Annotated in this window: 213 protein-coding genes, 2 tRNA genes, 1 other RNA gene and 2 pseudogenes (2 of these 218 running past the window's edge); 97 read left to right on the top strand and 121 right to left on the bottom strand. The window is 68.0% G+C overall.

The window, feature by feature from the left end:
- The 9 genes from AB0F51_RS07010 to AB0F51_RS07050 all read left to right on the top strand — a co-directional run.
- On the top strand, window positions 1-1489 hold the 3' portion of the coding sequence (locus AB0F51_RS07010; protein ID WP_360275287.1) for a DEAD/DEAH box helicase. Its footprint begins 818 nt before the window's first position; 1489 of the gene's 2307 nt are visible here — the last part of the coding sequence; its start codon lies off the left edge, out of view; it ends in the stop codon at window positions 1487-1489.
- A gap of 39 nt (window positions 1490-1528) precedes the next feature.
- Window positions 1529-1960, top strand: coding sequence for a hypothetical protein (locus AB0F51_RS07015; protein WP_360275289.1), 432 nt, complete (start codon window positions 1529-1531; stop codon window positions 1958-1960).
- A gap of 376 nt (window positions 1961-2336) precedes the next feature.
- Window positions 2337-3098 carry a ricin-type beta-trefoil lectin domain protein gene (locus AB0F51_RS07020; protein WP_360275292.1) on the top strand — a complete coding sequence of 254 codons (762 nt, stop codon included), beginning with the start codon at window positions 2337-2339 and terminating at the stop codon, window positions 3096-3098.
- A 514-nt stretch (window positions 3099-3612) separates the two neighbouring features.
- Window positions 3613-5037, top strand: coding sequence for an extracellular solute-binding protein (locus AB0F51_RS07025; protein WP_360275294.1), 1425 nt, complete (start codon window positions 3613-3615; stop codon window positions 5035-5037).
- Window positions 5034-5924, top strand: a complete 891-nt coding sequence (locus tag AB0F51_RS07030; protein WP_360275297.1) for a sugar ABC transporter permease — start codon at window positions 5034-5036, stop codon at window positions 5922-5924. Before AB0F51_RS07025 ends, AB0F51_RS07030 begins: the two co-directional genes overlap by 4 nt.
- Window positions 5921-6742 carry a carbohydrate ABC transporter permease gene (locus AB0F51_RS07035; RefSeq protein ID WP_360275300.1) on the top strand — a complete coding sequence of 274 codons (822 nt, stop codon included), beginning with the start codon at window positions 5921-5923 and terminating at the stop codon, window positions 6740-6742. Before AB0F51_RS07030 ends, AB0F51_RS07035 begins: the two co-directional genes overlap by 4 nt.
- Complete coding sequence (locus AB0F51_RS07040) at window positions 6742-7833, top strand: ABC transporter ATP-binding protein (RefSeq protein WP_360275303.1); 1092 nt, start codon at window positions 6742-6744, stop codon at window positions 7831-7833. The genes AB0F51_RS07035 and AB0F51_RS07040 overlap by 1 nt, the downstream gene beginning before the upstream one ends.
- Window positions 7833-9083 carry a CehA/McbA family metallohydrolase gene (locus tag AB0F51_RS07045; protein ID WP_360275306.1) on the top strand — a complete coding sequence of 417 codons (1251 nt, stop codon included), beginning with the start codon at window positions 7833-7835 and terminating at the stop codon, window positions 9081-9083. Before AB0F51_RS07040 ends, AB0F51_RS07045 begins: the two co-directional genes overlap by 1 nt.
- 121 nt (window positions 9084-9204) lie before the next feature.
- Window positions 9205-9825 carry a response regulator transcription factor gene (locus tag AB0F51_RS07050; protein WP_360275309.1) on the top strand — a complete coding sequence of 207 codons (621 nt, stop codon included), beginning with the start codon at window positions 9205-9207 and terminating at the stop codon, window positions 9823-9825.
- Here the strand turns inward: AB0F51_RS07050 and AB0F51_RS07055 are convergent.
- The 5 genes from AB0F51_RS07055 to AB0F51_RS07075 all read right to left on the bottom strand — a co-directional run bounded on the left by AB0F51_RS07055 (window position 9822) and on the right by AB0F51_RS07075 (window position 12188).
- The gene (locus AB0F51_RS07055) at window positions 9822-10235 is read right to left on the bottom strand and encodes a hypothetical protein (RefSeq protein WP_360275312.1); all 414 of its coding nucleotides are present in this window, start codon (window positions 10233-10235) and stop codon (window positions 9822-9824) included. The two genes, AB0F51_RS07050 and AB0F51_RS07055, sit on opposite strands and share 4 nt — an antisense overlap.
- Before the next feature lie 4 nt (window positions 10236-10239).
- Window positions 10240-10617: an Rv3654c family TadE-like protein gene (locus AB0F51_RS07060; RefSeq protein WP_360275314.1), complete on the bottom strand. Its 378-nt coding sequence runs from the start codon at window positions 10615-10617 to the stop codon at window positions 10240-10242.
- Window positions 10610-10963 (bottom strand): TadE family type IV pilus minor pilin, encoded by a 354-nt coding sequence (locus tag AB0F51_RS07065; RefSeq protein WP_360275317.1) that lies wholly within the window; start codon window positions 10961-10963, stop codon window positions 10610-10612. The genes AB0F51_RS07060 and AB0F51_RS07065 overlap by 8 nt, the downstream gene beginning before the upstream one ends.
- A gap of 73 nt (window positions 10964-11036) precedes the next feature.
- A complete protein-coding gene (locus tag AB0F51_RS07070; RefSeq protein WP_360275319.1) occupies window positions 11037-11246 on the bottom strand; it encodes a DUF4244 domain-containing protein in 210 nt (69 codons plus the stop codon).
- 102 nt (window positions 11247-11348) lie between these two features.
- On the bottom strand, window positions 11349-12188 hold the full coding sequence (locus AB0F51_RS07075; RefSeq protein ID WP_360275322.1) for an aldo/keto reductase: 840 nt from the start codon (window positions 12186-12188) through the stop codon (window positions 11349-11351).
- Between the two features lie 106 nt (window positions 12189-12294).
- On the opposite strand from AB0F51_RS07075, the gene AB0F51_RS07080 reads away from it, so the two are divergent.
- Window positions 12295-13371 (top strand): DUF5937 family protein, encoded by a 1077-nt coding sequence (locus tag AB0F51_RS07080; protein WP_360275324.1) that lies wholly within the window; start codon window positions 12295-12297, stop codon window positions 13369-13371.
- A 10-nt stretch (window positions 13372-13381) separates the two neighbouring features.
- Entirely contained in the window at window positions 13382-13681 is a 300-nt protein-coding gene (locus AB0F51_RS07085) for a YciI family protein (protein ID WP_360275326.1), read from the top strand.
- Here the strand turns inward: AB0F51_RS07085 and AB0F51_RS07090 are convergent.
- From AB0F51_RS07090 to ssd, 4 genes are read right to left on the bottom strand one after another with little or no spacing between them, the layout of a single operon-like run.
- A complete protein-coding gene (locus AB0F51_RS07090) occupies window positions 13673-14440 on the bottom strand; it encodes a type II secretion system F family protein (protein WP_360275328.1) in 768 nt (255 codons plus the stop codon). The genes AB0F51_RS07085 and AB0F51_RS07090 overlap by 9 nt on opposite strands.
- Window positions 14441-14446: 6 nt before the next feature.
- Window positions 14447-15439, bottom strand: coding sequence for a type II secretion system F family protein (locus AB0F51_RS07095; protein WP_360275331.1), 993 nt, complete (start codon window positions 15437-15439; stop codon window positions 14447-14449).
- A 40-nt stretch (window positions 15440-15479) separates the two neighbouring features.
- Window positions 15480-16637, bottom strand: a complete 1158-nt coding sequence (locus AB0F51_RS07100) for a TadA family conjugal transfer-associated ATPase (RefSeq protein ID WP_360275333.1) — start codon at window positions 16635-16637, stop codon at window positions 15480-15482.
- A complete protein-coding gene (gene ssd / locus AB0F51_RS07105) occupies window positions 16634-17719 on the bottom strand; it encodes a septum site-determining protein Ssd (RefSeq protein WP_360275336.1) in 1086 nt (361 codons plus the stop codon). The genes AB0F51_RS07100 and ssd overlap by 4 nt, the downstream gene beginning before the upstream one ends.
- A gap of 187 nt (window positions 17720-17906) precedes the next feature.
- Here ssd and AB0F51_RS07110 point away from each other — a divergent pair, with 187 nt between their 5' ends.
- On the top strand, window positions 17907-19655 hold the full coding sequence (locus tag AB0F51_RS07110; RefSeq protein ID WP_360275339.1) for a glycosyl hydrolase family 18 protein: 1749 nt from the start codon (window positions 17907-17909) through the stop codon (window positions 19653-19655).
- Window positions 19656-19680: 25 nt separating this feature from the next.
- Window positions 19681-21231 (top strand): cellulose binding domain-containing protein, encoded by a 1551-nt coding sequence (locus tag AB0F51_RS07115; protein ID WP_360275341.1) that lies wholly within the window; start codon window positions 19681-19683, stop codon window positions 21229-21231.
- A 51-nt stretch (window positions 21232-21282) separates the two neighbouring features.
- On the opposite strand, the gene AB0F51_RS07120 is transcribed toward AB0F51_RS07115, so the two are convergent.
- Window positions 21283-22014, bottom strand: coding sequence for a hypothetical protein (locus tag AB0F51_RS07120; RefSeq protein WP_360275344.1), 732 nt, complete (start codon window positions 22012-22014; stop codon window positions 21283-21285).
- Between the two features lie 83 nt (window positions 22015-22097).
- On the opposite strand from AB0F51_RS07120, the gene AB0F51_RS07125 reads away from it, so the two are divergent.
- Window positions 22098-22547: a YbaK/EbsC family protein gene (locus AB0F51_RS07125; protein ID WP_360275346.1), complete on the top strand. Its 450-nt coding sequence runs from the start codon at window positions 22098-22100 to the stop codon at window positions 22545-22547.
- Here AB0F51_RS07125 and AB0F51_RS07130 read toward each other — a convergent pair.
- Both AB0F51_RS07130 and AB0F51_RS07135 read right to left on the bottom strand, forming a co-directional pair.
- Window positions 22544-23470 carry a helix-turn-helix domain-containing protein gene (locus AB0F51_RS07130; protein ID WP_360275349.1) on the bottom strand — a complete coding sequence of 309 codons (927 nt, stop codon included), beginning with the start codon at window positions 23468-23470 and terminating at the stop codon, window positions 22544-22546. The two genes, AB0F51_RS07125 and AB0F51_RS07130, sit on opposite strands and share 4 nt — an antisense overlap.
- The gene (locus AB0F51_RS07135) at window positions 23470-25185 is read right to left on the bottom strand and encodes a glycoside hydrolase family 18 protein (RefSeq protein WP_360275351.1); all 1716 of its coding nucleotides are present in this window, start codon (window positions 25183-25185) and stop codon (window positions 23470-23472) included. The genes AB0F51_RS07130 and AB0F51_RS07135 overlap by 1 nt, the downstream gene beginning before the upstream one ends.
- 477 nt (window positions 25186-25662) lie before the next feature.
- On the opposite strand from AB0F51_RS07135, the gene AB0F51_RS07140 reads away from it, so the two are divergent.
- A complete protein-coding gene (locus AB0F51_RS07140; RefSeq protein WP_360275354.1) occupies window positions 25663-26481 on the top strand; it encodes an HAD-IB family hydrolase in 819 nt (272 codons plus the stop codon).
- A gap of 290 nt (window positions 26482-26771) precedes the next feature.
- Here the strand turns inward: AB0F51_RS07140 and AB0F51_RS07145 are convergent, their stop codons facing one another.
- Complete coding sequence (locus AB0F51_RS07145; protein WP_360275357.1) at window positions 26772-27554, bottom strand: cell filamentation protein Fic; 783 nt, start codon at window positions 27552-27554, stop codon at window positions 26772-26774.
- A 26-nt stretch (window positions 27555-27580) separates the two neighbouring features.
- Between AB0F51_RS07145 and AB0F51_RS07150 the strand changes: the two genes are divergently transcribed.
- From AB0F51_RS07150 to AB0F51_RS07160, 3 genes are all read left to right on the top strand, one after another.
- Window positions 27581-29806 (top strand): CDP-glycerol glycerophosphotransferase family protein, encoded by a 2226-nt coding sequence (locus AB0F51_RS07150; RefSeq protein ID WP_360275359.1) that lies wholly within the window; start codon window positions 27581-27583, stop codon window positions 29804-29806.
- A gap of 154 nt (window positions 29807-29960) precedes the next feature.
- Complete coding sequence (gene argS, locus AB0F51_RS07155; RefSeq protein WP_360275362.1) at window positions 29961-31664, top strand: arginine--tRNA ligase; 1704 nt, start codon at window positions 29961-29963, stop codon at window positions 31662-31664.
- Between the two features lie 42 nt (window positions 31665-31706).
- Window positions 31707-32681 (top strand): GNAT family N-acetyltransferase, encoded by a 975-nt coding sequence (locus AB0F51_RS07160; protein ID WP_360275365.1) that lies wholly within the window; start codon window positions 31707-31709, stop codon window positions 32679-32681.
- A 52-nt stretch (window positions 32682-32733) separates the two neighbouring features.
- Here the strand turns inward: AB0F51_RS07160 and AB0F51_RS07165 are convergent, their stop codons facing one another.
- Entirely contained in the window at window positions 32734-34224 is a 1491-nt protein-coding gene (locus AB0F51_RS07165; protein WP_360275368.1) for an MFS transporter, read from the bottom strand.
- Between the two features lie 120 nt (window positions 34225-34344).
- On the opposite strand from AB0F51_RS07165, the gene AB0F51_RS07170 reads away from it, so the two are divergent.
- The gene (locus AB0F51_RS07170) at window positions 34345-34914 is read left to right on the top strand and encodes a helix-turn-helix domain-containing protein (protein WP_360275371.1); all 570 of its coding nucleotides are present in this window, start codon (window positions 34345-34347) and stop codon (window positions 34912-34914) included.
- Here AB0F51_RS07170 and AB0F51_RS07175 read toward each other — a convergent pair.
- The 4 genes from AB0F51_RS07175 to AB0F51_RS07190 are packed head-to-tail and all read right to left on the bottom strand — an operon-like array spanning window position 34904 to window position 39034.
- Window positions 34904-35446 (bottom strand): dTDP-4-dehydrorhamnose 3,5-epimerase family protein, encoded by a 543-nt coding sequence (locus tag AB0F51_RS07175; protein WP_360275374.1) that lies wholly within the window; start codon window positions 35444-35446, stop codon window positions 34904-34906. The genes AB0F51_RS07170 and AB0F51_RS07175 overlap by 11 nt on opposite strands.
- The gene (locus AB0F51_RS07180; protein WP_360275377.1) at window positions 35446-36669 is read right to left on the bottom strand and encodes a DUF2786 domain-containing protein; all 1224 of its coding nucleotides are present in this window, start codon (window positions 36667-36669) and stop codon (window positions 35446-35448) included. Before AB0F51_RS07180 ends, AB0F51_RS07175 begins: the two co-directional genes overlap by 1 nt.
- Complete coding sequence (locus tag AB0F51_RS07185; RefSeq protein WP_360275380.1) at window positions 36666-37625, bottom strand: sigma-70 family RNA polymerase sigma factor; 960 nt, start codon at window positions 37623-37625, stop codon at window positions 36666-36668. The genes AB0F51_RS07180 and AB0F51_RS07185 overlap by 4 nt, the downstream gene beginning before the upstream one ends.
- Window positions 37622-39034: an MFS transporter gene (locus tag AB0F51_RS07190; RefSeq protein WP_360275383.1), complete on the bottom strand. Its 1413-nt coding sequence runs from the start codon at window positions 39032-39034 to the stop codon at window positions 37622-37624. Before AB0F51_RS07190 ends, AB0F51_RS07185 begins: the two co-directional genes overlap by 4 nt.
- A gap of 125 nt (window positions 39035-39159) precedes the next feature.
- Between AB0F51_RS07190 and AB0F51_RS07195 the strand changes: the two genes are divergently transcribed.
- Window positions 39160-39444 (top strand): hypothetical protein, encoded by a 285-nt coding sequence (locus AB0F51_RS07195; protein ID WP_360275386.1) that lies wholly within the window; start codon window positions 39160-39162, stop codon window positions 39442-39444.
- Here AB0F51_RS07195 and AB0F51_RS07200 read toward each other — a convergent pair.
- The 5 genes from AB0F51_RS07200 to AB0F51_RS07220 are packed head-to-tail and all read right to left on the bottom strand — an operon-like array spanning window position 39441 to window position 42715.
- Window positions 39441-40250, bottom strand: coding sequence for an LLM class flavin-dependent oxidoreductase (locus AB0F51_RS07200; protein ID WP_360275389.1), 810 nt, complete (start codon window positions 40248-40250; stop codon window positions 39441-39443). The two genes, AB0F51_RS07195 and AB0F51_RS07200, sit on opposite strands and share 4 nt — an antisense overlap.
- A 39-nt stretch (window positions 40251-40289) precedes the next feature.
- Window positions 40290-41036, bottom strand: a complete 747-nt coding sequence (locus AB0F51_RS07205; protein WP_360275392.1) for an SDR family NAD(P)-dependent oxidoreductase — start codon at window positions 41034-41036, stop codon at window positions 40290-40292.
- On the bottom strand, window positions 41029-42285 hold the full coding sequence (locus AB0F51_RS07210; protein ID WP_360275395.1) for a class I adenylate-forming enzyme family protein: 1257 nt from the start codon (window positions 42283-42285) through the stop codon (window positions 41029-41031). Before AB0F51_RS07210 ends, AB0F51_RS07205 begins: the two co-directional genes overlap by 8 nt.
- Window positions 42282-42533: an acyl carrier protein gene (locus AB0F51_RS07215; protein WP_360275398.1), complete on the bottom strand. Its 252-nt coding sequence runs from the start codon at window positions 42531-42533 to the stop codon at window positions 42282-42284. The genes AB0F51_RS07210 and AB0F51_RS07215 overlap by 4 nt, the downstream gene beginning before the upstream one ends.
- 11 nt (window positions 42534-42544) lie before the next feature.
- A complete protein-coding gene (locus AB0F51_RS07220; protein ID WP_360275401.1) occupies window positions 42545-42715 on the bottom strand; it encodes a hypothetical protein in 171 nt (56 codons plus the stop codon).
- A gap of 109 nt (window positions 42716-42824) precedes the next feature.
- Between AB0F51_RS07220 and AB0F51_RS07225 the strand changes: the two genes are divergently transcribed.
- Window positions 42825-45089, top strand: coding sequence for a hypothetical protein (locus AB0F51_RS07225; protein WP_360275403.1), 2265 nt, complete (start codon window positions 42825-42827; stop codon window positions 45087-45089).
- Here the strand turns inward: AB0F51_RS07225 and AB0F51_RS07230 are convergent.
- The gene (locus AB0F51_RS07230; RefSeq protein ID WP_360275406.1) at window positions 45082-46644 is read right to left on the bottom strand and encodes a family 10 glycosylhydrolase; all 1563 of its coding nucleotides are present in this window, start codon (window positions 46642-46644) and stop codon (window positions 45082-45084) included. The two genes, AB0F51_RS07225 and AB0F51_RS07230, sit on opposite strands and share 8 nt — an antisense overlap.
- An 86-nt stretch (window positions 46645-46730) precedes the next feature.
- Here AB0F51_RS07230 and AB0F51_RS07235 point away from each other — a divergent pair, with 86 nt between their 5' ends.
- The 4 genes from AB0F51_RS07235 to AB0F51_RS07250 are packed head-to-tail and all read left to right on the top strand — an operon-like array spanning window position 46731 to window position 50788.
- Complete coding sequence (locus AB0F51_RS07235) at window positions 46731-47255, top strand: GNAT family N-acetyltransferase (protein ID WP_360275408.1); 525 nt, start codon at window positions 46731-46733, stop codon at window positions 47253-47255.
- Complete coding sequence (gene pseI / locus AB0F51_RS07240; protein WP_360275411.1) at window positions 47252-48310, top strand: pseudaminic acid synthase; 1059 nt, start codon at window positions 47252-47254, stop codon at window positions 48308-48310. The genes AB0F51_RS07235 and pseI overlap by 4 nt, the downstream gene beginning before the upstream one ends.
- Window positions 48311-48333: 23 nt before the next feature.
- A complete protein-coding gene (locus AB0F51_RS07245) occupies window positions 48334-49302 on the top strand; it encodes a glycosyltransferase family 2 protein (protein WP_360275414.1) in 969 nt (322 codons plus the stop codon).
- A gap of 1 nt (window position 49303) precedes the next feature.
- Window positions 49304-50788, top strand: a complete 1485-nt coding sequence (locus AB0F51_RS07250; protein ID WP_360275417.1) for a class I SAM-dependent methyltransferase — start codon at window positions 49304-49306, stop codon at window positions 50786-50788.
- Here AB0F51_RS07250 and AB0F51_RS07255 read toward each other — a convergent pair.
- From AB0F51_RS07255 to AB0F51_RS07280, 6 genes are read right to left on the bottom strand one after another with little or no spacing between them, the layout of a single operon-like run.
- A complete protein-coding gene (locus AB0F51_RS07255) occupies window positions 50785-52467 on the bottom strand; it encodes a hypothetical protein (RefSeq protein WP_360275420.1) in 1683 nt (560 codons plus the stop codon). The genes AB0F51_RS07250 and AB0F51_RS07255 overlap by 4 nt on opposite strands.
- Window positions 52460-53290: a hypothetical protein gene (locus AB0F51_RS07260; RefSeq protein WP_360275423.1), complete on the bottom strand. Its 831-nt coding sequence runs from the start codon at window positions 53288-53290 to the stop codon at window positions 52460-52462. Before AB0F51_RS07260 ends, AB0F51_RS07255 begins: the two co-directional genes overlap by 8 nt.
- Window positions 53290-55611, bottom strand: coding sequence for a glycosyltransferase (locus tag AB0F51_RS07265; protein WP_360275425.1), 2322 nt, complete (start codon window positions 55609-55611; stop codon window positions 53290-53292). Before AB0F51_RS07265 ends, AB0F51_RS07260 begins: the two co-directional genes overlap by 1 nt.
- Before the next feature lie 37 nt (window positions 55612-55648).
- Window positions 55649-56413, bottom strand: coding sequence for an N-acetyltransferase (locus tag AB0F51_RS07270; protein WP_360275427.1), 765 nt, complete (start codon window positions 56411-56413; stop codon window positions 55649-55651).
- Window positions 56410-57564, bottom strand: coding sequence for a dTDP-4-amino-4,6-dideoxygalactose transaminase (gene rffA, locus AB0F51_RS07275; protein ID WP_360275430.1), 1155 nt, complete (start codon window positions 57562-57564; stop codon window positions 56410-56412). Before rffA ends, AB0F51_RS07270 begins: the two co-directional genes overlap by 4 nt.
- Window positions 57565-57575: 11 nt before the next feature.
- Window positions 57576-58571 (bottom strand): glycosyltransferase family 2 protein, encoded by a 996-nt coding sequence (locus AB0F51_RS07280; RefSeq protein WP_360275433.1) that lies wholly within the window; start codon window positions 58569-58571, stop codon window positions 57576-57578.
- Window positions 58572-58627: 56 nt separating this feature from the next.
- Between AB0F51_RS07280 and AB0F51_RS07285 the strand changes: the two genes are divergently transcribed.
- Together AB0F51_RS07285 and AB0F51_RS07290 are read left to right on the top strand one after the other, a co-directional pair.
- Window positions 58628-61084: a hypothetical protein gene (locus tag AB0F51_RS07285; RefSeq protein ID WP_360275436.1), complete on the top strand. Its 2457-nt coding sequence runs from the start codon at window positions 58628-58630 to the stop codon at window positions 61082-61084.
- 50 nt (window positions 61085-61134) lie between these two features.
- Window positions 61135-63336, top strand: coding sequence for a hypothetical protein (locus tag AB0F51_RS07290; protein ID WP_360275438.1), 2202 nt, complete (start codon window positions 61135-61137; stop codon window positions 63334-63336).
- Here the strand turns inward: AB0F51_RS07290 and AB0F51_RS07295 are convergent.
- On the bottom strand, window positions 63329-64363 hold the full coding sequence (locus tag AB0F51_RS07295; protein WP_360277236.1) for a spore coat protein: 1035 nt from the start codon (window positions 64361-64363) through the stop codon (window positions 63329-63331). The two genes, AB0F51_RS07290 and AB0F51_RS07295, sit on opposite strands and share 8 nt — an antisense overlap.
- A gap of 102 nt (window positions 64364-64465) precedes the next feature.
- Between AB0F51_RS07295 and pseB the strand changes: the two genes are divergently transcribed.
- The 8 genes from pseB to AB0F51_RS07335 all read left to right on the top strand — a co-directional run bounded on the left by pseB (window position 64466) and on the right by AB0F51_RS07335 (window position 72421).
- Complete coding sequence (gene pseB / locus AB0F51_RS07300) at window positions 64466-65446, top strand: UDP-N-acetylglucosamine 4,6-dehydratase (inverting) (protein WP_360275440.1); 981 nt, start codon at window positions 64466-64468, stop codon at window positions 65444-65446.
- A 2-nt stretch (window positions 65447-65448) separates the two neighbouring features.
- Window positions 65449-66600, top strand: coding sequence for a UDP-4-amino-4,6-dideoxy-N-acetyl-beta-L-altrosamine transaminase (gene pseC / locus AB0F51_RS07305; RefSeq protein ID WP_360275443.1), 1152 nt, complete (start codon window positions 65449-65451; stop codon window positions 66598-66600).
- Window positions 66597-67979, top strand: coding sequence for a hypothetical protein (locus tag AB0F51_RS07310; RefSeq protein WP_360275446.1), 1383 nt, complete (start codon window positions 66597-66599; stop codon window positions 67977-67979). The genes pseC and AB0F51_RS07310 overlap by 4 nt, the downstream gene beginning before the upstream one ends.
- On the top strand, window positions 67979-68800 hold the full coding sequence (locus AB0F51_RS07315) for a hypothetical protein (protein WP_360275448.1): 822 nt from the start codon (window positions 67979-67981) through the stop codon (window positions 68798-68800). Before AB0F51_RS07310 ends, AB0F51_RS07315 begins: the two co-directional genes overlap by 1 nt.
- Window positions 68797-69525 (top strand): glycosyltransferase family protein, encoded by a 729-nt coding sequence (locus AB0F51_RS07320; RefSeq protein ID WP_360275451.1) that lies wholly within the window; start codon window positions 68797-68799, stop codon window positions 69523-69525. The genes AB0F51_RS07315 and AB0F51_RS07320 overlap by 4 nt, the downstream gene beginning before the upstream one ends.
- A gap of 38 nt (window positions 69526-69563) precedes the next feature.
- Window positions 69564-70337, top strand: coding sequence for a class I SAM-dependent methyltransferase (locus AB0F51_RS07325; RefSeq protein WP_360275454.1), 774 nt, complete (start codon window positions 69564-69566; stop codon window positions 70335-70337).
- Between the two features lie 102 nt (window positions 70338-70439).
- Window positions 70440-70784: a DUF485 domain-containing protein gene (locus AB0F51_RS07330; protein ID WP_360275457.1), complete on the top strand. Its 345-nt coding sequence runs from the start codon at window positions 70440-70442 to the stop codon at window positions 70782-70784.
- Window positions 70781-72421 carry a cation acetate symporter gene (locus tag AB0F51_RS07335; RefSeq protein ID WP_360275460.1) on the top strand — a complete coding sequence of 547 codons (1641 nt, stop codon included), beginning with the start codon at window positions 70781-70783 and terminating at the stop codon, window positions 72419-72421. Before AB0F51_RS07330 ends, AB0F51_RS07335 begins: the two co-directional genes overlap by 4 nt.
- 858 nt (window positions 72422-73279) lie before the next feature.
- Here AB0F51_RS07335 and AB0F51_RS07340 read toward each other — a convergent pair.
- The gene (locus tag AB0F51_RS07340) at window positions 73280-74713 is read right to left on the bottom strand and encodes a DUF222 domain-containing protein (protein WP_360275463.1); all 1434 of its coding nucleotides are present in this window, start codon (window positions 74711-74713) and stop codon (window positions 73280-73282) included.
- Between the two features lie 327 nt (window positions 74714-75040).
- On the opposite strand from AB0F51_RS07340, the gene AB0F51_RS07345 reads away from it, so the two are divergent.
- Window positions 75041-75253 carry a hypothetical protein gene (locus AB0F51_RS07345; protein WP_360275465.1) on the top strand — a complete coding sequence of 71 codons (213 nt, stop codon included), beginning with the start codon at window positions 75041-75043 and terminating at the stop codon, window positions 75251-75253.
- A gap of 57 nt (window positions 75254-75310) precedes the next feature.
- Here AB0F51_RS07345 and AB0F51_RS07350 read toward each other — a convergent pair whose 3' ends face one another.
- Window positions 75311-75952, bottom strand: coding sequence for a helix-turn-helix domain-containing protein (locus AB0F51_RS07350; RefSeq protein WP_360275468.1), 642 nt, complete (start codon window positions 75950-75952; stop codon window positions 75311-75313).
- Window positions 75953-76007: 55 nt separating this feature from the next.
- On the opposite strand from AB0F51_RS07350, the gene AB0F51_RS07355 reads away from it, so the two are divergent.
- The 3 genes from AB0F51_RS07355 (at window position 76008) to AB0F51_RS07365 (ending at window position 81514) form a co-directional block, all read left to right on the top strand.
- Window positions 76008-76448, top strand: coding sequence for a pyridoxamine 5'-phosphate oxidase (locus AB0F51_RS07355; RefSeq protein WP_360275471.1), 441 nt, complete (start codon window positions 76008-76010; stop codon window positions 76446-76448).
- Between the two features lie 27 nt (window positions 76449-76475).
- Window positions 76476-77702 carry a hypothetical protein gene (locus AB0F51_RS07360; protein WP_360275473.1) on the top strand — a complete coding sequence of 409 codons (1227 nt, stop codon included), beginning with the start codon at window positions 76476-76478 and terminating at the stop codon, window positions 77700-77702.
- A 203-nt stretch (window positions 77703-77905) separates the two neighbouring features.
- A complete protein-coding gene (locus tag AB0F51_RS07365) occupies window positions 77906-81514 on the top strand; it encodes a discoidin domain-containing protein (protein ID WP_360275475.1) in 3609 nt (1202 codons plus the stop codon).
- Window positions 81515-81688: 174 nt separating this feature from the next.
- On the opposite strand, the gene AB0F51_RS07370 is transcribed toward AB0F51_RS07365, so the two are convergent.
- Window positions 81689-82669, bottom strand: a complete 981-nt coding sequence (locus AB0F51_RS07370) for a winged helix-turn-helix domain-containing protein (protein ID WP_360275478.1) — start codon at window positions 82667-82669, stop codon at window positions 81689-81691.
- 113 nt (window positions 82670-82782) lie between these two features.
- Here AB0F51_RS07370 and AB0F51_RS07375 point away from each other — a divergent pair, with 113 nt between their 5' ends.
- A complete protein-coding gene (locus AB0F51_RS07375; protein WP_360275480.1) occupies window positions 82783-83724 on the top strand; it encodes a superoxide dismutase in 942 nt (313 codons plus the stop codon).
- Window positions 83725-83727: 3 nt separating this feature from the next.
- Here AB0F51_RS07375 and AB0F51_RS07380 read toward each other — a convergent pair whose 3' ends face one another.
- Window positions 83728-84180: a MarR family transcriptional regulator gene (locus AB0F51_RS07380; protein WP_360275483.1), complete on the bottom strand. Its 453-nt coding sequence runs from the start codon at window positions 84178-84180 to the stop codon at window positions 83728-83730.
- Between the two features lie 117 nt (window positions 84181-84297).
- Here AB0F51_RS07380 and AB0F51_RS07385 point away from each other — a divergent pair, with 117 nt between their 5' ends.
- Window positions 84298-84747, top strand: coding sequence for a MarR family transcriptional regulator (locus AB0F51_RS07385; protein ID WP_360275485.1), 450 nt, complete (start codon window positions 84298-84300; stop codon window positions 84745-84747).
- A gap of 5 nt (window positions 84748-84752) precedes the next feature.
- Here the strand turns inward: AB0F51_RS07385 and AB0F51_RS07390 are convergent, their stop codons facing one another.
- Window positions 84753-84923, bottom strand: a complete 171-nt coding sequence (locus tag AB0F51_RS07390) for a hypothetical protein (protein WP_360275488.1) — start codon at window positions 84921-84923, stop codon at window positions 84753-84755.
- A 258-nt stretch (window positions 84924-85181) separates the two neighbouring features.
- Here AB0F51_RS07390 and acs point away from each other — a divergent pair, with 258 nt between their 5' ends.
- From acs to AB0F51_RS07410, 4 genes are read left to right on the top strand one after another with little or no spacing between them, the layout of a single operon-like run.
- The gene (gene acs, locus AB0F51_RS07395) at window positions 85182-87116 is read left to right on the top strand and encodes an acetate--CoA ligase (protein WP_360277238.1); all 1935 of its coding nucleotides are present in this window, start codon (window positions 85182-85184) and stop codon (window positions 87114-87116) included.
- Window positions 87117-87173: 57 nt separating this feature from the next.
- On the top strand, window positions 87174-87392 hold the full coding sequence (locus AB0F51_RS07400; protein WP_360275491.1) for a hypothetical protein: 219 nt from the start codon (window positions 87174-87176) through the stop codon (window positions 87390-87392).
- Window positions 87389-87829 (top strand): hypothetical protein, encoded by a 441-nt coding sequence (locus AB0F51_RS07405; RefSeq protein WP_360275493.1) that lies wholly within the window; start codon window positions 87389-87391, stop codon window positions 87827-87829. Before AB0F51_RS07400 ends, AB0F51_RS07405 begins: the two co-directional genes overlap by 4 nt.
- A 56-nt stretch (window positions 87830-87885) precedes the next feature.
- Complete coding sequence (locus tag AB0F51_RS07410; RefSeq protein ID WP_360275496.1) at window positions 87886-88560, top strand: SIS domain-containing protein; 675 nt, start codon at window positions 87886-87888, stop codon at window positions 88558-88560.
- 44 nt (window positions 88561-88604) lie between these two features.
- Here the strand turns inward: AB0F51_RS07410 and AB0F51_RS07415 are convergent, their stop codons facing one another.
- Window positions 88605-89363 carry a GntR family transcriptional regulator gene (locus AB0F51_RS07415; RefSeq protein ID WP_360275498.1) on the bottom strand — a complete coding sequence of 253 codons (759 nt, stop codon included), beginning with the start codon at window positions 89361-89363 and terminating at the stop codon, window positions 88605-88607.
- Window positions 89364-89528: 165 nt separating this feature from the next.
- Here AB0F51_RS07415 and AB0F51_RS07420 point away from each other — a divergent pair, with 165 nt between their 5' ends.
- Window positions 89529-90485: a glutathione S-transferase C-terminal domain-containing protein gene (locus AB0F51_RS07420; RefSeq protein ID WP_360275501.1), complete on the top strand. Its 957-nt coding sequence runs from the start codon at window positions 89529-89531 to the stop codon at window positions 90483-90485.
- On the opposite strand, the gene AB0F51_RS07425 is transcribed toward AB0F51_RS07420, so the two are convergent.
- Window positions 90469-90915 carry a CBS domain-containing protein gene (locus tag AB0F51_RS07425; RefSeq protein ID WP_360275503.1) on the bottom strand — a complete coding sequence of 149 codons (447 nt, stop codon included), beginning with the start codon at window positions 90913-90915 and terminating at the stop codon, window positions 90469-90471. The genes AB0F51_RS07420 and AB0F51_RS07425 overlap by 17 nt on opposite strands.
- Window positions 90916-91048: 133 nt before the next feature.
- On the opposite strand from AB0F51_RS07425, the gene nhaA reads away from it, so the two are divergent.
- The 3 genes from nhaA to AB0F51_RS07440 all read left to right on the top strand — a co-directional run bounded on the left by nhaA (window position 91049) and on the right by AB0F51_RS07440 (window position 93680).
- Window positions 91049-92281, top strand: coding sequence for a Na+/H+ antiporter NhaA (gene nhaA, locus AB0F51_RS07430; RefSeq protein WP_360275506.1), 1233 nt, complete (start codon window positions 91049-91051; stop codon window positions 92279-92281).
- A 54-nt stretch (window positions 92282-92335) separates the two neighbouring features.
- On the top strand, window positions 92336-92740 hold the full coding sequence (locus tag AB0F51_RS07435; protein WP_360275509.1) for a phage holin family protein: 405 nt from the start codon (window positions 92336-92338) through the stop codon (window positions 92738-92740).
- A gap of 121 nt (window positions 92741-92861) precedes the next feature.
- Complete coding sequence (locus tag AB0F51_RS07440) at window positions 92862-93680, top strand: alpha/beta hydrolase (RefSeq protein ID WP_360275512.1); 819 nt, start codon at window positions 92862-92864, stop codon at window positions 93678-93680.
- Between the two features lie 16 nt (window positions 93681-93696).
- Here AB0F51_RS07440 and AB0F51_RS07445 read toward each other — a convergent pair whose 3' ends face one another.
- From AB0F51_RS07445 to AB0F51_RS07475, 7 genes are read right to left on the bottom strand one after another with little or no spacing between them, the layout of a single operon-like run.
- Entirely contained in the window at window positions 93697-94428 is a 732-nt protein-coding gene (locus AB0F51_RS07445; RefSeq protein WP_360275515.1) for a hypothetical protein, read from the bottom strand.
- A 1-nt stretch (window position 94429) separates the two neighbouring features.
- Window positions 94430-94945: a SigE family RNA polymerase sigma factor gene (locus AB0F51_RS07450; protein WP_360275517.1), complete on the bottom strand. Its 516-nt coding sequence runs from the start codon at window positions 94943-94945 to the stop codon at window positions 94430-94432.
- 42 nt (window positions 94946-94987) lie between these two features.
- Window positions 94988-96160 carry a MarP family serine protease gene (locus AB0F51_RS07455; RefSeq protein ID WP_360275521.1) on the bottom strand — a complete coding sequence of 391 codons (1173 nt, stop codon included), beginning with the start codon at window positions 96158-96160 and terminating at the stop codon, window positions 94988-94990.
- Window positions 96157-96951 carry a CoA pyrophosphatase gene (locus AB0F51_RS07460; RefSeq protein WP_360275524.1) on the bottom strand — a complete coding sequence of 265 codons (795 nt, stop codon included), beginning with the start codon at window positions 96949-96951 and terminating at the stop codon, window positions 96157-96159. Before AB0F51_RS07460 ends, AB0F51_RS07455 begins: the two co-directional genes overlap by 4 nt.
- Window positions 96948-97562, bottom strand: coding sequence for a redoxin domain-containing protein (locus AB0F51_RS07465; protein ID WP_360275527.1), 615 nt, complete (start codon window positions 97560-97562; stop codon window positions 96948-96950). The genes AB0F51_RS07460 and AB0F51_RS07465 overlap by 4 nt, the downstream gene beginning before the upstream one ends.
- Window positions 97559-98338, bottom strand: coding sequence for an endonuclease III (nth, locus tag AB0F51_RS07470; protein ID WP_360275530.1), 780 nt, complete (start codon window positions 98336-98338; stop codon window positions 97559-97561). The genes AB0F51_RS07465 and nth overlap by 4 nt, the downstream gene beginning before the upstream one ends.
- A gap of 10 nt (window positions 98339-98348) precedes the next feature.
- On the bottom strand, window positions 98349-100244 hold the full coding sequence (locus AB0F51_RS07475) for a hypothetical protein (protein ID WP_360275532.1): 1896 nt from the start codon (window positions 100242-100244) through the stop codon (window positions 98349-98351).
- A gap of 182 nt (window positions 100245-100426) precedes the next feature.
- Between AB0F51_RS07475 and AB0F51_RS07480 the strand changes: the two genes are divergently transcribed.
- Entirely contained in the window at window positions 100427-101104 is a 678-nt protein-coding gene (locus AB0F51_RS07480; protein WP_360275535.1) for a Crp/Fnr family transcriptional regulator, read from the top strand.
- Window positions 101105-101108: 4 nt separating this feature from the next.
- Here AB0F51_RS07480 and AB0F51_RS07485 read toward each other — a convergent pair whose 3' ends face one another.
- Genes AB0F51_RS07485 through AB0F51_RS07500 form a run of 4 tightly spaced genes read right to left on the bottom strand, consistent with a single transcriptional unit; the run spans window position 101109 to window position 103399 of the window.
- Window positions 101109-101897 carry an MBL fold metallo-hydrolase gene (locus AB0F51_RS07485; RefSeq protein ID WP_360275538.1) on the bottom strand — a complete coding sequence of 263 codons (789 nt, stop codon included), beginning with the start codon at window positions 101895-101897 and terminating at the stop codon, window positions 101109-101111.
- Window positions 101894-102724 carry an NUDIX hydrolase gene (locus tag AB0F51_RS07490; RefSeq protein ID WP_360275541.1) on the bottom strand — a complete coding sequence of 277 codons (831 nt, stop codon included), beginning with the start codon at window positions 102722-102724 and terminating at the stop codon, window positions 101894-101896. The genes AB0F51_RS07485 and AB0F51_RS07490 overlap by 4 nt, the downstream gene beginning before the upstream one ends.
- A gap of 55 nt (window positions 102725-102779) precedes the next feature.
- Window positions 102780-103241 carry a RidA family protein gene (locus AB0F51_RS07495; RefSeq protein ID WP_360275544.1) on the bottom strand — a complete coding sequence of 154 codons (462 nt, stop codon included), beginning with the start codon at window positions 103239-103241 and terminating at the stop codon, window positions 102780-102782.
- Window positions 103238-103399 (bottom strand): DUF4177 domain-containing protein, encoded by a 162-nt coding sequence (locus tag AB0F51_RS07500; protein WP_020391043.1) that lies wholly within the window; start codon window positions 103397-103399, stop codon window positions 103238-103240. The genes AB0F51_RS07495 and AB0F51_RS07500 overlap by 4 nt, the downstream gene beginning before the upstream one ends.
- 62 nt (window positions 103400-103461) lie before the next feature.
- Here AB0F51_RS07500 and AB0F51_RS07505 point away from each other — a divergent pair, with 62 nt between their 5' ends.
- The 4 genes from AB0F51_RS07505 to AB0F51_RS07520 all read left to right on the top strand — a co-directional run bounded on the left by AB0F51_RS07505 (window position 103462) and on the right by AB0F51_RS07520 (window position 110580).
- Window positions 103462-104412 carry an ArsA-related P-loop ATPase gene (locus tag AB0F51_RS07505; protein WP_360275547.1) on the top strand — a complete coding sequence of 317 codons (951 nt, stop codon included), beginning with the start codon at window positions 103462-103464 and terminating at the stop codon, window positions 104410-104412.
- Window positions 104409-105530: an ArsA family ATPase gene (locus AB0F51_RS07510; protein WP_360275550.1), complete on the top strand. Its 1122-nt coding sequence runs from the start codon at window positions 104409-104411 to the stop codon at window positions 105528-105530. The genes AB0F51_RS07505 and AB0F51_RS07510 overlap by 4 nt, the downstream gene beginning before the upstream one ends.
- A 129-nt stretch (window positions 105531-105659) precedes the next feature.
- The gene (lon, locus tag AB0F51_RS07515; RefSeq protein ID WP_360275553.1) at window positions 105660-108011 is read left to right on the top strand and encodes an endopeptidase La; all 2352 of its coding nucleotides are present in this window, start codon (window positions 105660-105662) and stop codon (window positions 108009-108011) included.
- A gap of 151 nt (window positions 108012-108162) precedes the next feature.
- Window positions 108163-110580: a penicillin-binding protein gene (locus tag AB0F51_RS07520; protein WP_360275556.1), complete on the top strand. Its 2418-nt coding sequence runs from the start codon at window positions 108163-108165 to the stop codon at window positions 110578-110580.
- 57 nt (window positions 110581-110637) lie between these two features.
- Here AB0F51_RS07520 and AB0F51_RS07525 read toward each other — a convergent pair whose 3' ends face one another.
- Window positions 110638-111105 (bottom strand): GatB/YqeY domain-containing protein, encoded by a 468-nt coding sequence (locus AB0F51_RS07525; RefSeq protein WP_360275559.1) that lies wholly within the window; start codon window positions 111103-111105, stop codon window positions 110638-110640.
- 26 nt (window positions 111106-111131) lie between these two features.
- Here AB0F51_RS07525 and AB0F51_RS07530 point away from each other — a divergent pair, with 26 nt between their 5' ends.
- From AB0F51_RS07530 to AB0F51_RS07580, 11 genes are all read left to right on the top strand, one after another.
- A complete protein-coding gene (locus AB0F51_RS07530) occupies window positions 111132-112070 on the top strand; it encodes a metallophosphoesterase (protein ID WP_360275562.1) in 939 nt (312 codons plus the stop codon).
- 46 nt (window positions 112071-112116) lie between these two features.
- Window positions 112117-112190 (top strand) — tRNA-Pro (locus AB0F51_RS07535).
- 87 nt (window positions 112191-112277) lie between these two features.
- A complete protein-coding gene (gene lipB, locus AB0F51_RS07540; protein ID WP_360275565.1) occupies window positions 112278-112916 on the top strand; it encodes a lipoyl(octanoyl) transferase LipB in 639 nt (212 codons plus the stop codon).
- 28 nt (window positions 112917-112944) lie between these two features.
- Window positions 112945-113415 (top strand): hypothetical protein, encoded by a 471-nt coding sequence (locus tag AB0F51_RS07545; RefSeq protein WP_360275568.1) that lies wholly within the window; start codon window positions 112945-112947, stop codon window positions 113413-113415.
- Window positions 113408-114112 (top strand): carbohydrate-binding family 9-like protein, encoded by a 705-nt coding sequence (locus tag AB0F51_RS07550; protein WP_360275571.1) that lies wholly within the window; start codon window positions 113408-113410, stop codon window positions 114110-114112. The genes AB0F51_RS07545 and AB0F51_RS07550 overlap by 8 nt, the downstream gene beginning before the upstream one ends.
- A 97-nt stretch (window positions 114113-114209) precedes the next feature.
- On the top strand, window positions 114210-114413 hold the full coding sequence (locus AB0F51_RS07555) for a hypothetical protein (protein ID WP_360275574.1): 204 nt from the start codon (window positions 114210-114212) through the stop codon (window positions 114411-114413).
- Window positions 114406-115098, top strand: coding sequence for a hypothetical protein (locus AB0F51_RS07560; protein ID WP_360275577.1), 693 nt, complete (start codon window positions 114406-114408; stop codon window positions 115096-115098). Before AB0F51_RS07555 ends, AB0F51_RS07560 begins: the two co-directional genes overlap by 8 nt.
- 64 nt (window positions 115099-115162) lie before the next feature.
- Window positions 115163-117094, top strand: a complete 1932-nt coding sequence (locus tag AB0F51_RS07565; RefSeq protein ID WP_360275580.1) for a hypothetical protein — start codon at window positions 115163-115165, stop codon at window positions 117092-117094.
- Between the two features lie 174 nt (window positions 117095-117268).
- Complete coding sequence (locus tag AB0F51_RS07570) at window positions 117269-118057, top strand: CoA transferase subunit A (protein ID WP_360275583.1); 789 nt, start codon at window positions 117269-117271, stop codon at window positions 118055-118057.
- Between the two features lies 1 nt (window position 118058).
- Entirely contained in the window at window positions 118059-118688 is a 630-nt protein-coding gene (locus AB0F51_RS07575; protein WP_360275586.1) for a CoA transferase subunit B, read from the top strand.
- A gap of 118 nt (window positions 118689-118806) precedes the next feature.
- On the top strand, window positions 118807-119604 hold the full coding sequence (locus AB0F51_RS07580; RefSeq protein WP_360275589.1) for a maleylpyruvate isomerase family mycothiol-dependent enzyme: 798 nt from the start codon (window positions 118807-118809) through the stop codon (window positions 119602-119604).
- Here the strand turns inward: AB0F51_RS07580 and AB0F51_RS07585 are convergent.
- Window positions 119598-120899, bottom strand: a complete 1302-nt coding sequence (locus tag AB0F51_RS07585) for a hypothetical protein (RefSeq protein WP_360275591.1) — start codon at window positions 120897-120899, stop codon at window positions 119598-119600. The genes AB0F51_RS07580 and AB0F51_RS07585 overlap by 7 nt on opposite strands.
- A gap of 137 nt (window positions 120900-121036) precedes the next feature.
- On the opposite strand from AB0F51_RS07585, the gene AB0F51_RS07590 reads away from it, so the two are divergent.
- On the top strand, window positions 121037-121921 hold the full coding sequence (locus AB0F51_RS07590; RefSeq protein ID WP_360275594.1) for a carbohydrate kinase family protein: 885 nt from the start codon (window positions 121037-121039) through the stop codon (window positions 121919-121921).
- 17 nt (window positions 121922-121938) lie between these two features.
- Here AB0F51_RS07590 and AB0F51_RS07595 read toward each other — a convergent pair whose 3' ends face one another.
- Window positions 121939-122622: an NUDIX domain-containing protein gene (locus AB0F51_RS07595; protein ID WP_360275597.1), complete on the bottom strand. Its 684-nt coding sequence runs from the start codon at window positions 122620-122622 to the stop codon at window positions 121939-121941.
- A gap of 112 nt (window positions 122623-122734) precedes the next feature.
- Between AB0F51_RS07595 and AB0F51_RS07600 the strand changes: the two genes are divergently transcribed.
- The 4 genes from AB0F51_RS07600 to AB0F51_RS07615 all read left to right on the top strand — a co-directional run bounded on the left by AB0F51_RS07600 (window position 122735) and on the right by AB0F51_RS07615 (window position 127008).
- The gene (locus AB0F51_RS07600; RefSeq protein ID WP_360275600.1) at window positions 122735-123745 is read left to right on the top strand and encodes an SPFH domain-containing protein; all 1011 of its coding nucleotides are present in this window, start codon (window positions 122735-122737) and stop codon (window positions 123743-123745) included.
- Window positions 123742-124617, top strand: a complete 876-nt coding sequence (locus tag AB0F51_RS07605) for a hypothetical protein (protein WP_360275603.1) — start codon at window positions 123742-123744, stop codon at window positions 124615-124617. Before AB0F51_RS07600 ends, AB0F51_RS07605 begins: the two co-directional genes overlap by 4 nt.
- Window positions 124618-124712: 95 nt before the next feature.
- Window positions 124713-125531 (top strand): LLM class flavin-dependent oxidoreductase, encoded by an 819-nt coding sequence (locus tag AB0F51_RS07610; protein ID WP_360275605.1) that lies wholly within the window; start codon window positions 124713-124715, stop codon window positions 125529-125531.
- A gap of 70 nt (window positions 125532-125601) precedes the next feature.
- Entirely contained in the window at window positions 125602-127008 is a 1407-nt protein-coding gene (locus AB0F51_RS07615; protein ID WP_360275608.1) for a protein kinase, read from the top strand.
- Here AB0F51_RS07615 and AB0F51_RS07620 read toward each other — a convergent pair.
- On the bottom strand, window positions 126998-128965 hold the full coding sequence (locus tag AB0F51_RS07620) for a VWA domain-containing protein (RefSeq protein ID WP_360275610.1): 1968 nt from the start codon (window positions 128963-128965) through the stop codon (window positions 126998-127000). The genes AB0F51_RS07615 and AB0F51_RS07620 overlap by 11 nt on opposite strands.
- An 85-nt stretch (window positions 128966-129050) precedes the next feature.
- On the opposite strand from AB0F51_RS07620, the gene AB0F51_RS07625 reads away from it, so the two are divergent.
- Window positions 129051-129587 carry a helix-turn-helix transcriptional regulator gene (locus AB0F51_RS07625; RefSeq protein WP_360275613.1) on the top strand — a complete coding sequence of 179 codons (537 nt, stop codon included), beginning with the start codon at window positions 129051-129053 and terminating at the stop codon, window positions 129585-129587.
- Between the two features lie 341 nt (window positions 129588-129928).
- On the opposite strand, the gene AB0F51_RS07630 is transcribed toward AB0F51_RS07625, so the two are convergent.
- On the bottom strand, window positions 129929-130555 hold the full coding sequence (locus AB0F51_RS07630) for a TetR/AcrR family transcriptional regulator (protein ID WP_360275616.1): 627 nt from the start codon (window positions 130553-130555) through the stop codon (window positions 129929-129931).
- A 142-nt stretch (window positions 130556-130697) separates the two neighbouring features.
- Here AB0F51_RS07630 and AB0F51_RS07635 point away from each other — a divergent pair, with 142 nt between their 5' ends.
- From AB0F51_RS07635 to AB0F51_RS07650, 4 genes and pseudogenes are all read left to right on the top strand, one after another.
- Window positions 130698-131597, top strand: coding sequence for an alpha/beta fold hydrolase (locus tag AB0F51_RS07635; RefSeq protein ID WP_360275619.1), 900 nt, complete (start codon window positions 130698-130700; stop codon window positions 131595-131597).
- Window positions 131584-132327 carry a maleylpyruvate isomerase family mycothiol-dependent enzyme gene (locus tag AB0F51_RS07640; RefSeq protein WP_360275622.1) on the top strand — a complete coding sequence of 248 codons (744 nt, stop codon included), beginning with the start codon at window positions 131584-131586 and terminating at the stop codon, window positions 132325-132327. Before AB0F51_RS07635 ends, AB0F51_RS07640 begins: the two co-directional genes overlap by 14 nt.
- Window positions 132314-132961: pseudogene (locus tag AB0F51_RS07645) on the top strand (MBL fold metallo-hydrolase); the annotation flags it as partial. The gene AB0F51_RS07640 and the pseudogene AB0F51_RS07645, both read left to right, overlap by 14 nt.
- A gap of 268 nt (window positions 132962-133229) precedes the next feature.
- Window positions 133230-133763: a GNAT family N-acetyltransferase gene (locus tag AB0F51_RS07650; protein ID WP_360275625.1), complete on the top strand. Its 534-nt coding sequence runs from the start codon at window positions 133230-133232 to the stop codon at window positions 133761-133763.
- Between the two features lie 213 nt (window positions 133764-133976).
- Here AB0F51_RS07650 and AB0F51_RS07655 read toward each other — a convergent pair whose 3' ends face one another.
- Window positions 133977-134903, bottom strand: a complete 927-nt coding sequence (locus tag AB0F51_RS07655; RefSeq protein WP_360275628.1) for an SDR family NAD(P)-dependent oxidoreductase — start codon at window positions 134901-134903, stop codon at window positions 133977-133979.
- Window positions 134904-135004: 101 nt separating this feature from the next.
- On the opposite strand from AB0F51_RS07655, the gene AB0F51_RS07660 reads away from it, so the two are divergent.
- Both AB0F51_RS07660 and AB0F51_RS07665 read left to right on the top strand, forming a co-directional pair.
- Window positions 135005-135679, top strand: a complete 675-nt coding sequence (locus tag AB0F51_RS07660; RefSeq protein WP_360275631.1) for a TetR family transcriptional regulator — start codon at window positions 135005-135007, stop codon at window positions 135677-135679.
- A 463-nt stretch (window positions 135680-136142) separates the two neighbouring features.
- On the top strand, window positions 136143-138116 hold the full coding sequence (locus tag AB0F51_RS07665; RefSeq protein ID WP_360275634.1) for a CocE/NonD family hydrolase: 1974 nt from the start codon (window positions 136143-136145) through the stop codon (window positions 138114-138116).
- Window positions 138117-138158: 42 nt separating this feature from the next.
- On the opposite strand, the gene AB0F51_RS07670 is transcribed toward AB0F51_RS07665, so the two are convergent.
- Genes AB0F51_RS07670 through AB0F51_RS07735 form a run of 14 tightly spaced genes read right to left on the bottom strand, consistent with a single transcriptional unit; the run spans window position 138159 to window position 154087 of the window.
- Complete coding sequence (locus AB0F51_RS07670) at window positions 138159-139334, bottom strand: glycosyltransferase (RefSeq protein WP_360275636.1); 1176 nt, start codon at window positions 139332-139334, stop codon at window positions 138159-138161.
- Between the two features lies 1 nt (window position 139335).
- Window positions 139336-141930, bottom strand: a complete 2595-nt coding sequence (locus tag AB0F51_RS07675) for a glycosyltransferase (protein WP_360275639.1) — start codon at window positions 141928-141930, stop codon at window positions 139336-139338.
- Window positions 141927-143228 carry a nucleotide sugar dehydrogenase gene (locus AB0F51_RS07680; protein ID WP_360275641.1) on the bottom strand — a complete coding sequence of 434 codons (1302 nt, stop codon included), beginning with the start codon at window positions 143226-143228 and terminating at the stop codon, window positions 141927-141929. The genes AB0F51_RS07675 and AB0F51_RS07680 overlap by 4 nt, the downstream gene beginning before the upstream one ends.
- A gap of 25 nt (window positions 143229-143253) precedes the next feature.
- Window positions 143254-144510, bottom strand: a complete 1257-nt coding sequence (locus AB0F51_RS07685) for an acyltransferase (RefSeq protein WP_360275644.1) — start codon at window positions 144508-144510, stop codon at window positions 143254-143256.
- 4 nt (window positions 144511-144514) lie between these two features.
- Window positions 144515-145576: a UDP-N-acetylglucosamine 2-epimerase (non-hydrolyzing) gene (gene wecB, locus AB0F51_RS07690; RefSeq protein WP_360275647.1), complete on the bottom strand. Its 1062-nt coding sequence runs from the start codon at window positions 145574-145576 to the stop codon at window positions 144515-144517.
- Window positions 145573-146604: a Gfo/Idh/MocA family oxidoreductase gene (locus tag AB0F51_RS07695; protein ID WP_360275650.1), complete on the bottom strand. Its 1032-nt coding sequence runs from the start codon at window positions 146602-146604 to the stop codon at window positions 145573-145575. The genes wecB (AB0F51_RS07690) and AB0F51_RS07695 overlap by 4 nt, the downstream gene beginning before the upstream one ends.
- Window position 146605: 1 nt before the next feature.
- Entirely contained in the window at window positions 146606-147697 is a 1092-nt protein-coding gene (locus AB0F51_RS07700; RefSeq protein WP_360277241.1) for a DegT/DnrJ/EryC1/StrS family aminotransferase, read from the bottom strand.
- A complete protein-coding gene (locus AB0F51_RS07705; RefSeq protein ID WP_360277244.1) occupies window positions 147694-148329 on the bottom strand; it encodes a DapH/DapD/GlmU-related protein in 636 nt (211 codons plus the stop codon). The genes AB0F51_RS07700 and AB0F51_RS07705 overlap by 4 nt, the downstream gene beginning before the upstream one ends.
- The gene (locus tag AB0F51_RS07710; protein WP_360275653.1) at window positions 148302-149489 is read right to left on the bottom strand and encodes a hypothetical protein; all 1188 of its coding nucleotides are present in this window, start codon (window positions 149487-149489) and stop codon (window positions 148302-148304) included. Before AB0F51_RS07710 ends, AB0F51_RS07705 begins: the two co-directional genes overlap by 28 nt.
- A gap of 4 nt (window positions 149490-149493) precedes the next feature.
- Window positions 149494-149976 carry a hypothetical protein gene (locus AB0F51_RS07715; protein ID WP_360275656.1) on the bottom strand — a complete coding sequence of 161 codons (483 nt, stop codon included), beginning with the start codon at window positions 149974-149976 and terminating at the stop codon, window positions 149494-149496.
- Window positions 149973-151298, bottom strand: a complete 1326-nt coding sequence (locus tag AB0F51_RS07720; RefSeq protein WP_360275659.1) for a glycosyltransferase — start codon at window positions 151296-151298, stop codon at window positions 149973-149975. The genes AB0F51_RS07715 and AB0F51_RS07720 overlap by 4 nt, the downstream gene beginning before the upstream one ends.
- The gene (locus tag AB0F51_RS07725; protein ID WP_360275662.1) at window positions 151295-152413 is read right to left on the bottom strand and encodes a glycosyltransferase family 4 protein; all 1119 of its coding nucleotides are present in this window, start codon (window positions 152411-152413) and stop codon (window positions 151295-151297) included. Before AB0F51_RS07725 ends, AB0F51_RS07720 begins: the two co-directional genes overlap by 4 nt.
- A 2-nt stretch (window positions 152414-152415) precedes the next feature.
- Window positions 152416-153234, bottom strand: coding sequence for an ABC transporter ATP-binding protein (locus tag AB0F51_RS07730; protein ID WP_360275665.1), 819 nt, complete (start codon window positions 153232-153234; stop codon window positions 152416-152418).
- Window positions 153221-154087: an ABC transporter permease gene (locus AB0F51_RS07735; RefSeq protein ID WP_360275667.1), complete on the bottom strand. Its 867-nt coding sequence runs from the start codon at window positions 154085-154087 to the stop codon at window positions 153221-153223. Before AB0F51_RS07735 ends, AB0F51_RS07730 begins: the two co-directional genes overlap by 14 nt.
- A gap of 434 nt (window positions 154088-154521) precedes the next feature.
- Between AB0F51_RS07735 and wecB (AB0F51_RS07740) the strand changes: the two genes are divergently transcribed.
- Window positions 154522-155661: a UDP-N-acetylglucosamine 2-epimerase (non-hydrolyzing) gene (gene wecB / locus AB0F51_RS07740; protein ID WP_360275669.1), complete on the top strand. Its 1140-nt coding sequence runs from the start codon at window positions 154522-154524 to the stop codon at window positions 155659-155661.
- An 87-nt stretch (window positions 155662-155748) separates the two neighbouring features.
- On the opposite strand, the gene AB0F51_RS07745 is transcribed toward wecB (AB0F51_RS07740), so the two are convergent.
- The 3 genes from AB0F51_RS07745 to wecC are packed head-to-tail and all read right to left on the bottom strand — an operon-like array spanning window position 155749 to window position 159829.
- Window positions 155749-157935: a glycosyltransferase gene (locus AB0F51_RS07745; RefSeq protein ID WP_360275672.1), complete on the bottom strand. Its 2187-nt coding sequence runs from the start codon at window positions 157933-157935 to the stop codon at window positions 155749-155751.
- A complete protein-coding gene (locus AB0F51_RS07750) occupies window positions 157935-158582 on the bottom strand; it encodes a hypothetical protein (protein ID WP_360275674.1) in 648 nt (215 codons plus the stop codon). The genes AB0F51_RS07745 and AB0F51_RS07750 overlap by 1 nt, the downstream gene beginning before the upstream one ends.
- Window positions 158582-159829 carry a UDP-N-acetyl-D-mannosamine dehydrogenase gene (gene wecC / locus AB0F51_RS07755; RefSeq protein WP_360275677.1) on the bottom strand — a complete coding sequence of 416 codons (1248 nt, stop codon included), beginning with the start codon at window positions 159827-159829 and terminating at the stop codon, window positions 158582-158584. The genes AB0F51_RS07750 and wecC overlap by 1 nt, the downstream gene beginning before the upstream one ends.
- 184 nt (window positions 159830-160013) lie before the next feature.
- Between wecC and AB0F51_RS07760 the strand changes: the two genes are divergently transcribed.
- Window positions 160014-161312 carry a hypothetical protein gene (locus tag AB0F51_RS07760; RefSeq protein WP_360275680.1) on the top strand — a complete coding sequence of 433 codons (1299 nt, stop codon included), beginning with the start codon at window positions 160014-160016 and terminating at the stop codon, window positions 161310-161312.
- Between the two features lie 99 nt (window positions 161313-161411).
- Here AB0F51_RS07760 and AB0F51_RS07765 read toward each other — a convergent pair whose 3' ends face one another.
- Window positions 161412-161765, bottom strand: a complete 354-nt coding sequence (locus tag AB0F51_RS07765; protein ID WP_360275683.1) for a hypothetical protein — start codon at window positions 161763-161765, stop codon at window positions 161412-161414.
- Between the two features lie 401 nt (window positions 161766-162166).
- Here AB0F51_RS07765 and AB0F51_RS07770 point away from each other — a divergent pair, with 401 nt between their 5' ends.
- Window positions 162167-163159: a helix-turn-helix domain-containing protein gene (locus tag AB0F51_RS07770; RefSeq protein ID WP_360275686.1), complete on the top strand. Its 993-nt coding sequence runs from the start codon at window positions 162167-162169 to the stop codon at window positions 163157-163159.
- Window positions 163160-163175: 16 nt separating this feature from the next.
- Here the strand turns inward: AB0F51_RS07770 and AB0F51_RS07775 are convergent, their stop codons facing one another.
- From AB0F51_RS07775 to AB0F51_RS07805, 7 genes are all read right to left on the bottom strand, one after another.
- Window positions 163176-163799 (bottom strand): response regulator transcription factor, encoded by a 624-nt coding sequence (locus AB0F51_RS07775; protein WP_360275688.1) that lies wholly within the window; start codon window positions 163797-163799, stop codon window positions 163176-163178.
- Window positions 163796-164944: a sensor histidine kinase gene (locus AB0F51_RS07780; RefSeq protein ID WP_360275690.1), complete on the bottom strand. Its 1149-nt coding sequence runs from the start codon at window positions 164942-164944 to the stop codon at window positions 163796-163798. The genes AB0F51_RS07775 and AB0F51_RS07780 overlap by 4 nt, the downstream gene beginning before the upstream one ends.
- On the bottom strand, window positions 164938-165660 hold the full coding sequence (locus AB0F51_RS07785) for an ABC transporter permease (RefSeq protein WP_360275692.1): 723 nt from the start codon (window positions 165658-165660) through the stop codon (window positions 164938-164940). The genes AB0F51_RS07780 and AB0F51_RS07785 overlap by 7 nt, the downstream gene beginning before the upstream one ends.
- Window positions 165657-166373 carry an ABC transporter ATP-binding protein gene (locus AB0F51_RS07790; protein ID WP_360275695.1) on the bottom strand — a complete coding sequence of 239 codons (717 nt, stop codon included), beginning with the start codon at window positions 166371-166373 and terminating at the stop codon, window positions 165657-165659. The genes AB0F51_RS07785 and AB0F51_RS07790 overlap by 4 nt, the downstream gene beginning before the upstream one ends.
- Before the next feature lie 57 nt (window positions 166374-166430).
- Entirely contained in the window at window positions 166431-167531 is a 1101-nt protein-coding gene (locus AB0F51_RS07795; RefSeq protein WP_360275697.1) for an aspartate-semialdehyde dehydrogenase, read from the bottom strand.
- The gene (locus tag AB0F51_RS07800; RefSeq protein WP_360275700.1) at window positions 167528-168796 is read right to left on the bottom strand and encodes an aspartate kinase; all 1269 of its coding nucleotides are present in this window, start codon (window positions 168794-168796) and stop codon (window positions 167528-167530) included. Before AB0F51_RS07800 ends, AB0F51_RS07795 begins: the two co-directional genes overlap by 4 nt.
- 212 nt (window positions 168797-169008) lie before the next feature.
- A complete protein-coding gene (locus AB0F51_RS07805; protein WP_360275702.1) occupies window positions 169009-170235 on the bottom strand; it encodes an MFS transporter in 1227 nt (408 codons plus the stop codon).
- 86 nt (window positions 170236-170321) lie between these two features.
- On the opposite strand from AB0F51_RS07805, the gene dinB reads away from it, so the two are divergent.
- Window positions 170322-171515: a DNA polymerase IV gene (gene dinB / locus AB0F51_RS07810; RefSeq protein WP_360275704.1), complete on the top strand. Its 1194-nt coding sequence runs from the start codon at window positions 170322-170324 to the stop codon at window positions 171513-171515.
- Here dinB and AB0F51_RS07815 read toward each other — a convergent pair whose 3' ends face one another.
- Both AB0F51_RS07815 and AB0F51_RS07820 read right to left on the bottom strand, forming a co-directional pair.
- Window positions 171516-172712: a Cmx/CmrA family chloramphenicol efflux MFS transporter gene (locus AB0F51_RS07815; RefSeq protein ID WP_360275706.1), complete on the bottom strand. Its 1197-nt coding sequence runs from the start codon at window positions 172710-172712 to the stop codon at window positions 171516-171518.
- A gap of 191 nt (window positions 172713-172903) precedes the next feature.
- Entirely contained in the window at window positions 172904-173476 is a 573-nt protein-coding gene (locus AB0F51_RS07820) for a TetR/AcrR family transcriptional regulator (protein WP_360275709.1), read from the bottom strand.
- Between the two features lie 144 nt (window positions 173477-173620).
- Here AB0F51_RS07820 and AB0F51_RS07825 point away from each other — a divergent pair, with 144 nt between their 5' ends.
- Window positions 173621-174187, top strand: coding sequence for a dihydrofolate reductase family protein (locus tag AB0F51_RS07825; RefSeq protein WP_360275711.1), 567 nt, complete (start codon window positions 173621-173623; stop codon window positions 174185-174187).
- 8 nt (window positions 174188-174195) lie between these two features.
- Here the strand turns inward: AB0F51_RS07825 and AB0F51_RS07830 are convergent, their stop codons facing one another.
- The 7 genes from AB0F51_RS07830 to rfbA form a co-directional block, all read right to left on the bottom strand.
- Entirely contained in the window at window positions 174196-174696 is a 501-nt protein-coding gene (locus AB0F51_RS07830) for a hypothetical protein (RefSeq protein ID WP_360275713.1), read from the bottom strand.
- 183 nt (window positions 174697-174879) lie between these two features.
- A complete protein-coding gene (locus AB0F51_RS07835) occupies window positions 174880-175542 on the bottom strand; it encodes a DUF5063 domain-containing protein (RefSeq protein WP_360275716.1) in 663 nt (220 codons plus the stop codon).
- The gene (gene recR / locus AB0F51_RS07840) at window positions 175535-176134 is read right to left on the bottom strand and encodes a recombination mediator RecR (RefSeq protein ID WP_020391097.1); all 600 of its coding nucleotides are present in this window, start codon (window positions 176132-176134) and stop codon (window positions 175535-175537) included. Before recR ends, AB0F51_RS07835 begins: the two co-directional genes overlap by 8 nt.
- Window position 176135: 1 nt before the next feature.
- Window positions 176136-176669, bottom strand: coding sequence for a YbaB/EbfC family nucleoid-associated protein (locus tag AB0F51_RS07845; RefSeq protein WP_360275719.1), 534 nt, complete (start codon window positions 176667-176669; stop codon window positions 176136-176138).
- A gap of 829 nt (window positions 176670-177498) precedes the next feature.
- Window positions 177499-180777, bottom strand: coding sequence for a DNA polymerase III subunit gamma and tau (locus tag AB0F51_RS07850; RefSeq protein ID WP_360275722.1), 3279 nt, complete (start codon window positions 180775-180777; stop codon window positions 177499-177501).
- 35 nt (window positions 180778-180812) lie between these two features.
- A complete protein-coding gene (locus tag AB0F51_RS07855; RefSeq protein ID WP_360275724.1) occupies window positions 180813-181235 on the bottom strand; it encodes a nuclear transport factor 2 family protein in 423 nt (140 codons plus the stop codon).
- Window positions 181236-181290: 55 nt separating this feature from the next.
- Window positions 181291-182163, bottom strand: coding sequence for a glucose-1-phosphate thymidylyltransferase RfbA (rfbA, locus tag AB0F51_RS07860; RefSeq protein WP_360275727.1), 873 nt, complete (start codon window positions 182161-182163; stop codon window positions 181291-181293).
- A 162-nt stretch (window positions 182164-182325) separates the two neighbouring features.
- Between rfbA and AB0F51_RS07865 the strand changes: the two genes are divergently transcribed.
- Window positions 182326-182652 (top strand): MerR family DNA-binding transcriptional regulator, encoded by a 327-nt coding sequence (locus AB0F51_RS07865; protein WP_360277247.1) that lies wholly within the window; start codon window positions 182326-182328, stop codon window positions 182650-182652.
- A 140-nt stretch (window positions 182653-182792) separates the two neighbouring features.
- Window positions 182793-183431, top strand: coding sequence for an SMI1/KNR4 family protein (locus AB0F51_RS07870; protein WP_360275729.1), 639 nt, complete (start codon window positions 182793-182795; stop codon window positions 183429-183431).
- A 79-nt stretch (window positions 183432-183510) separates the two neighbouring features.
- On the opposite strand, the gene AB0F51_RS07875 is transcribed toward AB0F51_RS07870, so the two are convergent.
- Window positions 183511-185136 carry a long-chain fatty acid--CoA ligase gene (locus AB0F51_RS07875; RefSeq protein WP_360275732.1) on the bottom strand — a complete coding sequence of 542 codons (1626 nt, stop codon included), beginning with the start codon at window positions 185134-185136 and terminating at the stop codon, window positions 183511-183513.
- 161 nt (window positions 185137-185297) lie between these two features.
- On the opposite strand from AB0F51_RS07875, the gene AB0F51_RS07880 reads away from it, so the two are divergent.
- Window positions 185298-185762, top strand: coding sequence for a MarR family transcriptional regulator (locus AB0F51_RS07880; RefSeq protein WP_360275735.1), 465 nt, complete (start codon window positions 185298-185300; stop codon window positions 185760-185762).
- A gap of 6 nt (window positions 185763-185768) precedes the next feature.
- Entirely contained in the window at window positions 185769-186134 is a 366-nt protein-coding gene (locus AB0F51_RS07885) for a hypothetical protein (protein WP_360275738.1), read from the top strand.
- Here the strand turns inward: AB0F51_RS07885 and AB0F51_RS07890 are convergent.
- Together AB0F51_RS07890 and AB0F51_RS07895 are read right to left on the bottom strand one after the other, a co-directional pair.
- Window positions 186131-186367: a helix-turn-helix transcriptional regulator gene (locus AB0F51_RS07890; protein WP_360275741.1), complete on the bottom strand. Its 237-nt coding sequence runs from the start codon at window positions 186365-186367 to the stop codon at window positions 186131-186133. The two genes, AB0F51_RS07885 and AB0F51_RS07890, sit on opposite strands and share 4 nt — an antisense overlap.
- Window positions 186368-186518: 151 nt before the next feature.
- Entirely contained in the window at window positions 186519-187691 is a 1173-nt protein-coding gene (locus AB0F51_RS07895) for an acyl-CoA dehydrogenase family protein (RefSeq protein ID WP_360275743.1), read from the bottom strand.
- Window positions 187692-187746: 55 nt separating this feature from the next.
- Between AB0F51_RS07895 and AB0F51_RS07900 the strand changes: the two genes are divergently transcribed.
- On the top strand, window positions 187747-188619 hold the full coding sequence (locus AB0F51_RS07900; RefSeq protein WP_360275746.1) for an alpha/beta hydrolase: 873 nt from the start codon (window positions 187747-187749) through the stop codon (window positions 188617-188619).
- A gap of 9 nt (window positions 188620-188628) precedes the next feature.
- Here the strand turns inward: AB0F51_RS07900 and nadE are convergent, their stop codons facing one another.
- Both nadE and ffs read right to left on the bottom strand, forming a co-directional pair.
- Window positions 188629-189444, bottom strand: coding sequence for an ammonia-dependent NAD(+) synthetase (nadE, locus tag AB0F51_RS07905; protein WP_360275749.1), 816 nt, complete (start codon window positions 189442-189444; stop codon window positions 188629-188631).
- A 77-nt stretch (window positions 189445-189521) separates the two neighbouring features.
- An RNA gene (gene ffs / locus AB0F51_RS07910) (signal recognition particle sRNA small type) lies at window positions 189522-189618 on the bottom strand.
- A gap of 88 nt (window positions 189619-189706) precedes the next feature.
- Here ffs and AB0F51_RS07915 point away from each other — a divergent pair.
- The gene (locus AB0F51_RS07915; protein WP_360275752.1) at window positions 189707-190543 is read left to right on the top strand and encodes a TIGR03620 family F420-dependent LLM class oxidoreductase; all 837 of its coding nucleotides are present in this window, start codon (window positions 189707-189709) and stop codon (window positions 190541-190543) included.
- On the opposite strand, the gene AB0F51_RS07920 is transcribed toward AB0F51_RS07915, so the two are convergent.
- Both AB0F51_RS07920 and AB0F51_RS07925 read right to left on the bottom strand, forming a co-directional pair.
- The gene (locus AB0F51_RS07920; protein WP_360275755.1) at window positions 190520-191503 is read right to left on the bottom strand and encodes a GNAT family N-acetyltransferase; all 984 of its coding nucleotides are present in this window, start codon (window positions 191501-191503) and stop codon (window positions 190520-190522) included. The genes AB0F51_RS07915 and AB0F51_RS07920 overlap by 24 nt on opposite strands.
- Window positions 191500-192132 (bottom strand): CatB-related O-acetyltransferase, encoded by a 633-nt coding sequence (locus AB0F51_RS07925; RefSeq protein ID WP_360275758.1) that lies wholly within the window; start codon window positions 192130-192132, stop codon window positions 191500-191502. Before AB0F51_RS07925 ends, AB0F51_RS07920 begins: the two co-directional genes overlap by 4 nt.
- Window positions 192133-192210: 78 nt before the next feature.
- Between AB0F51_RS07925 and AB0F51_RS07930 the strand changes: the two genes are divergently transcribed.
- A tRNA-Ser gene (locus tag AB0F51_RS07930) sits at window positions 192211-192298 on the top strand.
- A gap of 143 nt (window positions 192299-192441) precedes the next feature.
- Here the strand turns inward: AB0F51_RS07930 and AB0F51_RS07935 are convergent.
- The 13 genes and pseudogenes from AB0F51_RS07935 to AB0F51_RS07995 form a co-directional block, all read right to left on the bottom strand.
- Window positions 192442-193713, bottom strand: coding sequence for a site-specific integrase (locus tag AB0F51_RS07935; protein WP_360275760.1), 1272 nt, complete (start codon window positions 193711-193713; stop codon window positions 192442-192444).
- Window positions 193714-193726: 13 nt separating this feature from the next.
- Window positions 193727-194011, bottom strand: coding sequence for a helix-turn-helix domain-containing protein (locus AB0F51_RS07940; RefSeq protein ID WP_360275762.1), 285 nt, complete (start codon window positions 194009-194011; stop codon window positions 193727-193729).
- Window positions 194008-195327 carry a DUF3631 domain-containing protein gene (locus tag AB0F51_RS07945; RefSeq protein ID WP_360275765.1) on the bottom strand — a complete coding sequence of 440 codons (1320 nt, stop codon included), beginning with the start codon at window positions 195325-195327 and terminating at the stop codon, window positions 194008-194010. Before AB0F51_RS07945 ends, AB0F51_RS07940 begins: the two co-directional genes overlap by 4 nt.
- Window positions 195324-196202 (bottom strand): bifunctional DNA primase/polymerase, encoded by an 879-nt coding sequence (locus AB0F51_RS07950; protein WP_360275767.1) that lies wholly within the window; start codon window positions 196200-196202, stop codon window positions 195324-195326. Before AB0F51_RS07950 ends, AB0F51_RS07945 begins: the two co-directional genes overlap by 4 nt.
- A gap of 25 nt (window positions 196203-196227) precedes the next feature.
- Window positions 196228-196668: an RRQRL motif-containing zinc-binding protein gene (locus tag AB0F51_RS07955; protein WP_360275770.1), complete on the bottom strand. Its 441-nt coding sequence runs from the start codon at window positions 196666-196668 to the stop codon at window positions 196228-196230.
- Window positions 196665-196964, bottom strand: coding sequence for a DNA cytosine methyltransferase (locus AB0F51_RS07960; RefSeq protein ID WP_360277249.1), 300 nt, complete (start codon window positions 196962-196964; stop codon window positions 196665-196667). Before AB0F51_RS07960 ends, AB0F51_RS07955 begins: the two co-directional genes overlap by 4 nt.
- A gap of 195 nt (window positions 196965-197159) precedes the next feature.
- A pseudogene (gene dcm, locus AB0F51_RS07965) lies at window positions 197160-197741 on the bottom strand (DNA (cytosine-5-)-methyltransferase); the annotation flags it as partial.
- Window positions 197633-197983, bottom strand: coding sequence for a hypothetical protein (locus AB0F51_RS07970; RefSeq protein ID WP_360275772.1), 351 nt, complete (start codon window positions 197981-197983; stop codon window positions 197633-197635). The gene AB0F51_RS07970 and the pseudogene dcm, both read right to left, overlap by 109 nt.
- A gap of 195 nt (window positions 197984-198178) precedes the next feature.
- Complete coding sequence (locus AB0F51_RS07975; RefSeq protein WP_360275775.1) at window positions 198179-200383, bottom strand: cell division protein FtsK; 2205 nt, start codon at window positions 200381-200383, stop codon at window positions 198179-198181.
- Between the two features lie 2 nt (window positions 200384-200385).
- Window positions 200386-201276 carry an ABC transporter permease gene (locus tag AB0F51_RS07980; protein WP_360275777.1) on the bottom strand — a complete coding sequence of 297 codons (891 nt, stop codon included), beginning with the start codon at window positions 201274-201276 and terminating at the stop codon, window positions 200386-200388.
- Window positions 201273-201515, bottom strand: a complete 243-nt coding sequence (locus AB0F51_RS07985) for a hypothetical protein (RefSeq protein WP_360275780.1) — start codon at window positions 201513-201515, stop codon at window positions 201273-201275. Before AB0F51_RS07985 ends, AB0F51_RS07980 begins: the two co-directional genes overlap by 4 nt.
- Window positions 201512-202132: a Pycsar system effector family protein gene (locus tag AB0F51_RS07990; protein ID WP_360275783.1), complete on the bottom strand. Its 621-nt coding sequence runs from the start codon at window positions 202130-202132 to the stop codon at window positions 201512-201514. The genes AB0F51_RS07985 and AB0F51_RS07990 overlap by 4 nt, the downstream gene beginning before the upstream one ends.
- On the bottom strand, window positions 202129-202377 hold the full coding sequence (locus AB0F51_RS07995; protein WP_360275786.1) for a DUF6284 family protein: 249 nt from the start codon (window positions 202375-202377) through the stop codon (window positions 202129-202131). The genes AB0F51_RS07990 and AB0F51_RS07995 overlap by 4 nt, the downstream gene beginning before the upstream one ends.
- Window positions 202378-202566: 189 nt before the next feature.
- Between AB0F51_RS07995 and AB0F51_RS08000 the strand changes: the two genes are divergently transcribed.
- From AB0F51_RS08000 to AB0F51_RS08010, 3 genes are all read left to right on the top strand, one after another.
- Entirely contained in the window at window positions 202567-203298 is a 732-nt protein-coding gene (locus AB0F51_RS08000) for a GntR family transcriptional regulator (protein ID WP_360275788.1), read from the top strand.
- Window positions 203298-203792: a GNAT family N-acetyltransferase gene (locus tag AB0F51_RS08005; protein ID WP_360275790.1), complete on the top strand. Its 495-nt coding sequence runs from the start codon at window positions 203298-203300 to the stop codon at window positions 203790-203792. The genes AB0F51_RS08000 and AB0F51_RS08005 overlap by 1 nt, the downstream gene beginning before the upstream one ends.
- Before the next feature lie 76 nt (window positions 203793-203868).
- Window positions 203869-205356, top strand: a complete 1488-nt coding sequence (locus AB0F51_RS08010; RefSeq protein WP_360275792.1) for an ATP-binding protein — start codon at window positions 203869-203871, stop codon at window positions 205354-205356.
- Between the two features lie 608 nt (window positions 205357-205964).
- Here the strand turns inward: AB0F51_RS08010 and AB0F51_RS08015 are convergent.
- Window positions 205965-206627, bottom strand: coding sequence for an alpha/beta hydrolase-fold protein (locus tag AB0F51_RS08015; RefSeq protein ID WP_360275794.1), 663 nt, complete (start codon window positions 206625-206627; stop codon window positions 205965-205967).
- Between the two features lie 34 nt (window positions 206628-206661).
- The gene (locus tag AB0F51_RS08020) at window positions 206662-207540 is read right to left on the bottom strand and encodes a class I SAM-dependent methyltransferase (protein ID WP_360275797.1); all 879 of its coding nucleotides are present in this window, start codon (window positions 207538-207540) and stop codon (window positions 206662-206664) included.
- 205 nt (window positions 207541-207745) lie between these two features.
- On the opposite strand from AB0F51_RS08020, the gene helR reads away from it, so the two are divergent.
- Both helR and AB0F51_RS08030 read left to right on the top strand, forming a co-directional pair.
- Complete coding sequence (helR, locus tag AB0F51_RS08025; protein ID WP_360275799.1) at window positions 207746-209926, top strand: RNA polymerase recycling motor ATPase HelR; 2181 nt, start codon at window positions 207746-207748, stop codon at window positions 209924-209926.
- Window positions 209923-211437 (top strand): FAD-dependent monooxygenase, encoded by a 1515-nt coding sequence (locus AB0F51_RS08030; RefSeq protein WP_360275801.1) that lies wholly within the window; start codon window positions 209923-209925, stop codon window positions 211435-211437. Before helR ends, AB0F51_RS08030 begins: the two co-directional genes overlap by 4 nt.
- Before the next feature lie 12 nt (window positions 211438-211449).
- Here the strand turns inward: AB0F51_RS08030 and AB0F51_RS08035 are convergent, their stop codons facing one another.
- From AB0F51_RS08035 to AB0F51_RS08045, 3 genes are all read right to left on the bottom strand, one after another.
- Entirely contained in the window at window positions 211450-213699 is a 2250-nt protein-coding gene (locus tag AB0F51_RS08035) for a N,N-dimethylformamidase beta subunit family domain-containing protein (protein WP_360275804.1), read from the bottom strand.
- Window positions 213700-213769: 70 nt separating this feature from the next.
- A complete protein-coding gene (locus AB0F51_RS08040; protein WP_360275807.1) occupies window positions 213770-214528 on the bottom strand; it encodes an MBL fold metallo-hydrolase in 759 nt (252 codons plus the stop codon).
- A gap of 99 nt (window positions 214529-214627) precedes the next feature.
- On the bottom strand, window positions 214628-215452 hold the full coding sequence (locus AB0F51_RS08045; protein WP_360277251.1) for a nitroreductase/quinone reductase family protein: 825 nt from the start codon (window positions 215450-215452) through the stop codon (window positions 214628-214630).
- On the opposite strand from AB0F51_RS08045, the gene AB0F51_RS08050 reads away from it, so the two are divergent.
- Both AB0F51_RS08050 and AB0F51_RS08055 read left to right on the top strand, forming a co-directional pair.
- Window positions 215351-215590 (top strand): hypothetical protein, encoded by a 240-nt coding sequence (locus AB0F51_RS08050; RefSeq protein WP_360275809.1) that lies wholly within the window; start codon window positions 215351-215353, stop codon window positions 215588-215590. The two genes, AB0F51_RS08045 and AB0F51_RS08050, sit on opposite strands and share 102 nt — an antisense overlap.
- 207 nt (window positions 215591-215797) lie before the next feature.
- Window positions 215798-216730, top strand: a complete 933-nt coding sequence (locus tag AB0F51_RS08055) for a hypothetical protein (protein ID WP_360275812.1) — start codon at window positions 215798-215800, stop codon at window positions 216728-216730.
- Between the two features lie 54 nt (window positions 216731-216784).
- On the opposite strand, the gene AB0F51_RS08060 is transcribed toward AB0F51_RS08055, so the two are convergent.
- Window positions 216785-219631: an AAA family ATPase gene (locus AB0F51_RS08060; RefSeq protein WP_360275815.1), complete on the bottom strand. Its 2847-nt coding sequence runs from the start codon at window positions 219629-219631 to the stop codon at window positions 216785-216787.
- A 1-nt stretch (window position 219632) separates the two neighbouring features.
- The gene (locus AB0F51_RS08065) at window positions 219633-220289 is read right to left on the bottom strand and encodes an MBL fold metallo-hydrolase (RefSeq protein WP_360275818.1); all 657 of its coding nucleotides are present in this window, start codon (window positions 220287-220289) and stop codon (window positions 219633-219635) included.
- A gap of 95 nt (window positions 220290-220384) precedes the next feature.
- Between AB0F51_RS08065 and AB0F51_RS08070 the strand changes: the two genes are divergently transcribed.
- A complete protein-coding gene (locus AB0F51_RS08070) occupies window positions 220385-220930 on the top strand; it encodes a TetR/AcrR family transcriptional regulator (RefSeq protein ID WP_360275821.1) in 546 nt (181 codons plus the stop codon).
- Here the strand turns inward: AB0F51_RS08070 and AB0F51_RS08075 are convergent.
- The 5 genes from AB0F51_RS08075 to AB0F51_RS08095 form a co-directional block, all read right to left on the bottom strand.
- Window positions 220923-221654 (bottom strand): endonuclease/exonuclease/phosphatase family protein, encoded by a 732-nt coding sequence (locus tag AB0F51_RS08075; protein ID WP_360275823.1) that lies wholly within the window; start codon window positions 221652-221654, stop codon window positions 220923-220925. The genes AB0F51_RS08070 and AB0F51_RS08075 overlap by 8 nt on opposite strands.
- Window positions 221655-221972: 318 nt before the next feature.
- Window positions 221973-222878 (bottom strand): carbohydrate ABC transporter permease, encoded by a 906-nt coding sequence (locus AB0F51_RS08080; RefSeq protein WP_360275826.1) that lies wholly within the window; start codon window positions 222876-222878, stop codon window positions 221973-221975.
- On the bottom strand, window positions 222871-223815 hold the full coding sequence (locus tag AB0F51_RS08085; RefSeq protein ID WP_360275829.1) for a sugar ABC transporter permease: 945 nt from the start codon (window positions 223813-223815) through the stop codon (window positions 222871-222873). Before AB0F51_RS08085 ends, AB0F51_RS08080 begins: the two co-directional genes overlap by 8 nt.
- Window positions 223812-225092 carry an extracellular solute-binding protein gene (locus tag AB0F51_RS08090; RefSeq protein ID WP_360275832.1) on the bottom strand — a complete coding sequence of 427 codons (1281 nt, stop codon included), beginning with the start codon at window positions 225090-225092 and terminating at the stop codon, window positions 223812-223814. The genes AB0F51_RS08085 and AB0F51_RS08090 overlap by 4 nt, the downstream gene beginning before the upstream one ends.
- A 497-nt stretch (window positions 225093-225589) precedes the next feature.
- A protein-coding gene (locus tag AB0F51_RS08095) for a hypothetical protein (RefSeq protein WP_360275835.1) crosses the window boundary here: on the bottom strand, window positions 225590-226553 show its 3' portion. 164 nt of this gene lie beyond the right edge of the window; 964 of the gene's 1128 nt are visible here — the last part of the coding sequence; its start codon lies beyond the right edge, outside the window; the stop codon is at window positions 225590-225592.

Consider the following 226553-nt stretch of genomic DNA (forward strand, 5'->3'; position numbering starts at 1 on the left):
CGAGAACGGAGCCCCGGTACGCCGGTCCGCCCCGGCTGAGGTCGCCGACCTGCTGACCGACCTGGTGGTGTCGGGGGTCAGGACCGTGGCGTTCGTCCGGTCACGCCGAGGAGCCGAGTCGGTCGCGATGACTGCCCGGGAGAACCTCGCGGAGATCGACCCGGCGTTGAGCGAGCAGGTGTCGGCGTACCGGGCTGGTTACCTCCCGGAGGAGCGCCGGCGACTCGAGAGCATGCTGCAGAGCGGTGAGCTGACCGGTGTGGCTGCGACCAATGCGCTGGAGCTGGGCATCGACATCGCCGGGCTGGACGCAGTACTACTGTCCGGCTGGCCCGGGACGCGCGCCTCGCTCTGGCAGCAAGCTGGACGCGCCGGGCGATCCGGTGGCGATGCACTGGCTCTCCTAGTCGCCCGGGACGATCCTCTGGACACCTATCTCGTCCGGCACCCGGCAGCGATTTTCGGGCGACCTGTGGAGGCGACAGTCTTCAACCCCGAGAACCCGTATGTGCTCGGTCCACAGCTCTGCGCCGCCGCTCAAGAGCTGCCGCTCACTCCTGACGACTACGACGTCTTCGGGGCGACGACCGAGAGCGTCATCAAGCAGCTCGTCAAGCAGGGGCTGCTGCGGGAGCGGCCGCACGGCTGGTTCTGGACGCGGCGTGACCGGGCTGTCGACGCTATCGACATCCGCTCGGCCGGCGGCAAGACAGTGCAGATCGTCGAGGACCAGACCGGCCGGCTGCTCGGCACTGTCGATGGCGGCTCGGCCCACGCGAGCGTGCACGCCGGAGCCGTCTACGTGCATGCGGGTGAGTCGTACCTGGTCCGCACGCTCGACCTGGAGAACCACGCGGCGATCGTCGAGCCCGCCTCACCGGACTACACCACCTTCGCCCGGGACGTCACCGAGATCAGCATCCTGGCCACCGAGGACACCCAGAACTGGGGTGCGGCCGAGCTGTCGCGGGGCTGGGTGCAGGTGACCAACCAGGTGATCTCGTTCCAGCGCAAGCAACTAGTCACCGGTGACGTCCTCGACGAGCAGCCGCTGGATCTGCCCGAGCGCACGCTGCGGACCAAGGCCGTCTGGTGGACCATGCCGGACTCGATGGTCGCCGAGCTGGGGCTGAGCGAAGTACCGGGAGCTGCTCATGCGGCCGAGCATGCGGCGATCGGGTTGCTGCCCCTGTTCGCCACCTGCGACCGGTGGGACATCGGCGGCGTCTCCACCGCCAAGCACGCCGACACCGGCCGGCTCACCGTCTTCGTGTACGACGGCCACCCGGGCGGGGCGGGCTTCGCCGAGCACGGGTACGCCGCGGCGCGCGAGTGGTTGACCGCGACACGCGAGGCGATAGCACACTGTGAGTGCGTGGACGGGTGTCCGTCGTGCGTACAGTCACCGAAATGTGGGAACGGGAACAACCCGCTCGACAAAGGTGGCGCAGTCGCGCTGCTTACCGCACTTCTTCGCAGTGAGGCCTGAAACCTCCAGCACCAGGCTGCTGGAAGAAAGGCAGCGATCATGCTAGCCCTCGGAATCGTCCTGATCGTCCTTGCCGTCCTCTTCGGCCTGGGCGTCACCTTCTCGTCCGATGCTTCGACGACCCTGTCGGTGTTCGGCGTCGACTTCGGACTGGCCGTCCCCACCCTGTTCTTCCTCGGCGTCGCCGCCGGCGTCGCCGTCACCCTCGGCCTGTGGCTGACGAAGAAGGGACTCGGCCGCGGCTACCGCCGGCACAAGGAGGTCCGTCAGCTCCGCGAGAAGGTCGCGGAGGTCGACACCCAGCCGGACGAGCCCACCGTGACGCCGGTCGGCCGGCACGCGGCGGATCCGGACCACACCCTTCCCGCGGAGGACCCCGACAGCCGCACCGTCGACGTCTCGGAGGGAGAGCGCCTGGCGGGCCGGCCGCACACTGTTGCTGACGGCACCGATTCGAAGCAGCCGCACTGACGCACAGCGCCCTGAGTTGAGCCGGTTTCACCTTCCGCTCAAGGTGGGACCGCTCAACCGGAAAACCTGCCCTGCTGTGGAAACCGTTGTAATATGTCGATCCAGGCACAGCCGCCACTCGGCCGCGGCACAGCCGTTTCGCAGCCGCATATCGATGCCCTGCGCAACAATCTTGGCGTGGCAGTTAGTTGCCATTGGCATCAAGTTCCCCCAGATCTCGATAACCACCGCCGACCCAGCTGTGTATTACTGGTCGTGGCGTCAACGTCGCGTTGAGTCACCGTCGGCCGTTCCAGGCCTGGAAAACGCTGACCGCTCTCGCCTCGGGGTCCCGACGACCTGACGCCGCGAGATGGCACGACCTCTGGAGGTTGTCTTGATCATCCGTAGAATTGTGAGCCGCACCGGCGTGGCAGTCCTCGCCGTCAGCGTCGCCCTGGCCACCGCGATCCCCGCCCAGGCGGCGGTTCCGGCACCGGCCGACCCACCGGGCGTCGAGGTCGGCGTGGTGAAGCAGATCGCCAACCGGGCCGACACCCGGTACTGCCTGACCTTCGTCACCTCGAACAAGGTCCCGATGGCAGTGATGATGGCGTGCGCTCCCGGCAAGGAGGGCAAGACCCAGGAATGGGTGCTCACCGAGAAGGGCCAGCTGCAGGTCGCGATGAGCAGGAGCGTCGGTGGCGCCCTTGCCAAGACGGGCGCCTGCCTGGACACCGGCGCGGATCTGGTCGCCACCCCGAAGGACGCACCGGTGCTGGTGCTGCCCTGCCGGGACGGCGACGGACAGAAGTGGAACTACGACGAGTCGTCCGGCTCCTTCGTCAACGCAGCGAACGGAATGGCACTCAGCTCGCTGCTCGGCAAGGGCAAGGCGAAGCAGGCTCAGCCGACCGGTAACCAGCCGGCCAGCGGAGGCAAGTACCAGGGCTGGAGCGCACTGCCGCTGCCGGGCCTGGACATTCTCGGCGCGGTACTGGCACTCGTGAACGCACTGCTGGCATCGCTGGGCCTGGCCCTGCCGCTGCCGATCGCGAACGCCGCGACGAGCCTGTTCGACCTGGTCCGGGCGAAGACCCCGGTACCGGCACAGATGACGACCCTGCCGAAGCAGATGATGCAGCTGGCACAGCGCTGACGCTGGAGGATCCTCAGCCGAACAGAGGAGGGCCGGCCCCGACGCGATGTCGGGGCCGGCCCCTTCCTTTCGGTTCAGGAACAGATTCCGGAGCGGTGGGCTATCCGCTGCTTGCGCGTCAGCGGAGCGGCCCGGTCAGTGCGTCACCACCAGCAGTGGTGCCAACAGTGGTGCCAACAGCCGAGGCCGAGGTCGATAATGATTCCAAGCATCTTCGTCACCTCCGTGTCAGTGATCCGATCGGCACTGACGCTACCTCGCGCTCTCACGAGCTGTATCTAGTCGGCTACCCTTTGTAATCCAACCGCGAGTGAGCTTTAACTATTCCGCAATGCCTGCCGCCTGGTTCGGGTTTGACGTCCACTCAGCGTCCCCGGGAAGTAGCCGAGGGCAACAAGCCGCCGTAGGAAAATGACAACGTTTTCCTCTCCGCCGTGAAAAAGTCTTCACAAAGTCGGCGCCGAGTGCCAAGGTGAACCGGCACTGGCTGAACTGACCCGCAAGGAGCCCCCTGATGCGACGTATTCCGCCCTTGTTCCGGCTGGCCGTCCTCGGCTCGGCCGCCACCGTGCTGCTGACCGGCTGCCTCGGCTCGTCGGACTCCGGCGGCGAGCAGGACACGAACCGCAACGCCGATGCGAAGAAGGTCGAGCTGGTGATCGGCGCCAACTCGGTCAAGGGCGGTAAGAACACCGCCGGCGCGGAGTTCACCGAGAACGTGCTGATCCCCAAGTTCGTCGAGGCGCAGAAGGCCAAGGGCGTCGACGTCACGGTGAAGTTCCAGGGTGACGGGTCCGAGGACGAGGTCTACAAGCAGAAGCTCGCGCTCGGCCTGTCGAACAAGACCGGCCCGGACCTGATCAACGTGGACGGCATCTGGGTCGGCGAGTTCGCCCAGGCCGGCTACCTCAAGCCGCTCACCGACACCGTCGGCGACGCCGCCAAGGTGGACGACTGGGACGGCTGGAAACAGATCCCCGAGGCGGTCCAGCAGCTCGGCATGTTCGACGGCAAGCGGTACGGCGTACCGGGTGGCACCGACGGCCGGGTGCTGTACTTCAACAAGAAACTGTTCGCCCAGGCCGGGCTGCCGGCCGACTGGCAGCCCAAGTCGTGGGACGAGATCATCCAGGCCGGCCAGGCGCTGAAGAAGCTGCCCGGCGTCAAGCCGATCCAGATCAACGCCGGTACGGCGATGGGCGAGGCGACCACGATGCAGGGCGTGCTGCCGCTCCTGGTGGGAACCGGCGCGACCATCAACACCGACGGCAAGTGGCTCGGGGACACCCCGCAACTGCGGCAGGTGCTCGACCTCTACAAGTCGATCTACGGCAGCGGCCTGGGCGACCCGATCCTGCAGCGCGAGGCGAAGGGCCGGGACAAGTCGTTCGCCGAGTTCGCCGCCAACAAGATCGGCATCCTGCTCGAGGGCGACTACTTCTGGCGCAGTGTGGTGGAGCCGAAGTCCGGGGTCGCCAAGATGGCGGACCGCGACACCGCGGTCGGCTACGCGCTGATCCCGGCCAGCAAGCCCGGGGCCGGCGTCAAGGGCCAGGACTTCGTCTCGATGTCCGGTGGCGGCGCGGTCGCGATCAACCCGAACACCAAGTTCCCGCAGCAGGCCTGGGAGCTGCTGCAGTTCATGAACTCGGCCGAGATGGTCAAGGCCGGGCTGAACGGCGCCGCCAAGATCACCCAGCGCACCGACGTCAACGCCGAGGTCCTGTCCGGCGACCCGATGCTGAACTTCGTCGCGACCAAGGTGCTGCCGATCACGCAGTACCGGCCGGGGCTGGCGGAGTACCCGCAGGTCTCGGCCGCGCTGCAGCAGGCGACCGCGGACGTGATCGGTGGCAAGACCACCGAGGCAGCGGCGAAGGGCTACCAGACGGCCGTGGTGGCTGCGGCGGGTAGCAAGGACAAGGTCACCACCAATTGAGAAGGGTCCGTGGTCCGGCCCAGGATGTCGCGGGGCTCGGTGTCGGGCGGGCCTTTGGCTTCCTGGCACCGGCACTGCTGCTGATCGGGGCATTCCTGGTCTTCCCGGCGCTCTGGACGATCTACATCGGCATCACCAACTACCGGTTGACCGGTGTGCAGGCCGTTTCGCCGTCGATCGTCGGACTGTCGAACTACACCAAGGCCCTCAACGACGCGTTGTTCCACAACGCGCTCTGGCTGACGCTGCTGTTCGTCCTCGGCTCGGCGATCATCGGGCAGAACATCCTCGGCTTCGCGCTCGCCTGGACGATGCGCCGCGCCCGCCCGGCGGTCCGGCGTACCGTCGAGGCGTTGGTCCTGCTGGCCTGGATCCTGCCGTCGACGGTGGTCGCGTACCTGTGGATCGCGTTCTTCGACCGGGACACCGGGACGCTCAACAGCATCCTCGGGACGCAGGGCACGGCCTGGCTGATCGACTACCCGATGGTCTGCCTGGTGCTGTTCAACACCTGGCGCGGTACGGCCTTCTCGATGATGCTCTACTCCTCCGCGCTGCAGGCGGTCCCGCCGTCGCAACTGGAGTCCGCGCGGATGGTCGGTGCGTCTGGCTGGCAGACACTGCGGGATGTCGTGTTCCCGCACATTCGCGGACACGTGCTGACCAACACGTTGCTGATCTCGCTGTGGACCGCGAACGACTTCTCGCCGTTCCTGCTGACCAAGGGCGGGCCGAACCACGAGTCGGAGACCGTGCCGGTCTACATCTACAACGTCGCGTTGCAGGGCGGTGAGCTCGGCTACTCGTCGGCGATCTCGTTCCTGCTGCTGATCGCGAACCTGCTCGTTGCGCTGCTCTACCTGCGGTTGCTGCGGAGGCGCTCATGACACCGGGTGACGTCGTACGCCGGATCGGCTTCTACACGCTGATCTGCGCGATCACGTTGTTCTTCGCAGTACCGATGCTGTGGATCGCGTCGGCACCCTTCGACGCCTCTCCGGGGCTGGGCGTGGGCTGGCCGGACTGGACGCTGGAGAACTTCCGCAAGACGCTGGCGCATCCGTACGCGATGCACTCGATGGTCAACTCGCTGCTGATCTGCGTCACCACCGCAGTGGCGGTGACGGCCTTCGCGGCGCTGGCCAGCTATGCGTTGTCCCGGGTCCGGATTCCTGGGCGCGACGCCTTGCTGTACGGGCTTCTGCTGCTGTCGTCGGTGGTCACCGGGACCGCGGCGATGGTGCCGATCTTCGTGATGATGTTCCAGCTCGGGCTGATCGACTCGCGCTTCGGCGTCGCGCTGGTGATGACCGGCGGGTTGTTGCCGGCGGCAATTTTCATCCTGAAGGACTTCGTCGACGCGGTGCCGAAGTCCTACGAGGAGTCGGCCCGGGTGTTCGGCGCCTCGACGCTGCAGATCCTGCGCGACGTGGTGCTGCCCGTCGCCCGGCCGGGGCTGGCGACCATCCTGGTCTGGGCGTTCGTGAACTCGTGGGGCAACTTCCTGGTGCCGTTCCTGCTGATCCGGTCCACCGACCGGCAGCCGGGCGCCGTGTTGTTGCAGACCTTCACCGACGAGGGCGGCAGCGCCAACCTGTCGGTGATCCCGGTCTTCTCGCTGCTGTTCTCGATTCCGGTCGTCGTGCTGTATCTGCTGGTGAACTCGAGGTACGGGTTCCGCTTCCATGGAGGGATCAAGAGCTGATGGCGGGCATCGACATCGAAGGCCTGGCGACCGTCTACCCGAACGGCGTCCGCGCCGTCGACGGGCTGGACCTGACCGTGGCCGACGGCGAGTTCTTCGCCCTGCTCGGCCCGTCCGGGTGCGGTAAGACGACGCTGCTGCGGACGATCGCCGGACTGGAGTCCGCGACCGAGGGCACGGTCCGGATCGACTCGGCCGACGTGACCCGGCTCGAGCCCGGCAAGCGCGGAGTGGCGATGGTCTTCCAGGACTACGCGCTCTTCCCGCACATGACCGTCTCGGAGAACATCACCTACCCGTTGAAGGTACGCCGAGTCGCTCCGTCGACTCGTTCTGAGGTCGCGGAGCGGACTGGCGCCGAGCTGTCGCTGCAGGGGTTGCTGGAGCGCCGGCCGGGACAACTGTCCGGCGGGCAGCAGCAGCGGGTCGCGCTGGCTCGGGCGATCGCGTCCGAGGGCAAGGTGCTGCTGCTCGACGAGCCGTTGTCGAACCTGGACGCGCGGTTGCGGCTGGAGGCCAGGACTTTTTTGAAGAAGCTGCAGCGGGATCTGGGGATCACGACTGTCTTCGTCACGCACGACCAGGCTGAGGCGTTGGCTCTGGCGGACCGGATCGCGGTGATGCAGAACGGTCAGCTGCGCCAGCTCGGGTCGCCGCGTGAGGTGTTCGCGCGGCCCACGAACACCTTCGTGGCGAACTTCATCGGCTCCACTCCGATGAACTTGCTCCCCGGGGTCGTGTCGGCCGCGGGTACGGTTTCGCTCGCCGGCGGGTCATTGCCTGCCGCAACCTCGTCGGTGCCGACCGATGCGGAGGTGACGGTCGGGATCCGGCCGGAGTACCTGACGCTGTCGACCGGCGACGTGTCCGGGCCGTCGTTGCGCGGCTCGGTGGTCGTCGCGGAGAACCTCGGCACGATGTCGCTCATCAGCGTCGACTGCGACGGAACGCTGATCGGCGTGACGGTGCCGGAGGAAGACGAGCCGGCGCCGGGTACGACCGTCGTACTGACTGCTTCTGCTCAGCGAGTGTTGCTGTACGACAAGGAGTCCGGCGACCTACTGGCCCGCCAGCCGGCCGTCGTCGGCTGATGGCTAGTACGAGCTACCGGCAGCGGTGGACGCTGGACGACCGGGCGGAGTCGGTCTGGCATTCGTTGCCGGTCGACATCCCGGCTGGCTGTCCCGGGCTGTTGGTGACGCTGACTGTGCCCGCGGTGGAGGGCGCGGTGATCGATCTCGGGTGTGAGGGCCCTTCCGGCTGGCGCGGCTGGTCCGGCGGCGCTCGTCGAACCTTCGCGATCACTCCGACTGCTGCGACGCCTGGCTATCTGCCCGGTGAGCTGGAGGAGGGCACCTGGTTCGTGATCATCGGGCTGCATCGCGTCCCGGTCGAAGGTGTCGAACTGGTGGTCGAAGCGGTCACCGGACCGGTCTCGGTGATCCCGGGACTGGACGAGTACGCCGCGTTGACGGCTGCTGTCGGCGTACCGGCTCGGCCGCCGCGTCGTGAGTTGCCCGCTGGGGAAGGGCTTCGGTGGGTGGCTGGTGACTTCCACTCGCACTCGCTGCACTCGGACGGCTCGACACCGGTGGCCAACCTCGCTGCACTCGGGGTGTCGGCGGGGCTGGACGTCATGGCGATCACCGACCACAACACCGAGGCGCATCACCGGGAATTGCCGGGGGTGGGTCGGCAGTTCGGTATCGGGCTCATCCCCGGGCAAGAGGTGACCACGGACACCGGCCACGCGAACGCATTCGGCGCGATCGGCTTCATCGACTTCCGCCGCCCTGCCGCGACGTGGGTGAAGGAGGTGGCTGGGCGCGGCGGGTTGCTGTCGATCAACCACCCCCTCGGCGGCGACTGCTCCTGGCGACACCCGCTGCCGGAGCACCCGCCACTCGCGGAGGTCTGGCACTCGTCGTGGCTCGACCACACCTGGGGCGGCCCCATCGCCTGGTGGCAGGCGTGGGGCCTGGGTGACACCACCCCCATCGGCGGCAGCGACTTCCACAACCCGTCGTCCATGACCTTGCCCGGCACCCCGACCACCTGGCTGGCCATCGATGCAGCCGCCGAGGGCCCCGACGAACTGGTCCCTGCCGTCCTGGACGCCCTAGCCGCCGGCCGCACCGCCATCTCTGCCGGCTACAACGCCCCCGTAGTACTCCACAACGACAACGAACTAGTCGTGATCGACGCCCCCAACACCCTCCTGCTCACCCCGGACGGCACCCGCCACCCCATCCGCACCCCCCACGAAACCGTCCCGGCCCCCACTACCACCGGCACAGCCCTGATAACCCACGACAACCGCTTCCTGTCCCTCACCGGCTAGGAGGGGTGGTCGCGATCCGGTCGCAATCTGATAGAGATACCGCGTTGATGTGGACGGCGTCAGTTTCTGCCCTCCATGATCTGGAATCCGAAGTCCTGCCCATCTCGTCCCGGAGGCTCGTTTGCCCGACCGCATCCGGCTGTTACTGGTCGACGACCAGATCCTCAGCCGAGGCGTGCTCAGAAGCGGCCTGGAACGCGAGCAGGACCTGGAGGTCGTTGCCGAGCTCAACCGCACCGACGACGTGGTCGGCGCCGCGAAACACCACCGCGCCAACGTCGCCCTGCTCGACACCGCCGGGCCCGGCGCCAACAGCCTCAGCGTCACCACCAAGCTCCGTACGTCGATGCCGGAGTGCCGCGTCGTCATGCTCACCACCTTCGGCCGTCCCGGTCACCTCCGCCGCGGCCTGGAGGCCGGCGCCAAAGGTTTCGCGCTCAAAGGCAGCCCGGCCCCGCAACTCGCCGACGCCGTACGCCGCGTCCACCTCGGCCTCCGCGTGGTCGACGCCAGCCTCGCCGCCGAAACCCTCCAGTACACCGAGACGCCGCTCAACGACGGCGAAACCGACACCCTCCGAGCCGCCCGCGAAGGCGGTTCGATCGCCCTGATGGCTCGCAACCTGCAAGTTTCGGAACGAGTCGTCCGCACCCGCCTCTGGTCCGCCATCGGCAAAACCGGCGCCCGCACCCGGGCCGACGCCATCACCATCGCCGAACAGAACGGCTGGCTCCTCGACTAGCCGATGCGGTCCCGGAGCCAACTGGGCCCCACGGTCTGAGCGCCGAGCGGTTCTACCCGTTCTCGGAGACCTCTGTCTGCGGTGACGACGGTGATTCTGCGGTTGTTGTCTGCCGCGGCGGCTGCCGCGACGAGGTCGACGATGGCGTCATCGCCCGAACCGGAGGCCAGCACGATGCGGAGTTCGGGGTAGTCCGAGTCCGTGTCGCTGTTCCTGCCGACTGCCGCTTTTGCTGCTCCTTCCAGGATGACGGCTATCTCAGTGGGTTCGTCGAGGCGGGCGGGGAGGGCTTGGAGATTGGTGAGGAGGCGGCGGGCTGCGCCGGCGCGGTCGCGCCACCAGCCGTCGGGACGTGAGCCGACCACGTTTGCCGCGTCGACGACCAGGAGGGGAACAGAGTTGTCGGTCACCGCATCAGTTTGCTCCTTCGGTCGGTCCGGCTCGTGCTTCTGCTGTCACGACCGGCGTGCCGAGGACACCTAGTCGCAGCCTCACTCCTACGACGACTGCGATGGTTTCTCCGGCTTGGTGGCAGGCATGGACTTCGGCTTGCTGGGCTGCTGCTATTTGGCTGGCTGTCCGGCAGGCGTCAATGGTTCCGGTCTGTAGCGCTTGGGCGGCGCTGAGGGCTGCGAAATCCGCGGCGGATGCTGCCCGGTGACGGCCGACCGACACGGATGCCCAGAAGATACCCACCAGACAACCGCCGAGCAGGACCGTCGCCAGCCCGATCGCAAGGATGCTCGCAGCGCCGGACTCCCCTCGTTTGGCTGTTGCGCGGGAGTCAGCCATCGGTCGGCTCCGTCTGGACTGTGGCAGTGGCTTCGGCGGTTGGTACGCCGGGCGGGGTGGCTGAGGTGGCGACCACCTGGACGTGGATGGTGGAGTCGGTTTGGGTGATGGTGATGGTCGCGCCCGAGGGTGCGGATCGCTGGCCGAGCCGGCGGGCGGCTTCGGTTGGTTCACCGCGGGCGACAGCTCGGGCGGTGTCGCGGGCTGCGTCGATGCAGCGGATGTTGGTGATGACGGTGCCGATCAGCCACAGGCCCGCGGCCAGGACCGCCAGCAGAACGGGCAGAACCAAGGCCACCTCAGCGGTGACGGAACCGCGGTGGGTTCGGCGACGGTCGGGTTGCATGGGCGCACCTCCGGGATCGGCCGGCCGCGGCGGGAGTGGGGGTGGCGCGCCGCGGCCGGAGGGCGTGAGTGGGTCAGATCTGCACGCCGTCGACGCCGGCGGCCTTCAGGGCGTAGTTGATGATTGCCTTGAGCAACGTCATCATCGCCGGCGACTTGAACAACGCGATGAGGATACCGCTGAGGCCGCAGGCTGCGACGATCGTGACGGCGTACTCCGCGGTGGCGGCGCCGCGTTCGGTGCGCTTGCGGGATCGGCGAGCGGGTACCAGCGCCAGGGACATGTCGAACCTCCTGCTCTGCGACCCGGCTGCTCCGGATCTGCTTACTGACAAGGTGCCGTCGTCAGAGCCCTTGCAGAAAAGGAGTTCTCAGCCTGGGGACAACTAGGCGCGATCGGCCCTCATCAGCCGCTTCAGCTGGTCGTCGGACAGTCGGAGCTGGGCGGCTTCCACGTTCTCCCGCAGGTGTTCCGCCGACTTCGTCCCCGGAATCGGAATCATCACAGGTGATCGATGCAGCAACCACGCCAGCGAGACCTGCATCGGCGTGGCATCCAGCTCGGTCGCAATGTCGGCCAGCACCTTCGAGGATGACGCATGCGCACCCAGCGCGACGGGCAACCACGGCACGAACGCGATTCCTTGCTCTGAGCAATGATCCAGGACGGCGTCGTGTTCGCGATCGGTCAGGTTGTAGCGGTTCTGCACGCTGACCACCTCGATCACCTGCCGCGCCTCCTCCAGTTGCTCCACCGTCACCTCCGACAAGCCGAGATGCCGAACCTTGCCTTCGGCCTGCAACTGGGCGAGCGCGCCGAGCTGGTCCTGGAACGGCACCAGCGGGTCGATCCGGTGCAGCTGGAGGAGGTCGATCCGCTCGACCTTCAGCCTCCGCAGCGACAGTTCCGCCGCCTGCCGCAGGTACTCCGGCCGCCCGACCGGTTTCCATTCACTCGGCGACGGCCGGGTGTGTCCGATCTTCGTCGCGATCACCACGTCATCGGCGTACGGGTGCAGGGCCTCGGCCAGGAGCTCCTCGTTGGCGCCGATGCCGTACGCGTCGGCCGTGTCGATGAAGTTCACCCCCAGCTCGACGGCCAGCCGGGCGACCCGAATCGCGTCCGTGCGGTCCGCTACCGGCCGGAATCCGGTCAGCCGCATCGCACCGAACCCGAGCCTGCGCACCTCCAGCTCACCGAGCTTCAGCGTCGTGGAAATGGTCATCTTGGTGCTCCTTGTCATCGGCGTGTACTGCGCATGCTCGCCGAGCACCGGAGGTCTTCTACAATGATTTAGCTATCTCTAAATCGACAATCTGCCGCTGGCCGGAGTGACTGGTTTGCTGACGATCAGGTTCACCGTGGAAGACCTCGCCCGCACGCGGTTGGCGGTCTCGCCGCTGTGGGAAGTGGTCGCGAGCATCCGGCTGCTCAAAACGCCACGGTCACAGACGTTCCACCGCAGCTGGGCGCAGACAACAACGGAGCGGATCAACCGCTCGGGCGTCGACTTCGATCTGCTCTTCGACTTGATCGACCCACGAGTCTGGTACCTCGCCGACTTCCTGACGCCCCCTCCGCAAACGCCGGTGCCCGACCTGATCACCGACCTCAGTGCATTACGCCGGGTTCCCGCCGACCAGATTCGCGCGGATCTCGACGTACTGGCCTATGCCCAGAAGAACCCGATCGGCTCGCTCGACGAGGCATCGCTCCCCCGCCGCCGGCGACGCACCACCGCGAGCGACATGCCAACGGCCGCGATCGCGGACCTGTACTCCGATCCGCCCGCCGGCGTGGAGCGGCTGGTCGGGCAGCTGCAGGCGTACTGGGAATTGGCGATGGCGCCGCACTGGGGACGGATCCGCGCACTGCTCGAAGGCGATCTGCTGTACCGCGGACGGCGGCTCGGCCAAGCGGGACATGCCGGACTCTTTGACGATCTCGCGCCGACGGTGAAGTGGCGTGACGGGTCGTTGCACATCAGGCATCGGCGGTTCACAGGTGTGCGGCAACTGGCGGGCGAGGGATTGCTGATGAGCCCGTCCGCTTTCGTCTGGCCGACCGTGTACTCGAGCACGATCCCACCCTGGCAGCCGACACTGACCTACCCGGCTCGTGGAGTGGCCACGCTCTGGAGCGATCCGGTACGCACCACCTCAGCCGGCGTCACCGCAGTACTGGGGCGGTCGCGGGCGGAGTTGTTGACGCGGTTGGACACACCGCGATCCACGACCGAGCTCGCCGCCCACATCGGGCTCACGGCCGGTGGTGTCTCACAGCACCTGAGTGCACTCCGGGCCGGAGGCCTTGTCACTCCTCATCGGCTCGGTCGGGTTGTCTTGTACGCCCGAACGTCGGCGGCGGAGGCGCTGCTCGCCGCGGCCGAAGTCGGTTCGCTGGGCTAGCGTGGTCGCCATGTTTGTTCTGGAGCTGACCTACACCGCCCCGCTCGAGCGCATCGAGGAACTCATCAGCGACCACGTGGCTTGGCTGAAGCCGCAGTACGAGGCCGGGGTGTTCCTGATGTCGGGGCGCAAGGAGCCTCGGGACGGCGGCTTGATCATTGCCGCCGGCGACGACCGCGCGGCGATGGAGGAACTGGTGGCGAGTGACCCGTTCTCGGTCGCGGGCGTGTGCGAGTACCGGGTGACGCAGTTCTTGGCGACGAACGTCGCGCCGGCGCTGGCGCAGTACCGGGATCAGCCTTCAGTCTAGGAAGCTGAGCAGGCCGGACAGCGAGCTGGCGATGGTCGGGACGATGCCCAGCAGGACGAACGCTGGAAGGAAGCAGACGCCCAGCGGGACAACCGAGCGGGACTCGACCGCACGGGCCTGCTCCTCGGCGGTCCAGCGACGGGTTTGACGGGTGTCGTCAGCTTGGTGTTCGAGGATCTTCGCGAGTGGCGCGCCGGAGCGGAGGGCTCGTTGGGTCGCGCGGGCGAAGGCGGCGCAGGCGGGCTCCTTGAGAAGGCAGGACCAGGCGTCGATCGGGTCGGCGCCAAGGTTCATTCGGCGTTCGACCTCGGTCAAGAGCTCTGCGAGTGGGCCGTCGAGAGACTTGCCGACCACTCCGATCGCGGCTTGAGGTGGTCGGCCGGCTCGGAGGCAGGCGGCTAGTAGGTCTACGGCTAGCGGCAGGTCGGCGACTAGGCGCGCTGTACGCCGACGGTTGGCTGCGGGTTCCAGTCGGCTGAGGGCGGGTGGGGCTCCGACGAGGACGGCGGCTGCGGGAATCACGCCGGCTGGGATGCCGAGTAATAGGAGCACGCCGATTGCGCCTGTGGCGGCGACCGTGAGGTGGAGACGGCGCGTGGTTGGCGGTACCTCCTTTGCCGTCAGGAGGCTGAACGGCCAGCGTGGGGTGAGAGCAGGGCGCTGCGCTGCCAGCCGTCGGCGGACCGGTGGGCTCGGAAGGAAGAGCACGACCGCGAGGGCTATGGCGATCGCGGGAAGGATTGGACCGGGGTTGTCCATGGCGGGTCAGGTTGTCGAGTGGGCAGGTTCCCACGGCGGTCTGGTCTGGGCGTCGGTCCAGCGGAGACCGAGGATGGTCAGGGTCAGACCTAGTGCGAGGCACAGCCAGCCCGGTGGGGTGTTGGTGAGGAAGGCGAGCGGATCGGCGCCGATCGCGTAGCCGAGCGCTGTGCCGAAGACGGGGAGAACCGCGAGCAAGCGGGCAGTCGCGCGGCTGCCGGCGACACCCGTCGTGATCTGGCGGCGGATGGTCTCGTCGGCGCGGAGGGATTCGGCCAGGCGCTCGGCGATGAGGGCGAAGGCGGCGCCGGATTCGTCGGCGACTCGCCAGGCTGCGGCGAGGGCGCGGAAACCTTCTGTTCCTGGGGATTCGGCGATCAGTTCGAGGAGGGCGGGCACGTCGCCGCCCAGCTTGGCTGCTGCAGAGACGACCTCGAGATCTGGACACACGGTGGCCGCGCCTGCCAGCGCGGCGGCCGGTGGACGTCCGGCACTGAGCTCTGCGGCTAGTACTTCGCAGGCTTCGATGACGGTGGCGCGTTTTGCGGCGGCAGCTCGGCGGTGGACGGCACGGGCGCGTTGCTTGATGACGACTGTCGCGATGACTCCGATCGTGGCGGCTACGACTACAACGGACGGATCGGTGGACGCCGCGACCAAGATGCCTAGAGCAACCACTGCGCCAATCACCCCGAGCCGTCGCGCGGCCGATCGGGCGAACGCGCCCGCGCCGACGGAGCCGGACCTTCGCCGTGACGTGCGGTTCAGCCGCGGTGAGCCGCTGGACTGCGCCGAACGGCTGAGTTGTGCTCGGCTACGCAGTCTCGGGGTTGAGGCGTCGAGGCGGTGAAGGGCGCGCGTCGGCGACGGCACGAGTGAGAAGACCGCGATCGCGGCCAAGAGTGCGGTCAGGGCGTGCATCAAGAACTCCAGGAAACGGCGGGTGGTCGGTGGAGGTATCAGCCGGATCGGAAGGTGATCGGCGGTCGGGGCTGGCATGCGGAGGACGGCGAGGTGGTAGGTGGTTGGGGTTGGCGGGTCAGGCGGCTTTGGGGTGGTGGGGGTTTAGGAGGGCGGCGGCGGGGTGGAGGGTGGGTGGGCCGGTGGGGGTGAATTCGATGGCGGGGATGGTGATGGCTTGGCCGGTGGGGGTTTGGGTGATGGCTCGGATTTCGGTGATTCGGCGTACGCCGGTTGGGGAGCGGGTCAGGTGGATGACCGCATGCAAGGCGGAAGTGATTTGGCTGTGGATGGCTTCTCGGGTCAGGCCTGCCAAGGCTCCTAAGGCCTCTAGGCGGGCCGGGAGGTCGGCGGCTGAGTTGGCGTGAACTGTGCCGCAGCCGCCTTCGTGGCCAGTGTTGAGAGCAGTGAGCAGGTCCACTACTTCGGCGCCTCGGACTTCGCCTACGACCAGGCGGTCGGGACGCATTCGCAGCGCCTGCCGGACCAGGTCGCGCAGAGAGATCTCCCCCGCGCCTTCGACGTTGGGCGGGCGAGCCTCCAGCCGGACCACGTGCGGATGGTCGGGATAGAGCTCGCTCGAGTCCTCGACCAGGACAAGACGTTCAGACGGATCGGCCAGCGACAGCAGGGAGTTGAGCAGGGTCGTTTTGCCCGTGCCAGTGCCACCGCTGATCAGGAAGGCGACGCGAGCGTGCAGGAGGTCTCGCAGTACGGAGGCTCCGCCGGCGGGGAGGGAGCCGGCGGTGACCAGGTCTTGGAGGGAGAAGATCTTCCGGGACGGAACCCGCAGGGACAGACAGGTCCCGGGCGCCGCGATCGGCGACAGTACGGCGTGGAAGCGGGTCCCGTCCGGCAGTCGCACATCGACGTACGGCGTCGCGTCGTCGAGGCGGCGGCCGGCTGCTGCCGCGAGGCGGACAGCCAGGCGCCGGACCGCATCCTCGTCACCGGTTCGCAAGGCGATGCGTTCGAGACCGGCCCCGCGATCGACGTACACCTCGTTGGGTCCGTTCACCAAGATGTCGGTGATGCCTGGCTCCGACAGCAAGCCGTCGAGTGGTCCGGCGCCCATCGCCTCGCGTCGTAAGGCGGCCACGACGGCCAGCACGAGCGCGTCCCCGCAGACCTCGCCTCCCGAGCGCAGGGCGGCAGCGACCAGTGCCGGTGTCGGCTCGGATCCCTGCTCAGCAAGGATTCCGCGCACCCGATCGAGTAATTCGGCCGAGACGTTCATGCGGCCAGCAATCCGTAGAGCCCGAACAGATCCAGTACTTCGCCTGCCGCGCGCCCCAGCGCACTGCGTGGCCGTGGATCGAAGTAGCCCTCATCCAGAAGCGACGGCAGATCCCGCTCGAACCCGAGCTTGGCCGCCAGCGGCAGCGACAGATGATCGGCCACATCGAGCGCGGACAACCCGTTGAGCCCAGGCTCCCGCGCAACTACCCGAAGATCATGCGCGACCTCGCGCAACGGCGCCACCAACCGAGCGGCCGCCGCACAGGAGCGGACATCGCGCGGCACCACCACCAAGGTCGAAGTCGCGCGGACAAACGCCTCCTCAGCAGCTGGATCCGGACGACGCGGCAGATCGACCACGACCAGATCGCTGCTGCGTTGGGCCGCGCTCAACACCGACCTCATCGCCTCAGGTGGTAGCGCGGTCACGTTCGACCGGTCCCACGACAGCACGGCCAACCCATTCGCCAGCGGCAGCGCCGACCGCAACGCACTGGCACTGACGCGACCGGCTGCATTCAGCAACGCCGGCCAGCGCGACCCTTCATCGGCCTCGGTCCCGAGCACCAGATCGATACCGCCACCCAACGGATCGCCGTCAATCAGCAAGCACCGCAAGCCACGCCGACTGCCGGTCACGGCAAGCGCCGCCGCCAAAGTGGTCGCCCCCGCACCGCCACACCCGCCGACGACAGCCAACGTGACAGCAGTCCGCACCCCACCGTCCAGTGCGTCGGCCAACTTGTCGCCGAGGGCAGCCTCCTCGGCCGGCAACGCAAAGACACCTTCGGCGCCGATCGCGAGCGCGTGGCGATACGCGTCGGCGTCGCCCGGATCGACGCCGGCCACCACCACGCCTGGCCGGCGGGCAGGCTGGGTCCGCGCCAGTGGCTCGACCAGATCCTGACCGACCACGACCAGCACGGCCGTCTGCCAATTACGGCGCAGGCCGAGCAGGTCGTTCTCGACCCGCGGCGCGATCTCCGCGGCCGCGGCGAGACGGAGCAGGTCATCGAGCAGGAACTCGTCGGCAGTGGCCAGCAGCACGGCCGGCGGCGGCACAGAAAGAAGGTTCTCCATGCCTTAGAAGGTGCCGTCGTCGAAGGCCCGCACCAGAACAAATCCAAGGCCTGTGGAGAACTGTCGGATATCCGTCAGCTGCGGCAACCCGCCAGCGCGACCCGGAGACCTGCGCGCCGGCAAGAGCTACGGTTCCTTTCGAAGCGTCCTTAACTAATTTGTTTCTCCTGACCGGAGGACCCGCCCCATGAGTCGAATGCGCAGCTTCGCCGCCGTGGCCACTGTGGCCGCGAGCGCCCTGATCACGGTCGCCGGAATCTCGGCCGCCACCGCGGGACCACCCGCAGCCAGTACCGCCCCAGCCGCCCAGGCCGCCACCAGTGGTGGCGTGAAGACGGCCTACTTCACCCAGTGGGGCATCTACGGGAACGCCTTCTATCCCAAGAACCTGGTCACCACCGGGATCGCGGGGAAGCTCGACTTCCTCAACTACGCGTTCGCGAACATCCACCCGACCAGCCACACCTGCTTCATGGCCAACAAGGCCGCCTCGCAGGACGAGAACAACCCGAGCGCGGGCGACGGTGCGGGTGACGCTTTCGCGGACTACGGCAAGTCCTACGGCGCCGACATCAGCGTCGACGGCGTCGGCGACGTCTGGAACCAGCCGATCCAGGGCAACTTCAACCAGTTGAAAAAGCTGAAGGCGAAGTACCCGAACCTCAAGATCCTGATCTCGCTCGGCGGCTGGACCTACTCGAAGTACTTCTCCGACGCGGCCGCCACCGACGCCAAGCGCAAGGCGCTGGTCAGCTCCTGCGTGAACATGTTCGTCAAGGGCGACCTGCCGATGATGGACGGCTTCGGCGGTCCCGGCAGCGCGGCCGGCATCTTCGACGGCATCGACATCGACTGGGAGTACCCCGGCTCCCCGAACGGTCATGTCGGCAACCACTACAGCGCCGCGGACAAGCAGAACTTCACCCAGTTGCTGGCCGAGTTCCGTCGCCAGCTCGACGCGTTCGGCAGCAGCGCCGGCAAGAAGATGTGGCTGACCGCCGCGACGCCGGCCGGTCAGGACAAGATCGCGACGATCGAGACCGACAAGATCGGCGCGTACCTCGACTACAACAACGTGATGACGTACGACATGCACGGCGGCTGGGAGGCGACCGGTCCGACGAACTTCCAGGACCCGCTCTACCAGGCACCGGACGACCCGAGTACGCCGATCCCGCCGGGCACCAAGAAGTACTCCATCGACGGAGCCGTGAAGGCCTGGACCACCGGCGATTCGGCGTACGGGATTCCCGGTGGGTTCCCGGCGAACAAGCTGACGATCGGATATCCCTTCTACTACAGGGGATGGAAGGGTGTTCCGGCCACGGCCAACGGCAAGTACCAGACGGCCACCGGTCCGGCCGATGGTCACGCGCTGAGTGGCAACGTGCCCGGCGTCTCGTTCTACAAAGAGCTGACCGGCTTCGTCGACAGCCCGTCCGCGACGTTCTACGACGAAGCCACCAAGGCCTCCTGGTTCTACCGCAACGGCACCTTCTGGTCCGGTGACAACGCCCGCTCGATCAAGGAGAAGGCCGACTACCAGCACTGCAACGGGCTGGCCGGCGCGATGATGTACTCCCTCGAGGCACTGGACCCCGGCGTCACCCTCTTCAACGCCGTCGTGAACTCGGTCAACGCCGAAACCCCCGGCTGCAGCGGCCCCAGCCCCACGCCAACGCCGACACCGACACCGACCCCCACGCCTACGCCCACCCCGACGCCGACGCCGACGCCCACACCGACGCCGACGCCCACTCCCACGCCGACTCCCACCTCGACACCTCCCACGGCGACCCCGTGGGCGCCGAACACCGCCTACGCGACCGGCTCACTGGTGTCCTACAACGGCGTCACCTACAAGTGCATCCAGGGCCACACCTCGCTGACCGGATGGGAACCGCCGAACGTCCCCGCACTCTGGGGCCGGGTCTGATCACGTACCGCCCACTGATCGGAGCATGATGAAACGCAAGCACATATCGGTCGCGATCGCGGCGATAGCAGCAGTGGTGATGTCCGTCCTCGTCGTACCGGCGGCTCAGGCCGCCCCGGTGAGCGCGGCCTTCACGAAGGTGTCCGACTGGGGTAGCGGCTTCGAGGGCAAGGTGACCGTCACGAACGGCACCACCTCCTCGATAAGCACCTGGTCGGTCGCCCTGGACTTCCCGTCCGGCTACACCATCAGCAGCTCGTGGGACGCGACCCGTAGTACCAGCGGGCAGACCCACACGTTCACACCACCCAGCTGGGCAGGGCCCCTCGCCCCTGGCGCCAGTGTCACCTTCGGCTTCAACGGCAGCCCGGGCAACTTCCCCGGGATCAGCGCCTGCCGGTTGAACGGCGGCTCCTGCAGTGGCGGCGGAGGCGGAACAGTCCCCGGTGCACCTAGCGGACTCACCGGTACGTCGACCGCCTCATCCGTGAGCCTCTCCTGGTCGGCAGCGAGCGGTGCGACCAGCTACAACGTCTACCGCAACGGCTCCAAGGTGGGCACCGCCACCGGTACGTCGTACACGGACTCCGGGCTGACCGCGAACACGGCGTACAGCTACCAGGTCAGCGGGTCCAACAGTGTCGGTGAAGGCGCCAAGAGCGGCTCCATCTCGGTGACCACCAAGACAGGTGGTGGCGACACCGGCACCCGCAGGGCAGCGCCGTACCTCTACATGGGCTGGGGCGACCCGCCGAACCCGGCGACCGTCATGAACGCGACCGGCATCAAGTGGTTCACGATGGCCTTCATCCTGTCGTCCGGCGGCTGCAACCCGGCCTGGGATGGCGCACGGCCGCTGCAGGGCAGTGCGGACGCCACGGCGATCGCCCAGATCCGTGCGGCCGGCGGCGACATCGTCCCGTCGATCGGCGGCTGGAGCGGTAACAAGCTCGGCCCGAACTGCAGTACGCCGGAAGCGCTGGCCGGCGCCTACCAGAAGGTGATCGACGCCTACGGCCTGAAGGCGATCGACATCGACATCGAGAACTCCGACGAGTTCGAGAACGAGGTGGTCCAGGACCGGATCCTGACCGCGCTGAAGATCGTCAAGCAGAACAATCCCGGGATCCAGACGATCCTCACCTTCGGCACCTCGACCACCGGCCCGAACTACTACGGCAACCGGCTGATCGAGCGGTCCGCGGCACTGGGCGCGAACATCGACGTGTTCACGCTGATGCCGTTCGACTTCGGCAGCAGCAACATCTACAACGACACGGTCGCTGCTTCCCAGGGCCTGAACAACAAGCTGAAGGCGGTCTTCGGCTGGACCACCGCGCAGGCCTACGCCCACCAGGGCATCTCGGGCATGAACGGCCTGTCCGACCAGCAGGAGCTGACCACGACCGCGACCTGGCAGAACATCACCAACTGGTCCAAGAGCAACGGCCTGGCCCGGCTGGCGTTCTGGTCGGTCAACCGTGACCGCGGTTGCGCGGGCGGCGGCGTCGTCTCCAACTGCAGCGGGATCGCCCAGCCCGACTGGGAGTTCACCCGCATCACCGCAGGGTTCTGACCGGTACTGCGTACTGCGGCGACCCGCCGCAGTACGCAGTCCGCAGTACCGTCAGCCGGCCTTGATCGCCTGGACGATCAGCTCGTTCCGGGCGTCCTGGCCGTACGGGACCGAGGTGTGGATGCCCTGCCGCAAGTAGGTGCCCAGCCGGGACGGCTTGGCCGCCAGCCACTCGGCCCAGTGGACGATCCGCAGGTTCGGGTGGCGGCGCTGCGCGTCGGCCAGCTGCAGGTTGATCCACGCGCTGTTGCGCTGGTCGGCCAGCTGGACTGCCGCGCTCATCGTCGTGCGCGCTACCTGGGTGTTCACCCAGAACACCGTGCGGCTCGTCCCGGCGATGCTCATCGCCCGGTCGACCTGCGCCGCGAAGACCGACGGCGTGAAGATGTCGTTGGTCCCGCTCGCCATCAGGATCCGGCGGGTCAGTCCGTAGTCCGCCTTCCACTGGGCCAGCGCGTCGACCGTCTCCTTCGTCGGCCGGCCGGACCAGTTGTTCACGGCCAGAGGCAGGTTCAGCGCGCTCAGCAGGCGCTGGGCCAGCGCCTTGCCGTCCTGGACTCCCAGGCTGTCCCCGAACATGAAGATGCCGTTGTTCTGCCGGGTGCGCTCGATCGTCGCGGGCGTGGAGATCGCCTTGGTCAGGCCGGTCCACGGGGCCAGATTCCCCGACCCGAACCCGCCCGCTGACGCACTCTCGGTCGCGGCCACGGTCGACGCCGCCACCACCGCCCCGGCCAGAAACACCTGTCGCCGGTTCGGCCTGACACTCGTTGGCTTCCTCACTGAGCAGACCTTAGTGGATTGTGAGTTTCAGACGGACGTCTTGCACAGACGTGCTGGTCGGCGCCGAGTGGGAAACTGGCCAGATGACCCGAGCAACTGAGGCAGCGGACGCCCTAGGCCTGACCTACGAGGTCACCAAGCACGGCCGGGTGAACTCGCTGGAAGAGGCTGCGGCGGCCCGTGGGATCGAGCCGGCCAAGCTGATCAAGACGATCGTCGTACGGCTGTCCGACGACGACTACCGGTTCGTCCTGGTCCCGGGCGACCGGGAGATCGCCTGGCCCAAGCTGCGCGCGCTGCTGGGCATCAACCGCATTTCGATGCCCAGTGCCGACAGAGCCCTCGCGGTGACCGGCTACGTCCGGGGGACGATCACTCCGCTCGGCAGTACCAGCGCCTGGCCGGTGATCGCCGACGAGCGGATCACCGGGACGATCTCGATCGGCGGTGGGGAGCACGGCGTCGGGCTGACCGTGAACGCCGAGGACCTGGTCAAGGTCCTCGACGCCACCGTCGCAGACGTCACCGACTAGGCGAGCAGGCCTCGTTGGCCGGCTCGTAGGCCGGCTTGGAAGCGGGTGGTGGCGTCCAGCGCCTTGAGGATGCGCTGCATCCGGCGCTCGACCGTTCGCTGCGCTACCCCGAGCCGGCGAGCTATCGCCTGGTCGGTGAGCCCAGCGGCCGCCAGGGCCAGCAGTTGCTGGTCCTCGAAGCTCAACGGCCCGTCCGAAGCCGACGGCGACAGTGGAGTCGCCTGCTGCCAGAGCAACTCGAACAGCCGCAGCAGCCCGTCCAGTAAAGAGGACGGCCCGATCTCGATGAGCTCCTGCCCCGACTGCAGCAGCCCTGTCCGCCGATCGGCGATCACCAGCTTCAGCGGTACGTCGCGCAGCATCCGGCACCCCGGCGCAGCACTCCGAGCAGCAGCCACCTCCGTCGGCTCTACCAGCGCGGCCATGTCATAGACGATTCGATAGGCAATTCCATAGGCACGCCGCGGCTCAATCGGCAGTACGACGAGCGGCGGCTTGTCGAGCACCAGCACTTCGCTCTGAGCACTCTGCTGGGCTTGCTGGAACCGCTGTGCGATCGCCTGCTGTCCGCGGATCACCGTGAACGGCCCAGCCTCCCGCCGGGCCCGGAACTCCTTGGTGAGCACAGCAGCACCGAGTCGCGCCTGAACGATCGCCGCCTGTTTGCGAAGAGCCAGGAGCTCCACGGCAGCCTCGGGCACGGCGGGTGTGTAGCGGGCCGGGCGTCCCGGAGTACGGGATGCCAGGCCTAGTGAGAGGAGTGAGCGGAGGTGCCGGGCAACCCGTGCGGTGGTCCAGCCCGTGTCGGCGACAAGGTCGGTCGTAGTGGCTTCCGGCCGGGCCAGAAGCACCCGATAGAGCTGCTCGTCCTCCGAGCAGACACCGAGCGCTTCCAGCACCGGAGCGGGTCGGTAGCTGTGCATCAGGGCAGCGAATGGACGTGTGCGCCGACTTGATTGGAGAACGCGTTGCCGTTCAGCGCGTCCCAGTTGGTCGACCAGGTCATCGCACCGCGCAGCGTGGGCCAGGTGGTGCTCGGCTTGAAGCTGCCGCAGTTGGTGCCCTTGGTGAGGCAGTCCAGTGCGTTGTTGACGATCGACGGCGACACGTAGCCGCTGCCTGCTCCCCGGCTGGAGGCCGGCAGCCCGAGTCCGACCTGGTCCGGCCGGAGCCCGCCCTGCAGCATGATGCACGCCTGGGCGGTGATGAAGTCGACCGTGCCCTGCGAGTACACCTGTCCGTTGCAGCCGTTCATCGCGCCGGAGTTGTAGTACTGGACGTTGACCACGGTCAGGATGTCCTTGATGTTCAGCGCCAGCTTGAAGTACTCCGACGACGGGCTCTGCATGTCGATCGTCTGCGGCGCCATCGCGATGATCAGCCCACTGCCGAAGCTGCTGCGCAGACTCTGCAACGCCTGACCCATGTACTGCGCGTTGACGCCGTTCTCCAGGTCGATGTCGACCCCGTCGAAGCCGTACTCGCGCAGTACCGACAGCGCGCTGCCGGCGAAGTTGGCGGCAGCTGTGGAGCTGGCGACCGAGATGGTGCCCTTCTCGCCACCGACGGACAGGATGACCTTCTTACCGGCCGCCTGCTTGGCCTTGATGTCCGCCTTGAACGCGGCGGCGGTGTAGCCACCGAGCCGGCTGGCCAGGGTCGGGTCCAGCGTGAAGGTGATGCCACCCGGCCGACTCGGGTCCGCATCGGCGAAGGCGACCGCGATCAGGTCGTAGTTGGCCTGGACGTCACTGATCCGCTGGACCGTGGCGCCGTTGTCGAAGTTCTGCCAGTAGCCGGTCAGGATGTGCTTCGGCAGGTTGCCCGGCGGCGGGTTGGTCGGCCCACTGGACGTCGTACCGGAGACACTCGCGCCGTACGGCGAACAGTTGCCGGCCGCGTCGCAGGCTCGCACCTTGAAGCTGTACGCCGTACTCGGGGCGAGGCCCGTCGCTGTCCAGCTGGTCACGTTGCCCACGCTCTGCGCGGCCTCAGAGCCACGGACCACGTCGTACCGGGCGACGCCGTTGGCATCGGAGGCGGCCGACCAGTTCAGCTGCAGCGAGCTCGACGTGGGGCTGCCGACCGTGAGACCGCCAGGCGTCGTCGGCGGAGTCGTGTCCGGCGGCGGGCCGGTCCCACCGGGCCCGTCCAGTACTACGTCGTCGGCCTGGTAGGCCGGCAGGCCGTACCAGCCGTGCAGGTAGACCGTGACCGTGCTGGCCGAGGCGCTGGTCGTGAAGGTCGTGGTGAGCTGGGCCCAGCCGGTGCTCGAGGTCCAGGTGCTCGTGCCGCCGTCGGCACCGAGGTACACGTTGGAGCCCTTCACCCAGGCTGACAGCGTGTACGTCGAGCTCGGCTTGACCGAGACCGACTGGCTGCAGCGGGCGTTGTCGTTCGAGGTGGGGCTGCCCTGGAGTGCATAGGTGCCGGTGCGGGCCGAGCCGCTGACGGCGGCTCCGGACCCGGCGGTACAGGACCAGCCGGCGAGGGTGCCGGTCTCGAAGGTTCCGTTGGTGACGAGGTTGGTCGCCGCGGAGCTGGCCGAACTGGTCAAGACCACTGCGGCGACGGCGAGAAGACAGGCGAGCAGGACGGGGATGACCGCGGAGTGGGGGCGGTGGGTTCGCGGGTTCATGTGACACAAAGTGTGACCAGGCAACTACATTGTCAAGACCCTGCATAAAGTGGAAGCGCTCTCACGCTCACCGGAACAGAGAAATAGGCTGGGCTTTACATCGGAAAAGGCTATCCGCCGAAGCCACCTGGAAGAGGAAAGGCGACGGCCCCCGGCGGGGGGGTGACCGGGGGCCGTCTTCGGCCACGGGCTCGGGGGGAGGAGCCGGGGGCCGATCAGGAGGCGACAGTCTGCCACTGTCGAGAGGATATGTACCCCCCGAATCCGCGGATCACACATCTCAGTTCTGTTTCAACTAAGTGCCCGACCCACGTCGCCTGGACCTCGGTCAGAGGCTTACAGGCCAGTGTCACTGTCACACTGCTCAACAGTCTAACGGGAGACCCGGCCACACGAAAGGCCGGGCCCCTCGGCGTTTCGCGAGTCGCTCCGAAACCCGGTCCGGCCGGTTACTCCCGGTCTCCTATGCTCGACCTCATGGAGCACCTGGGGACGCGTCGAGCGGCTGCCTTCTTCGACCTCGACAAGACGATCATCGCCCGCTCCAGCACGCTGGCCTTCTCGCGGCCGTTCTACGCCGGCGGGCTGATCAACCGGCGGACCGTCCTGCGCAGCGCGTACGCCCAGTTCGTCTACCTGCTCGGCGGCGCCGACCACGACCAGATGGAGCGGATGCGCGAGTACCTGTCCGCTATGTGCACAGGATGGGACGTCCAGACGGTCCGGGCGATCGTCGCCGACACCCTGGACCACATCGTCGATCCGATGATCTACGCCGAGGCCGTCACGTTGATCGAGCAGCACCGCGCGGCCGGCCGGGACATCGTCATCGTCTCCTCGTCCGGGGCCGAGGTGGTCGAGCCGATCGGCGCCAAGCTCGGCGCCGACAAGGTGATCGCCACCCGGATGGTCGTTGCTGACGGCAAGTACACCGGCGAGATCTCGGAGTACGCCTACGGCCCGCACAAGGCGACCGCGATCACCGCGCTGGCCGCCGCGGAAGGCTATGACCTGCAGGCTTCCTACGCCTACTCGGACTCGATCACCGACGAGCCGATGCTGGCCGCGGTCGGTCATCCGTTCGCCGTGAACCCGGACAAGGCGCTGCGCCGACTGGCGATCACGCGCGACTGGCCGGTGCTCGACTTCAGCAAACCGGTGGCGCTGGCGGAGCGTTCCAGGTTCCGCGAGGCCCGCCGGCCGGCCGTCGCGGCCGGCATCCTCGGCACCGTCGCGGCCGCCGCCGGAGTCCTCCTGTACGCCGCCCGCCGGCGCGCTCGGCCGGGGGCAAGTTGAGGCCGACTCCGTTCTTCTCAGCTTCATGAAGGTCGCGTAAGCCCTTCCCAGGAAGGGATCCGAAGAGTACAAAGGAACTACAAAGGACCTTCGGGTCCGGTAGAGAATCGCACGGCAGCCAGGCACCCACGCGGCGACCAGCCCATCCCAACCGGGCAGCACGACCCCAGACTCAGGCCAACGCCGAAGTTGTGGGGCGGCAGACAAGGTGCACGCTTGGTAACCAGGTTGACGTGCCAGGGACGGCGCTCTCTTCGGAGAGCGCCGTCTGCCTGCCCAGGCAGTTTCGCTTACCGGACAGCGTTGTTGAGTGGCGAACGCTCCGCGGCGAGGGCAAGAACTTCACAACTGCGCAGTAGCCAGTCCCGGACGCCGACCAGCCCGCCGCCGGCGTAGTCGCGCAATCCCTGCGGGTACGAGCCGGCCAGTTCGAGATGCCCGACCTCCGGTACCGTCACCGCGACCGGATCGATGCCTCTGGCAATCAACACGGCCCGCTCGGCGGCCCGGGCGACGAGTCCGTTGGCGACCGGAAAAGGCCGGAGTACCGCGATCTCCGCGTGCACGATCGCGGCCACCACCAGGCCGGGAGCCTTGGTCGGCCGGGTCAGGGCCTGGGCTAGTCCACTGAGGCGTTCCCACATCTCGTCGGCGGGCGGCGCGGGCGGGAGTCCGGGGATGTCGTCGGGGAGCGGCTCGCGACTGGTGCGCAGATGTCCCAACTGGTCTTCACTGCCGAGATCGACGGCCGCCAACTGGTGCAGTCTGGTCCAGACCTGTACCGGCGCGGTGTCGAGCCGGGGTGCCAGGCCCATCAACTCGCCCGTCATCCGGACAGCTCCCGCTGTCAGCGGGTCGCCCTCACCTCGGCGTACCTCCTCCAGCGTCGCCGAACTGCCGGCCAGCACGGCTGATGCGTGGGCACCCCGGAGCAGCGCCTCGGCGGTGGTGTCCGCGCTCACCTTCCGCAGCCCACGGTCGCGCAACAGCACGTCCACCGCATCCCGGGCCGCCCGGGCGGCAGAACCGACCCCTTCGAGTCCGGCGAGTGGTTCGAACACGTCAGCGGTCATAGTCCCGCACTCTAGGATGCAGTCTCATGGACGCCAGCACCGACTCCGCCGGGGTCCCCAAGTTCAGCATCGTGGTCCCGTGTCACGCGTCCCGGGCCTGGCTGCGGCCGTGCCTGGATTCGGTCCTGAGTCAGTCGTGCTCCGACTTCGAGATCATCGGGGTGGACGACGCCAGCCCGGACGGCAGCGGCCGGATCCTCGACGAGTACGCCGCCGCCGACCCGCGGGTCCGGGTGCTGCACCTGACCGAGAACGTCGGCCTCGGCCTGGCCCGCAACGCCGGCCTCAGGGCGTGCCGCGGGGACTATGTGCTGTTCCTCGACGCAGACGACCTCTACCTGCCCGGCTCGCTGGCCGCGATCGCCGCCCGGATCGACGCGACCGACCGGCCGGACATCATGATGTTCGACTACGAGCGGATCTTCTGGGACGGCCGGGTGGTCCGCAACCAGCGGCACGACGCGTTCGCCCGCGAAGGCGACGGCGTGTTCACCGCGGCCGAGCGGCCGGTCTTCCTGACCTTCCTCGAGGTGGTCTGGAACAAGGCGATCCGGCGGGACTTCCTCACCCTGCACGGCTTCGTCTTCACCGCCGGGTTCTACGAGGACGCGCCCTGGACCTACTCCACGATGCTGACCGCGGAACGGATCGCGACCCTCGACCAGGTCGTCGTGCACTACCGCCAGCACCGCACCGGCGGCAACATCCACGCCACCGCGACCCGGCAGCAGTTCGACATCTTCGACCAGTACGACCGGGTGCACGCGTTCATCACCTCCGACCCGGCGCTGGCGGGCTGGCGGCGGTTCGCGTTCGACCGGTCGCTGGACCACATCCTGGCCGTCCTGGACAAGCCCGAGCGGCTCCACCCGGAGCACCGGGCCGAGTTCTTCCACGCGGCCGCGGCCTTCGCCAAGCGCTGGAAGCCGGAGGGGTACACCGTCGACAAGACCCGTCGCGGGTTCCGCCGGTGGCTGGTCGTGCACGACGACTACGCGACGTACTCGACCCTGAAGCTGAGCTCCAAGGTGCTGGCCGTGCCGAGCGCGCGCAAGACGGTCGGCAAGTTGCTGCACCGCGGCGAGCTCGATCCGCAGCTGGTCGTCTACGGCGCCTACTGGTTCAAGCAGTACGCCTGCAACCCGCGAGCGATCTACGAGAAGGCCGCCGAGCTGGCTCCGGAGTTCCGCGGGGTCTGGGTGATCGACGAGGAACATGTCGACGCCATCCCGGAGGGTGTCGAGTACGTCGTGGCCGGCTCACCGGCGTACCAGAAGCTGGTGGCCAAGGCGACGTACTTCGTCAGCAACATGAACCTGCCGAAGGAGCTCGAGAAGCGCGACGGGCAGATCCACATCCAGACCCAGCACGGTACGCCGCTCAAGACGATGGGCACCGACCTGCGCCACTACCCGCTCGCGGCGAAGGACCTCGACCTGGACGAGCTGATGCGTCAGGTCGACCGGTGGGACTTCAACCTCTCGTCGAACCGGTACTCGTCGGAGATCTGGGAGCGCACCTACCCGGCGCACTTCGAGGAGCTCGAGTACGGCTACCCGCGCAACGACCGGCTGGTGAACGCGACGCTGGAGGACGTCCGGGCGATCCGCGCCTCCTTCGGGTTCGACGACTCGAACCTGGTGGTGATGTACGCGCCGACCTTCCGCGACGGCGTCGACTCGGTCCGTACCCCGGCCGGCCTGGTCGATCTCGGCGGCGACGGGATCCACCTCGACCTGGACCAGTTGGCCACCGCGGCCGGCGACCACGGGCGGGTCCTGGTCCGGACGCACTACTCGCTGTCGAAGCAGCCGTCCGCCCGCTGCGACCGGGTGGTGGACGCGTCGAACCATCCCCGGGTCGAGGACCTGATGCTGGCGGCGGACGTGCTGATCTCGGACTACTCGTCGATCAGCTTCGACTACGCCAATCTCGACCGGCCGATCGTGCTGCTGGTCGACGACCTCGGCCGCTACGACAACACCCGCGGCACGTACTTCGACATCACCGCGTTTCCGCCCGGCCTGGTCGCGCGATCTCCCGAGGAGTTGCTGACGGCTCTGCAGACGGGGGCGTTCGCCAAGGCGGAGGCGGCCAAGCACCGGCAGCTTTTCCGGGAGAAGTTCTGCGAGTTCGACGACGGGCGCGCGGCCGAACGTGTGGTCCGCCGGGTCTTCCTCGGCGAGACCGATCTGCCGCCGATCACTCCGCTGGCCGAGCGCCGTCCGGCACCTTCTCCGCACCAGCTCTAGGCCCTGGCTGCTCCGGGCGTCGTGCATAATGGTGGGCATGTCGACCGGCCCGGTGATCGTGAGCGCCTTGCGCGATCGCTCCGGCCTGCGACGACGACGCACTGTCTGAACACCTCAGCCCTGTTCCAGTGCCTCGTTCGAAGGACCCTCTGCCATGTCCGCAGTCCTGCCTGTGCTGTCCACCAAACTGTCCGACGCCGTCACGGCCGCCTTCGGCCCGCAGTACGGCGGGCTCGATCCTGAGCTGCGGGCGGCGACCAAGCCCGAGTTCGGTCACTTCCAGACCAACCTCGCGTTGCGGCTCGCGAAGTCGCTCGGGCAGCCGCCGCGCGTCGTCGCCCAGCAGCTGGTCGACGCGCTCGACCTGACCGGGCTCTGCGAGCCTCCCGCCATCGCGGGACCGGGTTTCGTCAATCTCACCTTGCTGCCGTCCGTCCTGGCCGCCGGCGTCAACGATCCGGTCACCTTCGCACCGCGCGGTGAGCGGGTGGTGGTCGACTACTCGCAGCCGAACGTCGCCAAGCAGATGCACGTCGGCCATCTTCGGTCGACCGTCATCGGCGACGCGCTGCACAACGTACTGCGGTACGTCGGCTACGACGTGATCCGGCAGAACCACGTCGGTGACTGGGGTACCCAGTTCGGCATGATGGTCGAGCAGGTGCTGTTCGAGGGGCTGGCGGTGGAATCCCTTGACATCGAGGGATTGCAGCAGCTCTACCAACGGGGCCGGAAGCATTTCGATGCTGATAGCAACTTTGTCGAGCTGTCCCGGGCCCGGGTCGTGCTGCTGCAGTCGGGCGACGAGGAGACGCTGGCGATCTGGCGGCAGATGGTCGAGGTGTCGCTGGCCGAGTTCGACCGGATCTACGCCCAGCTCGGGTCCCCGTTGAGCAGGGACGATGTGGTCGGCGAGAGCGCCTACAACGATCGGCTGCCGGCTGTTGTGGACGATCTGCTGAGCGCTGGGCTGCTGACCGAGTCGGGAGGCGCGTTGTGCGCGTTCCTGCCAGGGTTTGCCGGGCGGGACGGGTCGCCGTTGCCGGTGATCGTACGGAAGTCCGACGGCGGTTTCGGATACAGCGCGACGGATCTGGCCGCGGTGCGGCATCGGATCGAGAACCTGCGGGCGGACCGGATCGTCTACGTCGTCGACCATCGGCAAGGGCTGCACTTCCAGCAGATCTTCGCGCTCTGCCGGGCGGCGGGCTGGTTGCCGGACCACGTTCCGGCGGAACATGTTGCCTTCGGCACCGTTCTGGGCAAGGACGGGAAACCGTTCAAGACCAGGGACGGCGGCACCGTGCGGCTCGCTTGGTTGCTGGACGGCGCAGTCGCGCGGGCGAGAGCACTACTCGACGAACGGGCGTCGCTGGACGAGTCGGCACGGGCCCAAGTTGCCGCGGCGGTGGGGATCGGGGCGATCAAGTACGCCGATCTGTCCAGTGACCGGATCAACGACTACGTGTTCGATCTCGACCGGATGGTTGCGATGAACGGCAACACCGGGCCCTATCTGCAGTACGCGCACGCGCGGTTGTCGCGGTTGCTCGCCAAGGCGGATGAGGTTCCTGGTCGGGTGACTGTGCTCGAGGAGCCCGCCGAGCAGCGGTTGGCCTTGCTCCTGGCCGGCTTCGGCGACTGCGTAGTACAGGTTGCTGAGACGTTGCAGCCGCATCGGCTCTGTACTTACCTGTTCGAGGTCGCCAGCGCGTTGTCTGCCTTCTACGAGAACTGCCCGGTGCTCAGCAGCACCGGGGAGGTTCGGTCGAGCCGGCTGGCGTTGTGTGCGGCGACCCGGACGGTGTTGCACGACGGCCTGGGTCTGCTGGGCATCACTGCGCCCGACGCGATGTGAAAATGAGGTGCCCGGGCGCCACCTGGAACCTACCTTCGTCGCATGGCGACATTTCCGGAGTGGGTTGAGGCGCGGCCGATCGAGAAGAGCGACGCGGTCGAGTGGTCGAAGCTGCTCACCGACGTCCAGAAGGCCGACGGCAGTGAGGAGTACTACGACGCCGAGGACCTGATCGAGGAACTCAGCAACCCGACACTGAAGGCCGAGCTGGACACGGTCGGGCTCTGGGTGGACGGCGAAATGGTCGCCTACGGCGTCGTCCTGAGGCGCAAGAACCTCCTCGACGTGGACCGGCTCAACACCGACTCCGCGGTCCGGCCGGCCTGGCGCCGTCGCGGCCTCGGCACGGCGCTGATGACCTGGATGATCAGCCGCGCCCGGGAACTGCACGAGGAACACCACCCGGAGGCCGAGGCCGAGCTCAACTCCTCGGTGATCAGCACCAACACCGGCGCCGCGGCCCTGTTCACCTCGTTCGGCTTCGAGGAGTGCCGGTACTTCTTCGAGCTCAAGCGCACCTTCGACTCGCCGATCCCGGTGGTCGACGTACCGGACGGGCTGCGCCTGGTGCCCTTCGGACCGGAGTACGACGAAGCGCTGCGGCTGACCCACAACGAGGTCTTCCTGGACCACTGGGGTTCGACCCCGAAGGACGAGGACACCTGGAAGCTGTGGTTCACCGGGTCACGCGCGTTCCGGGGCGGGGTCAGCCATCTCGTGCTCGACGGCGAGCAGATCGTCGCGTACGCGATCGGGTACGAGTACGAGGCCGACACCGCCGCGACCGGGATCCGCGAGGTGTACGTGGGCCAGGTCGGGACGGTCCGCTCGCATCGAGGCCGCGGACTCGCCGCGGTCGCGTTGTCGGCGCTGATGCGGCAGGCCGAGCAGTCCGGGTTCAAGCGTGCCTCGCTGGGCGTCGACGCCGAGAACCCAACCGGCGCCCTCGGCCTCTACGAACGCCTCGGCTTCCAGCAGCACGCGCAGTCAATCACCTACCGCCTGCCGCTGACCTGAGCGGTGGTGGCCGGTGCGGCAGTGAGTACTGCCGCACCGGCTCCCATCACGGTTAGTGCACTGCCGGGACTTCCTCGATCGCGACCGGCACCGCAGGGCTGCGGCGGGTCCATGGGCGGACGCTGAGGATGATGACCGCCATCGTGAGGGTCGCGTAGATCGCCGAGCCGATGAACGCTGCGTGGACGCCGTCGGTGAGGATCTCGCGGGCCCGTTCGGCGGGGATCCTCGAGGCTGCGTCGGAGTTGCGGCTCGCAGTACCGAAGATCGTGACCAGGATGCCGAGGCCCAGGGCGCCGCCGACCTGCTGCAGGACGTTCAGCATGCCGGAGGCGGCACCGGCATCCTCCGGCTGGACGCCGTCGAGTGCGCGACCGGTCAGCGGGATGAAGACCATCCCGGCGCCCAGGCCGAACAGGAGCAGCGGACCGACCACTCCACCCAGGTAGCTGGTGTCCTCGGACACCCGGGTCAGCCAGAGCATGCCGATCAGGACCGACACCGAGCCGGTGATCATCAGCTTGCCGCCGTCGATCCGGCCGAGCAGGCGCGGCACGATCCGCGACGAGGTGAACAGCAGACCGGTCAGCGGCAGGAAGGCCAGGCCGGCCTGCAGCGGGCTGAAGCCGAGCACCCCCTGCATGTACTGAGTGAGGAAGAAGAACATCCCGAACATCGTCCCGACCAGCAACAGCATGGTCACGTACGCCGCCACCCGGTCGGGGTTGGCGAACAGCCGCAGCGGGACGATCGGGTGGCTCACCCGGCGCTCGATCAGGACGAATGCGACCAGCAGCACCACGCCGACCGCAAAAGCGGCGAGCACTTCGGCCGAGGTCCAGCCGACCTCCGCCACCCGGATGAACCCGTAGACGATCGAGGTGATGCCGAGCGTCGAGGTGAGCGCGCCGGCGACATCGAACTTGCCCTTCTCGGGCGGCGTCTCGGACAGCACCTGCCGGGCCGCGAACACCAGGCCGATGCCGATCGGGACGTTGATGAACAGCCCCCAGCGCCAGGAGACCCAGTCGGTCAGCATGCCGCCGACGACCAGGCCGACGCTAGCGCCGCCGGAGGAGACCAGGCTGTACAGACCCAGAGCCTTCAGGCGCTCGGGACCTTCGCGGAAGGTGAGCATGAGGAGGGTCAGGGCGGCCGGGGCCGCGATGGCACCACCGATGCCCTGGAGAACGCGAGCCGCCAGCAGCAGCTCCGCGTTCGGGGCGAGACCACCGAGCAGGGACGCGGCGGTGAAGACGCTGACGCCGGTGACGAAGACCCGGCGACGACCGAGCAGGTCACCGGCCCGGGCACCGAGCAGCAGCAGACCTCCGAAGGCGAGCGCGTAGGCGTTCTGGACCCAGGACAGGCTGGACGGACTGAAGTCGAGCGCGTGCTGGATCTTGGGCATCGCGATGTTCACCACGGTGCCGTCGAGGATCACCATCAACTGGGTGATCAGGATGACCGCGAGGACTACCCCCGGCCGCCGCGCGGGCGTACCGGTACTGGCGGCGCCCGGCGCCGCGGATGTTGCCGACATAGTGTGACTTGCTCCTTACCCCGGAGGGGCTAGAGTGGATTTCGATGAAGTGGAGCGCTCCTCCGGATCACCATACGGAGGCCTCCTCCGTTTTTCAAGCGATTTTCCGAGGAGGGCCGGATGACCTCGACACCACTGCCGACGAGGCGGCCCACCAGGGCCGACGCCGCCCGGAACTACGACCTGCTGGTCAGCGCCGCCCGCGAGGCCTTCGCCGAGCACGGCACGGACACCTCGCTGGAGGAGATCGCCCGCCGGGCCGGGGTCGGGATCGGCACGCTGTACCGGAGGTTCCCGAACCGGACCGCGCTGCTGGAAGCGGTGTACATCGACGAGATCCAGTCGGTCTGCAACCGCGCGTACAACTTTCACGAGGAACTCGCGCCGTTCGACGCGCTGGCCGCCTGGCTGCGCAGCTTCGTCGGTTACAGCATCTCGAAGAAGAGCCTGGCCGGCGAGCTGACAGTTGCTCTAGGCAAGGACTCGGAGTTCTTCACGGCTTGTAAGGTGAACGTCCGCGAGGCCGGTGACCTGCTGCTGGACGCGGCGAAGGCGGACGGTTCGGTCCGCCAGGAGCTGCAGCTGATGGACATCCTGCGGCTGGTCGGCGGGATCACCATGGGCCGCGAGATGGAGCCCGACCAGGCCAACCGCCTGCTCGACATCGTTCTAGCCGGCCTCAGACCCTGATCGGAGTCACCGCGTCCAGGTACGGCGCGGTCGCGTCCACCTCGGTGTACTGCAACTCGCCCCTGGGCAGCGGCCACGGCACGGCGACCTGCGGATCGAAGAGGTTCAGCACCGTCCGCCGCGCCTCCGGCGTCCAGTGCTGAGTGAGCAAGTAGGTGTAGACCGTGTTCGGCTCCAGCGTGCAGAACGCGTGCCCGCAACCCTCCGGCAGGAAGATCGCCTGCCCGGGCGTGAGTTCGAAGGTCTCCAGCCGGCCGAAGGCCGGTCCTTCGCGCAGATCCACGATCGCGGTGAAGAGCCGCCCGAGCGCCGGTGAGATGTACCGGTCCCAGGGCTCCGCGTGGACGCCCCGGGTGATCCCGATCTCGGTCGTGTAGGCGACGTTGTTCTGCACGAACTCGACCTTGGGAAAGCCGAGCTCGGTCAGCTTCGCCTGCTGGAAGCTCTCCTTGAACCACCCCTGCGGGTTCTCCAGCACATCCAGCTCGACATGCAGAAGACCGGGGATGCTGGTCTGCTCGACAGCCGGCATCAGCGACGCACCTGGGGGCGGGCTTGCAGTTGGGCCTGGTCGGCCGCAGACAGACCGGCGGCCCAGCCGGCGCCGTTGGTGATCCTGGTCCGCCGGGTGACCGTTTCCGGGAACAGCTTGGTGAACAACGCTTCGACCTGCTCCTCGCGCCGGGTCAGCACAGGCAGCAACCGATCAGCATCCTCAGCCGGTACTGCGGCCTGCGTGGCCTCCGTCGTGGCCTGGAGCCGCTCGCCGATGCGCTGCGCATAGGCCATCAGGAACGACTGCCGGAACGACCTGGTCCGCGACTCACCCCGATGCCCGATGTGTTTGCCAGCGGCAAGCATCGCGCGATTTGCCTGGACCAGCAGCGAAGTACTGAGCAACTCGGTCAGTTGCAGGTCGAGCTCCGCGCCGACGATCGTCACCATCGCGAGCTGCTCGACCGAGACCGTACGGCATCGGTTGGCGGAGGCAACGGCTCCGACGAGTTGTGCTTTCGCCGAGACATAAGGGGTTTCGACCCAGATCCGCCGGGCGCCGGAGTCATCGGGCAGGTCCAGCTCGGGATCGGCGTCGACCAGCGCCTGGTCGAGCGAGAACTTCGCCATCAGCTCCTGCGCCTTGCCCGACAACGCCTCTGCCTCATCGGGGAAATCAGTCGCTTCTGCCTTTGCCAGCAGGGCTCTGATACGCGCCAGCATCTTGTCATTCGGTACGACGGACGTGCGTGCCCGCGCCGGAGTACCGGGCAAGGGGAAGAGTCTTGCGAGTCCTGGCAGCGACTGGAGGAAGCCGGCGACGGTGAGAGCCGTGTGGAGGGTCAGGTAGCGACCCAGTCGCTGGCCGGCCGCCCAAGTGGTCAGCTGCAGTTCGGCGTACGGGGGGACGATTCCGAAGTCGGTCAGCTGGTCGAGCCAGCGCGGGTCGATCGCCGGCTCCTCATAAGCACGGTGCTCGGAGGCGATCACGGCGAGCAAGAGCGGCTCGACACCGGGCTCCAGGCGGCGACGAGCGTGCTGAACCACATCCCCAGGCGTCCACCCGCGTTCCCACGCCGACCGGGTGAGCATCTGCAGGAAGGTCTGGAGGGTGCGATCGACCTGCATCTGGTCGACCTCGTCGTACCCGCCCAGTCGCGCCAGACAGTCGTCGACTACCGAGGCGTCGGCCTGGCTGTCGTCGCGAGAGACGGCAGCCGCGGCCGACGGCAGCAGTTGCTGGAGTTCCTGGTCGATCACTCCGCAGAGTCTGGCATCCAGTCGAGAGGCAACCCAAATGAGGGAAACAGCGACGGCTTGTGGAAGGCCATCACCGCGGACACGCCGGCCTTGGTCACGGTCAGCACCTTGATCGAGTGGGCATGAAAGATCCCGTCCCGCCCGCGCCCGTACAGCGCGAACGCGGGCTGCCCGTTCGCAGACGTCTGCACCAACCTCCGCAGGCCCTCCCCCGGCGCCACTCTTGCCGCCAGCAGCCGCATGACGTCGGCACGCCCGCTGAACCAGGTCGGGATCGGCGGCATCTCCCACCGGGTGTCCTGGGTCAGCAACCCCTCCAGGGTGACCAGGTCGGCGTGCTCGAACGCCTTGGCGTACTGGTCGAGCAGGGCACGGCGTACCGGCTCCTCTGGCTCGCTGAACTCGTCCTCGGCCGGTGCCAGCTTGGCCATCTCCGCACGAGCCCGCTGCAGTGAGCTGTTGACCGCAGCGGTCGTCGTCTCGAGCAACCCAGCCACCTCGGACGCCTGCCAGGCAAGAACATCCCGCAGGATCAGTACTGCGCGCTGCCGTGGCGGCAGGTGCTGCAGTGCCGCCACCATCGCCAGCCGGAGGCTCTGCCGAGTCCCGACCACCTGTGCCGGGTCGCTGCTCAGCAGGTGGTCCGGGAAGGGCTCCAGCCAGCTGGTCTCCAGTGAATGCGGCTCCAGGTCGTTCGGGTCGGTGCCTGGAGCCCCCAATGCCGACGGGACCATCCGGCGGCTGCTGTGCTGCATGGCGTTTAGGCAGACCCGAGTAGCGATCCGGTAGAGCCACGTCTTGACCGAGGACCGCTGCTCGAAGTCCGCGAACCCCCGCCAGGCCCGCAGGTACGTCTCCTGGACGGCGTCCTCCGCGTCATGCAACGAGCCGAGCATCCGGTAGCAGTGTGCGACCAGCTCACCCCGGTACTGCGCGAACTCGTCCTCCAGGTTCATCTCATCTCCTCCACCGGCTCCAACTGCACAGCCACGCCGGTACTGCGTCGCACCGCGATCCCCAGTCCGGCAAGCGCTCCGAGTAACGACAGTACGCCGCAGATCGCCAACGCCCGGCTGAACCCGCTGGCGAACGACTCGTATCCCCCGGCACTCGCGAACACAGCAGCCAGTACTGCGACTCCGGCAACCCCGCCGAGCTGCCGCATCATGCTGTAGATGCCGGACGCGATCCCGACGGCCTCCCGCGGCAGCGCACCGACACTCGCGCTCTGCGTGGCCGGCATCGCCATCGAGACACCACAGCCGGCGACGATCAGGGGCAGCACCAGGTCGGAGTACTGGAGTGTGCCTTTGCTGACCTGGCTGATCCAGAACATGCCGACCGCTTGCAGAGCGAGGCCGGTGAAGACGAGCGGGCGTTCACCGATCCTGTCCACCAGGCGGCCGGCGATCGGCGCGACCAGGAAGAGCGTGGCCGTCCAGGGCAGCAACTGCAGGCCTGCCTCGAGCGGACCGGAGCCGAAGGCAACTTGCATGAACTGGGCCAGGAAGAAGACCGCCCCGAACAGTGCCGCCGTGAGGAAGAAGCCCGCCGCGTTGCCGGCCGAGAACGCGCGGATGCGGAAGTAGCTCAGCGGCACCATCGGTTGGGGCGCACGCTTCTCCCAGGCCAGGAAACCCAGCAGAAGAAGGGCTCCGAGGACGAACGACCCGACCACCTCCGGGCTGGACCAGCCCGCGATCGCGCCCCGGACGACACCCCAGACCAGACCGAGAACCGCCAAGGTGATCAGGGTAGCGCCGCGCGGATCCAGCCGGCGAACGGCACCATGGCTCTCGGGGATCTTGCTGAGCACCAGCGGGATCGCGATCAGGCCGACGGGCACGTTGATCCAGAAGATCCACTGCCACGCGAGCCCTTCGGTGATGGCACCGCCGATCATCGGGCCGCCCAGGACGGCCAGGCCGGTGAGTCCGCTGAAGATGCCGATCGCCCAGCCGCGCCGTTCGGGCGGGAACGCGGCGCCCAGCAGCCCCATCGCCAGGGGCATCACCACGGCCGCGCCGACGCCTTGGAGAGCCCGGGCACCGATCAGCATCGGCACCGAGGTGGCCAGCGCGCAGCCGACCGACGCCACTGAGAACAGGGCCAGCCCGGCCGCGAAGGTGCGGCGGCGTCCCCAGCGGTCGCCGAGTGCCGCTGCTGTCAGCAGCAGCATCGCGAAACTCAGGCTGTAGGCGTTCACTGTCCATTCGAGCTCCTCGACGCCCGCGCCGAGGTCGTGCCGGATGGTGGTCAGCGCGGCGGCGACCACCAGCGCGTCGAGCGCCACCATCACCGAGCCGATCGAGGCCAGGCCGAGCACCCAGCGCTGCTCACCGGTCGTTCGTACTTTGCTGCTCACGAGGGTCCTCCAGAGGTTCGCTGTCACAGGTACTGACAGCGGCCGGACCCCGAACTCATCGGTGCGATGAGTTCGGGTGTTCCGCGCGGTCTGTAGTAGTGACAGCAACCTGCGAAGGAGTACTCATGAGTTCAGCAGTGATCCGCTACCGGACCAAGCCGGAAGCGGCCGACGAGAACCAGCGCCTGATCGAGAAGGTGTTCGCCGAACTGGCGACCGAGGCACCGGCGGGACTGACCTACAGCAGCTTCCGGCTGGCCGACGGCGTCACGTTCGTCCACGTGGTCGACGGCGACGGCCTGACCGAACTGGCCGCCTTCCAGGAGTTCCAGCGCACCTTCGGCGACCGCGTCGCCGAAGGCCCCGACCGCGAGGAGTCCACCCTGATCGGTTCGTACGTCCCCGCCTAGCGGGGTGGCCCGGCGGCCAGGCGGGCTCGGACCTGGTCCATTCGTTCGGGGGTGTGCTGGGGATTTCCCCAGCGGGTTTCCAGCCACCAGGTGGCACCGGCTTCGGCCCAGGGGACGACCTGGGCCGCTGCCGCTGCCGGGTCGTCGGTCGGTGTCTCGCCCTCGGCCACCACGTCCAGCTCCGCCGGCGCGCCGTGCTCGGTGAGCCAGGTCCGTAGCTCCAGGAGCTCGGCCGGGCTTCCTTCGCCGGTGGAGTACTGCGGGAGCACGCCGTCACATCGCAGGACCCGGCGCATCGACTTGGGACGCGGCCAGACGCCGACCACCCAGATCGGGATCCGCTCCTGAACCGGCCGGCCGATGCTCAGCACGTTGTCGGGATGGTCGGACTCGAAGTCGTAGTACTTGCCGTGATAGTTGAACCGGCCGGCCCACAGCTCACGCATCAGGTCGATGCCCTCGTCCATCATCTCCGCGCGAGTCCGCAGATCCACCTCCTCGCGGCCCACAACCAAGTCGGGCGCTCCTACGCCGACCGCGAGCATGGCACGGCCGTTGGACAGCTGATCCAGCGTGACCACCTGGCTGGCCAGCTTCCAGGGGCGGCGCCACGGTAGCGGGGTCAGCATGGTGCCGAGCCGGACCCGCGACGTCCGCACGGCCATCGCCGACAACAGTCCCCACGCATCGACGCCGTACGGCGCTTCCCAGACGAAGACGCCGTCCCATCCGGACTCCTCGGCGAGGACGGCCTGTTCCAGCTGTTCGGCGGCATCGCCGCCCGGCAAGATCACTCCGTATTTCATACCGGCCTTCTTACCCACCGGCACCGACAAAAAGCAGCGCTAGATCGAAGCGGCTCCGTCGATGACCAGGACCTGGCCGTTGATGTTGGTGTTGTCGAGCAGCAGCATGCGGACCACCGGGACGACTTCTTCCGGCTCGGTCAGGTGGCCGGTCGGGGTGCGGCGGACGATCTGGTCGAGCTGCGTCTGGCCGAGGACGGCCGACATCTCCGAGGCGAAGAAGCCGGGCGCGACCGAGTTGACCAGCACGCGACCGCCCAGCTCGCGAGCCATCGACCGGGTCGCCGCGTCCAGACCGCCCTTCGTCGCGGAGTACGCGACCAGCCCCGGGTAGCCGCGTTGTGCGCAGATCGAGGTGACGTTGACGATCCGGCCCTTCAGGCCCTTGGCCAGCATCCGGCGGAGGACGAACCGGGTGAGGATCAGCGGCGAGGTGAGGTTCGTCTGGATGATGCCGGCGAGCTGCTCGGCCGACGTGTGGACGTGCAGTGAGTCCTGACCGACGGCGGCGTTGTTCACCAGCCCGTCGATCGGGCCGAGCTTCTCTTCGACCTCCTTGACGAACGCCTGCGTCGCCTTCGCGTCGTTCACGTCTACTGAACCGACGTGCAGATGATCCGGGTACTTCGCCGCCAGCGCCATCAGCTCGGCGGTCACCGTCCGCGCGAAAGCCGCAACCTTCACGCCGCCCGCGAGCAGGTCGGTGACGATCGCCAGTCCGAGACCGCGCGAACCACCAGAGACGAGCACCACCGAGGACGGCGGTACTCCGAGAGCGTCAGACATCGCTTTTCAACGTCTCCTTCTGCGGGATCTCGGCGAGGAACTTGATCCGCCGCGGTACGCCGTAGTCCGGCAGCCGGTGCGAGCACCAGTGGACCAGGTCCTCGTCGGTGATCGGCCCGATGTCGGGGTTCGCCACCACCTCGGCGGCGACCATCCGGCCGACCAGCGGCGCCTTGCGGGCGAACACCCGCGCCCAGGCGACACCCGGATGGGCCATCAGGACGTTGCGGACCACACCAGCCGACACCTTCGAGCCGCCAACGTTGATCTCGTCGCTGTCCAGCCGGCCGGTGATCAGCACTCGGTCACCGGCGAACTCGACCCGGTCGCCAGTCCGGACGGCACCGTCCATCCCGGCACCGTGGTGCGGAGACGTGATCACCAGCTCGTCGCCGTCGACCGAGAGGATCGGGCGCTCGTCGTCCGGATCCGGTTTGCGATCCAGCCAGGCCTTGGGGAAACCCGCCAGACCGTCGTGGACGACGATCGACGCGCCGACCTCCGAGGACGCGTAGATCCACGAGACGCGCGCCTTCGGGAAGATGTCGCGCAGCCGGTCGAGGATGGTCTGGTCCACCGGTTCGCCGCCCAGGGTGATCTGCTCGAGCGGCACCTTGGCGAGCGCCTCGGTGTCACGGTAGATCGTCTGGCGCCAGAAGGTCGGCGTACCGGAGGCCGCGGTGACGCCGTGTTCGGCGGCGATCGACGGCCAGATCTCCAGCTCGGACGGCTCGATCACGACCAGGCCCTGGTCGGCCTGGGTGAGCGAGATCGTCACAACCTGCCACCAGGCGTAGGTGCCCGGCGAGTAAGGGAGCAGCCAGGTGCGCGGCTGCTGCTGGGTGGTGACCGTGGTCAGCGACTCGAGGGTGTGGCCAATGCGCGTCGGGCGGCCGGTCGAACCCGAGGTGAGCAGCCAGGCGCGGCCGGATTCCTCCACCCGCTTCAGTTTCGCGGGCTCGACGGAGTGCTCGTCGCCCTTGGCGATGACGATCGCGAAGCCCGAGGCCGCGAGCTCTTCCCGCATGCTCAGGTCGACGCGCGAGGTGGTCGCGACCAGCAACTCGGTGCCGTGCACGGCGTGATGCCGTACGGCGGCCAGCGCGTCCGCACCGTTGTCGACCAGGACCGCGGCCGGCGAGGGCAGCTGCGGCAGTTTGTGCAGGGTCCGCCACGTCACGGTCTTGCCGCCGGCGACGACGGTGTTGTCGTCCCCGATCAGGGCGGTGGACCGGCGCCGCGTGGTCACGCCGACTGGAGCTGCTCGATGAAGTCCAGCACGTCGCCGACCTTGGCGATCTGGCGCAGCCCCGGCGCGTCGAAGTTCAGCTCGTCGCCGATCTCGTCCTCCACCCGCAGCGCGAGCTCGGAGAAGTCCAGGGACCGGAAGCCGATCTCCCGCAGGTCGGCCTCGTCGTCGGCCGGCAGCGTCTTGCCCTGCGCTTTCAGCACCGCTCCCATCAGGTCCCGGATCTGCTCCCGCGTCAGCTCAGCCATGACCACAGAGCCTAGCGCGGAGCGGGATCTGGTTCGTTGCTGGCGCTGGAAAGTTTTCGGCGCACCCGGCGGAGCCGGTCCCGGATCTCCCAGCCGATCAGTGCGAGCATCGGGGCGGCGGCCGCGGACGCGGCGAGCAGCACCTCTTCGACCGGTAGTCCCGCAATATGCTGGGCAGCCATGACCGTGACCTCCCGTGCGCTGTGTGACGGACAATAGGGAGTTCGCCTACTCAGTGTAAGGGCGCGAAGTCGGTCGGTAAACGGCTCAGGACGCGAGCGAGAGGACCGTATGACGAGACCAGGACGGGCGATGCGCCTTGCCGCGATGGTGAGCCTGCCCGTGCTTCCGCTCGCCTGGTTCATCGCATTGCAGGACCACGCCCCCTGGATGGCCGCGGCGTACCTGGTCTATCTGGTGCTGGTGATCGGCGTCCCCGGCACGCTGTTCTGGCGCCGGCTGACCGGCGGCACCGGCTGGTTCACCGTCGACGCGGCCCTCGGTACTGCGTTCGGTCTCGCGGTCGAGGCGCTGATCTATCCCATCGGCCGGTACTTCGACATCCCGCTGGCCGCCCTGGTGATGCCGGCCCTCGCAATGGGTGTTTTCCGCGCGATCCCGAAGCGCGCCGTGCCGGTGAAACACACGCCCTGGTGGGCGATGGCCGGCGTGATGGTCGCCGTTGGTGTGGTCGCGGCCTGGTTCGTCCGGGTCGGTTCGCAACTGATCCCCATCGACGGGCCCGCGGCCCTGCGCTCGGACTCCGACGCGGCGCGCAACCTGGCGCTCGCCGGTGAGCTGACTCATCACTTCCCACCGGAGCTTCCGTACGCGTCCGGCCGACCCCTCACCAGCCACTTCGCCGTCTACGACCACCTGGCTTCGGCGCACTGGATCACCAGCGTGGAGCTCGACGTACTGACGCACCGGATGGCGCCGTTCGCCTTTCTCCTGTTGACGGTTCTCGGCGCCGCGGCGGTCGGGGTCGTGCTGACAGGGCGCGCTGTGGCGGCGCCGATCGCTGCCGGGCTCACGGTGGCCGCAGGAGATTTCACTGCCTGGCCCTGGGCCGTCGATTCCCGGCTGTTCAACGACAGTCCTTTCTCGATGGGGCAGTTCTCCCATCCGTCACAGGCCTTCTCCACAGTGCTGATGCTGCCGCTGATCGCGGTCACTGCCCTGTTGCTGCGCCGCAAACCGACGCAGACGCGTGCGCAGGTCACTGCCCTGCTGGTGGCGGCCGGCATCCTCATCGCCGCTCTCTCCGCGACCAAGGCGTCCGCCCTGCCGGTGTACGCCGTCGGGCTGGCCGCCGCGTGGGTCTACCTCACGGTGCGGGCCGGTCGGCCTAACCTGCGGGCGCTCGCACTCGGTGCGGGTGTCGCAGGCTGGTACGGGTTCATGTTCCTCGTCGTACTGCGCGGCAAGCGGTCCAACGTCGAGTTCCAGCCCGCCAAGACCTTCCGGCACATGATGGACGTGATGACGCAGCAGCACACCACCGCGGCCCTGGTGGCGATCGCAGTCATCGTGGCGCTCGGCTGGTTGCTGCCTGCTGCTGGTGCCGTGCTGATCCGCCGGCGCGTGCCACGCGATCCGATGGTTGTCCTGATGCTGGTCAGCCTGATCAGCTCGGTCGTCGCGGCCGGCCTGCTGTACGACGGCGGCCAGACCCAGGTCTTCTTCGCCCGCAGCGGCTTCATCTACGGAGTACTGCTGGCCACCTGGGGTCTCGGCTCACTCGACCGCAAGCAGTACTACGTCGCGGCGCCGGCGCTGCTGATCGGAGCTGCCGCGATTTCCTGGGGGCGCTACCGCTCGGACGACTCGTGTACGACTGCGAACTGCTTCGCACAGCCGTTGGTGGTGGCGCTGGTCATCGCGCTCATTGGTGCCGGCGTGCTGGTGTTGTCGCGACGCCTGAAGCGGCAGCTGTGGGCAGTGGTCGGGGTTGGGGTCGCGCTGGGCATGACGGTGTCGCCGACCTTGGAGTCACTGGACGAGTTCGCCACCACCCCGCTGACGGCGTACGAGTCGATCGCGCCGGGTGGGATCGAGGCGGCACGATTCATCCGGCGGAACTCGGGGCCGAACGACCTGATCGCCACGAACATCCACTGCCGGCAGGCGGGCGTGGATCGCTGCCTGACCGGGTCCTACTGGCTCGCCGGGTACGCCGAACGGCGGGTGCTGGTGGAGGGCTGGGCATACACCCAACGCGTCGACGACAGCTACTCGGCGGACGAGAAGGTCCAGGGTGCCTTCTGGAATCCCGAGCGGCGGCGACTGAACGACGAGGCCTTCACCGCGCCGACCCGGGAGGTGCTGGAGACGCTGCGCACGCAGTACGGCGTGCAGTGGTTGCTGGCCGACGAGCGCGTGGGCACACCCCCGGAGCTGCTCGAGCGGCTGACCCAGTTGCGCTTCCACTACGGCACTGTCCGCGTCTACCAGCTCTTCCCAGTCCCCACGCCGACGCCCCAGGCGCCCCAAACGCCCGGCGGCTCTCCGTCGCAGCCGCCGGGCGGTACTCCTTCACGGACCCCAGTCAGCTGAAGGTGGGAATGGGGATGCTTTGCACGGCGGCTCGGTTCAGGGCGGTCACCGTGTAGAGATAGCGGTGGCCGTCGACGGCTGTGGTGTCCACGAAGGTCGTCCCGCGCTGGGTGGCGAGCAGGTTGCGCGCGTCGTTGTCGGGACACCAGTCGCCGGCGGTCACGTCGCGGCGGTAGATCGCGTACGACGTGGTGTTGGCCGAGGTCGGCGTCCACTGGAGCCGGACGCCGGTGGAGGTCCGGTCCGACCGCAACGCGTGAACCGGCAGCGGCGCACGCGAGACGAGCGACGGCATCGCCGGGAGCAAGGCCGGACGCGTGTACCACGTGCTGTTGAGCAGGCTGGTCGCGCCAAGGCGATCCGCGCGCACATCCTTGGCAGAGAAGAAGATGTCGCCCTTCACCTCAGGTACTGTCGTGTTGAAGGCCAGGTGATCGCTCAACTCTTTCGGGTCCGACCAGTCGGGCGACTGCGCCGACGTACCGACCTTGTAGGTCGCCTGGCCGATGTAGAGATGAACGTCGGTGCCGCGGACCTGTTCGGCCCACCACGGCACCAGCTTGTTGTAGTCGGCAGGAGCGAATCCGCCCGCCCAGTAGACCTGCGGGACGATGTAGTCGATCCACTCCTCCCGCACCCAGCGCCGGGTGTCCGCCGCAAGGTCGTCGTACGTCTGCACGCCGGCAGTGGTGTCAGACCCCTGCGGGTCGGTCGCCTTGTTGCGCCAGACGGCGAACGGCGAGACACCGAACTTCACCCACGGCTTGGCCGCCTTGATCCGCTGCTGGAGCTCCTGGATCAACAGGTTGATGTTGTTCCGCCGCCACTCGGCCAGGGTCGGGAAGCCGGCGCCGTACTGCGCATAGGTGGCCGCGTCGTCGAAGACCTGGCCCGCCACCGGGTACGGGTAGAAGTAGTCGTCGAAGTGCACGCCGTCGAGGTCGTAGTTCGCGACGGCGTCCATGATCGCGTCCTCGACCAGCTTGCGCGCGGCGGGGATGCCCGGGTTGTAGTAGAGCTTGCCGCCGTACGTCACCACCCACTCTGGGTGCAGCCGGGCAGGATGCGTCGGCAGCAGCGCGTTGAGGTTGGTGCCCATCGAGAGCCGGTACGGGTTGAACCAGCCGTGCAGCTCCAGGTTGCGCTTGTGCGCCTCGGCGACGGCGAAGGCCAGCGGGTCGTAGCCCGGGTCGCCGCCCTGCGTGCCGGTCAGGTACTGCGACCACGGCTCGACCTTCGACGGCCAGAAGGCGTCGGCGGTCGGGCGGATCTGCAGGATGACCGCGTTGTGGCGCTGCCGGACCGCGTCGTCGAGCCAGCCGATCAGCTCGGTCTTCTGCTGCTCGGCCGTCAACCCGGTCTTCGACGGCCAGTCGATGTTCACCACCGAGGCGACCCAGCTGGCCCGGAACTGCCGCAGCGGCGTTTGCGGGTTCGCAGTACAGGAGGAAGCGGTCTCGCCGGCCGGTGGCGCGGCGGTCGCCGTACTGGTGAGGGCGCCGGCCAGCAGGCAGGCCGACGCGGTGAGGAGGCTCACGATCCGCCAGGCTTTCATGTCACTCTCCGACTGAACTCGTAGGCTGATTCGAAAGATAGTTACACAGTTGGGCCGGGCACAGAAGAGGTCGGTACGGTTGGGCCATGCTGCGCCAGGCGACGGACGACGACGTCGACACCATCCGGGCCCTGCGGAACCAGCAGGCCAACCGCGATGTCAGTCTGACCGCGCACGCGATCTCTGCCGCGGAGCACGCCGCGTGGTGGGCCAAGGCGAGCATCGATCCCGCCCGCCGCGTGCTGATCTACGACCGCGAGGGCCGGACCGCCGGGGTGGTGAACTTCTTCGACCTCGAGCTCGACGCCTCCCCGCGCACCGGAGCCTGGGGGTTCTTCCTCGACGCCGAGGGGCTGGCCGAGCGCGGCGAGACGCTGCCCGCCTGGATCGAGGTGATGAAGGAGGCCGTCGGCTACGCCTTCGACACCCTCGGCCTCGACGAGCTGACCGGTGAGGTGCTCGAGCACAACACCGTCGTACGGCAGATGAACCGGCGGTTCCGGTTCACCGAGGGCGAGCCGGAGTACCGGTACGCCGACGGGCGCGACCTCGTCGTGCTGCCGATCAAGCTGACCAAGGACAACCGGCGCAAGCCGAAGGAGACCAGATGAGCACGACCCGGACCATCGACTTCGGCGGCGTCCCGGTCGGGCCGGAGCACCAGCCGTTCGTGATCGCCGAGATGTCGGGCAACCACAACGGCGAACTCGAGCGGGCCAAGGACATCGTCCGGGCGATGGCGGAGACCGGCGTGCACGCGCTGAAGCTGCAGACGTACACCGCGGACACCATCACCCTCGACGTCGACCTGCCCGCGTTCCGGCTGCCGGCCGAGCACGAGCTGTGGGGCGGCGCTCGTCTCTACGACCTGTACAACGAGGCACACACGCCCTGGGAGTGGCACGAGCCGCTGTTCGAGCTGGCCAACTCCCTCGGCATGCTGGCCTTCTCGTCGCCGTTCGACCCGACGGCGATCGAGTTCCTGGAGAAGCTGAACGTCCCGGCGTACAAGGTCGCCTCGAACGAGATCGGGGACCTGCCGCTGATCCGCGCGATGGCCGCGACCGGCAAGCCGATCATCATTTCGACCGGGTCGGCGACGCTGACCGACATCGACGCGGCGGTGCGCGCGGCGCGGTCCACCGGCAACGAGCAGATCGTCGTGCTGTCCTGCACCGCGAGCTACCCGGCCCCACCGGAGCAGTCGAATCTCCGCGGCATCCCGGTACTGCGCGACGCGCTCGGCGTCCAGGTCGGTCTGTCGGACCACACGATGGGCATCGGCGCCTCGATCGCCGCGGTGGCTCTTGGCGCCACGGTCATCGAGAAGCACGTCACCCTCTCCCGTGCCGACGGCGGCGTCGACTCCGCGTTCTCCCTGGAGCCGGACGAGATGAAGGCGCTGGTCGAAGCCACCCGCGTTGCACAGCTGGCACTGGGCGAGCCGGTCATCGGGCCGAAGCAAGCCGAGCAGAATGTTCTGCGCTTTCGCCGTTCCCTTTACGTCACCCGCGACGTCAAGGCGGGCGAGAAGGTCGGGCCCGACAACGTTCGCTCGGTCCGGCCCGCCGGTGGTCTGCCGCCGGATGCCTTCAGTACCGTCGAAGGCCGTCCCTTCCGTACCGACGCCCCGGCCGGTAGCCCTTTGACCTGGGATCTTCTCTAACTACCGTCCCGAAAGGTCTGGTCGTGCTCGTCTCCGTAGTCGTGCCGTGCTATCGATCGGCCGCGACCCTGCCCCAACTGGTCGACGACCTGGTCCAGGTGCTGCCCACGGTCACCAGCGGGTTCGAGATCGTGCTGGTGGTGGACGGGAGCCCGGACGACACCTGGCAGGTCGCCAGCGAGCTGGCGAACAAGTACCCCCAGGCCCGGGCGATGCGGCTGGCCCGGAACTACGGCCAGCACAACGCGTTGATCGCCGGCGTGCGGAACGCGCGGTACGAGGTGGTCGTCACGATGGACGACGATCTGCAGCACCCCGCTGATCAGGTGCCGGTGCTGCTGCGGGCACTGACCGACGACGTCGACCTGGTGTACGGCGTACCGGCCGAGGAGGAGCACGGGTTCGCGCGGAGCTTCTCGTCGCGGTTGGTGAAGGGCGCGCTGGCGTCCGCGATGGCGGTCCGGGATGCCCGGTCGATCAGCGCGTTCCGGGCCTTCCGGACCTTCCTGCGGGACGGGTTCGACGGGCTGGACGGGCCGCACGCTTCGGTGGACGTCGCGCTGTCCTGGTCGACCACGCGGATCGCGCAGACCACCGTCCGGATGGATCCGCGCACGGTCGGCCAGTCGAACTACACGACCTGGATGCTGATGAAGCACGCGCTGACGCTGATCACCGGGTACTCGGTGGAGCCGCTGCGGCTGGTCGGCTATCTCGGCTTCATCTGCGCGGTGTTCGGCGTCGGGCTGTTCGGCGTGATCATCGTCAAGTACGTGACGGGTGCGACCACGGTGGCCGGGTTCACCACGATCGCGTCGATGGTCGCGTTGTTCTCCGGCGCGCAGATGCTCGCGCTCGGCGTCCTGGGTGAGTACATCGGCCGGTTGCACTCGGGGGCGATGGGCCGGCCGACGTACGTGATCCGCGAGCGCACCGACGTGGACGCCCACCCCGACATCACCAGCGAGCCCGACATCAAGCGTGAGGACTGACATGGAGTACCTGCTGTTTCCCGGGCGGCACCACGTCCTCACCCGGTTCCAGGCGGAGTTCCTGCGCCGGTACGACGCGACGATCGTCTGGGCGGTGACGTCGGCCAACCACCACACCACCAAGCGCAACCCGGTGCCCTTCGACCGGCGCGAGGCCGCGATCGAACGGCTCAGCGTGGCGGTCGGCATCCGGTCGCTGGTGATCGGCGTGGTGGACACGCCACCGACCGACGACTTCGCCGACGTCACGATCAAGGCGGTCGAGGCCGGGACCGACGACCAGGTGCAGCTCGATCCGGGCAACACCGTCGTCGCCTGTTCGACGCCCGAGGTCGCCAAGCTGTACGAGCAACTCGGCTACCAGGTGATCGGGGTCGAGCCCGAGGACCAGCCGCGGCCGTGGGACGTCCTGCTGATGATTGCCGCGGGCAACAACGAGTGGCGGCAGCTGGCGCATCCGGCGACGGTCGACGTGTTCGACCGGTACCACCTGGACGCGCACCTCCGGCGGTGCGTCAACGACCCGGTGGTCGGCGACGACGGCGGGTTGACCACGACCCGCGACTACAAGACCTACGCGGACGCCTTCGAGACCGCGGCCGACCGGAAGTGGCAGCAGATCAAGGACTTCGTCCGGCCCGGGCGCATCCTCGACATCGGCTGCGCGACCGGCGCCACGCTGCAACTGGTCGACAACGACCCGCGTTTTCACGAGTCCGACCTGATCGGCGTCGAGGTCGCCCGGCACCTGTACGCCGAATGCGTGCACAAGAAGGAGCAAGGGCTCTTCCACAACCCGAACGTTTACTTCTACCAGCGCAACATGCTCGGCTCCGCCGTCTTCCCCGCCCGGTCGATCGACACCACGCTCACGCTGGCGCTGACGCACGAGATCTGGTCGTACGCCGATGGGTCGCGGCCGGAGACCGTGCAGCGCTTTGCCGACGCGCTCTTCGCCCACACCGCGCCCGGCGGCGTCTGGGTGAACTCCGATGTCTGCGGTCCGGCCGAGCCGGAGCGGAGCGTAGTACTGGAACTGGACGACAGCGACGGGTCGAATCCGGAGGGGCCGGTGGAGTTGGAGGCGCTGGCGGATCCGGCGGCGTACATCTCCAAGCTGTCCACGCGGGCTCGGTTTTTCCAGTTCGCGCAGGACTTCCGGCGGAACGCGTCGGTGCCGTTCGAGTACTCCGAACGCGACGGCAAGCTGGTGCTCCGGTTGGCGGACGCGATGGACTTCCTGACCCGCAAGGACTACGTGGACAACTGGCTGAGTGAGACCCACGAGCAGTTCTGCGGACTCAACTTCGCCGGCTGGTCGGCGGTCGCGACCCGGGCCGGCTTCACCGTCGACCCCGCCTCGAAGGCGTGGCGCAACGACTGGGTGATCGACAACCGGATCGCGCCGGTTGCCTCACTCAGTACGCCCACGGGTGAAGCCGTCGAGTGGCCGGACACGCACCAGTTGCTGATCGCCCGTCGTTAGAACCTGTTGCCGAGCTTCTTCTTGAGCCGGCGCTTGACCTTGTAGGCGAACTTGCGCGGGTTGCGGATGGTCGCCGCCTTGCGAATCAGCGTGGCGGCGGCGTACGCGCGGGAGTTGCGGAAGCGGGTGCGTTCGGCGTTGGCCTTCTGGACTTGGAGCCGCAGGTCACGCAGCCGAGCCTCGCGGGTCTTGAGCGCCTTGTCGCGGAATCCGAGCGTGCGCTCGAGCCCGAAGACGTGGCCTTTCAGCTCGAACAACTCCTGCTTGGCACGCTCGGCATCAGCCAGAGCGGTCCGTACGTCGGGAGTCTGCGTCTCCACCTTGCCAAGGGCTACGGACAACGCGGCCGCGATCTCCTTGCCTCGGGCAACTGATTGGTCGGGTGCGCCGGACATGCCGAGCCAGGCGGTGACGAGATCGTCCCCCACCATCCACGGCGGCCACGGGTGGCGCCGGTGGCTCTCGATCAACCGCGCGTGGAACCGCTGCCAAGCGGCCGCCAGCAGCTCTCCCCGCTCGGCGTCAGCCACCCAACCAGACACGCCAAACGCAAACGAGTCACCGTCGACGACGATGTCGTCCCATCGCAAGACCACCCGCCCGCTCTGCGCCGACGCCCACTCGCCAAGCCGTCCAGCGAGCGCACGAAACGCCGGCACATCCTCAGCAGCAGCAAGTCGAAGGAGAAGCGTCTCGACGCTGCTCCCGCCGGGAACCACAGAAGAGACAGCCGAAACGTCGAAGGAAACAGCACCCGCTGAAAGCGGGGCGGTAGCCGGGGCGCCGGCGACAGCTGTGGTCCAGCCGGTGGGGGTGCGGGTGGCGGTGAGGATGACTGGGCCGGTCTCGGTGTAGATGTCGTGCTGGCTGGGAGCGGCTGTGATCGCCAGCCAGCCTGTGGAGGTGGAGGCTAGTAGGCCTGCTCGGGCCGCAGTGTCTGCGGCTTCTGCGATGGGGGTGAGGAGTGGGGTGTCCGTTGCTTCCAGTGCCTCGGTTGCTAGGCGGGCTGGAAGGGTGCCGGGGCGGGCGGCTGCTGCGACGTCTACTGCTAGCAGGGTCTTGTCGGCGTAGGTGGCGTAGACCGAGTGCAGGGGCAGGCCGACTCGGGCTAGTTCGGAGGCTAGTTGTACTGGGGAGACCGGGCGGGTCGGGTCGTCGTGGAGGGGGCGCCATTCGTCGTCGCCGTGGCGTTCCGGCGACGGGCGGCTGTCCAGCAACGCGGTGAGGGAGAACTCGTTCTCAAGACCCAGCACCAGCACGGTTTCCGGCGTACAGAGGGCTGCCAGGGCGTCCAGGCGTTGGGGCCAGCTCAGGTCGTCGCTGTCGTAGCCCAGCACGCGGTCCAGCCCGTCGACGGCGACCACGGTCTCGTACGGCGTACCGGTGAGGCCGTCGAGGGCTCCGGCGATCACCTGCAGGTCGGGGAACTGTTCTGCCAACGAGGAAGCGTCGGAGACCGAGCGGACCAGCATGGTTGCCGATGACGCCTTGGCCAGGACAGCAGCGACGAGGTCGGCCGTATGCGGGCCGACGATCAGGGTGCGAGCGTCAGCCGGCAGTACGTCGTCCAGCAGGGCCCGGAGTACCGGTCCCCCGACAGCCTGGCGCTTGCCTTGGTAGTCGCTCCACGGCTGCATCTCTCCGCGAACCACCTCGACGGCCAGCTGGTGGTCAGACACGCTCTCTCCAATCGAACAACATCCGCAGTTCGGCCGGTGGCATCATCCACGGCACGCCGAGTTCCAGGTCGGTGGTCGCCCGCGCGGCCGCCAGGTCGATCTCCTTGCCGAGCATCTCCGGCCACAGCCGCGCGATCCGCGCCTCGCCGCCGAAGAGCGGGTTCTCGCCGGCCATCTGCATCGGGTCGCCGTACACGGCCGGTTCGCAACCGGCGGCGATCCCGTAGAAGACCGCGGTGGACAGCCGGTTGGCCGCCACCCGCTTGTGCTTGCGCAGCTCGACCAGCTGCTTGTAGAGGAACCGCCGGTCGGTGCCCTCGTAGGAGAACCCGCGCCGCCCGAAGGACACCACCCGGAACCCCGCGTCCTCGTAGGACTTCCGGATCTCCGGCCGGTCGTACTCCGTGTAGTACAGGCTGAACGTGACCGGGCCGGGCTCGGTCTCGCGGATCTCGTCGATCAGGCGTTTGTGGTCGCCCTCGATCTTGCCGCCTTCCCAGCCGTGGAAGAGGAACCAGAGCGTGCCTTCGCGCTCCTCCTCCGGCACGACGCCGAGCTCCGGTTCGAGGTCGAGCAGATACAGGAAGGGCGCGCCGATGCTGTGGTAGTTCCGTCGGCCGAGCGCGTGCCCGCGGCGCCGGGGCGCATCGCTCCAGGTAAAGCGCCAGGCGCCGTCGAAGAACTCGTGCACCGGGTTCCAGCCGTCGCCGATGTTCCAGCCATGCTGGAGGTAGCCGCGCAGTCGTGGCGGCTGCTCGTCGTCCAGACCGGCATACCGGGCGAGGATGTGCGCCTGACCGTAGTAGTGGTTGTGGTGATGCATCAGCGAACCTCGACGTGAAGAGTGCCTGCGTGCGGCCGCACACCCAGTGTGTGACCGTTCTGGTCGACCACCAACGGCAACCGGCCGGCCAGGAACGGCTCGCACTGCACGGCCTGTGCCGAGCCGTCCTCGGCGACCGCGAACAGGACCCAGTCGGCCAGGCTGGCCAGTGGATCGACCGCGTGCGCGACCGGGTTGGCCGGGATCAGCGCCGGCAACTTCACCGCCGCCGTCCATTGCCCGTCCCACAGCGTACTGCGGCAGGTGACATCCAGGTGGTCGTCCGAGTCGTCGATGTACCGCCGCCAGCTGAAGGTGTGGGTGACATCGGTCGACGGCCCACTGATCCGCAACTCATTGCTCTCAGCAACAAACAGGGCCCGCTCGGCGATCAGCCGGGCCGGTCCTTCGTGCAGGTTGACGTAACCGCCGGTCGAGCGGGTCAGGGAAACCAGCCGGCCCTGTTCCAGGTGGTTGGCGGCCTGCTCCTCGGCCGTCCAGAGCAACAGCTTCTCGGTGCCGTCGCTGCCCACCAGCCGGAACGCCCAGGTGGTGCGCTGGCTGAACGGGTCGTCCGGGTTCGTCTCCGCGATGATCGGCGCATAAGGGATCCGCACGCTGAAGCGCCCGTCGCTCGACAACTCCACCGACAGCACTTGGTCCTGCCCCGACAACGGCCTGGTCAGCTGCAGCTTGGGGTCTTCCATTGTGGCCGGCACGCGACCCCGTAGTACGAGGGCGTCTTCGAACTGCTCGACCGAGGTCAGGCGGCAGGGGTCGACCATCCGGCGCAGTACGAAGGCTCCGTCGGGCGCAGGGCCGGGCTGCACCCAACTGTTGGGGCCGATCCAGCTACCGGGCGGCCATCCTGGGCTACCGGCCTTCTGTCCGCGCAACTTGCCTTCTCGCCGCGCCTTCCCAGACTTCATCCGTACTGCGAAGTGCGCGGGCGCGCCCGTGTCGGCCAGCTTGGCCAGCAACGGCTTGTCGAGGTGCACCTCGAACCCGACGGGCGCGGTGTCGCCGTGCGAGTCGGTCGCGTCGTACCGGCGTACTGCGAGCGGTGTCTCGGCGCCGGCGATCACCAGCGCGATCCGCAACGTCGAGGAGGCGTCGGTCGCCAGGTGACGGATCTCGGCGGTGCCCTTGATCGACAGGCCGCCGTCCCGCCAGGCGACGTGCTGGACGGTGGTCGCCAGGGTCAGCTCACGCGTCGGCAACTGGTAGAGCGAGCGGGGAATCGCCGTGTTCGCCTCGTGGACGCCCGGGTAGTTGTGCTCGAACTGCCGCCGCCGGCCTGGCTTCCGCAGAGCCCGGGCGCCGCCCCGCAGACCGCCCTCGTGCCGGAAGTGCGCCAGCCGGCGAAGCAGGTCGACGTCGCCCGCCCGCAGAGCAGCGTGCTGCAGCCGGTCGTAGCCGTGGGCACGAGTGAGCACGGACGGGTCCAGCCGGTCCAGGAGACGGCAGGCGAGCAGGACGAGGTTCTGCTCTTCTTCCTCGGGCACGGTGCCGAACGCCATCATCAGCGTCAGCATGTCGATCTGGGTCAGGTGCGAGTGCACCCGTCGCCTGATCTCCCCCAGACCGGGCTGGCCGGAGTCGATCAGGTCGAGCACCAGCTCCGCCGAGGTCACCCGGTCGGCCAGGTTGCCGAACTGGAACTTCTGCTGGGTGATCGACTCGCCCGACTCCCGCTCGCGCCAGTAGTAGACGGGCGCGGCGAGGGCGTCGACGGTGACCGCGTCCAGGTGTGCCCGCAGGGTGACCGGATAGTCCTCGTAGCGGATGGCGGGGAACTCGTAGCCGTGCTCGTCCCAGAAGGAGCGCCGGTAGACCTTGTTCCAGACCATCCGGTCGAGGATCAGGTCCGGTGTCTCGATCACGTGCGTCGCGATCCGGTCGGTGGCGAACGGCAGCCGGTGGATCCACGACGGCCGGACGCCCGCGCTGTTGTTGAACCGCCGCGCGTTGCCGCCGGCCAGGCAGGACCCGGTCTCGTCCAGCGTCCGGATCAGTCGCTCGAAGCCGTGCCGACTGACCAGGTCGTCACTGTCGACGAAGGTCAGGTAGTCGCCCTGGGCCTCCCGGACGCCGGTGTTGCGGGCCGGACCGAGTCCCTGGTTGTCCTGCTCGACGATTCGGAACCGGGAGTCGCGCTGGCAGAAGTCCTTCGCGATCGCCGCGCTGTCGTCCGGCGACCCGTCGTCGACCAGGATCGCCTCGAAGTCGGCGAAGGTCTGCAGAGCGATCGACTCGAGACAGTCGCCGATGTACTCCCCGACGTTGTAGAACGGCACAATCACGCTCAGCCGCGGCGTCAAAACTGCAGTATCCCCTCGGCTCAGTCGAATGCGGTGGTCATGCTAGCAGTAGCCGGGCGGTTACTAAGTGCACTGTCAGCAGTGTGTGTACGGGCTCAAAACCGTACCTTGCCCAGGCGCGCTGGACACCGGTGTTATGCCCCTGTGTGGAGATCACCAACCGTCGGCTGGTGCTCGCATCTTCGACCGCTGCGAGCAGGTGCGCGTAGCGCCCCCGTCCCTGCTCAGCCGGTACGACGCCGGCCAGCTCCACCTCGGTCCACGACCGCTGCTGGTCGATGGTCGCCAACGCGAGCACCCGGCGATCGGGGCCCCGCAGTACGACGGCACCGAACTCGGCGACGCTGCGGCGGGCCCACTCCTGGTACCCGGCGAGTGCCTCCGAGCGTTTGAACAGCGGGTTCGCGCAGTAGTGATTGCCGTAGTCGCCGAAGATGTCGCCGACCAGGTCGTCCAGGAGGTCGTCGTCGACCGTCTCCTCCAGGCTCGCGGTGAACCCGGCCAGGGGCGCCGGACGACGTCCCTTGCCGACCGGCAGCGCCCAGTAGACGAGGCTGTCGGCCAGGAGCGCCGTCCGCGGACCAGTGGCCAGTGCTGCGAACCAGCTCACCTCGCGGGCGGGATAGCGCAGTACGACGACGTCGGCGGCGGACTTGTCGACAGCGGCGAGCACCTCGTCGAGCGGCGTACCGGCTGAGGCTGAGACGGTGATGCGGTCGACCGAGACGCCAAAACGCTTCGACTCGTACTCTGCCGGCCTACTGGTCAGCTCCCCGGCTTCCAGGGCGTCGTACCAGCTCATGCGTCGGCCAGGTTGTAGGGGAGGACGCCGCCGATCACGCGGCTCTGCTCGTCTGCCGTCAGCTGGCTGAACAAGGGCAGCCGGACCAGCCTGCTGCTCACCTGCTCGGTCACCTCGCAGCCGCCGGGTGCGACGCGCCCGTAGCGTTCACCGGCCGGTGACGAGTGCAGCGGGACGTAGTGGAAGGGCGCACTGATGTTGAGCTCGCGTAGGTGAGCTATCAGGCCCAACTGGTCCTCATGCGACGGCATCAGCAGGTAGTAGAGGTGCGCGGGATGCACACACTCCGTCGGGACGGTCGGTACGCCGACTCCGCGCGAGGCGGCCCAGACGGCAAGCTCCTCGTCGTAGCGGTTCCAGATCGCGTGACGTGGCTGCTGGATGCGGTCGAACTGCTCCAGCTGGGCCGTCAGGAAGGCAGCGAGCGGGTCGGCCGGCAGGTAGCTGGAGCCGATGTCGACCCAGCTGTACTTGTCCACCTGGCCGCGGAAGAACTGGCTGCGATTGGTGCCCTTCTCCCGGATCACCTCGGCCCGCGCGACCAGGCCGGCGTCGTTGAGCACCAGTGCGCCACCCTCGCCGCAGTGCACGTTCTTGGTCCCGTGGAACGACTGCGTCGCCATCAGCCCGAACGAGCCGAGCGGACGACCGCGATACGTCCCACCGAGCCCGTGCGCGTTGTCCTCGATCACCGCCAGCCCGTACTTCGCCGCGACGGCGAGCACCTCGTCCATCGCGGCCGCGACCCCGCCGTAGTGCACGACGACGATCGCCTTGGTCCGCTCGGTGACGGCGGCCTCCAGCTGGGTCTCGTCCAGGTTGAGCGTGTCCGGCCGGATGTCCACGAAGACGGGTACGGCGCCGCGCAGTACATAGGCGTTCGCGGTCGAGACGAAGGTGAAGGACGGCATGATCACCTCGTCGCCCGGCGCGAGCTCGAGCAGCAGCGCGGTCAGTTCCAGCGCGTGTGTGCAGGACGTGGTCAGCAGCGAGGCGAGGCCGCCGGTGAGCTTGGTGATCAGCTCGGTCGCGCGGGCGGTGAAAGGACCGTCACCGGCGACCGCGGCGGAGGTGAAGGACTGGTTCACATAGGCGAGCTCGTTACCCGCCAGGTATGCCTTGACGAACGGGATCGGCGACAGCTCCGGCATGGAAACGGAGCTTACCGTTGGTCGGTTTCCTGAGCCTCGATTGCCTCTTGGTAGCTGTGGTGGCCGGGGTCCTCGAGGCTGTCGTAGCCGACCAGGAACTGCGGCCGCCGCTGGCTCGACTGGAACAGCCTGGCGACGTACTCGCCCAGCAGGCCGAGGCAGAGCAGCTGGATCGCGCCGATCACCCCTACTGCGAGCACTGTCGACGTCCAGCCCGGGATGCTGCGCCCGGCCAGCTTGATGACCAGTGCACCGATCACCACAGCGCAGGACAGCAGTCCGCCGAGCAACCCGAGCCAGGTGGCCAGCCGCAGCGGTGCCGCCGAGAAGGCGGTCACACTGTCGAAGGCCAGCCGGAACATCTTCGACCAGTTGTACTTCGTGACGCCTGCCGCGCGCTCGGCTCGCACATAGGCGACCTCGGCACTCGGGAACCCCAGCCACGGGATCACCAGCCGGAACACCCGGCCGTCCTCGGGCAGACCGTTCACGGCGTCGACCACCCGGCGCGAGACCAGCCGGAAGTCACCAGCGTCGAACGGGATCTGCTTGCCGACCAGACGGCACATGAGCCGGTAGTACATGCGGGCGGTCGTTCGCTTCGGCCAGGAGTCACTGGAGCGGTCGGAGCGGACGCCGTACACGACGTCGACGTCCTGGTCCCGGGCAGTGGCGAGCAGGTCGGCGATGACCTCGGGCGGGTCCTGCAGGTCGGCGTCGATGGTGACCAGGTACTCCCCGCGCGCCCGCCGGAAGCCGGCCGACAGGGCCGCCTGGTGACCGGAGTTGCGGAGCAGCCGGACCAGGCGGAGTTGCGGCCAGCTCGCCGCGGCCTCGGTGACCAGCGCGGCCGTCCTGTCCCGGCTGCCGTCGTCGATCACCAGGAGCTCGTAGCTGATGCCGAGACCGTCCAGCAGGGGGTGCATCCGCTCGAAGAAGATCGGCAGCACCTCTTCCTCGTCGTACATCGGCACGACGACGGACAGAACAGGCTGACTGGCTGGCATTACGAGACCTCCTTGCCGGGAGGCTACTCGGGCCTCTGCGCGGATAGGGTGCCCTGGTGTCAATCGTGACGGGCGACCCGCCCGGCAGCCTCGCCGAACGTAGGCGTGAGGCAGCCGTGCGGCGGGAGAGCGCCCGTCAGCTGGAAAAGGCCCGGGAGATCGAAGAAGCCCGGCTGCGCGAGGCGGTTCGGCTGCGGGAGTCGGCACGGAAGCGGCGGGCCGTCATCCGGCCGCCGCTGCCGCCGCCGCGGCAGACCCCGGAGACGCTGACTGCGCGGCTGGTGAAGGCTGGTGCCGGGGTTGCGCTGGCAGGGCTGGCGATCTGGTTGATGGCAGGGCACGCGTCCGGGGACAGCATCGTGGCGCTGCTGCGGTTCTGGGTGTTCGGGCTGACTCTGCCCGGCTTGATCCTGTGGCGACTGGCCAGCCCGCTCCGGCACAACCTGATCGAGGACATCGCGGCCGGTTCGCTGGTCGGCGTCGCCGCTCTGATCCTGGTCTACCTGGCTGTCTCACCACTCGGCCTGCAGCAGTGGGCGTGGCTGTGGGCTGCGCCCGTCCTCCTGGCTGCTGTCTCCGTACCGAGCTGGCGCAAGCGAGTGACGAGCAAGGTCGACCGTCCGGTGCATCCGTTGACCGCCTGGTTGATCGTGCTGGCCTGCGCACTGCCGCTGTACGGCACTGGGCGCTACCGCAACCTGGTGCCGGCGCCGTACACGGATGCTCGCTCCAACTCGCCCGACATGGCGTTCCACCAAGCCCTGTCGGCCAGTGCGAAGTACGACTTCCCGCTGCAGGCGCCGTACGTCCGTGGCGAGCAGATGGACTACCACTACTTCTGGCACCAGTTCACGGCCGCCACTTCCTGGGCGACCGGCGTCGACCTGACCGATCTGGTCTACACGATCGGCTGGGTGCCACTGCTGCTGGCCGGAATCGCGCTGATTTTCGCGCTCACCGACCGGCTGGCCCCGAGCTCACGCTGGGCCGGCCCGCTCGCCATCGCGGTCGCGTCCGTCGGCGGTACGGTCAGCGTTTATCCACAGGCCTCGCTGCTGTCCGAGGGCTTGATGAACTACGTCTGGGGCAGCCCGACGCAAAACCTCGGCGGTGCGCTGATCACGCTGCTCGCGATCCTCGGGATCGACCTGCTGCGCGGCCGGAACGCACCCGGTACCTGGGTGATGTTCGTCGTGATCGCCGCCGCCGCTTCCGGTTCCAAGGCCACCGTGCTGCCGCTGGTGATCTGCGGGCTCGGACTCGTCGTCTTCGTGCGCCTTTGCTACGGCCGGCTGGCGAAGGCCGCAGTACTCATCGCCGTGGTGCTGGGCGGGGTGTTCGCGGCTTCGATCGTGGTGGTGTTCGGCATGCACTCGTCCGGGCTCGCGGTGAAGCCCTGGGTGACGTTCGCCAAGATCGGCATCTACCCGCTGATCGCCGACCCGCTGCCGTCCGGTCAGTTCGACCACGGCGCGATGTGGATCAGCGCCATCACCGCTTGTCTCGGCCTGGTGCTCGGCACCGCGGGACTCGTCGTCATCACCGGTACGGCGGCCCGCTGGTTCCGCGATCCGGGCATGATCTTCCTGGTCGGCATCTCGATCGCCGGCTTCTGCGCGATGGTGCTGACCGACCAGCCGGGCACCAGCCAGCTGTACTTCCACCGCACCGCCGTACCGATCATCGCCGCGCTGGCCGCGGCCGGGGTGTGGATGGTCGTCTTCTGGTTCGCCGACAAGCGCTCCGAGCTGATCGTGCTCGCATCGGTCGTCGGCGGCGTGGGCGCAACGGCAGCAGCGCGGGCAATCGTGAGGTCTGGTGCCGAGCCGTTCAGGAAGGCCGATGGGTCGCTGACCGGGCTGATCGGTCCGTGGGTGTGGACGATCGGGCTGCTGCTCCTGGTCGCGGCCGTCGTCACCGGCCTGTGGAAACTGGCTCACCGGCGAGGGCGGCCGACCCGGATCGCGCTGGCCTCGTTCGTCCTGGCCGGGATGGGCGCGGGACTGTTCCTCCCGGTGCAGGCGATGGCGCAGTACAAGCCGGTCACGCTCGCGCCGCAGACGGACAAGCAGTTGCTCGGGCCGACCAAGAGCCAGGCCGACGCGGCGCGCTGGCTGCGTGAGCACGCGGCGCCGGGCGAGCTGATCGCAACCAACGCGCACTGCGCGATGAAGAACACGATCGGCTGCGACGCACGGCACTTCTGGATCTCGGCGCTGTCCGAGCGGCACGTCCTGCTCGAGGGCTGGGCGTACACGAACACGCTGAACGACCTCGTCGCCGGCACTGGGATGGGCCCGAACTCGCTGCCGTTCTGGGATCAGCCCAGGCAGCAGGAGAACGACATCGCCTTCGTCGCCCCGACCAGGGACAACCTGCGGGTCCTGCGGGAGAAGTACGGCGTCCGCTGGCTCTACGCGGACCCGACTCAGACGATCGTCTCAAGCGCATTGAACAGTCTGGCCACGTTGCGCTTCAAGGCTCCTGACGCACTCGTCTACGAACTCCCCTGAGTGACAGTCCGCCTACGCATAGGAGCCGTTGCGGCACTAGGGTGACCCGCATGCACTCCAGGGCTCGACGGCGCGGGCCGAGGGAAACCGGCGCGGGCACCCTCGCCGGGCGGATGGCGGCGCTGCCGGTACTGCTCCTGGTCCTGGTGTTGCTGCTCGCCCGGGCGCCTCTGCTCGACGTGCTCAGATTCGGTCTGTTCCTCGCGGTCGGCGTGACCTTGCCGGGCGTCGTGCTCTGGCGGCTGATCGGCGCGTATCGCGGCAGCCTGGTCGAGGATTTCGCGGCGGGTTTCGCGATCGGGACGGCCGTCCAGCTGATCGTCTACCTGGCCAGCGCGTCCGTGGGCCTGCAGCAATGGTCGTGGGGATGGGCGCCGATCGTGCTCGTCCTGGCCCTTCTGGACCGCGATGTGCGCAACCGGATCTGGCGCCGGGTAGAGGCACCGCTGACACCCTGGACCGCCTGGTTGCTGTCGCTGGCGACGTCACTCGTGCTGTTCGCGATCTACCGCAAGGGCCCGGAGCGCTACGCACCGGCGTACGTCGATCCGCTGGTCAGCGATCCGGGGATGGCGTTCCACCACGCGCTCGCGGCCAGTGCGAAGGCCGACGTACCGATTGTGCCGTTGTGGATCGGTGGCGAGCCGATGAAGTTCCACACGTTCTTCCACCAGATCACCGCGGCAACGTCGTGGGCGACCGGGGTGGAGCTGACGCCACTGATCTACGCGCTGGTCTGGTTGCCTTTTGCGCTGGCTGGGTGCGCGCTGGTCTTCGCCGTGACCCAGCGGTTCACCGGTGTTGTTTGGGCCGGACCGCTTGCCGTGCTGGTCGCAGGGCTGGGCGGTGCGCTGGAGCCACTGCACGATGTCTCGGTCGGTGGCGTCTCGATCCTGGCCGGGGCCTACCTGAGTCCGACCCAGAACCTGGGCCTGATGTTCGCGCTGCTGCTGGCCTTGCTAGCCATCGATGTACTGCGGAAGCAGGCGCCGCGGAGTCGTTGGCTACTCCTCATCCTGGTGACGCTGGCCGCGGCCGGCGCCAAGGCGACCGTGTTGCCGATGGCCGTCTGTGGCTTCCTGCTGGTGTTCCTGTTCCGGCGGTCGACCAAGGCCGCGTTCTTCGGTGTGCTGATCGCGTTGGGCCTGTTCGTCGGATCGGCGATTGTCATCTTCGGTGGCGAGTCGTCCGGGTTGCAGGTGAAGTTCGGCGACCTGTTCGTGCAACTGCCGCCGTACGAGTCGATCCGGGCGGGGGTCTCTTCGGATGGCCGGGCGCAGCTGATCAGCGCGGCGGTCATCCTTGCCGCCTGGGGGTTGGCTGTTGCCGGAGTCCTGTTCCTGCGGCGTTTCTGGCGGGATCCGGGTGGGATCTATGTGGCCGGCTTCGCGATCGGCGGGTTCGCGGGCGCTCTGGTGACCAACCAGCCGCTGTCGTTCTACCGGATGGCGTTCCCGTTCCTGGCCGTGCTGTCGTGCGTGGGGCTGGCCAGGTTGGTCGAGCGGCTGGACGACCAGCGGAGCGGCGTACTGGTTGCTGCGTCGGCCGTGCTCGGGTTGGTTGGCTGTGGCTTTGCCCGGTGGGGTGCGGCGGATCTACGGGGTGTCAAGGAGCCGTTGCTCTGGACGCTCGCCGCCTTGCTGGCTGCAGGTCTGGTAGTCGCCGTGGGTTGGAAGGTGGGTCGGCGCGGTGGTGGTCTGCCGACGGCGGTCTTCGCCACTGTCGTTGCCTCCTGCATGGTCGGTGCTGCGGCCCTGCCACTGGTCGGGCTGGTATCGGGGCAGGCGAGTGATGTCGTCTACGGCAGGCCGGCGCGAGGCGGTCCCACCGCGGCCCAGGCGGATGCTGCTCGGTGGCTGAAGGAGAACAGCTCACGCGACGACCTGATCGCCACCAACGCGCACTGCATCGTGCGGCGCGGTGACTCGTGCGACAGCCGGCACTTCTGGATCGCGGCCCTGGCCGAGCGCCAGGTGCTGATCGAAGGCTGGGTCCGGACCAACAGGTCCAGCCGGATCTCGGCGACCACGGGTACCGACCCGGCGCAGGTGCCGTACTGGAACAAGGACCAACTGGCCGCCAACGACGCCACCTTCATCTCGCCGTCGGTGGCGATCATCGAGCGGCTGCGCAAGCTGGGCGTGCGCTGGCTGTACGCCGACAACCTGGCCGGCGAGGTGTCGCCCGAGCTGAAGCAGTTCGTCCGCCTGCGCCACGCGACCCTGGACGCGACGATCTACGAGATCAGGTAGCTGCGTCTAACAGCCGCAGGAGCGTATCGGCGACCCGGACTCTCCCCCGGCCGTCCACGAGCTTCCACCCGGCTTGAGCAAGCTGTGCTCGCTCCTGCGCGTCGGTGAGGAGCGTCCGGAGTACTGCGGCCGCAGCTGTGGGGTCTGCCTTCAGCTCGGCGAGCGTGCCGACCCCTGCGGCCGCACCGGTGGCCACTGCTCGCTCATAGCCCAGCTCCTGGTTGTCCACGACGCACACCAGGCCTGCGGTGGCCCCGAGGCACAGGAGCTCCCAGGTCGAAGTACCGGAAGCACTGATGACCAGGTCGGACTCCACCACCGCCTGGGCGAGTTGCGACGTCGGGCCGATCACCTGGACTCGCTGGTCCTGTCCAAGCGCTACTGCGGCGATCGCCTTGGCCAGCTCGTCGCCCGGAGCCACCACAGTCGCGTCGAAGGGAGCACCTGACGCCGCCAGGGCCTGTACGACGTACGGGCCGGCTCCGTAGGCGTCAGTGCCGCCGAAGAACGCGAACACCTTCGGGGTGCCGGACGGCCGTAGTACGGGTGGCTCGACCGGCCGCCAGGCGAGCACCTCGTCGCGCAGCAACACGTAGTCGAGCCCCGCCAGCCTGACGGCCCCCTCGGGCAGGACCGGCTGGTCGAACTCGGCCCGAAGGTTCTGATCGACCAGTACGTCGGCGTCAGCGCCCCTGAGCTCGCCATCCACGATCGCCAGCGTGGGCACCCCGGTCCGGCGTACTGCGCTGAACACCTCGCCCGGCAGGTCGTAGGAGTCGAACACCACCGCATCCAGCTTTAGCCGCCCGAGCATTTCCACGTGCTCACCAGGCGTCCACACAGCCGGCTCGACCGGAATTCCACGCTCGGTGATCTGCGCATCGACCCACGGAACCGTCGGGCTGTCGCACACGAACACCACGTCCACCCCGCGCGCCCGCAACTCCTCCGCGAACGCCAAGCACCGCATCACATGCCCGATCCCCCGCCGGACCCCGACATCACACCGAACCCCGACCCGCACCATCCGCTCCACGCCCAGACGGTATCCGGTCCCCCGCGCCAGCTAAGGTACGGACTTGCGCGCAGTGATCGCGTGGTCCGGAAATGTGGCTCAGAAGGGTCTGACGTGTCCATCCTCACCGGCTCCGACATTCTCGTCACCGGAGGCACCGGGTCCTTCGGTCGGGCCTTCATCCGGTACGCCCTGGAGCGCCTAGATCCGCGTCGGGTGATCGTGTTCAGCCGCGACGAGTTGAAGCAGTGGGAGGTCCGGGCCCAGTTCGGCGACGACCCGCGGTTGCGGTTCTTTCTCGGCGACGTCCGCGACCGGCCCCGGCTGGTGCGGGCCATGCACCGGGTCGACTACGTCGTACACGCCGCCGCGCTGAAGCAGGTCGACAGCGGTGAGTACAACCCGTGGGAGTTCGTCCAGACGAATGTGATCGGCTCGCAGAACGTGATCGAGGCCGCGATCGACTCCGGGGTCAAGCGGGTGGTCGCGCTGTCCACCGACAAGGCCTCCAGCCCGATCAACCTGTACGGCGCGACGAAGCTGACGGCGGACAAGCTGTTCATCAACGGCAACCACTACGCGGCGGCGTACGACACCCGGTTCAGCGTGGTCCGGTACGGCAACGTGATGGGCAGCCGGGGCTCGATCATCCCCAAGTTCCGCGCGCTGCACGCGGCCGGCCAGTCGCTGCCGATCACCGACCTGCGCTGCACCCGGTTCCTGATCACGCTGCCCGAGGCGGTCCGGTTCGTGGTCGACTCGTTCGAGCTGATGACCGGCGGCGAGCTGTACGTGCCGCGGATCCCGTCGATGAAGGTGACCGACCTGGCCGAGGCGATCGCGCCCGGCGCCACCATGCACGACATCGGCCTGCGCCCGGGCGAGAAGCTGCACGAGGAGATGATCAGCCCGGAGGAGGGCCGGCGCGCGCTGGTGCTCGGCGGCCGCTTCGTCCTGCAGCCCGATCTCGCCACCTGGGGTTACACCCCGCCGGTCGAGGGTCAGCCGGTCACCGACGGCTTCCACTACGCGTCCGACACCAACGACCAGTGGTACTCCATCGACGAGATCCGCAAGATCCTCGAGAACGACTGACCGTGTCCGAGTCCTCTCCCACTCCGCCGCTGCTTCCCTACGGTCGCCAGTCGATCTCGGCCGAGGACATCGAGGCGGTCACAGCCGTACTGCGCGGTGACTGGCTCACCACCGGCCCGGCCGTCGCCGCCTTCGAGGCCGCGATCTCGGAGCTCACCGGCGGACACCGCGCGGTCAGCTGCACCTCTGGCACAGCCGCCCTGCACATGGCGTACGCCGGGCTGGGCGTCGGCCCCGGCGACGAGGTGGTGACCACGCCGATGACGTTCGTGGCGACCGCGTCTTGCGCGGCGATCCTCGGCGCGAAGATCGTCTTCGCCGACGTCGAGGAGGACACCGCGCTGATCGACCCGGCCGCCGTGGACGAGGTCGTCTCAGAGCGGACCAAGGTGATCGCCGCCGTGGACTACGCCGGCCACCCGGCGGACTACGCGGCCCTCCAGCCGATCGCGGATCGGGTCGGCGCGGCGACCCTCGACGACGCGGCCCACTCGGTCGGCGGATTCGCCGACGGCCGCCCGGTCGGCGATCTGGCCGACGTGACCACGCTGTCGTTCTTCCCGACCAAGAACCTCACCACCGGTGAGGGTGGCGCGGTCGTCGCGAAGGACCCGGCCGTCGCCCAGCGGGTGCACGAGTTCCACTTCATCGGCCTGGTCCGCGATCCGGCCCGGTTCGAGATCACCGACGAGGGCCCGTGGCACCAGGAGGTGCACGAGTTCGGCGTGAACTACCGGCTGACCGACGTCGCTTGCGCCCTCGGGTTGTCCCAACTCCGTCGGCTGGCGGCCTTCAAGCAACGCCGGGCAGAGATCACGGCGAAGTACAACGAAGCCCTGGCCGGCGTCGACGGCCTCCGTACTCCGGTGCAGCGCCCCGGCGTCGATCCTGCCTGGCACCTCTACCCGGTCCGCGTCCTTGGCGGGCGCCGACGCGAGGTGTTCGAGGGGATGCGCGCGGCCGGCATCGGCGTCCAGGTGAACTACATTCCTGTCTACTGGCACCCCGTCTTCGCCAAGCAGGGCTACCAGCGCGGCCTGTGCCCCAACGCGGAGCAGTTCTACCGCGAGGAGCTCTCGCTGCCGATGTTCCCCGACCTGACCGACGCGGACGTCGACAGGGTGATCGAGACATTGACGAAACTGGTGCGGTGACAAGCTTGTTGATGGTTGGGGCAGAGATGCTCAACTGGTCTGATCTGCGGCCTACGGACGGGCCCCCGGCGACTGGCGGGCGAGCCACGGGCGCGTTGCTGGCTGCGACGTTGCGGCCGACGGACAAGGTGCTCGTCGCGGGCCCGCATTCGCTGCAGGTGCTCGAGCTGATCGCGAGCAGGACCGCGTCGGTCGACGTACTGGTCCGCTCCGCGCCCGATGCCGAGCAGATCGCGCGGATCGTCACCGGCCGCGTGTACTGCGGCGCCCTCGACCGCTTCACCGGCACCGACCTGTACGACGTGGTCGTCGCGCTCGACGGACTGCCCCGGCTGATCGGCCCCGACTCCTCAGCAATGGAGTGGACGGATGGCCTCGCTCTCCTCAAAGCGCGGATGGCTCCCCGCGGCCGGCTGCTCCTGGCGGCCGAGAACGCCTTCGGGATCGAGCGGCTGATCCAGCCCGACATCACCGCGACCGTGCCGCGCAATGCGGACTGGCCCGGCGTCGTCGACGGCGCTCTGACCGCGCCGGTCGGATTGGCGGCCATCCAGGCCGCTCTCGGAGTGTTGGCCGACAGAATGACCGTTTACGCCGTCTATCCCGACTTGGTGAGCGCGGATCTCGCTTTGACCGAGCCGCGTGGATCGCTGACAGCCGCGGCCATCGCCCGGTCTGTCGCCGCTCGCTACAACGGGCCCACGTTGATGGATCCCTACCGTCTGGTCCAGGACGCAGTGGCCGCCTGTCTCGGGCTGGAGCTCGCACCGGTCTGGTACTTCGTGATCGGCGACACCGCTCCCGCGGTCCTCCCCGCCAACGCAATCCCTTCGGGGGAAGGCGTTCTGCTCGAAGAACAGTTGCTGGCGGCACTCAAAATCGACGACCAGGCCGCGCTTCGCAGTACTGTGCCGGCCTATGTCTCGTGGCTGGCTTCGCTGGACGCGCAGTCGGCGGCGATCGCCTCGCCGGACAACGTGATCACGGACGGTACGGCGTACCGGCTGTTCGGTAGTGGTGTGGTGGTTTCGGGTGGCGCGGTGGAGCATCTGGCCCGCTTCGTCCGGCGCGCGCAGGAAGCGGGCTCTCGGCAACCATGGGCCGGTGACACCCAGGCGCTGACCGCCCGGCTCGCTTCGATGGCCGGGCTCGAGGTGACCGGTGAGCTGACCGTTGCCATCGACAACCTTCGCCCGCAGGGGCAGGCCGAGCAGCTCGCCACCATCGCGCGGCTGTCGCAGGAGCTGGCCGACGCGAACGAGCAGGCGACCTGGTTCGAGAGCCAGCTGGACGGGATCCGGCGGTCCCGGCCGTACCGGATCGGCCATGCGGTGCTCAATCCGGCCCGGGTCGTCGTGAAGCGCCTCCGGCGGCTCTGATGCACCACGCCAACCACTTCTACGGCCACGCGCACGTGATGGCGAAGTACGCCGGACTGCGGGGTTCACCGCGGATCTGGGGCTACCTCCAGCACGGCTGGAACATCCTTGACGGGTTCGCTTACAACACCGCCTTCGTGGCCGGGATGCCGAAGTTCGTCTGGTCGGACAGCGTCCGGCGTCGCGGCTGGTCGATGGGGCTGCGCAACCACTCGGTGATCGGCGCTCCCTGGCTCTATCTACTCCGCATGCATCCGGAGCTGGCGACTCCGGCGAAAGATGCGGCCGGCACCATCTTCTATCCGTTCCACGGCTGGGAAGGCCAGCACGTGCTCGGCGACCACGGCCGGATCGTTGCCTCGATCAACGAGCACGAGCAGGGCCCGGTGACGGTCTGCCTGTACTGGAACGAGTACCAGAAACCGGAGATCCGGCAGGTCTACGAGCAGGCCGGCTTCCGCGTCATCACGCACGGCTATCGCGGCCTGCACTGGCGCAAGATCGACCAGGACTTCCTGCTCAAGCAGCTCAAGGAGCTCCGCAAGCACCGCCGGGTCGCCTCCAACCGGCTCAGCTCCGCGGTTCTGTACGGCGCCTCGCTCGGCCTGCAGCCCGGCGTCTACGGCGACCCGATGCTGCTGGAGAACGAGCACCCGTCGTTCGGCGGCCAGGCGCGAATCAAGCGTTTGTGGCCCGAGATGGACCAGCCCTACGTGCCGCTGGAACTCGCTCGCGACTTCACCGACACCGAACTCGGGGTGGAGAATCTCGCCCACCCGGCCGAGATCCGGGAAATGTTCCAGTGGAAGGCTCACTCGTGAAGATCGGCATCATCACCCAGGCTCGCGCGACGAGCACCCGGCTGCCGGCCAAGGTGCTGCTCACTGCGGGCGGACGGACCTTCCTCGAGTACCACCTGGACCGGCTGGTGGCTAGCGGGCTGCCGGTGATCGTCGCGACTACCACCAATGCGGACGATGATCCGATCGTCGAGCTGACCGAGAAGGCTGGGCTGCCGGTCTTCCGGGGCAGCGAACACGACGTGCTTTCCCGCTTCGCCGGCGCGGCTTCGCAGTACGGGCTGGACGGGGTGGTCCGGGTCTCCTCGGACTGCCCGCTGATCGACGCCGAGGTGGTTGCCGCCGGGGTTGAGCGCTGGCGCGCGGAGAACGACGAGAACCTGTACCTCTCGAACTGCCTGGAGCGGACCTATCCGCGCGGGATGGACTACGAGGTGTTCTCGACCGCCCGGCTGCTGGACGCCGACGCTCACGCGACGCTGGCCCCGGATCGGGAGCACGTGACGCCGTACTTGCACCAGAACCGCCCTGGGGACGTCCGGTTGCTGAACCTGCCGTGGAGCGGCGGCGGCGCGCAGTACCGGCTGACGCTGGACACCGAGGACGACCGGCTGCTGCTCACCGAACTGCTCGAGAAGTACGGCGCGAGCAGCCTCGGATGCGCGGATCTGGTCGCGATTCTGGCCGAACATCCCGAACTTGTCGCGCTCAACGCGCACATCGAGCAGAAGAAGCTCGGCGAGTGACGTCGCGCGAGGCGGTGGCTACGGCATGATTTACGGTGATGACCACCGATGACTCAGACCGCGCGCACTCCTTCGGCGCCGTCGCGGCCGCGTACGACGCGGGCCGGCCGACGTTCCCTGCCGACGCGCTGACCTGGATCCTCGGTCCGGGGCGGCTGCAGATCCTCGATCTCGGGGCCGGCACCGGCAAGCTCAGTCAGGTCGCCGCGGCGCTCGGGCACGACGTCGTCGCGGTCGATCCGTCCGAAGAGATGCTGTCCGTCTGCCGCAAACTGCCCGGCGTGGACACGATGGTCGGCGCCGCCGAGTCGATCCCGCTCGCGCACGCCTCGGTCGACGCGGTGATCGTCGGCCAGGCCTTCCACTGGTTCGACCACTCCCGCGCACTGCCCGAGATCGCCCGGGTACTGCGCCCGCACGGCGTCCTCGGTCTGCTCTGGAACAACTACGACACGGTGGTGCCGTGGGTCCGCCGGCTGCACCGCGCGATGATCGGCGAGGACTTCCTGGCGGTCAACGACGAGTTCGACCCGATGCCGGTACTGCTCCAGTCCGACCTGTTCTCGATGGTCGAGACGGCCCGGTTCCGGCACTGGCACGACCTGGACCGGACCGGCCTCAAGCAACTCGCCCAGTCGCACTCGCGGGTCGCAGTACTGACCGAGTCGCGGCGGGAGTCGGTGCTGGAGCAGATCGACGCCATCTACGACAGCACCGCCCGGCCGCCGGAGCCGCTGCGGATGCCGTACTTCACCAACTGCTACCGGACCCGTCCGAGCGACCTGGCGAACTACCGCCGGACGCTGGCGTGAAACCGCTCTCCGCCCGCTGAGAACTTTTTGGTTGCATTCGGACACATTTCGCCTACCAGCCGCTAAGTTGCACCTGTTCGCGTTCCGAAACGAGGGGTGCAGATGACTGAGGAAACCGGGGCGGAGCGGGAAGCTCGCGCGTACGAAGCCGTCCACCAGGCGCACGACTTCCAGCAACTGAAACGCCGGTACAAGAACTTCGTCGTGCCGTGGACGGTCGCCTTCATGGTCTGGTACCTGGCCTATGTCGCCTGCAACAACTGGGCGCGGGACTTCATGAGCCAGCGGATCGGCGGGACCCACATCAACGTGGCGCTGATCTTCGGCCTGCTGCAGTTCGTCTCGACCTTCGCCATCGCCATCATCTACGGCCGGTTCGCGAACCGGAAGCTGGATCCGCTGGCCAGTGGCCTGACCGCCAAGTACAAGAGGGAGCGCCGCCGGTGACCACCTTGCTCGTCCCACTCGCCGACGCCGAACCCGGCAACCAGGCGCTGACCATCTCGCTGTTCACCGCGGTCGTCGCCGTGACGCTGTACATCACCTGGTGGGCGTCCCGGCAGAACAAGACAGCCGCCGACTACTACGCCGGTGGACGGTCCTTCAGCGGCGCCCAGAACGGCCTCGCCGTCGCCGGTGACTACATGTCCGCGGCGTCCTTCCTCGGCATCTCCGGCCAGATCGCGCTCTACGGGTACGACGGTTTCCTGTACTCGATCGGCTTCCTGGTGGCCTGGCTGGTCGCATTGCTGCTGGTCGCCGAACTGTTGCGCAACTCCGGCCGGTTCACGATGGCCGACCAGCTCGCGTTCCGGATGCGCCAGCGGCCGGTACGAACCGCCGCCGCGTCGTCCACCATCGTGGTGTCGATCTTCTACCTGCTGGCCCAGATGGTCGGCGCGGGCTCGCTGGTCGGGCTGCTGCTCGGGGTGAAGAGCGAAGGCCTGAAGGCCGGCGTGATCGTGCTGGTCGGTGCGCTGATGATCATCTACGTGACGATCGGCGGCATGAAGGGCACCACCTGGGTGCAGATCGTCAAGGCCGTGCTGCTGATGTCCGGCACCTTGCTGATCACCTTCCTGGTGCTGCTGAAGTTCGACTTCAACCCGTCCAAGCTGCTCGGCGCGGCCGCGGCCAACTCGGGCAAGGGCGAGGCGTTCCTGCAGCCGGGTCTGCTCTACGGCAAGGACCTGGTCGGGCAGATCGACTTCCTCTCCCTCGGTCTCGCGCTGGTCCTCGGTACCGCGGGTCTGCCGCACATCCTGATCCGCTTCTACACCGTGCCGAACTCCCAGTCGGCGCGCCGGTCGGTGCAGTGGGCGATCGGCCTGATCGGCAGCTTCTACCTGATGACGCTGGCCCTCGGCTTCGGCGCGGCGGCGCTGCTCGACACCGGCAAAGACTCGGCAGTTGCCGCATCGAAGGGCAACACTGCGTCGGTGCTGCTGGCCGAGGTGGTCGGCGGTGGCGCCGGCTCGCTCGGCGGCGCGATCCTGCTGGCGTTGATCGCGGCAGTCGCCTTCGCCACCATCCTCGCGGTGGTGGCCGGCCTGACGCTGGCCTCGGCGTCGTCGTTCGCGCACGACCTGTACGTGAACGTCATCGCCAAGGGCACGGTCACCGAGAAAACCGAGATCCGGGTGGCGCGCTTCGCCGCGATCGGAATCGGCGCAGTGGCGATCGCCCTGGCGATCCCGGCCCAGAAGCTGAACATCGCCTTCCTGGTCGCGCTCGCCTTCGCAGTCGCCGCGTCGGCGAACCTGCCGGCCCTGCTGTTCAACCTGTTCTGGCGCCGCTTCAACACCTCGGGCGCGGTCTGGAGCATCTACGGCGGCCTGATCTCGGCCGTCGTCCTGGTGATCTTCTCCCCGGTCGTCTCCGGCAAGCCCACCTCGATGTTCACTGGCGCCGACTTCGCCTGGTTCCCCCTCTCGAACCCAGGCATCGTCTCCATCCCCCTCGGCTTCCTCCTAGGCGTCGTCGGCACCTACATCGGCAAGGACAAAACCTCAACCACCCGCTACAACGAACTCTCAGTCCGATCCCTAACCGGCGCCGGCGCCGAAGGCCCCGGCAAGCACTAACACTTCCTCGTACTACGCACGATGCCCGCGGCCCCACCGGTGCCGCGGGCATCTACATTCACGTCCCGTGCCGACGTCTCGCACCCACCCGTACTCACGTCGCGGGCCAGCGTCTCGCACCCACCCGAACCACCCGCGGCAGAACGCGTTGAGCATCCAACACACGTTGCGGCGGTGGGGCCGGCGTCTTGCCCCATCCGTGCTCGCGATGCGGGTCGGCACAATGCCCCAACCCAACCCACTCGCGGCAGTACGCAATGGGCATCCCGCACACGTCGCACCGGTCTGGCCGGCGTCTTGCCCACCCACCCGTATTCGCCACGCGGGTGGCGCGTGGCCCCCCACCCGAACGCTCTTACTGAACTCACCAGCATCGTCGCGCGACGCTCGCCGAACGGTTCTCTCTATGACCGGCATCGATCAGCCCGGCGACCTCATCCACTGCAGTCAGGAGCTTCGGAGCCGCGCCGTTCTTCTAGTAGGCCTTAACGCTTGGCCTCGCTATACCCACTTTCCGTAGTACAGCCGACCGACTTCGTTCGGTCGTTGTCTCGCGGTGGAGCCGGGCGTCGAAGAGTTCGGCCCGGACTGCGCGCGTTCCGCGTGGCGGCCGCAGTACCGGCCCTTGGAGGGCGTGGGTCTACGCACCCGGTCCGTGGTGAACGGGCGCTTGGGGCTGCGGGCATTGCGCCAGCGGCCGCGGGGGCCGGCTTCGCTGGCGAGCGTCCCGCCGGCGGGCCGGCGGGAGCGGAGCCGCCAGCGGGAGTGGGCCGGCGTGGGCCGGCGTGGGGTGTTACGGGCCTGCGGAAGGGGTGCCGTTGTCGCCCCAGGGGTCGAGGAGGGTGGTGGCCTCGGGTGTCAGCCAGGACAGGCTTCCAGCTCCAGCCTGCACGCTGGGCTGCGGGATGCGTTGGCGGCTGAGCTCGGCGGTGGGCTTGGGGTGAGGCGCGGGGTGAGGCTCGTGGTGACTACGCGGTTGGGGTGTTCGTGGTGTGGGTTGACGTTGATCTGTCCGGGTGTGCAGTAGCTGGACAGGTCGGTCAGGTGGGCCAGATCTGCGGCGGTGGTGCTGCTGGGCGTGGTCCAGGTCGGGCGGGTCACCTCGACGACGCCATCGGTGATCGCGATGGCCCATTGCCCGGAATGCACCGCCCGGTGGTGGATGGCGCACAGGAGGACCAGGTTGGTGATCGACGTCGGGCCGCCGTCGATCCAGTGGATCAGGTGGTGAGCGTGGCACTGCCACGGTGGTGCCTTGCAGATCACGCAGCCCTTGTCGCGCTTCACCAGGGCGCGGCGGATCGGCCGCGTTACGAAGCGCTGTTCCGTGCCGACATCCAGCGGTTGGGAATCCGACCCGAGCACGATCGGCAGGATCGCGGCGTCACAGGCCAGACGCCGTACCGCGGAGGCGGACAGGTTGTCGCCGTAGACCAACTCCCCGACGGCTTGGGAGGTGGCGGTACGCAGATCGTCGAAGTCGATGGTGACGGTGATGTGCGGGACACCCGGGCTGTTAGAGGTGCTGAGGTCGTTGTCGGGGCGGGGTGTGTTGGCGGCGGCCATGTCCAGGATCAAGCTCAAGGCGTCGGCTTGGCGCTTGTCGTGCGGGCGGGGATCCAGCTCGCCGCCGACGGTCCGGTGGGGCTTCGACAAGCGGTTGATCTGCGTCCGGAACTGTTCGGCGTTCTCCCCAGCCAGATAACCGCTGAACTTCACGCCACCATCGGCTCGGCGCAGCGTCAGAGTCTCCCTCGCATGGGCGTCGTGTTCGGCGGGTTCGGGGCCGTCGGTGTCCAGCCGAGCCAAGACCTCGCGACCGAAGTCCAGCAGATCGTCGGGAGTGAGAAGCCGGGCGACTTCGACCATCTGTTCCTCGGCTACCCGCAGCACCTCGTCCGGTACCGAAGCCGGGGCCTTCTCGAGGGTCGTGACGATGGCTTCAGCCTGGGCCGGGGTCAACCTCGCTGCGCCAGGCACGCCCTCGCCGTCGCTGTCGGCGGGTGCTGCCGGGTTGGGGAGAGCAGCGGTGACGGCGGAGTACTTCGGGAGGGCTTTGGCGGTCTTGAGGTCACGGCGAATCTCGCGGCGGTTGCGATGGTGACGCAAGGACAAGAACTCGACGGTGTCGTGCGCGCCGTGCTCGGTGGCGAGGCCGCGTTGGTCGAAGTCGGCGAGCAGTTGCAGGTGGTAGGTGTTCAGAGTGGACAGGGCAGTGTCCACGGCGTCGAGGGTGGACAGCAGAGTGCTGTCACTGAGCCTCGCCGGTGGGAGTAGCTGCGTGGTGTCCATACATCAAACTCTAGACACCACCTCCGACAGTTTCCGGACTCAAACCGCCTTATTTATAACGGGAATCCCGATTGGCCAGAACTGGTCAAGTTGTGCACAGGGAGGCCGGCTCTGTGGATGGTGTCATGATGTTGCATAGGGCAACAGCTTGCTGGAGGTGACTGGCGGTGGGTTTGCCACCCCCGCGACGGCTGACGGAGGCGCATCGGCCCGGGTAGCACCGATCCTGTTCATCTTCCGCCCGACCCGCTGGGTCAGCTCGGACAATGCATAAGAGACCCTGTACGTCGTGCGCTCGACCGGGCGTACGACGTACAGGAGGCGGTAGTGGGCAACGACCAGGAGTCAGGCGGGCAGGACGAGCCTGGCCAGAAGAAGGCGAACACGACGCTGACCACCGGGATCGCGGTCGGACTGGCGCTCGGTGCGGCCTTCGGGTTGATGTTAGACAACATTGCCGTCGGCATCGCCATCGGCATCGCCCTGGGCGTCGCCATCGGCGCCTCGGCCAACCACAGGAAATCCCAAGACTCGAAGTAACCCCCGCCAGTGGTTCGGCGGGCGCAACGCGCCAACCTGCAGCGAGTACTGGCGGGGCTAGGCGGGTGGGCCGATGGGAAAAGTCGCGGCGAAGTGGTCCAGATGTTTGGCTGTACCGCTGGTGGTCACAAGCTTCGTTTTGAGGGCTTTGGCGCCGTCTACCTCGCCGGTTAGGAGGGGGGCGATGGGGGCCTTGGCTTCGATGATGATGGCGCCGGCTAGTGGGCCTACGTCGACGGTTAGGTGGTCGGCGTCGACGATTGCGTGGATGACCGTTTCGCCGAAATGTAGTTCGTACTTCGCCTTTCGGTGGCTGGGGCGGAATGTTGAGCGGAGTGCCATCACCAGGATGTCGGCCGTGATGATCTCGTCGGGGCGGAGTTCGCCAAGCGAGCGGGCGCCCCAGCGGCCCAGGGCGAGGACCACGTCCTCCAGGTCCGCGCCGTACTGCGTCAACTCGTAGACGATCGCGCCGGACGGTCGGGGCTGGACGCGGCGTACGACGAGGGCTGCCTGCTCCAGTTCCTTCAGGCGGGTGGCGAGGACGTTGGTGGGGATCTTCGGCAGGCCCGCGCGCAGATCGGTGTACCGCTTCGGACCGACCAGTAGGTCGCGAATGATCAGCAGGGCCCAGCGCTCGCCGACGAGTTCGAGTGCGCGGGCGACCCCGCAGTACTGGCCGTAGGTCTTCGTCGTCATATCCCCCACCTTACTCCTCTTGACAAAGCGTACTTGTTTTTATGAAGCTTAGTGCATGGCGAAGATGACTGAGCAACAGCGACAGGAGTTCCTGGCCGGCCCGCATGTGGGCGTCCTGAGCGTGGCGGGCGAGCTTGGGCGGCCGCCGGTCAGCGTGCCGACGTTCTACGCCTACGAGCCCGGGGGCGAGCTGACGATGTTCACCGGCACCCAGCGGCGCAAACCGCAGCGGATCGAGCAGATCAAGAACACCGGCGTGGTGACGATGGTGGTGCAGCGCGAGGAGATGCCACCGGCGTACGTGACCGTGGAGGCCGAGCTGGTCGAGATCGGCAAGCCGACCCACGAGCAGATGCTGACAATCGCTCGCCGCTACATGCCCGAGGAGCACGCCCAGGGTTTCGTCCGCGGTGAACTCGACGACCCGGAGAACACCGTCGTCCTGTTCACCTTCCGGCCCACTCGCTGGCTGACCTCCGACACCTCCCAGGACTGACCCACTCCCGCACTACCGTCAACCCTCGTGCACCGACCGCTGGCAGCCGCAGCCCTGATCCTCGTCATCACGGGATGCACGGCGACCACCCCAAGCCCAGCGGGGCGCACACAGGCCCCGACCGCGCGCGCAGAAGCCGCGCCACCGTTCGAGATCGTGGCCGGCGGCGGTACGGACGCCTTTGCCGGGAAGGCCATCGACAGGAAGCTGACCGGTGCGGTGCGGGATCTGGAGCTCGCGCCGGACGGAACGGTGAACCTGCTGATCAGCAGCGACGGGCCGGATCAGCTGCAGCGGATCACCCCGGACGGCACCCTGACCAAGATCGATCTGGACTACGCCCAGAACATCGGCCGCCAGATCGCGGTCGGGCCGGACGGTTCGACGTACGTCAATCTCAACGTCGGCAGGGCGTCGAGGGACGCGGTCTATCGGATCAATCCCGACGGCAGCCGGCGGCCGGTGATCGGCTACGACGCAGCCGTCGCCGGCATCGACGACAGCCCCGGCAGGGCAACGGGCAAGTTCACCGCCCTCACCATCGACGCCGAGGGTCGCCTCGTCTTCGCCGCGGACGTCACCAAGAGCGGAAAGGCCGGTACGGTGATGCGCCGGGTCGAGGCGGACGGCAGTGTGCGCACGATCGCAGGCAAGCCCGCCGAGTTCACGACTCTCGATGCCGCGAAGGCCGCCTCGGCCGCGGCGCTCCATCCGTCGGCGAGCGGCGCTCCACTGGACTGGGCCACGACGGCAGCGGTCCATGTCGACGAGCTCGCGACCCAACCGGACGGCACTATCGCTCTGGAGGTGATCGGCAGCGACTCCGACATGGTCGCCGAGTCGATCCTCACCCTCACACCGCGGGGCGAGCTCAGCGAGCTCGCGGCATCCCAGCTCCGCGGCATGGGCGGCGAACCGGTATCACCGGCGCCGTTCACGCGGGAGGGCACCGTTGAAGAGATTGGCGTGCTCTACAACGGCATGTCCGCCGCCGACGGACTACTTGCCGTCAGCACCACCAAGCGCCCTCCGGAAGACACCAGCCGGTACTACAACGGCCGGTACACCCCCGGTCAGCAAGCGATTCTCCGCAAGGCACGCGGTAAGGCCATCCGGCTGATCCGGCCGGACGGCTCCTTCTCGACCGCGGCCCTGGGCGCCGACTTCGCGCTGCACGGCGGCTATCTGTACGTCGTGTGCCGCGACTTCCTCGCCAACGAACTGGTGCTCGGCCGGGTCAAGATCCCCGCCTGAGCCGTTCCAGCACCCCGCATCGACACAAACCCGTCCGGTGACGAACCGTTGACGCTCGGGTAGCGCTGCCGTAACAATGAGCCAGCGCTGCGCAAGAAATTAGCAAACTTACGAAACTTTCTAAGATCGTAAGCAAACTTCTTGGCAGCCGTAGTCCCTTGTGCCCTCACCACCCCGCCCAAATCGGAGAGGCTCCGGATGCCATGAGAACCACACCTGGAAGGTGGCGGCTGCTGGCTGCCACGGTCGTCGGCAGCCTGGTGCTGTCGGCCGGCCCGATGTTCGCCGCGGTCGGCGTGACCCATACCGGCGCGACCGCAGCGGCCGCAGTACTGGCCGGTCCCAACCTCGCGGCCGGTAAGTCCGCGACCGCCAGTAGCAGTACGCAGAACTACGTCGCCGCCAACGTCACCGACGCCAACCAGGGCACGTACTGGGAGAGCGCGAACAACGCGTTCCCGCAGTGGGTGCAGGTCGACCTCGGATCGTCCGTCAGCACCAACCAGGTCGTCCTCAAGCTACCGACCGCCGGCTGGGGAGCACGCGACCAGACGCTCGCCGTCCAGGGCAGTACGGACGGCCAGAACTTCAACGACCTGTCGGCCTCCGCCCGCCGCGCCTTCAACCCGCCGACCAACACGGCGACCATCGACTACGGCGCCTCGACGGTCCGGTACATCCGGATCCGGATCACCGCCAACACCGGCTGGCCGGCGGGCCAGCTGTCCGAGCTCGAGGTCTACGGACCGTCGACCGGCGACACTCAGGCTCCCACCGCCCCGGGCAGCCTGGCATTCACCGAACCGGCCGCCGGCCAGATCCGGCTCACCTGGTCCGCCTCGACCGACAACGTCGGAGTCACCGGGTACGACGTGTACGCCAACGGCGAGCTGCGCACCAGCCTGGCCGGCAACGTGCTGACCTACACCGACAACCAGCCGGCCAGTACCTCGGTCAGCTACTTCGTCCGCGCCAAAGATGCCGCCGGCAACCAATCGCCGAACAGCAACACCGTCACGCGGGGCGGCAGCAACGGCCCGGGCAGCAACCTCGCGCTCGGCCGGCCGATCACCGCGTCCGGCTTCGTGCACACCTTCGTCGCCACCAACGCGAACGACGACAACGTGCAGACCTACTGGGAAGGCAACGGCAACCCGGCCACGCTGACCACCGAGCTCGGGTCGAACGCCGACCTCAGCTCGATCGTGATCCGGCTCAACCCGGACAGTGCCTGGGGCAACCGAACCCAGACGTTCTCGATCCTCGGCCGCGAGCAGAACGCGTCCGGGTTCACCACGATCGTGGGCTCCGCGTCGTACAACTTCAGTCCGTCCAGCGGCAACACGGTGACCATCCCGGTCAGCGCGCGGGTCGCCGACGTCCGGCTGAACTTCACCGCCAACACCGGCGCGCCGGCCGGCCAGGTCGCCGAGCTCCAGGTGATGGGCGTTCCCGCGCCGAACCCGGATCTCACCGTCTCGAACGTCACCTGGACCCCGTCCGCACCGGTCGAGACCGACACGATCACGCTGTCCGTCCGGGTCAACAACACCGGTACGGCGGGGTCCCCGGCAACCAGCCTCAACTTCTACCTCGGCACCACCAAGGTCGGTACTGCGGCCGTCGGCGCGCTCGCCGCCGGAGCCTCCGCGACCGTGACGGCGGCGATCGGCACCCGCGACGCCGGCAGTTACCCGCTCAGCGCCAAGGTGGACGAGGCGAACGCGATCATCGAGCAAAACGACGCCAACAACTCCGGCAGCAGCGCCAGCCCGCTGGTCGTCACACCGGTCGCCAGCTCCGACCTGGTCGCGGCCGCGGTGAGCTGGAGCCCTGGCAACCCGGCGGCCGGCAACACCGTGACGTTCTCGGTCGCCATCAAGAACCAGGGCAGCGTCGCGTCCGCGTCCGGCGCGCACGGCATCACCCTGACGTTGCTCAACGGCAGCACCGTCGTACGGACCCTGACCGGCTCGTACTCCGGTGCGATTGCCGCGGGAGCCACCACGGCACCGGTCAGCCTCGGCACGTGGACGGCGGCCAACGGCCGGTACTCCGTCCGGGTGGTACTCGCCGACGACGCCAACGAACTGCCGGTCAAGCGCGCCAACAACACCAGCGAGAAGCCGTTCTTCGTCGGCCGCGGCGCCAACATGCCATACGACCACCTGGAGGCCGAGGACGCCTCGATCGGTGGCGGCGCGTTGCTGGTCGGCCCGAACCGCACCATCGGCGACCTCGCCGGTGAGGCGTCCGGACGCAAGGCGGTCACGCTGAACTCGAACGGCTCCTTCGTCGAGTTCACCACGCGCGGCAGCACCAACACGCTCGTCACCCGCTTCTCCATCCCCGATTCGCCTGGTGGAGGCGGGATCAACTCGACGATCAACGTCTACGTCAACGGCGCCTTCCACAAGGCGTTGCCGCTCACCTCGAAGTACGCGTGGCTGTACGGCGCGGAATCCGGTCCGGGCAACTCACCGGGCGCCGGACCGGCGCGGCACATCTACGACGAGGCCAACATCATGCTGGACGGGACATTCCCGGCCGGTACGAAGATCAAGTTGCAGAAGGATCCCGGCAACGACACGAACTACGCGATCGACTTCATCAACACCGAGCAGGTCGCGCCGATCGCCAACCCGGGCGCCGGGTACGTCGTACCGGCGGGCTTCACGCAGCAGGACGTGCAGAACGCGATCAACCAGGTGCAGCAGAACCCCAGCCTGCAAGGGGTTTACCTGCCGACCGGGAACTACCCGACGTCCGGCAAGTTCAACGTCGGCGGGCGGGCGATGAAGGTGATCGGCGCCGGTCCCTGGTACACCCGGTTCGTCGCACCGACGACGCAGACCAACACCGATGTCGGTTTCGACGCGTCGTCGTCGGCGAACGGGTCGACGTTCAGCGGATTCTCGTACTTCGGCAACTACGACAGCCGCAACGACGGTCCGGGCAAGGTGTTCAACTTCAACGGTACGGCGAACATGACCATCGACAACATCTGGGTCGAACACCAGATGTGCCTGTACTGGGGTGCGAACACGGACAACTCGACAATCCGGAACACCCGGATCCGGGACATGTTTGCCGACGGCATCAACATGACGAACGGGTCGGCCGGCAACACGGTCAGCAACAACGACGCCCGCAGTACCGGTGACGACAGCTTCGCGTTGTTCAACGCCGTCGACGGCGGCGGGGGCGAGGTCCGGGACAACGTCTTCGAGAACCTCTCGTCCACGCTGACCTGGCGGGCGGCCGGGTTCGCGGTCTACGGCGGCACCAACAACGTGTTCCGCAACCTGTACGTCGCGGACACCCTGGTGTACTCCGGGATCACGATCAGCTCGCTCGACTTCGGCATCCCGATGAACGGCTTCGGCGCGACACCGCCGACGCGCTGGGAGAACATTTCGGTGGTGCGGGCCGGCGGGCACTTCTGGGGAGCCCAGACCTTCCCGGGGATCTGGATCTACTCGGCAACCAAGGTCTTCCAGGGGATCCGGTTGTCCGACGTCGACATCGTCGATCCGACGTACAGCGGGATCATGTTCCAGACCGACTACGTGGGTGGGCAGCGGCTGTTCCCGATCGCCGACACGATCCTGACCAACATCTCGATCTCCGGCGCCCGCAAATCCGGCGACGCCTTCGACGCCAAGTCCGGCTTCGGCATCTGGGCCAACGAAATGCCCGAACCAGGAGAAGGCCCAGCCGCCGGCACCGCCACCTTCAACAACCTCACACTGACTGACAACGCGGTAGACATCCGCAACACCACAACAACCTTCACCCTGATCCGCAACTAACCCGCAGCGGCCGCCGGGGATAACCTCCCCGGCGGCCACTCCCCTGCATTCGCGGACCCCGCTAGTCCACCATCCGGTGAGCTGCCGAGCCAACTTCCCAGAGACTCGTGTCCCAGGGCATATCTGACGATAGTCGCCAAATCCCCGCTGTCATTGGCCTTTTCCCGGGGCAGATCACACTGCCCCAGCAAGCCCGCCGAGCTGCCCCGTGAGGAGGCGGTGGGCTGTGGGGGTTAGGGAGTGGTGGGCGGTGCCGGCGGTGCGGTGGGTGGTTATCAGGCCGGCGTTGCGTAGTACTCGGGTGTGGTCGCTGGCTGAGGCTAGGGAGATGCCGGTTCGGCGGGCTAGTTGGGTGGTGCTGGCGGTGGCCGTCAGGGACCGGAGTACGGCGGCTCGGGTGCGGCCCAGGAGTTCTGCCAGGGCGTCGATGTCCACCTCGTCGGCTGATGGCAGGTCGGCGCACGGGTAGACCAGGACCGGGCGGCGATTCGGGACGTCCAGGACCAGGCATTCCGCCGTCAGCGAGGACGGGTAGAGCAGCAGCCCGCGTCCGGCCAGGTTGACGTCGAAGGTCGGCCCGGGACCGAGCCCGTACGTCGTCAGGACGGGCGCCTGCCACTCGATGTCGGGGTGCAACCCGCTCAGCAACCCGTCCATCCCGTGGTGCAACACCGCTCGAGAGCGCAACGCCAGATCCGCGCCGTACCGTCGTTCCAGCTCCATCCCCGACGTGGCGAGCACGTGCTGATGAAAGTCCCGTACTGCGTTGCCGAGTGCCCGCCGCGAGTTCGCCGTACCGTCGAGCAGTCCGCGCATGAACGGGTCGACCTCAGCCGGCAGGTACGGCTCGAGCACCTCCCGGACCACCGACGCCGGCGTCTCCATCAGCATCGCGACAGCGGGCTCCAGTCCCGGTGTCGGGACCTCGGGCGTGAGGAAGTCGGGGAACTGCCCGGCCGGCCCGATCAGCTTGAACAGCGGCCGCATCGACGGCCGGATCAGCGGCGCGACCTGCCGTCTCCACCGCCGCGCGACCGGCGGAATCGCCCGGTCACCCAGCGCTCGCGCGGCCAGAGCCGCCTCCCAGAGCGGTTCGGGCTCGGCCGGGAAGGTCACCCGCGCGAGATCGGCCGCAGTGAAGTGAATCCGGATCATCGCGGCCTCCCCACGGAACGCATTGTGCCTGCTCAGGGGTCCGCGGGACAGACTGCTTCGGTCCTGACCGAAACCGGTCGAGCCGACGGCCGCCCGCCGTCCAGGCTGGCCCGATGATTCGCAGACGCACCGCCGCCACCGTCCTGCTGGCCGCGCCACTCATCGCCGCGACCATCCAGCCCAGCGCCCAGGCCCAGCAGCACCACCACCCGCGCCCCACCAGCTACGTCGTCTCGACCACGCCGGGCGACACTCCGGAAGGCATCGAGGTGACCCGCAACGGCACCATCTACGTCACCAGCGTGGGCACCGGCGCCGTGTACCGCGGCACGGTCCGCAACCCCACCCTCAGGCCTTTCCTGCCCGCCGGCAGCGACGGCCGCACCTCCGCCACCGGCGTCCACGTCGACCACTGGGGCCGCGTCCTGGTCGCCGGCGCCAGCACCTCGAAGCTCTACATGTACGACGCGCGCGGCCACCTGCTCGCCATCCGCCCGGCCGCGGAGGGCTCGTTCCTCAATGACTTCACCTTCACGAAGGACGCCGTCTACGTCACCGACTCCGCGCACAACCAGATCTGGCGCGCCTCCCTCACCCGGGAAGGACTCGGCCAGCTGAAGCCCTGGTTGACCCGCGACAAGATCCAGCCAAAGCCGTACTTCCTCAACGGCATCGTCAACGACGGCCACAACCTGCTCGTCGGCGAGCAAGGCCAGGACGTGACGTACCGCGTCGACCTGCGCACCAAGGCCGTGACCACGCTGGAAATCACCGGTGCGAACGGCATCCTGTCCGGCGACGGCTATCTCCTCGAAGGTCGCCGCCTGTACGCCGTCTACAACGCGGGCGGTGGCAAGTACGTCACCCGGCTCGCCTTGCTCAACGCCGATTCCACCCAGGCCGAGATCCTCGCCGACTCATTGCCGGGAGCAACCAATTCGACGCCGACCACGGTCGCCCGGGACCGCAACCGCCTGCTCTGGGTGAACAGCCAGCTCGACGCCGCGCCCGGCACCCCGCCGTACACGGTCTCCGTTGTCCCGGGGCTCAGCTAGCACTCAGAGCTCGTCAGCCATCCGGGCAAGGACGGCACCGGCGGAGAGGACCAGCGCTCGATCGTCTTCGGAGAGACGGTCGAGCAGCTGGGTGAGGTCGTCGACCGCATGCTTCCCGGCCGCTTCCACGACCGCGTCACCGCGGGGAGTCAGCACGACGGCCGTCGCCCGCCCGTCCAGTACGTCGGCCTGACGGCGAGCCAGCCCTGCCGCCTCCAGCGCCGCCACCGTGGTGGTCGCCGTCGGCTGGGAACACGGCACGCGGTTGGCGATCGTGCCGATCCGGATCGGCTGCTCGTCCGCGATCAGCAGCAGCGCGATGAACTGGGTGGGGTGCAACGTGCTGCTCGCACTGGTCCGGCCGAGGTGCCGCACGATCCGGTGCATGCCGACGAGCAGCCGCAAGGTGTCCTGCTCGATGACGATCCCCTCCGCCCCACTTCCCGAATCAACCATCGTGGCACAGGACCGGGCAGCGGGCAGGCACTATTTCGTCCAGCTGCAACAACCTGCAACGCTCTGTACCGACCGGGGGCAGTTCATTGGGCAGCCCAACGGAATACACTGGCCGCCGTGGCGACCGACGAGGGACGGGCCCCGACCCAACTGCTGGCGATGCCGAGCTGGCTGCTGACCCAGAGCGCGATGCACGCGCACCGGATCATCAGCGAGACGTTCGCCGCCGGCAACGCTCGCGGGTACCACTACCGGCTGCTGGCGACGCTCGCGGAGTACGGGCCGGCCAGTCAGGCCTCGCTCGGCCGGCGGACCGGGATCGACCGCAGCGACGTGGTCGCCGCGCTCAACGAGCTGGCCGACCTCGGGTACGTCGTACGGTCGCCCGACCCCGCCGATCGCCGCCGCAACGTCATCACGCTGACCCCCGAGGGTGAGCAGCAGCGCCAGCGGCTCGAAACGCTGATCCGGGCCGCCCAGGACGAGCTGTTCGCCCCGCTCTCCCCCTCAGAGCGGGACGAACTCACCACCTTGCTGGCCAAGGTGCTCAGCCACCATCAGGGCTGACTGAGTCACCAGGTCGGCAGCTGGGCGCGCAGGGAGCGCTGGGTACGGCGTACGCGGCGCTCGCGGGCGTGCACCCGGCGGCGCGCGGCGCGGGACAGCTTGCGCCTGGCGGCCGGCTGCTCGGTGACCATCTCGCTCTGCTGGTACATCGCGACTCCACCTCCGTGAACATCCATCGACACGCCAACTCGGATGCGCCGGCCGGCGATCTGGTTCCCGCGACCTTCTGCTCGACCGGCTGCTCGACCGGTAAGGCGGCCCGTTCGGCGCAGATCGTGGCCAGCTGGGCGAGGCACCAGTACCGCGGCTGGTCCGGCGTTGGTAGAAAGGGGACCGGGGGCGCCGTGTGCGTTCCGCTGTCTTGCAGCTCTCAACGAGGAGTCCGCGACGTGACCAGTTCCGAGTCCCACCAGTCCGATGCGCTGTCGAACCTGATGCACGAGGAGCGCCGGTTCGAACCGCCCGCCGAGCTCGCGGCGAACGCGAACGTCAAGGCGGACGCCTACGCCGCGGCCGAGGCCGATTTCGAGGGTTTCTGGGCGGAGCAGGCCAAGCGGCTCAGCTGGGCCGTCGAGCCCACCCAGACGCTGGACTGGAGCAACCCGCCGTTCGCCAAGTGGTACGCCGACGGCAAGCTCAACGCGGCGTACAACTGCGTCGACCGGCACGTCGAGAACGGTCTCGGCGACAAGGTCGCGTACTACTTCGAGGGTGAGCCCGGCGACACCCGCGAGATCACCTACGGCCAGCTCAAGGACGAGGTCAGCAAGGCGGCCAACGCGCTGCTCGAGCTGAACGTCCAGCCGGGTGACGTGGTGGCCATCTACATGCCGATGATTCCCGAGACCGTGGTCGCGATGCTCGCCTGCGCCCGGATCGGGGCCCCGCACACGGTCATCTTCGGCGGCTTCTCCGCGGACGCGCTCAAGGGCCGCATCCTGGACTGCGACGCCCGGGTCGTGATCACCTCCGACGGTGGCTACCGCCGGGGCGCGCCGGCCGCGCTGAAGCCGGCCGTGGACGCCGCGCTGGTTGACTGCCCGGACGTGCGCAACGTGCTCGTGGTGAAGCGGACCGGCCAGGAGACCGCGATGGTCGAGAGCCGCGACCTGTGGTGGGAGGACTTCGTCGGCAAGCAGTCGGCCGAGCACACCCCGGAGGCGTTCGACGCCGAGCACCCGCTGTACGTGATGTACACGTCCGGCAGCACCGGCAAGCCGAAGGGCATCCTGCACACGACCGGCGGCTACCTGGTGGGTACGGCGTACACGCAGTGGGCAGTGTTCGACCTCAAGCCCGACACCGACGTCTACTGGACCGCCGCCGACATCGGCTGGGTCACCGGCCACAGCTACATCGTGTACGGCGCCCTGGCCAACGCCACCACCTCGGTGCTCTACGAAGGCACCCCGGACACCCCGCACCAGGGCCGCTGGTGGGAGATCATCCAGAAGTACAAGGTCTCCATCCTGTACTGCGCGCCGACGGCGATCCGCACGTTCATGAAGTGGGGCAAGGAGATCCCGGCGAAGTTCGACCTGTCGACGCTGCGGGTGATCGGGTCGGTCGGCGAGCCGATCAACCCGGAGGCCTACATCTGGTACCGGGAGAACATCGGCGGCAACAAGGCGCCGGTGGTCGACACCTGGTGGCAGACCGAGACCGGGATGCACATGATCTCCCCGCTGCCCGGTGTGACCGCGGGCAAGCCGGGTGCGGCGATGCGGGCGATCCCGGGCGTGAGCGTCGATGTGGTCGACGACGCCGGCAAGTCGGTACCGGACGGCTCGGGTGGCTACCTGATCATCAACAAGCCGTGGCCGGCGATGCTGCGCACGCTGTGGGGCGACGACCAGCGGTACAAGGACACGTACTGGTCGCGCTGGCCGGGCGTGTACTTCGCGGGTGACGGCGCGAAGAAGGACGAGGACGGCGACATCTGGCTGCTCGGCCGGGTGGACGACGTGATGAACGTGTCCGGCCACCGGTTGTCGACCACCGAGATCGAGTCGGCTCTGGTCTCGCACCCGAAGGTTGCCGAGGCGGCCGTCGTGGGCGCGTCCGACCCGACCACCGGCCAGGCGATCGCCGCGTTCGTCATCCTGCGTTCCGAGGCGGGGGACGGCGGGCCGGACGTGGTCCAGGAGCTCCGCAACCACGTGGCCAAGGAGATCGGCCCGATCGCCAAGCCGCGCCAAATCATGGTGGTCGCCGAGCTGCCCAAGACCCGCTCGGGCAAGATCATGCGCCGCCTGCTCCGCGATGTCGCCGAGAACCGCGAGGTCGGCGACGTCACCACGCTGGCCGACAGCACCGTGATGGATCTGATCAAAACCAACCTGGAGTCCGGCAAGTCCGACGACGACTGACCCGTCGTCCACCCGAATCCGGTTGCCGCACCGGGCCGCTCCTGCTGGAATGGCCCGGTGCCGGCACCCCATGGATTCGACTACGTGAGCCGTCCCGACGGGACCGTCCGCATCACCCACCACGGCAAACCAGCGACCGTACTGCGCGGCCCGCGCGCCGCCGAGTTCCTCGCCGAGGTCGACGACGACCCGCAGGAAGTGATGGCCCGCTGGACCGGCAACTACAAACGCGGCAACGAGCGGATGGGGAAGAACCACCCCCGCAACCGCGGATGACCGCCCTGGTCGCCATCCTCCACGCCGGCCTGGCCGCCGCCTGGGTGGGCGGCATGACGTACTCCCTCTTCGTCGTCCAGCCGAAACTGAAGAAGTACTTCGGCACCCGCGAGGAGGAGCGCGAACACCTCACCGCAGTCATTGCCTCAGGCAACCGCTACAAGGTCCTCGCCCTGATCGCCGTGATCGCGGCGACGGGCGTCGTCCTCCTCCTGCTGGACTCCGACCACTGGTGGATCCACGCCGTCAAAGCGGCCCTCCTCCTGATTGCCACCAGCATCTTCTGGTACGTCTCCTGGCGCCACTGGCCCCGCCGAATCTTCGCCACCCCCACCGAGCGCCCTCCCCTCCAACGCCAACTCCTCATCCTCGCCACCACCATGCTCACCCTGGCCAGCGCCGCCTTCGCACTGGGTGTCGTAGCGGCTCAACTCTGAAATTGGTCTAGTTGAGTTTGGCGGACAGGCGCCGCTGGACCGCTAGGTTTCTGGGTATGGGTGGAGCTGCGGAGTACTTGGGGAAGGCTGTGGAATTGGCTGGGCGGGCTGTGGGGACGCAGTTGCCGGCTGTGCGGGAAGCTGGGCGAGTGGTGGCGGATGCGTTGGGTGCGGGGAGGACATTTTGGGTGTTCGGGACTGGGCACAGTCATCTGATTGCCGAGGAGTTGTACGGGCGGGCTGGTGGGTTGGCGAGTGTGCGGGCGGTGCTCGAGCCTGGGTTGATGTTGCACGAGGGGTTGCTGAAGAGCTCGTTGCTGGAGCGGCTGGGTGGGTTGGCTGACGTCTTGCTGCAGGTCAACGAGATTGCGGCCGGCGACGTCGTCCTGGTGGTGTCGAATTCGGGGCGTAACGCAGTACCGGTTGAGTTTGCGGTGGGAGCCCGGGCTGCGGGGGCGAAGGTGGTGGCGTTGACGTCGCTGGCGCACAGTGAGGCTGTCGAGTCTCGGGCGCCGGGTGGGCAGCGGTTGTTCGAGGTCGCGGACGTCGTGATCGACAACTGCGGGGTGCCGGGCGACGCGCTGATCGAGGTCGACGGCAGTCCGGAGCGGACCGGGGCGACCTCGACGGTGGTCGGTGCGTTGCTGGCGCAAGCGCTCGTCGTGGAGGTCGTCACCCTGCTCGCCGAGCGCGGTCACACCCCCGACGTACTGCGCAGCCTCAACGCCTGACCGCAGGTCTGATCACTGATCACGCCGGACAGCCGGGAAAAACGTCAGGAAGCGCGGTAGGCCACGGTGATGTCGTACCGGTCGGAGCGGTAGACCGAGCGGCCGAACTCGATCACCTCGCCGGACGCGGTGCGCGGGGCCGAGGTGATGATCAGGCAGGGCACGGTGGAGTCGATGCCGAGCAGTTCGGAGTCGGCCGGGTCCAGCGGCGCCGCGACGATCGAGGCGTTGACCATGCCCAGCGTCACGCCGTAGCGCGAGGAGAGGGACTCGTAGAGCGAGACCTCGGCGAAGTCCAACTCGTCCAGTCCGGGATAGCGCTGCAGGGACAGCGCGGTCCGCTCGATCGCCATCGGTTCGCCGTCGGCAGTGCGGAGTCGCACGAGGTGCAGCACCGGCGTACCGACCGGCTCTTCCAGTTCGGCAGCCAGGGCCTCGTCGGCGGTGTCGACGCGGTGCTCCAGCACCTTGGCGCCGGGTGTGAGGCCGCGGGCGCGCATGTCCTGGCTGAAGGACGAGGTGAGCATACGGGCCGGCCGCGGCTCGGCGACGAACGTGCCACCACCTGGCCGGCGGGCGGCGAGCCCTTCCGCGACGACCCGGTCCACCTCCTGCCGCACGGTCATCCGGGCCACGCCGAAGCGCTCGGCCAGGACGCGCTCGGACGGCAGCACCGTACCTGCGGTGAGGCTGCGGGCGAGGGTCTCCAGAATCTCGCGGATCTGGTCACCCTTCGGCCGGTCGGTACGGAGCTGCGTGGGGAGTTCCGCGAGGTCACCGGGGTTGTTCCTTGGGCGGGCCATGTCGTCAGTATCCCTGGGATTGTGCCCGGCAAACCGGTTGCCGGGGATCGCGAGCCACCACGTGCTCCTGGAAATGTTCGAACTAGACCATTACAGCCGACAGTACTGTTCGGCCTGCCCCGCCGCCACCTATCGGCTTCGTGGTGGGCGGGTAACTTTGCAGCTATGTCGTCCGCACAGAACGTCACCGACACCGTCCAGGACGGGGCGTGGAAGCGCCAGGGCAACCGCTTCACCGACCGGATCAGCAGGGAGTCGACATCGGCACCCGGCGAGGGCCCGGACGAGAACGGGCGCTGGCCCGTCGAGCCCGGCCGGTACCGGCTGGTCGTCAGCCTCGCCTGTCCGTGGGCGCACCGCTCCGTCATCGTCCGGCGGCTGCTCGGCCTGGAGGACGCGATCAGCCTGGCCGTCGTCGACCCGGTCCGGGACGAGCGCGGCTGGCGGTTCACCCTCGACCCGGACGGCACCGACCCGGTGCTCGGGATCAAGTTCCTCTCCGAGGCCTACCTCGCCACCGACCCGCAGTACGAGGGGCGGGTGACGGTGCCGGCGATCGTGGACACCGTCTCGGGTCTCGTGGTGACCAACGACTATCCGCAGATCACGCTCGACCTGTCGACCGAGTGGGTCGACTTCCACGCCGACGGCGCGCCCGAGCTGATCCCCACCGACCGCGAGGAGATGGATCGGCTGATCGAGGAGGTCTACACCGACGTGAACAACGGCGTCTACCGGTGTGGGTTCGCACGCGGCCAGGAGGCTTACGAGGCGGCGTACGACGCGCTGTTCGCCCGGCTGGACGTGCTGGAGGAGCGGCTCGCCGATCGTGAGTACCTGCTCGGCGACACTCTGCGGGAGGTCGACATCCGGTTGTTCACGACGCTGGTGCGGTTCGATGCGGTCTACCACGGTCACTTCAAGTGCAACCGCAACAAGCTCACCGAGCTGCCGAACCTGTGGGCCTACGCGCGGCGGCTCTACCAGCTACCTCACTTCGGCGAGACGGTCGACTTCGACCAGATCAAGCGGCACTACTACGTCACGCACACCGACATCAATCCGAACGGAATCGTCCCCAAGGGACCGAACCCGGAGGTCTGGCTCAGTGCGGCTGGATGACCAGCTCCAGCAATCGTGAAGCCGTGATCGCGCCGATGATCTCCTTGTCACGCAGCACCACCACGAGCGGGCAGCGCAGCCGGGCCATCAGGGCGGCGATCTCGAGCACGGTGTCGTCGTGCTTCACGGCCGGCAACTCGGCGGGCTCGCGCGGCAGCAACTTGCGCACCGTCACTCCGCTCAGCTTGTCCGCGACCTGGTCCGCCAGCGACTCGTCGATCACCCGGGCCAGGGACGGGTCGTCCTGCACGTAGCTCGGCACCAGGAAGCGCACCACTTGCGAAGCGGGCAGCACGGAGTACGGCGTACCGTCCGTCTCGACCACGATCAGGCCAGGCAACCGCCGGGAGGCGAGCAGCTCGACAGCTTCCCGCGCGTCCGAGTCGACGCTGACCACGGGGAAGTCCTCGGCCATCTGTTCTCCGTGCACCTTCGCAGCGTACTGCGCGCCGGCGGCCGCGGATCGCGTTCTCCCACACCTCCGCCGGCCAACCGGTAGGATGGGCCGCTGAGCGTCAAGGTGTGCCGGGAAGTCTGGTCGGCGATTGGTCCGAACGATCCCGATGAAGGGTAGTCCTGTGCCTCCAGCCCTCCGTCTGCGAACGAAACGCCGCGCCTTCCCGCGCATCCTCGGTCCCGAGCGTGCGTTCCTGGCCGACACCCTGCGAGCCGAGACCACCGGTGGCCTGCTGCTTCTCGGCGCCGCCGTGATCGCGCTGGTCTGGGCCAACTCGCCGTGGCAGGACGCCTACCACCACCTGCGCGAGTTCGAGCTCGGCCCATTGACCGTGGAGGGCTGGGCGGCCGACGGCGCGCTGGCGTTGTTCTTCTACCTGGCCGGTGTCGAGCTGAAGCGCGAACTGGTGGTCGGCACGTTGTCGCGGATCAGTGAGGCCGTCGTACCGGTGGTCGCGGCCATCGCCGGAATGGTGCTTCCGGCAATCATCTATCTCGTCATCAATCTGACCGCGGACGGCGGCCGGACCTCGGGCTGGGGGGTGCCGACGGCCACCGACATCGCGTTCGCCCTGGCGGTGCTGGCGATCGTCGGCTCCTCGCTGCCCAGCGCGTTGCGCGCCTTCCTCCTCACCCTCGCGGTGGTGGACGACTTCGGCGCGATCCTGGTGATCGCCGTGTTCTTCTCGCACGGCTTCCACCTGCTGGCGCTGCTCGCCGCGATCGCCCTGATCGGCGCCTTCTTCCTGCTGCAGCACTTCCGCTTCCGTACGCCGCTGCTGTACGTCCCCGTCGCGCTCGGCGCCTGGTGGTTCATGCACGAGTCGGGCATCCACGCGACGATCGCGGGCGTCGCGCTCGGACTGGTCACCCGGGTGCTGCCCGACCCGGGCGAGAAGCACCCGCCGGCCGAGCGGATCGAGCACCGGCTGCGGCCGTGGTCGGCCGGCGTCGCGGTACCGCTGTTCGCCCTGTTCGCCGCGGGTGTCACGCTCGGCGGTGACGCGCTGCGCGAGATGCTGACCGACCCGGTCGCGATCGGGGTGGTGGCCGGCCTGATGGCCGGCAAGGTGCTCGGGGTGTTCGGCGGGTCCTGGCTGACCGCGCGCTTCACCCGGGCCGAGCTGAACTCCGACCTCGCCTGGCGCGACGTCGCCGCCGTCTCGGTCCTGGCCGGCATCGGGTTCACCGTCGCGCTGCTGATCGCCCAGCTCGCCTTCGGCGACGACCTCGCCCAGATCGAGCGCGCCAAGGCCGCGGTCCTGGTCGCGTCGCTGCTGTCCGCCCTGCTCGCCGCACTGCTGTTGTTCCGCCGCAACCGCGCGTATGCCGACGATTGAAGCGCGGGTACAAGCTAGTCTCGGGAGCCAGAGACCCGTGTTGGAAGGAGCGCCATGTCGATGGGGCAGACCGAGGATGAGCCCACTGTCGGGCAGCTCGTCGCCAACGCCAGCAAGGATCTGTCCAGCCTGATCCGCAGCGAGCTCGAACTGGCCAAGACCGAGCTGAAGTCGACCGCGGTTGCGGCCGGCACCGGCGCGGGGATGTTCGGCGCGGCCGGCTTCCTGTCGCTGCTCGCGGTCATCCTGCTGTCCATCGCCGCGGCGTACGGCGTGCACGCGCTCGGCCTGCATCCGGCGCTGGCGTTCCTGATCGTTGCCGTGCTCTACCTGCTGATCGCGGCCGTGCTGGTGCTGGTCGGCAAGAAGATGATCGGCAAGGCGAAGGGCCCGCAGCGCACGATCGAGACCTCGAAGGAGTCCGTCGAGGCGCTCAAGGCGATCGGCAAGGGCGACTAGTGCGCCGTGCCGGGCGATCGCCGGGGAGCTCTGACCGCTGAGTCCCGCCGGCGTTTCGGATCTGCTCGTCGACGGGCCGTGGTCGCACTCGCTGGTCGCGGCCAATGGGGCGAGATTCCACGTGGCCGAGTGTGGGGCGGCGGACGATCCACTAGTGCTGTTCCTGCACGGCTTTCCCGAGTTCTGGTGGGCGTGGCGGCATCAGCTGCCCGTGGTCGCCGCAGCGGGGTACCGGGCTGTGGCGATGGACCTGCGCGGCTATGGAGCCAGCGACAAGACGCCACGCGGCTACGACCCGTTCACCGTCTCCGCTGATGTCTCGGGCGTCATCAGGTCGCTCGGTGCGACCGACGCGGTTGTCGTCGGGCACGGGTGGGGCGGCTTCGCCGGCTGGTCGGCCGCAGTACTGGCGCCGAAGCAGGTGCGTGCTCTGGCGGCTGTGTCATCGCCACATCCACTTCAGTTGATGCGGTCCGGGCAGCTGCGGTCGATGGCGCAAGTCGGCTGGTTCCAGCTGCCGATCCTGCCGGAGCGACGACTGCTCGCCAACGACGGCATCCACATCGAGCAGCTCCTCCGCGCCTGGTCCGCGCCCGGCAGCGCCTTCCCCGACGCCGAGGCCTCCCGCCGCTACCGCGCGGCCCTGCAGGTCTGGCCGGCGCCGCACTGCGCGCTGGAGTATCACCGCTGGTTCCTCCGGTCCCGCCTACGCCCCGACGGCCGCCGGTACTCCGCCCGCATGCGCACCCCGATCCCAGTACCGGTCCTCCAGCTGCACGGAGCCCAAGACGGCGCCGTCACCGCGACCACCCCCGCCGGACTGCTCACCGGGCCACTGCGCCGCGAAGTACTGACCACCGCCGGCCACTTCCCCCACGAGGAAACCCCAGCCCTCTTCAACGCCGTCCTCCTGGACTGGCTAGCCCGCCTACCTGACTGACCGGCGGCCATGAGGTTCACGACACTGCTACCGGGCCGACTGTTCCGGTGATGCGCCAGGCGTCGGTGGTGGGGTTTCTGGTGAGGCGGTAGGTCAGCCAGTGGGCGTCCAGGCAGCCTCGCCACATGCTCATCCCGATGGTGGCGGTCGAGTGACCCTTGTCGAAGGCGAGCTGGCCGACTGTGATGTACGGCGCCGGGCTGGCCTGCTGGTCGCAGATGTTCGAGCCCGTCGGGCGTTTCTTGACCCACTCGATCGGCACACCGGCCGACGCGGCGATCTGAGAACGCTCGGGCGCAGTGAAGGGGACACCCGCGGGGCCTGGCCCGGTTGGCGAGCCGGCTCCCCCGTACGCCGCGTCGAGGACCTTGACGACCGGCCAGCCACCCTTAGGCCGCTCACGCTTCGCGATCTCCGCGATGGCCAGGCTGGTGAGCTGCGGCCGCAATGGCAGGCCGACCTTGCTTGCGGTGGCGCTCAGTGTCTTAGGGCGAGGGGTCGGCGTCATCGATGCCGACTGCTCAGCTTTTCCACCGCCGCTGTCGAGAGTCTGCCGGCCGCCTGTGTCGCCGGCGATCGCGATCGTGCCGGCCAGGACGGCGAGGACGGCTGCTGCCGCGAGTAGAGCGGGCGCCTTCCGGCGTACCGGCCTTGTGGTTGCCTTGGGCAATTGATCGATCAGTTTTTCCTTTTCCGCAAAGGTTTCGCGGAGCAGTGCGCCGACCTCGTCGTCCGTGACTGGGGGCATGTCAGTGATCCTTGTCGGAGGTCGGGAGGTTGGCTCGCAGGGTCGCCAGACCGCGGGACGCGTGGGAGCGCACGGTGCCGGCCGAGCAGCCGAGGATGGTGGCGATCTCGTCGTCCAGCAGGTCCTCGTAGAACCGCAGGACCAGTACTGCGCGCTGCTGGCGCGGCAGCCCGGCCAGGAGACGCCAGGCGGCGTCTCGTTGAACCAGGCGAGCGCTGACGTCGTCGTCGGCCGGTACGTCGGGCAGCTCGGCCAGGGGCACTTCCTGGTTCTTGAGCCGACGGCGCCAGCTCAGGAACTCGTTGACGACCATCTTGCTCAGGTACGCCTCCGGCCTGTCGACCGAGCCGATCCGGTCCCAGCGCCCGTGCGCCCGGGCCAGGACCGTCTGGACGAGATCCTCCGCGCTGTGCACGCCACCGGACAGCATCAGCGCAAGCCGCAGCAGCCTTCGCTCGCTCGACGCCACCACCTCGTCGAACGTCAGCGGTTCGGTGCGCCCGCTCGTGATCGTCACACCCCTACAACGCCGCGGGCGTGCCGATCTGTTGCGCGGGACTCAGGTGCAACTTTGGGTGGAGACCTCTTGGGTCGCCTTCGCGCCGGCTGCCGCGTCCTCGGCGACCTGTTCGGCGGTCAGGACGTAGCCGGTGCGGTTGTCCTCGACCGAGGCGGCGAAGACGACGCCGTACACGGTGCCCTTGGCGGAGATCAGCGGGCCTCCCGAGTTGCCCGGGCGGACCTGCGCCCAGATCGAGAAGGCCCGGCGCGTCACCGTCTTGTCGCCGTAGATGTCCGGGCCGCGCAGCCGCTCCTCGGACCGGATCCGGGCCGGCTCGGAGTCGAACGGCCCGTTCTCCGGGTAGCCGAGCACGACCGCGGTGGCGTCGGCCTTGCCGTCCTTGTCGAAGGCCAACGGCTTGGCGTCGAGCTCAGGGACGTACAGCACCGCGATGTCCACGCTGGAGTCGAACAGCACCACCTTGGCGTCGTACTTCTTCCCGTTCACCTCGACCTTCGGCGAGCTGACCCCGGCCACCACGTGCGCGTTCGTCATCACCCGCTGCGGCGCGTAGACGAACCCGCTGCCCTCGAGGCCGCGGGAGCAGTTCGCCACGCCGGTCACCTTGGCGATCCGGGTGTACGCGCCCCGGACCACCGGGTTGCGCGCGATCGAGCCGTCCGGCGGCTGCGTCTCGCGGATCCGCTCCGGGACGAACGGGTCGAGGAAGCGCGGGAACAGATCGGTGTTCACCACGTCGTTGAACGCCTGCAGCGCGCGATCCGCGCCGCCCGGCAGCGCCTCGTCGACCTTGGCGAGCACCTGCGAGCCGCGGACCGCCGACGTCACGCTCGGAATCCGGGCGCCGCTGACGGCGACCCCGAGCACCCAGGAGACGACCAGCACCGACGCGGCCGCCAGCGCCGCGCCACCCAGCGCGTCGACGGCTTTCACCGGTTTCCAGGAGATCTTGTTTCTCAGCTTGGACCCGAGCAGGGCGCCGATCGTCCGCCCGATCGAGGCGAGGATCACGACCAGGACCAGCGCCGCGAAGGACACCTCGACACTGGGCGAGAAGTTGTCCAGCACCCGCGGTACGCCGTACACGCCGATCGCGGCGCCCGCCAGCAATCCGATGGTCGCGCACGCGCCGAGCACGAACCCCTCGATGTAGCCGGAGATCGCCACCAGCCCGGTCACCACCAGCAGCGCGATATCGAGACCGCTCACTCCACACCCTCCGGACGCCCCAGGTCGTGCTCGATGGCCGTCAGCCGCCGTACGTCCTCCGGCCGTCGCCCTTCACTCCGCCAGGCCGCCTCGACCAGTCGGTCGGGCAACGGTACGACGTGAGTGGGGTCCCAGTCGCGCGCCCAGCCGCCGAGGGTGAGCAACTTGTCGAGCAGACCGGCGGTGAAACCCCAGATGTAGAGGTCACCGACAGTGAACGCCGGGCCGGTGAAGCCAGAGGGATGCAGGCAGCTGATCCGGTTGGCGGGATCGCTCAGCGCCTCGATCGAGACCCGGTGGACCGAGGCGACCTCGGCCGGATCGACCACCGCGACCGGCGACGGCTCGCGCCACCAGCCGAGCACGGGCGAGACCGCGAAGTTGCTGACCGGCACCCACAGTGACGGCCAGACCGCGAACACGTCGACGCCGGTCGGGTCGAGACCGGTCTCCTCCTCCGCCTCGCGCAGCGCAGTACGGATCAGTCCTTCGACACCGGTGCCGTCCTCGGGGTCGACCCGGCCGCCGGGGAAGGACATCTGACCGGCGTGGCTGCGCAACGTCCAGGCCCGCTCGGTCAGCAGCACGTCCGGACCGTTGCCGTGGACATCGTTGCCGTGAGCATCGTTGCCATCGGCAAGCAGGATCAGTACCGCGGAGCCGCGGACGCCCGGGTCGTCCTCGGGCGGAAGGAACCTGGACAGCTCGTTGGGGTCGACCTCTTTGGAGGCGGTCCGCAACCGGTGCAGGAAGTCGGGCAGCTCCACGTCGTACGTCGTACTGGTCCTCACAGGCCGACTCCCAGTTTGTCCTTCACCAGCTGATCGAGCTCGTGCTGCGAGGTGATCGGCTTGCGGTGCACGTAGGCGACCGCGCCGTCCTTGTCGACGAAGACGGTCAGCGGCGGGCCGCCGATCTTCAGCGGCTGCTGGAGCTGCTTGTCCCGGTCGGCCAGGTGCGGATAGTCCCAGTGCTGCTCGATCGCGAACTTCACCGCGAGGTCCGGCCGGGTGTCGATGTAGTCGATGCCGAGCAGCTGGAGCTTGCCGCCCGCCTTGCGGTGCAGCTCGGCGAGGTAGGGCGCTTCCTCACGGCACGGGCCGCACCACTGGGCCCAGACGTTGATCACCAGCGGACCCCGCAGGTCCGCCAGCCGGGTGTCGGGGCCCTTGCCCAGGCACGGCAGGCTGATGTCCGGCAGCGCCTTGGCCACTGCCGGCCGCGACTGGACACTCGGGCACGCCGTCAACTGATCGGCTCCGGCGACAGTCCCATCTGGCTCCTTCGCGACACTCCCCGGCTCTTGATCGCCGCAGGCAACCAGTAAACCCAGCACAGCAAGCGCGCCGGCCACGAGTGCGAGGCCGCGGCGCGCAGTACGAAGGCTGGGTGGTCGGTTCACGCCGGGGTCTTCACCAGTTTTGCGGCCAGCTCGGGGTCGATGGGGCCGGTGCCGTAGGAGGGGCACCACTGGGCGATCGGGCAGGCGCCGCAGGCCGGCTTCTTGGCGTGGCAACGGCGCCGGCCGTGGAAGATCAGGCGGTGCGAGAGCATCGTCCAGTCCTTCTTCGGGAACAGCGCGCCGATCAGGTGCTCGACCTTGACCGGGTCCTCCTCCTCGGTCCAGCCGAACCGGCGGACCAGCCGGCCGAAGTGCGTGTCGACGGTGATGCCGGGCACCCCGAAGGCGTTGCCGAGCACCACGTTCGCCGTCTTGCGACCGGTCCCGGGCAGCTTGACCAGCTCCTCGAGCTTGTCCGGCACCACCCCGTCGTACTCGTCGACCAGCGCCTGGCCGAGTTTCATCAGGCTGTTGGTCTTGGCCCGGAAGAAGCCGGTCGGCTTGAGGATCGTCTCCAGCTCCTCGCGATCGGCCTCTGCGTACGCCGCGGCGTCCGGGTACTTCGCGAACAGCGTCGGCGTCACCTTGTTGACCATCACGTCGGTGGTCTGGGCCGACAGGATGGTGGCGACCAGCAACTCCAGCGGGGTGGTGAAGTCCAGCTCGCAGTGCGCGTCGGGATAGGTCTCGGTGAGCACCTTGTGCATCTTGCGGGCCCGCCGGACCAGTTGGGTGTGGGTCTCGCCGGTGAACACGGGCGCCTTGCGCGGCAGCTTCAACGGCTCGGGCAGGGCTGAGTCGACAGAGGCGAGGGCCTCGGCGCGCTGGGTCGGCATGGAGGCCAGCTTACGTCCGCCCACCGACAGCCCTGGCTGAGACGGTGAGGGTGAGGTGGCTGCCGCCGGCCTGCGGTCGTGGGGCGTCGACTGCCTTCAACCGGTCGGCTATGTCGTCGAGCACAGCAATGGTCATCCGGAGGTCCGGTACTGCGGTGCCTTCCGGCGGCAACCTGGTCTCTGCCTCCTCCGGCGGGCTGTCGCCGAAGTAGCGGGCCGTATCCAGGTTGACCGTCCAGCAGGCCAGTGAGACCTCGGCCTGTCCGGGGGCGGTCAGGCTGACCCGCAAGTCGCCGTACACGGCATAGCCGGCGTCTGCGACTCTGACCTTTGTACTGCGCTCCTCCCCGACGGAGCAGGTCGGCAGCAGTTCCCGGATCGCGGCATCCGCCTGGGAGGCCAGCAACTGCGAGTCGATGCCGTCATCCCGGTGGATCCGGGACTGCGGGACTCGCGGGATCCATGCCCCGGCCCACTCGTCACCGGCGCTGACCCGGGCCTTGGCGAACGCGATGGCGACGTCGATGCGCTGCTTCTCGACCAGCAGGTGGATGACTCGGGCTGTCGCGTCCTGTCCGGCGTACCAGGCTTGTTTTGCCTCATGCTCAGTCGGGTCGCCGCCTCCAGCGAGCAGCGTCGCCCACCACATGTGACCGGCCGCGTTGCTGGTGGGGGCGAGGGCTTCCAGGTCCTGCAGCCGGCCGAGGCGGCCGAGTGTGCGGATCAGGTGGACCTTGAAGACGGCATCCCCATCCGCGGCGGCTCTGGCCCGCAGCTCGTCGACCTCGTCGTGAGCGGCCAGGTAGGCAGCGAGTTGCTTGGCCGACGGCTTGTCACCAGCGTCCGCTCGGGCCCGCAACTCGTCGAGCTGACCATGCTCGGCCCGCAGGCGAGCGGCCAGCCGCGGAGCCTCCCGCCGATCAGAGGCGTCCAGTACTGCGATGGCTTCGGTGGCTTCCCCGCTGTCGGCCAGCAACTCGGCCAGCAGGTCCGGGGCGATCCACTGGCGAGGGCGCAAAACGGTGAGCGCGTCGTCTGTCCGGCCCTGATCGGCGTACAGGCGGGCCAGCCGGTACCAGGCCATGTCGTCCTCACTCGAGGGTTCCTCACGCAGTACAGCGGCAGCCTCGTCGGCGAGGCCCTGCTCGATGAGGTGGTCGAACACCTTTGCTGCGGCGTACGGGTCGTGCAGACTGCTCAGCTCGTCGAGCCTGCCCTCCCGGGCCAGCAGGTCCACCAGTAGGTCCTTCGCTTGGCTGTTGCCGGCGTCCGCACGGGTCCGCAGCTCCTCCACCTGGCCCTGCTCGGCGAGGGCGTCGATCAACAGGGTCTCGGCCTCGCGGTCGCCGGCTGAGGCGCGCTGACGCAGTTCGTCCAGGCGGCCTTCGGCTCGCAGGGTGCCGAGCCGGATCGAGTGGTTCGCGAGCTCGCGGAGGTCGTCGGTGCGGCCCAGCTCGCGGAGCAGGGCCTGCAGTCTGGACCGGTCAGCGGGGAGACGGCTCGCCTTCAGCAGGTCGATCGCCTCGTCGATTTGGCCGTGTTGTAGAAGCTCGTCCACCTCGCGAGTGCGGTCGAGCGGGCGGCCGTCGATGATGGTGAGCCGGTTGAGCTCGCTACCACGCTCCCGGAGGAACTGGTCTAGCCGCGGGGCCGCCTCCGGGTTCTTGCTGGCGCGCAGGATGTCGATGGCCTCGTCCAGACGGCCGTACTCGCGCAGCAGGAGTGCCAGCATGCCCTCGGCTCGTGGGTTGTCGCTGGCGCGCAGTACGGCGGCCGCCTCGTCGACGAACCCCTCCTTGGCCAGCGCCCTGGCCTTGCGTCCGAGCTCGACCAGGGGGTCGGCTGACGGCGTACTGGTCGCGTGAACACGGCCCTTTCTCCAGCGCTTTCTCAGCCAATCGAGCATCCCTCATCCTCACTGCTCGGGGACCGGCTGAGTAGACCCTCCGGCGAGTCCCGGCGGGCCTACGTGGCGGTTCGGCAAGGCGAGGGGCTACGGTTTTGGGGCGACCGGGTGTGATCCGCCTGGCGCCGGGGCGGCTCGCAGCCTCCTCGAAGGTCGCAGTTCAGGTCCAAGGAGGCCCATTCGTGGACGCCGCAGTGCTCCGACAGGCACCGCTTTTCAGCCAGCTCGACGACGAAGCAGCCGATGCGCTGGCCGCATCGATGACGGAGAGCAGGCTGCGCCGCGGCCAGGTGCTGTTCCACGAGGGCGACTCCGGTGACCGGCTGTTCGTCGTTGTCGAAGGCAAGGTCAAGCTCGGCCGCACCTCGGCCGACGGCCGGGAGAACCTGATCGCCGTCCTCGGCCCCGGCCAGATGTTCGGCGAACTGTCCCTGTTCGACCCGGGCCCGCGCTCGGCGACCGTCACGGCCGTCACCGACGCGTCGCTGATGTCGCTGACCCACGACGAGCTGCTCCGCTGGCTGGCCGGCCGCCCCGAGGTGGCCCGCGGCCTGCTGCTCCAGCTGGCGTCCCGGCTCCGCAAGGTGTCCGACGTGGTGGCCGACCTGGTCTTCTCCGACGTACCGGGCCGTGTCGCCAAGGCCCTGCTCGACCTGGCCAGCCGCTTCGGCCGCACCGCCGACGACGGCGTCCACGTCCACCACGACCTGACCCAGGAGGAGCTGGCCCAACTGGTCGGCGCCTCCCGCGAAACAGTCAACAAGGCCCTGGCCGACTTCGCCTCCCGAGGCTGGGTCCGCCTCGAACCCCGCTCGGTCGTCCTCCTCGACATCGAGCGCCTGCAGCGCCGCGCCCGCTAGCTCGCTAGGAGTTCAGGTAGTCCAGCTGGGCGCGGACTGAGCGCTCGGCTGCCGGCCACAGGGTTTGCGGGACGTCCGCGTAGACGTGCTCGACGATCGCCTCGGGGGTTGTGTGGCCGTCGGCGACGGCTGTGCGGACCTGCTCGAGGCGCTCGTGGCGGTGGTCCAGGTAGTAGGTCAGTACTGCGCCTGGGTCGTCGATGACTGGGCCGTGGCCGGGTAGGAGGCGGGCGACGCCTGCTGGTGAGTTGGCAAAGGCCCGGAGGCTCTCCAGCGAGTGCATGTAGGGGCCGAGGGCACCGTCGGGGTGAGCCACTACCGACGTACCGCGGCCGAGCACTGTGTCGCCGGTGAGCAGGGAGCCGTCCTGTGGGAGCCAGAAGCAGACCGAGTCCATGGTGTGGCCGGGAGTGGGCAGTACTTCGATCCGCAGGTCGCCTGAGGTGATCACGTCGCCCTCCTCGAGGCCGTGGGCGTGATCGGTCGGGATGCGGAAGGCAGGGTCCACCGAACGCACCGGACAGTTGGCACGCGAGGCGAACCACGCAGCGCCTTCCGAGTGGTCGAAGTGCCCGTGCGTGAGCAGCACAGTCGAGACACTGCACCCGTACTCCGCGACTGCGTCGAGCACTGCCTGCAGGTGGTCGGTCAGGAGCGGTCCTGGGTCGACCACGACGGCGGTGTCGGCACCGGGGTCGCGGAGGATCCACGTGTTGGTGCCGTCCAGCGTCATCGGACCCGGGTTCGCCGCGAGCACCCGCGACGCGTAGTCGGTGACTTGCTCGACTGTCATGTCGTCTCCAGGTAGGCCTGGTCGTTCTCGATCCGCACGGTCGGCAGGATCGGCCGGATCTCGCGGCTGGTGGAAGCGGCGAGTACGTCGGCGACCGCGTCGTACGGGATGAGGTCTCGGCAGCAGAGGTAGGTGGGCGGGAGCATGAGCATCTCGCCGGCCTCCACTGCGCGTACTGCGTCGGCAGGCGCCATCCACGCGACCTGGTCGGACTCGCTGGTCACGTCGCGGGTCACCTGACCGGCCGGGAGGGCGGCGACGAAGAACCGGGTGTCGTAGCGGCGCGGCTCGAACTCGGGGGTGATCCAGTGCGCCCAGACGCCGAGCAGGTCGGCACGTAGTACCAGGCCCCGGCGATGCAGGAAGTCGGCGAACCCGAGCGTGCGCGACTCCAGCGCGACCCGGTCGGCCTCCCAGTCGTCCCCGGTCGTGTCACCGACCACAGACTCCGTGGACGGCCCGGCCAGCAGCACACCGGACTCCTCGAACGTCTCCCGTACTGCGGCCGCCACGTACGCCGCGGCCGTGTCGGCAGAGCAACCCAGTCGCTCCCCGAACCACTCAGGCGACGGCCCGGACCAGGAGTCGGCGATAGACGCGTCGGTGGCGTCCACTCTGCCGCCCGGGAAGACCGTCATCCCCGCCGCAAACGCCATCGTCTGCTGCCGGCGCAACAGGTAGACCTCGGGCCGCTGGTCCGTGTCCCGCAACAAGATGACCGTCGAAGCCGGCCGAGGCTCAGCAGCCGCCCGCTCGCCCCGAGCAAAGGAAAACGCTTCCGCAGCCATCCGCCCGGACAACAACTGAGACTTCAGATCCCGAACCATCCGCACCTCCAGATTCGAGCGGCCGGGCAGGCCCGGCCGCTCCGCGGTGCGAGCGTCAGTTGACCTCGACGATGAGTTCTACCTCGACCGGCGCGTCCAGGGGGAGGACGGGGACGCCGACGGCGGAGCGGGCGTGCTGGCCGGCTTCCCCGAAGACGTGGCCGAACAGCTCGGAGGCGCCGTTGGCGACCTGGGGCTGGCCGGTGAAGTCCGGTGTCGAGGCGATGAAGGCGACCGCCTTGACGATCCGCTTGATGTTCGCCAGGTCGCCGATCTCCGCCTTGACCGCGGCCAGGGCGTTCAGCGCGCACTGCTGGGCACACTCGCTGGCGACCTCGGCGGTGATGGCGTCGCCGACCTTGCCGGTGGCGATCAGGGCGCCGTCCCGCAGCGGCAGCTGGCCGGACGTGTAGACCAGGTTGCCGGTCCGCAGCGCCGGGACGTAGGCGGCGACCGGCTTGGCGACCTCGGGCAGCTTCAGGCCGAGCTCGGCCAGCTTCTCCTCCGGGTGGCTCATGATTCAGTGATCTCCCGCTTCAGGTAGGCGACCAGGTTCTCCGGGTTCAGGCCCGGGACGACCTGGACCAGCTCCCAGCCGTCCTGACCCCAGTTGTCGAGGATCTCCTTGGTCGCGTGGACCAGCAGCGGCACGGTCGAGTACTCGAACTTCTTCATAAGGGGGACTCTAACGGGCTCCTCTACCGGAGCGCTGCGAGCCACCACCTACGCTGGACCGCATGGCAAGGCTGCATGTGGTCACCGGCAAAGGTGGGACCGGCAAGACGACGGTGGCTGCTGCCATGGCGCTCGCGCTGGCCGACCAGGGCAAGCGGATCCTGCTCGTCGAGGTGGAGGGCCGCCAAGGGCTGGCCCAGCTCTTCGACGTACCGCCGCTCCCGTACGTCGAGCGCCGGATCGCGGTCGGACCCGCCGGGGGTGAGGTCTACGCCCTCGCCGTGGACGCCGAGGCGGCCCTGCTGGAGTACCTGGACATGTACTACCACCTGGGTCGCGCCGGGAAGGCGCTGGACAAGGTGGGGGCGGTCGACTTCGTCACCACGATCGCGCCGGGGCTGCGGGACGTGCTGCTGACCGGCAAGGTCTACGAGGCCACCCGCCGCAAGGCGCACGGCCGGCTCGCGTACGACGCGGTCGTCCTGGACGCGCCGCCGACCGGCCGGGTCGGGCGGTTCCTGAACGTGAACCACGAGGTCGCCGGGCTGGCCAAGGTCGGACCGATCCGCAACCAGGCGGACGCGATCATGGGCATGCTGCGCTCGGACGTCACCCGGATCCACCTGGTCACGCTGCTGGAGGAGATGCCGGTCCAGGAGACGCTGGACGCGGTCGAGCAACTCGAGTCGCTGGATCTCAAGGTCGGCTCGATCGTGGTGAACATGGTCCGGCACAGTCCGCTCGACGATGACGCCCTGGCCCTTGCGGTGAAGGAGAAACTCCCCGCGGCCGAGCTCACCCGCGGGCTCAAGGCAGCCGGGATCACCGCGACCAAGGAGCTGACCGCGGCACTTGCGCACGAGACCCACGACCACGCAGTACGGGTCGGCCTGGAACGCGAGAACCGCGACCGAATAGATGCCCTAGGCAAGAAAGTGACCGAGCTCGCGTTGCTACCCGACGGCATCGACCAAGGCGCCCTGTTCGACCTCGCCGAGGAGTTGCGCGGATGAGCGCACTTGATCTGGATGTGTTGATCGATGATCCGGGGACCCGGATCATCGTCACGTGTGGCGCGGGTGGAGTGGGCAAGACCACTACGGCTGCGGCGTTGGGGCTTCGGGCGGCGGAGCGGGGGCGGAAGGTTGTCGTCCTGACGATTGATCCGGCGCGGCGGTTGGCGCAGTCGCTCGGGCTGACCGAGCTGGACAACACGCCTCGGGCCGTCGCTGACGTGGACGCGGCGAACGGGGGCCGGCTGGACGCGATGATGCTGGACATGAAGCGCACCTTCGACGAGGTGGTGCTTGCGCACGCTTCGCCGGAGAAGGCTGAGCAGATTCTCGCGAATCCGTTCTACGTGGCGCTTTCGTCGTCGTTCGCGGGGACGCAGGAGTACATGGCGATGGAGAAGCTCGGCCAGTTGCACAAGCAGGCCGAGCGGACCGGCGACTGGGATCTGATCATCGTCGACACGCCTCCATCGCGATCCGCCCTGGACTTCCTGGACGCGCCGGAGCGGTTGGCATCGTTGCTCGAAGGGCGGTTCCTGCGGCTGCTGCTGGCGCCCGCGCGCGGTCCGCTCAGGTTGATGTCGGCCGGCGTGAATCTGGCCATGTCGGTGATGAACAAGGTGCTCGGCGCGCAGGTGCTGACCGACGTACAGACCTTTGCCGCCGCCTTCGACACGCTCTTCGGTGGGTTCCGGGAGCGGGCCGAGAAGACGGTCGCGTTGCTGCGCGAACCGCACACGGCGTTCCTCGTGGTGGCTGCTCCGCAGAACGACGCGTTGCGCGAGGCGTCGTACTTCACCGAACGGCTGCGCGAGGAGCGGATGCCGCTCGCCGGCGTCGTGCTCAACCGGGTGACGACCACGCACGTGCCCGAGTTGTCTGCCGAGCAGGCGCTCGCGGCGGCCGAGAAGCTCGAGGCAGCCGGCAAGTCAGATCTGACAGCCGCCGTACTGCGGTTGCACGCCGACCGGATGCACCAGGTGGTCAGTGACCGCAAGCGCGCCGACCGGTTCCGCCGCGGCCACCGCGCGATCGCCACCGTCGACGTCCCGGCGCTGCCCGACGACGTCCACGACCTGGCCGGCCTCCGCGCGATCGGCGAGCTCCTCACCGCCTGACACCCTCCGTTTTGGGGCCCGGATCCTCCGCTTTTCACCCTCAGCGAACGCTCGCGACCTCCGGGAATGACCTGGTCAGGGTCCTGGTTGAGCCTGTCAGACTCAATCTTCAACAGAGGGTGTGACAGCGTGACTGAGACGTTGAATCTTCCTGTTCTTCCACTCGACGACGTCGTGGTCCTGCCGGGAATGGTCGTGCCGGTCCGGCTGGCCGATACCGAGGCTCGCGCCGCCATCGACGCCGCGCAGGCGTCCGGCGAGGACCAGGTCCTGCTGGTGCCGCGCCTGGACGGAAAATATGCCAAGGCCGGGACGCTCGGCGAGATCGAGCAGATCGGCAGGTTGCCGGGCGGAGCCCCGGCGGCCGTCATCCGGGGTGTCGCCCGGGTCCGGATCGGCGCGGGGACCACGGGTCCCGGTGCGGCCCTGTGGGTCGGCGCGACGGTGCTGGACGAAACCACCGACGACAAGTCCGCGGAGCTCGCCCGCGAGTACAAGTCGCTGGTGACCACGGTTCTGCAGCGCCGCGGCGCCTGGCAGGTGATCGACTCGGTGAAGCAGGTCGACGAGCCGGGCGAACTGTCCGACCTGGCCGGTTACGCGTCGTACCTCAACAACGAGCAGAAGAGCTGGCTGCTGGAGACGCCTGACGTCACCGAGCGGCTAACCAAGCTGATCGGCTGGGTGAAGGATCACCTGGCCGAGCTGGAGGTCTCCGAGACGATCCAGAAGGACGTCCAGGAGGGTATGGAGAAGCAGCAACGGGAGTTCCTGCTGCGCCAGCAGCTGGCCGCGGTACGCAAGGAACTGGCTGAGCTGGACGGCAAGGCCGAGTCCGAGGAAGAGGACTACCGCGCTCGCGTCGAGGCGGCCGACCTGCCCGAGCACGTCCGCAAGGCCGCGCTCGCCGAGGTCGACAAGCTGGAACGTACTGCGGAGCAGTCCCCCGAGGTCGGCTGGATCCGGACCTGGCTGGACACCGTCCTGGAGATGCCGTGGAACGAGCGGACCGAGGACAGCTACGACATCCGTGAGGCCAGGGCGATCCTGGACGCGGACCACGCCGGTCTGGACGACGTCAAGGAGCGCATCACGGAGTACCTGGCCGTACGCCGCCGCAGGGCGGACCGTGGGCTCGGAGTGGTGGGTGGACGCCGCAGCGGCGCAGTACTGGCGCTGGTCGGTCCTCCTGGCGTGGGTAAGACCTCACTGGGTGAGTCCGTGGCACGTGCGATGGGCCGCAAGTTCGTCCGGGTCGCACTGGGCGGCGTCCGGGACGAGGCCGAGATCCGTGGCCACCGCCGGACGTACGTCGGGGCACTGCCCGGGCGGATCGTCAGGGCGATCACCGAGGCGGGTTCGATGAACCCGGTCGTGCTGCTGGACGAGATCGACAAGGTGGGCGCGGACTACCGGGGTGACCCGACCGCCGCTCTGCTGGAGGTCCTCGACCCGGCGCAGAACCACACCTTCCGGGACCACTACCTGGAGGTCGAGCTGGACCTGTCGGACGTGGTGTTCCTGGCCACGGCCAACGTGCTCGACTCGATCCCGGCTCCGCTGCTGGACCGGATGGAGCTCGTGCAGCTGGACGGCTACACCGAGGACGAGAAGGTCACCATCGCCCGCGACCACCTGCTCCCGCGTCAGCTGGACCGGGCCGGTCTGTCGGTCGACGAGGTGTCCATCGACGACTCGGCGCTGCGGCTGCTGGCCGGCGAGTACACGCGAGAGGCCGGCGTACGGCAGCTCGAGCGCTCGATAGCCCGAGTACTGCGGAAGGTGACGGCCAAGCTCGCCCTGGGCGAGGAACTGGGGTCGCTGGCCATCAGTGCTCCGGACCTCAAGGGCTACCTGGGTTCGCCGAAGTTCACGCCGGACTCGGCGGAGCGGACGGCCCTGCCGGGTGTGGCCACTGGGCTTGCGGTCACGGGTGCCGGGGGTGACGTGCTCTTCATCGAGGCGTCGCTGGCGGACAAGGAGACCGGCCCGACCGGTGTCACGTTGACGGGTCAGCTCGGTGACGTGATGAAGGAGTCGGCGCAGATCGCGTTGTCCTACCTGAGGTCGCACGGTGCGGAACTGGGCTTGCCGGTCGGCGATCTGGCCGAACGGAACACCCACATCCACGTGCCGGCGGGCGCAGTACCGAAGGATGGTCCGTCGGCGGGTGTCACGATGACAACGGCGCTCGCGTCGCTGCTGTCGGGACGGCCGGTGCGCTCCGAGGTCGCGATGACCGGTGAGGTGTCGCTGACCGGACGGGTGCTCCCGATCGGTGGCGTGAAGCAGAAGCTGCTCGCCGCCCACCGGGCCGGACTGACCACGATCCTGATCCCGAAGCGCAACGAGCCGGACCTGGAAGACGTACCGGAGTCGGTGCTGGCGGAGCTGACGGTGCACCCCGTGAGCGACGTACGGCAGGTGCTGGAACTGGCACTGGAACCGGCTCAGGTGGACGCGCGGCAGTTCGCCGCCTGAGCAAGCTGGACAGCCGGCAGGCCTCTCCCCCGGAGGCTTGCCGGCTTTCCTTTGTGCCCGTTACAGACGCCCTGAATCACGCTCAGGTTGACGTGAGATAAAACACATTCGAGGAATTGGCGTGGCACCGAGATCCCGTAGGCTCTAGTGCATGCGCGTAAGGGATAAGGACGATCGGGGCGTCGTCCAGTCAGTGGTTCTGTTCCTGGGGGTGAGTGTGCTGTCGGGCGCACTCGCAGCGGGCCTGGCCATCCCGTTCGCCGGCCTGGCCGGCTTCACCACCGAGAAGACCGCCGAAACACTCCAGGACCTGCCACAGGAACTCAAGGAAGCACCCCTGAGCCGACGCAGCCAGATCTACGCGGCCGACGGCAAGAAGATCGCGGAGCTGTACGAGCAGAACCGCGTGCCGCTGACCAGCCTCAACCAGATCAGCCCGATCATGCAGAAGGCGATCATCGCGATCGAGGACGACCGCTTCTTCGAGCATGGTGCGCTCGACGCGAAGGGCACCATGCGCGCGCTGGTCCGCAACCAGAGCAACGGCTCCGTCCAGCAGGGTGGTTCGAGCATCACCCAGCAGTTCGTGAAGCTCAGCCTGGTGGAGAAGGCGAACGCCGCGGGTGACGAGAAGGCGATCGCCGAGGCGACGGCCGACACCTACGAGCGCAAGATCGCGGAGTTGCGCTACGCGATCGCCGTCGAGAAGCAGTTCTCCAAGAACGAGATCCTGCTGAAGTACCTGAACCTGGCGAACTTCGGCGACGGTACGTACGGCGTGGAAGCCGCCGCCAAGCACTACTTCAACGTGCACGCGTCCAAGCTGAACCTGCAGCAGGCCGCGATGCTGGCCGGCCTGGTGAAGAACCCCACCGGCTACGACCCGACGAACTACCCCAAGCGGGCCAAGGAACGCCGCGACGTCGTCATACGCCGCATGCAGGAACTGAACGTCATCACCGCCGCGCAGGCCACCGCCGCGATGAAGACCAACGTTCTCAACGGTCCCGTGCAGAAGGTCCCGAACGGCTGCGCCAACTCGCCGTACCCGTTCTACTGCGAGTACGTCGTGGCCAAGCTGCTCGACAACCCGGCCTTCGGCAAGACACCGAAGGACCGGGACCACTACCTCAAGACGGCCGGCCTCAAGATCCAGACCACCCTCGACCCGAAGGTCCAGGCGGCGGCGCAGAAGTCGATCGACCAGAATTCCAAGCCGACCGACGACGCGGTCGGCGCGATCACGATGGTCGAACCGGGGACCGGCGTGGTCAAGGCGATGGTGCAGAGCCGCAAGTACGGCGGCGACCCGAAGAAGCACGAGACGTCGTACAACTACAACGTCGAGAAGTCCTACGACGGCGGCTACGGCGGGTTCCAGAACGGTTCGACGATGAAGGCCTTCACGATCGCGGCCGCGATCCAGAAGGGCGTTCCGCTCAACTACAGGATCAACTCGCCGGCCACCCTCGACCTCCGGGGCGCCAAGTTCTCGACCTGCACCGGATTCACCCAGGCGGGCAAGGACTACACGCCGAAGAACTCGACGCCCGCCAAGGGCGACCTGACGATGATCCAGGCCGCAAAGTCCTCCACCAACACGTACTTCCTGCAGTTGTCGGGCCAGATCGGTCTCTGCCCGATCGCCAGGGTCGCGGCCAGCATGGGCATGCACGACGCGCAGACTGGCGAGCCGCTCAAGCAGGTCGTTTCCATGACGCTCGGTGTCGACACCGTGACCCCGCTGATGATGGCCAACGCGTACGCCACCTTCGCGGCTCGCGGCAAGTACTGCACGCCGCTGCTGATCACCTCGGTGACCAACTGGCGGGGCAAGTCGATCAGCACCCCCGGCCCAAGCTGCAAGCAGGTGCTCGCGCCCGAGGTCGCGGACGGCGTCAACTACGTCCTGCAGCAGGTCATGATGCCGGGTGGTACCGGCAGCAAGCTGAAGTTCGGCTCGTCCGATCTGGCCGGCAAGACCGGAACCATCAACGCGGCCAAGGCGGTCTGGTACGCCGGCTACTCGAACAAGATGGCCGCCGCCGCGGTGGTCGCCGACGCCGACCCGAAGTACGACCCGCTGATCGGCCAGACCTTCAACGGAAAGAAGATGGGCGACGCCTCCGGCTCCGGAACCGCCGGTCCGCTGTGGAAGGTGGCGATGCAGGGTGCGTTGAAGGGCCTTCCGACCACCAAGTTCACCGCCCCGACCGACATCACCGTGCGCGGTAACGTCAAGGATCTGCCGTACGTGAACGGGGTCAGCCCCGAGGAGGCCGCTAACCGGCTGCGGTCCTTGGGCTTCGAGCCCGTCATCGCCCCCGGTCAGGTCGACTCTGAGGAGATCGCGGGCACCGTCGCCTACCTCAGTCCCCGCACCGAGGACGGCGCGCCCGAGGGCTCCAAGGTGACGATCTACATCTCCAACGGCAGCAAGGCCGCCCCGCCACCCGTGTCCAACACCCCGCTGCCCCCCAACCCCCCGAACACCGGCAAACCAGGCGGCGGCAACCAATGCCCACCCTGGCACCCCAAGTACCCCAACTGCGGACGCGGCGGCCGCTGACAGCAACACGAAAGGCCTCGTCCAGCGGACGAGGCCTTTCGCTTTGAGCCGTTCGAGTCAGGCGCCCAACTGGCGCTTTACCTCGGCGGAGACGGTGCCGCCGTCGGCCTTGCCCTTGACCTTGGGCTGGAGGGCGCCCATCACCTTGCCGATGCCGCGGGGGCCGAGTTCGGCGGCTCCGGTGGCGGCGATGGTTTCGGTGACCAGGGCGGTGATCTCCTCGGCGGTCAGCTGCTCGGGCAGGTACTCGGCGAGGATGTCCGCCTCGGCCTGCTCCTTGAGCGCCAGCTCCTCGCGACCCGCTTCCCGGTACGCCGTGACCGACTCGCGGCGCTTCTTCGCCTCGGCGGTGAGCACCTCGATGATCTCGGCGTCCGACAGCTCGCGCGCCTCCTTGCCGGCCACCTCGGCCTTCGTCACGGCCGTGAGCGCCATCCGCAGGGTCGACTTGCGGAGATCGTCGCGCGCCTTGAGCGCCGCGGTCATGTCGTCGTGCAGGCGCTGCTTCATCTCGGAGTTGGACATGCCCACGATTGTGGCAGGCTGGTGAAATGAGTTTCCGGGGGCTTGCCGCCACGACCTTGAAGACCGCCGCCGTCGTCACGGCCGCGGGCGCTGCCTGCGTCGGGTACGCGGCGGCCATCGAGGTGCGCTGGTTCACACTGCGCAGGGTGACGGTGCCGGTGCTGCCGGTCGGTGCCGCGCCGCTGAAGGTGCTGCACCTGTCCGACCTGCACCTGATGCCGAGCCAGGAGAAGAAGATCCGCTGGGTCAACGACCTGGCCCGGCTGGAACCGGACCTGATCGTGAACACCGGCGACAACATCTCCCACCCCGACTCGGTACTGCCACTGCTCCGCGCGTACGGCGCGCTGCTCGACGTACCGGGAGTTTTCGTCTTCGGCTCGAACGACTACTGGAAGCCGCACTTCAAGAACCCGGCGAAGTACCTGCTGCCCGCGAACAAACAGCGGCACAAGCCGCACGGCCCGGACCTGCCGTTCGAGGAGATGCGCTCCGCGTTCACCGGCGCCGGCTGGGCCGACCTCAACAACGCGCGCACCAGCCTCAAGGTGAACGGCCTGCGCCTGGACCTCGCCGGCACCGACGACCCCCACATCAAACGCGACCGGTACGCCGACGTGGCGGGCGAGGTGGATCCGGCGGCCGACCTGTCGATCGGCGTGACGCACGCGCCGTACCAGCGGGTGCTGAACGGGTTCGTGGGCGACGGGTACCCGCTCGTGCTGGCCGGGCACACGCATGGCGGTCAGCTCGCTGTGCCGCTCTACGGCGCGCTGGTGACCAACTGCGACCTCGACACGTCGCGGGTGAAGGGTTTGTCGACCTGGGGGTACGAAGGCCGTCAGGCGGCGCTGCACGTGTCGGCCGGTCTGGGCACTTCGCCGTACGCGCCGGTGCGGTTCGCGTGCCGTCCGGAAGCGACCTTGCTCACGCTCGTGGCGCGGGCCGGCGAGGGTCCTGGATAACCCGATTTCGTCCCAGCGGTGGGCGCATGTAAGCTAACGCCGACTTCGGGCTGTGGCGCAGCTTGGTAGCGCGCGTCGTTCGGGACGACGAGGTCGCAGGTTCAAATCCTGTCAGCCCGACAGAAGAAGGCGGTGGCTCTCCGGAGCCACCGCCTTCAGTCATTCCTGGTCGTCGTCGGGTGAGGTGGTCGACCTAGGCTGGTCGGTATGAGCACGATCGAGCGGGTGGATCTCGGCGAGGTGGAGTACGAGGTCGCCGCGAAGGACATGCGGACCTGGGTCGAGGAGCGGCAGGCGGGCGAGGTGGGCGACCGGTTGTTCCTGCTGAGTCATCCGCCGGTGATCACTTATGGCCCGCGGACGTCATTGGCCGACCTGCCCGCCGAGACGGCGGCCATTCCCGCCGTGGCGGTCGACCGCGGCGGCTTCGCGACGTACCACGGTCCGGGGCAGTTGGTCGGCTACCTGGTGATCGACCTCAAGAAGCGCGGCCCGGTCGACATCGTCCGCTGGGTCGAGAACGGGCTGATCGAGGCGCTCGACTCACTCGGCTTCCCGGTGATCCGGCGCGACACGCCACGCGGCGAGAGCAGCCTGGTCGGCGTCTGGACGGCCGACCACCGCAAACTCTGCTCAATCGGCATGCGAATCCGCCGAGGCATCACCAGCCACGGCTTCTCGATCAACCTCGACCCCGACATGCAAGTCTTCCAAACCTTCACCACCTGCGGCCTCCACGACGTCACCATGACCTCCCTGGCCGACCTAAGCCAAGAACTCTCCATCCCCTGCCCCACCCCCACCCAACTCCGCACCGCAGTAGCCACAGCCCTAGGCGCCGCCTGACCCACCCACTTCTCGATAACCTGCGCCAATGAGCGACGAGAAGCCCGACGCGGACCCAGACCCGGACGAGGCCGGCGCGGACCCGGAGTACGTGGAGTCTGCGGAGGAGGGTGAGGGGCCGCCGTTGCCGGGGGTTTTGGTTTTGGGGGTGGTGGGGGTGTTGGCTGGGTTTTTGTTGGTGGGGTTGGTTTGGGGGAGTGAGCGGGGGTGTGACCGGGTTCGGGACTCGCCGAATTGTGGGGCTGCTGGGTTTCCGTTGTTGGTGCTGGCGGTGGTGGTGACCGTGGTGCTGGCGGCGGTGGCGCTCGGGCGGTTGCGGATGCCTCACCCGAAGTTGGTGGCGTTTCTCGGGGTCGGGTTCATGTTGCTGGTCGTGCTCGCGTTCCTGTCGGACGACCTGTTCTCCACCTGGACGCTGCTGGTCGTCCCGGTGCTCACCGCCATTACTTTCCTGCTAGCACACCTGATCGCCGGACGGTTGGAGCGAGCCGATGCCTGAACTCCCCCGCTACCCCTGCCACCGCACGTCCACTCCGCTGCCGCTCGACGGCACCCTGACCCACCCCGCCTGGGAGCAGGCGCCGTGGACCACCGACTTCGTCGACATCCGCGGCGGTGACGCGACCACTCCGAGGTTCCGCACCAGGGCCAAGCTCCTGTACGACGACCTGTACCTGTACGTCGGCGGGCAGCTCGAGGAGCCGCATGTCTGGTCGACCATGACCGAGCCGAACACCTGGCTGTACGAGGAGAACAACTTCGAGCTGTTCCTCGACCCGGACGGCGACGGCCACAACTACTACGAGTTCGAGATCAACCCGCTCGGCACCATCTGGGAACTCTCCCTCCCCAAGCCGTACTCCGAGGGCGGAGTCCCCGTCGACCCGGACAACCTGCCGGGCCTGCGGACCGCAGTACGGATCGATGGCACCTTGAACGATCCGGCGGACACCGACACCGGGTGGACCGTCGAGGTCGCGTTGCCGTGGGCCGATCTGGCGAAGTACAACCTCAACCAGACTCCGCCGGTGCCCGGTGACGAGTGGCGGATGAACCTGATGCGGATCGAGTGGGACCACGAGGTCGTCGACGGCCAGTACCGCAAGGGCAAGGAGCAGGATTTCTGGGTCTGGTCGCCGCAGTACGTGGTGGACATGCACCAGCCTGCCCAATGGGGCATTCTCCGGTTCGAATAGGCCCTGATCGCGGCGCCGAGTGCCAGACTTCGGGTAACGGCTGTTGCCGGCTGGGGGCGGATTGGTGACAGCCCACGCTGCGACAGGGGGAAATGTCATGACCAGTACAGATCCAGTGGACACGTCCGAGCTGACGGAGGTGCTGGACGAGGCGACGCTGCCGCCGTTGGCGGACTCGCCGGGGATCCAGGCCGACGACCCGGACCTCGACGACCCGTCCGACGAGGCCCCGTTCCAGGAGCCGATCCCGGACACCGAGCCGCTCGGTCCCGACGAGGAGCCCGGAACGGTGGGTGAGTGAGATGGCCGTCCGGATGGGCAAGGCCGCGGTCGACTTCGCCGCGGGCCAGGTCGCGAACCCGAGCCGGAACTGGACCGGCATCTGCCTGATCTTCGTCCGGAACTGCTTCAACGTCGGTCCGGTCAACCCGGACGCGCACGCGGGCTACCGGGCGGCGAAGTTCAAGCACGGCTCCGCCGGTACGCCGCCGCTCGGGGTGCCGGTGTGGTGGACCGGCGGGCAGCACGGGCACGTCGCGATCAGTACCGGCGACGGGAACTGCTTCAGCAGTGACATCAAGCGCAAGGGCAAGATCGACAAGGTGCCTATCTCGCTGATCACCCGGCGGTGGGGCATGCTCTACCGCGGCTGGACCGAGGACATCAACGGGGTCCGGATCTGGCGTCCGGGCGCGCCGTCGCTGCCGGCCGTCGATCTGAGCAACGTCCGCGAGGCGGCCAGCAAGGACCAGTTCCGGCCGCCGGGACAGGGCCTGCACGAGAGCGACGTCATCATCGTCGAACGCGCGCTGTTCAAGCAGGGGCTGCGGGTGGCGGCGGATGTCGACGGAGTCGCGGGGAAGGACTTCCGCAAGGCGTACGCGCTGTGGCAGAAGGCGGTCGTACCCCCGCCGTTCGACGGGATTCCGGGCTTCCAGAGCTTGGAGAAGCTGGGCAAGCGGCGCGGGTTCCGGGTGATCACCTGACCACGCCGGCAGATTGAGTGACCCCGCCCCGGCTGCTGGCCGGGGCGAGGTGACAATGAGTCATATGGAGTTCGCCAACCTCGGGCCTACAGCCCTCAGCCGGGCGGGCGAGCCCTCTTTGATTGGCCGCGACGAGCTGCTGGCGGAGGTCGCGGAGGCGCTCGCCGTCAGCCGCCTCGTGACTCTGGTCGGTCCGGGCGGGGTTGGTAAGACGGCGCTGGCCAAAACTGTCGCGGCCTCCGCCGAGGGTGAAGTCCGCGTCGTCGAGCTGGGGTCGATGGCGCAGGAGGTCGACCTGCCGGCGGCCGTGATCGACACACTCGGCCTGCGGAGCGAGTCGCTCGTGCAAGCGTTGGCCGGCCGCGAACTGCTACTGGTCCTCGACAACTGCGAGCACTTGATCGATGCGGTTGCCCGGCTGGCCGACGAGCTTCTAAATAGTTGCCCACGGCTACGAATCCTGGCCACGAGTACCAAGGCTTTGTGGATCCAGGAGGAGACGCGGTTCGCAGTACCGGGGTTGGCTCTCGATGCTGCGGTGCAGTTGTTTGCCAGGCGTGCGCCTTTGGATGCGGAGGCGCGGCCGGTAGTCGAGCGGGTCTGTGCGCTGCTCGACGGATTGCCACTGGCGATCGAACTCGCAGCCGGCGCGTTTCTCACCCATGGGACGCCAACGGATGGCGGTCTGCGTCAGGTGATCGCATGGAGCTGGCACCTCCTGCCGCCGGTCGAACGTGTCATCGCCGCACGACTCGCGATCTTCTCCGGCGGCGCGACCGCAGAGTCGGTGGCGGCCGTCCTCGACCTCCCGCAACCCGTCACGGCCCGTCTACTGACCACACTGACCGAGCGATCCCTTCTGACCGTGACCGACGGCCGCTACCGGATGCCCGAGACGATCCGCGCGTACGCCGGGGAGCAACTCACCTCGGCCGAGACAGATGACCTGCGCGCGCGACAGGCGGCGTACCTGCTGCAGCTGGTACGCCGGGCCGACCAGCGACTGCGTGGACCCGAGCAGTTGCACTGGGCAACCTTGCTTGACCAGGAGCGCGACAACCTTCGTACTGCGATCCACTGGGCGACTGAGCACGATCAGCGGCTCGCCCTCGAGCTGGTGGCCGGGCTGTCGATGTACTGGTGGATGCGCGGGCGGCAACGCGAGGCGGCTCGAGCGGCGGGCGCGCTGCTCGCAGTACTCGGGGATGTGGTGCCTGACGGGCTTGCCGAGGAGTACCTGCTCGCAGTACTGCATGCGGCCAGCTCTGGGCGGGTGGACGGCGTTGAGCGGGCGCATGCCTTTGTCGAGGAGCTGAGTGGGCCGTTCAGGTATCCGGTGACTGTGTGGTTGTGGTCGATGGTGCTCGGGCCGTATGCATCGCCGGAGTTCGTCGCCGAAGTACTGGATCGCAACGAGCTCAGCAACGATCCCTGGACGCTCGCTGTACTGCAGCTCTGCGCCGGGCTGACGGAAGAGAATTTCCGTCAGGCGCTGGAGCGCTTCCAGGAGATCGGCGACCGCTGGGGCGCCTCGCTGGCGCTGAATGCGCTGGCGGACCTCGCCGCTTGGTCCAAGCGCTTCGAACTGGCCACTGAACTGCTCGGCCAGGCACTGTCGATCGCAGATGAGCTGGGCTCCGAGGAGGAGGCCGCGCTGCTGCTGTGCCGCCGCGGAGACCTCCGAGTGCGGCTGAGTGACCTGCGGGCAGCTGCAGACGACTACAGCCGGGCATGCGTCCGGGCGACACGCCTGGGCCTCCCGGACTCCGTCGCGGCCGCTCAGATCGGCCTGGCGCGGGCAGCCCGGTACGACGGCGATCTGGTGAAGGCGGAGAAGCTGGCTCTCCAGGCGATGGCTGAGTGCCCCACCGGCTGGGTGGACGCCGACCTGGCGACGGCAGAGATCCTCGGCGAACTGGCCGCGATCGCCGACGCCGCGGGACGACCGGACGAGGCCCACAACTGGCGCCTGAAGGCAGGCCTTGCCGTCAGCTAGCACGACGGTCACCCTCCCGACCGCAATCGGCCCACGGCACACCGTTGCGCTGCTCCGAGTGGCCCCGGCGAACACAGAGGAGACTTGTGGCTCTGACCACAGTGGGTGACTCTCGCCGGATTCCTGGCCGCTGGTTAGAGTCGAGCGCACACCAACCTGCAATGGAGCAGCCTGATGGACAAGACGTACGACTCGCCGCAGTCCGCGGTCGACGACATCGGCGACGGCGCGAGCCTCGCGGTCGGCGGCTTCGGGCTGTGCGGCAATCCGATGCAGCTGATCAGCGCGATCCACGCCAAGGGGGTGAGCGGGCTCAGCGTCGTGTCGAACAACTGCGGCGTGGACGACTGGGGTCTGGGCATCCTGCTGGCCGACCGGCGGATCGCCAAGATGACCTCGTCGTACGTCGGGGAGAACAAGGAGTTCGCCCGGCAGTTCCTGTCCGGCGAGCTGGAGGTCGAGCTGACCCCGCAGGGCACGCTGGCCGAGAAGCTGCGGGCCGGCGGCTGCGGGATCGCCGCCTTCTTCACCCTGGCCGGCGTCGGCACCCAGGTCGCCGAGGGCGGGCTGCCGCAGAAGTACAACGCGGACGGCTCGGTGGCGAAGGCCTCGGAGCCGAAGGAGACCCGCGAGATCAACGGTACGACGTACGTGCTGGAGCACTCGATCACCACGGACTTCGGCCTGGTGCACGCGCTCAAGGGCGACACCCACGGCAACCTGGTCTTCGACCGGTCGGCGCGCAACTTCAACCCGCTGGCCGCGATGGCCGGGCGGATCACCATCGCCCAGGTCGAGGAGCTGGTCCAGCCTGGTGAGCTGGACCCCGACGAGATCCACCTGCCCGGTGTCTACGTGCAGCGAGTGGTTGCTGTTGGCAAGGACATCGAGAAGCGGATCGAGAAGCGCACGGTGCAACCCCGCGTGGCCTACGAGGCCCAGCGCGAGAAGCTGGAGGCCTGAGATGCCACTCACCCGTGAGCAGATGGCCGCCCGCGCCGCCGCCGAGCTGGAGGACGGCTCGTACGTGAACCTCGGCATCGGCCTGCCGACGCTGGTACCGAACTACATCCCCGACGGCGTCACCGTCGTACTGCAGAGCGAGAACGGCATCCTCGGCGTCGGCCCGTACCCGGTCGAGGGCGAAGAGGACCCGGACCTGATCAACGCCGGCAAGGAGACCGTCACGACGATGCCGGGCGCGTCGTTCTTCGACTCGGCGCTGTCGTTCGGGATGATCCGCGGCGGCGCGATCGACGCGGCGATTCTCGGCGCGATGCAGGTGTCGGCCACCGGTGACCTGTCGAACTGGATGATCCCCGGCAAGATGGTCAAGGGCATGGGCGGCGCGATGGACCTGGTGCACGGCGCCAAGAAGGTGATCGTGCTGATGGAGCACGTCGCCAAGGACGGTTCGCACAAGATCCTGCAGGAGTGCGACCTGCCCTACACCGGCCGCGGCGTGGTCAACCGGATCATCACCGACCTCGCGGTCCTCGACGTCACCGACGACGGCCTGCAGCTGGTCGAACTGGCCGAGGGCGTCACCTTCGACGAGCTCCAGGAGAAGACGGGCGCGCCCATCAAGCAGTAGCAGCAAGCAGTAGCAGCAAGCAGTAGTTCGTGTCGCCCGGTGAGGAATGGATTTCGCTGGGCAACGGTTGGTCCTCCAGGAGAAGCACCGTACGGGGTCATCTTCTGGAGGAACCACCTTGAGCAACGCCGACACTGTCATCGCCGCCCTCCGCACCGGCCATGACCGGCTCGCGGACCTGGTGAAGAAGTTCGACGACGAGGACCTGGCGCGCGGATCGGCGGCCAGCGAATGGGACGTCGCCCAGGTCCTGAGCCACCTGGGCAGCGGCGCCGAGATCATGCGCTCCCGCGTCCTCACCGCCCTGGAGGTCCAGCCGGCACCCGAGGCCGACTTCAACCAGTCCGTCTGGGACCGGTGGAACGCGATGCCCCGCCGCGAGCAGGCCGACGGCTTCCTCTCGCTGAACGAGAACTTCACCTCCCTGCTGGAGTCCCTGGACGCCGACCAGCGCGAGAACCTCCGGATCGACCTGGGCTTCCTCCCCGCACCAATCGACGTTGCGGCGTTCGCCCGCATGCGGCTCGGCGAGCTGACCATGCACTCCTGGGACGTCCGCACCGCGTTCGACCCGCAAGCCGCGCTCGACTCCGCAGCGGTTCCTGAACTACTCGAGCGGGCGGACAACCTCGGCTGGATCAGCCAGCCGGCCGCGTTGGACGGCCAGTACGCCGTACTGCGGGTCGCCACGACCGACCCGGCGACCGAGTTCACCCTGCACCTGAACGACCCGGTCAGCATCGACTTCGGCCCGGCCGACGAGGCCGGCCAGGCTGACGGCACCCTCAGCCTTCCCGCCGAAGCCTGGCTGCGCCTGACCACCGGCCGCCTCAACCCCGAGCACACTCCGAGCACGCTCGAACTGGCCGCTCCGGTGAGCTTGGAGACGCTGCGCAAGGTCTTCCCGGGTTACTGAACAAACCTGACGTCCGGGTGCCTCGGCGAGTCCCGCCAGGCACTCGGACGGCCGCGCAGGTGCTGGTCGAAGAACGCCGGGATGTAGGTCCGCAACGATCGCAGGATCCGGTCCGGGTCGACCGTGCCGATGGTGTTCGCGATCAGCTCGGGCGGCACGGTGAAGAAGCGCTGGAACCACGGGATCAGCGCCTGGTGGTCGACGAACGTGTAGTGCTGGCCGTGCGGGATGTTCAGGTCCCGCTTCCAGCCGCTCGAGTTGTCCCAGAACAGGCCCCAGGACGGCTCGGTCCGATGCGTCTGCGGGCCGCCGCCAGGGCCTGTGCCGCCGGCGCCCATCAGCAGGAACGGCCGCTGCGTGCCATGGGCAACGGTCGGCGAGTCGGCCGGGTTGGGGTAGCCGTACGCGAGAGTCCCGTCCATGTCGATCCCAGCCTTCACCCGGGCGTCGACGTCCATCACGTCGGCCGAGGTGATCCCACCGGCCGAGTGCCCGAAGGCGCCGATCCGGGTCAGGTCGAGGATGTCCCCCAATCCGCGCGGCAGCCTGCGTCCCTCGGCATCCGGGTTCTGCCCACGCGCCAACCGGCCGAGCTCATCCAGCACGAATCGTACGTCGGCAACCCGCGCTTCTCTGGCCAGCAGCGCATACGACCCCTGCGGCAACGTCTGTACTGCGAGCCGTCCGCCAGGGAACTCCACACCGGCAGCCTCGTACGTGTGGTCCACCGTGACGACGACGTAGCCGCGACTCGCCAGCTCGGCGACCATGATCGACCCGAGCCCGCGCGGTACGCCGAAACCCGGGGAGAAGACGACAACCGGCCGGCGACCGGGGAGCACCGGCGATGAGAGACCTGCGTGGTTCCGCGCGCCCACCCAGTCGACGGTTCCGAGAGGTTGCTGTAGCGCGACCGCTGCGCCCTCGGCGTACAGGTTGGCTGTGAGAGGTGGGAGGTACGGCGCTCGCGGGGCCTTGGCGTTGGTGGACGGGTACCAGAGGCTGATCATCAGCTCACGGGGGCGGCCGGGGACGTAGGGGTCGTCGCGGCGGGGGTCGATCAGGTGGAGCTCGGTGGTGCCGACGAGGTGGCGGCCGGTCGGGCGGGGGAACCTGAGCCGTACCGGCCTGCGGTGGGTGGCGGTCGGCTTGGCGCCGGCTGTGGCCGTCGGTGTGGGCAGGAACGGGGTGACCGCGGCGGCTGCGGTGGCGGCGAAGAGGGTTCTTCTGGTGACCATGCCTAGAGACTGCTGCCTGGCGCTCAGCACGTACTTCCGCCGATCGTCAGTGGTCAACCCTGTCCTTAGTCAGGACACTCAGCGTGGTTGGTCGATGACCGGTTGTCGGAGCCTCCGCCTGAGGGCTGTCGGTGGGTGGTGCCGATCGCTACCCTTCACCCCTGCCGCTTGCCCGGCTCGGTGAGGATGGACGCATGGACCTGGACGTGTTCGTGATCGGCGGCGTGGGGATCGACACGATCGTGCGAGTCCCCGGCCTGCCGTTGCCCGGCCGGGAGACCATCCACGTCCAGCCCGTCGAGACGTACGTCGGCCACACGGGTCATGGCGTGGTGCTCGGCTGTCAGCAGCTCGGACTGCTCGCGGGCCTCGCCGATGTGATCGGTGACGACGCGGAGGGCCGGCGGATCCGCGCGGAGTACGAGCGGCTCGGACTGCCGTTGGCGGTCGCGCTGCACCCGAGCGGGACAAGGCGCAGCGTCAACCTGGTCGCACCCGACGGGAGCCGCGTCTCCCTGTACGACGGCCGGCATCCGCCGGGAATGCGAGTGGACCCCAACCTCTGGCGCGGGCGGATCGAGCGGGCCCGGCACGTGCACGTCTCGATCATGGACTTCGCCCGACGGGCGCTTCCCGACGTACTGGCTTCCGACTGCACGTTGTCGACCGACCTGCACGACTGGGACGGCGACAACGAGTATCACCGGGACTTCGCCCAATGCGCCGACATCGTGTTCGTGTCGACCAGCGCGCTGCGCGAGAAGGCCATCGACTGGATCTTTGTCAGCGGGCGGGCGAAGGTCGTGGTCGCGATGGCCGGCGCCGACGGCAGCTACCTGCACATCCGCGGCGAGGAGCCTGTGCACCTACCGGCCGTGGAGATCCCCAACCGCCCGGTGGTCGACACCAACGGAGCCGGCGACGCGTACGTCGCGGCCTTCCTCACCACCTGGCTCGACGGCCGCTCGTACTACGAAGCCGCCGAGGCCGGCACCATCGCGGGCGCGTGGGCCTGCGGCTCCCGCGGGACCCACACCGACCTGATCACCGCCGAGCAACTCATGCTCCTCAGCCGCTGATCCTTGGGTCTTTGGGGTCAGCCTCGGGTCAGGGGTGGATGGAGGGTGGCGGCCGGGCCGCGGCGGAAGAGTTGGGCGGGGCGACCGCCGTCGCGGGTCGTGGTGGCGCCGACGGGGACGACGAAACCGTCGGTCTTGGTGGCTTTGCGGTGGAAGTTGCGCGGGTCCAGCTGAACTCCCCAGACCGCCTCGTAGACCCCGCGCAGCTCCGAGATCGTGAACTCGTCCGGGCAGAACGCGGCGGCGAGTGGCGAGTACTCCAGCTTGGCCCGCGCTCGTTCGACCGCGTCCGTGAGGATCCGGTGATGGTCGAACGCGAGCCGCTCCGGATCGTCGAGCACCTCCGCCACCGTCACCCATGAGGCCGACGCGGCATCCGTACCTGCCACCGGCGTCGGTAGGTCGGGCACCAGCGCGAGGTAGGCAACGCTGATCACCCGGCCCCGCGGGTCACGGCCCGGTTCGCCGTACGTGGCGATCTGCTCGAGATGGATCCGCTCGGACACCAGGCCGGTCTCCTCGGCCAGTTCGCGCCGCGCGGTCTCGGCGAGGTCTTCCTTGGGGCGCACGAACCCACCCGGCAAGGCCCACCGGCCCCGGTACGGCGCGATGCCGCGGCGGATCAGGAGTACCTGCAAGGTCCCGTCGCGGACGGTCAGGATGACGAGGTCGGCGGCTACCCCGAGGGGCTCGTAGTCCATGGCAGCTCACTCTAATCGTCACCTTGACGAAAAGCCATCCGATCCATTATCGTCAAAATGACGACAAAGGCTCGAGGCCACCGGCGAAGGTGGCGACGACAGGAGAGTTTCGATGGCAGACATCACCCGGTTCCGGTTCATCAGCCACTTGCGGGCGAACCCGACGACACACGTGCGGCACCTGCGCAACGGCAAGCTGGTGCACGACGGGGCGGGACAGGCGTTCTGGTTCCGGGCGCTGAACTCATCGCTGAGCGAGGTGCCGATCGACGACCGCGAGCAGCCGCTGCTGTTCCACGGGCGGACGCTGGACTTCCAGGATGTGGTGGTCCAGGCGACTGTCACGTACCGGGTGACCGATCCGGCACTCGCGTCGACGCGGCTCGACTTCGGGATCGACCCCGACACAGGGCTTTGGCGTGCGACTCCACTGGAGCAGCTTGGTGGATTGCTGACCGAGCTGGCTCAGCAGACAGCTTTGGATCTGCTGGCCGGCCTGTCGCTCACGCAGGCTTTGTCCGAGGGCATGGCGTCGCTGCGGCTGGCGATGAGCAGTGGATTGCGTGACGACCAGCGACTCACCGGGCTGGGCATCGGGGTCGAGGATGTGCGCGTGGTCGCAGTACGGGCTGAAAGTGATGTCGAGCGAGCGCTGCAGACTCCCACTCGCGAGATGGTGCAGCAGGCGGCCGACAAGGCGACGTACGAGCGGCGGGCGATGGCGGTCGAGCGGGAGCGGTCGATCGCGGAGAACGAGCTGCAGAACCAGATCGAGCTGGCTCGGCGCGAGGAGCAACTGGTCACCCAGAAGGGTCAGAACGAACGGCAGCGCGCGACCGAGGCGGCGGCCGCGGGGCGGATCGAGACCGAGGCTTCGGCCGGACGCCGGCGGTTGCTGGCGGAGGCCGATGCCGACGCGAAACGCGTCCTGGGCGCCGCGGAAGCCGCGGCCGAGAAGGCCTTGCTGGACGCGTACGCCGAGCTCGACCAGGGGATGATTCTGGCGATGGCGATCAAGCAGGGCGCCCTGCCGGACATCGGCACCCTCAACCTGACCCCGGACCTGCTGACCCCGCTCCTCACCAAGCTGACCTCGGGCTCGGCAACGGGTGGTTCCGTATGAGCCTGCCTCCCCGGGCGGTCGTGGTACACCGGGCGACCGAACTCACCGAGTTGGTCGCCCGGCACGGTACGCGGCAACAAGCCGGCTTCTTCCTGACCAGCCGGGGTCGCGACCTGGCCGCCTTGGACGCCCGGCATCAGGCTCAGCAGGAAGCGCTCGCCACGGTGTCGGCCGCCATCCCGCTCGACTGGCGCCGAGCTGTTGCCGAACGCAACGACCTCGACCGGTTCGTCTTCGGTCCCGAGGATGTGGTGATCGCGGTCGGCCAGGACGGGTTGGTCGCGAACGTGGCGAAGTACCTGGACGGCCAACCGGTGATCGGCGTCAACCCCGAACCCGGCTGGAACCCCGGCGTCCTGGTGCCGCACGAGCCGGCCGCAGTACCGGACCTGCTGGCTCGGCGGGATGTCGAAGAACGAACCATGGTCGCGGCCACCACCGACGACGGCCAACGCCTACTCGCCCTGAACGAGCTCTACATCGGCCACCGCACCCATCAGTCAGCCCGCTACCGGTTGGCGTCACCGGAGGGCCTGGAGGAACGACAGTCCTCGTCAGGCCTGCTGGTAGGCACCGGAACAGGCTCCACCGGCTGGTGCCGCTCAGCCTGGCAAGAACGCCACAGCGCCTTGCGCCTGCCATCCCCGACCGACCCGGCCCTCTGCTGGTTCGTCCGAGAAGCCTGGCCCTCCCCCGCCACCGGCACCAGCAACACCGAAGGCCTCCTCACCGCCTCCGACCACCTCACCATCACCGCCGAAGCCGACCTGGTCATCTTCGGCGACGGCATCGAATCCGACACCCTCACCCTGACCTGGGGCCAGCGGGTGGACATCGCAGTAGCCGATATCCACCTCCACCTCGTCAGATAGAAATATTCTTGGCCGGGGTTGTCGGATCCTGGGTGGCGGGTTCGTGGAGAGAGCAACCGGGCCCGAAGAGGGTCCCCGACTCGAGGAGAACCACGATGAACGACCAGGCGACGCGAGTCACCAAGCCATTCCGTTTCGGGGTCGTAGCACCGATCACTTCTGATCTGCCGACGTGGCGCGACCGCGTGCGCCGCATCGCCGACAACGGTTACTCCACGGTGCTGATGCCCGACGTTCCTACCTGGCAACCCGCACTCGGCCCCACGCTGGCAACCGCGGCCGCGCTCACTGACCTGCGGATCGGCTCCTGGGTCTATGCCGCTGCGCTGCGCGAACCATCGAGCACAGCGTGGGAGGCCCACTCCCTGTCAGTACTCACCGAAGGCCGGTTCGAAATGGGCATCGGCGCCGGCCGCCCCGGCATCGAAGTCGAGCTGGGTCTGCCTGCCGTCTCCCTAACCGAGCGTCGGAGCAGGATGCGCGAGACCGTGGCCGCCCTGCGGAAGTACGACGGCCCCGACCGGCACACGCCGGTGGTGATGGCAGTGAGCGGACCGAAGTCGCAGGCGCTGGCGCTCGAAGTCGCTGACGCCGTCACGTTCGTACTCCCAGCGGACGACGATCGGGCCGAAACCACGCAACGGGTCCGCGACTTCGCCGGCCGCACGGACATGGAACTCGCCCAGCACATTGCCGCCGTCGGCGACGGTGTCGCTCCGTTCATGGCGCCGCCCAACCTCGACACCGCGGCGCTCCGCGCGGCCGACTCGCTCGTCATCCTTCCCAGCGACCCCGCGGCAGCCGCCGAAGAAATCCAGCGCCGCCGCGAGGAGATCGGCTTCTCGTACTTCGTCATCGGCGCCGACTTCGCCGACACCCTCGCGCCGGTCGTGGCCCAGCTGGCCGGACAGTAGGCGGCTTTCTGGTCTGTGGGTGGTTGGCTCTATCGTCGGGGTGGCCGAGGCGGTGGAGCGGAGGTGTGGGGTGGCGGACGTGTTTGCCGGCCGGTTCGAGCTGGTCGATCCGGTGGGGGCGGGTGGGAACGGGACCGTTTGGCGGGCTTGGGATCGGCGGTTGGAGCGCGTCTGTGCGGCCAAGGTGCTTCGGCAGCGGCATGCTGGGGCGTTGTTGCGGTTTGTTCGGGAGCAGGGTCTTCGGCTGGATCATCCGCATGTGTTGAGTCCGTACAGCTGGGCGGCTGAGGACGATCAGGCGTTGCTGGCGATGGATCTGGTCGGCGGCGGTTCGGTGAGCTGTCTGCTGGCCGACTTCGGGGCGTTGCCGGAGCGGTATGCGGCGGAGCTGTTGGCGCAGTTGCTCGGTGCGCTTGATCAGGTGCATGCGGCGGGGTTGGTGCACCGGGACGTCAAGCCCGCGAACTTGTTGCTCGAAGCCACTGGTACCGGACGTCCCGTACTGCGGCTGAGCGATTTCGGCATCGCCTTGTCGCTCGGCGAACCGCGTCTCACCCAGCACGGCGCGATCGTCGGTACGCCGGGCTATGTGGCACCCGAAGCGCTCGCCGGTCAACCGCCGTCCATCAGCCAGGACCTGTACGCCGTGGGCGTCACGGGCTGGCAACTCCTCACTGGCGAAGAACCTCCCGCCGGCGGCCCACCGCCTAGCCGGCCTTCGAACGCGGCCGACGCAAGCGTTGTCTGGAAGGTCGTCGAGGAACTCATGCATCCCGAGGCGGCGGATCGAACCCGCTCGGCCAAGGACGCGTTGGCGGCTCTGGCGCCTGTGCTGGCAGAACCGCTGGAACTCCCCGCGCTCACGCCCGACGGAGAGCCCATCGAGGTCTTCGACCAACTCCCGCCCCTCCCCGAGCCCTACGCCACCCTGGTCGCCGCCCAATCCGCTCCTCACGAAGCCCTCACTCCGCCAGCACCACCCGCGGTCCCGCGCACGCTGGCCGCGTCACATCACCCACTACCAAGCGAAGCACCCGAACCGACCCAGCCATCCCCACACAACCAACCGACCGAGCAGAATTCATCGCCTGAGCTGGCCGTGCTGTCCGAGTCGTCTGCGGGTCGGGCGGTTGAGGGGCGGCGATGGGGTTGGGTTGTGGTGGGTGGTGTGGTGGTTGTGGCGGCTGCTGTGGTTGGGGTGTTGGCATTGGATGGCGTGCCGTCGGGTAAGCCTTCGGGGCCCGGGCAGTCGCCGGGGCAGACGTCGACGCCGCCGGCCGGGCAGCCGTCGCAGTCCGGGCAATCGTCGCCTTCGGCAACTAGTAGGACTACCGGTATGACGCCCGCGCCTAATGCTGCGGTGAAAGTGGGCGGGGCGTGTGGGTGGCAGGAAGTCGGGGCTGGGGAGACGGCTGCTGACGGCACACGGGTTGTGTGCCGTCAGCAAGGAGCGTCCTATCGATGGGTCAAGGCCTAGACCAGCCTTGGCCGGGGCCGTTCTGGCCTGAGCCGTTCTGGTAGGGCGGGTAGGTCGGAGGTGTGGGGGGCTTGCGGCGGCGTAGTACCAGCGCCACGGCGACCGCGATCACCAGGAGAACGACGGCGCCGAGGAGGATCCAGGGCAGCGACGAGGAGGTCTCGGCCGCCACCGGCTTGGTGTCGTCGCCGGAGCCCTGGCCAGCCGCCGGAGTACTGGAGCTGGATGGGGTCGGCTCGCTCGCAGTGGTTGACGGAGTTGAGCTCGGCGCCGGAGTCTCACCCGTCGCGGCGCCGTACGCCGGACCGGCTGCCTGGTCGCCGGCGACCGCTACGTCAATGGTGATCGGTACGCCGCCCGGCTGCTTGTCGCCGACGGGGCTGCCGAGCTTGACCACGACGTAGTACCAGCCGTTGACGCTGGCCCGGCGGACGATCGGGGTGTTGGCGTTGCGGTTCAGGTAGGTGACGCGCGGGGTGGCGATCACCTTGCCGGCTGACGGCAGGATGCTCGTCGTACCGGTGTAGGCCGTCGTGTCGAACTTCATCTCCGAGCGGACCGGGCTGAACAGGCCGGTACGGATGTTGGTCGTCGGTGCGTCCGGTACGGCGCCGTAGGTGACCCGGTACGCGAGGCCCTGACCCCACTCCAGCTTCACGCGGTAGAACAGCTCTTCGCCGTTGTAGATCGTTTCGCCGTACCGGACGGAGCCCGCCAGCGTGGTCGCCTCGTTGAACGACCCACCGCCGCGGATCGGGCGAATACCGCCGGCCGGCTCCTGCGCGAAGCTGACGAGGCCGGTCTGCGCGGGCTCACCGAGGCTGCCGGTCACCGGCGGCTCGATGCGCAGCTGCAGCTCCATCGGTACGCGGTCGGTGCCGTCCTTCGCGTCGCGGGTGACCCGGAAGACGTACTTGCCGGGAACGCTGCAGTCCTTGGGCTTCGACGATCCGGAGACCAACCCGTTCCAGGTGAGGACCGTGGTCAGCGCGCCGCCGTCGTCCTTCGCCCGGGTGTGCAGTTCACGCTCGCGGTGGTAGCAGTCCGCTCCGCCCGGTCCGGTGATCCTGATGTCGAGGACCTCGAGCCCGCGCGGATTCCCCCGCGGGAAGACCGCCGTCGCCGCGAAGTACGCGGTCTCGCCGGCCTTCAACTCGGCCGCGTAGAAGCGTTCCTCGACCGGGTCCAGGGTGTCGAGGTACTGGCCGGGCGTCATCGTCGGCGCGGTGAACGGATCGCCCGTCCCGGTGATCGGCAATCCGGTCGGCTCGTAGTGCCGCAGCGCGCGATCGGTCACCCGGCCCAGTACGCCGAGCAGCGAGTTGGCGTCGGCCGCATCGTGATAGGTCCCGCCGGTGCTCTGCGCGATGCAGGCGAGTTGCGCCCGCGCCTTCGCGTCGACCCGGAAGCCGATCGCGTGGACATGCAGGTCGACGCCCTGCTTGTGGAGCTCCTTCGCCACCTCGCAAGGTTGCGGCGGCGCGCAGGTGTCCTCGCCGTCGGAGACCAGCACGATCGAGCGCTGCCCCTCCGTGGGTAGCTGAGCGGCCGCGACTCGGAGCGAGTGGCCGATCGGCGTGTAACCGCTGGCCTTCGTCGCGATCACCGCGCTCTTGAGGGCCGCCTTGTCGACCGCCTTGACCGGCTGGACGACCCGGACATCCTTGCAACCCGCGGCCTTCTCGGCGCCGCTCGACCCGGTCCCGGCGCCGTAGATCGCCAGCCCGACCGGAGCCTGCGGAGGCAGCCCGTCGACCATCGAGGAGACGGCGCGCTTGGCCGCATCCATCCTGGTCCCGCTGCCGCCGACGTCCCGCGCCGTCATCGAGCCCGAGGAGTCCAGCACCACCATCACCGGCGACAGCTCACCCTCGGCAGCGGCCGTCGAGGCATTTCCGAACGCGAACGTCACGGTCAGGACGGGTAGCGCAGCCAGTGCGGCCAGGCGGCGTATCATGGCGTCTCCAGAGGCATCGAGGGGCGAATGTGCAGAAACCTACCGTTTGCATTTGCAATTTGCAAACCGCAATCCGGAGTCGTCTGTGAGCGATCTCTACGACCGGAACCGCAAGCTCCAGTACGAGTGGTACGGCGAGCCCCTGGGCGACCGCTTCCGCCGGCTGCTCGATGAGCTCGGCTACTCCCAGGTCCAGCTCGCCGGCGTACTCGGCCTGTCCGCGCCGATGCTGTCACAGCTGATGTCCGGCCAGCGGGCCAAGATCAGCAACCCGGCCGTGCTGATGCGGCTCCACGAACTGGAGGCCACGGCGAGCCAGCCGGGGTGGAGCAACCTGTCGCCGGCCGAGCAGGAGCGCAGACTCGAGGAGATCCGCGGATTGCAGCGGACGACCCTCACCGTCGACCACGCCGTACCGGCCCCCGCGGCACCGGCCGCCTCGATCGATCCGGTAGCAACAATTCAGTCGGTACTGCGCGACGTCGCCTCCGCCAGCGAGATCGAGGGGGCGGCCGACTTGCTCGCCGACCGGTACCCGGAACTGGCGGAAGCCCTCCGCGTACTGGGCACCGGCCGCACACAGGACGCTCGCGCCTACTACGCACGAATCACCGGCCGCTAGCTAGTACTACGCCCCACGCGCCCGCCACCTACGCTCCTCCGTCGCTCCGGTTCTGGGACGCTCCCCCCACCCCTTGGTTTGGCGCTCCTACGTCGCGCGATTTGCGACTACCTCACGCCCGGCTGATCCGCCTTCGGTGGACTCACCCACGCGCCCGCCACCTCCGCTCCTGCGTCGCTGCGGTTCTGGGCGCTCCCACCCCACCCTCGGTTTTGGCGCTCCTGCGTCGCGCGATCCGACAGCCTCACGCCAGCGAGACCCGAGTCCGGCAGCAAGACGGGCGGGCTGGAACAGGTCTGAGGGAGGTCGGGCGCACCAGGCGCGATTGCGACGATCCAGCCTCAGATGTTGTCTGGCGATGCCTGCGGCAGTACTCCGACAAGGCCGGCGCGGACGGTGTCCCTGAACAGCTGCTCTGGAGTCGTTCGTGCGGATGACGCCGAGAGCGCAGCCAAGGCCGGGTAGTCGCTCTCGGTGACGGATACCCGCCGCTCGTCGTCCCCTGGATCCACGGGCGCGAGGTCGCTCTCGATACTGCCCACGATGAGTGACAGGAGGACCCTGAAAGCAACCAGAAGCCGACGACCTGTCAGGGTTGTCGTGCCAAGCTCGACGGCGAGGAGTTCTCCCAACCGGAGGGCAGACGGGGCGTCGGTGCGCCGGGTCAGGGTGAGCCGTGCGGCATGAGGGTGTCGCCGCAGCACCTTCCAGGCGGCGACGCAGAGATCCTCGATCCGCGTCGCCGGATCGGGCGCTGGGGTGGGAATCTCGACCTCTGAGAAGACTGCGTCGACAACAAGTGCTTCGAGGTCGGCGCGATCTTGGACATGGCCGTAGAGGGTCATTGGCCCGGTGCCCAGTTCTGCGGCGACGTTTCTCATGGTGAGGGCATCGAGCCCGTGCTGGTCTACCAGCACGAGCGCGGCGTTTTGAACTTGGGCCCTGCTGAACTTCGGGGGTCTCCCCACTGGCCCTCCATCTGATGCGTAGAGCGGTCGACTCGCGAGACATCGTCCCACCGGCCGCGCCAGACGTGACCGTCGCGGCCACGGCCTTGACAGCGATAAACTGCAATCGTAGTTTACGTACAACGTACCGAAAGGGAGATTGATGCCTCACCATCCCACTCGGCGCAGTGACTTCGCTGTCGACGGAACTCGCTGTGCCGCCTGGTTGACGCGTCCGGCAGGGCGCGGACCCCACCCGGTGGTCGTGCTCGTGCACGGACTAGGGGCCAACCACACGATGAAGCTGGAGCAGTACGAGCAGGGTTTCGCCCAGGCAGGGATAGCGGTCCTAGCGTTCGATTTCCGCCATCTCGGCGAGTCCGAAGGTGACCCTCGACAGCGCGTCTCCATGCGTCGGCACCGACGGGATGTGCATGGTGCCCTTGATCACGTGCGCGCCCTCCCGGACCTCGACGCCGCCCGGGTCGCGCTCTGGGGCACCAGCCTGGGTGCAATGCACGTGGTCAGAGTCGCGTCCGAACGCCAGGACCTCGCTGCCGCAGTGGTGCAGTGCCCGATCGTCTTCGGCCCGGGAGCGGCAGCGACCTCCGGTCTCGCACCGATCCTCAGGCTGACTCCTGCGATCCTCGATGACGCTCTGCGCGGGATCCTTGGGCTGTCGCGCCGCTACGTCAAGATCGTCGGCGAGCGAGGTGAGCGAGCCATCGTGGGCGCTCCAGGGGCGCAGGAGGGTTGGAACTCGACGGTCTCGCGGGGAGGGACTTTCGTCAACGAGGTCACAGCAGCCAGCGCACTCGGACTCGTGTCGACAACCGCTACCCGCCACGCACGTCGAGTGACAGCACCGTTGCTTGTCTGTGTCTCCGACAACGAAGGGCTGATGAGCCCCAAGCATGCCGTCACCGTCGCTGAGCGTGCGCCACGCGGTGAGCGCAGGCACTACGCGGCCGATCACTTCGAGGTCTACCACCCGCCGATCCTTGAATCGGTACTCGCCGACCAGACGGCCTTCCTGAGGAGGCACCTCCATGTCGAGCCATGACGTGCTGCGCGCCAACGACATCCGTTTCCTCGCGCAGGCAGAGAAGCTCTTGGACAGCGACTGGTACCGGCCGAGCCTGTGCGCGGGGTGGTCCAATCTTGACGTCCTAGCCCACCTCGTCGTCGGCTGCAGCGTGCCCGCATCGGTGCTGATCGGGCAGGTCCTTCGGCATCGCGGCTCCTTCGATCGCGCGAACGATGCCGTCACCCACAGGCTCGCCCGGTCATCGACTCCTAGCGAGTTGCTCAAAAGGTACGAACTGCTGGTGAGCAAGCCGGAGGGAATCGGCAAGCTCTTTCCCAGCGCCCTGCTCACCGGGGACCACGTCCTGCACGAGATCGACATCCTGCTCCCACTCGGACAAGAGCCGGCGATCGAACGCGCTGCCCTCATCGCCGTGCTGAACACCGAGGTGAACCACCCCAACCCGTTCGTCCCCGCCCACCGGACCGCCAAGGGGCTGCGCCTGGTCGCCTCTGACATCAACTGGTCAACGGGCCCCGCATCCGGTCCGGTCGTCGAGGGCCCGGGCTGGGCCATCGCATCCGTCCTGGCCAATCGACCCCACGCGCTGGACCGCCTCGAGGGGCCAGGTGTTCACGTCCTCACGAGGCGCCTGCGTGCGAATGGCCACGTGCGATCGGCCGACGAGCTCGGGCTCGGGCCCGGTGCCGAGTCACGTACGAGATCAAGACGTGCAGTTCAGGAAAGCGCCCATGACCGGGAGTGAGATCGGAGGCAGCTCGCCTGGTCGTCGGCCGCGCGCCGGTGGCAGCATCCATGCGAGGCCGCCTTCAGTTCAGGTCGGCCCCGACACCGTGATCGCGCTCGCCGACGGCGCAGGCCCCTTTTTCTCCCCCAGGTCGGAGGCGTTTCCCGGCGCCACCACCGAACAGTGGGCGGCGGCAGACCAGCTCGATCCAGGCGCGCTCGACGCCGACGGGCGCTGGCTGCTCCAGTTCCGAGCGTTCGCGATCCGCAGCGACCATGGCGTAACGCTGGTCGCCGCAGGGATCGGCCCCGCCGACAGCCCGGCGGCGTCGTGGGCGCCCGTGCCCGGGGCGCTCCCGGCTTCGTTGGCCGCGGCGGGCATCGAACTGCCCGAGGTAGACACCGTGGTGCTCACCCATCTCCACACCGATCACGTGGGCTGGGCCGTCCTCGCCGGCGAGCAGAAGAGGCCGTTCTTCCCGAATGCCGAATACCTGGTGCAACGAGCCGAGCTCGACACCCCGCTGCGCAGCGGTGAGCGCGTGGTTGCCACTCCAGGTCACACGCCCGGGCACCAGAGCGTGCTCGTCGGGTACGGGCAAGAACTGGTCGCCGTCACCGGTGACCTGCTTGTGCACGCGATACAGCTGCTCCACCCCGAGGTCACCTACGCCCACGAGGTGGATCCTGAGCAGGCAAGGGCCTCAAGGGAGCAAGTGCTCCACAGCCAGGCCGACAGCAATCTTTACCTCGCGACCCCGCACCTGACGGAGCCGTTCATCGCCCTGCCCCACCCCGGCGGAGCCGGTCCCTCCGCGCGCGCGCAACGGTCGGATCCCGTGGCGCCAACGGCCACGACTCGTCGCTCTAGAGGGCGTGGGCGCGTCCGACCGCGCCACGGGGCGTGTGACAATCGGGGGCGTGGAAACCACCTCCCTGTCCACCAGCCGGCTGGTCCTGTCGGTTCCGGCGGCCGAGGATGCGGAGGCCATCTTCACGATCGCGGGCGACCGCGCCACCGTTGCACACAACCCGTCCGACCTTCTGGCTGACGTTGTCGAGGCGCAGGAACTCGTCAACCGATGGATCCAGCATTGGCGAGACAGAGGTCTCGGATACTGGTGCGTCCGCGAAACAGGTCAGCCCCGAGTGATCGGCTACTGCGGTGTGAAGGCAATGAGTGCTCACGGGCAGCCGGTGCTGAACCTCATTTACCGATTCGCGCCGGACGTCTGGGGCCGCGGCTATGCGACAGAAGCTGCAACCGCCGTCGTCGCTGGGGTTGCGGAGCGCCACCCGGATGCGACGATCATCGCGCGCGTGCGGCCCGCCAACCAAGGCTCCCAGAACGTGGCCCTCAAAGCGGGATTGCGGCGTGACCCGGCGATGGACGAGCCGGGCGAGGACGGCCTGGATCTCGCCTACACCAACCGCGTGGCGGCATCGAGTAGGTAAGCGCAAGGAAGACCTACTCGACTGACATCAATCGTGCACGACGCTCACTTGGGCAGTCCACGCCTTCGATTCACAGTCGCGCGACGCAGGAGCGCCAAAGCCACGGGTGGGTGGGAGCGTCCCAAAACCGGAGCGACGCAGGAGCGTAGGTGGCGGGTGCGTGGGGCGTCGTACCCGGAAAACGCCCCGGACGTGGTGCGTTGGGCGCGGTGGCTACTTGATTCGCTCGATTGGGTCCGGCTGGGGGTATTTCACGCCGGTGAGGTCTTCGGAGATGGTCCAGAGGCGTTGCTGGGTGGTTTTGTCGTGGGATTGTGGGCTGGAGGAGACCACGCGGGGGCTTCCGCGCAACTCGCCCAGTCCGCCAGGGCCGTAGTACTGGCCGCCGAGGACGGCTAGGTCGGTGGCGGCGCGGAGGCTTGGCAGTGCGCCGTTAGCGGCGTTTTGGCTGACCAAGGGGCCCACTATCGGTGCGAGGAAGCGCAGGGCTGCGGGAGCGTGGCGGACGAGTTCGGTGTTGGCGACGCCGGGGTGTGCGGCGACGGCGATCGTGGTGCCGTGCGGGGCGAGGCGGCGCTGCAGTTCGTAGGTGAACAGGAGGTTCGCGAGCTTCGACTGCCCATACGCCGCCATCCGGCTGTAGGACCGGTCCCACTGCAGGTCGTCGAAGTGGATAGCGGCGCCTCGCCAGCGGTGGCCGATGCTGCTGACGGTGACGACCCGGGAACCTGGCACGGGGAGCAGCAGGTCCAGCATCAGGCCCGTGAGGGCGAAGTGTCCGAGGTGGTTGGTGCCGAACTGGAGCTCGAACCCGTCCCGCGTGGTCTGCTTCGGCGGCTGCATCACGCCGGCATTGTTGATCAGCAGGTCGATCGAGGTGTGCTTGGTGTGGAGCTCTGCCGCGGCGTCGCGGACGGACTCCAGGGACGTCAGGTCCAGTGCCTGCACGCTGACGGAGCCGGACATGCGGGCGGCGGCCTGCTTGCCCTTCTCGACGTCGCGCACAGCCAGGACGACCGTTGCCCCGCGTTCTGCGAGGACCCGTGCGGTCTCGAAGCCCAGGCCTGTGTTGGCGCCGGTCACGACCGCCACCCGGCCCTTCTGGTCGGGGACGTCGCGCTCGGTCCACTTCTCGGTCATGGTCATGCTCCTCTTTTACGGACCGCTGGTCTCTTGTGGTTATGACCGTAAGAGACCGGAGGTCTGTTGTCAAGAGACTGTTGGTCTGTAAACTCCCGGATATGACGTTCCAGCGGGCGCGCAGCGAGGAGCAGCGGGAGATCCGGCGCCAGGCCATCCTCGACACGGCGATGGCGATGCTGGACGAGATGCCGGTATCCGAGGTGAGTCTCAACGAGCTGAGCCGCAGGGTCGGGCTGGCCAAGTCGAACGTGCTGCGGTACTTCGAGTCCCGCGAGGCGGTACTGCTCGAGTTGCTGGCCGGTGCCCTCCAGGCGTGGCTCGCGGAGTTGTCGGTCGAGCTCGCCGGCGGGGTCGATCCCCGTCTCTCGGCCAGGGAGCGTGGCGACCAGCTGGCTGCGGTTCTCAGCCGGTCCTTGGCGCGCCAAACTGTGCTGTGCGATCTGGCTAACGCGCAGGCGGGCGTGCTGGAACACAACGTGTCCGTGGACGTTGTCGTCCACCACAAGCGGGCTGCCATAGCCGCGCTCGGTACGGCAGCCGAGATGATCAGCCACCATGTGCCCGAGCTCGGCGACGACGCCAAAACGGTGTGCCGGATGACGCTGGTCCTGGCGGCCGCGCTGTCGGCGTACTGCCGGCCGTCCGCCAGCGCACTCGCCGCCTACAAGGTCGACCCCGCGCTGGCCCAACTCCAGCTGGACTTGAGCGCAGACGTTGAGAGCGCCGTGGCCTTGCTGATCGCAGGCGCCCTGACGAGGTCCGGCGTCCAATAGCCGACCTTCATCGCGCAAGCCCGAGCGCGGACCGCCGCTCGCTTCGCCTTTCCCCGCCAGTGCGCTTGCTCCGGCCCAGCGCCGTCGAGATGCTGCCTGGCAGCTGATCAGCACATTGGCTGGTCCACTGACGGGCGTGCATTGGCGGCCACGTGTGGGAGTTGCCCGAGACCGGGGTCCGGCAAGCGTGAGGCCGTCGCACCTCGCGCGACGCAGGAGCGCTAAAACCAAGGGTGGGGTGGGAGTGCCCAGAACCGGAGCGACGTAGGAGCGGAGGTGGCGGGCGCGTGGGCGTAGTACGGCGGCGTGAAGTATTACCCGTGCTTTCCACGGAAAGTGATCGGGGGCGTGGGATTAGTGAAGACAACGGTGTCAGGTTCTGCCTATGGTGCAGCCACCACAACGGCCCTGTCGAGGGAGGGCTGTGGTGCCTTTACCCACCGCCTACAGGGGAGAGACACGCATGCGCAGAGCTCGAAACCGTTCGAGAACCGCGTTCCGGGCCGGGGTCGCACTGGTTGCGGCTGCCGTACTGGTGCCGCCGGCTTCGCTGACCGCGACTGCCCGGCCCGCCACACCGATTGATGCCGCTCAGGAGGCAGCGTCCAAGCCGTTCGTCCAGGGGACCCAGACCGTCGCCGCCTACGACTACGACAACGCGATCCACGAGCGCGTCCAGGTCGATGTGCCCGGGATCGACTCGGACGCGAATGGCGTCACCGACCAGCTCACCGTCGACATTGTCCGTCCGGGCGAGGCGGCGCAGGCTGGGATCGACGTACCGGTCATCATCCAGGCTTCGCCGTACTACGCGCGGGATCCGAAGACGTACTTCGATGCCAATGGCACCCGGCAGGTGTTTGGCAGCTGGCTGGACAACTACTTCGTACCGCGTGGTTACGCGGTCGCCTTCGTCGACATGCCGGGCACGTTCCGGTCGACCGGTTGCAGTGACGTCGGCGGCGACTTCGAGGTCCGCGGCTCCAAGGCGGTCATCGACTGGCTGAACAACCGCGTTGCCGCGCACACCCCGGCCGGCGCACCGGTGAAGGCCGACTGGTCGACCGGTAAGGCCGGCATGATCGGTGGCTCGTGGAACGGCACGATCGCCAACTCTGTCGCCAGTACCGGCGTGAAGGGGCTGGAGACGATTGTCCCGATCGCCGCGATCTCCAGCTGGTACGACTACACCCGCGGTCACGGGGTGCCCTTCTACGACGAGTACATGGGCTTCCTGCACGACTACGTCAGCAACGACGCCAGCCCCCGGTGTGTCGAGCTGACCGGCGAGATCGAGCAGGACTCGGACACCCGGACCGGCAGCTACAGCCGCTGGTGGGATCCGCGGAACTACCGTCTCGACGCGAGCAAGGTGAAGGCGTCGGTGTTCGTCGTACACGGCCTCGACGACGAGAACGTGAAGACCCGACAGTTCGGCGAGTGGTGGGACGAGCTGGTCAAGAACGGCGTACCGCGGAAAATCTTCCTGCACCAGGGTGTGCACCTGGACGGGTTCACCTTCCGGGACACGTACGTCGAGCAGCTGCACCCGTGGTTCGACTACTGGCTGCAAGGCCTGCAGAACAACGTGATGAAGAGCCCTCAGGCGACCATCCAGCGTGAGGACGGCAGCTTCACCACCGAGGCGCGTTGGCCGGCCGTCGGAGTGAAGAGCACGAAGCTTGCCCTGAGCAAGGGATCTGGTACCGGCGGGCTGTCCATTGCAGCCCCGAGCAGTGAGCCGGTCAGCTTCACCGGGACGGACAAGGAGTCCGTCGACGCCGTCGTCCTCGATCCGTCGACGCCGCGATCCGACCGTGCGGTGTTCGTCAGCAACGACCTGGCCCAGCCGGTGCGCGTCTCCGGTACCGGCAAGGTGACGGTCCGGGTCAAGGTCAACAAGGTTGCCGCAGGCATCAAAGCTCGGCTGGTCGACTACGGTACGGCGACCCGCTACACCAACGTGACGAACGTCCCGAACACCAGCAAGTGCTGGGGTGACGGCAACGCGCTCGACACCGGCTGCTACCCCGAGACCAAGATCAACACGGCCGTCTCGAACACCGCGGTCGTGGTCCGGACGCTCGCCGACGTCGGCCACTACCGGTCGCTGGAGAAGAAGGAGTCGCTGCAGTCCGGCAAGTGGTACGACCTGACGTTCGAGCTGAACGCGGACGACGTCGTGTTCGCCGCCGGCCACCGCCTCGGCCTGGTCCTGACCGTCGAACCCGACAACCCGTCGATCCCGTTCACCGGCGCGACAATCACCCTCGACCCCACCAAGTCGTCGCTAACGCTGCCGCTCACCGGCGCCACAGCAAGCCTCAACGCCCCCGAGTCCTCCCAAGCCCGCATCCCGGCCACCGACCTGGCCCAGCCCGAGCCCGAGAAGGACCCAGTCAAACTGATGGAACAGTTCGTAGAAGCCTCGCGCTAAACAGCAAGAAGGCCCCGGCACCAGCCGGGGCCTTCCGAGGCGTCAGTTCGAAGCGTTGGCGGGCGGCTTGGTCAACGTCGAGTACGCCGATACCAGCAGCTCTGAATCGTGTTCCCAGTTGAGTTCGGCGGCGGCGGCTCGTACTCCGGCTACGTAGCTGGTGTAGTCGGCGATTAGGGAGCGCACCGCCGCAGTTAGCGATGCCGCGTTGCCAGGTTCATAAAGCGTGCCCAACCCGTACTTCGTGATGACGGCCCGCAACTCAGGTAGGTCTGCGGCCACGACCGGTACTCCGGCGCGTACGGCGTGGAACAGTTTGTTGGGGAGGGCTAGGCGGTGGTTTTCGCAGGTGTTTGTCAGTGTGACAAGGGAAATGCCTGACTCCTGCAGGACCCGGTCGACGCCGTCGATCGAGGTTTCCGGGACTTTCTGGACCGGGCCGAGGTCGAGGCGGTAGTTCGGGTCGACCGAACCCATCAGCAGCGTCGGGAAAGGTGCTAGCTGGCGAGCGGCCTCGACGACGGCAGGTAGGTCGCGGCCTGCACCCACGCGACCGGCGTACAGCAGTCCGGTCGGTGAGGGAGGCAGTTCGGGTGCCACTGAGGGGCGCGGGAACGTGTTGCGGATGACCCGCACGTCCGGGAGTCCGCGTTCGCGCAAGCGCTGCGCGATCCCGTCGCTGACCGTGAAGACCACGGCAGCCTGACGCGCCAGGCCGAGCTCGTACTTGCGCCCGCGCACCCGCCACAACGGCGTCGGCCGGCCAGGCAGTGCACGGTCGAACCACAGCTCATGAGTGTCGTAAACCAAAGTCGCTGACCACTGAGAAGCGAACGAAGCTGCCAGCTCCAGCGTGTTGAAGTCGTGCGCATGCACCACCTCGAAGGGCTCCAGCTCCGCCAGTCGCGCAGCGGCCGCAGTACGCCATTGCTTCTCGGTGCGAAGCCGGTGCTCCGGTAGCAGCAGCCAGCGGCCGAACCGCTGCACGAGCACTTTGACGCCACGCTGCCCATGGCCGACCGCGGGACCACTACCGCCCCGAAGGCCGGCCGAGCGGGAGACCGACTCGACGGTCGCGCCGCCTTCCATGGTGAAGCCTTCTGGCACGTCACGGCCGACCACGTGAACCGTGTGACCGGCTCCCGTCAGCGCCGCGGCCTCGCGCAGGATTCGCGAGTCGCCCGCGATCGGGGACTGCGCAACCATCAAGATCCGCATATCAGCGGCCACCCAGGAACGGAAGGAGAACCTCGACGGACTTGCGGCCGTCGTGCAGCTCCCGGACGTACCGCGGTCCGGCATCCGCGGTCTTGCGGGCTTCCTCGCGCTCCGCGACCAGCCGCTCGATCACCTCGCCCAGGTCGTCCGGCGTCGCCTCGACGATCGGCAGCTCGGTCGGCAGCAGGGCGCGGACGTCATCCCCGACGTGTCCGACCGTGACTCGACCGGCCGCCATCGCCTCGCAGGCGAAGACGCCGTACGAGCCGAGCAGCAGCTGGTCGACGACGATGTCTGCGTCCTTGACCTTCGCCATCAGCTCCTGATGCGGAACGTCCTGCACCCGCTCGTACTTGATCAGGCCGCGAGCGTCGAGCTCGGTCAGCACCGGGTCGACGAAAGCCGAGCCCTTCAGCGCGCTGTCCGCAGGTGCGTGCAGCACGACCGGCACCTCACGGTCCATCACTGGCGCCGTAGAGGCCAGCTCGTCCACGTCCACGACGACCGGCAGCCACTCGCTCCCCTCGACGTACTCGAGCAAGTCAGGGGTGGTGACGAAACGCGGTCCCTCGTACTGCGCGAGGTGTTCGCTGATCAGGTCGTTGGCCGCCTGCAACCGATGAGTCAGCTCGTCGGACCGGTCACCGAAGGGCGAGAACTGGTACTTCGCCCGGTGCCGGGCCGGGTCGCGCACCTCGGACCCGTGGAAGACCAGACCGTGCTTGATACCGGCCGCGTCGAGCATCGGAACGTCCTCGTCCCACAGCTGCCCCGGCTGCTGACCGAACATAGGCTGGCCCGCCTCGAACAGCACGTGGGTGACGTTCTGCAGAGCCCACGCGGCCAGCGAAAGCTGCCAGCGCAAGTCCTCGCGGTACTGCGTGGCCGTCCCGGTCCGGTGCACCTTGAAGTCGTACTTGCCGCTCCCGGTGGTCAGCGACTCGGCAGCGATAGTCGGGACTTCCCGCTCCAGCGCGGTGGCCAAGAGATAGCCCTGGCCGGCGCTGTTGACCGGGCCGACCAGCAGTCGCCGTCCGGGCGCCTCGGAGTTGCCGTCCAGGACCGGCTCGAGCTGCGTCCGGCCGAGCATCTCGGTGTAGAGCGCGCGCAGCCTCTCGGCCTGCCCACTCCACGCCGCCTCCTGCTTGAACGCCGGGTCGGCCAGCCGCTCGCGGTACGAGTCGGTCCGGCTGAGCAGCAGCTTCGCCTTCTCGGCCAGATCGGCACTGTTCGCGGCCTGGAAGACCTCGCCGATCCCGGTCCGGGTGACGAACTCCTTCATGCTGGCCATGTCGCTCACCAGCACCGGCAGCCCACCCAGGCTGTACTCGAACAGCTTGTTCGGCATCGCCATCTCATGGTTCGGCGCCCGCAGCATCGGGATGATGCCGGCGTCCGCCGTCGCCAGGAACGCGGTCACCTCGGACGGCGCGACCGGGTGCAGGTAGTGCATCCGTTCCTCGACGCCGAGCTGGCCCGCGAGCTTGCGCAGTACGTCGACCGCGGGCTGGTTCGGAGTCGGTACGGCGACGATCGCCAGGTGCACACCTGGCATGCTCGGCAGCGCCTTGATCGCGGTCTCAATGCCCCGTACTGCGGTGATGCCGCCGCTGTAGACCAGCAACGGAACCTCTGCGGGCAGTCGCAGCTTGGCCCGGATGTCCAGCTCGATCTCGACCGACTCGGGGATGTCCGGCGTGTTCAGGATGACGGTCGGCTTGAGCGGGAGCTTGTGCTCCTTCTCCAACCGTTCGGCGATCGCCGAGCTGACGGTGACGACGCGGTCGGCGGCACCGATGTACTCACGCTCGTGGTTCGCCCAGGCGGCGATGAACTTGCGGGTGCGTGCGCCGTACCGGGCGATACCGGGCACGTACTCGTGCGCGTCGTAGACGACCTTCAGGTCCTTGCCGCGCAGCTTCGCCCGGCCGGCCGCGCGTGCGGCCACACCGATGACGTGCATGTCGTGCGCGTGGACGACGTCCGGCTCCAGCTGGTCGATCAGATCGCCGAACGCGAGTTCAAGGTCGATCGCCTCCGGGTGCACCCGCCGCCACCGGGCCGGCCAGGTGATGCGGTGGTTCACGCCGTCCCAGGCACGCCAAGCGGACTTGAACGGCTTGTCGAGCCCGCTGCCCAGACCCTTGCGGAGCAGGACTCCACGGCGGGCCGCCTGCCATCCGGCCCGGCGTACCAGGCGGGTGGCGACTCCGAGCTTGAAGCCCAGCTCGCCCTTCTTGGCCTGCATCGCGTGACCCGAGTCGGCCTTCAGCGCCTTGAGCCCTGCCTGAACCCGATAGGCGCGAGCCAGGTACGCCTGCTCGTTCGGGTACCCGACCAGCGGCGGACGCCAGTCGCGACGGCTCTTCCGGCTGGCCTTCCGCTGCTCCCGCAGGGTGAACGGCACCGCCACCCGGACGACCATCGCGCCGTCGAGCATCTCGCGGGACTGCCTGCCGTTCCCCGAGACCCCGAGCACAGTGACCTGTACTCCGGCTTCGGCCAGCGCTGCCGCCTCTTTGCGGACCCGGCTGTCGTTGGTGACCTCGTTCGCGACCAGCATCACCACCCGAAGTTCTTCCGGGGAACGCGTCACTGACGCACCGACCTTCCGATCACGATCCGACGGACACCCGCCCAGCGAGCCGCATCGGTCGCGTCGCGCCCGTCGACCAGCACCTGCACACCCGGCAACTCGGCCGGGGTCAGCTGCTTGTACTGCGGGTGGTCCGCCTGCAGCACGGCCGCGTCGACCGGATCACCCAGGTGGTACGCCGCGAATCCCAGGCCCTGCAGCTCCTCGTCGGAGTACATCGGGTCGTGCACGAGCACCTCGGCACCACGGGACTCGAGCGCCTCGACGGCCGGGAAGACACCGGAGAAGGCGGTCTCCTTGACCGAACCACGGTAGGACGCACCCAGTACGACGACGCGCGCGCCGGTCAGGTCGCCGTACGCGCCCTCGAGCAGACCGATGGTGTACTCCGGCATGGCGAGGTTCGCCTCGCGGGCGGCCCGGACGACGGTGGCCTCCGGGTCGGTCCACAGGTACAGCCGCGGGTAGACCGGGATGCAGTGGCCGCCGACCGCGATACCGGGCCGGTGAATATGGCTGTAGGGCTGCGAGTTCGAGGCCGCGATCACCTGGTGGATGTCGATGCCGTTCTGCCCGGCGAACCGGGCGAACTGGTTGGCCAGGCCGATGTTGACGTCGCGGTAGGTGGTCTCGGCGAGCTTCGCCAGCTCTGCCGCCTCGGCGGAGCCGAGGTCCCAGACGCCGTTGCCGCGCTCCAGGTCGGGGCGCTCGTCGAAGTCCAACACGGCTTCGTAGAACTCGGTGGCGCGCTTGGCGCCCTCCTCGGACAGCCCGCCGACCAGCTTCGGGTACTTGCGCAGGTCCGCGAAGATCCGGCCGGTGAGCACCCGCTCCGGCGAGAACACCAGGTGGAAGTCGGTGCCCTCGGTCAGGCCGGAGATCTCCTCCAGCATCGGCTTCCACCGGTTCCGGGTGGTGCCGACCGGCAGGGTGGTCTCGTAGCTGACCAGGGTGCCTGGGCTCAGGTGCGCGGCCAGTGAGCGGGTGGCGTTCTCCATCCAGCCGAACTCGGGCTCGCCGGTCTGCTCGTCGACGTACAGGGGCACGACCACGACGACCGCGTCGCTGCCCGGGATGGCGTCGGCGTAGTCGGTGGTCGCCCGCAGCCGGCCGTCGGCCACGGTCTCGGCGAGCAGCTCGCCCAGGCGTGCCTCACCCGGGAACGGCTCCTGGCCGGCGTTCACCTGTTCGACCATCGCCGGGTTGATGTCGACGCCGATGACCTGATGACCCTTGGCCGCGAACTGGACCGCCAACGGCAGTCCGATCTTGCCTAGGCCGACAACACTGACACGCACAGGAACTCCACTGAGTAGTGATTCTTCATCGGGGACCCCGCAGCTTGCGTTCCAGCGGGTGCTCGACGAACTTGTACAGCAGCCACGAGGCAAAGACCGAGATGGCGCAGATCCCGGCGTACCAGGTCAGGTTCGACCAGCCGACCGGGCCGGCCACACCGTGGTACTCCTTGATCGCGTACAGGATGGTGGCGTGCACCAGGTAGAAGGCGTACGACCACTTGCCCAGGGCAACCAACGGGCGGCTGCGCAGCAGTGACCGGCCGCCGCGGGTGTCCCGGGAGGCGACGGCCAGCAGGAGGAAGCCGTACAGCAGCGTGAGGATTTCCTTCTGGGTCAGGCTCATCGTGACCGCGAACGGGACCTTGGCCGGGTGCTCACCGGAGTACCACAGGGTGAACAGGCCGACGGCGGTGACCAGGAAGGCGAACCAGACCGGGATGCGCGGCTTCCAGCCGGTCCGCAACATGATCGCCAGGCCGATACCGAACAAGAACGCGACCGAGTGCAGCACCGGCTGCGGCAGCACCGGTACGACGTCCTTGAAGTGGAACAACGCCAGCCGATAAGCCACGCCGATGACGATCACCGAGACACACAGGATGAAGCCACCGGTCCGCTTCAGCTTGACCGTGGCCCGCTGCATGAACGGGAAGTAGGCGTAGAAGAACGCCTCCACCGACAGCGTCCACGAGGCCGGGTTGCCGCCGTACAGGATGGCCGAGTCGTTCGACCAGCCCTGCAGCAGGAACACCGACAAGACGAGGACGGTGATCGAGAACGGCTTGATCCACCACATGTTCTCGGGCGGATCGAACCGGTAGAAGACGAACATCGCCGGGACCAGCGCGACGATGTGGGCCGGCCAGATCCGGGCGAACCGGCGGCGGTAGAAGGTCCGGACCTTCGTCCCCGGCTGGGCCGACCAGGTCAGCACGAAACCGGACAGCACGAAGAAGAACGTCACCCCGGAGGTGCCGTACTTCAGGAAGTCGTGGATCGGCAGCGGCGCCAGGTTGGTCATGTGGTGCGCGAAGACGAAGAACGCCGCCCACCAACGCAGACCGGTGAGCGACTCCACCCGCGGCAGCCGCTTGCGGGGGTCGGCCGGCGGCGGGCCGGACTCACCCGGGAAGGTGCTGACCGGAGCGCCCGGCGGCGGCGTGGCCGCGTCGTCGGTCTTCACCGTGTCGGTCGTAACGGTGTCGGTCGCAGAAAGGGCCGAAGCCGCCGACCCCGAGGACCCCGGGGTGGGCGGCTGGCTGTGTACGTCGGCGGTCACGTAGCTACTCCGTGAGAGCGGTGACGACACGCCCGGCGGCGTGCCCGTCTCCGTAGGGCATCGGGCGGTCGGCTACCGGCGCCGGCCGGGCGGCCAGCTCGGGCAGTTTGCTCATGTCGGACGTGAGGACGTTCCAGCCGTCCTCCAGCGTCTCGACCCATTCGGTCTCCGTGCGCAGCGTGGTGCAAACCCGGCCGAGCAGGAAGGCCTCCTTCTGCAGGCCACCGGAGTCGGTGACCACGCCGGACGAGCCCAGCACGGCCGCGACCATCTCCGGGTACGCCAGCGGCTCCCGGACATGCAGCGAACCGCCCGGACGCTCCAGCTTGATGCCCTGCTCCGCGCACTTGGCCACCAGCCGCGGGTGCGCCAGCAGCATGACCGGGTGACCGGCGTCGGCGAGACCGTCGACGATCGCTGCCAGCCGGTCCGGGTCGTCGGTGTTCTCGGCCCGGTGGATCGTCGCCACGACGTACTCCCCGGCCTTCAGGCCCTCGGGCAGGTCGAACGTGTTGTTCTTCGAGACCGCGTCGCGCACCCGGAAGCACACGTCCGTCATCACGTCGCCGACCAGTCGCGCCCGGTCCGTCAGGCCCTCGTTGGCCAGGTGGCCCATCGCCACCTGGGTCGGGACCAGCAGGATGTCGGCGGCGTGGTCGGTGAGGATCCGGTTGTGCTCCTCCGGCATCCGCCGGTTGAACGAGCGCAGCCCGGCCTCGAGGTGTGCCACCGGCAGGTGCATCTTCACCGCCGACAGGGTCCCGGCCAGCGTCGAGTTGGTGTCGCCGTACACGAGCACCCAGTCCGGCCGGTGCTCGTCCAGCACGGCGTCCAGCGCGGACAGCATCGCGCCGGTCTGCACTCCGTGGCTGCCGGAGCCCACCCCGAGGTGGACGTCCGGCGCCGGGATCCTCAGGTCGGCGAAGAACACGTCCGACATGTTCTTGTCATAGTGCTGGCCCGTGTGCACGATGACGTGCTCGTGCGCGGTGGCGGCGAACGCCTCCGCGATCGGGGCGAGCTTGACGAACTGCGGGCGGGCCCCGACGACGCTGAGGACCTTCATGACTGCGCGGCCCGCGCCCCTCCGCCGGCCGGCTCGTCGATCAGCTTGACCGACTTGCCGCCGTCGGCCGCCGACGCGATGACGGCTTCCGCGACGACCACGGTGGCCAGACCCTGCTGCAGGGTGACGATGTCCGTCTCCTTGCCCAGGACCGCGTCGCGGAACGCCTCGTGCTCGGCCTTCAGCGGCTCGGGCTTGGCGATCGCGTAGCGGATCATGTCGCCCTCGCTGACACCGCGGAAGTGCGCGACGTCGTCCCAGGCGGTCTGGACGGTGCCGTTGGCGTGGAAGGACAGGTCGGCCGTCAGGGTGTCGGCGATGAACGCGCCGCGCTCACCCGTGACCATGGTGAGCCGCTCCTTCATCGGAGACAGCCAGTTGACCAGGTGACTGGTCACGGTGCCGTCCTGCAGCCTGCCGGTGACGGCGATCAGGTCCTCGTACTGCCGGCCGCTCTTGTGCGCGCTCTGCGCGGACACCGAGGCGAACGGCGACTGGGTCACCCACGCGGTCAGGTCGATGTCGTGGGTGGCCAGGTCGAGCACCACGCCGACGTCGGCGATCCGGGACGGGAACGGGCCCTGACGGCGGGTGGTGATCTGGTAGATGTCACCCAGTTCACCGGCCGCGAGGCGGACCCGCAGCGCCTGCAGCGCCGGGTTGTACCGCTCGATGTGCCCGACGGCGCCGATCACGCCGGCGGCCTCGAAGGCCTTGGCGATCTCCTGAGCCTCGGCCGAGGAGCCGGCCAGCGGCTTCTCGATCATCGCGTGCACGCCGGCCTCGGCCAGCGCCTTGGCGATCTCGGTGTGGTACTGCGTCGGCACCGCGACCATGCAGTAGTCGATCCCGGCGGCGATCAGCTGCTCGATGTTCTCGTGCACCGGCAGGCCGTTGGCCACGCCGTGCTTGTCACCACCCGGGTCGGCGACGGCGACCAGGTCGACGCCCTCGAGCGAGCCCAGGACGCGGGCGTGGTGGCGGCCCATCATGCCCAGGCCGATCAGTCCGGCGCGCAGGTTCGCCATCTCAGGCACCAGCCTTCGCGACGGTCGAGACCGCGGTCACGATGCGGTCCAGGTCTTCCTCGGACAGCGACGGGTGGACCGGCAGCGAGAGCACCTCGGCAGCGGCCTTCTCGGTCTGCGGCAGGTCCAGCTCACGCTTGAACGAGGGCAGCCGGTGGTTCGGGATCGGGTAGTAGACACCGCAACCCACGCCGTGCTCGTTGCGCAGCGCGTCGGCGAAGCCGTCCCGGTCCTCGGTCACCCGGATCGTGTACTGGTGGTAGACGTGCGTCGCCTCGGGGGCCACGGTCGGTACGACCACGCCCTGCAGGTTCTTGTCCAGGAAGCTGGCGTTCTCCTGGCGCTGCTTGGTCCAGCCGCCGACCTTGGTGAGCTGGACGCGGCCGATGGCGGCGTGCAGGTCGGTCATCCGGTTGTTCAGGCCGACGACCTCGTTCTCGTACTGCTTGAGCATGCCCTGGTTGCGGTACAGCCGCATCCGGCGCTCGAGGTCGGCGTTCGCGACCGAGTTCATGCCGCCCTCACCCGACGTCATGTTCTTGGTCGGGTACAGGCTGAACATCGCGAACTCGCCGAAGGTGCCGACCGGAGCGCCGTTCCAGGTCGCGCCGTGCGCCTGCGCGGCGTCCTCGTAGATCTCGATCCCGTGCTTGGCGGCGATCGCCTGGAGCGCGGTCATGTTGGCCGGGTGACCGAACAGGTGCACCGGCATGACGGCCTTGGTCTTCTCGGTGATCGCGGCCTCGACCGCGGCCGGGTCCAGGCAGAAGTACGTCGGCTCGATGTCGACGAACACCGGCGTCGCGCCGGTCAGCGCGACGCTGTTGGCGGTCGCGGCGAAGGTGAAGGACGGGACGATGACCTCGTCGCCGGGACCGACGCCCGCGGCCAGCAGGCCCAGGTGCAGACCCGAGGTGCCCGAGTTCGTCGCGACGCAGGCTCGGCCGGAGACCAGCGCTGCGCCGAACTCCTGCTCGAACGAAGCGACCTCAGGACCCTGGGCGAGCATTCCGCTGCGCATCACACGGTCGACTGCTTCCCGCTCCTCCTCCCCGATGATCGGCTTCGCGGCCGGAATCGGCTGCACCATCAGTTCTCCTCCTGGTTTTCGTCGGCCGGCCGGAGCCGTCCGTCCTCTTCGATGTACGTCTCACCCGTGGTCGGGCACTTCCAGCCGCCGTCGCCGGTCTCCTGCAACGGCACGCCGGCCCGGCCGACCCACTTGATCCGCCGCGCCGGGACCCCGGCGACCAGCGCGAAGTCTGGCACGTCCTTGGTCACCACCGCACCAGCCGCCACCGTAGCCCAGCGGCCGATGGTGACCGGCGCCACGCAGACCGAGCGTGCGCCGACCGCGCTGCCCTCTTTCAGCGTCACGCCGACCGGCTCCCAGTCGTGGCCGCTCTTCAGCGAACCGTCCGGGTTGACCGCGCGCGGGAAGTGGTCGTTGGTGAGCACGACGGCCGGGCCGATGAACACACCGTCCTCGAGCACCGCCGGCTCGTAGACCAGGGCGTCGTTCTGGATCTTGCAGTTGTTCCCGATCCGCACGCCGGAGCCCACGTAGGCTCCCCGGCCGACGATGCAGTTCTCACCCAGGACCGCGTTCTCGCGGATCTGGGACAGGTGCCAGATCGACGACCCGGCGCCGATCTGCGCGGTTTGGTCGACATCGGCGGTTGCCGCGATGCGGGACGTCACAAGATCTCCTTCGAGGTGAGCCAGCGGGTGAGTGCGGCGGCCGAGCGCCTGCCGTCGTGCAGCTCCGCCACGAAGCCGGGGCCGGCGGCCGCCCGCTCGGTGGCGATGTCACGATCGGCCAGCAGGCCGGTCACCACATCACCCAGGGTGCCGGGATCCGCCTCGACGATCGGCACATCCCGCCCTGTCAGACTACGCATCCGCTCGCGGACCGTGTCACCGACGTACGAAACCACGATGCGCCCGGCGGCCAGCGCCTCGGCGGCCGCCACGCCGTACAGGCCGATCCGGAGCTGGTCGACGACGAGGTCGGCGTCGCCGATGACGGCGGGCATCTGGTCGTGCCGGACGCCGGTGATCCGCCGGTACTCGATCTGACCCGCCTCGTGCAGACGCGTGAGGACGGCGTCGATCTCCTCGGTGCCCTTGAGTTTCGCGTTCGACGGGACGTGCGCGACGACGGGCTTCTCGGTACTGAACAGCGGCCGGGCGGCCTGGTGCCACGGCTCAGGGTCGATCACGACGGGCAGCCACTCCGCGTCCGGTACGTCGTCCAGCAGGTCGACCGTGGACACGAAGACCGGCAGGCCGAGGCTCTGCACCAGCTCAGCGTGCCGGCGGGCCTGCTTCTCCAGGCGGTCGGTCAGGTCGTCACCCGGGGTGAACGGCGACCAGCGCTCGCGCTCCGCGTGCCGGCTGGGCAGGCGGATGTCGGAGCCGTGGAACAACAAGGAGACGTCGAGGTTCTTCGCGAGCAGCGCGGTGATGTCGGCTTCGGCGTCCGGGTAACCGCGGGCACCGAAGATCGGGCGCGCGGACTCGACCATCACGTGCGTGTAGGAGCTCTCGATGTGCTGCTGCTGGGCCCGTTGCCAGCGCGGCTGACCGAACCAGGCCAGTGGCACACCGTAGTCGTCGGCGAACTCGAACTGTCCCTTGCGATGGACGGCGAACGAGACGGCACTGACCCCGTCGATCTGATTCGCAGCCTGGGCCCAGGCGTGCCCCTGACCGGCTGAGTTGGTCGGGCCGACCAGCATCCGCACCGGCGTCGTCGCCACCGGCGGGAAGGCGGGCAGCCGCACGTAGGAGTACCGCAGGCCGCGCAGGCGCCGCCGGGCCGCTCCCGCGGTCCTGGCCAGTGGCGCCGGAAGGTGCTCGCGGAGCGAACGCGACACAGTCATCGAATCACCCATGACCTGCCGGTGCCTTCAGCAGTTCCAGCTCGCGCCGGGCAGCCGGGACACCGAGCATCGCCGGGATCGCCGGGTTGCGCTGGCCGAGGTTCCAGCCGGCCCAGATCGCGCCGTCGTCCAGGGCCACAACGACAGCGGCCTTGTCGATCGTGTCCAGCACGTCGCGGTGGCTCAGAATCGCTGCCCAGTAGGCCTTTCCGAGCTCCTTGCCGGCCCGGTTCGCGCGCAGGAGGCGCATCGGCTTCGACGCAGTGATTGCCTTAGGCAACTTCTCGTCGACCACCTTGCTGTACTTCGGGGCTGGCGCCGGCGTTCCGGGGCCGATCAGGGTGAAGCTGACCTCGTCGTCAAGGTCAGCTTCCGGCGCAACCCAGCCGATCACGTCCAGCGTGATGTCCGGGTCGCCGAGCTCCTCACGGACGGTGTCGAAGTACGTGGGAGGGAGCGCCTTGGTGGTCAGCAGTACGACGTTCACGCGGCGACCCCCTGCACGGTGGCGGCCAGTGCCTCGATCCGCGGGTCCAACTGCAGGTCCCGCCGGTAGGAGACGCCGAACTCACGCGCCTTCGCCCGGATCCCGTCGTCGGCCGTCCGGGCAGCGTGCGCAGCGTCGATCAGCGCGGTGGCGATGGCTTCCGGCGTCACGTCCGAGACCGGGAACCACAGCGGGTGTCCGCGCAGTACGTCGGAGGCGGCGTTGTCCGGGTCGTGCACCGAGACGATCGGCAACCCGGTTGCCAGGTACTCGAAGACCTTGCCGCTGGTCACGTAGCGACCCTTGCCGAGCATCAGCAGCTGGACGTCGAACTCGTCGTACGCCTTGGCGATCTCCGCCTTGCCGACCGGGCCCTCGTAGCTGACGCCGGCCTCGGCCGCCTCGTCGATGGTGGCGAGCATGTCCGCCCGCGGCTGGGCGTAGTACCCGAGGTAGCCGTGGATCTTCGCCCGCGCGCCCTCGAGTTCCCCGGACCGCGACCTGGCCAGCTGCCAGCCCTCCACGAACTCCGCCAGCGGGACCTTGGGGGTCACCGTGCCGACGTACCCGAAGACCAGTGGCCGATCGGTTGCGGCGGCGCGTGCGGTGACGTCCGGCACCAGGTCGGGGTCGAAGCCGTTGGCGACGGTGTGCAGCTTGCCGGCCTGGGCCGGGTAGAGCTTCTCGTGCCAGTCCTTGATCGGGTCGTTCACGAACCAGACCTCACGGGCCGACTCGACCAGCTTCTTCTCCCAGCGCGCCGCGCGGCTGTTCGGCTGGTGCAGGCGGTCGCCGGTGAAGACGTCCAGCAGCCAGGCGTCGCGGTAGTCCATCACGTACGGCACGCCGTGCTTCTTGTGCAGCCGGTACGCCGCGGTGAACGTGACGTGCGGGTTCGCGGTGGCGACGGTCAGGTCGACCTTGTCCGTGGCGTGGATCTGCTCAGCGGCCTTCTCGATCACCGAGCGCCACGGCCCGTACGCCGCCTCCGGAAAGGCAACCTGGTCCTGCTTGATCCGCCACTTGCGCCACACCTTGGGGTTCGCGGCGCGGGCCTTGGACCAGCGGCGCAGGTCGGCCTCCAGGAGCGGCCACTCGAACGGCACCCGGACGACCTCGATGGCCGGGTCCACCCGCTCCTCCAGCGTCGGGTCGGCGCCGGTGAACCGGTGGAAGGCCTCCCGCTCCGCCGTCAGGACGGTGACCCGCCAGCCGAGCGCCGCGAACCGGTTGGCCGTGGCCAGAGCCCGGTAGACGCCGCCACTCCGGCAGGGCGGGAAGCCCCAGGCGACGTACAGCACATGCGGGCGACTGTCGGTCATACCCTGCCTTTCAGCAGGTCGACTATCGCGTCGGCCAATTCGTCGTACGGCGTGGTCGCGGGCAGGTGGTCGGCCGCCCACTGCAGTGCGTGGTCGCGCAGCTTCTCCAGCTCACCCGGGTCCGCCGACCAGCGTCGCAGCGTCTCGGACGCCTCGGCCACCGAGTCCACCAGGACTCCGCCACCGGACTCCTCGATCACCTTCGTCTGCCGGGGCAGCCGGGTGGACAGGACGGGGAATCCGCTGGCGAGGTACTCGTAGATCTTGGACGGCATCGCTTCCACGAAGGCCGGCGTCGGCTGGAGCATGGCCAGGCTGGCCCAGGCACCCTTGGTCAGCCGCCACGCGTCAGCCGGTGGCTGCCGCCCGTGCAGCCGGATCCGGCCGGCCAGGTCAGGCTCCGCGATCCGGGCTTCGAGCCGGTCCCGGTCCGACGGCGCGACCGGGCCGATCAGGTCGAGGGACCAGTCCGGCGCCGCGGCGACGGTCTCGACCATGTCGAACAGGCCACGGCTGGCCCGCAGGTCCCCGACGTACACCGCCCGCGGCGTACCCGAGGGCGGCGCGGGGGTGAGGAACGGGATGTACGGGAAGTTCTGGACGACCAGCCGTCGTTTCGCCTGGTGCGGCGGGAGATACGAGTCGGCGACGACGGTCAGGTCGGCACCGGCGGCCAGCTTGGAACCGGCCCGGACGATCAGCCGGGCCGGCAACCCGGCCGGGCCCTTCGCCCAAGCCCGGTCGGCGAGCAGCCGGCGGTAGTCCTCATGGACGTCGGCGACCATCCTGCGACGGCGCAGGGTGGTGACGAGCCGGGTGATCGGGATCATGTCCGGGTCGACCGTCATCACCACCTTGGCGTTGGTCCGCCACGGCAGGACCGCGGTCCGGGCCAGCCGCTGGAGCATGCTGCCGCGCGGGCCGGCGTGCACGGATGCACCGGCCGGCCCACCCTCGGCGTCACCGAGGCCCCACAGCTCGACACTGAGGCCACGATGCTGCAGTGCCGCGGTGATCTTGTGCAGACGGGCGTCGGCAACGTCGTGACCGGTGGTGATGATCCCCACGTCCGGCGCCGTACTGCGTGCCCCGGTGTGGGGCCCGGCCTTGGGCATGGTCAGAGGTCCTCGAGAGAGGCGGATTCCTTCTCGCCGACCTGGAGGAACTTGGTGTACGCCGCGATCACCTCGTTGGGCTCGCCGCGCATCATCACCTTGCCCTTGTGCAGCCAGATGCAGTCGTTGCAGAGCTCGCGGACACTGGCCATCGCGTGGCTGACCAGGAACATCGTCCGGCTGTTGCTGACCAGTTCCGTCATCTTGGCGGCGGCCTTGGTCTTGAACGACGCGTCACCGGCGGACAGCGCCTCGTCGATCAGCAGGATGTCCGGGTCCATGTGGACGGCCACCGAGAACGCCAGCCGCTGGAACATGCCGGACGAGTACGTCCGCATCGGCATCTCCATGAAGTCACCGAGCTCGGCGAACTCCGCGACCTCCTCGTACCGCTCCTTGATCTCCTTGCGGCTCAGGCCGGCCGCCAGACCACCGAGGACGACGTTCTCCCGGCCGGACAGCATCGCGTTGAAGCCGACACCGAGGGACAGCAGGGTGGAGACCCGGCCGTGCACCTCGATCCGGCCCGAGGTCGGCGGCAGGATGCCGGCCACCGCGCGCATCAGCGTCGACTTGCCGGCGCCGTTCGCGCCGATGATGCCGATGGTGGCGCCCTGGTCGACGTCGAAGGACACGTTCTGGACGGCCTTGACCTCGCGGACGGCCCGCTCGCCGCGGCCGAACCGGACGATCGCGCTCTTGAACGTCGGCACCCGCTCGAACGTGGTCCGGTAGGTGATGGACACGTCCTGGACCTTGACGGCCGGGACACCGGGCTGGAGCTTCTGCATCTGCTTCTTCTCTGCCTCAGAGACGGACAACGAACTCACGCTCCCTCGACATGAAGAACAAGCCACCGATCAGGGCCGCGGCTACCGCCCAGACCGTCGCACCGATCCAGATCTTGGGTTCGGGGATCGACCCCCGGACCAGCAGGTCGGTCCAGCCACCCAGCAGGGAGTAGAGCGGGTTGAATTGGATGAACGCCTGGAACTTCTTCGGAGCATCCTCGGCGAACCAGAGGACCGGCGACAGGTACAGCCAGATCCGGACGAAGTACGGCAGGAAGCTGGTGGTGTCGCGGAAGTACACCTGCAGCGCGGCGAAGATCATCGCCATCCCGGCCGCGAAAACCGTCAGCAGGAACAGGAAGATCGGGGCCAGCAGCATCTGCCACTTCAGCGGCTGCCGCATGATCAGGTGAATCGCGCCGTAGACGATCAGCGTCGGCAGGAAGCGGAAGAACGCCGTCCGCAGCGCCGAGAGCGGCAGCAGCATCCGGGGGAACGACATGTTCATCAGCAGCTTGCCACCGCCGACGACACTGGCCGCTCCGGTCGTCATCGCGCCGGAGAAGTAGTAGAACGCGAACAGGCCCGCGCACAGGTGCACGAACCGGGCCGACGCGTCGTCCTTCGAAGCGCCTCCGCTGAGGATGTCGACCAGCACGTAGTAGACACCGGCCAGCATCAACGGGTTCAGCACCAGCCACACCTGTCCGAAGAAGGTGTTGGTGTTCGCCGCACGGATCCCGGTCCGCGACATCTCTGCCGCGAACTCACGACGCTGCCACAGCGCCCGGAAGTAAGGGGACAGCTTCGGTAGGCCGACCTTGTGCGGTTCGTACACGTGCACCGACGGGTTGAACTCCTCGTCGACGCTAGTCGCGTTCATTCAGGCGACGCCTCTCTCTGCTAGGTGTCGTGTCGCCGCCCGGTACGGCGGCCACGCGGACCGGGAAGCAGAGTAGCGGATCGGCGCCATGACCGACGACACAGTGGTCCTCCATAGTGATCAACAACGCACAGACGGCAACCGAACGTCGCGCCCGAGTGTGCAACCGACTGAAGAGTCGTGTTTCGCCGATCGTTATCTGGAATATACATTTGACAGCCTTCGACAGCCAATCCGCTTGTCTGGGCACGGAAAGAGCGTGCCGACCGTGATCGCCGCGGGGCCGCGTAACGCCAGCGTACAAGGTCGAATCGCGGCCCCCGCAGGGGTTCGGCGCCACCGCGTCCGCCGGAGCCATGCGGCACTCACGAGCGGCGGCGGCTACCGTAGGGCGGCTGCTAGTGCCGACCCAAAACAGAGAGGTACCCCCTGCAATGAAGATCATGACGGTCTACGGGACCCGTCCGGAGGCGATCAAGGTCGCACCCGTTCTGACGGCACTCGCGGCCGAGCCCGACATCGAGTCGGTGCCCGTGGTCACCGGCCAGCACCGCGAGATGCTCGACCAGGTCAACGACCTGTTCGGCATCGCCCCGAAGCACGATCTGAACATCCTGCAGCCAGGGCAGACGCTCGCGGCCATCACCGCGCGCATCATGGACCTGCTCGACCCGGTACTGGCCGAGGAGGCCCCCGACGCGGTCATCGTCCAGGGCGACACGACGACGTCGACTGCGGCCGCGCTGGCGGCGTTCTACCGCCGCATCCCCGTCGTGCACGTCGAGGCCGGCCTGCGCAGCGGCGACATCAGCTCGCCGTTCCCCGAGGAGGCGAACCGCCGCCTGACCTCGCAGATCACCGCCCTGCACCTGGCCCCGACGGCCGGCAGCCGGGCCAACCTGCTCCGTGAGGGCGTCGACCCCAGCACCATCGTCGTCACCGGTAACACCGTGATCGACGCGCTGCTCGCGACCGCCGCCCAGCCCGTACCGCTGGCCGACCCGCAGCTGGCCGCACTGGTCGAGTCGAAGGCACCGATCCTCCTGGTCACCAGCCACCGCCGGGAGAGCTGGGGCGCCGCGATGGAAGGGGTCGGCCGCGCGCTGGCTCGCATCGCTGCCGCGCACCCGGAGCTCACCATCGTCCTGCCGGTGCACCGCAACCCCGTGGTCCGCGAGGCCCTGCTGCCGCTGCTGGGTGAGCTCAAGAACGTCGTGATCACCGAGCCGCTGTCGTACGCCGAGTTCGCCACCCTGCTCGCCTCCGCGCACATCGTCCTGACCGACTCGGGCGGCATCCAGGAGGAGGCGCCGAGCCTCGGCAAGCCGGTCCTGGTCATGCGCGAGAACACCGAGCGCCCCGAGGCGGTCGAGGCCGGCACCGTCCGCCTGATCGGCACCGACGAGGACCGGGTCGTCAAGGAGGTCGAGCGGCTGTACCTCGACCCGGCGGCCTACACGGCGATGGCACGGGCGGTCAACCCGTACGGCGACGGGCACGCCACCGAGCGCTCTGTCGCAGCTCTCCGGGCGTTGTTCGGGAAGGGCACCCGCCTCCCCGACTTCACCGGCTGACGTACTAGACGTACTAGCTGAGCGGCACCAGGATCGCGGGCCTGGCACGACCCGCGATCTCCTGGTGCCGTTGACGCTTCCGGGGTGTCAGCCGTTCAGCGCGGCGGCCCAGGCCGGGCGGACGACGGCGAGGTCGTGCCGGCCGCCGTGCAGCCGCGATGCGGCGCTGAGCCGGGCGAACTCCGCCGGTTCCGCGGACGCGGCGGCGATCTTCCGGACCACACCGTCGATCGAGTCGAACGGCGCATCCGGCCCGTACAGCTCCGCAGCGCCGTCCTCGGCAGGCGTCAGGACCGCCACACCGGCGGCCTGAGCCTCGACGACCCGCTGGTCGACCCGTCCACGGCGGTGCGGGACCAGCAGCCAGCCGATCTTGCGATACCAGCTCGGCAGGTCGCTGTCGGGGCGCTCGAACGCGACCCGCGCGGCGACCTCTGGCGTTGCCGTGAGATCGGCGACCAGGGTCCGGTAGTAAGAGCGCTCGAGCTGGTCGACCCACCGCTCTTCGGTCTCCCAGGGCAGCCGATCACGAAAGTGCAGGCTGAACTGCTCATCGGCGGCGAGCAGGCCGCGCAGTACCGTGATGGCGACGTCGGGCCGGGCAGCTGACGGACTCAGGTCGAGTACGCCGACCCGGTACTGACGGCCAGGCAGAGCCGGCCGGTCCACGTAGCCGGTGTCGACCGGGACCGGCGCGAGGTGCAGGCGCTCCGTCGGTACGTCGAACGCGGCAGCGAACGCCGCCAGGTCGGGCTCGGCCTGGAACACGAACGCGTCGATCTCTTCGAGGTTCGCCTCACGCAGAGCCGGCTCGTCGGTGCGCAGGTCGCGGATGTGAACAACCAGGCGCTGGCCGGCAGCCTTGCGACGGGTGGCCCAGGGCAGGTACGGCGCCGCGTCCTCGACGACGACAGTGCCGGCGGCGGACAGGTCGCCGAGCCGGGGCTGCTCCTGGCCCGTCAGGGTCGGGTCCCACTCGGCAATGCGAACCTGGCCGGCAGTCTGCCGCAGTACGGTGTGGGTGGCGCGGGACGCCGTCAGGTTGGCGCCGACGAGCAGCAGCGGGCGCCCGCTCGCGAGCGTGACGGTCGGCCGCACCTCGGTCGCCCGGAGCGCGGCGTGGATGCGCTCGACCGTGGTGGCCATCCGGTACCGGTCGATGGCGTCCATCGCCTTCTTGCGGGCGTCCTCGAGCAGATCGGGGTCGCGGGCCACCCGCTCGACGGCATCCAGCACCGATTCGGTGGTGGAGTCGACGAACAGCGGGTAGTCCTCGCCCAGCAGCTCCACGTGCGCGGCGATCCGGTTGACCACCGGGGCCACGCCCATCGCGCAGTACTCGAGCACCTTGGTGGACAGCTCATGGGTGGAGTCGAGCGCCCGCGACCGCCAGCTGAACCCGATGTCGGCGGTCTTGGAGTACGCCGTCGCGTCGTCGCGGGAGAGCCCGCCGGCCCACTCCACGCCCGGGCTGGAGCCGAGGGCGGCCTTCATCCGGCCGCGCCAGGTCGGGTTGTGCTTGAAGTGCATGATCTTGTCGCCGATCATCGACAGCGACAGGTTGACGCCGCGCTCGGCCAGCAGCCGAGGTACGTCGCACAGCTCGAGCGTCATCCACCCTTCGGCGAACTTGCCCGCGTAAACACCCTGCAGCCGGCCCGCCGGTCGCGCCGACCGGCCCGGCATCGGGCCCAGGTCGTCGGGGATCATCGGGTTGATCACGACGCACTTGCCGACCGACGACGGCACCCGGTACTCCATGTAGGACCGGGAGTCCTCGGTCTGCACCAGCATCCGCTCGGACGACAGGGCGATCTCCTCGAGATCGCGCAGCCGCTGCGGGGTGGGCTCGGTCCCCGGCTCCGGGAGGTCGATGACGTAGGGCCAGAACCGGCCGTCGAACTCGCGGGTGATCGCCAGCTCGTGGGAGATGTTGAAGCCGCGCGAGATGATCTTGTCGAACCGGTGGGCGCGGTCGAGCTCCACGACCTTCTCCGCGGCCTGCCGCACCGACAGCAGTTTCGTCGGCGGGACGGTGTCGCCAAGCGCCGCGAACGGGTCGACCACCGTCACGTTGTCGATGCCGTCGAGCGGCTCGAGCATCTTGCGCGAGATGATCCGGTTCTTCAGCAGCAGCGTGACGTGGGAGTTCGTCCGCGCGAGCACCTGGGCCATCGAGACCAGCCAGATGGTCGACCCGTCGATGATGTTGGTGTTTCCGTCGCTGTACAGCAGGACACGGCGCTCCACGGGGGTGGAGGAATCGGTGGTCATCAGTCTCTTTCGACGGCGGCGCGGGCGACTCGGTCGAGCAGGCTCACGACCGGGGACATGGGCACGGGGCCGAGCACGGGGTCGGCCTCCTCGACGCGCGGCAGCACCACGTCGGCGGCGTTGCGCAGCAGGTTGGTGCCGACGTTCGGCGCGTCAGCGGAGTCGAGCACGATGACGGGCGCGCCGCGATCGCGGGCCTCCGCGGCCCACTCCAGGATCTCGAGCAGCAGCGCCGTACCGGACGAGGTCTCGGCAGTGCTCCAGGGACCGGACTGCAGGGCGGCCCGCTCGATCACCAGCAGGTCGCCAGGCTCGAGCCCGGCACCGAGCGACCGCGATCCCGGCGCCACGGCGGCGACAGGCAGGACGTCGCCCAGCTTCCGCGCCGTCGCGCCGGTCAGGACAGCGACAGCGCGGGTGGCCGTCGCCAGCTCACGCCGGGCGTCGAACCGGTCGGCCTCGGCGTCCGGCGCCTCCTCGGCCTCGATCTCGGCGTCCGGCTCGGTCAGCAGCTGCTCGGGGTAGCGCAGGGACAGGATCCGCTCGGTCGCTCGCCACTGCGAGTCCGGCGTCTCGTGCACCCGGCGGTGACCGCTGACGGACCGCCGGGCCTTGCGAATCACACGCCTGGGCAGCGAAGCGGGCATCAGCGCCAGAGGCCCTTCGTGTCGATCACGCGCTTGCCCTCGAGCATCGACCGGTCGACGCCGCGGAACTCGTCGTGGTCGACGAGCAGCAGGATGACGTCGGCAGCGGCAACCGCCCCGGCCGCGTCGGCCAGCTCGACGTTGGACAGCCCGGCCAGATCGGCCGGCAGCTTCTCGATGTGCGGCTCGACCGCGAGGATCTTGCAGTTCGGCAGCTCGGCGGCCAGGTCGCGGACGATCTGGCGGGCCGGCGACTCGCGCAGGTCGTCGATGTTGGCCTTGAACGCCAGGCCCAGCGCGGCAACCGTCCCCGCGTGGCTGCTGGCGACAGCCTCGACCGCGCGGCCGACGACGTAGCCCGACTTACCGTCGTTGACCTGCCGTGCCGTGCGGATGAGGGTGGACTCCTCGGGCGCGGCGGACACGATGAACCAGGGATCGACGGCGATGCAGTGCCCGCCGACGCCCGGGCCGGGCTGCAGGACGTTCACCCGCGGGTGGTGGTTCGCCAGCTCGATCAGCCGCCACACGTTGATGCCCAGCTTGTCGCAGATGATCGACAGCTCGTTGGCGAAGGCGATGTTGACGTCGCGGAAGGAGTTCTCGGTGAGCTTCGCCATCTCGGCGGTCACCGCGTCGGTGAGCAGCTGCTCGCCGCGGCAGAAGCGCTCGTACAGCACCTTGGCCCGCAGCGCCGCCTCTTCGGTGAGGCCACCGATGATGCGGTCGTTCTCGACCAGCTCGGCCATGATCCGGCCGGGCAGCACCCGCTCGGGGCAGTGCGCGACGTGGATGACCGGACGGCCGTCGGCGCCGTCGAGGCTCAGTGCGGGGTTTGTGGCGAGGATCTCCTCGGCCATCCGCTGCGTGGTGCCGGGCGGTGAGGTGGACTCCAGGATGATGAGCTCGCCGCCGGTCAGCTTCGGCGCGATGGACCGCGCGGCCGACAGCACGTAGCTGAGGTCAGCGGTCTTGTCCTCCAGGAACGGCGTGGGGACCGCGACGATGTACGCCTCGGCCGCCGGCGTCTCCGTGGTGGCGTCCAGCGCTCCCGAGGCCACTACATCGCGCAGGACGTAGTCGAGGTCGGGCTCGACGAACGGCAGGGCGCCGTTGTTGACCGCCTCGACCTTTCCCTGGTCGAGGTCGACACCGGTGACCCGGCAGCCCGCACGGGCCAGGACGACGGCAGTCGGAAGTCCGATGTAGCCGAGTCCGAGTACCACAATGCGCGGATGCGCACTCATATCGTTGTCTCCTCACCAGATGGCTGAGACGCCCCACCGGGGCGCCTTCTCCCGAGGCAGTCTATGCACCGAGCGGGCTAGTCTGAGCACCGGGCGGTGGACCGGTGCGGGGTAGTCTAAGCACCGGGCGGGTGGACCGACGACGCTCGTCCGCGTTGCCGACCCCTCCGACGAAAGCCTCTTAATGTCGCAGCTCAAGACCATGGTTCGCGCGCCACGCCGCCTCGTGCTCCGCGCACTCCGCGGCCCAGTCCGTGCGCTCCTCCGCCCTTTCCGCCCCCAGGTCAAGGCGGTGCGGCGGCGGCTGCCGCGCCGGGCTGACCACTATATTGCCCGCCTCGGCGGAGTCCAGACGCGCGTGGTCCGTCCCGCGGTGCCGCCGGTGCCGCCAGAGCTGGTCGAGCAGGCCCGAGCCGCCCGCCCACCCGCGCCGGAGACTCCCACCCGCCTGTACGTCGCGCCGGCCAACTTCGCCGGGCAGGGCTGGTTGTGGGCACGGGCGGCAGAGCGGCAGCTGCCCGGCGTCGGCGCCGTCACCATGGTCGGTATCCCCAGCGGCTTCCGGTTCCCTTCCGATCACCACGTTCCCGAGCAGGTCTACCTGCGCTCGCCCGAGTGGCAACGTGAACAGTTCGAGTACGTCCGGCAAAACTTCACCCACGCGCTGATCGAGGCCCAGCGGCCGATGTTCGGTTCGCTGCTGAGCCTCAACGCCTTCACCGAGGCCCGGGTGCTGACCGGGTACGGCCTGCGGATCGCCACCATCGCGCACGGCCGCGATGTGCGGCTGCCCAGCCTGCACCGGGAGAACTACCCCTTCTCGCCGTACGTGCGGGAGGAGTGGGCCGACGTCGACGTACTGGAGCGGCAGGTCCGCCGCAATCTCGCGGGGCTGGCCTCGATCGACATGCCGGCCTTCGTGTCCACACCTGACCTCCTCGACGACCTCCCCGGTGCCACCTGGTGCCCGGTGGTGGTCGACCTCGCCCTGTGGGAGACCCCGGAGCCGCCGATGGAGCGGCCGAAGCCGGTGGCGGTGCACATGCCCACCAGCTCGAAGTTCAAGGGCTCGGAGCAGGTCGACGAGGCAATGAACGACCTGCACGAGCGCGGCCTGGTGGAGTACCGCCGCATCGAGGGCGTCTCGCCCGAGGAGGTGCGACGCATCATCGGTTCGGCCGACCTCGTCCTGGACCAGTTCCGGCTGGGCAGCTACGGCGTCACGGCCTGCGAGGCGATGGCGGCCGGACGGGTCGTGCTGGGCCACGTCACCGAGCACAACCGCCAGCGGGTCCAGGAGGCCAACGGCGACGAGCTCCCGATCGTCGAGGCGACGGTCGAGAACATCCGTGAGGTAGCGCTCGAGCTGCTCGACGACCGCGAGCGGGCCCAGAAGATCGCGGCGCAGGGCCCGGGCTTCGTCCGCCGACTGCACAACGGCAACTACTCGGCCAAGGTGCTCTCTTCCTTCCTGGCCAGCTGATCCGGGCCGGCTGCGCAGCTCGCAGCCCCCGAAGGCGTGAGAAACGCCACGAACGCAAAGGCCCTGGCCGATCCGGCCAGGGCCTCCGTGCGTCACGACTCAGAAGGTGTAGCTGCCTCTGCGGTACGCCGGAACCGCCGACAGCGACGCCGGCCTGGAACGTGTGATGCCGGCGGAATCCACCCAGGGCCCGGCGGTCAGCGACTGCTGAGCGGTACCGGTCGTGGCATCGCTTCCCGTGGACAGCCTCACCATCCACGGAAGCTCGCCTGGCTCTGGGGGGATCCCACCGGCGACCCGGGAGCCGGTCTCGCCCATGGCGATCGCGTCGCCTGGCAGGCGGGTCCGGGCACGTGCCGAGTGCACCGGCACGATGACCAGGGCGGCGGTCATCGCACCATGGCCGAAGGCCCGGCGATGCCTGGGCAGAACCTGACGCAGTGGCTGCGACATAGGGGTCTCCTCCTCATCGGCCTCACGATGGAGATGCACAGTTTGTACACCCTCCGGCACAGCCGGTGATGGCACGGAAGTGCGAGGGCACCGATCCGCCGGGATCGAGACCCAACCGAAACGGCGATCGCTGACGGGACCGCGAACTGGGGCCAGAATTGGAACAGCAGCCCGGCGGCGCTCAGGTGGTCCGTCGCCGGGCTGCTGGACCTCAATTCTCGCTCACGACTGCGCGGAAATGGTGGCCAGATGGTGACACGGCACAAGAATGCTGACAGAACAACAATTATTGCTCGGCGCACCTGCCGGGATACGGACAGTGCCATCGGGGTTTCGCGGTTCGCTCTAGTCTGGAGCGTTGGTAGCGCATGGTGAGCGCGCTCGGGAGGGATGGGAGGGTCATGAGCTCGACCGACACGGAGCGTGCCGACCACTTGCGGGTGCTCGGCCTGACCGACGACGAGATCCAGGTCTACCAGCACCTGCTGCGGACCGGGCCCTGCTCGGTCGCCGAGCTCGACACCGCCGTACCGGATCTTGCCCAGGGCATCGAGGGGACGCTCGGCGGCCTGGTCCAGGCCGGGCTGGCGCGGCGGTCGGGATCGGACCACTCCCGCTTTCTGCCGGTGCCCCCGGACGCCGGCCTGGAAGCCCTCACGCTGCGCCGCGAGTCCGAGCTCAAGCAGGCCAGGATCGAGGTCCTGAACGCGTACGACGAGTTCCGCCGGACCGTGCACAACGAGTCGACCACGCACCTGATCGAGGTCGTCACCGGCAGCGCGATCGTCGAGCGGATCCACCAGATCAAGGGCAGCGCGCAACGCGAGATCCTGGCCATCGACACCCCGCCGTACTACCTGGGTGCCGGTCCGAACCAGGAGGAGATCGAGCAGCTCAAGCGCGGCGTCTCCTACCGGATCGTCTACTCACCGGAGTCCGTCGAAGTACCGGGCTACCTGACCGAGAACATCCTGCCCTGCGTGGAGGCCGGCGAGCAGGCGCGGGTGCTGCCCGACGTCCCGGCGAAGCTGACCATCATCGACGGTGCGATCGCGTTCGTGTCGATGTCGGTGCGCGACACCGACGTGAACCGGTCCCTGCTGATCATCCGGCCGAGCAGCCTGCTCACCGCGTTGCTCGGCATGTTCGAGCTGTGCTGGCGCAACGCCCTTCCCCTGCACGCATCCGTCGGCACCGAGGACGATCGGCTGGAGCCGATCGAACGCCGGCTGCTCGCGCTGCTGGCCACCGGTGCCGCCGACGACACGATCGCCCGCACCCTGGGCATAAGCCGCCGGACCTTCTTCCGCTACCTCGAACGCCTGATGAACCGCACCGGAGCCAGCACGCGTTTTCAGCTGGCCCTGCACGCCGCCCGAGAGAACTGGCTCTGACAGAGGAACGGCCGGATCAGCCGCCAGGCTTGAGCAATCCGGTCTCGTAGGCGACCGCGACAGCGGCTGCCCGGTCGTTCACCTCCAGCTTCGCGAACACGTGCAGGAGATGGGTTTTCACCGTCGCCTCGGTGATGAACAACTTCGTCGCGACATCCCGGTTCGTCGCTCCGCGCGCGACCAGGCCCAGTACTTCGAGCTCGCGGTCACTCAGCCGCTGCTGTTGCTGCTGGGGCGCCGTCAGGATTCCAGCCACGGTTGACGACAGCACGGTCTCCCCTCGGGCAGCAGCAAGTACTGCGTTACGCAGCTCAGCGCGCGGAGTGTCCTTCAGCAGATAGCCGATCGCGCCTTCCTTCATCGCCGGCAGCACATCGGCATCGTCGTCGAAGGTGGTCAGCACGAGGACCTGCACGCCTGGCGTCTGTTCGCGAAGCCGTCGGATCACTTCAGCGCCGTTCATCTTCGGCATCCGCAGATCCATCAACACCACATCAGGCCGGGTCCGCACCGCGACCACCAGAGCCTCAGGTCCATCGGCTGCCTCGCCGACCACTTCGAAGCTGTCATCCCCCGCGAAGATCCCGTGCAGCCCGTCCCGCACGATCGGGTGGTCGTCAACGATGAGCAAGCGGATCATGAGGTGCTCCCCTCGGGCGGAATGGCAGGGACAGTGGCCGAGATCCCAGTCCCTTGCCCGGGTGCCGTCTCGACCTCGAAGGCGCCGGCCAGCCGGGTGACGCGCTGGCGCATCGCGACCAGCCCGAAGCCCGCAGTACGGGCTGGGACGAAGCCGGCGCCGTCGTCGCGGACGTCGAGTGCGACGACGTCTTCCATATAGGAGAGGGTGATTCCGACGCGACTGGCCCGCGCGTGCTTGCTGACATTGGCAAGCGCCTCTTGAGCGACACGCAACAGCGCGACCTCGACCTCGACGTGCAGTGGCCGGGGTTCACCGGTGATTTCGACTGACGTGGTGACGACGCTGGACTCCGACCACTTGTCCGCAACCTCGTGCAGAGCGGTCGCCAACTGCGCGTCGTCCAACGGCGTCGGACGCAAAGCCTGGACGGAGCGGCGCGCTTCGGTCAACGCATCCCTGGCCAGCCCACGCACGGTTTCGAGCCGCTGGCCCGCACCGTCATCCGCTTCCAACTGGGTCAGGATGCCGGTGAGGCTCTGCGCGATCGTGTCGTGGATCTCCCGGGCCATTCGCTGACGTTCGTCCAACACACCGGCCTCGCGCGCCTGAGTCAGCAGCCGGGCTTGCAGTTCGGCGTTCTCCTCCGCGAGCTCCTGCAACTTGCCGATCATCAGCTTGCGCTGCTCGCTCTGCTCGGCGATCGCCCGCGTGGTCAGCCCGACCGCCGAGGCGATCAGTACGGCGACCAGGAACGAGAAGATCAACTCCCGGGCAGAACTCCCCGACCGAGCCCGTACGCCGACCAGTACGCCGGCCGTCGCCGCGACTCCGGCGTACGCCCACCAGCCGGGCAGCAAGGTGAAAGCCAGGACGAACGCACCGATCCCGGTGACGAAGAAGACCGAGTCGATCCTGAGCAACACGGCGAGAAAGGCCAGCAGCACAACGAAGTACGCGATCATCACGGCCGGGTGGCTGGCCCGGCGTCGATCGATCAGCAGCCAATGCCAGGCTCCGAGGGCGAGCGGTGCGACGAGGGCTTCTGGGCGCCAGTCCCGTAGTACGGCGAAGACGGCTGGAAGCAGGATGAACAGGTACGGAAGGATCGGCTCGGCGCGATCCCACCGCGAGTCATCTACCACCGGAAGGCCCGTACGGCGGCGCCGCCGGCGACCAGGGCTATCGCTGCCATGATGCTCAGGGTAAGCGGGGAAAGGGCATTACCGGCCCACGCGTCGCGGATCGTCTCGACCACCGGGGCCATCGGGGTCAGGTCGCCGATCGCCCGCATCGACTGCGAGGTGACCTCGCGCGGGATCATCGCGCCGGAGACGAACACCATCGGGAAGAAGACACTCAACCCGATCACGGTCGCGGCCCGCGCGTTGGGGACGAGAGCGCCGATCAGCAACCCGAGCGCGCCGAGGCTGAGCGCACCGAGCAACCAGGCCAGCAACACCGCGGCCACGTTCGCTGGAGCCGACAGGTCGAAGGCCGCGAACCCCAGCGCGATCAGCAGCACGGTCCCCAGCGCAGCCAGCAGCAGGTGGGCGACCCACTGTGAGCTGAAGACCAGCGCGGGCGAGGCAGGAGTCGCTTGCAACCGCTTGAGAATCCGCCGCTCCCGGTACTGCGCCAGCGTGGCCGGCAGCACCACCAGCGAGGCCAGGCCGATCACGAAGACGCTGAGCATCGGCACGGTCGCGTCGATCTCGGGCAGACCGCCTGGCAAGGGTTCGTCGCCGCGCAGCTTGACCCAGAGCAGCAGCGGCGGGAAGGCGAGCGCGAAGAAGGCCGACATCGGGTCGCGCATGACCAAGGAGAGCTCCACCGCGATGACGCGCCCCAGCCCCTTCACGACAGCGACCTTCCGGTCAGCGCGAAGAAGGCGTCCTCGAGGGAATCGCTGTGCTGCTGGGCGATCAGGGCCGCCGGTGTGTCCTCGGCGATCACCCGGCCGTGGTCGACGATCGCGATCCGGTCGCACAACGCCTCGGCCTCGTCCATGAAGTGAGTGACCAGGATGACGGTCACGCCACGATCGCGCAGCTCGCGGATCAACCCCCAGGTGGTCCGGCGGGCGATCGGATCGAGCCCGGTGGTGAGCTCGTCGAGGAAGACGACCTCCGGGTTGCCGACCAAAGCGAGCGCTATGAACAGGCGCTGCTTCCAGCCACCCGACAGGCTCCCGAACGCGGCCCGCTTCTTGTCAGCGAGACCCCACTCGGTGAGCAGCTCCCGCCAATCGGCGGGCCGGTCGTACAGGGCGGCGTACATGCGCAGTGCCTCGCCGACCCGGAGGGCGTCAGGCAGTGCCGCTTCCTGCAACTGGGCGCCGATCCGCTGGAGCAGTTCGCGCCGCTGCCTCTGCGGGTCGAGGCCGAGCACCCGGACCGTCCCGCCGTCCGGCCTGCGCAGGCCGGACGCGCACTCCACCACGGTGGTCTTGCCGGCCCCGTTCGGGCCGGCGATCCCGAAGATCTCTCCCTGCTCGACGCGCAGGGAGAGACCGTGCACCGCCTGGTTCGCCTGGTAGTTCTTCGCCAGGTTCTCGATCTCGATGACTGTCATGCATCGAGCGTCGCGGTTCGGCGACCACGGCGAATCAACCGATCGGTTGATGGCCCATCAGTGCTGGGCGGCGAACTCCTTGGCGACGACCTCGGCGATCTGGGCCGTGTTCAGGGCCGCGCCCTTGCGCAGGTTGTCGCCACAGACGAAGAGCTCGAGCGCCTGGTCGTCGTCCAACGAGCGACGGATCCGGCCGACCCAGGTCGGGTCGGTGCCCACCACGTCGGCCGGGGTCGGGAACTCCGCCTCGGCCGGGTTGTCGAAGACCAGCACGCCCGGCGCGTCTCGCAGTACCTCGCGGGCCTCGTCGACGTCGACCACCTGGCTGAAGCGCGCGTGCACCGACAGCGAGTGGGTGGTGATGACCGGGACCCGGACGCAGGTCGCGGAGACCTTCAGGTCCGGCAGGTTCAGGATCTTGCGCGACTCGTTGCGGACCTTGAGCTCCTCCGACGACCAGCCGTCGTCCTTGAGCGAACCGGCCCACGGCACGACGTTCATCGCCAGCGGAGCCGGGAACGGCCCGAGCGCGTTGCCGATCACCCGGCGGACGTCACCCGGCGTCGTACCGAGCTCGCGGTTGCCCGCCACCTTCATCAGCTGGTCGTACAGCGCGTCGATGCCTTCTTGCCCGGCCCCCGAGGCGGCCTGGTACGACGCGACGACAAGCTGCTCCAGCTCGTAGCGGTGGTGCAGCGCGCCCATCGCGACGATCATCGACAGCGTGGTGCAGTTGGGGTTCGAGATGATCCCCTTCGGCCGGTTGCGGGCTGCCTCGGCATTCACCTCGGGCACCACCAGCGGCACGTCGGGGTCCATCCGGAACGCGCCGGAGTTGTCCACCACGACGGCACCCTTGGCGGCCGCGACCGGCGCCCAGTGCAGCGACACCTCGTCCGGTACGTCGAACATCGCCACGTCGACGCCGTCGAAGGCCTCCGGGCTGATCGCGACGACCTCGACCTCCTCGCCGCGGACCTTCAGCCGTTTTCCTGCGGAGCGCTCGGATGCGATCAGCCGGATCTCGCCCCAGACGTTCTCCCGGGTCGAGAGCAGGGTCAGCATCACCGTGCCGACGGCGCCGGTGGCGCCGACGACGGCCAGTGTCGGCAGGCCCGTCCGGTCTTCGGTCTGATCGAAAGCGCTCACAGGTGTCACCGTCCAGTTCCTCCGTACACGACAGCTTGGGTCTGCTCGTCGTCCAGGTCGAATGCAGTGTGCGCCGCTGTGACGGCCGCGTCCACCAGGTTCTCGTCGACGACCACCGAGATCCGGATTTCGGATGTCGAGATCATCTCGATGTTCACGCCGGCGTCGGCCAGCGCGGAGAAGAACTTCGCCGACACGCCCGGGTGTGAGCGCATGCCGACGCCGACGACCGACACCTTGCCGATCTGGTCGTCGTAGAGCAGCTGCTCGTAGCCGACCTCGTCCTTCATCCGGGCCAGCGCGGACATCGCCCGGGCCCCGTCGACGCGGGGCAGCGTGAAGGAGATGTCGGTGCGGTTGGTGGCGACCGCCGACACGTTCTGCACGATCATGTCGATGTTCGTCTCGGCCCCGGCCACCGTCTCGAAGATCCGGGCCGCCTCACCGGGCTTGTCCGGCACCCCGACGACGGTGATCTTGGCCTCGTTGCGGTCCTGGACCACGCCGGAGATGATCGCCTGTTCCATGTTCTTCAGTTCCTTCGCATCGACGACCCAGGTGCCTTCCTTCTGGGAGAAGGAGGAGCGCACGTGGACGGGGACGTTGTAGCGCCGCGCGTACTCGACGCAACGCAGGTGCAGCACCTTCGCGCCGCAGGCGGCCATCTCGAGCATCTCCTCGTAGGAGATCATCGGGATGTGCTTGGCGGCCGGCACGATCCGCGGGTCCGCGGTGAAGATGCCGTCGACATCGGTGTAGATCTCGCAGTAGTCCGCCTCCAGCGCCGCGGCCAGCGCGACCGCGGTGGTGTCGGACGCGCCGCGGCCCATCGTGGTGATGTCCTTGGTGTCCTGCGCGACGCCCTGGAAGCCGGCCACGATCGCGACGTGGCCCTCGGCCAGCGCGTCCTCGATCCGGCCCGGGGTGATGTCGATGATGCGGGCGTTCCCGTGCGCGGCGGTGGTGATCACCCCCGCCTGCGAGCCGGTGAACGAGCGCGCCTCGTAGCCGAGGTTCGCGATCGCCATCGCCAGCAGCGCGGCGGAGATCCGCTCACCCGAGGTGAGCAGCATGTCCAGCTCCCGCGGCGGGGGCAGCGGTGAGACCTGCTTGGCCAGGTCCATCAGTTCGTCGGTGGTGTCACCCATCGCGGAGATCACCACCACGACGTCGTTCCCGGCCTTCTTCGTCGCGACGATCCGTTGGGCCACGCGCTTGATGCAATCGGCGTCAGCGACCGAAGAACCGCCGTACTTGTGCACGACGCGTCCCACAGAGTCTCCTCATTGCTTGAATCCCCAGCGGTCCTGCGCTGGTTGCGGTACGCCGTGCGGCGCTGCACCGGGCGTAGTCGTTCGGGCTCATTCTAGCCGTGATCTTCTCGTTGCCTACGGGCCGACCACCGACTGGTCCACCCGTCCGGCGGCGCGCGGGGCGGCCCGGAGGAAGTCCAGCCGGGCCGCGATCCGGCCGCAGACCTTCTTTGTCAGACCTCTTGAGGCACTGTCTGCGGTACGACGGGTTCCGCGTCCCGCTCGTCGGCCGGGCTGTGCGGCGGGACCCGCAGTACGGTCGCGGCCGCGGCGAGGGTGAGGAGCGCGGCCATCACCCAGACGTAGCGGACGCCGAAAGTCTCGACGACCACGCCTGCGACGGCTGAGCCGACAGCGCCGCCTGCCATCCCGGCACTCTGCATCCAGCCGAAGATTTCGGTCTTGACCGACTCCGGCGTCATGCTGCCCAGCCGCTCGTAGAGCGCGGCGACCATGGGCGCCAGCCCACACCCTGACAGCATCAGAGCGAATCCGAGCGACACAGGCGACCAGGTGGCGAAGGCACAGAGCAGCATGCCGGCCGAGACGAGGAGGGTCCGCCGCCAGACGTACGACTTGCGGCGGCCGGGCAGCGCACCGGCCAAGATGCCGCCGGCCAGACTGCCGATCGCCCAGACCGCTTCCAGCCCACCGGCGATCAGGCGATTACCGTGCGCGTCCGCGAACGCCACGATCCCGAGCGAGACCGACGCGAACGCCGTGACAGCGAACGCGAACGCAAGAATCAACGGCAACCGATGGCGATGCCAGAGCAGCTGCGGCGCGGTCAGCCGCGCACCCTTCGACTCGTCATGCGGGACCGCCGGAGGCTGCCGCAGTCCGAACCACCAGATCGAGATCCCGGCCGCGACAGCAGCAGTCAGTACTCCGGCCCGCGGGCTGGCGAAGCTGACGATCAGAGCACCCAGCATTGGGCCGATCGCGAACAAGACCTCCGCCGCCGTCGCGTCCAGCGCATAGGCGACCCGCAGCCGTGAGCCCTGGACGATGCGCGGCCAGGCAGCTCGCAGAGTCGACCCGACCGGCGAGACGAACGCCCCGGCCAGTCCAGAGATCACCGGCATCAGCCGGTACGACTCGGACGGCAGCAGGGCGAGCACGGCCATCGCCACGCCCCAGGCGACTCCGGTGCCGATCACGACGCCCCGGGCACCACGACGATCGGCCAGCCGCGACCAGACCGGCCCGCCGACCGTCATACCGACGGAGTACGCGCCCGCTACGACACCGGCCCAGCCGAAGTTGCCGGCGGCGTCCTTGGCGAGGAAGGACATCGGTACGAGCGACGCGATGACAGGGAGACGCGCGACGATCGCCGCGGTCAGCAGGGCGAAAACGCCCCGCGTCTGCCAGAGCGCACGGTAAGCCGACAGGTCCATGAGCCGCATTCTGTCCTGTCGCACCGGCGTTGCGCCTCGGGATTTCTCCCTATTCGGGCAGTCCGAGAGTATGCGAACATGTGTTCGTGCCCGACGGCGAAGCGACCATTCTGCATGCCGACCTGGACGCGTTCTACGCGTCGGTCGAGCAGCGGGACGATCCACGCCTGCGCGGCCGCCCGGTGATCGTCGGCGCCGGGGTGGTGCTCGCCTGCAGCTACGAGGCCAAGGCGTACGGCGTCCGCACGGCGATGAACGGCGGCCAGGCGTTCAAGCGCTGCCCGCAGGCGATCGTGGTCCAGCCGCGCATGTCGGCGTACTCGGAGGCCTCGAAGGCGGTCTTTCGCGTCTTTGAGAACACCACGCCCCTGGTCGAGGGCCTCTCGATCGACGAGGCGTTCCTCGACGTCGGCGGGCTCCGCAAGATCGCCGGTACGCCGATCGAGATCGCCCGGCGGTTGCGGGCCGAAGTACTGGCCGAGGTTGGGTTGCCGATCACGGTCGGGGTGGCGCGGACGAAGTTCCTCGCGAAGGTGGCGAGTGGGGTGGCGAAGCCGGACGGGTTGTTGGTGGTGCCGCCCGATCGGGAGTTGGAGTTCTTGCATCCGCTGGCGGTCGAGCGTTTGTGGGGCGTCGGTGAGGTGACCGCTGAGAAGCTGCGGAATCGTGGGCTGACGACTGTTGGTGATGTCGCGATGCTGCCTGAGGCGGCGCTGGTGGCGATGCTTGGCAGGGCGTCGGGGCGGCATCTGCATGCGCTGGCGCACAACCGGGACCCGCGGCCGATCGAGGTCGGGCGGCGCCGGCGGTCGATCGGGTCGCAGCGGGCGCTGGGCCGGTCGCCGAAGTCGCCGGAGACGCTGGACGCAGTACTGGCCGGGCTGGTCGATCGGGTGACGCGGCGGATGCGGTCGGCGGGGCGGGCTGGGCGGACGGTGACGTTGCGGCTGCGGTTCGACGACTTCAGCCGGGCGACCCGGTCACATACGTTGCCTCAGGCAACTGGTCAGACGCGGGCGATCCTGGTCACGGCGCGGTCGCTGATGGCGACGGCGCGGCCGATGATCGAGAAGCAGGGCATCACGATGGTCGGCATCTCGGTGGGGAACTTGGAGAACGAGGCGAGCGTGCAGCTGGCGTTGCCGTTCGACAAGGCCAGTAATGACGAGCTTGATTCCGCACTGGATGGGGTGCGCGACAAGTTCGGCAGCGATGCGGTGACGCGGGGCAATCTGCTGGGCCGGTCTCAGGGTCTTGCTGTTCCGATGCTGCCGGACTGATCAACTTGTGGTCGCGCAGGTGATTTTTTGTTGCTGCGCTTGGGTTTTCGCCGGGGCTGGGCGGGTGGCGGCGAGGATGACGGTGAGGAGGGCGAGGGTGCCGATGGCGGCACCGATCCAGCCCAGCGCGGCGTACCCGGCGCCGGCTTCGATGGCGATCCCGCCCAGCCAGGGTGCGACGGTGATGCCGACGTTGAACGCGGAGATGTTGACCGCCGCCGCGAGAGTCGGGGCACCTTCGGCCAGGCTGAACACCCGGGTGTTGACGGCCGGGTTGGTGGCGAAGCCGAAGGCGCCGAGCAGTGAGATCAGCGCGATGGCAACGACCGGCTGAGCGGCCCACAAGGCGATCCCCACGGACAGGGCGATGAGTCCGCTGATGCCGATGAGGAGGGTGGCGAAGGGGCGTTCGTCGGAGGTGCGGCCGCCGATCGTGATGCCGATCAGCGCGCCCGCGCCGTACAGGGCAAGTACGGCTGGCACCCAGCCTTCGGACAGGCCGGTGACGTCGGTGAGTAGCGGCGCGAAGTAGCTGAAGGTGACCAGTAGAGCGCCTGTGGACAAAGCGGTTGTGGAGTAGGCCAGCCAGAGGCGCGGGTTTGCCATTGCGCGGAGTTCGGCGGAAATTCGCGGAGCGTGGGTGCGGTCTGGGGTGGTCCGCGGAACGGTTGCTAGCACCCCGGCCATCGCGACTGTGGACATCAAGGCGACGCACCAGAAGGCGGCTCGCCAACCGAGGTGCTGACCCACGGCCGTTCCCGCGGGTAGTCCGACGATGGTGGCGACGGTGAGACCGCCGGCCACGATGCTCATCGCCCTGCCGCGTCGATCGTCTTTGACCAGCCCCACTGCGGTGACTGCGGCTACGGCCCAGAATCCGGCGTACACGAAGGCTCCTACAGCCCGGGTGGCGAGCAGTACTTCGTAGTTCGGCGCGAGTGCTCCGACGACATGGGTGAGCGCGAAGACCGCGAGGAAGGTCAGCAGCGCAGTACGGCGCGGCCAGCGGAGCGTGACGACTGCCAGCACCGGGGCTCCGATCAGCATCCCGATCGCGAAGGCCGAAATCAGCAGCCCGGCATCCGAGATGGAGACACCAAGATCCTGGGACAACTCCGGGAGCAATCCGGTCAGCATGAGCTCCGAGGTGCCTTGAGCGAAGATCGCAAGCCCCAGCACGTAAATGGCAATGGGCATGACTGAATTCCTTCCGTCGAAGGGTGTTTCACCGTCGGGCCGGACGGCGAGGGCGATAGCCGCAGCGCCAGACCGCGGTCAGTGCGGGTGGCAGCGTGCGGTGCGGGTGGCAGCGTGCGGTGCGGGTGGCGGCGAGCAGTTTGGGTGGCGGCGTGCGCTCCGGGTGGCAGCGCGCAGTTCGGGTGGCAGCGTCAGAGAGCGGTGAGGGCGGTGCTGGCGACTGACTCGAGGGCGGCGCGGTCGGCGCCGCTGCGGGCAAGCACCCGCAGGCCGCTGATCGTCGCCACCACGAACCGGGCCAGACTCTCCGCGTCCTTGTCCGCCGCGATCTCGCCGGCGCGCTGACCGGCCTCGATCGCAGCAACCAGCGCAGCCAGCCGGATCTCCTGGTCGCGCCGCAGCCGATCGGCGATCGCCGGGTCATGCGGAGCAAGCTCGACCATCGAGTTGACCACCAGGCAGCCAAGCGGGTCCTGCTCATCCGGCTCCACCGCCCACCAGAGCACCGTGCGGATCTTCTCCCGCGCCGGCAACTCACCACCCAGCAACTCCAGCGCAGCAGCAGTCTTCAGCTCGATATACCGACCGAGTGCCTTCTCGAACAACTCCCGCTTACTAGCGAACGTGTTGTAAATACTGCTGCGCCCGAGCCCGGTCGCCTCACACAGATCCTGCGTAGACGTCCCTTCGTAGCCATGCGCCCAGAACGCCCGCATCGCGGCATCCACCGCCCGCTCCTCCACAAACCCTCTCGGCCGCGCCATACCCGCACCGTAACACATTCTGAACCAATCGATCCAAAACTCTTCGGCATCTTGTGAGAGGTGATGTCGGATCGGGGCCGAGCTGTTCGTAGCAGGGGTGAGGAACCGCCAACGGGAGCGGTCCCCAGACATCAGGAGAGCATCATGAGCGCCACCTACACCTTCGACATCTTCTCCAGCCTCGACGGCTACTCGAACAGCACGACGTTCGGCGGCTACTTCGGCAAACAAGGTCCCGAGCGGCTCGACCACCGCTTCACCCAGTACGGCGAGGAGCAGCGGTTGGTCCTCGGCGCCAACACCTACCGAGCCCTCTCATCGATCTTGAGCAACACGGGATCTGGGGCACTCGACCCATGGGTCACCCGGATGCGGAACCTGCCGACGACAGTCGTGTCGAACACCCTCGACGGACCGCTCGACTGGGATGCGACCGTCCTGAGCGGCAACGCCGTCGACGCGATCGCCCAACTCAAGAAGGAGTCAACGGTGCCGCTGCGCTCGCACGGAAGCCTGACGCTGAACCGCGCACTGCTGGCCGCCGGCCTGGTCGACCGGGTCCAGGTGACGCTCTTCCCCGTGATCACCGGTCAGAGCGGGCTGGGCCGCATCTTCGACGACGCGGCCGACTTCGACCTCGAACTGATCGAGAGCCGCACCCTCGACGGCCACACCCAGGAACTCATCTACCGCCCCACCCTCCACCCCTGAGCGGGTCTTCAGGGCCGTGGGTAACCGATCTCGGCGATGTCGTCCTTGAGGTCCTTCAACATGACCTCGGGATTCAGCGCGGTGACGATCTCCTCGGTGAGCGGCATCAGCGCATAAACGTGATGAACCGCGTCGAGCTCCAACGCAACCTCGTAGCAGTCCTCGGCAAACGTCAGATACGCCTCCGGCCGCCCATCCGCAAGCAATTCGAACAGCCGCTCGGCCCCATCCTTCTCAACACCCTCAACCGGTCCACACTGCCAACCGTCATCACCGGTACGACGCCAAAAACAGACCGTGGCCATCGCAATCCCGTTCTCATCCCTGAACGCAGGCTCGTCGAGTTGCGAAGCGAAGACATCCGGCACGCCGTCGAACAGCCCCGGCCAAGTGGTACTTCGGTCGTCGGACACATACGGCGACATCGGTGACTCGTGATCGAACCCACGCGCAAAGGCACCCTCTGGCGAGAACACAATCGCGTACTGATCCCCGGACCCGTTGTCCATCAGAGCCGTCTCCTCGGTCTCCGACCACCGCGAGTCGAAGCCGAAGTACCGATGCTCCAGCGCAGGACTCAGTACCGCATCAAGCATCGCCAGCGCACGACTGGCCCGCCGAACCTGGTCGATAGCAGGCAGCCGGGCAATCAGTTCATGAACGGACACGGGTGCGGTTCGTAGTACCGGCTGTCAGCGGCGTTGGACTACTTCTTCGGCTACCTCGACCAGTTCGCGGTCCGTGGCCTCGGTTTCGGGGTCGTGGGCCGGCTCCAGCCGGTCGTGGGCGATCAGCGACTGGATGGCCCGCAGTACTGCGCTCGCCGCCGCGCCCCAGGTGGACACGTAGGAGAACTGCCACCACCAGAGCGCCTCGATGACCCGGCCCTCTTCGTAGTGCGCGAGCCCGTGCACGAGGTCGGTCGCGATCGCCGTCAGGTCGTCGGACAGCCGGTTGACGGTGATCTCCGGCGGTGCGGCGTACGGGTCGAAGACCTCGGCGTACTCGTCCAGGCCCTCGAACAGGATCGCCAGCCGGTCGCGCATCGCGTCGAGGTCCGGGTCCGGACCCGCGTCGCTCTCGAACCGCTCCTCGGGCACGAAGTCCTCGAACGCGCCCAGCCGCCCACCGGCCAGCAGCAGCTGGCTCACCTCGAGCAGAAGGTACGGCAGCGAGGCGAGACCCTCGTCGACACCGTCCTCGTCGGGTTGCGCGGCGATGTCCCGCACGGAGATCAGGAAGCTGCGCACCTGATCGGCGATCTGTTCGGCGAACTCGAGCAGATCCTCGGAGTCCGTCCCCAGCGCCCGCTCGGCGATATCCACTGGGCCAGCACTATCGGTTGATTCAGTCATCGATCGATCGTCGCCCTTCAAACGCCCGTCCGAGTGTGACCTCGTCGGCGTACTCGAGATCACCGCCTACTGGAAGTCCACTAGCCAAACGGGTGACGCGCAACCCCATGGGCCGCAGCAAGCGGCTCAGGTACGTCGCTGTCGCCTCACCCTCCAGGTTCGGGTCAGTGGCCAGAATAATCTCGGTCACCTCTCCGCTGGCCAGCCGCTGCATAAGTTCCCTGATCCGCAGCTCGTCCGGCCCGATCCCCTCGATCGGCGAGATCGCGCCGCCGAGGACGTGGTAGCGGCCGCGGAACTCGCGGGTCCGCTCGATCGCCACGACGTCCTTGGCCTCCTCGACCACGCAGATCAGCGCGAGGTCGCGACGCGGGTCGCGGCAGATCCGGCACTGCGTCTCCTCCGAGACGTTGCCGCAGATCTCACAGAACTTGACCTTCTCCTTCACCTGCACGAGCACGTGCGCGAGCCGGCGTACGTCGGTCTCGTCGGCCGAGAGCAGGTGGAAAGCAATACGCTGCGCGGACTTCGGACCGACTCCGGGAAGCCGGCCAAGCTCGTCGATGAGGTCCTGAACGGCCCCTTCGTACACGTCAGCCCGGGTTCTGACCGGACGACCCGGCCGTACCTGAGGCGCCGGAGCCGTCGCTCGAGCCGGGGGTGCCGGTCGGGCCAGACGTGCCCGGGGTGCCGGTCGGGCCTGGGGTGTCCGGCCTGCCGAAGCCGATGCTGGGCTTGCTCGTGGATTCGTCCTCGTCGTCAGCGCCGCCGAAGACTCCTTCGAGACCCGGCAGACCACCGCCGAGACCACCGGCCAACGGGCCCATCGCGTTCGCGGCAACCTGCTTGGCGTTCTCCGAAGCGTCCCGGACCGCCGCCACGATCAGATCGGCCAGCGTCTCCGTGTCGTCAGGATCCACGGCCTGCGGCTTGATGGTCAGACTCAGCAGCTCACCGGTACCGGAAACAAGCGCGGTCACCAGCCCACCACCGGCGCTGCCCTCGATCTCCTGGCTCTCAAGGTTCGCCTGAGCCTCCATCAACTGGCTCTGCATCGCCTGCGCCTGGGCCAGCAGGTTGGACATGTCGAAACCACCAGCGCCCTGCGAACCGCCACCGTCGAACACCGCGATCTCCCGTCCGATCCCATTGCCAGTCCCACTTGCTCCCCGAGCCTAGCCGGTCCCCCGGACAACCCACCCCGCCAGGCACCACCCCACCGGAAACCGACAAGTATCCCAACCCCTTTCCACAAGTTGTGGACACCTTTATCCACACCCTGTGCACAACCCCACCTCCCCGCCCACCCCCCTCCCCACCCCCTGTGGACAACCCCAGCCCCACCCACCCCGCAAGTGGATCGACGTGGTGCGTGTGGCCGGTGACCGCGGTGGCGCGGCTGCCGACGGCTGTTGCTGGGGGATCGGTCAGCGGCGTGCGGTGGTGGTGAGGTGCCGGGGCGAAGGGCCGGGGGGGGCGAGATGCGGTGGTGGTGGTGGTGGTGGTGCTGTGGTGGTGGTGGTGCTGCGGTGGTGGCGGTGCTGCGGCGGAGGTGCTGCGGTGGTGGTGCTGCGGCTGCGGTGGTGCTGCGGCGGAGGTGCTGCGCCTACCGGCGGTGGTGGTGCTGCGGCGGAGGTGCTGCGCCTACCGGCGGCGAATGTGCGGCCGCAGCCAGCAACAGCCGCACTCACCGGACTACCTGGCGACCGGGCGACGCGGCGTCCGAGGTACATCGACGGCGGTGCGCCGCGCCTGGTCTGCGGCGCCGGATGATCCGTTGGCGCAGTCTGTGGGCTGGCCCCGGGCGCCACACACGGGCGGGCGTGCAGGTCGGTTGTTTGCCGGGCCTGCGGGGTTGCGGTGGGTGGTGCTGGCCGTTTACGCCGAGGCGTCAGCGTTCGCGGGAGGCTGTACCGCAGGCCGTGCTGCTGTCTCCTCACCGATCTAGCGGTGGGGTTAGTTGGGTTCTTCGCTGATGATTTGGGCGCCTAGGGTTTCGGCTAGTAGGTCGGTGTGGCTGCGGGAGTCTTCTTCGAGGACGATGTCGTCGTCGCCGATTGCTTCCGCCTCCTCCTCCGGTGTCAGCGGGGCTTCCTCGACATGTACCTGGGCGGCGCGCCGACTCTGCTCGGCCGCGACAGCTGCCTCCGCCGCGCGGCGCTTGCTCGCCGCCTGGGTGCGGCGATCCTCGGTGGCCGGCGCCGGGTTCGCAGCCGGCGCGGGCGGTCCGCCAGCTTGCTGGTCCGCCTGCAACCCCGCCTGCTCGTTCCCCGCATCCCGTACTACGACCGTGGGCGAACCCGCCGCTCCCAGCTGACCCGCCGCGTTCTCCGACACCCGTACTGCGGTCGCCACCGCACCACCAGCCGCACCCCCGCCGACGGAGGCGTTCGCAGTACCAGCAGCCGACGCGAAGTCCTGCCCTGCTCCAACACCCCCATTGGCCGCACCGCCGGCACCAGGACCGCCCGCACCGCCAGCGTTCGCACCGCTGGTGTTCGCGCCGCCGGTGCTTGCGCCGCCGGCGCTTGCGCCGCCGGTGTTTGCCCCGCCGGTGTTCGCTCCGGAGCCGTTGGCGCCGGACGCGTTCGCGCCGCCTGCGCCGTTCGGCGCGCTTGCTGCATTCCCCATGCCGGGACCCGAGTGGCCGCCAGTCGGTGCGTTGCTCCCGGAGCCTCCCGAGGCTCCCGCATCGCCCGCTTGCCCACCACCGCCTGGCGCTACGCCACTGCCGCCTGTCGCACCGCCTGCCGATGCCCCACCGCCAACGCCGCCTGCCGCACCGCCGCCTGCTGGTGCGCCAGCTCCACCTGCCGCACCGCCTGCTGGTGTGCTAGCTCCACCTGCCGCACCTCCTGCCGGTGCGCCGCCGCCAACGCCACCTGCCGCGTTGCCACCTGCCTGCGCGCTGCCGGCTGGTGCCGCGCCTGCTGGTGCATTTCCGCCGGCTGGTGCGTAGCTGCCCGGTGCGTTGCCGGGGTTGGGCGAAGTGGCGGGGGCGTCCCAGGATGACGAGGGTGGCGCGCTGGCTGACTGAGGCGCTGCGGGTGCTGTTGCGGTCGGATCGCTGGACGGGTCGACCACCGCTTCCACCCGGCGGTTGAGGCCGAGGGTGTCGATCATCGCCTGTCGGAGGATCTCGTCGCTACCGGATCGGGCGAAGCTCTCCCGTGCGCCGGCGTTCACGAGTCCGAGCGTGAGTGTCTGCTCGTCGATCGCGATCACCTGGGCGTTCTGGCTGAGCATGATCCAGGCGAACCGCCGCTTGGCCTTCACCGCCTCGAGGATCTGCGGCCACAGCCGTCGAACATCAACCAGCCCGACCGACCCGGACGACGTCCCCGCCGCCAAAGGCCCGGCACCCTGAGCCGGCACGTTCGAACTGGCAGAGGCAGCGCTCGGCGCAGCCGCGGCTGCAGGAGTCACATTCGGAGCCGCCGCACCCGACCCGCCTTGCGCGGATCCGCCCGTCGGCTCATCGCCCCATGCCCCGGACCGGGACCCAGTGTTGTTGACCAGAGCCGGCGCGGCCTGCGCGGCCGCAGCCGCCGGCGCGGACCCGCTCATGGACCCCCGCCCCTGCTCCTGGCCTGCATTCCCACCGACCTGCCCCGAGCCACCTGCCGCAGCTCCAGCCGGATCAGCCCCACCTGCCGGCGCCGAGCCAGCGTGCCCCGCAGGTCCACCTGCGGCTGCCTGCCCAGACGCCGCTCCTTGGCCAAACCCTGCTGCCTGCCCAGACGCTGCTCCCTGCCCTGCCGCCGCTGCCTGCCCCGCCGCCGCCAGCTGCCCAGCATCCCGTCCGGCCTGCGCGGCCGGTTGCCCGACTGGCACGCCAGGTTGCCCGGCTGCCATACCTGACGGGACGGCCTGCATGCCCGACTGGCCAGTGTGCCCAGCAGCAGGCTGATCCGCGTAGCCACCGCCAGGCGCAGTACCGGCCGGACCGACCCCACCAGCCGCGCCACCGAAGTTCGCAGTACCGGCAACAGGCGCAGTACCGGGTGCTCCGCCTGTGATGGTGAGGCGGCGTTCCATGCGGTCGAGGCGGGCCTGGATGCCGTTGGTGGAGTCGTCAGCGCCAGGCAGCAGTACCTTGGCGCAGATCAGTTCCAGCTGAAGGCGCGGAGCCGTCGCGCCGCGCATCTCCAGCAGACCGGCCGCGACGATGTCGGCCGCGCGGGTCAGCTCGGCCGGGCCGATGCCTGCCGCCTGGGTCTGCAACCGCTCGCCCTGGTCCTCCGCCGCCTCGATCAGCCCGGAGGCCACCGCGTTCGGCACCGCAGACAAGATCACCAGATCACGCAACCGCCGAAGCAGGTCCTCGGCGAAGCGCTTCGGGTCTTGCCCGGTCTCGATGACCTTCTCGATCGTTTTGAACACGGCCTTGCTGTCGTGCGCCGCGAACCCGTCCACGCACGCGTCGAGCAGCGAGTCCGGCGTGAAACCGAGCAGCTGTACGGCGAGCCGATACGTCACACCCTCGGCGTCGGCACCACCCATCAACTGGTCGAGCACGCTCAGCGAGTCACGCACCGAGCCCGCACCCGCGCGGACCACCAGCGGCAACGCGGCCGGCTCGATCGTGACGCCCTCGGACTCGCACAGGGTCGCCATGTAGTCGGCGAGCGCCTTCGGCGGGACGAGCCGGAACGGGTAGTGGTGGGTGCGCGACCGGATCGTGCCGATCACCTTGTCGGGCTCGGTCGTCGCGAAGATGAACTTCAGGTGCGGCGGCGGCTCCTCGACCAGCTTCAGCAGGGCGTTGAAGCCCTGCGTGGTGACCATGTGCGCCTCGTCGATGATGTAGATCTTGTAGCGGCTCTCGACCGGCGCGAAGAAGGCCCGCTCGCGCAGGTCGCGCGCGTCGTCCACCCCACCGTGCGAGGCGGCGTCGATCTCGATCACGTCGATGCTTCCGGGACCGCCGCGGGCCAGGTCGGTGCAGGACTTGCAGACCCCGCACGGCTCGGCGATCGGGCCCTTCTCGCAGTTGATCGCGCGGGCCAGGATCCGGGCGCTGGTCGTCTTGCCACAGCCGCGCGGACCGGAGAACAGGTAGGCGTGGTTGACCCGGTTGTTGCTCAGCGCGTTCCGCAGCGGAACAGTGACATGGTCCTGCCCGATCACCTCGGAGAACGTCTCCGGGCGATACCGGCGGTACAACGCAAGGGGTGCTTCCACGACGGCAACCCTAGCGCCGAGCGCCGACAAATCCTCCCCGCCGTCCTCCAACCCGGCTCCACCGGCCCCGGAACCGCGCAGTACGTTCAGTCGAACAGCCCCGAGACTGCAGCCGGATCCCAGTAGAACGTCTGGAACTCCGTCACCAGCCCGGCCCGGACCGAGTTCAGCTGCACCAGCGAAGTCTCCAGCTCACGCCCGGTCGCCCGCGCCGTGAACCGCACCCGCAACCGCGCGGCGACCTGATCCCCGTCGACGATCTGGCTGGTCTCGAGGAACTCGATCGACGACCAGGCCCGGCTGAAGATCGCTTGGAACTCCTCCAGGCCGGCGTGCCCGCGCCAACTCCCGCTGTACGGCAGCCCGGGCTGGACGGTGAGCAGTACGTCGGGATCCAGCACCGCTGCGACCGGCGCGAAGTCGGTTTTCCCGCGGCCGCCCGCGGCGACGTACTCGGTCTCGGCGGCGTAGAAGCGGTCGAGGATCGCCACAGTGGAGCTGTTCGTCATACTTCGAACGTATGGCGCGGCAGTCCCCGAAGCTGGCGGAATTCTGTCGTGAGGTTCAGCGGAGACCCTCCTCCAGGAGGCCGAGGAGGTATTCGCCGTAGCCGGACTTCGGGAGGGCGTCGGCGCAGCGCTGCAGGCCGGCGTCGTCGATGAAGCCGCGTCGCCAGGCGATCTCCTCCGGACAGCTGATCTTCTGGCCCTGCCGCGTCTCGACGGCGCGCACGAACTCGCCGGCCGCCATCAGCGCGTCGAAGGTCCCGGTGTCGAGCCACGCCGTACCGCGCGGCAGCACCTCGACCTGGAGCCGCTTGTCCTGCAGATAACTCGCATTGACCGCGGTGATCTCCAACTCACCCCGCGCCGACGGCCTGATCTCCTTGGCAACCTCGACGACATCGCTGGAATAGAAGTAAAGCCCCGGTACTGCGTACTTGCTCTTCGGCCGTTCCGGTTTCTCCTCGATACTCAACGCCCGCCCGTCGGCATCGAACTCGACCACCCCGTACGCCGAGGGGTCGGCCACCCGATACGCGAAGATGACCCCGCCGTCGACCTGGTTGAACCGTTGCAGGTGCAGACCGAGTCCCGGCCCGTAGAAGATGTTGTCGCCGAGAGCCAGCGCGATCGGCTCCGACCCGATGAACGACTCCCCGATCAGGAACGCCTGGGCAAGACCGTCGGGGCGCGACTGTTCGGCGTACGAGATCTCCATCCCGAACTGCGAACCGTCGCCGAGCAACCGCCGGAACTGCGCGGTGTCCTCGGGCCGGGTGATCACCAGGACCTCGCGGATGTTCGCCAGGATCAGCGTCGACAAGGGGTAGTAGATCATCGGCTTGTCGTACACCGGCAACAGTTGCTTGCTGGCACCCAAGGTCAACGGATGCAGCCGGGTCCCGTCCCCACCGGCCAGGATGATCCCGCGCATCCGGCCACGATACCGAGCGCACCCACCTCCCGCGGTACTACGAGGTGGCACCGGTGTAGCGCCGCACGCCGGTCCGCCACAGCAGCATGGTTCCCACCGTGAACGCAGCCCCGAGCAGGATCGCAGGGCACGGCCTTGCGGATCGGCTAGCTCGCGGACCTCCTGGACGTTCGCACCTCGGCACTGCGCTTCTGGGAACAGGAAGGCCTCATCACTCCCTCCCGCGAACGTGCCACCGGCTACCGCGCGTTCGACGTCGCCGCCCGCGACGCACACCTCGTGCGCCTCCTGCGAGAAGGAGACTTCCCGATGGCGATCATCCGCGCCGCGCTGGACGAAATGCACTCCTCACCCGCCGGCCGCCCCGAACGAGTCGGCGCCGAACTCAACCGCCGCATCTCCCAACTCCACCACCGCAGCCTGCGCCGCCTGCGAGCCGACGCCACCCTCATCACCTACCTGGACTGGCGCGAATCCCCCGCCCTGTAAGAGATCCAGACACTTGCCGCGTCGGAGAGCTCGGCCCGGATTAGACTGCGCGGCATGCTGGGTTCGACGAATGCGTTCGCGGTGAGCCGCTTGCCCGCAGTCCACCTCCCGACTGTCGCGAACCGGAGCTGATAGGACACATGTCCGTCGCCACGTCCTGGTCCCGGATCACCGGCTGGCTCGCCGTCCACCACCCGGCCACGGCCACCTTGGTCAACCCACCTGCCACGGCCGTCGATCTCCGCTACCTCGAAGCCGCGATCAATCGCCCGCTGCCGGCTGACCTGGTTGAGCTACTCGAGCTTGCCAACGGTACGCAGCATCGATCGGTCCGGGGTTCGCTGATCCCGACGCTCTACAACCTCGTCCCGGTAACGGACATGCTAAAAACGCGGCAGATGCTGCAGAAGATCCAGCGGCAGATCTTCGGCTCCGGCGCTCGGCCAGGCGAAAGCGACGCTGCGGGGCAGTCGTCGATGGACTGGCTGGACAGCTTTCTGCCGATTGCGGAAGCGGCTGATGCCGGGCTGCTGTACGTCGACTTGCGAGACGGTGACCAGCGCGGGTGTGTCTGGGAGTGGTACGCCGAAGGTGGGCCGGCGTCGGCGCCTTGGTGGAGCAGTGTCGGTGAAATGCTCGACGACGTCGCAGGTGCTCTCGTCGACGGGCGCCCGGCCCTCCAAAAGTACGCGAGTGGAGCAGTTTGGCCGGAGAAGCGGGCGCCGTACCTGCCGGAAGTGGATGACGACTACTTGCGCTGGTTCGCGGCACCCGACTGAGCACGCGAGCCGGAGCAGCCCCGCGGGGAGAGTGTTACCTGCCTCTCGGCGCGGTGGGCGCCGGGAGGTGGGCAGCGGGTTAGCTGAGGTGGTAGTTGGCGAAGCGGGTTCTTAGGTCTTTTTTGGAGAATTTGCCGACGCTGGTTTTGGGGACCTCTTCGATGAACTCGACTGCGTCGGGGAGCCACCACTTGGCTACCAGGGGCTCCAGGTAGGCGAGGATTTCCTCCGAGGTGACTGATGAACCTTCCTGCAGTACTACGCAGGCCAGCGGCCGTTCGTCCCACTTGGGGTGGGGCACGCCGATTACGGCGGCTTCCTTGATTGCGGGGTGGGCCATCAGCAGGTTCTCCAGTTCCACCGAGCTGATCCACTCGCCGCCGGACTTCACCAGGTCCTTGGTGCGGTCGACGAGGCGCACCGATCCGTACTGGTCGATCGCGGCAACGTCACCCGTCTTCATCCAGCCGTCTTCGGTGTTCAGCTGGACGCCGTCGTCAGGCCGGTAGTACTCCGCCGCGATCCACGGACCCCGGACCTGTAGCTCACCCGTCGCCTCGTCGTCCCATGGCAGCGGGGTGGTCGATCCGGGCTCGACGATTCGAACCTCGACACCCGGCAGTGGCAGCCCTTGCCGGGCGCGCAGTTTCGCCTGCTCCTCCTCGGGCAGGCCCTGGTCACGCAGCGGGACATGCGCCGCCGTAGCCACCGGGCTCGTCTCGGTCATCCCCCACGCCTGCAGGATCGGCTTGCCCAGCTTCTCCCGGAAAGCCTCGGACAACGCGAGCGGCACGGCCGAACCACCACATGGAATCCGGCGCAGCTTCGGCAGCTCCACCCCGTCCAGCAACGGCAACAGGCCTTGCCAGATCGTCGGGACGCCGGCCGTCAGCGTGACCTCCTGCTCCTGCAGGAGTTTGAGAATGCCCTGCGGTGACATGTCCGGCCCTGGGAAGACAAGGCTCGCCCCAGCCATCGGCGCCGCGTGCGCGAGACCCCAGGCGTTCGCGTGGAACATCGGCACCACTGGCATCACTGTGTCGGTCTCGTTCAACCCGAGCCCCGCGTTGGTGAGCACGCCGATCGAGTGCAGCCAGGTCGACCGGTGCGAGTACACGACGCCCTTCGGATTGCCAGTCGTCCCGCTCGTGTAACACATCGCGGCCGCCTGGTTCTCATCCTCGACGTGGAAGTCGACCGGCGAGGCGGCTGCGAGCAACTCCTCGTAGTCGTGGAAGCGCGCATCGTCCGGCACCTCGACGCCGGGAGCACCGGCCGGAAGATCGTCCATCACCACGACGTGCCGAACCAGTGGCAATCGGTCGAGCAATGGCAGGAACAGCCCGAGCAACGAGCGGTCGACGAAGATGACCTCGTCCTCGGCGTGGTTCGCGATGTAGATGACCTGCTCTGGGAAGAGCCGGATGTTGAGCGTGTGCAGGACTCGCCCGGTACACGGCGCCGCGAAGTACAGCTCGAGGTGGCGCCCCGAGTTCCACGCGAACGTCCCGACCCGGCCATCGGCGCTGATGCCCAACGTGTCGAGCACGCCGCCCAGCTGTCTGGTCCGTGCGGCCCATTCGGCGTACGTCGTCGTGGTGGGCGCTGGGCCGCCGGTATGGACGGTCTTGTCCGGGAAGAACTCCTCAGCCCGGCGGAAGATGGTGTCCAAGGACAGCTGGTAGTCCTGCATGAGTCCCTTCATGGCCCCACTGTGCCAGCACCGATGTCAGCTTGGCCATGACCGCACACCGACCCGCGACTGCACTCAGCAAGAACCCAAAGCCCCACTAACCAAATAGTTGACACGACATACATGTCGTGTAATCTATTGACCATGAAGACCAGCGACGCAAGCGTCAGCCCATGAAGGTCGCAGAGGAACTGCGCTACCTGATCCTGGCGATCCAGCGAGAAGGCAACCGGCTGCTGGCCGCCGAGCTCCGCCCGCTGGGAGTCACGCCGTCACAAGGCGAGGTACTGCGAGTACTCCGCGACCACGGCCCCCTAACCCTCAACGCACTCGGTGGATTGCTCGTCTGCGAGACAGGCAACAGCCCCAGCCGCCTAGTGGATCGCCTGGTCGCGCAGGGCCTGGTCCAGCGCGACACGGACCCCGAGGACCGCCGGTATCTCGCCCTGAGCCTCACCCCAGAAGGCAAAGCGCTCAGCAAGCGCGTCGCCACCGTCGAAGAGCACCTGCACGACACCATCGCTCAACTCGTCACCGGACAACCAGTGGCCGAGACCCTCACCACCCTGCGCGCACTCGCCGGCGGCTTCCCTGCAGGAGAAGCGCTAGCCCGCCGACGCGCCGCCGAGAAGGAGTGAATCCCCATGGAACAAGCAACTCTGCAGATCAGTGGTTCACCCGCCACCGCACTGCTAGCCCCACTGGACCTACCGTCCTGGAACGAGGCCTTCCTCAGCATTGAAGGCCCCAAGACACCAGTCGTCGGCCAGCGTTACCGCTTGCGCGTACGGCCCGGCCTGACCGGCTGGCTCGAGTACACAACGATCTCCCCCGACCGAATCGACATCACCTGGCAGGTCCCCGGCTTCCACGAAGACGGCGTCTGGCTGATCGACCAAGGCCTGGTCACCCACTCCTTCGAGCACAAAGGCGCACTGGCCGCCGTACTACGCTCCGCCTACCGCGGCATCGCCGCAGTACGGCTAGAGCGCCTGGCGGCTGTTTCCTAAACCTCGCTGTTGCGCAGATAGGTGAGCACGGCATGCACCCGACGATGCGTCGCCGACGACTCGTCGAGCGACAGCTTCTGGAAGATCGAGCGCAGGTGGCTCTCGACCGTACGGTCGGTGACGAAGAGCCGACCCGCGATAGCCGCGTTCGAGTGGCCCTCGGCAACCAGTCCGAGCACCTCCAGCTCCCTTGGCGACAAAGGTTCCAGCTCCGAACGCCGGGGACCAAGCAAGGCCGAGACGACGGCGGGGTTCTCCCGAGCCGCGTCCGCGCCGTCGTCACTACCTGGTCTACGCCGTCGGCTTCGGTCTGATCACGCTTGGCCACTGGCTCCGGAACCGCCGGCGCGCGCGGGCGGACGCAGTACTGCTGGACAGCTGAGGTCAGTTGAAGTGGGCGCCTGGTTTTCGGTAGCCGCGGAGTAGGTCGCGGGAGATGATCAGGCGCTGCATCTCGTCGGTGCCTTCGAAGATGCGCCACAGGCGTACCTCCCGGAACCAGCGCTCGACCGGCAACTCCTTGGTGTAGCCCATGCCGCCGTGGATCTGCAGCACGCGGTCGGCCACGCGGTTGACCGTGTTGGTGCCGTAGAGCTTGGCGATCGCGCTGTCGTGCTGCGGTGGGCGACCCTGGTCCACGGCCCACGCGGCGTACAGGACCAGCCAGCGGGCCGCCTCCAGTTCGACCTCGGAGTCGGCGATCATCCACTGGATTGCCTGGTTGTCACCGATCGGGCTGCCGAAGGTCTGCCGGGTGGTAGCGTGGTCGATCGCCAACTGGAGCAGGCGTTCGCAGGCACCGATACCCCGCGCCGGGATGATGAAGCGGCCCTTCATGATCCAGCGCATCGCGAGCTCGTAGCCTTGACCGATCTCGCCGAGGACATGATCGTGCGGCACCCGTACGTCGTCGAAGTTGAGGGTCGCCGGCATCGCCTGGCCCATCGTGATGATCGGGTCGGAGGTCCAGCCGCGATCCCGGTCGACGAGGAAGGCCGTGAAGCCGCCCTTCGAGCCCTTCTCCGCGTCGGTGACGGCGATGACGATCGCGAAATCGGCCTCGTTGCCGCCGGTGATGAAGGTCTTCTCGCCGCGGATCACCCACTCGTCCCCATCGCGCCGCGCGGTGGTCCGGATCGCCCGGGTGTCCGAGCCGGCACCCGGTTCGGTGATCGCGAAACACGACTTCCGCTCTCCGGAAATCGTCGGCAGCAGGTACTCCTTCCGCTGCTCCTCGCTGCTCTCGTAGAGGATGTTGTCGGCCTCGCCACCGAACGAGAACGGTACGAAGGTCCGCCCCAGCTCACTCGTGATGAGCGCCTGGTCGACCGCCGACAGGTCCATCCCGCCGTACTCCTCCGGCGTGCTCAACCCCCAGAACCCGAACGACTTCGCCTTCAGCCGGAGCGCCTTGAGCACCTCCGGCTCGACCCCCGGCAGGCCTTCGCGCTCCCGCTTGAGCACCTCGTTCTCCAGCGGCATCAGTTCCTTGCGGACGAACTCGCGCGTCGTCTCGCGAATCGCGCGCTGTTCCTCACTGAGCGAGAAGTCGACCATCAGCCCTCCAGCGATAGACCGTCCCTCCACCGTAGGCCCAACTACGCTGCCCCACATGTTGATGGAGATTCGCGGCACCCGCCTGTACGTCGACCAGCGTGGTCCCGCGCACGCTCCGGCTCTCCTCTACCTCCACGGCGGCCCCGGCTCGGGCACCTACGACTTCCTGGCATTCCAGGGCGACGCACTGGCGAAGCAAGTGCGACTGATCGCCGTCGACCAGCGCGGCGTACAGCACTCCGATCCGCTGGCAGGTCCGGTCACCGAGCACGACCTCATCGCGGACTACGAGGCGGTGCGAGAAGCACTGCGCATCGACAGCTGGACGATCCTCGGTCACTCGTACGGCGGCCGGCTGGCACTCCGGTACGCCGTGACGCACCCCGGCACGGTCGACCGGGTGATCTTCGAGAACCCGGCCTGGGACATGGAGCTCGTCACCCGAACCCTCCTGGTGGCAGGCCGACCCCTACTCCGCGAACTCGGACTGGACGAAGGCATCGAGGACCTGCTGGCGGACAACGGCCCGGCGACCACCGACATGTGGACCGCCCGGATCGGCATGCTGGCGCGCCTCGGCGACCGCCGGATGGAGCTCTATCTCGGCCCGGCCTCGCGAGAGCTGAAGCTGCCGGCCGACGAACTGCCCGACGAGATCCAGAGCCGCGCAGGCCGTTTTGCGGAAACCATTGTCCGTACTCCGGAATTCGTCGAGTCGCTCCTGCCCCTGCTCGCCGAACTGCCCCAGCCCGCGCTGCTGATCAAGGGCGAGCACGACCCGGTGACCAGCCCGACGGAGATCGGCCGGTTCCAGTTGGATGTTGCTGACGGCACCTATCGACCGTTCGAGGGTGCCGGCCATTTCGTGCATGCCGAGGCGGCCGGCGAGTACACGCGACTGGTGACGGAGTTCGCTCTCAGGGCGTAGTACCGGTGGTCAGGGGGCGATCGGGACGGCGCGCTTGTGGATGGTGCGGCGGTGGTAGGAGATGATCGTCTCGGCGGCCTTGTCGCTGACCTGCTTGCCTTCGAGGAAGTCGTCGATCTCGTCGTAGGTCACGCCCAGGACCACCTCGTCCGGGACGCCCGGGTTGCCACTCTCCAGGTCGGCCGTCGGCACCTTCCCGGTGATCACGTCGGACGCGCCGAGCTGCGAGCCCACCGCGCGCACCCGCCGCTTGGTCAGCCCCGCGAGCGGAGTCAGGTCGCAGGCGCCATCGCCGTACTTCGTGAAGAACCCCATCACCGCCTCGGCCGCGTGATCCGTCCCAATGACCAGCCCGCCGCGCGCACCGGCGACCGCGTACTGCGCGATCATCCGCTGCCGGGCCTTCACGTTGCCGGCGTGGAAGTCAGCGCGCTCGCCGAGCTCGTGCTTGACCGCTTCGACCATCGCGTCCGTGGCCGGCTTCACGTCGACCGTGAGCGTCTCGTCAGGGCGAATGAACTCGAGTGCCCGCTGCGCATCGTCCTCGTCAGCCTGTACGCCGTACGGGAGCCGCATCGCGATGAACGTCGCGTTGCCACCAGCCGCGCGGACCCGCTCGACGGCCAGCTGGCAGAGGCGTCCCGCAGTACTGGAGTCGACGCCGCCGGAGATGCCGAGCACGTACGCCGTGGCGCCCGAGAGGCGGAGGCGGTCGGCCAGGAAGCTGATCCGGCGCTCGATCTCGAGCTCCGCATCGAAGGACGGCGACACTCCGAGCTCGTCGATGATCAGTTCCTGCAGGTACCGGCGGTCGAGCTCGCTCATCGGACTCCCTCGTAGGCGTGATCGTCGATCCCAAGCCTATTTCGCACCGCCGAGCGGTCTGCCGAAGGGGGTCCGGACATGAGGATTCCCCGCGCACCCGGAAGAGCTCACTTACCCTTGCTGCCTTCCGGCCCTGGGGGAGTTGGGCGAGATACCGCCACGCGGGGAACCGTCCGAAAGCATACGCGATCACCCCCCGACCCTCCGAATCCGCCCCCACGACTGGTGGAATGCCGGCGGGCTGCCGCGGGTTGGCACCGTTATGACGAGCCTTGACTTCGGTGCTTTCGGGATCACGACCGGGCTGGACGGCAGCCCCCACTCGCTCGAGGCGGCGGCCGCCGCGGAGGAGGCGGGCTACCCGGCCATCTGGCTGTCCGGCGGCCCGCTGCCCGGCCTGCCGACCATCACCGACCTCATCGACGCGACCTCGACGATCAGGTTCGTCACCGGCATCCTCGCGGTCGACACATACTCCGCCGCGGAGGTGACTTCCGCGTACGCCGACCTGGCGGCGACCGCACCCGGCCGATTCACCGTCGGCCTCGGCGGCGCCCACGGCCCCCACCCGATCGCCACCCTCAACGCCTTCCTCGACCAACTCGACGACACCGCAGGACAGCCCGGCGTACCGGTTGAGCATCGGCTGTTGGCGGCGCTCGGGCCGCGGATGCTGGAGCTCGCCCGCGATCGCACCTCTGGCGCGTACCCGTTCCTCATCACACCGAAGTACACCGCCGAGGCGCGCCAGATCCTCGGCCCGGACAAGCTGCTCGCCGTCTCCCACCTGGTCGTCCTCGAGACCGACCCGGAGCGGGCTCGCGCCATCGCCCGGGACACCATCAGCTTCTTCCCGAAGCTCCCCGGCTATGCCGCATCGCTCAAGCGCCAAGGTTTCACCGACGCCGACCTGGCTGACCTCCCCGACCACCTGATCGACTCCCTGGCCGCCTGGGGTACCCCGACCCAGATCGCCGACAAGCTCCACCAGCACCACACCGCCGGCGCCGACCACGTCGCCATCAACGTCATCACCGGCGTGACCGGCCCGCAGCCGATCGCACAGTGGCAGGCGCTAGCCCCCGCGTTGCTTTCGTAGCAACACCGGGATCCAGTGATCGCCGTACCGAGCCTGGAGGTCCTCACGCCTCCAGTCCTCCCCGGTGACCTTCCCGCGACACAACACTGAGCCGCACCGACAGGCCATCTCGAAATCCACGCCGGTACTGGTCCCGTAGTCGCTGGTGACCTCTTCACCTCCACCGATGTCGCGCCGCGCCCGCAGCGTGACCGCATCGGTCCACCACATGTTGGGATCACAACTATGGTTGCCATAAGCAATCACAGGCCGTGGATCACTGGGCAGCACAAGGTGTTCGTCATCATCCAGCGTGATCGAGTCCACCGGCGGACGCATCAGAAGTTCCCGCAATTGCGCGGTCGCAACCTTGCGCCCCGCCAACACCGCAACGACTTCACCTTCGAAGATAGGCTCGCGCGCGAAGAGTCCTTGCCCCGCGATCTTCGACGCCTTCACCTGCAAATGCGGATGTGCCCACCCCAACCGCTTCTCATAGAGCCGCGCAACGCTCTCCACTTTGTCGTACTTATATGGCTTGACCTCGCCCGTAGCCTCAAACCCCTGCCGCACCCAAAACCCCTGTGCCTGCTGGGCATTCGTGTCCACCACGGCCAGCCTCAGCGTCCGCACCTCCGGCCATTCCCGCTCGACGTACCGCTGCATTTCCCGGTACGCCGCTGCGCCTGCACCTCGGCCTTGCTGCTCACCGTGGACTTGCAGCAGGCCGATAAAAGCCGTGTGTTCATTGGGATATCCGCGCAACAGATCGACCACCGCGACGAGCTGTTCGCCATCACAGAACCCGAGAACCTTCTTCGATTCCTCCGGTAGCCCCTCCGGCCGCATCATCAAGAGACTCTGCGCATCGGCTGGACCCGGCGGATGGCCGGTGATCCGCTCGGTATAACCCGGGTCCGACTCGATCAGTTCCTGCAGCGCATCGAGATCAGCCGGCGCGATTTCCCGCAGTACAGTCACTGAGCCTTCTCCAGCTCGTCGATGCTGCCGGCCATGATCGCCGGAACATGCCTGGTCACCTTGTCCACCGGCCAGTCCCACCAGGCGATCGCGAGCAGCCGCGCGATGTCCTCGTCAGGGAACCGCTTCCGGATCAGTTTCGCGGGATTCCCACCGACGATCCCGTACTCCGGTACGTCGTCGACCACCACCGCCTTCGACGCGATGATCGCCCCGTCGCCGATCCGGATACCCGGCATGACGGTCGCGCCGTACCCGATCCACACGTCGTTCCCCACGACCGTGTCACCCCGCCCCGGCAACCCGGTGATCAGCCCGAAGTGCTCGGCCCACGGCCCACCCATGATCGGGAACGGAAACGTGGACGGCCCGTCCATCCGGTGGTTGGCCCCGTTCATCACGAACGTCGCCCCCTCGGCGAGGGCGCAGTACTTCCCGATTCGGAGCAGCTCCGGCCCGTAGTGGTAAAGCACGTTCTTCTCCAGGAACCGCTCGGGCTCGACCGGGTCGTCGTAGTACGAGTAGTCCCCCACCTGCACCAACGGCGAGTCCACCACCGCCTTGAGCAGGACCACCCGCTCAACCCCCGCCATCGGATGCACAACCCCCGGATCAGGCGCAATCTCCATCCCCCAACCCTAGGACCCCCACCCCCGCGCGACCCCCGATTTTCCTCCCCACCCCGACCTCGCGTATCCTCTCGCCTTGGAGGATTCGCCTAGAGGCCTAGGGCGCACGCTTGGAAAGCGTGTTGGGGGCAACCCCTCACGAGTTCGAATCTCGTATCCTCCGCCACTCTCCGAGAGGCCGATTGACCTGTGTTTCCGCAGGTCAGAGCGCAATACGGGCACTCGCAGAGGACGAACACACTGAGGGGCGGTTCCCAGTCTGGGAACCGCCCCTCAGTCATTCCGTCTCAGTTTCCGTCTCAGTTGTCCCTACGCCGTGGCCAGGACTCCCGCCGCACCGTCGTCCGGGTCTTCGTCCTCCGGCCGGACCTCGTCATCAGCAGTCGCCCACAGCAGCCCGCCGACTCGCTTGGCGATGTCGCGCCGAATGGGATCGGTCATGTGCTGGTAGCGGGCAGCCATAGCCGTCGAGGACCAACCCATGATCCCCATCGCCGCGCGCTCAGTTACGCCCAGGGCGAGGAGCATGGTCGCCGCCGTGTGCCGCGCATCATGAAGGCGCATATCTCTGACCTCAGCTCGCTTAAGCAGCGCCTTCCACTCGTGATAGTCAGTGTTGGGATTCAAAGGCTCGCCCGTTGGCGAGGCGAAAACCCAGCCTCCTTCGTTCCACATCTGCCGAGCTATCCGCCGCGCCTTGTCCTGCTCCGCGCGATGCTGGCGCAGGATCTCGACTAGCTCGTCCGGCAGGCCGATCGTGCGCTTGCCGGCGCGACTCTTGGTCTCACCGATGATCGGATTGACCTGCACTCGCTCAGGGCAATAGCCCGCGTCAGGCCGACCACATTTCCCGCCGCATCGGTGTTCGTAAATGGGACGTAGGCGAGTCCATCTCACACGCAGCTCGTGAGCCTCCAGATTGACGTCGGCCCACCGCAAGGCGAGCGCTTCACCCTGACGCAGACCGAGTGACAGAGCAACAGCCCACCGCGCGCCGTTAGGTCGCTTACCTGCCTCCGTCATGATGCGCTGCGACTCCTCGACCGAGAACGGCTCCACATCCTCATCGGTGATCCGTGGCGGCTTTGCGATTGCTGCGGGGTTTGCTTTGAGATGCCCGCGCCTGAGCGCCTCTCCCAACGCGACCCTGACGGTTCGGTGCACCTGATGTGCGGTCGCGGGCTTGCTGCCGTTCGCCGTCATGCGCCGGTAGAACTTCTCCAGGTGCTCCGGTTCAAGCTTCTGGAGCTTGTGAGCACCGAGGCCCGGGATCAGATGCGTGTGGATCGCCACCCTGTAAGCGGAATAGCTCGTGTGCCGAAGGTGCGGCCGCGCGATGTTTTCGAGCCAATGCGTCAGCCACTCTTCAAGAGTCCATTTCTTGCCCGGCTTCGTGACGATTCCCTCGTCTCGCTCCTTCTCCAGTTCCTTGACTCGGGCAACAACCGCCGCCTTGCTCTTGCGCTCGATATGCCGCCTGTCCGGCGTCCCGTCGTCCTTGACTCCCATCGTCACGCGGCCATGCCAGTAGCCGTCAGCGCTCTGATAGATACTCGATCGACCGTTGGGGTTTCGCTTCATTTGAGAGGTCTCCTTAAGCAGCGCTGGCGTTTGCGCGGGTCAGTTCCAAGAGGCGCTTTACGTAGTCGTCCAGGCACTCGACCGGGACACGACGCAAACGGCCAACCGGCACGGACTCGATCTCGCCGGACATCACGAGCCCGTAGCAGGTCGTTCGCCCAATTCCGAGTCGCTTGGCGGCTTCCTCGACCGTGAGCAGCAACTTGTTAGCCACAATCGCTTCTGTCGTTGACATTCGCTCTGAACTCCCCTGCTCCGTGCTGAATGTGCGGCGGGTAGTGCGATCGAGCGCCGTCATGCGCTCGCCCTGGAGTGAGTCGGCGTGCCGGCATCGTCGGCAAGGGTCGGAACGGCTCTGGGTCCCCAAGCCGTACCAGCCGTACCAGCCTCGTTTTCGCAGGTCAGGGTCAAGGAGGCTTGGTTCGTTGGTACGGCTTGAGCCGTACCAGTGGGGGAAGCCTCCTCGGGGCTGACCTGGGAAGTTACGGCTGGTACGGCTGGTACGGCTTCCCCACCGGAGGCTTTCGGCTCGGGGCAGTACCTGTTCCATGCGTCGGTGAAATCGTTGCGGTGGTAGCCCTTGGCTTGGCCGGTGGGGAACCTGATCGTGTCGCTGCGGATCTCGAAATCGCGGAGCAGGTTGCCCATCTTCATCGGGGTCAGCCCGTTCGGTCCGTGGGTTGCCCACGGCGCTTCCGGGTCGGCCTTGAGCCGGTCGAGCAGTACGGCCGTGGGCAGCGCGTCGGCGTCTTGGAAGGCGATGCGACAGTCAGTGAGGAGCCGGGTGTGCAGTGACGTTTCGTCGCCCGCGTCGCGGTCGCTGGTGAGCGCTACAGCGGCTTTACGGGCGGCGCGTGGCCAGTTGCCGCCGGCGAGGTCTGCAACGGCTATCAGCGGCTCCCAGGTGTCGGCGGCGCGGTCTTCCAAGGGCATGTCCGGTGCGGCGGCGGTGAGCACGTCCAGGTGCGCGGTCAGCCACTCATTGAGCCGTTGCCGCAGCTCGCCTAGCTGCGGACCATCGCGACGGATCCGGTAGGGCTCGACCTGCTCACCTGGGGCGCGGCGACGCATGCGGATGATCGCCGCTCGGTCCTCAATGGTGTCCGGCATGACGCCGATGCCCGCAAGCGCGGCCATGGCGAACGTCTGAATGTCCTCTACGTCGTCCTTGCCTGCGTTGTAACGCAAGGTCGGGCGGTTGCGTTGGTGTCCGGCGTTGAGCAGTCCGCGTAGGTCTTCGTTGTCGCCTGCCTTGGCGCCAAAGATCGTGTCGGCCTCATCGATCAGCAGCGTCGGTGGATCGGACGGCCGTTTGCCGATGGATCGGTAGACCGCTGACGGGCTGGCGTTGGTGGTCATCAGCGGCCGGTGACACATGCCCTCGACCATGTCCAGCAGCCGCGACTTCCCGCACCGCTTCTCAGGCGCCCGGATCACCAACCGGGGCGCACAGTTCCACGCCGGAACGGCATGCGTGGCAGCGATCCACAACACCACGGCGACCATTGCCGATGTGCTGGGCAAGATGACGTAGCGCGCGACTGTGGCCCGGACGGCGTCCAGCAGCTCGGCGCCGTCAATGGCGTCGCCCTGGTCGTGGTCGTGCTCGGTCATGCGGCGATCCCTTCGTCACGGAAACCGCCGGCGATGGCGGCTCTGATGTCCCGGTCGGTTTGGGCGGCTTGGTGTCCCACGTAGGTCAGTGCGGTGACGGCGGCGGCTTGGTCGATGACTCCGGCCGCGACCATCCGCGCAACACCACGTGCGGCGCCGTACAAGGTGGTGCGGCGCCGGCCTTTGGGGGCGTGCCGTACGGCGTCCAGGTGGGCGTCTAGGAGCTTGTCCGGGTGGGAGATGCCCCCGCCTGGTTGTGTCGTGGCTGGGCTGGTTGGCGGGGTGGACGATTCGGCCGGCACAGGTGGCAAGCACGCAGCGATCAGAGGGCGGGGCATCTCCTCCACCGCTGTAGCCGCGCCGTCTCCCCACGCGTACGGGCGCCCGGTGCGGTGATGCACAGACGGCGGAAGGACCACGTAGCCCCCATCGGCCTTGATATCGATCCCCGCGAGGCCCGGCATCGGCCGCGACGGCATGTGCTGGCCGGGGTGGCGGTAGTACAGGTGCAGTCCCCACGACCCGGTGCGGACCCACAGCGTGCGCGGCACCAGTCGCCGGAACTGGAGGTCGAGCAGGCTGGTCCTTCCGCCGTGGGCCGGGTCAACGTCGACCACCAGGAGCCCGGACACCGCACCAGTGCGTACGGCGAGCTGGCCGCGCGGGACAGCAGCGACCATTGCGGCGACGCGGGCCGGGTCGGTGGTGGCGGCGTAGAAGCCGTGGCAGGTCAGGTGTCCGCAGATTGCGGGGTCGTGGTCGGTGGCGGTGCGGCAGTCGTGGCAGTTGGCTACAGGCCGCTTGGACCGGCCGAGCATGAATACCGGCCAGCCACGGCCGGCGGCGGCGAGTGCGGGTGTCAGGATCTCGTTCATCGGTGGGTTCTCCCCTCGAGTGGGTTCAGGCGGCGTAGGTGTTGGGGGTGGTGTTGCGGTAGTCGCCGGTCATGCACTCGACACAGCGCCCATCACTGGTCGGGATGCAGTAGTCGGCTACCTGCCCGCACAGGCGGCAGCGGCGGCGGGCTTCCATGGCCTTGTCGAGCGCGTTGAGCTGGGCCGGTGACGGCACCCGCGACGGGCGGGCGAGGTCGAGCCGGTAGAGCCAGGCCCAGCGCTGCCCGTTGCGCCACACCAGCAGGGCATAGGGTTCCTGTCCGCCCGGACACATGCGCATGGCGCGGAGCTGGCGGCGGGTCGCGAGCCCTGCGGGTGCCCACTTGAACTTGAACACCGGTGTGCCGTGGTGGTCCCAGCCGAGGGCCTGTTTGCCGTTCCACAGCTCGACCCAGCGCGCCCGTGCCGGGTGCAGGCTCGCCTTGTCCATCAGCCGCCCGGTCATGCCGCTGCCCCGATTGGATCGACGGACACGATCCGGCGGGCCACCCACTCGAACACCGGCACCGGAACGGAGTTGCCGAGCTGGGCGTAGCGGTCCCGATCGGACTGCGGGACGCCGTGGGATGTGGTGGTCCAACGGTCCGGGAACCCCTGCAGCCGTTCGCATTCCAGCGGGGTGAGGCGGCGCGGGCCGGTGTCGGGCTGGACGACGTAGGTCACCATCGACGGGTCCTGTTTGTCGTTGCCGCCGTGGCTCACGAGCGAGTAGGCAGCCGCCGGCGCCCAATGCCCGCTCATGCTGCTGCTTCGATCGGCTCGCTGGCTGCGGTCTGCTCCAACGCCTGCCGTAGCGGTGGTGGGAGGTTGCGGCGTCGCCGTGCGGTGCGGGTGAGCATTCCCCGGCACACGGTCGGGTTCAAGGAGTACTTGGACAGGTGCGGTCCGGTCTCCAGAATGTCCGACAAGGACGAGTCGGCGGCGTCGGTGGGGTACTCCGAAACCGCGAGCGTCCAGGACCCGCCAGGCGCTGTCCATCCCGAGCTGGGCCAGGTCCCCGAGGACGGCACCGAAGTCGTGCCCGTCGTTGACCGAGAGAAGGCCAGGGACGTTCTCGCCGACGAACCAACGGGGATGAAGTTCCGCCAGCAATCGCGCGACGTGCACCCACAAGCCCGAGCGTGAGTCACCCAGCCCGCCACGACGGCCCCGAGATGAGTTCCCCTGGCAAGGCCACCCGGCCGCGACGACGGTTCGTTCGGGAACAACTCCAACTGCTCTGAGGTCATCAGCGGTCACCTTCGTCAGGTCTTCGAACAGGACAGTGCGGGGGAACCGGTCAGCCAGGACCCCGCGAGCGGCCGGGTCGATCTCCACGGCGGCGAGAGTGGGGATGCCGGCGCGGTGGAACCCGAGGTCGATGCCGCCGATCCCGGCGCACAGCGACACCAGGTGCAGTCCGTGGCCGCTCACTTGCGAGCGCCCTTGCTGGTGGAGTTGGTGCCGGCGGTGTGGGTGCGCCGGTAGTAGGAGATGACCTTCCTGCCGAACCGGACTCGCAGGCCGGAGCCCTCGCACTTCCCGCAGTGGCGGTAGGAGCTGCCGAACGGCGATTTGAACTTGCCGGCGCCTTTGCAGCGGCGGCACTTCCCGAACGGCCAGACAGCACAGGTGAGCAGGTAGAAGGCGATGCAGACGGTGACGATGAGCGCCACCGTGGCGACCTGTCCAGCGGTGTGGGCGGTGGTGGTGAGGGTAGCGGCCAGCTCGCTACTGTGGGTAGCGGTGAGTGGGTAGGGGGTAGCGGCTGCGGTGAGCATGGAATGCCTCCGAAGGGCTGTTTTTGGGCGTGAGGAGCCGTGGCCGCTACCCGCTACGCGGGAACGAACGGCCAGGTGGTGGAAGGGTTGCGGGGTAGCGGGACGGGTAGCGTTGCCGCTACCGGTAGCGGCCAGGCCGCTACTTCAACTCGTCCCGCACCCCTGCTGAGTTGGTTACTCTCTGTTGATCACGGGTTAGGTGTTGCGGCGGGCGATGGCGGCGCGGATGTCATCGGCCTTGGCACCCTTGCGGGTCGCGCCGTCGCGCTTGACGTTCACGCTGGACACGTTCAGCCCGCGCGCCTGAGCACTGATTGCGTCCGGTGTGGTGCCGTCGTACTGCTCAGGCATCTGGTCGGCCAACCGACCGGCGATCGTGTCCCAGTGCGCGGCGGTGTCGGCGCCCATCACGGTCAAGATGTCGGCCAGCACGTCGCGCGAGCCGCGCTGCATCTCTTCGCCGGCGGCCATGCCGGACAGCAGCCCGAGCCGTTCTCGCAGCACTCTCGCTGCGGTGAGGATCTTGTCTGCGTCGGTGGCGTCGGCCAGCTCGGTCCGCACGGTCGGTGTCGCGTCGGATGCGCCGTACAGGTAGCCGACGCCTCGGTACTCGTCACCGACCGGCAGGGTGGCTGCGTCGAATCCTTCTTGGTAGGCGTCGCCGCCCAAGATCGCCTCGGACACGACCCGGTTGCCGCACTTCAGCGCGAACCGCAGCGTGTGGTTATCCCTGTACCGGTTGAACAACCGCGCCACGTCGCCCGCGCCGACCCCGGACGGCTTCTGCGAACTCGACTCGATGATCACACCCGCGCTCGGGCCGACCGCCTGAATCCGGGACAGCTTGGCGGCAATCTCCTTGTTGACGTTCTGGTCCTCGGTCTCGAAGTAGACCTGAAACTCCTCCATCACCAACACCAGCACGTGAAGGTCCGGGTAGCGGGGGTCGTTGTGGAGTTCCTCGGTGAGCTTGCCTTCGGGGCACAGCTCCACCGGCAGCGTGGTCAGGATGCTGTTGACACGGTCGATGTGGGCGAGGATCTCGTCCAAGATCGCGCGGAACGTCTCGATCGGGTCGTCGGTGTTGGGGTTGGGGTGGGTACCGAAAACGATGCGGTGGGCAACCTTCTTGAACGCCAGCCAGTCCGGCGAGTTCTTCCCGTCGACCACGATCAGGCGCACGTTCGGGTCCAGCGCGGCGTACAGGGCCAGCAGGCGAGCGAAGTACGTCTTTCCCTTGCGGGGTTGGGCTCCGACCAGCAGGGAGTTCCACATCAGCGACAGCTTGACCGGCGAGTCCCGCTCGTCGCGGCCGATCACGAACGCCTTCCAGATCGAGCGGCGCTTGCAGTCCAGCAACGACGTACGGCCCACCGGCACCGCGAGCGGGTCACGGTCGGCCACGAACAACGTGTGCCGGCGGCTAGAGGTCTTGTCCGGGGTCAGGAACACCTGATTCACGTGCACGTCCAGACCTGAGGCGATCTTCTCCCGGCAGTTCGCCACGTCGGTCCAGCCCTTGCCGTACGGGAGATCCACCAGCACCTGAGAACCGGTGTTGCGGGCATCCCTGGACATCTGCGACCCGAACCGAACCTCCTGATCGGCCTTGTCCGGCTTGCCGAGTCCGGCCGCGTAGTAGGCCCGCAGCACGATGTCAGAGTTCAGCTTCCGGAACCGGGGCGCGACCACCGCAGTACCCACCAGCGTCTGACCGGCCGGGCGGCCGTAGTGCGCGGCAGCAGCCACCAGACCGGCACCGGCAGCCGCTACAGCGGCGGTCGGAGCCGCGTTCAGGGCGATCGGGGCACTGATGGCCAGGCCCAGGTTCTGAGCCGCGAGAACGAAGCCACGCCACAGGCGGGTTCGCTTCAGCTCGCGGTGGATCTTCTCCCACTCCTTCAGCTCGTTGCCGTCAGCGGCCTTCTGCTCAAGGGCAAACGAGTTCGGCACCCACCACCACCGCAACTGATTCCGCAGCACGCGGGCGAACCCGCGACCGGCGAACCAACCGAGCTTGCACCCGTACCAAGGCGACCGGACCGCATGGAACGCGGCGACGTGCCCCGACCGCATCAGTGCGCGGTGGACGGTGGCCCGCAGGTTCTCCGGGCGCAGGTGAACCGGGATGATCGGCAGCCGCTCCCCGACCGCTACCGCCACCGGCGCGGCGCGGGGTGTGTCCACCGGGATCAGGACCTTGCCCGCTCCGGGGTCGGTGTCGGTCTCGTCATCCAGGGCGACTTCATAGGCGGTGTCCATCCGCTCGACCTCACCGGCCGATAGCGGCACCGCCATGCCGGCCGAGTCACTGTCCGGCTGGGTGGTGTCGTCGCGGCGGGCGCGGTGTGCGTCCAGGTCGATCGGCTCGGGCACGGCGTCGTTCAGAGGCTCTGTCATGGCTACTTCTCCCCGTTCTTGAACAGGCGGGTGCGGAGCCGGCGGAACCGGCTCGGTGGGCGGACCGCTTGGGGGCCGGCGTGGACTAAGTGCGCCAGCGCGGCACCCATGCCCAGGACGGCGACGGGCAGGCAGGCCACAACAGTGGTGATCTGCCATGGCGCCTGAGTGACTCCGGATGCCTCCAGCAGGTGATAGGCCACCTGACCGAGCGCACCGAGGACCAGCGATGCCAGGGCGGACCACTTGGCGAACCGGCGAGCCGATGCCGGGACCTGCCCGGACAGCCAGACCCGCAGGGCGAACGCGGCGTAGGTCTCGACGCCGATGGGGAGGGTGATGGCGGAGTTGATGGTGAAGTCGTCCGCGATACCGGGCAGCGGGTGGACGACCCCGAAACCGGTCAGGGTTCCGAGTCCGACCCAGCCGGACCAGACCGCGACGAACGCGGGCAGCGCCAGCAGCAGCACCGGCCACGACCGCACCGGCCGTACCGTCTGGGTGGGCTCGCTCGGAGCCTCCGGGAGGGAAGCCGCGGGGACCGCCTCGGATGGGGTGGATTCGGCAACCATCACCGGGTCTACAGGTGCTGTGACCTGCGGAGATGCCTCCCCCGCCACCGCGCGGGGCATCTCATCGTCGGTCGGCTCGGCCACGGTCTCGGGTGCCGTCTCGGCCGGGTCCGGCACGGTGTGAAGGTGCGTCCCGGTGGCCGCAGCGTCTTCCTCGATCAGCGCCAGCCGTACCGCCCTGGCCTTGTCCTTGCCGATCCGGAAGTGCTTCATCAGTCGGTTCTGCGACGGGATGCCACCGGTCTTGGCGGCGAGCTTGCGGGCGGCTGGGATCAGTTCCTCTACCGGGACCGGGTAGGTGGTGCGAAGCGGGATGCTCATGCGTGAATCTCCTTGCCCTGCAGGACGCGTTGCGCGTCGGCGAGGAAGCCAGTCAGTGCCCACAGGTCGCCGTAGGCGACGGCAGCGTCAGCCGAACCAGCCAGGGGAACGTCAGCGGTCACGACGGTGACCAAGTTGGCGAGCCGGGCTTCCAGCTCGGCCGGGATCGCGGCGGGAGCCTCCAGGCCGAGACGCTCGGTCCAGACCTCTCCCAGACCGGTCAGGCGGTGGCGGTTCATCGCGCGGCACCGGTCAGCAGCAGGGTCCAGCCGACCAGGTTGGTGCCGGCGATGGTCGCGATCAGGGAGAGCTGCAACAGGCGATGCTTGATCCAGCTCAATCGGCTCAAGACCACCGCCTGAGCACACACCTCGCGAACGGCGTTCTCGCTGCCGAGCCGGTCAGCCAGCCCGTCCGGGGAGTGGTGGCGGACGGTGCCGAAGTACAGCACGTTGCCGCTGCTGTGCTTGGTGTGGCGGGCCCGCAGGATCGGCAGCACCACCGCGACAGCGAACAGCACCGCAGCAACCATCAGGAAGATGCCGATCGACACCAGTGCGCGGCTTACGGTGTTGAGCTGGTCTAGGTGGGCGAGTGTCAGGACACCGGCCAGGAGGGCGGTGTTCAAGGTGGCGACGAAACCGGCCTTGGTGTCGGCCTTCCCGATCGATCCGGCCGCCGCGTCGTGGATCCGCCACGCCATAGCCAGCTCGCCACCGTCGACCGGCTGTACCTGAGCCAGCGTCGCGAGGACCTGCGCACGACGGAGCCGGTACAGCTCACTGTCCACAGACAACGCGTCTTCGGCAGCCTTCAGTTCTTGCAGCGCTTCGGAGATGGGATCGATGCCAGTCATGCCACGTCCTCCGACTCATGCTCGCGGCCGGCCAACTCTCGCCCTGTCTCCAGCACCCGGCGTTGCGCTCGGCGGACTCGGCGCCGATCAAGCGCCGAGGCGGCGGGACCCGCGTTGATGTAGGAGATCTCGGCGTCCAAGAGGTCCAATTCGGCCGCGATCAGTGGCCACTCACGCTCAATCGCGACCAAGTCAGCCGGGCTCGGGTCCTCGCTGCTGACTGCCGGAAGGGAGATGATGCTCACGGGTTGTGCTCCTGTTCGTAATGGGACGGGCGCGACCCAGACGCCTCGGCGGGTGCCACCGCCGGGGCGTCGCTATTTGGTGCCTATGGGTCTTGGTCTGCCTGTGTGGCTTGTTGGAACAAGTTGCTTAAGTGACATGTTGGAACAAGCCGCATAAGCTTGTCAAGCACCAACCGAGAGGAACCTGGGATGCCGGAGACGTTGCAAGAGCGAGTGGCGCGCCTGATTCGCGACTCACTCGGTGAGCCGGGCTCGGCTCTGCCCAGCGAGGCCGAGCTGGTCGAGCGCTACGGCGCGAGCCGCAACACGATCCGCGCCGCGCTGGCCGCTCTGGAAGCCGAAGGACTGATCACCAGCAGCCAAGGCCGGACCCGCCGCGTACGGCAGATCCACCGGTGGGAATGGAAGATGGCCGAGTGGGAGAAGGCCCACAACAACGACGGCGATGCCTGGGCCAACACCATCAAAGCTCAAGGCGGCATCCCCAAGAACGACCTTCAGATCCTCTCGATCCAGGCGCCGGCCGATGTGGCCGAGGCGCTCAAGATCCCTGTAGGTACGCCAATTCAGGCCCGCAATCGCCTCCGCTGGGTCAACGATGAACCCCACCAGCTCAGCGATTCGTACTTTCCGCCGTTCGTCACCGATGGGAACGACCTGTTCTGGAATCCCAGTGACCTGGGCGTTCCAGGCGGCCTGCTCGCTGCGACCGGCCACAAGCAAGTCCGCTGGCACGACACCCTCACCGCGCGCATGCCCGGCGCCGAAGAGGCCCAGCGTCTGATGATGGCGCCCGGTACGCCGCTACTTATCCACACCCGCGTCGGCTACGACGCCGAAAAACGCCCAGTCCGCTACATGGTCACCCGTATGGCCGCCGACCGGGTCGAAGTCTCCTACGACCTGAACACGGACGACTGATGCTGATCACCCTCGACGAGTCCCACCGCCAGCTCGTCCACCAGGTCCGCGACGAGGCCGGAGAGTGGCTTGCCACCAAAGGCACCGACCAATACCGGGGCGGCCTCGACATGGCCCAGGTCCACGCCAACATCGACCACGACTTCGACAAATACCCCTTCGTCGGCTGGGAGGTCGCCGGCCGGATAGTTGCCATGATGGCGCTCATCGATCCAGAACCCGACTTCTGGACGGCCGAAGAGCTCGCACAGCCGCAGACATACATCAGCCGGTTTTTCGTCGTAGAACACGGCAGGAACTACGGCTCCACCCTGCTAGAAGCGGTCGTGGACCAAGCACGGAAGGAAGGGAAACAGTGGGTTCGACTCAACTGCTGGAGCACAAACACCAAGCTTCACAAGTACTACATCGACCGTGGATTCTCGCATGTCCGAACCTGCAACATCCCCGGCCGGATGAGCGGCGCGCTTTTTCAGAGGAGCCTTACAGCATGAGCCCCTTGCTATACCGCACGACCCACTGCGGGATCCGAGGCGACGCCTCGACACGTCTTCCGGCATGATCAGGCCTATGACACCGAATTTCGGAGGCCTAGATCTCTCCTCACTGGCCGATCGCCTGATCGCCCTGAGCAAGGAGACGACTTGGGTCGAATTCAAGGTGGACAACGCGGACCCGAAGGAGATCGGCGAGTACATTTCCGCCCTTTCGAACTCAGCGGCCCTAGAAGGCCGCCCGCGCGGCTACATGATGTGGGGGGTGACCGACGATGAACACGACGTCGTTGGAACCCAATTTGATCCGGATTCGCGGAAGATCGGGAACGAAGATCTGATCCCATGGCTGGTGCGCGGCTGCGATCCGCAGATCCATTTTAGCTTCCACAGCTTCAACCATCGTGGTCAGCCCGTAGTGCTTCTAGAGGTCGCGGCAGCGACCACCCGTCCAGTGATGTTTTCCGGGAAGGCGCACGTCCGGATTGGGTCCTACAAGAAGACACTCAAAGAACACCCCGATCATGAAAGACGTCTCTGGCGCCTACTTGATGCTGAGGAGATTGAGAACATCCCTGTCCTCGACAATTTGTCGGATGAAGATGTCGTTCAACTTATTGACTACCCCGCCTACTTCAAACTGATGGGTCGACCTCTACCCGCAAATCGCTCGCATATTGTCGAGATCTTAGAGCAAGATGGCATCATCTCGCACGACATTGCGACCAGTTGGTCGATCTCGAACCGTGGAGCCTTGCTGTTTGCGAACGATCTTAGCGACTTTCCCTCTTTGTCGCGCAAGGCGCCCAGGGTGATCCAGTACGCAAAGAATTCGAGAATCGAAACCATCCGAGAACAAATGGGCGTGCATGGTTACGCCACAGGATTCCAAGGATTGGTTCGCTATATATCTGACCTACTCCCAGAGAACGAGCAGATCTCAGAGGCGCTGCGCACCTCTCACCCGCTTTATCCTGACCTTGCGCTACGAGAGCTGATCGCCAACGCTCTCGTCCACCAGGATCTCGCAATCCATGGATCTGGGCCAATGATCGAGATGTTTGACGATCGTCTTGAGATCACGAATCCCGGCGTACCGCTGGTACAGCCAGAACGGTTCGTGGACAGCCCTCCGCAGTCCAGGAACGAGCGGTTAGCTCGCGCGATGCGACAGATGGGCATTTGCGAAGAGCGCGGCAGTGGTTGGGATAAGGTTCTCTTTGAGATCGAGTACAACCAATTGCCACCACCTCTAGTAGAGGTGACGGAAATGCATACCAAGGTGATCCTCTTTGCCCCACGACCGCTGCCCAGCATGGAGCATGACGACCGGGTGAGGGCTGTGTATCAGCACGCATGCTTGAGCTATGTGAATCGTCAAGCGGTGAACAATGCGTCAATCCGCCGGCGTTTTGCGATCGCGGAGCACAACAAGGCGCTGGCCTCCCGACTCCTGAGGGAGGCGGTGGCTGCGGGGTACATCGTGGTGTACGACTCGTCGGCAGGACCTCGCAGCATCCGCTATGTGCCGTTCTGGGCGGACCCAGACCGAACCGAGGTATGACGGCAGCACGCGCCACCAGGTTGCCCCGGCGAGTCAACGACCTGAGGTTGTGATGTGGATCACAACCTAGACGCTCTGGCCGGCCCGTTTGTTGATGGAGAACGTGTAAACGCTCCAACACGGAAGCCGCTCAGGGGGCCAAGGTGCCTCTGACCTGCGGTTTTGTACCTACAGACGGGCGTTAGCTTTGTTGATGAGAACCGTGTGACACAGATCACATTGCGACTGAGGCTGTCGGCCCCGAGCCTCAGGATCCGGGATGCTCCCCGGCATCGTGCTCATCTCTCCAAGCTACCTGGTTCCGTCTCAGTTTCCGTCTCGTTCGCTACCGTCCGGGGACGTTCAGGGCGAGACGACCCGAAGCCGAGCCAAGCGGGACCGAACAGCCGGGGACCGCGCTGAACAGGCCACCGAGGACTTGGAAAGCGTGTTGGGGGCAACCCCTCACGAGTTCGAATCTCGTATCCTCCGCCACTCTGCTGAGTGGCCACCCGATCGGTGTTTCCGCTGGTCAGCGCACTATGTGGTCACTTCCAGGGGACGAACACAAGGCGGGCCGGTCGCATCGCGACCGGCCCGCCATTTTCGTCAGGGTCGAAGGGCCGGCTTCAGTGTCCGAACGCCCAGGCCACCATCAGGGGGAACTCGGCCTGCCAGAACGGGTCGCCGTGGTTTCCGGTCCGCTCGGTCATCATGACGTCCGCGTCGGCATCTCGCAGTGCGTCCGCCCAGCGGGTTGCGTTTTCGGCGAACCACGGCTCCAGGGTTCCGGCGACAAGGTAGGTACGCGGGAGGGGGCTCGGCATCACGGCAGGCGGGTGGTAGCCGCCGCCGGGCGAGGCGCAGAAGATCGCGCCGTAGATGCCCGGATGCCGAAGCCCCATCGCGAGCGCGAGCTCTCCACTCGCCGAGACGCCGCACACCGCGGTACGTTCGGCCGGTAGCGCGACGTTGAAGCGCGTCCGCACCCAGCTGCGGACGTGGTCGACGAAGAAAGTCTCGTGGGCCGCGAACCGTTCCTCGTCGAACGACGGTGAGTACTCCCGGATCCGCGCCATCTCGTCCTTGGCGTCCGTGTGGTGCGCGCCGACGACCATGGTCGGCGGGACGTCGGCGGTCTCGAGGTCCGCACCCCACTGCGAGATCAGCTGACCGTCACCGGCGAACACGACTGCCTCCGGCTGATCTGGAGGCACGTACACAGTGACCTGCCGGCCGCCGTCGTACTCGAACGTCTCGGTGACAAACTCTCCGGCTATCTGGTCATCCATCAGTCGTCACACCTCGATGCTTCGTCCCTCAGTTCTACTTTCGGGCGGCGATTACTCGCATGGAGCCGCTGGTTACGCGGATTCTCCGGTCGCGGAAGGGGCGGGTTCGTTCGAAGGGTGGGATGAGGCGGGAGGCGGGGTGGAGGAGTTCTCGGATTCGGGTCATGACGAACGGGAGCGCGTAGTACTGGTAGGCGCTGTCGATTGTGGTGACCTCGAAGTCGGTGCGGCGGAGGAGTTCGGTGATCGTGCCCGGGTCGTAGTAGCTGACGTGTTCGGGGATCTTGAAGGAGACCCAGCGCGAGCCTGAGACGCGGGACAGCAGGCTCTTGATGTTGGGGGTCACCATCACGACGAGGCCGCCGGGGTTGAGCAGTTCGCGTGCGGTGTGGAGGAAGGCGGCCGGGTCGGTGACGTGCTCGATCAGGTGCGAGGCGAAGATGACGTCGTACTTCTCGCCCTGGATCTGGGGGATCTCTTCGACGAAACCGCAGAACACCCGGCCGGGGTAGCGCTCCTCGGCGAACTTGACCGCCGCCGGCGACAGGTCCACGCCGTACGCGTCGTAGCCGGCGTCGAGGGCGGCTTTCAGGAAGTACCCGTAGCCGCAGCCGACCTCGAGGATCCGGCCGGTCGAGACGAACTCACCGATCCGCCGGACGTCCTCACGGAAGGTGGCCAGGTATTCCTCTTCCTGGCTCTCGTACTGCGAGTAGCCGGAACCCTCGCCGCCGAAGTACGACTCTTCCTCGTACAGCGCACGCAGCGTCTCCGGCGTGGGCGTCGGCACCAGTTGCACCAGGCCACAGCCCGGGCACTCCTCGATGCCGTAACCGTCCTTCGCGCCGCGCGGCCGGAAGGGCCCACCGGCACCGCACAAGATGCAGACAACCTCGGCCGACGTATCGGTCATTGCTCAACCCGCCTCTGGTCACACTGGAACCCCGAGAAATCAGGACCGTACCGCACCGCCGGGCCGGGGCATAAAAAAAGCGGAGAGGAGCTAAGCACTCCTTTCCACTCCTAACTTATAGCGCATGGGTGGGCTTGCCGCAAGGCCCGGTTGGTAGCGGAGAATCGGCGGCCGTGGCCGTTACTGCTCGATCGGAGCTGCTGAAGTGAATCCTTTGACCACCAGTGCGTTCGACCTGTCCGGCGCCCTCGCCGGCAAGGCAGATCCGGCGTTGATCGCCGGGGACGAGAAGCATTTCGCCAGGATCGCCGAGACCCTGGAGAGCTCCATCGCCGACCTGTCCGAGCGGCTCGACGCGGCGCGCAAGGCGCCCGGCGGGAGCGGGCAGGAGGCGCTCGACCGCGACCTCGAGATCCACCGGCTGACTGGCCGACTGAAAACCCTGCGCCGCTTCGGGCTGGACCTGACGCTGGGGCACATGGTCAGCACGGACGACAACGAGCCCGTGTACGTCGGACGTCTCGGCCTGACCGACAGCGACGGGCGCCGGCTCCTGATCGACTGGCGTTCGCCTGCGGCCGAGCCGTTCTTCGGTGCGACGCACGCCAATCCGATGGGCCTGGCGAGCCGTCGCCGGTACCGCTGGACCCGGGGCCGGATCAGCGACTACTGGGACGAGGTCTTCACCGCCGAGGGTTTCGAGGGCCATGCCGCGCTCGACGACCAGTCGGCGTTCATCGCCAGTCTCGGCAGCAACCGTTCGCCGCGGATGCGCGATGTGCTCGGCACCATCCAGGCTGACCAGGACTCGATCATTCGCGCCGGCTCCCGTGGCGCGCTCGTCGTCGACGGCGGCCCTGGTACCGGCAAGACCGTAGTTGCGCTGCACCGCACCGCCTACCTCCTGTACTCCGATCCGCGCCTCGGCCACCGTCGAGGCGGCGTACTGTTCGTCGGTCCGCACCAGCCCTACTTGGCCTACGTCTCCGACGTCCTGCCCAGCCTGGGCGAGGAAGGCGTGCAGACCTGCACCCTGCGAGACCTCCTCCCTGAGGGCGCCAAGGCACAGCCGGAGTCCGACCCGGAAGTGGCGCGGCTGAAGTCATCCGCGGACCTGGTCAAGGCCATCGAGCCCGCCGTGAAGCTCTACGAAGAACCGCCCACCAAAGGAATGACCGTCGAGACCCACTGGTCCGACGTCTGGCTCAGCCCGGCCGACTGGTCCGAGGCGTTCGGATCGGCAGACCCCAGTACTCCGCACAACGAGGCGCGCGACCAGGTCTGGGACGAGTTGCTCACGATCCTGCTCGACAAGCACGAGGAGGCGTACGACGACGAGGACCTCTCGATCGACCTCGTCCGCAGGTCCCTCGAGCAGAACGAGGACCTGATCGATGCCTTCGGCAAGGCTTGGCCGCTGATCGAGCCGACGGATCTGGTCGGCGATCTGTGGTCGGTCCCTGCCTACCTGCGGATGTGCGCGCCCGGACTCAGCCCGGACGAGGTCAAGAAGCTGCAGCGCAAGGAGGCTCCGCAGGCCTGGACGGTCTCCGACCTGCCGCTGCTGGACGCGGCACGGCAGCGACTCGGCGACCCGGAGGCCTCCCGGCGGAAGCGCCGGCAGAAGGCGGCGGCCGCGGTGGAACGCGAACGCATGGCCGATGTCATCGACCACATTCTCGAGGCCGATGACGACAACGAGGGCTGGGTACCGATGCTGCGCGGCCAGGACATCAGGGACAGCCTGGTCGACGTGACAGCGCTCCCCACCCCCGACCCCGACGTACTGGCCGGGCCGTTCGCGCACATCGTCGTGGACGAGGCGCAGGAGCTGACCGACGCGGAGTGGCAGATGCTGCTGCTCCGCTGCCCGTCGAGGAGTTTCACCATCGTCGGCGACCGCGCCCAGGCCAGGCACGGCTTCACCGAGTCGTGGCAGGAGCGGCTCGAGCGGGTCGGCCTGGACCGGATCGAGCTGGCCTCCCTGAGCATCAACTACCGCACGCCGGAAGAGGTCATGGCGGAGGCCGAGCCGGTCATTCGGGCCGCACTCCCGGACGCCAACGTGCCGACCTCGATCCGCAGCAACGGGGTCCCCGTGCGCCACGGTTCCACCGCGGAGCTGGACACGATCGTCGACACCTGGCTCACCGAGCACGCCGAGGGAATCGCCTGCGTCATCAGCGCGGACGGTACGACGAAAGCCCGCACCTCAGGAACCCGTGTGCGGCCGCTCACCCCTGAACTGTCGAAGGGACTCGAGTTCGACCTCGTCGTCCTGATCGATCCCGAGTCGTACGGCGACGGCATCGAAGGAGCCGTCGACCGGTACGTCGCCATGACCCGCGCCACTCAGCAACTCGTCATCCTGGAGAGCAATCAGTGACCGATTTCGACGTCATCATCGTGGGCGCCGGCCCTTCCGGCCTGATGCTGGCCGGCGAGCTGCGGCTGGCCGGAGTACAGGCGTTGGTCCTCGAACGCCACGCACAGCCGCGGGAGGTCGAGAAGGCCAGTGGTCTCGGCGGGCAGATCCTGGACCTGATGCAGTACCGCGGCCTGCTGGAGCAACTCAAGGCGATCAGCCCCGACGCTCATCCGCCGGCCCGTTTCCCGTTCGGTGGCCTCCATCTGGACCTCACCCAGCTGACGGATCCGCCGATGACCGCGATCCAGCTTCCCCAGCCGCGCCTCGAGGAGCTGCTCGACGAGCGAGCTCGCGACCTGGGCGCCGAGATCCGCCGCGGACACCCGGTCGTCAACGTGACCCAGGACGACGAGACAGTGACCGCGGCCGTCGAAGGACCGGACGGCCCGTACCAGGTGACGGCCCGCTATCTGGTGGGATGCGACGGCCCACGCAGCCCGATTCGTACGCTGGCCGGCATCCCGTTCTCCGGTACGACGTACCCGGAGGTCAACCGGATCGCGCAGGTCACCAAACCCGACTCGGTGACCCAGCTCGCCAACGGCGACATCGAGGTCGCCGGTGCCGGCCGGATCCCCTGGGGTTACACCCGGACGGAGCGAGGCGTCTTCGCCGTCGGTTCGATTGCCCCGGGCACCCTTTTCATCTCGACCACGGAACACGAGGTGGTCGAGGACGACGAGGTCCCGATGACGCTGTCCGAACTCCAGGACAGCATCCGCCGGGTACTGGGCATGGACCTGCCCTTGGGCGAACCGCTGCGACTGTCCCGCTTCACCTTCCAGGCAAGGCAGGCCGACCGGTACCGCGAAGGGCGAATCATGCTGGCCGGCGACGCGGCTCACCTGTTCCCCGCGACGGGCGTCGCACTGAACGCCGGACTGCTCGACACGGTCAACCTCGCCTGGAAGCTGGGCGCGGCCGTCCACGGCTGGGCGTCACCCGGCCTGCTCGACACCTACCACGAGGAACGTCATCTCGCCGGTGCACGGACCTTGCTGCACACCGAAGCTCAGGTAGCCCTGCGACGCGGCCAGGACCGAGCATCCGACGCACTTCGCGCGGTCTTCGCAGAGCTGATCGCCGACGAACAGCCGGCCCGCCGCCTGGGCGCCCTCCTCGGCGGCACCGACATCCGCTACCCGGCACAGGAAACCGACCATCCGTTGACCGGTACTTTCGCGCCCGATCTCACCCTGCACACCGCCCAAGGAACGACCACCGTCGCCGAACTCCTGCACACCGCACGGCCCATCCTGCTCGACCTCACCGACAACCCGGCTCTGCGCGAGGCAGCCCGTGACTGGCAGCACCGCGTCGACATCCACACCGCGAAGACCGACACCAAGCCGGCCGACGCGCTGCTGATCCGCCCGGACGCCCACATCGCCTGGGCCGCCACTATCGACGAACCCCTCGACCTCGACGCCTTCCGCCAAGCCCTCTCCACCTGGTTCGGCCGCCCCTGAGGGCGGCCGAGCTCACGGCTCGTCGCTGAGTTCGATCCTCTGCTTCGGGACGGCTGCCTGCATCAGCGCTGTCACGTCGTCCCGCGGCACGTCGATGACGCCTCGGCTGACCCACTCGGTGATGTTCGCCATCATGCTGCCGACTGCCCGTTGTGACTCCGGAGAAGGCGCGGGCACTGTCCAGTTCGACGGGCAGCGGGCAACGAGGAAGCAGCCGAAGGCGAAAGTCGAGCCGTTGAGCACGCGGGCACCTGACGATGCTGTGAAGGTCGTCAGGTGCATCGGCACCATCCGGCCGTTCGTGCGGCAGGCACCGGCGCTGCTGGCGGCTGTCACCTGACCTGGATGCTGGTAGAGCCCCGGATCCACGGCGTCGATCTCGCCCGCAACGAAGCCCGGCAGCTGCGTTCCTCCCGCGATTCCGTCGAAGACCCAGCTGTCGCCGGTGGTCAACGTATTGCCGAGGACAGCGCACTCGTACTCGGCACCGAGCAACGGCTGCGACGCGTAGGCATCGCCGAGGTATCGCCAGGTGGTCGAGGTGAACCCGTCCGTGTACCGGTCGATGTCCCAGGACCGCCGGCTGTCGCTGGTGAAGGTGATTCGCCGGTACGCCGCGTTGGCGCCCAGGTTCGCCACGTTGACTCCGCGGGTGATCGCCTGGCTCAGCGCAGCCCGCATGGTCAGCGAGTAGTACTCGTCGTGGCCCGGAAGGAAGATCGTCCCGGCACGATCGGGCAGTTGCCCGCCGAACTCGTCCAGGTCCTCGTTGGTCCAATACGTCACGTCGAGCCCCTTGGACTCGGCCCAGAACACCAACCCCTGCTCCAGCGTGAGGAACTGGCCCGACCCCTGCCCTTCGTTGTACGGGCGGTCGGCGGTGAGGCGGCCGGAGCCGGTGGTCAGCCCGGTGTAGAAGCTCACGCCGCCGTACTTGTTGTAGGCCTGCCAGGTCGTGGTCGCCTGCTGGATCAGCAGCTTGTGTTTCGTCCCACTGTCATCGCGCACGGTCAGCGGCGCGTACGACGCGGCGCCGCCCCCGGTGATCTTGATGAGATAGGTGCCCGGCACCCAGGTCGCGTTCACCGGGATGGTCGTGGTGGTGGTCCAGTGCGCGGCCGACGTCATCCGCAAGTCGTTGCCGTTCGCCGTACCACCCGTGGTCGGCTCCGCCTGAACAGCGGCCGGTACGCCGTCCTGGCGCCAGATCTCGCGCGCCCCAAGGCCTTGGTAGTAGCCCATCCGGTACGCGACGATGCTCACCGGCTCGGCCGACGAGACCTTCAGCCCGACGGTGTCTCCGCAGGTGGCGGAGGTTTGGGTGAGGTACGCCGCCACCGCACCGTTCATCGAGGACGGAATGACCCAGTCGTTGGTCCCCGGCCGCGCGTTCTCCACCGTGGTGGTCGGCCAGGTCGACGGGCAACCGGCGCGGATGGCCGGCATCGCCTCGACCGCCACCGGGGGCATCTCCGCCGGAGGGGCGATCAGGGCGAGAGTCGCAGTACCGGACATGAGAGAGGTGGCGGAGGCCGAGGCCGACATCGCCAGGGTCAGAACGCCGCCGTACTTCGACAGCACCAACCCGTAGATCGGGATGGACAAGCGAAAGCCGGCGTTGATGCTGAGCGGAGAGCGGGGCGTCCAGGTGGCGTACCCGCCAGAAGTGGTCAGGGTGCCGTTGACACTCGTCACCGCGCCCGACGCTCCGGCCGGCATCTGCATCCGTACGGCGGTCAGGACGCCGCCACGCGCGACCGTACCGGCGTACGTCAGCGTGGTTTTCTGGCCCGGGATGGGATTGGTCGCCGTGATCCTGATGTTCGGCGGATAAGTTGCCAGGGGCACCAAGGTGCCGTAGCCCGTGGACATGACGGCACCCGTCGTCGCAGTTGCCTTGAAACCAAGGGTCCACGGTCCGCCACTCGGCAGGTGCAACCCGTACAGCGGAATGGAGAACCGGGCGCCGACCGCCATCGAGATCGTCTTGCTCGGTGTCCACCGCAACACCGTGGCCGAAACGTTGCTCACGACACCGTTCACGGACGTGATCCGCCCGGTCGAACCCGCCGGTATCGCCATCGTGACGCTCCGGACCACGCCCGCGCTGGTCACCGTCGCCCGGTAGGTCAAGGTCGTCGTCCCACTCGCGCCTGCGGACGCGGTGACGGTGACATTGGCGCTCACCGCGGCAGTGGCGGTCAGCGTCGCCGTACCTGTCAGTGACAGGACAGCAGCGAAAAGCAATATTTTTCGGACCATTGGTTCCCCCCTGGATCCAGTCCCCCTCCTGCGAGACTACGGAGAACAGGGCAATGCGCAACCCGTCAGCTCAGTCCGTAACCCACTCGACACCGGCAGTCACACGACCGACCGTGAGATCAGGGAAGTGCGCACCGACTCCAGGCGTGGTTTTCAGTTGGTGCCAAAGGGATTGGCGGGTCTGCTGAGCGGTAGTGGGATCTACGTCGCCGTAGGAATGCCACGTGGGTTCGGCCAACTGGATCGGGCAGGTGATCGCATCGCCCAGCAGCAACAACCGCTCATTGCCTGAGGCAAGCGATACGCAGAGATGGCCGGGAGTGTGACCGGGCGTCAGTACCGCGTCGATGCCCGGGGCAACCGTCGTGTCGTGGGTCAGCGGATGCTGGCGATCGACGTTGCTCAGGAACCCGTCCCGGATGTGCGGGCGAATGTCACCGGGCCCATTGACGAAGTAGTCCCAGTCGGCCGCGCCGTACCAGATCTTCGCGTTCGGGAAGACCGGCTCAGCGGCGAGATCGAACAGCCAGCCGACGTGATCGGTGTGGAAATGCGTGATGACGACGTCGGTGATGTCCCCCGCGCCGACCCCCAACGCCCCGAGCCCGACGAACAACTGCCCGCCCACCAGCCGCATCCCCCGCGGCAACTCGTCCTGATCAGGACCCAGCCCGGCATCGACCAGCACAATCCGTTCCCCGGTCCGCACCAGAAAACACCCGATCGGCAGCCAGGCAAACCCGCCCCGCCCAAAGACCTCCGGCCGCGCATCCTCCGGCACCTCAGCCCCGAAGTACGACGGATGCACCACAAAAGCTCCGTCACTCACCGCATCTACGGAAATCTCACCGACCTGCATGTGCGCCACCCTCCGGCTGATCGTCAGGAATCTATGACAACAGCCCTGACGATCAGCCGGTGCTGGGGGTCAGCCGTTGAGGAGGGGGATCAGCTGGGCTTCCTCGTAGTCGAGGTGCTGGAGGAGAGCCTCAGTGAGCTGGTCGAGGTCGGCCAGGAGGGTGGTGGGGGCCGGGCTGCTGAGGAGGGTTTGCAGGTCGTCCAGGAGGGTGGCGATGGTGTCGTGTTCCGCCTGGAGGCGTTCGATGGCGGGGGCTGACTCGGGATGTTGGGCCAGCAGGGCGGGGAACAGGCCGGCGGATTCTTTGGAGTGGTGGGTGTGCAGGCCGTGGCACAGGGTCAGGCAGTTGATCCGGAGCTGGGCGCCGAGCGGTGCGCTGCCGCCGGTTCCTGTCCCGTTGGTTGCAGCATTGACTACTTCGTGGCGGATCAGGGCGAGTTCGTGGCGGAAGGCGTCGTGGATCTTCAGGAGGGCGTCGGCGAAGGAGCCGCCGGGTGGGCCGCCGAAGTCGCCGGACGGGGTGAGGGCGACGACCGGGATGATCCGGGTGGTGTTGGCCTGGTACTTCGCCCAGCCCGGTTCCAGCTCAGCCAGGCGGGCGAAGATCTCGTCGCGCTCGGCGCCGCGTAGTACGGCGGCTTCGGCTGTGTAGGTGAAGGGGCCGGTCTCGACGGTGACCTGGGGATTGGCGAGCAGGTTGTGGTACCAGTCGGGATGCCTCGGCCCACCGCCGGCCGAGCCGACCACGAGGATGCGTTCCGTCGTGTCGGGGTAGTACCCAAGGATCGTCGTGTGGGGCTTGCCGGAGCGGGCTCCGGTGGTGGTGAGGAGGAGCAGTCGCGCACCTTCGAACTGGCCGCCGACGCGACCGGAGTTGGCGCGGAACTCCTCGATGAGCTGCTGGGTGAAAGTGTTCAGGGTTCTCTCTGCTTTCTGGCTGACAAGGAAACTCAGGACCGGAAGAACAGACAGAAGGCGGGGCTCGCGCGGCCCCAGCGGCGCTCAGCGCGCAGCCGGGTGCCCAACTCGTGAATGGCTAGCAGCAGCCGACCCGGCAGTCACCCGCGAAGCCTATCCACCACCCCGGGTCAGGCTCAAAGCGTTATCCGGGACAGCCACCCCCAGGCCACCCCCACCGACCCCCAGGTGGGGAGGTTGAGGGATTGACCCTCATGCCCTCAGGGGCGTGCGCGGACAGAGTTGGGGTTACCGAAAACGACCACTCTGGGGGTTACCGAAATGAAGCGCTACCGCCTCTCCGCACTTGCCGGCCTGACCGGGCTGACGCTCGCCGGCGCGATCTTCCCGGCCACTGCTGCTCACGCCGACACACTGCCGCTCGCGCCGTTGTGTGCGGAGCAGCGGGACACCACGGGCACGCAGTACGCCGTGAACCTGTGTGACGTGACCGATGTCGACCAGTTCCGCACCCACCTGGACGCCAAGGGCAACACCCACTGTGGGCCGACTTCGCTCTACAACGCCATGTACTACCTCGGGGAGCACAAGGGCCTCCCGATGCGGGTGGTGCCCAACGGGCAGCTGATGACGGAGTACGACCCCGCAGTACCGGCCGACTACGACCCGGTGACCGCATGGCTCGGATGGCTCGGCTACAAGGCCGGCATGAGCGCCAGTGACCCCAGTGGCTCGAGTGCCAGCGGGAACCGTGTGGCCTTCGACGCCGCCACTGCCGGTGCCAAGGCGTCAGGCTGGACGGTCAACCGTGGTGGCACGGGCACGGACAGTACGCCGGAGTTCGGGCTGGAGATCGCCAAGCGGCTGCGGCAGGCGCCCGTGCAGCTCTGGTACGGCCGGTACGTACTGAACGCCGACAAGACCCATACCCGTACCGGCGGGCACGCGGTCACCGTAGTTGCCGCCAAGGGCGACGTGGGCTCCGGCAAGGTCGAGCTGACGCTGCACGACCCCGCCCGCTCCGACGACCACAAGAGCCCGGGCTACCTGGACACGCAGTCGGAGACCCGCGGCGAGAAAGTCACGCTCTACCGCGTGGCGATCAACGTGAAGTCGACGCCGGAAGACCCGAACGAGCAGCCGACCATCAAGCAGCACACCTACTGGCGGCTGATGGGCGAGAACTACATCGGCGACACCTTCCCGTACGTCGAGGCGATGAACTGGTTCGAGGCGGCACCCCCGGTCGGCTGAAGCTGACGCACACCAACCTGGTTCGAGCGGCCCTGGAGGGAGGGGCCGCTCGAACTAGGTCAGCGCTCGGGCCAATTCGCGGCGACCTGTGATGCCCAGCTTTACGTAGATGCGGCCGAGGTGGTTCTCGACCGTCTTCGGGGACACGAACAGCTCGTGCGCGATGTCCCGGTTCGTACGGCCGCTCACTGCCAGGCCCGCCACTCGCCGTTCGCTGGCCGTCAGTGAGTCCTGGCCGGACGAGGTCAGGGCCCGCGGCCTGTCTCCCAGCGCCTGCAGGGCTTCCGCAGCCCGCTGCCTCACCGCTGTAGACCCACAGCTCGTCGCAAGCTCTCCACCCCGGGCCAGCGTCTCCCGAGCATCAGTACGCCGGCCAACCACGCGGTAGGCCTCCCCTAGATCCACTAGCGCCTTGGCCAGCTCCAACCGCGCCGGAGACTTCTCCAGTACTGCGACCGCATCCTCCAACGTAGTAACTCGCCGAGCGCCCTGGCCCACGTCGACCTTCGCAGTGAGCCGCAGTGCAGCTCCCACGTCGGACGCCGCTCCCCAGCGCCTCGCCAGGTCCAACTGGTCGCCGGCAAGCTCACGAGCCGATGCCACCGACTCCTCCGAGCCGTGCCGCAGCAGAGCCCAGGCGGCCGGAGTACGCCAAGGCACTGCTGGTGGGTCGAGGTGTGCGGCAGCCATCTCGTCACGCAGGCGATAGGCGTGCTCCAAGGCTGCGGCCGGGTCGTCCTCCTCCAGCGCGATCCGCGCGCGAACCTCGTGCAACCACATCGCCGGGATCACCCGCGGCGCGTCCGCGGTCTGCTGGTCGAAATCGGCGAGCAACGCCTTGGCCGCCGCCAGCTCGCCCTGTTCGAGGGCGGCGTACGCACCGAAGTTCACCGCCGTCGCCCGCAACGCGAGCACCTGGGGAGACAACTCTTCCGGCGCCATCGCCGCGAGTACTCCGTCGGCGTCGGCCTCCAGCGCGGGCACATCACCGCAGCGCCAGGCGAGGAAGTCGGCGACATTGGCCACCATCGCGAACTCGATCGGCGAACCGTTGCGCCGCACCCAGTCCTGCGCACCGGCGATCTCCCGACGGGCCGGCTCGACCCCATCGGCCGCGATCAGCGACATCATCGCGAGCAGCCAACCGACCAACGTGTCCGTCTGGCCAACCGACTCAGTGAACAGCGCACCTTGCCGCAACGCGCGCTCGGCGGTTCGCCGTACGTCGGCCGACGGGCTCACCTCGTACCGCCCGCACTGCGCAAGCAACGCCAGCAACGTGCGCTCTTCCGGCGTATCTCCGGGCAGATCGGCGAATCTGCGCAAGTGCTCGGAGGCCTTCTTGCGCTCGTCCGGCAGGAAGGACCGGATGATCCCGAGCCGCGCCTCCAACGTGAGCCGCTCCGGCCCGTCCGGCCACCCGTCGAGCGTCGACGTCAGCTCCGCCACCGCGGCCAGCGGCCCGTCCACTGCGGCCGTCGCAGTCGCCGCCGCTCCCAACAACGCAGCACGATCCCGTACTCCGGTCGCGGCCGCCGCGGCACGCAGATGCTCCCTCGCGGCCGCGGCATCGCCGGCCCGGAGCAACGTCAGGCCGAGCTGCGCCCGAACCCCTTGATTTGCTGGGTCCGCGTCGAACGCGCGGGTGAGGTAGCCGACCGCCGTCTGCGGATCACCGGCGGCGAGCGAAGCGGTGGCGGCGGCCTGGAAGATTTCAGTTGCATTGGGCAACGTTCCGGCCGGTGCGTTGACCAGATGAGCCGCGATCCGGTCGGCCGGCGCACGATCGGTGAACAGCACCTCGGCCGCGCGGGCGTGCAGTGCGGCCTTCTCGAGCGGGCCGAGGGTCGATCGCATCGACTCGCGGATGACGGGATGGACGAAGCTGAGCTGGTCGGCGTTCGCGGCAACGACATTGGCGGCGACGAGGGCGTCGATCGCGCTGGCCAGCGTGCTGTCCGGCAACCGGGCGACCGAACCGGCCAGCCAGACATCGGCTCTGGCACCGAGGATGGCCAGCGCACCGGCGAGCTTCAACGCGTCCGGATCCAGGCGGCCGAGCATCGTCCGGGAGACCGTGCTCGACCCGAGGCCGGCGACGGCCGCGGCGGTCGCGGGGTCGTTGACGGGACGATCGAGGGCGCGCAGTTCGTCGAGCAAAGACTCGGCCAGGAAGGGGTTTCCGCCACTGGCGGCAAGGACGGCATCGACCACCGGTGCCGCCGGAACCACCTCCTGATGCTCCGAACGACCGTGACCCCCGACCCGGTCGCTGGTCAGGGCGGCGATGCCGTCACGGCTGAGGGGACGAGGCAACAGTCTCTCGACGTGTCGCGAAACAGTCAGCTCGGCCAGCGGACCCAGCCGGTCGGGCGGCGGCCGGGTGGCGACGATCAAGGCGATCGGCAGATCCGCGACGCGCTTGGACAGGTAGGACAGGAAGCGCAACGAGGGCAGGTCGGACCACTGGGCATCGTCGACCGTGATCAGCAACGGTCGTGGTGAGGCGAGATCGACCGCGACCCACCACAGCGCGTGCATAGTCCGGGCGACCTCGGCGTCCCCGGCGTCAGGGGTCGCCTTGTCCAGCGCTTCGAGGGCACGCCCGGTCGGACCGGCGATGATCGCCTCGCGGGTCGCACCGGAGTACCGGGAGATCGAGCGCTCGACCATCTGCCGGACGACGCCCCAGGCCATCGCGCTCTCGAGTTCGTCGCCGGTCGCCTGCATCCGGACGAACCCACGCTCCTTGGCCATCGCGCGGGCCTCGTCGACCAGCCGGGTCTTGCCGATTCCGGCCTCGCCCTCGATCACGAGGACCTTGCCCTCGCCCTCTTTCGAGGCGTCCAGCGCCGCCGCGATCCGGCTCAGTTCCGCCGGCCGCTCGAGAGTGCCGCTCATCTCAGGGCCGCGACTTCGGAGCGGGCAACGCCGCCACAGCCCGGGCGAGCTTGTCCGGGTCGCGCAGCGGCGGACCATGACCGAACAAAGTCAGCGCGGGACGCAGCTCGGCGAGCCGGCGCATCGACTCGTAGTTGCGCTGGACGTCGACGGTCAGGAACTTCCACGGCTGCGACACGCGCGGCAGGCGGAAGAAGACGTCACCGCACAGAAGGGTCCGGTCAGCCTCCCGCCACAAGGCGATGTGCCCAGGCGAGTGGCCCGGTACGTCGAGGACGGTGAAACTGCCGACCGTGTCGCCCTCGACGAGCCGGCGGGACACGGGATGCGGGGGCGGCATCTTGGTGCGCGACATCAGCGCCGGGATCCGGCCCGGACCGACGACCGGGGTCGCGGTCTCGATTGCCTCGGCGTCCAGGGCCCCGGTCCACAACGGCAGCCCGAGGGCCTCACACACCGCGTGGCTGGAACCGAAATGGTCGGGATGCGCGTGCGTCACGACGTGGGCGCCGACCTGCCGATCGCGAAGCTGCCGCAGGATCCGCCGCGCGGCGGCCGGAGTACCGGCGTCGACCAGGACGTCGTCGACCAGGTACGCATTCATGAAATGCGGTGGCCGGCCTAGTAGCTGTTCGACCCCGTCAGTTAGCCGCCGCACGTGCCGCATCATATACGCGCAGTGTGCCACTGGTCGCCGCGCGAAATCGATCGTTCAAACCCAGGATGCGGCCCAGGTACTGGACAATGTCCGGCGTGGACGGAACCTCATTGCGGGACAGGCTGGTGACGGCCGGCGTCGAACTCCTCGAGGAGGAGGGGATGGCGGAGCTCTCGTTGCGCGCGATCACCCGGCGTACCGGGGTCTCACACGGCGCACCCCGGCGCTACTTCCCGACCCACAACGCCTTGCTAGCCGCCATCGCCGCAACCGGCCTGGCCGACCTCGCCACCCGCCTCCGTACTCCGACCGAGGGCGCGACCGCCGAGGAGCAGCTGGTCGAACTCGGAACGCGCTATCTGCAGTTCGCCCAAGAGCGCCCGGCGATGTTCCAGCTGATCTTCCGGCACGACCTCCTGGTCGGCGCGGGCGGCAACCTCCGCGAAACCTCACTCCCCCTGATCGCCTCGATCACCACCCTGATCGAACAAACCGGCGCCACCGACCCGCCAACCCGAACCATCGCCCTCTGGACCAACCTCCACGGCCTGGCCACCCTCACCATCACCAACGCCCTAGACCTGGTAGCCCCCGACCCCGCAGCCCTGATCCCCACCCTCGTCCACACCCACCTCACTTGAGGTCGGCGAGGACGCCGTAGTGGTCGCTGAGCCAGGTGGTGTTGTGCGGGGTGTCGCCGAGCAGGGTGGCTGCGGTGATGGGGGCGAGGGTGAGGATGTAGTCGATGCGGCGGCGGATGTCGGTGGCGCCCAGGAGGCGGGAGATTTCCCGGGCGGCTACCGGGTTGTCGACCGTCCAGGTGTGGCCGGGGCCGTCGCCTTTGGCTGACCAGGCGTCGTCGTAGTACCGGCTGAGGTAGCTCATGGTCGGGGATTCGGGGGTTGCGTTGAAGTCGCCGGCGACGATCGGCGGCAAGGTGGTGTGGTGACGGGTGTCGAGCTCGACGATCTCGTGCGCTTGCTGCAATCGCGCCTCTTCGTGTTCGGGTCGCCACGGGGTAGTCGGCACAATGAAGAGTTGATCACCGGCATCCGGTACTTCGACCGCTGCGGCGACCGTCCACCAATGCGGGTCACCGCGATGTTCGACGACCTCCAGGATGCGATGCGGCCAGCGAGTCGCCAGTGCTGTTCCGTGGCCGAAACCGGAAGGGCCGATGAGCTCGTCCTGCTCGGTTGTCCAGATCAGCCCGGTACCGGCGGTCAGTTCCGCGAGCTGGCCGGGATGGCAGACCTCCTGAAACGTCGCCAGGTCAGGCGCGGCCCGCCGGACCTCCGCGTTGATCAGGCCGGTACGCCGAGGATCGCCGGCGTCGTGCTGGACATTCATCGTGAGAACTCGCATCACCAGCCTGGTGCCCGCGACCGCGAACGGCTAATCCGGCGCTCGTCATTACGGAGAGTTATGTCGCCGATTCGATTGGTAGTGGAATTACGGCGAAAGACCCCGCCGGGAAGAAGAAATGCGGGGAATCGGTGAAATTGTGGAGAAACGTGTAACGCCCCCGAGGTTGTGACGATAAAAGGTTGAGCGACCTGGTCTTGAGGGGGGCAAGTGGACGCTCCGGTGTTTCTTCGGAGGCGCTGGTGATGTGGAGGGGGCCCCAGCAGGTGCTCGCCCGGGGCGGGGTGAGCACCTGCGGAGGGGACCGTCCCCGGGCTGTCAGCCCTTGATGCCGACGTTGGCCATTCCCTCGACGAACCGCTTCTGCGCGAAGACGAACATCACGATCATCGGCAGCGTCGCGAGCGCCGTCCCCGCCATCAGATACGGCCACTGGACCTCGGCCGGGTTCTGGGCGAAGATCGCCAGCCCCAGTTGCAGCGGCCGCATCTCGTCCGACGTGGTGATCATCAGCGGCCAGAGGAACGCGTTCCAGGCAGCCTCGATCTGGAACACGCAGATGGTGATCAGGGCCGGTTTGACCAGCGGGGTCATGATCCGCCAGAAGATCCCGAACTCACCGAGGCCGTCGACCCGGGCCGCCTGCCCCAGCTCGCTCGGGACCGACACGTAGAACTGCCGGGCCAGGAACGTGAACAGCGGCGCAGCGCCGAGCGGGATGATCAGACCCCACCAGGAGTTCAGCCAGCCGATGCCGCCCTGGCCGAGGATGTTGTTGCCACCGAACAACGGGATCGACTTCACGATCAGGAACAACGGCACCAGGATGATCTGGAACGGCACCAGGAGCAGCAGGATGAAGTAGTTCAGCAGCGCCTTGGAGCCGCGGATCGGCAACTTGGCCAGCGCGTAGCCGGCCGTAGTACAGACCGCCAGCGTGAACGCCGTTTCACCGACCGCAATGAACAGGCTGTTGCGGAAGTACCGCAAGAACGGCGCTGTTTGCATCGCCTCGACGAAGTTGTGCCAGCGCAGTTCACCCGGCAGCCAGGTGAACTTGGCGATCTCCAGGTCGCTCTTGAAAGCGGTCAGCACCATCCACAGGAACGGCGTGATCATCAGGATCGCGCCGATCGTCAGTGCGACGTACAGCAGGATCCGGCCGGCCCGCAGGCCCGGTGGCTTCGACCCGACGATGGGGCCGGTCATCGTTGCGCTAGTCATTGACATCCGCCTTCTGGAGCAGGCGTCCGAGGCCGATGAAGACCGCGATCAACAGCATCATGATCACGGTTTCGGCGGACGCGAAACCGAGTCGCAGGTCCTGGAACGCGTTCTGATAGATGTCGAGCACCAGCACCATCGTCTCGGTGCCCGGACCGCCGTCCGTCATCACGTAGACCAGGTCGAAGACCTGGAAGGTGCCGACGATCGAGGTGACCAGGACGAAGAACTGCACCGGACCCAGCGCCGGCCAGGTGACGTTGACGAACCGCTGCCACCGGTTCGCGCCGTCCAGCTCGGACGACTCCAGCAGATCGCGGGAAACGCCTTGCAGGGCAGCGAGATAGATGATGATCTTCGTGCCGAGTCCCTGCCAGACGCCGACCACCATCAGCGACGGCAGCGCGGTGTCGGGGTTGGACAGCCACTGGCTCGGCGCGAAACCGAAGAGGCTGAGGAACCCGTTGGCCAAGCCGGATCCGGGGTTGTAGATCCACAGCCAGATGGTGGCGATCGCGACCGTGGCGGTCACCGTCGGCACGTAGAAGGCGGTCCGGAAGAAGCCGAGGCCGCGGATCTTCTGGTTCAGCCCGAGCGCGATCGCGAGTGAGACCGCCATCGACACGGGGATCACCACAACGGCGTACAGGACGGTGTTGACGAAGGCGGCGCGGAAGTTCGCGTCCCCGAAGAGCACCGTGTAGTTCTCGAAGCCGACCCAGGACCAGGAGTCGCCGAAGCTGTAGTCGGTGAAGCTGAGCGCGACCGCGAAGATGATCGGGATCACCAGGAAGATGCCGGAGTGCAGCAGTGCCGGCGCGAGCAGCAGCCAGCCGGCCCGGACCTGACTCCGGATCAGCTTGCGACTGTCCTTGGCCGGGGCGTCGCGGCGCGGACCGGCGACAGCGGGCGTGGGTCGTTCCAGCGTGGCGCTCATCGGGACTGTCCTGACAGGTTGGCCAGCGTCTTGGCGGGATCCTTCTGGCCGAGCACCGCCTGGGTCAGCTGGGTGTCGAAGTTGCCGCGCATCTCCAGCCAGTTCGCCGAACCGCCTTCGTAGATGGCGAGTTCGAGGCCGCTGGCAACGAACTTGCTGAGCGGGTTCGACTTCGCCTGCGGCGAGTTGGCCGCGTCCTTGTACGCCGGGATCTTCTTGTTGAGCTTGGCCATCGCGTCGACCGCCGACGGCTTGGTCAGGGACTGGATGAAGACCCAGGCCGCATCCTTGTGCCGGGCGCGGGAGCCGATCGAGGCCAGGTCGCCGCCGACGAACTGGACCTCCTTGCCGTTGTCGAACCGGAAGAACCGCAGGTCGTCGCAGTTGGCCTGGCCGATGCCCTTCTCGGAGCAGTCGACAGCGCCGCCGGTGATGCCCATCGCGGCCTCACCGGTGTACACCAGCGGCTGCTGGGCGGCATTGCGCTGGCCGTAGACCTGGACGTTGTTGATCATCGACTTGATCCACTCCAGGGTCTGGACACCCTTCTCGTTGCTGTAGTTCGGCTGGCCGTCGACGTACAGCGGGGTCCCGGTGGACGCGAGCAGAGTCGTATAGGTCTGCCGGAAGCTCGTCGGGGCGGCCAGATCGAAGCCGGCGCGCGTGATCGTGCCGTTGGCGTCCCGCTTGGTCAGCTTCTCGGCCGCGATCTTGAGCTCCGCCATGCTTTTCGGCGGCTTGTCCGGATCGAGCCCGGCCTCCTTGAAGGCACTGACTCGCAGCGCGACTGCCCGGGCGTCGGCGATCACGGGGTACGCGTAGAGCTTGTCCTCGTACGTCGCGGCCGGCACCATCGCGCCGATGCTCTTCTCCCGGATCACCTCCGGGGTGACGCCGTACGGACCGAGGTCGGCGAAGAGCCGCTTCGACGCGAAGGTCTGCACCCAGCCGACGCCGGTCACCATCACGTCGTACGGGATGCCGGCCGCGATCGAGGTGGAGATCTTCTCGTTCAGGTTGCTGTAGGTCGCGAAGTCGGGCTCGACCTTCATCTTCGGATAGGTCTTGCGGAAGTCGGCGACGACCTTGTCGAACTCCTCCCGGCCCTTGTTGCTGGGCGGGAAGGACGGGATCAGCACCCGTAACGTCCCGGCCGCCTCGGCCGGCGGGACGCCGTCCGTTGACTTGTCGATCACCCCGTTGCCACAACTGCCGGCGGCCAGGCCGACAAGCACCGCGGCCAGCACCACCACTCCACTCCGGGCACCACGTCTCACAGGGGAACTCCTTCGCTGCCGAGCGAGGTCCGGGCCCATCCTGCGACGACCAGACCACCGAGTGCAGCGAAAGTAGGAGGAAAGCCCTTTCCCGTCAAGACCCAACCGCTCGAACGATCATTTTCGATCACCATCGGAACAAATCTGATCAGAGTTCCACGAAAACTCGTGGCCTCTCGAGTCAGGCGGAATTGGGTGGTGTGCCCGGAAGAGCAGCGGATGCGGAGCGGATCGGTGTCCCGCCGGGCGGCCGCCTTCCGGCTCGCGTTGACCGCCGCGGAGCGGAGGCGGATGCGGAGCGGATGTGGAGTTCGGGGGGAGGCAGAGGTGCTCGGTGGGGGCCGGCGAAGTTCAGTTTGTGGAGGAGGGACAGCGCCCCGAGTTCTTCCGTCGGCTACCGACGTGCTCGACTCTGGGGGCTTTCGGAGCAGGCTTTGGATTTCGCCTGGGGTGGGCTCACCTCCTGCTGCCTCTCTTGGCAACGCTCCCGCCGGCGATCACTCCCCGCGCTCAGGCCCCTGCCGCTCCTGCCCAACCTGCCCGCCCCCGCGGCGAGCCCCCTGCTCCCCCGCCGCCAACGGCCGAGCCGACGACATCTGAGCCGTCCCACTCAACCCCGCCCGCATGGCGTTCTGCAGCTCACTAGACTGCGAACCGCCAGCCCTCGCCTCAACCGGCACCGCCTGCTGAGGACCGTGCTGAGACTGGTCGGAAACCTCCTGCGCTTGCTCGGGCTGTTGCTGGGTCCGCTGGGAGGCCTGCTGCTGCGGGCCGCGGGTGACCTGCTGGCCTGGTGCAGGCGCGGTCCACTGGGTCCGGATCTTGTTCATCTCGCCGGCAGCTGCCTGAACCGAGTTCGCACCGGCCTTGGCGGACTGCCGCCGGACTTGGTCGGCATCGAGGTGGTCCATGTCGCGGAGACTCGCGAAGGCCGGCCTCATCGCGGTTTCGATTCGCCGTACGGCGGCGTCCCGTTCCTGGTCGGGCACCAAACCAGCCAGATCGCTGTTGTCGTACAGGATCTCCGCGGCGACCCGGAACTTGTCCGCGGCATTCACCACGGCCAGTTGGCGCACCACCTCGGAGCTCTCGAGACCGCTCCGTCGCCCGATCGACTCGGCGAATCGCTGTGCCGCGGGCGTGAACTGCTTGTACGACGGTCTCGCCTCGGCCGTGCTGATGCCGGGGGCAATCTCTTCCAGGCCGAGATCTTCGATGTAGTCGTTGAGGTTGTTGTAGCTGTAGACCTCGGTGATGCCCTCTTCCAGCGCGCGAGTGCCGGGGATGTTCTGGAAGGCGTACTTCGCGTCGCTGTGGTCGGTTCCTTCAGCCGCGAGGAGATGAGTGTTCTCGTGCAGGACCGTCTTGATGGCTTCCCGGTACGACCGCAAGGTCTCGGGATCCTGGTTGTAAACCCGAGCGTTGGCGAACATCTCGCGCACGGGCTCGTTCACCGCGGCT

This window comes from Kribbella sp. NPDC023855 (assembly GCF_040639475.1).
Lineage (GTDB): Bacteria > Actinomycetota > Actinomycetes > Propionibacteriales > Kribbellaceae > Kribbella.

Coding starts and splice junctions, on each gene's coding strand:
- AB0F51_RS07015 (WP_360275289.1), top strand. CDS start 1,529: ATGCTAGCCCTCGGAATCGTCCTGATCGTCCTTGCCGTCCTCTTCGGC.
- AB0F51_RS07025 (WP_360275294.1), top strand. CDS start 3,613: ATGCGACGTATTCCGCCCTTGTTCCGGCTGGCCGTCCTCGGCTCGGCC.
- AB0F51_RS07035 (WP_360275300.1), top strand. CDS start 5,921: ATGACACCGGGTGACGTCGTACGCCGGATCGGCTTCTACACGCTGATC.
- AB0F51_RS07040 (WP_360275303.1), top strand. CDS start 6,742: ATGGCGGGCATCGACATCGAAGGCCTGGCGACCGTCTACCCGAACGGC.
- AB0F51_RS07045 (WP_360275306.1), top strand. CDS start 7,833: ATGGCTAGTACGAGCTACCGGCAGCGGTGGACGCTGGACGACCGGGCG.
- AB0F51_RS07060 (WP_360275314.1), bottom strand. CDS start 10,617: ATGGCTGACTCCCGCGCAACAGCCAAACGAGGGGAGTCCGGCGCTGCG.
- AB0F51_RS07065 (WP_360275317.1), bottom strand. CDS start 10,963: ATGCAACCCGACCGTCGCCGAACCCACCGCGGTTCCGTCACCGCTGAG.
- AB0F51_RS07070 (WP_360275319.1), bottom strand. CDS start 11,246: ATGTCCCTGGCGCTGGTACCCGCTCGCCGATCCCGCAAGCGCACCGAA.
- AB0F51_RS07075 (WP_360275322.1), bottom strand. CDS start 12,188: ATGACCATTTCCACGACGCTGAAGCTCGGTGAGCTGGAGGTGCGCAGG.
- AB0F51_RS07085 (WP_360275326.1), top strand. CDS start 13,382: ATGTTTGTTCTGGAGCTGACCTACACCGCCCCGCTCGAGCGCATCGAG.
- AB0F51_RS07090 (WP_360275328.1), bottom strand. CDS start 14,440: ATGGACAACCCCGGTCCAATCCTTCCCGCGATCGCCATAGCCCTCGCG.
- AB0F51_RS07095 (WP_360275331.1), bottom strand. CDS start 15,439: ATGCCAGCCCCGACCGCCGATCACCTTCCGATCCGGCTGATACCTCCA.
- AB0F51_RS07100 (WP_360275333.1), bottom strand. CDS start 16,637: ATGAACGTCTCGGCCGAATTACTCGATCGGGTGCGCGGAATCCTTGCT.
- ssd (WP_360275336.1), bottom strand. CDS start 17,719: ATGGAGAACCTTCTTTCTGTGCCGCCGCCGGCCGTGCTGCTGGCCACT.
- AB0F51_RS07110 (WP_360275339.1), top strand. CDS start 17,907: ATGAGTCGAATGCGCAGCTTCGCCGCCGTGGCCACTGTGGCCGCGAGC.
- AB0F51_RS07115 (WP_360275341.1), top strand. CDS start 19,681: ATGATGAAACGCAAGCACATATCGGTCGCGATCGCGGCGATAGCAGCA.
- AB0F51_RS07125 (WP_360275346.1), top strand. CDS start 22,098: ATGACCCGAGCAACTGAGGCAGCGGACGCCCTAGGCCTGACCTACGAG.
- AB0F51_RS07130 (WP_360275349.1), bottom strand. CDS start 23,470: ATGCACAGCTACCGACCCGCTCCGGTGCTGGAAGCGCTCGGTGTCTGC.
- AB0F51_RS07135 (WP_360275351.1), bottom strand. CDS start 25,185: ATGAACCCGCGAACCCACCGCCCCCACTCCGCGGTCATCCCCGTCCTG.
- AB0F51_RS07140 (WP_360275354.1), top strand. CDS start 25,663: ATGGAGCACCTGGGGACGCGTCGAGCGGCTGCCTTCTTCGACCTCGAC.
- AB0F51_RS07145 (WP_360275357.1), bottom strand. CDS start 27,554: ATGACCGCTGACGTGTTCGAACCACTCGCCGGACTCGAAGGGGTCGGT.
- AB0F51_RS07150 (WP_360275359.1), top strand. CDS start 27,581: ATGGACGCCAGCACCGACTCCGCCGGGGTCCCCAAGTTCAGCATCGTG.
- argS (WP_360275362.1), top strand. CDS start 29,961: ATGTCCGCAGTCCTGCCTGTGCTGTCCACCAAACTGTCCGACGCCGTC.
- AB0F51_RS07160 (WP_360275365.1), top strand. CDS start 31,707: ATGGCGACATTTCCGGAGTGGGTTGAGGCGCGGCCGATCGAGAAGAGC.
- AB0F51_RS07165 (WP_360275368.1), bottom strand. CDS start 34,224: ATGTCGGCAACATCCGCGGCGCCGGGCGCCGCCAGTACCGGTACGCCC.
- AB0F51_RS07170 (WP_360275371.1), top strand. CDS start 34,345: ATGACCTCGACACCACTGCCGACGAGGCGGCCCACCAGGGCCGACGCC.
- AB0F51_RS07175 (WP_360275374.1), bottom strand. CDS start 35,446: ATGCCGGCTGTCGAGCAGACCAGCATCCCCGGTCTTCTGCATGTCGAG.
- AB0F51_RS07185 (WP_360275380.1), bottom strand. CDS start 37,625: ATGAACCTGGAGGACGAGTTCGCGCAGTACCGGGGTGAGCTGGTCGCA.
- AB0F51_RS07195 (WP_360275386.1), top strand. CDS start 39,160: ATGAGTTCAGCAGTGATCCGCTACCGGACCAAGCCGGAAGCGGCCGAC.
- AB0F51_RS07200 (WP_360275389.1), bottom strand. CDS start 40,250: ATGAAATACGGAGTGATCTTGCCGGGCGGCGATGCCGCCGAACAGCTG.
- AB0F51_RS07205 (WP_360275392.1), bottom strand. CDS start 41,036: ATGTCTGACGCTCTCGGAGTACCGCCGTCCTCGGTGGTGCTCGTCTCT.
- AB0F51_RS07215 (WP_360275398.1), bottom strand. CDS start 42,533: ATGGCTGAGCTGACGCGGGAGCAGATCCGGGACCTGATGGGAGCGGTG.
- AB0F51_RS07220 (WP_360275401.1), bottom strand. CDS start 42,715: ATGGCTGCCCAGCATATTGCGGGACTACCGGTCGAAGAGGTGCTGCTC.
- AB0F51_RS07225 (WP_360275403.1), top strand. CDS start 42,825: ATGACGAGACCAGGACGGGCGATGCGCCTTGCCGCGATGGTGAGCCTG.
- AB0F51_RS07230 (WP_360275406.1), bottom strand. CDS start 46,644: ATGAAAGCCTGGCGGATCGTGAGCCTCCTCACCGCGTCGGCCTGCCTG.
- AB0F51_RS07235 (WP_360275408.1), top strand. CDS start 46,731: ATGCTGCGCCAGGCGACGGACGACGACGTCGACACCATCCGGGCCCTG.
- pseI (WP_360275411.1), top strand. CDS start 47,252: ATGAGCACGACCCGGACCATCGACTTCGGCGGCGTCCCGGTCGGGCCG.
- AB0F51_RS07250 (WP_360275417.1), top strand. CDS start 49,304: ATGGAGTACCTGCTGTTTCCCGGGCGGCACCACGTCCTCACCCGGTTC.
- AB0F51_RS07260 (WP_360275423.1), bottom strand. CDS start 53,290: ATGCATCACCACAACCACTACTACGGTCAGGCGCACATCCTCGCCCGG.
- AB0F51_RS07270 (WP_360275427.1), bottom strand. CDS start 56,413: ATGAGCTGGTACGACGCCCTGGAAGCCGGGGAGCTGACCAGTAGGCCG.
- rffA (WP_360275430.1), bottom strand. CDS start 57,564: ATGCCGGAGCTGTCGCCGATCCCGTTCGTCAAGGCATACCTGGCGGGT.
- AB0F51_RS07280 (WP_360275433.1), bottom strand. CDS start 58,571: ATGCCAGCCAGTCAGCCTGTTCTGTCCGTCGTCGTGCCGATGTACGAC.
- AB0F51_RS07290 (WP_360275438.1), top strand. CDS start 61,135: ATGCACTCCAGGGCTCGACGGCGCGGGCCGAGGGAAACCGGCGCGGGC.
- AB0F51_RS07295 (WP_360277236.1), bottom strand. CDS start 64,363: ATGGTGCGGGTCGGGGTTCGGTGTGATGTCGGGGTCCGGCGGGGGATC.
- AB0F51_RS07315 (WP_360275448.1), top strand. CDS start 67,979: ATGCACCACGCCAACCACTTCTACGGCCACGCGCACGTGATGGCGAAG.
- AB0F51_RS07325 (WP_360275454.1), top strand. CDS start 69,564: ATGACCACCGATGACTCAGACCGCGCGCACTCCTTCGGCGCCGTCGCG.
- AB0F51_RS07330 (WP_360275457.1), top strand. CDS start 70,440: ATGACTGAGGAAACCGGGGCGGAGCGGGAAGCTCGCGCGTACGAAGCC.
- AB0F51_RS07340 (WP_360275463.1), bottom strand. CDS start 74,713: ATGGACACCACGCAGCTACTCCCACCGGCGAGGCTCAGTGACAGCACT.
- AB0F51_RS07350 (WP_360275468.1), bottom strand. CDS start 75,952: ATGACGACGAAGACCTACGGCCAGTACTGCGGGGTCGCCCGCGCACTC.
- AB0F51_RS07355 (WP_360275471.1), top strand. CDS start 76,008: ATGGCGAAGATGACTGAGCAACAGCGACAGGAGTTCCTGGCCGGCCCG.
- AB0F51_RS07365 (WP_360275475.1), top strand. CDS start 77,906: ATGAGAACCACACCTGGAAGGTGGCGGCTGCTGGCTGCCACGGTCGTC.
- AB0F51_RS07370 (WP_360275478.1), bottom strand. CDS start 82,669: ATGATCCGGATTCACTTCACTGCGGCCGATCTCGCGCGGGTGACCTTC.
- AB0F51_RS07375 (WP_360275480.1), top strand. CDS start 82,783: ATGATTCGCAGACGCACCGCCGCCACCGTCCTGCTGGCCGCGCCACTC.
- AB0F51_RS07380 (WP_360275483.1), bottom strand. CDS start 84,180: ATGGTTGATTCGGGAAGTGGGGCGGAGGGGATCGTCATCGAGCAGGAC.
- AB0F51_RS07390 (WP_360275488.1), bottom strand. CDS start 84,923: ATGGATGTTCACGGAGGTGGAGTCGCGATGTACCAGCAGAGCGAGATG.
- acs (WP_360277238.1), top strand. CDS start 85,182: ATGCACGAGGAGCGCCGGTTCGAACCGCCCGCCGAGCTCGCGGCGAAC.
- AB0F51_RS07405 (WP_360275493.1), top strand. CDS start 87,389: ATGACCGCCCTGGTCGCCATCCTCCACGCCGGCCTGGCCGCCGCCTGG.
- AB0F51_RS07410 (WP_360275496.1), top strand. CDS start 87,886: ATGGGTGGAGCTGCGGAGTACTTGGGGAAGGCTGTGGAATTGGCTGGG.
- AB0F51_RS07415 (WP_360275498.1), bottom strand. CDS start 89,363: ATGGCCCGCCCAAGGAACAACCCCGGTGACCTCGCGGAACTCCCCACG.
- AB0F51_RS07420 (WP_360275501.1), top strand. CDS start 89,529: ATGTCGTCCGCACAGAACGTCACCGACACCGTCCAGGACGGGGCGTGG.
- nhaA (WP_360275506.1), top strand. CDS start 91,049: ATGAAGGGTAGTCCTGTGCCTCCAGCCCTCCGTCTGCGAACGAAACGC.
- AB0F51_RS07435 (WP_360275509.1), top strand. CDS start 92,336: ATGTCGATGGGGCAGACCGAGGATGAGCCCACTGTCGGGCAGCTCGTC.
- AB0F51_RS07445 (WP_360275515.1), bottom strand. CDS start 94,428: ATGCCCCCAGTCACGGACGACGAGGTCGGCGCACTGCTCCGCGAAACC.
- nth (WP_360275530.1), bottom strand. CDS start 98,338: ATGCCGACCCAGCGCGCCGAGGCCCTCGCCTCTGTCGACTCAGCCCTG.
- AB0F51_RS07475 (WP_360275532.1), bottom strand. CDS start 100,244: ATGCTCGATTGGCTGAGAAAGCGCTGGAGAAAGGGCCGTGTTCACGCG.
- AB0F51_RS07485 (WP_360275538.1), bottom strand. CDS start 101,897: ATGACAGTCGAGCAAGTCACCGACTACGCGTCGCGGGTGCTCGCGGCG.
- AB0F51_RS07490 (WP_360275541.1), bottom strand. CDS start 102,724: ATGGTTCGGGATCTGAAGTCTCAGTTGTTGTCCGGGCGGATGGCTGCG.
- AB0F51_RS07495 (WP_360275544.1), bottom strand. CDS start 103,241: ATGAGCCACCCGGAGGAGAAGCTGGCCGAGCTCGGCCTGAAGCTGCCC.
- AB0F51_RS07500 (WP_020391043.1), bottom strand. CDS start 103,399: ATGAAGAAGTTCGAGTACTCGACCGTGCCGCTGCTGGTCCACGCGACC.
- AB0F51_RS07505 (WP_360275547.1), top strand. CDS start 103,462: ATGGCAAGGCTGCATGTGGTCACCGGCAAAGGTGGGACCGGCAAGACG.
- AB0F51_RS07510 (WP_360275550.1), top strand. CDS start 104,409: ATGAGCGCACTTGATCTGGATGTGTTGATCGATGATCCGGGGACCCGG.
- AB0F51_RS07520 (WP_360275556.1), top strand. CDS start 108,163: ATGCGCGTAAGGGATAAGGACGATCGGGGCGTCGTCCAGTCAGTGGTT.
- AB0F51_RS07525 (WP_360275559.1), bottom strand. CDS start 111,105: ATGTCCAACTCCGAGATGAAGCAGCGCCTGCACGACGACATGACCGCG.
- AB0F51_RS07530 (WP_360275562.1), top strand. CDS start 111,132: ATGAGTTTCCGGGGGCTTGCCGCCACGACCTTGAAGACCGCCGCCGTC.
- lipB (WP_360275565.1), top strand. CDS start 112,278: ATGAGCACGATCGAGCGGGTGGATCTCGGCGAGGTGGAGTACGAGGTC.
- AB0F51_RS07545 (WP_360275568.1), top strand. CDS start 112,945: ATGAGCGACGAGAAGCCCGACGCGGACCCAGACCCGGACGAGGCCGGC.
- AB0F51_RS07550 (WP_360275571.1), top strand. CDS start 113,408: ATGCCTGAACTCCCCCGCTACCCCTGCCACCGCACGTCCACTCCGCTG.
- AB0F51_RS07555 (WP_360275574.1), top strand. CDS start 114,210: ATGACCAGTACAGATCCAGTGGACACGTCCGAGCTGACGGAGGTGCTG.
- AB0F51_RS07565 (WP_360275580.1), top strand. CDS start 115,163: ATGGAGTTCGCCAACCTCGGGCCTACAGCCCTCAGCCGGGCGGGCGAG.
- AB0F51_RS07570 (WP_360275583.1), top strand. CDS start 117,269: ATGGACAAGACGTACGACTCGCCGCAGTCCGCGGTCGACGACATCGGC.
- AB0F51_RS07575 (WP_360275586.1), top strand. CDS start 118,059: ATGCCACTCACCCGTGAGCAGATGGCCGCCCGCGCCGCCGCCGAGCTG.
- AB0F51_RS07590 (WP_360275594.1), top strand. CDS start 121,037: ATGGACCTGGACGTGTTCGTGATCGGCGGCGTGGGGATCGACACGATC.
- AB0F51_RS07595 (WP_360275597.1), bottom strand. CDS start 122,622: ATGGACTACGAGCCCCTCGGGGTAGCCGCCGACCTCGTCATCCTGACC.
- AB0F51_RS07600 (WP_360275600.1), top strand. CDS start 122,735: ATGGCAGACATCACCCGGTTCCGGTTCATCAGCCACTTGCGGGCGAAC.
- AB0F51_RS07605 (WP_360275603.1), top strand. CDS start 123,742: ATGAGCCTGCCTCCCCGGGCGGTCGTGGTACACCGGGCGACCGAACTC.
- AB0F51_RS07610 (WP_360275605.1), top strand. CDS start 124,713: ATGAACGACCAGGCGACGCGAGTCACCAAGCCATTCCGTTTCGGGGTC.
- AB0F51_RS07620 (WP_360275610.1), bottom strand. CDS start 128,965: ATGATACGCCGCCTGGCCGCACTGGCTGCGCTACCCGTCCTGACCGTG.
- AB0F51_RS07635 (WP_360275619.1), top strand. CDS start 130,698: ATGCCTCACCATCCCACTCGGCGCAGTGACTTCGCTGTCGACGGAACT.
- AB0F51_RS07640 (WP_360275622.1), top strand. CDS start 131,584: ATGTCGAGCCATGACGTGCTGCGCGCCAACGACATCCGTTTCCTCGCG.
- AB0F51_RS07655 (WP_360275628.1), bottom strand. CDS start 134,903: ATGACCGAGAAGTGGACCGAGCGCGACGTCCCCGACCAGAAGGGCCGG.
- AB0F51_RS07660 (WP_360275631.1), top strand. CDS start 135,005: ATGACGTTCCAGCGGGCGCGCAGCGAGGAGCAGCGGGAGATCCGGCGC.
- AB0F51_RS07665 (WP_360275634.1), top strand. CDS start 136,143: ATGCGCAGAGCTCGAAACCGTTCGAGAACCGCGTTCCGGGCCGGGGTC.
- AB0F51_RS07670 (WP_360275636.1), bottom strand. CDS start 139,334: ATGCGGATCTTGATGGTTGCGCAGTCCCCGATCGCGGGCGACTCGCGA.
- wecB (WP_360275647.1), bottom strand. CDS start 145,576: ATGAAGGTCCTCAGCGTCGTCGGGGCCCGCCCGCAGTTCGTCAAGCTC.
- AB0F51_RS07695 (WP_360275650.1), bottom strand. CDS start 146,604: ATGGCGAACCTGCGCGCCGGACTGATCGGCCTGGGCATGATGGGCCGC.
- AB0F51_RS07710 (WP_360275653.1), bottom strand. CDS start 149,489: ATGACTGTGTCGCGTTCGCTCCGCGAGCACCTTCCGGCGCCACTGGCC.
- AB0F51_RS07720 (WP_360275659.1), bottom strand. CDS start 151,298: ATGACCGACAGTCGCCCGCATGTGCTGTACGTCGCCTGGGGCTTCCCG.
- AB0F51_RS07725 (WP_360275662.1), bottom strand. CDS start 152,413: ATGCCCAAGGCCGGGCCCCACACCGGGGCACGCAGTACGGCGCCGGAC.
- AB0F51_RS07735 (WP_360275667.1), bottom strand. CDS start 154,087: ATGAACGCGACTAGCGTCGACGAGGAGTTCAACCCGTCGGTGCACGTG.
- wecB (WP_360275669.1), top strand. CDS start 154,522: ATGAAGATCATGACGGTCTACGGGACCCGTCCGGAGGCGATCAAGGTC.
- AB0F51_RS07745 (WP_360275672.1), bottom strand. CDS start 157,935: ATGACCACCGATTCCTCCACCCCCGTGGAGCGCCGTGTCCTGCTGTAC.
- AB0F51_RS07750 (WP_360275674.1), bottom strand. CDS start 158,582: ATGCCCGCTTCGCTGCCCAGGCGTGTGATTCGCAAGGCCCGGCGGTCC.
- wecC (WP_360275677.1), bottom strand. CDS start 159,829: ATGAGTGCGCATCCGCGCATTGTGGTACTCGGACTCGGCTACATCGGA.
- AB0F51_RS07760 (WP_360275680.1), top strand. CDS start 160,014: ATGTCGCAGCTCAAGACCATGGTTCGCGCGCCACGCCGCCTCGTGCTC.
- AB0F51_RS07765 (WP_360275683.1), bottom strand. CDS start 161,765: ATGTCGCAGCCACTGCGTCAGGTTCTGCCCAGGCATCGCCGGGCCTTC.
- AB0F51_RS07770 (WP_360275686.1), top strand. CDS start 162,167: ATGAGCTCGACCGACACGGAGCGTGCCGACCACTTGCGGGTGCTCGGC.
- AB0F51_RS07775 (WP_360275688.1), bottom strand. CDS start 163,799: ATGATCCGCTTGCTCATCGTTGACGACCACCCGATCGTGCGGGACGGG.
- AB0F51_RS07790 (WP_360275695.1), bottom strand. CDS start 166,373: ATGACAGTCATCGAGATCGAGAACCTGGCGAAGAACTACCAGGCGAAC.
- AB0F51_RS07805 (WP_360275702.1), bottom strand. CDS start 170,235: ATGGACCTGTCGGCTTACCGTGCGCTCTGGCAGACGCGGGGCGTTTTC.
- AB0F51_RS07815 (WP_360275706.1), bottom strand. CDS start 172,712: ATGCCCATTGCCATTTACGTGCTGGGGCTTGCGATCTTCGCTCAAGGC.
- AB0F51_RS07820 (WP_360275709.1), bottom strand. CDS start 173,476: ATGGCGCGGCCGAGAGGGTTTGTGGAGGAGCGGGCGGTGGATGCCGCG.
- AB0F51_RS07825 (WP_360275711.1), top strand. CDS start 173,621: ATGAGCGCCACCTACACCTTCGACATCTTCTCCAGCCTCGACGGCTAC.
- AB0F51_RS07830 (WP_360275713.1), bottom strand. CDS start 174,696: ATGGACAACGGGTCCGGGGATCAGTACGCGATTGTGTTCTCGCCAGAG.
- AB0F51_RS07835 (WP_360275716.1), bottom strand. CDS start 175,542: ATGACTGAATCAACCGATAGTGCTGGCCCAGTGGATATCGCCGAGCGG.
- AB0F51_RS07855 (WP_360275724.1), bottom strand. CDS start 181,235: ATGACGAACAGCTCCACTGTGGCGATCCTCGACCGCTTCTACGCCGCC.
- rfbA (WP_360275727.1), bottom strand. CDS start 182,163: ATGCGCGGGATCATCCTGGCCGGTGGGGACGGGACCCGGCTGCATCCG.
- AB0F51_RS07870 (WP_360275729.1), top strand. CDS start 182,793: ATGTCCGTCGCCACGTCCTGGTCCCGGATCACCGGCTGGCTCGCCGTC.
- AB0F51_RS07875 (WP_360275732.1), bottom strand. CDS start 185,136: ATGAAGGGACTCATGCAGGACTACCAGCTGTCCTTGGACACCATCTTC.
- AB0F51_RS07880 (WP_360275735.1), top strand. CDS start 185,298: ATGAAGGTCGCAGAGGAACTGCGCTACCTGATCCTGGCGATCCAGCGA.
- AB0F51_RS07885 (WP_360275738.1), top strand. CDS start 185,769: ATGGAACAAGCAACTCTGCAGATCAGTGGTTCACCCGCCACCGCACTG.
- AB0F51_RS07895 (WP_360275743.1), bottom strand. CDS start 187,691: ATGGTCGACTTCTCGCTCAGTGAGGAACAGCGCGCGATTCGCGAGACG.
- AB0F51_RS07900 (WP_360275746.1), top strand. CDS start 187,747: ATGTTGATGGAGATTCGCGGCACCCGCCTGTACGTCGACCAGCGTGGT.
- nadE (WP_360275749.1), bottom strand. CDS start 189,444: ATGAGCGAGCTCGACCGCCGGTACCTGCAGGAACTGATCATCGACGAG.
- AB0F51_RS07915 (WP_360275752.1), top strand. CDS start 189,707: ATGACGAGCCTTGACTTCGGTGCTTTCGGGATCACGACCGGGCTGGAC.
- AB0F51_RS07925 (WP_360275758.1), bottom strand. CDS start 192,132: ATGGAGATTGCGCCTGATCCGGGGGTTGTGCATCCGATGGCGGGGGTT.
- AB0F51_RS07935 (WP_360275760.1), bottom strand. CDS start 193,713: ATGAAGCGAAACCCCAACGGTCGATCGAGTATCTATCAGAGCGCTGAC.
- AB0F51_RS07940 (WP_360275762.1), bottom strand. CDS start 194,011: ATGACGGCGCTCGATCGCACTACCCGCCGCACATTCAGCACGGAGCAG.
- AB0F51_RS07945 (WP_360275765.1), bottom strand. CDS start 195,327: ATGACCGAGCACGACCACGACCAGGGCGACGCCATTGACGGCGCCGAG.
- AB0F51_RS07950 (WP_360275767.1), bottom strand. CDS start 196,202: ATGAACGAGATCCTGACACCCGCACTCGCCGCCGCCGGCCGTGGCTGG.
- AB0F51_RS07955 (WP_360275770.1), bottom strand. CDS start 196,668: ATGACCGGGCGGCTGATGGACAAGGCGAGCCTGCACCCGGCACGGGCG.
- AB0F51_RS07960 (WP_360277249.1), bottom strand. CDS start 196,964: ATGAGCGGGCATTGGGCGCCGGCGGCTGCCTACTCGCTCGTGAGCCAC.
- AB0F51_RS07970 (WP_360275772.1), bottom strand. CDS start 197,983: ATGCTCACCGCAGCCGCTACCCCCTACCCACTCACCGCTACCCACAGT.
- AB0F51_RS07975 (WP_360275775.1), bottom strand. CDS start 200,383: ATGACAGAGCCTCTGAACGACGCCGTGCCCGAGCCGATCGACCTGGAC.
- AB0F51_RS07980 (WP_360275777.1), bottom strand. CDS start 201,276: ATGAGCATCCCGCTTCGCACCACCTACCCGGTCCCGGTAGAGGAACTG.
- AB0F51_RS07985 (WP_360275780.1), bottom strand. CDS start 201,515: ATGAACCGCCACCGCCTGACCGGTCTGGGAGAGGTCTGGACCGAGCGT.
- AB0F51_RS07990 (WP_360275783.1), bottom strand. CDS start 202,132: ATGACTGGCATCGATCCCATCTCCGAAGCGCTGCAAGAACTGAAGGCT.
- AB0F51_RS08000 (WP_360275788.1), top strand. CDS start 202,567: ATGCCGGAGACGTTGCAAGAGCGAGTGGCGCGCCTGATTCGCGACTCA.
- AB0F51_RS08005 (WP_360275790.1), top strand. CDS start 203,298: ATGCTGATCACCCTCGACGAGTCCCACCGCCAGCTCGTCCACCAGGTC.
- AB0F51_RS08010 (WP_360275792.1), top strand. CDS start 203,869: ATGACACCGAATTTCGGAGGCCTAGATCTCTCCTCACTGGCCGATCGC.
- AB0F51_RS08015 (WP_360275794.1), bottom strand. CDS start 206,627: ATGGATGACCAGATAGCCGGAGAGTTTGTCACCGAGACGTTCGAGTAC.
- AB0F51_RS08020 (WP_360275797.1), bottom strand. CDS start 207,540: ATGACCGATACGTCGGCCGAGGTTGTCTGCATCTTGTGCGGTGCCGGT.
- AB0F51_RS08035 (WP_360275804.1), bottom strand. CDS start 213,699: ATGGTCCGAAAAATATTGCTTTTCGCTGCTGTCCTGTCACTGACAGGT.
- AB0F51_RS08055 (WP_360275812.1), top strand. CDS start 215,798: ATGAAGCGCTACCGCCTCTCCGCACTTGCCGGCCTGACCGGGCTGACG.
- AB0F51_RS08060 (WP_360275815.1), bottom strand. CDS start 219,631: ATGAGCGGCACTCTCGAGCGGCCGGCGGAACTGAGCCGGATCGCGGCG.
- AB0F51_RS08075 (WP_360275823.1), bottom strand. CDS start 221,654: ATGCGAGTTCTCACGATGAATGTCCAGCACGACGCCGGCGATCCTCGG.
- AB0F51_RS08080 (WP_360275826.1), bottom strand. CDS start 222,878: ATGACTAGCGCAACGATGACCGGCCCCATCGTCGGGTCGAAGCCACCG.
- AB0F51_RS08085 (WP_360275829.1), bottom strand. CDS start 223,815: ATGAGCGCCACGCTGGAACGACCCACGCCCGCTGTCGCCGGTCCGCGC.